This is a genomic window from Pseudomonas sp. S2_A05, assembly GCF_054668485.1.
In genome coordinates this window covers 1,663,032-1,893,717 of the sequence record NZ_CP162775.1, presented here as the reverse complement: position 1 = coordinate 1,893,717, position 230,686 = coordinate 1,663,032, and the positions used below count along the sequence as shown (strand labels likewise).

At 60.0% G+C, this 230,686-nt stretch carries 187 protein-coding genes, 1 tRNA gene and 16 pseudogenes (2 of these 204 only partly in view); 105 read left to right on the top strand and 99 right to left on the bottom strand.

Features of this window, described 5'->3' with window-relative positions; translation table 11 throughout:
- On the bottom strand, positions 1 to 402 hold the 5' portion of the coding sequence (locus tag AB4O12_RS08795; RefSeq protein ID WP_056786160.1) for an SDR family NAD(P)-dependent oxidoreductase. 387 nt of this gene lie to the left of the window's left edge; only the first 402 of its 789 coding nucleotides appear in the window; the start codon lies at positions 400 to 402; its stop codon lies beyond the left edge, outside the window.
- A gap of 138 nt (positions 403 to 540) precedes the next feature.
- Here AB4O12_RS08795 and AB4O12_RS08790 point away from each other — a divergent pair, with 138 nt between their 5' ends.
- The gene (locus AB4O12_RS08790) at positions 541 to 1,143 is read left to right on the top strand and encodes a TetR/AcrR family transcriptional regulator (RefSeq protein ID WP_460061439.1); all 603 of its coding nucleotides are present in this window, start codon (positions 541 to 543) and stop codon (positions 1,141 to 1,143) included.
- Positions 1,144 to 1,148: 5 nt separating this feature from the next.
- Here AB4O12_RS08790 and AB4O12_RS08785 read toward each other — a convergent pair whose 3' ends face one another.
- Positions 1,149 to 1,550, bottom strand: coding sequence for a response regulator transcription factor (locus AB4O12_RS08785; RefSeq protein WP_236168776.1), 402 nt, complete (start codon positions 1,548 to 1,550; stop codon positions 1,149 to 1,151).
- Positions 1,547 to 2,536 carry a response regulator gene (locus AB4O12_RS08780; RefSeq protein ID WP_236168777.1) on the bottom strand — a complete coding sequence of 330 codons (990 nt, stop codon included), beginning with the start codon at positions 2,534 to 2,536 and terminating at the stop codon, positions 1,547 to 1,549. The genes AB4O12_RS08785 and AB4O12_RS08780 overlap by 4 nt, the downstream gene beginning before the upstream one ends.
- A 313-nt stretch (positions 2,537 to 2,849) precedes the next feature.
- Between AB4O12_RS08780 and AB4O12_RS08775 the strand changes: the two are divergent.
- Positions 2,850 to 8,047, top strand: a pseudogene (locus tag AB4O12_RS08775) (trifunctional serine/threonine-protein kinase/ATP-binding protein/sensor histidine kinase).
- A gap of 245 nt (positions 8,048 to 8,292) precedes the next feature.
- Here the strand turns inward: AB4O12_RS08775 and AB4O12_RS08770 are convergent.
- The 5 genes and pseudogenes from AB4O12_RS08770 to AB4O12_RS08750 form a co-directional block, all read right to left on the bottom strand.
- Positions 8,293 to 8,769 (bottom strand): helix-turn-helix domain-containing protein, encoded by a 477-nt coding sequence (locus AB4O12_RS08770; protein ID WP_016774798.1) that lies wholly within the window; start codon positions 8,767 to 8,769, stop codon positions 8,293 to 8,295.
- A gap of 88 nt (positions 8,770 to 8,857) precedes the next feature.
- Complete coding sequence (locus AB4O12_RS08765; protein ID WP_056786154.1) at positions 8,858 to 9,970, bottom strand: alkene reductase; 1,113 nt, start codon at positions 9,968 to 9,970, stop codon at positions 8,858 to 8,860.
- Between the two features lie 171 nt (positions 9,971 to 10,141).
- Positions 10,142 to 12,375: pseudogene (locus AB4O12_RS08760) on the bottom strand (xanthine dehydrogenase family protein molybdopterin-binding subunit).
- Entirely contained in the window at positions 12,372 to 12,845 is a 474-nt protein-coding gene (locus AB4O12_RS08755) for a (2Fe-2S)-binding protein (RefSeq protein WP_460061435.1), read from the bottom strand. Before AB4O12_RS08755 ends, AB4O12_RS08760 begins: the two are co-directional and overlap by 4 nt.
- On the bottom strand, positions 12,842 to 14,110 hold the full coding sequence (locus tag AB4O12_RS08750; protein WP_460061433.1) for a c-type cytochrome: 1,269 nt from the start codon (positions 14,108 to 14,110) through the stop codon (positions 12,842 to 12,844). Before AB4O12_RS08750 ends, AB4O12_RS08755 begins: the two co-directional genes overlap by 4 nt.
- Positions 14,111 to 14,406: 296 nt before the next feature.
- On the opposite strand from AB4O12_RS08750, the gene AB4O12_RS08745 reads away from it, so the two are divergent.
- The 3 genes and pseudogenes from AB4O12_RS08745 to AB4O12_RS08735 all read left to right on the top strand — a co-directional run bounded on the left by AB4O12_RS08745 (position 14,407) and on the right by AB4O12_RS08735 (position 18,249).
- A complete protein-coding gene (locus AB4O12_RS08745) occupies positions 14,407 to 15,606 on the top strand; it encodes an MFS transporter (protein ID WP_076562840.1) in 1,200 nt (399 codons plus the stop codon).
- A gap of 94 nt (positions 15,607 to 15,700) precedes the next feature.
- A pseudogene (locus tag AB4O12_RS08740) lies at positions 15,701 to 16,616 on the top strand (LysR family transcriptional regulator).
- A gap of 130 nt (positions 16,617 to 16,746) precedes the next feature.
- Positions 16,747 to 18,249 (top strand): sensor domain-containing diguanylate cyclase, encoded by a 1,503-nt coding sequence (locus AB4O12_RS08735; RefSeq protein WP_460061431.1) that lies wholly within the window; start codon positions 16,747 to 16,749, stop codon positions 18,247 to 18,249.
- Positions 18,250 to 18,255: 6 nt separating this feature from the next.
- Here the strand turns inward: AB4O12_RS08735 and AB4O12_RS08730 are convergent, their stop codons facing one another.
- The 3 genes from AB4O12_RS08730 to AB4O12_RS08720 all read right to left on the bottom strand — a co-directional run bounded on the left by AB4O12_RS08730 (position 18,256) and on the right by AB4O12_RS08720 (position 21,891).
- The gene (locus tag AB4O12_RS08730) at positions 18,256 to 19,794 is read right to left on the bottom strand and encodes a cryptochrome/photolyase family protein (RefSeq protein ID WP_460061428.1); all 1,539 of its coding nucleotides are present in this window, start codon (positions 19,792 to 19,794) and stop codon (positions 18,256 to 18,258) included.
- A gap of 195 nt (positions 19,795 to 19,989) precedes the next feature.
- Complete coding sequence (locus AB4O12_RS08725; protein WP_460061426.1) at positions 19,990 to 21,111, bottom strand: alkene reductase; 1,122 nt, start codon at positions 21,109 to 21,111, stop codon at positions 19,990 to 19,992.
- Positions 21,112 to 21,213: 102 nt separating this feature from the next.
- Positions 21,214 to 21,891 carry a type 1 glutamine amidotransferase domain-containing protein gene (locus AB4O12_RS08720; RefSeq protein ID WP_252878225.1) on the bottom strand — a complete coding sequence of 226 codons (678 nt, stop codon included), beginning with the start codon at positions 21,889 to 21,891 and terminating at the stop codon, positions 21,214 to 21,216.
- Positions 21,892 to 22,103: 212 nt separating this feature from the next.
- On the opposite strand from AB4O12_RS08720, the gene AB4O12_RS08715 reads away from it, so the two are divergent.
- The gene (locus AB4O12_RS08715; protein ID WP_073476244.1) at positions 22,104 to 22,688 is read left to right on the top strand and encodes a TetR/AcrR family transcriptional regulator; all 585 of its coding nucleotides are present in this window, start codon (positions 22,104 to 22,106) and stop codon (positions 22,686 to 22,688) included.
- 282 nt (positions 22,689 to 22,970) lie between these two features.
- Here AB4O12_RS08715 and AB4O12_RS08710 read toward each other — a convergent pair whose 3' ends face one another.
- Together AB4O12_RS08710 and paoC are read right to left on the bottom strand one after the other, a co-directional pair.
- Positions 22,971 to 23,303 (bottom strand): hypothetical protein, encoded by a 333-nt coding sequence (locus AB4O12_RS08710; protein ID WP_460061423.1) that lies wholly within the window; start codon positions 23,301 to 23,303, stop codon positions 22,971 to 22,973.
- A 25-nt stretch (positions 23,304 to 23,328) separates the two neighbouring features.
- Positions 23,329 to 25,539, bottom strand: coding sequence for an aldehyde oxidoreductase molybdenum-binding subunit PaoC (gene paoC, locus AB4O12_RS08705; RefSeq protein WP_460061421.1), 2,211 nt, complete (start codon positions 25,537 to 25,539; stop codon positions 23,329 to 23,331).
- Positions 25,540 to 25,804: 265 nt separating this feature from the next.
- Here paoC and AB4O12_RS08700 point away from each other — a divergent pair, with 265 nt between their 5' ends.
- Positions 25,805 to 27,931, top strand: a complete 2,127-nt coding sequence (locus AB4O12_RS08700) for a TonB-dependent siderophore receptor (protein ID WP_423661533.1) — start codon at positions 25,805 to 25,807, stop codon at positions 27,929 to 27,931.
- Between the two features lie 235 nt (positions 27,932 to 28,166).
- Positions 28,167 to 29,572: pseudogene (gene gabP, locus AB4O12_RS08695) on the top strand (GABA permease).
- Here gabP and AB4O12_RS08690 read toward each other — a convergent pair.
- Both AB4O12_RS08690 and AB4O12_RS08685 read right to left on the bottom strand, forming a co-directional pair.
- Positions 29,569 to 29,781 (bottom strand): hypothetical protein, encoded by a 213-nt coding sequence (locus tag AB4O12_RS08690; RefSeq protein WP_041480326.1) that lies wholly within the window; start codon positions 29,779 to 29,781, stop codon positions 29,569 to 29,571. The pseudogene gabP and the gene AB4O12_RS08690 sit on opposite strands and share 4 nt — an antisense overlap.
- A gap of 18 nt (positions 29,782 to 29,799) precedes the next feature.
- Entirely contained in the window at positions 29,800 to 31,851 is a 2,052-nt protein-coding gene (locus AB4O12_RS08685; protein WP_460061417.1) for a 2Fe-2S iron-sulfur cluster-binding protein, read from the bottom strand.
- A 284-nt stretch (positions 31,852 to 32,135) separates the two neighbouring features.
- Between AB4O12_RS08685 and AB4O12_RS08680 the strand changes: the two genes are divergently transcribed.
- Positions 32,136 to 32,765, top strand: a complete 630-nt coding sequence (locus tag AB4O12_RS08680; protein WP_460061415.1) for a glutathione S-transferase family protein — start codon at positions 32,136 to 32,138, stop codon at positions 32,763 to 32,765.
- A gap of 368 nt (positions 32,766 to 33,133) precedes the next feature.
- Positions 33,134 to 34,054, top strand: a complete 921-nt coding sequence (locus tag AB4O12_RS08675; protein WP_016774781.1) for a LysR family transcriptional regulator — start codon at positions 33,134 to 33,136, stop codon at positions 34,052 to 34,054.
- A 27-nt stretch (positions 34,055 to 34,081) separates the two neighbouring features.
- Here AB4O12_RS08675 and AB4O12_RS08670 read toward each other — a convergent pair whose 3' ends face one another.
- Both AB4O12_RS08670 and AB4O12_RS08665 read right to left on the bottom strand, forming a co-directional pair.
- Positions 34,082 to 34,858, bottom strand: coding sequence for an alpha/beta fold hydrolase (locus tag AB4O12_RS08670; RefSeq protein WP_400555010.1), 777 nt, complete (start codon positions 34,856 to 34,858; stop codon positions 34,082 to 34,084).
- Positions 34,859 to 35,013: 155 nt separating this feature from the next.
- Positions 35,014 to 35,919, bottom strand: coding sequence for an AraC family transcriptional regulator (locus AB4O12_RS08665; RefSeq protein WP_460061412.1), 906 nt, complete (start codon positions 35,917 to 35,919; stop codon positions 35,014 to 35,016).
- Between the two features lie 125 nt (positions 35,920 to 36,044).
- Between AB4O12_RS08665 and rclC the strand changes: the two genes are divergently transcribed.
- Positions 36,045 to 36,620: a reactive chlorine resistance membrane protein RclC gene (rclC, locus tag AB4O12_RS08660; protein ID WP_252886228.1), complete on the top strand. Its 576-nt coding sequence runs from the start codon at positions 36,045 to 36,047 to the stop codon at positions 36,618 to 36,620.
- 30 nt (positions 36,621 to 36,650) lie between these two features.
- Entirely contained in the window at positions 36,651 to 36,878 is a 228-nt protein-coding gene (locus AB4O12_RS08655) for a DUF2790 domain-containing protein (protein ID WP_460061408.1), read from the top strand.
- Between the two features lies 1 nt (position 36,879).
- Here the strand turns inward: AB4O12_RS08655 and AB4O12_RS08650 are convergent, their stop codons facing one another.
- Entirely contained in the window at positions 36,880 to 38,121 is a 1,242-nt protein-coding gene (locus tag AB4O12_RS08650) for an MFS transporter (protein ID WP_460061406.1), read from the bottom strand.
- Between the two features lie 118 nt (positions 38,122 to 38,239).
- Positions 38,240 to 39,373, bottom strand: a complete 1,134-nt coding sequence (locus AB4O12_RS08645; protein ID WP_460061404.1) for a lactonase family protein — start codon at positions 39,371 to 39,373, stop codon at positions 38,240 to 38,242.
- A gap of 274 nt (positions 39,374 to 39,647) precedes the next feature.
- Between AB4O12_RS08645 and AB4O12_RS08640 the strand changes: the two genes are divergently transcribed.
- Complete coding sequence (locus AB4O12_RS08640) at positions 39,648 to 40,940, top strand: Nramp family divalent metal transporter (RefSeq protein ID WP_460062428.1); 1,293 nt, start codon at positions 39,648 to 39,650, stop codon at positions 40,938 to 40,940.
- 42 nt (positions 40,941 to 40,982) lie between these two features.
- Here AB4O12_RS08640 and AB4O12_RS08635 read toward each other — a convergent pair whose 3' ends face one another.
- The 5 genes from AB4O12_RS08635 to folE form a co-directional block, all read right to left on the bottom strand.
- A complete protein-coding gene (locus tag AB4O12_RS08635) occupies positions 40,983 to 41,786 on the bottom strand; it encodes a DUF1206 domain-containing protein (protein ID WP_110600551.1) in 804 nt (267 codons plus the stop codon).
- A gap of 126 nt (positions 41,787 to 41,912) precedes the next feature.
- Entirely contained in the window at positions 41,913 to 42,218 is a 306-nt protein-coding gene (locus tag AB4O12_RS08630) for a DUF6482 family protein (RefSeq protein ID WP_016774774.1), read from the bottom strand.
- Positions 42,219 to 42,232: 14 nt separating this feature from the next.
- Positions 42,233 to 42,943, bottom strand: coding sequence for an SDR family oxidoreductase (locus AB4O12_RS08625; protein WP_460061400.1), 711 nt, complete (start codon positions 42,941 to 42,943; stop codon positions 42,233 to 42,235).
- Positions 42,940 to 43,482: a DUF3833 domain-containing protein gene (locus AB4O12_RS08620; protein WP_122746185.1), complete on the bottom strand. Its 543-nt coding sequence runs from the start codon at positions 43,480 to 43,482 to the stop codon at positions 42,940 to 42,942. Before AB4O12_RS08620 ends, AB4O12_RS08625 begins: the two co-directional genes overlap by 4 nt.
- A 45-nt stretch (positions 43,483 to 43,527) precedes the next feature.
- On the bottom strand, positions 43,528 to 44,085 hold the full coding sequence (gene folE / locus AB4O12_RS08615) for a GTP cyclohydrolase I FolE (protein ID WP_460061396.1): 558 nt from the start codon (positions 44,083 to 44,085) through the stop codon (positions 43,528 to 43,530).
- Between the two features lie 353 nt (positions 44,086 to 44,438).
- On the opposite strand from folE, the gene AB4O12_RS08610 reads away from it, so the two are divergent.
- Positions 44,439 to 44,750, top strand: coding sequence for a hypothetical protein (locus AB4O12_RS08610; protein ID WP_130927275.1), 312 nt, complete (start codon positions 44,439 to 44,441; stop codon positions 44,748 to 44,750).
- A 169-nt stretch (positions 44,751 to 44,919) separates the two neighbouring features.
- Here the strand turns inward: AB4O12_RS08610 and AB4O12_RS08605 are convergent, their stop codons facing one another.
- Complete coding sequence (locus tag AB4O12_RS08605; RefSeq protein ID WP_050977893.1) at positions 44,920 to 45,879, bottom strand: LysR family transcriptional regulator; 960 nt, start codon at positions 45,877 to 45,879, stop codon at positions 44,920 to 44,922.
- A gap of 89 nt (positions 45,880 to 45,968) precedes the next feature.
- On the opposite strand from AB4O12_RS08605, the gene AB4O12_RS08600 reads away from it, so the two are divergent.
- The 3 genes from AB4O12_RS08600 (at position 45,969) to AB4O12_RS08590 (ending at position 48,813) form a co-directional block, all read left to right on the top strand.
- A complete protein-coding gene (locus AB4O12_RS08600; RefSeq protein WP_252867631.1) occupies positions 45,969 to 46,787 on the top strand; it encodes an NAD(P)H-dependent oxidoreductase in 819 nt (272 codons plus the stop codon).
- Entirely contained in the window at positions 46,784 to 47,074 is a 291-nt protein-coding gene (locus tag AB4O12_RS08595; protein WP_460061392.1) for a hypothetical protein, read from the top strand. Before AB4O12_RS08600 ends, AB4O12_RS08595 begins: the two co-directional genes overlap by 4 nt.
- A gap of 284 nt (positions 47,075 to 47,358) precedes the next feature.
- The gene (locus AB4O12_RS08590; protein WP_252867630.1) at positions 47,359 to 48,813 is read left to right on the top strand and encodes a TrkH family potassium uptake protein; all 1,455 of its coding nucleotides are present in this window, start codon (positions 47,359 to 47,361) and stop codon (positions 48,811 to 48,813) included.
- Positions 48,814 to 48,871: 58 nt separating this feature from the next.
- Here the strand turns inward: AB4O12_RS08590 and AB4O12_RS08585 are convergent, their stop codons facing one another.
- On the bottom strand, positions 48,872 to 49,357 hold the full coding sequence (locus tag AB4O12_RS08585) for a DUF6130 family protein (protein WP_252867629.1): 486 nt from the start codon (positions 49,355 to 49,357) through the stop codon (positions 48,872 to 48,874).
- Between the two features lie 410 nt (positions 49,358 to 49,767).
- Between AB4O12_RS08585 and AB4O12_RS08580 the strand changes: the two genes are divergently transcribed.
- A complete protein-coding gene (locus AB4O12_RS08580; protein ID WP_122507382.1) occupies positions 49,768 to 50,148 on the top strand; it encodes a hypothetical protein in 381 nt (126 codons plus the stop codon).
- Positions 50,149 to 50,219: 71 nt separating this feature from the next.
- On the opposite strand, the gene AB4O12_RS08575 is transcribed toward AB4O12_RS08580, so the two are convergent.
- The 4 genes from AB4O12_RS08575 to AB4O12_RS08560 form a co-directional block, all read right to left on the bottom strand.
- Positions 50,220 to 52,610 carry a TonB-dependent siderophore receptor gene (locus AB4O12_RS08575; RefSeq protein WP_460061389.1) on the bottom strand — a complete coding sequence of 797 codons (2,391 nt, stop codon included), beginning with the start codon at positions 52,608 to 52,610 and terminating at the stop codon, positions 50,220 to 50,222.
- A gap of 121 nt (positions 52,611 to 52,731) precedes the next feature.
- Entirely contained in the window at positions 52,732 to 53,712 is a 981-nt protein-coding gene (locus tag AB4O12_RS08570; protein ID WP_460061386.1) for a FecR domain-containing protein, read from the bottom strand.
- A complete protein-coding gene (locus AB4O12_RS08565; RefSeq protein WP_252886218.1) occupies positions 53,699 to 54,217 on the bottom strand; it encodes a sigma-70 family RNA polymerase sigma factor in 519 nt (172 codons plus the stop codon). Before AB4O12_RS08565 ends, AB4O12_RS08570 begins: the two co-directional genes overlap by 14 nt.
- Positions 54,218 to 54,487: 270 nt before the next feature.
- A complete protein-coding gene (locus tag AB4O12_RS08560) occupies positions 54,488 to 55,576 on the bottom strand; it encodes an NAD(P)/FAD-dependent oxidoreductase (protein ID WP_460062425.1) in 1,089 nt (362 codons plus the stop codon).
- A 364-nt stretch (positions 55,577 to 55,940) separates the two neighbouring features.
- On the opposite strand from AB4O12_RS08560, the gene AB4O12_RS08555 reads away from it, so the two are divergent.
- Positions 55,941 to 56,777 (top strand): MliC family protein, encoded by an 837-nt coding sequence (locus tag AB4O12_RS08555; RefSeq protein ID WP_460061383.1) that lies wholly within the window; start codon positions 55,941 to 55,943, stop codon positions 56,775 to 56,777.
- Positions 56,778 to 57,050: 273 nt separating this feature from the next.
- Here AB4O12_RS08555 and AB4O12_RS08550 read toward each other — a convergent pair whose 3' ends face one another.
- Complete coding sequence (locus AB4O12_RS08550) at positions 57,051 to 58,052, bottom strand: zinc-dependent alcohol dehydrogenase family protein (RefSeq protein WP_460061380.1); 1,002 nt, start codon at positions 58,050 to 58,052, stop codon at positions 57,051 to 57,053.
- A 108-nt stretch (positions 58,053 to 58,160) separates the two neighbouring features.
- Between AB4O12_RS08550 and AB4O12_RS08545 the strand changes: the two genes are divergently transcribed.
- Complete coding sequence (locus AB4O12_RS08545) at positions 58,161 to 59,042, top strand: LysR family transcriptional regulator (RefSeq protein WP_460061378.1); 882 nt, start codon at positions 58,161 to 58,163, stop codon at positions 59,040 to 59,042.
- A gap of 186 nt (positions 59,043 to 59,228) precedes the next feature.
- Here AB4O12_RS08545 and AB4O12_RS08540 read toward each other — a convergent pair.
- The 11 genes and pseudogenes from AB4O12_RS08540 to AB4O12_RS08490 all read right to left on the bottom strand — a co-directional run bounded on the left by AB4O12_RS08540 (position 59,229) and on the right by AB4O12_RS08490 (position 67,081).
- Positions 59,229 to 59,860: pseudogene (locus AB4O12_RS08540) on the bottom strand (cysteine hydrolase family protein).
- Between the two features lie 84 nt (positions 59,861 to 59,944).
- Positions 59,945 to 60,133: a hypothetical protein gene (locus AB4O12_RS08535; protein ID WP_460061376.1), complete on the bottom strand. Its 189-nt coding sequence runs from the start codon at positions 60,131 to 60,133 to the stop codon at positions 59,945 to 59,947.
- The gene (locus AB4O12_RS08530) at positions 60,088 to 60,972 is read right to left on the bottom strand and encodes a pyridoxal-phosphate dependent enzyme (RefSeq protein WP_460061374.1); all 885 of its coding nucleotides are present in this window, start codon (positions 60,970 to 60,972) and stop codon (positions 60,088 to 60,090) included. Before AB4O12_RS08530 ends, AB4O12_RS08535 begins: the two co-directional genes overlap by 46 nt.
- A 97-nt stretch (positions 60,973 to 61,069) precedes the next feature.
- A pseudogene (locus AB4O12_RS08525) lies at positions 61,070 to 61,727 on the bottom strand (DsbA family oxidoreductase).
- Positions 61,724 to 61,939 (bottom strand): tautomerase family protein, encoded by a 216-nt coding sequence (locus AB4O12_RS08520; RefSeq protein WP_024012974.1) that lies wholly within the window; start codon positions 61,937 to 61,939, stop codon positions 61,724 to 61,726. Before AB4O12_RS08520 ends, AB4O12_RS08525 begins: the two are co-directional and overlap by 4 nt.
- 210 nt (positions 61,940 to 62,149) lie before the next feature.
- Positions 62,150 to 62,617 carry an HvfA family oxazolone/thioamide-modified RiPP metallophore gene (locus AB4O12_RS08515; RefSeq protein WP_353187953.1) on the bottom strand — a complete coding sequence of 156 codons (468 nt, stop codon included), beginning with the start codon at positions 62,615 to 62,617 and terminating at the stop codon, positions 62,150 to 62,152.
- Positions 62,618 to 62,869: 252 nt separating this feature from the next.
- Entirely contained in the window at positions 62,870 to 63,661 is a 792-nt protein-coding gene (locus AB4O12_RS08510) for an HvfC family RiPP maturation protein (protein WP_460061369.1), read from the bottom strand.
- The gene (locus AB4O12_RS08505) at positions 63,654 to 64,502 is read right to left on the bottom strand and encodes an HvfB family MNIO-type RiPP peptide maturase (protein WP_460062422.1); all 849 of its coding nucleotides are present in this window, start codon (positions 64,500 to 64,502) and stop codon (positions 63,654 to 63,656) included. Before AB4O12_RS08505 ends, AB4O12_RS08510 begins: the two co-directional genes overlap by 8 nt.
- 147 nt (positions 64,503 to 64,649) lie before the next feature.
- Entirely contained in the window at positions 64,650 to 65,069 is a 420-nt protein-coding gene (locus tag AB4O12_RS08500; RefSeq protein ID WP_460061367.1) for an organic hydroperoxide resistance protein, read from the bottom strand.
- 61 nt (positions 65,070 to 65,130) lie between these two features.
- Entirely contained in the window at positions 65,131 to 65,646 is a 516-nt protein-coding gene (locus AB4O12_RS08495; protein ID WP_252876308.1) for an HvfX family Cu-binding RiPP maturation protein, read from the bottom strand.
- A 373-nt stretch (positions 65,647 to 66,019) separates the two neighbouring features.
- Positions 66,020 to 67,081: an SDR family oxidoreductase gene (locus tag AB4O12_RS08490; protein ID WP_460061363.1), complete on the bottom strand. Its 1,062-nt coding sequence runs from the start codon at positions 67,079 to 67,081 to the stop codon at positions 66,020 to 66,022.
- Positions 67,082 to 67,183: 102 nt separating this feature from the next.
- On the opposite strand from AB4O12_RS08490, the pseudogene AB4O12_RS08485 reads away from it, so the two are divergent.
- Positions 67,184 to 67,801: pseudogene (locus AB4O12_RS08485) on the top strand (dTMP kinase).
- A 145-nt stretch (positions 67,802 to 67,946) separates the two neighbouring features.
- Entirely contained in the window at positions 67,947 to 68,312 is a 366-nt protein-coding gene (locus tag AB4O12_RS08480; protein WP_150742172.1) for a low affinity iron permease family protein, read from the top strand.
- A 74-nt stretch (positions 68,313 to 68,386) separates the two neighbouring features.
- Here the strand turns inward: AB4O12_RS08480 and AB4O12_RS08475 are convergent, their stop codons facing one another.
- The gene (locus tag AB4O12_RS08475; protein WP_460061361.1) at positions 68,387 to 69,505 is read right to left on the bottom strand and encodes a hypothetical protein; all 1,119 of its coding nucleotides are present in this window, start codon (positions 69,503 to 69,505) and stop codon (positions 68,387 to 68,389) included.
- A gap of 126 nt (positions 69,506 to 69,631) precedes the next feature.
- Positions 69,632 to 69,973 (bottom strand): helix-turn-helix domain-containing protein, encoded by a 342-nt coding sequence (locus tag AB4O12_RS08470; protein ID WP_305380790.1) that lies wholly within the window; start codon positions 69,971 to 69,973, stop codon positions 69,632 to 69,634.
- 221 nt (positions 69,974 to 70,194) lie between these two features.
- Between AB4O12_RS08470 and AB4O12_RS08465 the strand changes: the two genes are divergently transcribed.
- The 4 genes from AB4O12_RS08465 to AB4O12_RS08450 all read left to right on the top strand — a co-directional run bounded on the left by AB4O12_RS08465 (position 70,195) and on the right by AB4O12_RS08450 (position 73,705).
- Positions 70,195 to 70,452: a DUF2357 domain-containing protein gene (locus tag AB4O12_RS08465; protein WP_191636956.1), complete on the top strand. Its 258-nt coding sequence runs from the start codon at positions 70,195 to 70,197 to the stop codon at positions 70,450 to 70,452.
- Positions 70,453 to 70,570: 118 nt separating this feature from the next.
- Positions 70,571 to 71,059, top strand: a complete 489-nt coding sequence (locus AB4O12_RS08460) for a nuclease domain-containing protein (protein ID WP_460061358.1) — start codon at positions 70,571 to 70,573, stop codon at positions 71,057 to 71,059.
- Positions 71,060 to 71,283: 224 nt separating this feature from the next.
- Positions 71,284 to 71,358: transfer RNA gene (locus AB4O12_RS08455), tRNA-Lys, on the top strand.
- A gap of 25 nt (positions 71,359 to 71,383) precedes the next feature.
- Positions 71,384 to 73,705 (top strand): hypothetical protein, encoded by a 2,322-nt coding sequence (locus AB4O12_RS08450; protein WP_460061356.1) that lies wholly within the window; start codon positions 71,384 to 71,386, stop codon positions 73,703 to 73,705.
- Between the two features lie 190 nt (positions 73,706 to 73,895).
- On the opposite strand, the gene AB4O12_RS08445 is transcribed toward AB4O12_RS08450, so the two are convergent.
- From AB4O12_RS08445 to AB4O12_RS08425, 5 genes and pseudogenes are all read right to left on the bottom strand, one after another.
- On the bottom strand, positions 73,896 to 74,411 hold the full coding sequence (locus tag AB4O12_RS08445) for a cupin domain-containing protein (protein ID WP_056786019.1): 516 nt from the start codon (positions 74,409 to 74,411) through the stop codon (positions 73,896 to 73,898).
- A gap of 103 nt (positions 74,412 to 74,514) precedes the next feature.
- Positions 74,515 to 76,916, bottom strand: a pseudogene (locus tag AB4O12_RS08440) (TonB-dependent siderophore receptor).
- Between the two features lie 66 nt (positions 76,917 to 76,982).
- On the bottom strand, positions 76,983 to 77,933 hold the full coding sequence (locus AB4O12_RS08435; protein ID WP_056786014.1) for a FecR domain-containing protein: 951 nt from the start codon (positions 77,931 to 77,933) through the stop codon (positions 76,983 to 76,985).
- Positions 77,933 to 78,442 carry a sigma-70 family RNA polymerase sigma factor gene (locus AB4O12_RS08430; protein ID WP_056786013.1) on the bottom strand — a complete coding sequence of 170 codons (510 nt, stop codon included), beginning with the start codon at positions 78,440 to 78,442 and terminating at the stop codon, positions 77,933 to 77,935. Before AB4O12_RS08430 ends, AB4O12_RS08435 begins: the two co-directional genes overlap by 1 nt.
- 81 nt (positions 78,443 to 78,523) lie before the next feature.
- Entirely contained in the window at positions 78,524 to 79,420 is an 897-nt protein-coding gene (locus AB4O12_RS08425) for a helix-turn-helix domain-containing protein (protein WP_056786010.1), read from the bottom strand.
- A gap of 162 nt (positions 79,421 to 79,582) precedes the next feature.
- Between AB4O12_RS08425 and AB4O12_RS08420 the strand changes: the two genes are divergently transcribed.
- The 5 genes from AB4O12_RS08420 (at position 79,583) to AB4O12_RS08400 (ending at position 86,036) form a co-directional block, all read left to right on the top strand.
- Positions 79,583 to 80,941 carry a glutamine synthetase family protein gene (locus AB4O12_RS08420; RefSeq protein WP_460061353.1) on the top strand — a complete coding sequence of 453 codons (1,359 nt, stop codon included), beginning with the start codon at positions 79,583 to 79,585 and terminating at the stop codon, positions 80,939 to 80,941.
- A gap of 264 nt (positions 80,942 to 81,205) precedes the next feature.
- The gene (locus tag AB4O12_RS08415; RefSeq protein ID WP_252884215.1) at positions 81,206 to 82,294 is read left to right on the top strand and encodes a polyamine ABC transporter substrate-binding protein; all 1,089 of its coding nucleotides are present in this window, start codon (positions 81,206 to 81,208) and stop codon (positions 82,292 to 82,294) included.
- On the top strand, positions 82,291 to 83,592 hold the full coding sequence (locus tag AB4O12_RS08410) for an NAD(P)/FAD-dependent oxidoreductase (protein WP_460061351.1): 1,302 nt from the start codon (positions 82,291 to 82,293) through the stop codon (positions 83,590 to 83,592). Before AB4O12_RS08415 ends, AB4O12_RS08410 begins: the two co-directional genes overlap by 4 nt.
- Before the next feature lie 222 nt (positions 83,593 to 83,814).
- Positions 83,815 to 85,470, top strand: a complete 1,656-nt coding sequence (locus tag AB4O12_RS08405; protein ID WP_460061348.1) for a PqiB family protein — start codon at positions 83,815 to 83,817, stop codon at positions 85,468 to 85,470.
- A gap of 17 nt (positions 85,471 to 85,487) precedes the next feature.
- On the top strand, positions 85,488 to 86,036 hold the full coding sequence (locus AB4O12_RS08400) for a PqiC family protein (RefSeq protein WP_460061346.1): 549 nt from the start codon (positions 85,488 to 85,490) through the stop codon (positions 86,034 to 86,036).
- Positions 86,037 to 86,042: 6 nt separating this feature from the next.
- On the opposite strand, the gene AB4O12_RS08395 is transcribed toward AB4O12_RS08400, so the two are convergent.
- On the bottom strand, positions 86,043 to 86,981 hold the full coding sequence (locus AB4O12_RS08395) for a site-specific integrase (protein ID WP_305965242.1): 939 nt from the start codon (positions 86,979 to 86,981) through the stop codon (positions 86,043 to 86,045).
- 241 nt (positions 86,982 to 87,222) lie between these two features.
- On the opposite strand from AB4O12_RS08395, the gene AB4O12_RS08390 reads away from it, so the two are divergent.
- The 5 genes from AB4O12_RS08390 (at position 87,223) to AB4O12_RS08370 (ending at position 93,374) form a co-directional block, all read left to right on the top strand.
- Positions 87,223 to 88,602 carry a UDP-glucose dehydrogenase family protein gene (locus AB4O12_RS08390; RefSeq protein ID WP_460061343.1) on the top strand — a complete coding sequence of 460 codons (1,380 nt, stop codon included), beginning with the start codon at positions 87,223 to 87,225 and terminating at the stop codon, positions 88,600 to 88,602.
- 244 nt (positions 88,603 to 88,846) lie between these two features.
- Positions 88,847 to 90,025, top strand: coding sequence for an MFS transporter (locus AB4O12_RS08385; protein WP_460061341.1), 1,179 nt, complete (start codon positions 88,847 to 88,849; stop codon positions 90,023 to 90,025).
- A gap of 155 nt (positions 90,026 to 90,180) precedes the next feature.
- Positions 90,181 to 90,867, top strand: a complete 687-nt coding sequence (locus AB4O12_RS08380) for an HPP family protein (RefSeq protein ID WP_460061338.1) — start codon at positions 90,181 to 90,183, stop codon at positions 90,865 to 90,867.
- Positions 90,868 to 91,111: 244 nt separating this feature from the next.
- A complete protein-coding gene (locus tag AB4O12_RS08375; protein ID WP_460061336.1) occupies positions 91,112 to 92,245 on the top strand; it encodes an enoyl-CoA hydratase/isomerase family protein in 1,134 nt (377 codons plus the stop codon).
- Positions 92,223 to 93,374, top strand: coding sequence for an acyl-CoA dehydrogenase family protein (locus tag AB4O12_RS08370; protein WP_460061334.1), 1,152 nt, complete (start codon positions 92,223 to 92,225; stop codon positions 93,372 to 93,374). The genes AB4O12_RS08375 and AB4O12_RS08370 overlap by 23 nt, the downstream gene beginning before the upstream one ends.
- A 175-nt stretch (positions 93,375 to 93,549) precedes the next feature.
- Here the strand turns inward: AB4O12_RS08370 and AB4O12_RS08365 are convergent, their stop codons facing one another.
- The 6 genes and pseudogenes from AB4O12_RS08365 to AB4O12_RS08340 form a co-directional block, all read right to left on the bottom strand.
- On the bottom strand, positions 93,550 to 94,323 hold the full coding sequence (locus tag AB4O12_RS08365) for an enoyl-CoA hydratase (RefSeq protein ID WP_460061332.1): 774 nt from the start codon (positions 94,321 to 94,323) through the stop codon (positions 93,550 to 93,552).
- Between the two features lie 15 nt (positions 94,324 to 94,338).
- Positions 94,339 to 95,466, bottom strand: a complete 1,128-nt coding sequence (locus tag AB4O12_RS08360; protein WP_460061330.1) for an acyl-CoA dehydrogenase — start codon at positions 95,464 to 95,466, stop codon at positions 94,339 to 94,341.
- A gap of 142 nt (positions 95,467 to 95,608) precedes the next feature.
- Positions 95,609 to 96,801 (bottom strand): annotated as a pseudogene (locus AB4O12_RS08355) (acetyl-CoA C-acyltransferase).
- A 12-nt stretch (positions 96,802 to 96,813) separates the two neighbouring features.
- On the bottom strand, positions 96,814 to 97,575 hold the full coding sequence (locus tag AB4O12_RS08350; RefSeq protein WP_041480381.1) for an SDR family NAD(P)-dependent oxidoreductase: 762 nt from the start codon (positions 97,573 to 97,575) through the stop codon (positions 96,814 to 96,816).
- 18 nt (positions 97,576 to 97,593) lie between these two features.
- Positions 97,594 to 99,258, bottom strand: a complete 1,665-nt coding sequence (locus AB4O12_RS08345; protein ID WP_460061327.1) for an AMP-binding protein — start codon at positions 99,256 to 99,258, stop codon at positions 97,594 to 97,596.
- A gap of 291 nt (positions 99,259 to 99,549) precedes the next feature.
- Positions 99,550 to 100,566 carry an AraC family transcriptional regulator gene (locus AB4O12_RS08340; RefSeq protein ID WP_460061324.1) on the bottom strand — a complete coding sequence of 339 codons (1,017 nt, stop codon included), beginning with the start codon at positions 100,564 to 100,566 and terminating at the stop codon, positions 99,550 to 99,552.
- Positions 100,567 to 100,837: 271 nt separating this feature from the next.
- Here AB4O12_RS08340 and efeU point away from each other — a divergent pair, with 271 nt between their 5' ends.
- Genes efeU through efeO (AB4O12_RS08320) form a run of 4 tightly spaced genes read left to right on the top strand, consistent with a single transcriptional unit; the run spans position 100,838 to position 105,037 of the window.
- The gene (gene efeU, locus AB4O12_RS08335; protein ID WP_460061322.1) at positions 100,838 to 101,677 is read left to right on the top strand and encodes an iron uptake transporter permease EfeU; all 840 of its coding nucleotides are present in this window, start codon (positions 100,838 to 100,840) and stop codon (positions 101,675 to 101,677) included.
- Between the two features lie 8 nt (positions 101,678 to 101,685).
- Complete coding sequence (gene efeO / locus AB4O12_RS08330) at positions 101,686 to 102,870, top strand: iron uptake system protein EfeO (RefSeq protein ID WP_460061319.1); 1,185 nt, start codon at positions 101,686 to 101,688, stop codon at positions 102,868 to 102,870.
- Positions 102,871 to 102,887: 17 nt separating this feature from the next.
- Positions 102,888 to 104,186, top strand: coding sequence for an iron uptake transporter deferrochelatase/peroxidase subunit (gene efeB, locus AB4O12_RS08325; protein WP_460061317.1), 1,299 nt, complete (start codon positions 102,888 to 102,890; stop codon positions 104,184 to 104,186).
- Positions 104,187 to 104,212: 26 nt separating this feature from the next.
- Positions 104,213 to 105,037, top strand: a complete 825-nt coding sequence (gene efeO / locus AB4O12_RS08320) for an iron uptake system protein EfeO (protein ID WP_252867591.1) — start codon at positions 104,213 to 104,215, stop codon at positions 105,035 to 105,037.
- A 105-nt stretch (positions 105,038 to 105,142) separates the two neighbouring features.
- Here efeO (AB4O12_RS08320) and pssA read toward each other — a convergent pair whose 3' ends face one another.
- Entirely contained in the window at positions 105,143 to 106,486 is a 1,344-nt protein-coding gene (pssA, locus tag AB4O12_RS08315) for a CDP-diacylglycerol--serine O-phosphatidyltransferase (RefSeq protein WP_460061315.1), read from the bottom strand.
- Positions 106,487 to 106,701: 215 nt separating this feature from the next.
- Between pssA and AB4O12_RS08310 the strand changes: the two genes are divergently transcribed.
- The 3 genes from AB4O12_RS08310 (at position 106,702) to AB4O12_RS08300 (ending at position 108,830) form a co-directional block, all read left to right on the top strand.
- Positions 106,702 to 107,265: a TetR/AcrR family transcriptional regulator gene (locus AB4O12_RS08310; protein ID WP_460062419.1), complete on the top strand. Its 564-nt coding sequence runs from the start codon at positions 106,702 to 106,704 to the stop codon at positions 107,263 to 107,265.
- A gap of 54 nt (positions 107,266 to 107,319) precedes the next feature.
- Positions 107,320 to 107,799 (top strand): nuclear transport factor 2 family protein, encoded by a 480-nt coding sequence (locus AB4O12_RS08305; RefSeq protein ID WP_016774707.1) that lies wholly within the window; start codon positions 107,320 to 107,322, stop codon positions 107,797 to 107,799.
- Between the two features lie 251 nt (positions 107,800 to 108,050).
- On the top strand, positions 108,051 to 108,830 hold the full coding sequence (locus tag AB4O12_RS08300; RefSeq protein WP_016774706.1) for a TSUP family transporter: 780 nt from the start codon (positions 108,051 to 108,053) through the stop codon (positions 108,828 to 108,830).
- On the opposite strand, the gene nudC is transcribed toward AB4O12_RS08300, so the two are convergent.
- The 4 genes from nudC to AB4O12_RS08280 all read right to left on the bottom strand — a co-directional run bounded on the left by nudC (position 108,798) and on the right by AB4O12_RS08280 (position 112,172).
- A complete protein-coding gene (gene nudC / locus AB4O12_RS08295) occupies positions 108,798 to 109,628 on the bottom strand; it encodes an NAD(+) diphosphatase (RefSeq protein ID WP_460061312.1) in 831 nt (276 codons plus the stop codon). The genes AB4O12_RS08300 and nudC overlap by 33 nt on opposite strands.
- A gap of 7 nt (positions 109,629 to 109,635) precedes the next feature.
- Positions 109,636 to 110,448 (bottom strand): crotonase/enoyl-CoA hydratase family protein, encoded by an 813-nt coding sequence (locus tag AB4O12_RS08290; RefSeq protein WP_460061309.1) that lies wholly within the window; start codon positions 110,446 to 110,448, stop codon positions 109,636 to 109,638.
- Between the two features lie 205 nt (positions 110,449 to 110,653).
- The gene (locus AB4O12_RS08285) at positions 110,654 to 111,799 is read right to left on the bottom strand and encodes a PQQ-dependent sugar dehydrogenase (RefSeq protein WP_041480394.1); all 1,146 of its coding nucleotides are present in this window, start codon (positions 111,797 to 111,799) and stop codon (positions 110,654 to 110,656) included.
- Positions 111,800 to 111,851: 52 nt separating this feature from the next.
- A complete protein-coding gene (locus tag AB4O12_RS08280) occupies positions 111,852 to 112,172 on the bottom strand; it encodes a hypothetical protein (protein ID WP_150635343.1) in 321 nt (106 codons plus the stop codon).
- A gap of 188 nt (positions 112,173 to 112,360) precedes the next feature.
- Between AB4O12_RS08280 and ku the strand changes: the two genes are divergently transcribed.
- Entirely contained in the window at positions 112,361 to 113,227 is an 867-nt protein-coding gene (gene ku, locus AB4O12_RS08275; RefSeq protein WP_056785952.1) for a non-homologous end joining protein Ku, read from the top strand.
- A 131-nt stretch (positions 113,228 to 113,358) separates the two neighbouring features.
- Here the strand turns inward: ku and lpxO are convergent, their stop codons facing one another.
- Positions 113,359 to 114,258, bottom strand: coding sequence for a lipid A hydroxylase LpxO (gene lpxO / locus AB4O12_RS08270; RefSeq protein ID WP_041480397.1), 900 nt, complete (start codon positions 114,256 to 114,258; stop codon positions 113,359 to 113,361).
- 309 nt (positions 114,259 to 114,567) lie between these two features.
- On the opposite strand from lpxO, the gene AB4O12_RS08265 reads away from it, so the two are divergent.
- Positions 114,568 to 115,002, top strand: a complete 435-nt coding sequence (locus tag AB4O12_RS08265) for a short chain dehydrogenase (protein ID WP_353189035.1) — start codon at positions 114,568 to 114,570, stop codon at positions 115,000 to 115,002.
- A gap of 33 nt (positions 115,003 to 115,035) precedes the next feature.
- Here the strand turns inward: AB4O12_RS08265 and AB4O12_RS08260 are convergent, their stop codons facing one another.
- The 4 genes from AB4O12_RS08260 to AB4O12_RS08245 all read right to left on the bottom strand — a co-directional run bounded on the left by AB4O12_RS08260 (position 115,036) and on the right by AB4O12_RS08245 (position 119,642).
- Positions 115,036 to 115,980, bottom strand: coding sequence for a methyltransferase (locus AB4O12_RS08260; protein WP_460061304.1), 945 nt, complete (start codon positions 115,978 to 115,980; stop codon positions 115,036 to 115,038).
- Positions 115,981 to 115,994: 14 nt separating this feature from the next.
- Positions 115,995 to 117,362, bottom strand: coding sequence for an iron-containing redox enzyme family protein (locus tag AB4O12_RS08255; protein ID WP_056785944.1), 1,368 nt, complete (start codon positions 117,360 to 117,362; stop codon positions 115,995 to 115,997).
- Between the two features lie 108 nt (positions 117,363 to 117,470).
- Positions 117,471 to 118,400 (bottom strand): ZIP family metal transporter, encoded by a 930-nt coding sequence (locus tag AB4O12_RS08250; protein ID WP_460061301.1) that lies wholly within the window; start codon positions 118,398 to 118,400, stop codon positions 117,471 to 117,473.
- A gap of 15 nt (positions 118,401 to 118,415) precedes the next feature.
- The gene (locus AB4O12_RS08245) at positions 118,416 to 119,642 is read right to left on the bottom strand and encodes a zinc-dependent alcohol dehydrogenase (protein WP_122611305.1); all 1,227 of its coding nucleotides are present in this window, start codon (positions 119,640 to 119,642) and stop codon (positions 118,416 to 118,418) included.
- A gap of 374 nt (positions 119,643 to 120,016) precedes the next feature.
- On the opposite strand from AB4O12_RS08245, the gene AB4O12_RS08240 reads away from it, so the two are divergent.
- Positions 120,017 to 121,603, top strand: coding sequence for an ABC-F family ATPase (locus AB4O12_RS08240; RefSeq protein ID WP_460061298.1), 1,587 nt, complete (start codon positions 120,017 to 120,019; stop codon positions 121,601 to 121,603).
- Between the two features lie 283 nt (positions 121,604 to 121,886).
- Positions 121,887 to 123,074 carry an MFS transporter gene (locus AB4O12_RS08235; RefSeq protein ID WP_095179994.1) on the top strand — a complete coding sequence of 396 codons (1,188 nt, stop codon included), beginning with the start codon at positions 121,887 to 121,889 and terminating at the stop codon, positions 123,072 to 123,074.
- Positions 123,075 to 123,131: 57 nt separating this feature from the next.
- On the opposite strand, the gene AB4O12_RS08230 is transcribed toward AB4O12_RS08235, so the two are convergent.
- Positions 123,132 to 124,169, bottom strand: a complete 1,038-nt coding sequence (locus AB4O12_RS08230) for an alpha/beta hydrolase family protein (RefSeq protein ID WP_150635350.1) — start codon at positions 124,167 to 124,169, stop codon at positions 123,132 to 123,134.
- A gap of 167 nt (positions 124,170 to 124,336) precedes the next feature.
- A complete protein-coding gene (locus tag AB4O12_RS08225) occupies positions 124,337 to 124,948 on the bottom strand; it encodes an FMN-dependent NADH-azoreductase (protein ID WP_016774691.1) in 612 nt (203 codons plus the stop codon).
- 126 nt (positions 124,949 to 125,074) lie between these two features.
- Between AB4O12_RS08225 and AB4O12_RS08220 the strand changes: the two genes are divergently transcribed.
- Together AB4O12_RS08220 and AB4O12_RS08215 are read left to right on the top strand one after the other, a co-directional pair.
- The gene (locus tag AB4O12_RS08220; RefSeq protein ID WP_056785936.1) at positions 125,075 to 125,983 is read left to right on the top strand and encodes a LysR substrate-binding domain-containing protein; all 909 of its coding nucleotides are present in this window, start codon (positions 125,075 to 125,077) and stop codon (positions 125,981 to 125,983) included.
- Positions 125,980 to 126,339 carry an MmcQ/YjbR family DNA-binding protein gene (locus AB4O12_RS08215; protein ID WP_460061295.1) on the top strand — a complete coding sequence of 120 codons (360 nt, stop codon included), beginning with the start codon at positions 125,980 to 125,982 and terminating at the stop codon, positions 126,337 to 126,339. The genes AB4O12_RS08220 and AB4O12_RS08215 overlap by 4 nt, the downstream gene beginning before the upstream one ends.
- A gap of 166 nt (positions 126,340 to 126,505) precedes the next feature.
- Here the strand turns inward: AB4O12_RS08215 and AB4O12_RS08210 are convergent, their stop codons facing one another.
- Complete coding sequence (locus AB4O12_RS08210; protein ID WP_252887929.1) at positions 126,506 to 126,934, bottom strand: DUF1294 domain-containing protein; 429 nt, start codon at positions 126,932 to 126,934, stop codon at positions 126,506 to 126,508.
- Entirely contained in the window at positions 126,931 to 127,761 is an 831-nt protein-coding gene (locus tag AB4O12_RS08205; protein WP_016774688.1) for an undecaprenyl-diphosphate phosphatase, read from the bottom strand. The genes AB4O12_RS08210 and AB4O12_RS08205 overlap by 4 nt, the downstream gene beginning before the upstream one ends.
- Before the next feature lie 304 nt (positions 127,762 to 128,065).
- Between AB4O12_RS08205 and AB4O12_RS08200 the strand changes: the two genes are divergently transcribed.
- From AB4O12_RS08200 to AB4O12_RS08150, 11 genes and pseudogenes are all read left to right on the top strand, one after another.
- Positions 128,066 to 129,700 carry a methyl-accepting chemotaxis protein gene (locus AB4O12_RS08200; RefSeq protein WP_460061292.1) on the top strand — a complete coding sequence of 545 codons (1,635 nt, stop codon included), beginning with the start codon at positions 128,066 to 128,068 and terminating at the stop codon, positions 129,698 to 129,700.
- 1,107 nt (positions 129,701 to 130,807) lie between these two features.
- Positions 130,808 to 131,371 (top strand): nicotinamide riboside transporter PnuC, encoded by a 564-nt coding sequence (pnuC, locus tag AB4O12_RS08195; RefSeq protein WP_460061290.1) that lies wholly within the window; start codon positions 130,808 to 130,810, stop codon positions 131,369 to 131,371.
- Positions 131,368 to 131,892 carry an AAA family ATPase gene (locus AB4O12_RS08190; protein WP_460061287.1) on the top strand — a complete coding sequence of 175 codons (525 nt, stop codon included), beginning with the start codon at positions 131,368 to 131,370 and terminating at the stop codon, positions 131,890 to 131,892. The genes pnuC and AB4O12_RS08190 overlap by 4 nt, the downstream gene beginning before the upstream one ends.
- Before the next feature lie 331 nt (positions 131,893 to 132,223).
- The gene (locus AB4O12_RS08185) at positions 132,224 to 132,673 is read left to right on the top strand and encodes a hypothetical protein (protein WP_056785923.1); all 450 of its coding nucleotides are present in this window, start codon (positions 132,224 to 132,226) and stop codon (positions 132,671 to 132,673) included.
- 1 nt (position 132,674) lies between these two features.
- The gene (locus tag AB4O12_RS08180; protein WP_460061284.1) at positions 132,675 to 133,247 is read left to right on the top strand and encodes an adhesin; all 573 of its coding nucleotides are present in this window, start codon (positions 132,675 to 132,677) and stop codon (positions 133,245 to 133,247) included.
- A gap of 73 nt (positions 133,248 to 133,320) precedes the next feature.
- Positions 133,321 to 134,313 carry a heme utilization protein gene (locus AB4O12_RS08175; protein ID WP_252869514.1) on the top strand — a complete coding sequence of 331 codons (993 nt, stop codon included), beginning with the start codon at positions 133,321 to 133,323 and terminating at the stop codon, positions 134,311 to 134,313.
- Between the two features lie 64 nt (positions 134,314 to 134,377).
- Positions 134,378 to 135,058 carry a C39 family peptidase gene (locus AB4O12_RS08170; RefSeq protein WP_024012915.1) on the top strand — a complete coding sequence of 227 codons (681 nt, stop codon included), beginning with the start codon at positions 134,378 to 134,380 and terminating at the stop codon, positions 135,056 to 135,058.
- Between the two features lie 43 nt (positions 135,059 to 135,101).
- Positions 135,102 to 135,848 (top strand): hypothetical protein, encoded by a 747-nt coding sequence (locus AB4O12_RS08165; RefSeq protein ID WP_041479693.1) that lies wholly within the window; start codon positions 135,102 to 135,104, stop codon positions 135,846 to 135,848.
- A 45-nt stretch (positions 135,849 to 135,893) separates the two neighbouring features.
- A pseudogene (locus tag AB4O12_RS08160) lies at positions 135,894 to 137,209 on the top strand (hypothetical protein).
- A 222-nt stretch (positions 137,210 to 137,431) separates the two neighbouring features.
- The gene (locus tag AB4O12_RS08155) at positions 137,432 to 138,514 is read left to right on the top strand and encodes a hypothetical protein (RefSeq protein ID WP_460061281.1); all 1,083 of its coding nucleotides are present in this window, start codon (positions 137,432 to 137,434) and stop codon (positions 138,512 to 138,514) included.
- Between the two features lie 4 nt (positions 138,515 to 138,518).
- A complete protein-coding gene (locus AB4O12_RS08150) occupies positions 138,519 to 139,643 on the top strand; it encodes a hypothetical protein (RefSeq protein ID WP_460061279.1) in 1,125 nt (374 codons plus the stop codon).
- Positions 139,644 to 139,742: 99 nt separating this feature from the next.
- On the opposite strand, the gene AB4O12_RS08145 is transcribed toward AB4O12_RS08150, so the two are convergent.
- The gene (locus AB4O12_RS08145) at positions 139,743 to 141,068 is read right to left on the bottom strand and encodes a sigma-54 dependent transcriptional regulator (protein ID WP_041479695.1); all 1,326 of its coding nucleotides are present in this window, start codon (positions 141,066 to 141,068) and stop codon (positions 139,743 to 139,745) included.
- 520 nt (positions 141,069 to 141,588) lie between these two features.
- Between AB4O12_RS08145 and AB4O12_RS08140 the strand changes: the two genes are divergently transcribed.
- The 3 genes from AB4O12_RS08140 to nhaB all read left to right on the top strand — a co-directional run bounded on the left by AB4O12_RS08140 (position 141,589) and on the right by nhaB (position 145,010).
- Complete coding sequence (locus AB4O12_RS08140; protein WP_095179983.1) at positions 141,589 to 141,855, top strand: hypothetical protein; 267 nt, start codon at positions 141,589 to 141,591, stop codon at positions 141,853 to 141,855.
- A gap of 264 nt (positions 141,856 to 142,119) precedes the next feature.
- The gene (locus AB4O12_RS08135) at positions 142,120 to 143,409 is read left to right on the top strand and encodes an NHL repeat-containing protein (protein ID WP_236168851.1); all 1,290 of its coding nucleotides are present in this window, start codon (positions 142,120 to 142,122) and stop codon (positions 143,407 to 143,409) included.
- A gap of 98 nt (positions 143,410 to 143,507) precedes the next feature.
- The gene (gene nhaB, locus AB4O12_RS08130) at positions 143,508 to 145,010 is read left to right on the top strand and encodes a sodium/proton antiporter NhaB (protein WP_056785902.1); all 1,503 of its coding nucleotides are present in this window, start codon (positions 143,508 to 143,510) and stop codon (positions 145,008 to 145,010) included.
- 159 nt (positions 145,011 to 145,169) lie between these two features.
- Here the strand turns inward: nhaB and AB4O12_RS08125 are convergent, their stop codons facing one another.
- From AB4O12_RS08125 to gnd, 3 genes are read right to left on the bottom strand one after another with little or no spacing between them, the layout of a single operon-like run.
- Positions 145,170 to 145,991 (bottom strand): HAD family hydrolase, encoded by an 822-nt coding sequence (locus AB4O12_RS08125; RefSeq protein ID WP_460061276.1) that lies wholly within the window; start codon positions 145,989 to 145,991, stop codon positions 145,170 to 145,172.
- Entirely contained in the window at positions 145,988 to 147,511 is a 1,524-nt protein-coding gene (zwf, locus tag AB4O12_RS08120) for a glucose-6-phosphate dehydrogenase (RefSeq protein ID WP_150742100.1), read from the bottom strand. The genes AB4O12_RS08125 and zwf overlap by 4 nt, the downstream gene beginning before the upstream one ends.
- A complete protein-coding gene (gene gnd, locus AB4O12_RS08115; RefSeq protein WP_095179978.1) occupies positions 147,508 to 148,488 on the bottom strand; it encodes a phosphogluconate dehydrogenase (NAD(+)-dependent, decarboxylating) in 981 nt (326 codons plus the stop codon). The genes zwf and gnd overlap by 4 nt, the downstream gene beginning before the upstream one ends.
- Before the next feature lie 275 nt (positions 148,489 to 148,763).
- On the opposite strand from gnd, the pseudogene AB4O12_RS08110 reads away from it, so the two are divergent.
- The 3 genes and pseudogenes from AB4O12_RS08110 (at position 148,764) to AB4O12_RS08100 (ending at position 151,290) form a co-directional block, all read left to right on the top strand.
- A pseudogene (locus AB4O12_RS08110) lies at positions 148,764 to 148,951 on the top strand (DUF6026 family protein).
- 210 nt (positions 148,952 to 149,161) lie between these two features.
- On the top strand, positions 149,162 to 150,904 hold the full coding sequence (locus tag AB4O12_RS08105) for a phosphoethanolamine transferase CptA (RefSeq protein ID WP_460061272.1): 1,743 nt from the start codon (positions 149,162 to 149,164) through the stop codon (positions 150,902 to 150,904).
- Positions 150,905 to 151,080: 176 nt separating this feature from the next.
- Complete coding sequence (locus tag AB4O12_RS08100) at positions 151,081 to 151,290, top strand: hypothetical protein (RefSeq protein ID WP_310215891.1); 210 nt, start codon at positions 151,081 to 151,083, stop codon at positions 151,288 to 151,290.
- 116 nt (positions 151,291 to 151,406) lie between these two features.
- Here AB4O12_RS08100 and AB4O12_RS08095 read toward each other — a convergent pair.
- From AB4O12_RS08095 to zapE, 3 genes and pseudogenes are all read right to left on the bottom strand, one after another.
- Positions 151,407 to 151,903 (bottom strand): annotated as a pseudogene (locus AB4O12_RS08095) (GNAT family N-acetyltransferase).
- Between the two features lie 199 nt (positions 151,904 to 152,102).
- Positions 152,103 to 152,684 carry a DinB family protein gene (locus AB4O12_RS08090; protein ID WP_460061270.1) on the bottom strand — a complete coding sequence of 194 codons (582 nt, stop codon included), beginning with the start codon at positions 152,682 to 152,684 and terminating at the stop codon, positions 152,103 to 152,105.
- A 17-nt stretch (positions 152,685 to 152,701) separates the two neighbouring features.
- Positions 152,702 to 153,820, bottom strand: a complete 1,119-nt coding sequence (zapE, locus tag AB4O12_RS08085; RefSeq protein ID WP_460061268.1) for a cell division protein ZapE — start codon at positions 153,818 to 153,820, stop codon at positions 152,702 to 152,704.
- Between the two features lie 289 nt (positions 153,821 to 154,109).
- Here zapE and AB4O12_RS08080 point away from each other — a divergent pair, with 289 nt between their 5' ends.
- Positions 154,110 to 155,576: a nucleobase:cation symporter-2 family protein gene (locus AB4O12_RS08080; protein ID WP_016774665.1), complete on the top strand. Its 1,467-nt coding sequence runs from the start codon at positions 154,110 to 154,112 to the stop codon at positions 155,574 to 155,576.
- A gap of 66 nt (positions 155,577 to 155,642) precedes the next feature.
- Positions 155,643 to 156,116, top strand: a complete 474-nt coding sequence (locus tag AB4O12_RS08075; RefSeq protein WP_056785875.1) for an LEA/WHy family protein — start codon at positions 155,643 to 155,645, stop codon at positions 156,114 to 156,116.
- A 147-nt stretch (positions 156,117 to 156,263) separates the two neighbouring features.
- On the opposite strand, the gene AB4O12_RS08070 is transcribed toward AB4O12_RS08075, so the two are convergent.
- Positions 156,264 to 157,187 carry a carbon-nitrogen hydrolase family protein gene (locus tag AB4O12_RS08070; protein WP_460061264.1) on the bottom strand — a complete coding sequence of 308 codons (924 nt, stop codon included), beginning with the start codon at positions 157,185 to 157,187 and terminating at the stop codon, positions 156,264 to 156,266.
- An 84-nt stretch (positions 157,188 to 157,271) separates the two neighbouring features.
- Here AB4O12_RS08070 and AB4O12_RS08065 point away from each other — a divergent pair, with 84 nt between their 5' ends.
- A complete protein-coding gene (locus AB4O12_RS08065; protein WP_258708175.1) occupies positions 157,272 to 158,186 on the top strand; it encodes a LysR family transcriptional regulator in 915 nt (304 codons plus the stop codon).
- Positions 158,187 to 158,192: 6 nt separating this feature from the next.
- On the opposite strand, the gene AB4O12_RS08060 is transcribed toward AB4O12_RS08065, so the two are convergent.
- Entirely contained in the window at positions 158,193 to 158,447 is a 255-nt protein-coding gene (locus tag AB4O12_RS08060) for a hypothetical protein (protein ID WP_003224595.1), read from the bottom strand.
- Between the two features lie 154 nt (positions 158,448 to 158,601).
- Between AB4O12_RS08060 and AB4O12_RS08055 the strand changes: the two genes are divergently transcribed.
- The gene (locus tag AB4O12_RS08055; protein WP_016774661.1) at positions 158,602 to 158,919 is read left to right on the top strand and encodes an ElaB/YgaM/YqjD family protein; all 318 of its coding nucleotides are present in this window, start codon (positions 158,602 to 158,604) and stop codon (positions 158,917 to 158,919) included.
- Positions 158,920 to 159,124: 205 nt separating this feature from the next.
- On the opposite strand, the gene AB4O12_RS08050 is transcribed toward AB4O12_RS08055, so the two are convergent.
- Positions 159,125 to 160,153, bottom strand: coding sequence for an Ldh family oxidoreductase (locus AB4O12_RS08050; RefSeq protein WP_095179972.1), 1,029 nt, complete (start codon positions 160,151 to 160,153; stop codon positions 159,125 to 159,127).
- A 233-nt stretch (positions 160,154 to 160,386) separates the two neighbouring features.
- Here AB4O12_RS08050 and AB4O12_RS08045 point away from each other — a divergent pair, with 233 nt between their 5' ends.
- The 3 genes from AB4O12_RS08045 to AB4O12_RS08035 all read left to right on the top strand — a co-directional run bounded on the left by AB4O12_RS08045 (position 160,387) and on the right by AB4O12_RS08035 (position 163,296).
- Entirely contained in the window at positions 160,387 to 162,018 is a 1,632-nt protein-coding gene (locus tag AB4O12_RS08045; RefSeq protein WP_460061260.1) for a hypothetical protein, read from the top strand.
- Entirely contained in the window at positions 161,996 to 162,520 is a 525-nt protein-coding gene (locus tag AB4O12_RS08040) for a hypothetical protein (RefSeq protein ID WP_460061258.1), read from the top strand. Before AB4O12_RS08045 ends, AB4O12_RS08040 begins: the two co-directional genes overlap by 23 nt.
- 122 nt (positions 162,521 to 162,642) lie before the next feature.
- The gene (locus AB4O12_RS08035) at positions 162,643 to 163,296 is read left to right on the top strand and encodes a dermonecrotic toxin domain-containing protein (RefSeq protein WP_460061256.1); all 654 of its coding nucleotides are present in this window, start codon (positions 162,643 to 162,645) and stop codon (positions 163,294 to 163,296) included.
- On the opposite strand, the gene AB4O12_RS08030 is transcribed toward AB4O12_RS08035, so the two are convergent.
- Positions 163,287 to 163,700 carry a hypothetical protein gene (locus tag AB4O12_RS08030; protein ID WP_460061254.1) on the bottom strand — a complete coding sequence of 138 codons (414 nt, stop codon included), beginning with the start codon at positions 163,698 to 163,700 and terminating at the stop codon, positions 163,287 to 163,289. The genes AB4O12_RS08035 and AB4O12_RS08030 overlap by 10 nt on opposite strands.
- Positions 163,701 to 163,876: 176 nt before the next feature.
- Here AB4O12_RS08030 and AB4O12_RS08025 point away from each other — a divergent pair, with 176 nt between their 5' ends.
- Together AB4O12_RS08025 and AB4O12_RS08020 are read left to right on the top strand one after the other, a co-directional pair.
- Complete coding sequence (locus AB4O12_RS08025; protein ID WP_460061252.1) at positions 163,877 to 164,668, top strand: hypothetical protein; 792 nt, start codon at positions 163,877 to 163,879, stop codon at positions 164,666 to 164,668.
- Between the two features lie 32 nt (positions 164,669 to 164,700).
- The gene (locus AB4O12_RS08020) at positions 164,701 to 165,234 is read left to right on the top strand and encodes a hypothetical protein (protein ID WP_460061250.1); all 534 of its coding nucleotides are present in this window, start codon (positions 164,701 to 164,703) and stop codon (positions 165,232 to 165,234) included.
- A gap of 70 nt (positions 165,235 to 165,304) precedes the next feature.
- Here the strand turns inward: AB4O12_RS08020 and AB4O12_RS08015 are convergent, their stop codons facing one another.
- Positions 165,305 to 165,574, bottom strand: coding sequence for a PepSY domain-containing protein (locus AB4O12_RS08015; RefSeq protein ID WP_460061248.1), 270 nt, complete (start codon positions 165,572 to 165,574; stop codon positions 165,305 to 165,307).
- A gap of 153 nt (positions 165,575 to 165,727) precedes the next feature.
- Between AB4O12_RS08015 and AB4O12_RS08010 the strand changes: the two are divergent.
- Positions 165,728 to 166,726, top strand: a pseudogene (locus tag AB4O12_RS08010) (FecR family protein); the annotation flags it as partial.
- Between the two features lie 55 nt (positions 166,727 to 166,781).
- On the opposite strand, the gene pvdQ reads toward AB4O12_RS08010, so the two are convergent.
- Positions 166,782 to 169,121, bottom strand: coding sequence for a bifunctional acylase PvdQ (gene pvdQ, locus AB4O12_RS08005; RefSeq protein ID WP_460061246.1), 2,340 nt, complete (start codon positions 169,119 to 169,121; stop codon positions 166,782 to 166,784).
- Positions 169,122 to 169,365: 244 nt separating this feature from the next.
- Between pvdQ and AB4O12_RS08000 the strand changes: the two genes are divergently transcribed.
- Positions 169,366 to 169,743, top strand: a complete 378-nt coding sequence (locus AB4O12_RS08000) for a fe2+ zn2+ uptake regulation protein (RefSeq protein ID WP_024012892.1) — start codon at positions 169,366 to 169,368, stop codon at positions 169,741 to 169,743.
- 9 nt (positions 169,744 to 169,752) lie between these two features.
- Here the strand turns inward: AB4O12_RS08000 and AB4O12_RS07995 are convergent, their stop codons facing one another.
- Positions 169,753 to 169,941, bottom strand: a complete 189-nt coding sequence (locus AB4O12_RS07995) for a hypothetical protein (RefSeq protein ID WP_460061243.1) — start codon at positions 169,939 to 169,941, stop codon at positions 169,753 to 169,755.
- A gap of 358 nt (positions 169,942 to 170,299) precedes the next feature.
- On the opposite strand from AB4O12_RS07995, the gene AB4O12_RS07990 reads away from it, so the two are divergent.
- The 5 genes and pseudogenes from AB4O12_RS07990 to AB4O12_RS07970 all read left to right on the top strand — a co-directional run bounded on the left by AB4O12_RS07990 (position 170,300) and on the right by AB4O12_RS07970 (position 177,350).
- A complete protein-coding gene (locus AB4O12_RS07990) occupies positions 170,300 to 171,547 on the top strand; it encodes an MFS transporter (protein ID WP_315435037.1) in 1,248 nt (415 codons plus the stop codon).
- A 9-nt stretch (positions 171,548 to 171,556) separates the two neighbouring features.
- Entirely contained in the window at positions 171,557 to 172,687 is a 1,131-nt protein-coding gene (locus AB4O12_RS07985) for a LuxE/PaaK family acyltransferase (RefSeq protein ID WP_353187711.1), read from the top strand.
- Between the two features lies 1 nt (position 172,688).
- A pseudogene (locus AB4O12_RS07980) lies at positions 172,689 to 175,092 on the top strand (aldehyde dehydrogenase family protein).
- A 43-nt stretch (positions 175,093 to 175,135) separates the two neighbouring features.
- On the top strand, positions 175,136 to 176,446 hold the full coding sequence (locus tag AB4O12_RS07975) for a phenylacetate--CoA ligase family protein (RefSeq protein WP_457263223.1): 1,311 nt from the start codon (positions 175,136 to 175,138) through the stop codon (positions 176,444 to 176,446).
- Positions 176,415 to 177,350 carry a GNAT family N-acetyltransferase gene (locus AB4O12_RS07970; protein WP_460061239.1) on the top strand — a complete coding sequence of 312 codons (936 nt, stop codon included), beginning with the start codon at positions 176,415 to 176,417 and terminating at the stop codon, positions 177,348 to 177,350. The genes AB4O12_RS07975 and AB4O12_RS07970 overlap by 32 nt, the downstream gene beginning before the upstream one ends.
- Positions 177,351 to 177,395: 45 nt before the next feature.
- Here the strand turns inward: AB4O12_RS07970 and AB4O12_RS07965 are convergent, their stop codons facing one another.
- Positions 177,396 to 177,923, bottom strand: coding sequence for a hypothetical protein (locus tag AB4O12_RS07965; RefSeq protein WP_460061236.1), 528 nt, complete (start codon positions 177,921 to 177,923; stop codon positions 177,396 to 177,398).
- A gap of 353 nt (positions 177,924 to 178,276) precedes the next feature.
- Here AB4O12_RS07965 and AB4O12_RS07960 point away from each other — a divergent pair, with 353 nt between their 5' ends.
- From AB4O12_RS07960 to AB4O12_RS07875, 18 genes and pseudogenes are all read left to right on the top strand, one after another.
- Positions 178,277 to 180,268, top strand: coding sequence for a methyl-accepting chemotaxis protein (locus tag AB4O12_RS07960; RefSeq protein WP_460061234.1), 1,992 nt, complete (start codon positions 178,277 to 178,279; stop codon positions 180,266 to 180,268).
- A gap of 240 nt (positions 180,269 to 180,508) precedes the next feature.
- Positions 180,509 to 180,955: a DUF411 domain-containing protein gene (locus AB4O12_RS07955; protein WP_041480975.1), complete on the top strand. Its 447-nt coding sequence runs from the start codon at positions 180,509 to 180,511 to the stop codon at positions 180,953 to 180,955.
- Positions 180,955 to 181,389, top strand: coding sequence for a YqaA family protein (locus AB4O12_RS07950; RefSeq protein ID WP_460061230.1), 435 nt, complete (start codon positions 180,955 to 180,957; stop codon positions 181,387 to 181,389). Before AB4O12_RS07955 ends, AB4O12_RS07950 begins: the two co-directional genes overlap by 1 nt.
- Before the next feature lie 86 nt (positions 181,390 to 181,475).
- Complete coding sequence (locus AB4O12_RS07945; protein ID WP_095179961.1) at positions 181,476 to 182,522, top strand: alpha/beta fold hydrolase; 1,047 nt, start codon at positions 181,476 to 181,478, stop codon at positions 182,520 to 182,522.
- 12 nt (positions 182,523 to 182,534) lie between these two features.
- Positions 182,535 to 183,488 carry a D-2-hydroxyacid dehydrogenase family protein gene (locus AB4O12_RS07940; protein WP_460061228.1) on the top strand — a complete coding sequence of 318 codons (954 nt, stop codon included), beginning with the start codon at positions 182,535 to 182,537 and terminating at the stop codon, positions 183,486 to 183,488.
- A gap of 590 nt (positions 183,489 to 184,078) precedes the next feature.
- A complete protein-coding gene (gene glgA, locus AB4O12_RS07935; protein ID WP_016774645.1) occupies positions 184,079 to 185,665 on the top strand; it encodes a glycogen synthase GlgA in 1,587 nt (528 codons plus the stop codon).
- Between the two features lie 17 nt (positions 185,666 to 185,682).
- On the top strand, positions 185,683 to 187,485 hold the full coding sequence (gene treZ, locus AB4O12_RS07930) for a malto-oligosyltrehalose trehalohydrolase (protein ID WP_460061225.1): 1,803 nt from the start codon (positions 185,683 to 185,685) through the stop codon (positions 187,483 to 187,485).
- On the top strand, positions 187,482 to 189,560 hold the full coding sequence (malQ, locus tag AB4O12_RS07925) for a 4-alpha-glucanotransferase (protein ID WP_460061222.1): 2,079 nt from the start codon (positions 187,482 to 187,484) through the stop codon (positions 189,558 to 189,560). Before treZ ends, malQ begins: the two co-directional genes overlap by 4 nt.
- Positions 189,557 to 192,331 (top strand): malto-oligosyltrehalose synthase, encoded by a 2,775-nt coding sequence (locus AB4O12_RS07920; protein ID WP_460061220.1) that lies wholly within the window; start codon positions 189,557 to 189,559, stop codon positions 192,329 to 192,331. The genes malQ and AB4O12_RS07920 overlap by 4 nt, the downstream gene beginning before the upstream one ends.
- Positions 192,332 to 192,352: 21 nt before the next feature.
- Positions 192,353 to 192,690: pseudogene (locus AB4O12_RS07915) on the top strand (DUF2934 domain-containing protein).
- 239 nt (positions 192,691 to 192,929) lie between these two features.
- A complete protein-coding gene (glgX, locus tag AB4O12_RS07910) occupies positions 192,930 to 195,089 on the top strand; it encodes a glycogen debranching protein GlgX (protein WP_041480983.1) in 2,160 nt (719 codons plus the stop codon).
- Between the two features lies 1 nt (position 195,090).
- Positions 195,091 to 196,089 (top strand): acyl-CoA dehydrogenase family protein, encoded by a 999-nt coding sequence (locus AB4O12_RS07905; RefSeq protein WP_041480984.1) that lies wholly within the window; start codon positions 195,091 to 195,093, stop codon positions 196,087 to 196,089.
- Positions 196,086 to 196,842, top strand: a pseudogene (locus AB4O12_RS07900) (PIG-L deacetylase family protein). Before AB4O12_RS07905 ends, AB4O12_RS07900 begins: the two are co-directional and overlap by 4 nt.
- Entirely contained in the window at positions 196,839 to 197,438 is a 600-nt protein-coding gene (locus AB4O12_RS07895; protein ID WP_252885987.1) for an SAM-dependent methyltransferase, read from the top strand. The pseudogene AB4O12_RS07900 and the gene AB4O12_RS07895 overlap by 4 nt, the downstream one beginning before the upstream one ends.
- Positions 197,435 to 198,094, top strand: coding sequence for a glycosyltransferase family 2 protein (locus AB4O12_RS07890; protein WP_095179947.1), 660 nt, complete (start codon positions 197,435 to 197,437; stop codon positions 198,092 to 198,094). The genes AB4O12_RS07895 and AB4O12_RS07890 overlap by 4 nt, the downstream gene beginning before the upstream one ends.
- A gap of 178 nt (positions 198,095 to 198,272) precedes the next feature.
- On the top strand, positions 198,273 to 199,031 hold the full coding sequence (locus AB4O12_RS07885; protein WP_095179945.1) for a PIG-L deacetylase family protein: 759 nt from the start codon (positions 198,273 to 198,275) through the stop codon (positions 199,029 to 199,031).
- A 198-nt stretch (positions 199,032 to 199,229) separates the two neighbouring features.
- Positions 199,230 to 200,012: an endonuclease/exonuclease/phosphatase family protein gene (locus tag AB4O12_RS07880; RefSeq protein WP_056786852.1), complete on the top strand. Its 783-nt coding sequence runs from the start codon at positions 199,230 to 199,232 to the stop codon at positions 200,010 to 200,012.
- A 379-nt stretch (positions 200,013 to 200,391) separates the two neighbouring features.
- Positions 200,392 to 201,444, top strand: coding sequence for an autotransporter outer membrane beta-barrel domain-containing protein (locus AB4O12_RS07875; RefSeq protein WP_460061214.1), 1,053 nt, complete (start codon positions 200,392 to 200,394; stop codon positions 201,442 to 201,444).
- 129 nt (positions 201,445 to 201,573) lie between these two features.
- Here the strand turns inward: AB4O12_RS07875 and glgB are convergent, their stop codons facing one another.
- From glgB to AB4O12_RS07860, 3 genes are all read right to left on the bottom strand, one after another.
- Entirely contained in the window at positions 201,574 to 203,805 is a 2,232-nt protein-coding gene (glgB, locus tag AB4O12_RS07870; protein ID WP_041480990.1) for a 1,4-alpha-glucan branching protein GlgB, read from the bottom strand.
- Between the two features lie 2 nt (positions 203,806 to 203,807).
- A complete protein-coding gene (gene treS, locus AB4O12_RS07865; protein WP_460061212.1) occupies positions 203,808 to 207,149 on the bottom strand; it encodes a maltose alpha-D-glucosyltransferase in 3,342 nt (1,113 codons plus the stop codon).
- A gap of 186 nt (positions 207,150 to 207,335) precedes the next feature.
- On the bottom strand, positions 207,336 to 209,333 hold the full coding sequence (locus AB4O12_RS07860) for an alpha-1,4-glucan--maltose-1-phosphate maltosyltransferase (protein ID WP_460061209.1): 1,998 nt from the start codon (positions 209,331 to 209,333) through the stop codon (positions 207,336 to 207,338).
- A gap of 217 nt (positions 209,334 to 209,550) precedes the next feature.
- On the opposite strand from AB4O12_RS07860, the gene AB4O12_RS07855 reads away from it, so the two are divergent.
- The gene (locus AB4O12_RS07855; RefSeq protein ID WP_162999838.1) at positions 209,551 to 209,709 is read left to right on the top strand and encodes a hypothetical protein; all 159 of its coding nucleotides are present in this window, start codon (positions 209,551 to 209,553) and stop codon (positions 209,707 to 209,709) included.
- A gap of 70 nt (positions 209,710 to 209,779) precedes the next feature.
- Here AB4O12_RS07855 and AB4O12_RS07850 read toward each other — a convergent pair whose 3' ends face one another.
- The gene (locus AB4O12_RS07850) at positions 209,780 to 210,292 is read right to left on the bottom strand and encodes an MgtC/SapB family protein (RefSeq protein WP_056785798.1); all 513 of its coding nucleotides are present in this window, start codon (positions 210,290 to 210,292) and stop codon (positions 209,780 to 209,782) included.
- Positions 210,293 to 210,413: 121 nt separating this feature from the next.
- On the opposite strand from AB4O12_RS07850, the gene AB4O12_RS07845 reads away from it, so the two are divergent.
- From AB4O12_RS07845 to mapR, 3 genes are all read left to right on the top strand, one after another.
- A complete protein-coding gene (locus tag AB4O12_RS07845; RefSeq protein ID WP_056785796.1) occupies positions 210,414 to 210,662 on the top strand; it encodes a DUF3203 family protein in 249 nt (82 codons plus the stop codon).
- Positions 210,663 to 210,857: 195 nt separating this feature from the next.
- Positions 210,858 to 212,288: a cytochrome c oxidase accessory protein CcoG gene (gene ccoG, locus AB4O12_RS07840; protein ID WP_252878124.1), complete on the top strand. Its 1,431-nt coding sequence runs from the start codon at positions 210,858 to 210,860 to the stop codon at positions 212,286 to 212,288.
- A gap of 370 nt (positions 212,289 to 212,658) precedes the next feature.
- Positions 212,659 to 214,068: a GntR family transcriptional regulator MpaR gene (gene mapR / locus AB4O12_RS07835; protein WP_041480995.1), complete on the top strand. Its 1,410-nt coding sequence runs from the start codon at positions 212,659 to 212,661 to the stop codon at positions 214,066 to 214,068.
- A 131-nt stretch (positions 214,069 to 214,199) separates the two neighbouring features.
- Here mapR and AB4O12_RS07830 read toward each other — a convergent pair whose 3' ends face one another.
- From AB4O12_RS07830 to AB4O12_RS07785, 10 genes are all read right to left on the bottom strand, one after another.
- On the bottom strand, positions 214,200 to 214,946 hold the full coding sequence (locus tag AB4O12_RS07830) for an SDR family oxidoreductase (RefSeq protein WP_024012870.1): 747 nt from the start codon (positions 214,944 to 214,946) through the stop codon (positions 214,200 to 214,202).
- Positions 214,947 to 215,124: 178 nt separating this feature from the next.
- Positions 215,125 to 217,206: a putative bifunctional diguanylate cyclase/phosphodiesterase gene (locus tag AB4O12_RS07825; RefSeq protein ID WP_353187725.1), complete on the bottom strand. Its 2,082-nt coding sequence runs from the start codon at positions 217,204 to 217,206 to the stop codon at positions 215,125 to 215,127.
- A gap of 436 nt (positions 217,207 to 217,642) precedes the next feature.
- Positions 217,643 to 219,112, bottom strand: coding sequence for an efflux transporter outer membrane subunit (locus AB4O12_RS07820; protein WP_041480998.1), 1,470 nt, complete (start codon positions 219,110 to 219,112; stop codon positions 217,643 to 217,645).
- Positions 219,109 to 222,216, bottom strand: coding sequence for an efflux RND transporter permease subunit (locus tag AB4O12_RS07815; RefSeq protein ID WP_460061204.1), 3,108 nt, complete (start codon positions 222,214 to 222,216; stop codon positions 219,109 to 219,111). The genes AB4O12_RS07820 and AB4O12_RS07815 overlap by 4 nt, the downstream gene beginning before the upstream one ends.
- A 136-nt stretch (positions 222,217 to 222,352) precedes the next feature.
- The gene (locus tag AB4O12_RS07810; protein WP_460061201.1) at positions 222,353 to 225,454 is read right to left on the bottom strand and encodes an MdtB/MuxB family multidrug efflux RND transporter permease subunit; all 3,102 of its coding nucleotides are present in this window, start codon (positions 225,452 to 225,454) and stop codon (positions 222,353 to 222,355) included.
- Positions 225,451 to 226,755, bottom strand: a complete 1,305-nt coding sequence (locus AB4O12_RS07805) for an MdtA/MuxA family multidrug efflux RND transporter periplasmic adaptor subunit (protein WP_125916191.1) — start codon at positions 226,753 to 226,755, stop codon at positions 225,451 to 225,453. The genes AB4O12_RS07810 and AB4O12_RS07805 overlap by 4 nt, the downstream gene beginning before the upstream one ends.
- A gap of 174 nt (positions 226,756 to 226,929) precedes the next feature.
- Entirely contained in the window at positions 226,930 to 227,430 is a 501-nt protein-coding gene (gene tpx / locus AB4O12_RS07800; RefSeq protein WP_076563099.1) for a thiol peroxidase, read from the bottom strand.
- Positions 227,431 to 227,718: 288 nt separating this feature from the next.
- Positions 227,719 to 228,396 carry a DUF3313 domain-containing protein gene (locus AB4O12_RS07795; RefSeq protein WP_071172345.1) on the bottom strand — a complete coding sequence of 226 codons (678 nt, stop codon included), beginning with the start codon at positions 228,394 to 228,396 and terminating at the stop codon, positions 227,719 to 227,721.
- A gap of 129 nt (positions 228,397 to 228,525) precedes the next feature.
- Entirely contained in the window at positions 228,526 to 229,500 is a 975-nt protein-coding gene (locus AB4O12_RS07790) for a hypothetical protein (protein ID WP_460061198.1), read from the bottom strand.
- A gap of 430 nt (positions 229,501 to 229,930) precedes the next feature.
- The gene (locus tag AB4O12_RS07785; RefSeq protein WP_460061196.1) at positions 229,931 to 230,422 is read right to left on the bottom strand and encodes a hypothetical protein; all 492 of its coding nucleotides are present in this window, start codon (positions 230,420 to 230,422) and stop codon (positions 229,931 to 229,933) included.
- 197 nt (positions 230,423 to 230,619) lie between these two features.
- On the opposite strand from AB4O12_RS07785, the gene AB4O12_RS07780 reads away from it, so the two are divergent.
- On the top strand, positions 230,620 to 230,686 hold the 5' end (the start) of the coding sequence (locus AB4O12_RS07780) for an aspartate/glutamate racemase family protein (RefSeq protein ID WP_460061194.1). Its footprint extends 626 nt past the window's final position; the window shows 67 of its 693 coding nt (coding positions 1-67); it begins with the start codon at positions 230,620 to 230,622; its stop codon lies off the right edge, out of view.

Here is a 230,686-nt window from a genome sequence, read left to right as displayed (position 1 = left end):
CGCGCCGTCGCCGGCCTTGGCCAGACGCGGGGCGATCGCACTGGCCAAACGCACCAACGCGGTGGTGTTGAGCGCGACCAGTTGCGCCACGCTGTCGGTGCTCTGCTCGATGAAGGTACCGGACTGCGCGGCGCCGGCATTGTTGACGAGGATACCGATGCGCGAGTCGTCACGCAGACGCGCCTCGACGGTTTGCAGGTCGCTCAGTTGCGTCAGGTCGGCCTGTAGCACTTCGACATTGACGTTGTGCTCAGCGCGCAAACCGGCGGCGAGGGTGTCCAGGCGCGCCTGGTCACGGGCGACCAGCAGCAGATCGTGCCCGCGCTGGGCGAAACGTGCGGCGTAGACGGCGCCTATGCCGGTGGAGGCGCCAGTGATCAGAACAGCAGGGCGAGTAGTCATGGTGTTGGCTCTTTTTCAGGTGAAGACTGATTTCGGGCTTTTAGGATGATGACCGAAATCTAAGATGTCAACGGTTTTGATTATGGCCAACATCTATGTATCATCGAGCCATGATTTTTCAGCGCTGGAGGATTCAACATGCGCGTATCCAAAGCTCAGGCTCAGGCCAATCGCGAGCACATTGTCGAAACGGCATCAGTGATGTTCCGCGAACGCGGTTATGACGGGGTCGGCGTGGCTGACCTGATGGCGGCCGCCGGTTTTACTCACGGCGGTTTCTACAAACACTTCGGCTCTAAGGCCGACCTGATGGCCGAAGCCTCGGCCAATAGCCTGGCGCAGTCCACGGCCGCCGCCGAAAGCATGAGCGTGCAGGATTTCATCGACGTGTACGTGTCGCGCGACCATCGCGAGGGCCGTTCCACCGGTTGCACCATGGCGGCGCTGTGCGGCGATGCGGCGCGACAGTCCGGGGACGTGAAAGCGGCGTTCGCTGAAGGCATCGAGCGCACGTTACAGACGCTCGGCGAGAAATACCCGAAGGCAGCGGATGCACCGCAAGGTGAGGGCCGAACCCGGATGATCGACCTGCTGGCCCGCGCGGTCGGGGCGATCATGCTGTCGCGGGCCTGCCCGGATGACTCGGCGCTGGCCGATGAGATTCTGACGGTGTGTCACGCTTCGATGACTGAGTCGCTGCCCGCGATCGAAACTGCGCAAGAAGCCACGCAGGACAGCTGAAGCGATCAGTGCTGGCGGTGCAGGGCCTTGTCGAGTGCCGCCAGCAAAACCTCTTCTTCGAAGGGTTTGCACAGGCATTCAAACGCCTGGTAATGCCCGGACTCAGCCAGCGCCGCCTCGTCCCAATGGGCGGACATGCAGATCACCGGAAACTGTCGCGGCAGTTGGCGCATCACGTCGATGCCGGACAGGCCGGGCATGCGCAGATCCAGCAGCAGGCAGGCGATTTCGGCGAAGTCTGCTTCGGCGAGAAACGCTTCGCCACTGGCATAAACCTGCGCGCGATAACCGACCGAGCGCAGCAGATTCGACAGGCTTTTGCGCACCGACGCGTCGTCATCGACGATGCAGACAATCGTCGGTCGGGTGTTCTCGATCGCCGTCGGGCGACCCGCCGGGGCGCTCACGACAGGCTCGATGGGCCAGGCGAAGGCGCAGCGCTGATCAGTCCGTAGAGTTCGACGAGGTTGACCAGCGAGCGGGTCTGCATCTTCGCCATGATGTGTTTGCGATGAACCTTGGCGGTCACTTCACTGGTGCCCAATTGGTTGGCGATCTGCTTGTTCGACAGACCGCCAACGATCAGTGGCAGCACCTCGCGCTCACGCGGTGTCAGTTGCGCCGCCAGCTGCCGCACGTGCTGAACCCGTTGCCATTGATTGAACGCCGTCGCGGCGTGTTGACGGGTGCTGCGCAGAATGCCGAGCAGTTCATCGTCATTGAATGGCTTGGTCAGGAACTCCACCGCGCCGGCCTTCATCGCCTGCACCGACATCGGAATCGTGCCGTGGCCGGTCATGAAGATCACCGGCCACGGCAAGCCGCGCTCGTTCAGCGCCGCCTGCAATTGCAGGCCTGTGGTTTCGGGCAGGCTGACGTCGAGCAACAGGCACGCCGGGCCATTGGCGATGTCGCCCTCTAGCAGTTCTTCGGCGGACTGGAAAATCCGGTGCTCGATGCCTTCGGCGCGCAACAAGCGGCTGAGCGCGGTACGCACGCAGGCCTCATCGTCAACGATGAACACCGGCACCGATTGCGTATCGACCAACGGCGGCTGCGCCACCATCGGCGCCGAGGCCAGCGCGTTGAACACGGGCAGTTTGGGTTCGCGGTCTTTCAATAATCGGTAACCTCGACGGGCAACCGTCTGGATGATTTCTTTTTCCCCGAGCAGTTTGCGCAGCGAGGAAATCTGCACTTGCAGATTGTTCTCTTCGACGACGATGTCCGGCCACACCTGATTGATCAGCTCGTCCTTGCTGACGATGCGCCCATCGGCCTGCATCAGTACGGAAAGTATTTCGAACGCCCGCCCGCCCATGCGCAAGGGCCGGCCATCGAGAAAGGCTTCGCGCCGTTCCAAAGAAATCGTGGCTTGGCCGAGTCGGATCATGCGGGCCTCTGCGTTGCGGTGAGAAGGAGAGGGCGCGGGCGCCGGGTTATCAGGTTCGTACGCTAGGGGACGGCCTGGCATAAAGCAATTATCCCGAGGGATAAGACGTGCGCTTGTATAGCGCAAGAAACAGCCGCGCAAGGCTCTGGACGGCCATCTTGAGGCTGCGGACGGACATCAGCGCAGCGGCTGGCCCTCTGGCAAAAAAACGCTGGGTATACTTCGCCACCAGCCTGAATCCCATTTCCAGCGGTGAATGCGTATGCCCGGCCAGCCATCCTCCTCTGCAATTTCCCGCGTGGCCGATGCGCCGATGCTCGATGAAGCATGGCTGGAGAGCTGTCGGTTCAGTCTGCTGCGCCGTGACCATGAACTGACCTGGTTCAGCCTCGAAGACAGCCACTCGGGCCAGAGCTGGTTCGCTGTGCGTGCGCCGATCCAGCGTCCGGCGCTGTGCCAGCGGCTGGAGCGCGATTTCCATTTGCAGTTGCCTTCGCAGTGGGCGCTCAACCCGCTCGCGCTGATTCGCTCGGCGGACGGGCCGGTGTTGGTCTACCCGCAATGGGGCGCGCCGCTGGCTGGACTGATCGACGCCGCCGGCTTACCACTCGGACGGGTGCTGAATATCGCCGTCGCCGCCGCGAATGCGCTGGTCCACTCTCGCCATCCGGAAACACCGCAAAACCCTGTGGGAGCGAGCCTGCTCGCGAAAGCGTCATTCCAGCCGACATCACCCTTGACTGACCCACCGCTTTCGCGAGCAGGCTCGCTCCCACAGGGTTCTTTATTGCCTTGGCATCTGCTGGTCGATGCTGACGACAGCGTCAGGCTGATGGGCTTTCACACCCACGCGCAGGAAACGCCGGCGACCGAACTGCCGAGCTTGGAACACTGGCCTTATCTGGCGCCGGAACAGCTGCAGCGCGACGGCGTCGATTCCGATGAGCGCAGCGACGTCTATGCGCTGTCGGCAATCATTTATGAGGCGCTGACCGGGCGCCCGCCGCTGATCGCTCGCGACGCCTCGCAATGGCTGCATGTGCACGCCGCCGTCGAGCCTTTGTCGCCAGCGCAATACCAACCCGACCTGCCGCAAGGCATTTGTCACGTGCTGCTCAAGGGCCTGGCCAAGGAGCCGGACGCGCGCTATCAAAGCATCGAATCGCTGGCCGCCGATCTGACCTGGTGCCTGCGGCAATGGCAGAAAAAGGCCAGATCGAAGCGTTCCGCCTCGGTGCATTCGATGCTCGCGCAACGGCCACGCGCGGCGATGTGCTGTTTGGTCGTGATGACGAACGTCAGCAACTGCTTGAACAGATCCAGCGCGTGCGCAGCGACGGCATCGCTCGCGTGCTGCTGGTTGCCGGCGCACCGGGAGCGGGGAAGTCGACGCTGATCCAGCAAGTCCTGCGTAGCCAGGCACCCGGTTATTGGGCCAGCGGCAAGATCGAACTGCTGAACAATGACCGGCCCTTCGCGCCGGTGGCGCAGATTTTTCAGTCTCTGATCAGCCAAGTGTTGACCAAGCCCACGCTGGCCTTGCAGGCCTTGGCCGAGCAACTGCGCGAAACCCTAAAGGGCCGTGGCCGCTTGCTGCTGGACCTGGCGCCGGAAGCCGAACTGCTGATTGGCGCCACCGCCGAACTGCCGAACATGCCGGCGCGCCACGCCCTGAATCGGGTCAATCGGGCGCTGCTCGATGTGCTCGAAGTCTTTGCGCAACCGGGGCATCCGCTGCTGCTGTTTATCGACGACTTGCAGTGGGCTGACGACTCGACGCAGGCGTTTCTCAAAGCCTTTATCGGCCGACCGACGCGGCATCTGCTGCTGGTTCTGGCGTATCGCGAGGGCGAGTTGACGGAGCATCCGGGCGGCTGGCTCGATGAGATGCGCAGAGCACCCGCGCTGCCAGTCAGTGACCTTCGACTAGGGCCGCTGTCGGTGCAGGCCGTTGCGCAACTGATGGCGGTCGAACTCGATGCTGACGTCGACAACCTCGAGGCGCTGGCCCGCGTCGTGCACTTCAAAACCGCCGGCAATCCGTTGTTCGTCAGCCAGGTGGCGCGCGCGCTGGTGGACGAGCGTCTGCTGCGTTTCGACGCGACGACGCGGCGCTGGGTGTGGAATCAGGCCGAAGTGAACGGCTATCGCTACGCCGACAACGTGGCCGAATTGATGGTGCAACGCTTGCAGCGTCTGCCGGTCAGTGCCCGTGAAGTGTTGCGCACCGCGGGTTACGTTGGTGGCCGCTGTGACGAAACGCTGTTGGGCGATTTGCTGGGGGACGATCCGGCGCAATTGCTGCGTGACGTGGATTATCTGGTCAGCGCCGGATTTCTCCTGCGCGAGCCTGGCCAACTGGTGTTTCCCCACGATCGGGTGTTGGAAGCCGCCGCTGCGCTGACCGCACCGGCCGGGCGCTCGGCTGAGCATGCGCGCATCGCTGCCGCCATGCTCGATCAATGCGGCGAGCAGCGGCAGGCGCGGGTCTTCGACATCGCCAGTCAGATTCAGCGCAGCGCCGGCAATGCGCTGCAAGCGCCTCGACGCGCTGAATTCATCCAGTTATTGCTCGAAGCTGCCGAGCGCGCCCGCGATAGCGCCGCTGTCGAGCAGGCCGTGGATTATCTGCGCAGCGCCGAGGTGTTACTCGGCGACAACGGCTGGACGCAGCTCTACCCGCAAGCCTTCGCGGCGCGCTGGCTGGCAGCCGACTGCGCGATGTTGCTGGCGGATCTGCCCGGCGCGCAACAGCGTCTCGACGACTGTCTGGAACACGCTGCCACCGTGCTGGACCGGGCGAAAACCTACCGCCTGCGCGCCAGCCTGCGCACCTTGCATTCCGATTACCACGGCGCGATCGGCGAAGCGCTGGCCGGTCTTGCGTTGCTCGACATCGACCTGCAGCGACACCCATCGAAGGCGCAACTGGGCGAAGCGTTCGAACGGGTTCGGCAATTGGTCGGTGCGCGACGGATCGCTGAGTTGACGGCGTTGCCCAAAGCCATCGAGCCGCGAATCGAAGTGGCCATGGAACTGCTGAGCACGCTGATCGCCTCGTTCTTCGTGCAGGACGACATTGCTTTTCTGCACCTGGCGAAGATGGTCGAACTGACTTTGCTCCATGGCACCACGCCGAGCAGCGGCTACGGTTTCGCCTGGTACGGCGTGATGATCGCCGACCGTTATGGCGAATATCTGGACGGTGTTGCTTTCGCCGAACTGGCGCTCGATCTGACTGATCTGCACGGCTATGAGGCGGGGCGCACCGGCACGCTGGTGGCGCTGGATCAGGTCAGCGCGTGGACCCGGCCGATGGCTTACGCGCGGCAGAAGGCTTTCGCCGCGTTTGAGTGCGGTCAGGCCGGCGGCGATCTGGGCATGTCGTGTTACGCCTGCAACCACATCGGCTCCGATCTGCTGTTCATGGGCGAGCCGCTGCCAAACGTGTTGAACGAGCTGGACGTCGGCCTGAGTTGGGTGCGGCAGTTTCACTACATCGACATCGAGCGCATTCTGCTGGCGCAACAGGCGTTCGCCAGCGATTTGCGCAATGGGCCTGAGCCTCGTTCGATCGCAATGCTGGATGCTTTGGAACATGACCGTTTTGGCCCGCTGCATCGCGACCGCGTTTCACAGCCGACGCTGTTGTGGATGTGGTTGTATTCGGGCATGTCGGCGTTCTATTTCGGTGAAGTGCGTTACGCGTTGCGCCGTTTCGAAGACGCCGAGGCGTTGACCTGGTCGCTGCCGGCGCACATTGATCTGGCGCATTACTACCTGTTCTACAGCCTGGCACTGGCCAGTCCCGAGGCGCCGGGCTCTGTTGCCGAAAAACTGCAGAAGCTGGAGCAGCAACGGCAGCGTTTTCTGCCATGGGTCGAGCTCAATCCTTCAACCTTCAGCAACAAACTGCTGCTGATCGAAGGCGCGATGGCCCGCGTGCGCGGCGAAGGGCTGGCCGCCATTCGCTGCTTCGACCAAGCGCAAATCGCGGCGGCCGCTGCCGGATTTATCCATGAGCAAGCACTGGCACATGAACAACTGGCCGAGGTCTGCCTGGCCAACGGCCTGGTCTCCGGCACGCATCATCACCTGCGTGTTGCGCGCGACTGCTATGTGCTGTGGGGCGCTGAAGCCAAGGCGCGCCAGCTCGAAGCGCAGCATCCGTTTCTCGCCCACGAGCATACCCTTCAAGCGGGAACGCCGGTGACGCGGGTGCGCCTTGATCTGGAAGTCGGCATTGAAGCGGCACGCGCGGTCTCGCAAGAGGTGTTGCTCGATCGGCTGGTGGAGACCTTGATGAATCACTTGATGATTCAGGCCGGTGCCGACCGCGGCGCGCTGCTGTTGGTCGCCGAGGGTGAGTTGCAATTGGCCGCTGCCGCGCATGTCGAGGCGGGCAACGTGCGGGTCAGTCAGGACAACGATCGCTCGCTGGAGCAGATCGCGCCGGTTTCAGTACTCAATTCGACCATGCGCACGCGCACGCCGCTGGTGCTCGACGATGCCCGCGCCGACTGCCCGCAAGCTTACAGCGCCGACTTGCGCGAGCGGCAGACGCGCTCGCTGATGTGCCTGCCGTTGCTCAAGCAGGGCGCGCTGATCGGTCTGGTGTATCTGGAAAACAGCCTGGTACCGAAGCTGTTCAGCGCCGAACGCCTGACCATGCTGGAAATCCTCGCCTCGCAGGCAGCGGTGTCGCTGCAGACCGCACGGCTCTACGCGCAACTGGTCGAAGACAACCGCTTGCGCGCGCAGATGGAAGCCGACTTGCGCAGCTCGCGGGCGGAACTGGCGCGCAACTCGCACCTGAAAATGATGGGCGAACTGTCGGCCTCGATCGCCCACGAAATCAGCCAGCCGCTGCTGGGCATTTCATCGAACGCCTCGGCCAGTCTGCGCTGGCTCAAGCGCGACACGCCTGATCTCGACGAGGCTATTCAGGGACTGGAAGACATCCGCTCCGACAGCGCCCGTGCCACCGAGATCGTCCAGGCCTTGCGCGCATTGGCCGGGCAGGCGCCGTTGCAACGATTGCCGGTGTCGATTGACGCGTTGATCGGTGAGGTCGTGCAACTGACGGCCAGCGATGTGCACAATCGCGGGGTGAGCTTGCACACGCAACTCAACGCTGCTGACCCGGTGCTGGGGGATCGGGTGCAGATCCAGCAGGTGATCTACAACCTGATCGTCAACGCGCTGGAAGCGATGGCTGGGCAGGGCGTGACTGACGGGCGCCTGGTGATTGAGTCGACGCTGTCCGATGGGCAGGTCTGCGTGGCTTTTCAAGACAATGGGCCGGGGATCGCCGAGCATCAGCGTGAAGAAATTTTCGATGCGTTCTTCACCACCAAGGGCAGCGGCATGGGCATGGGCCTGGCGATTTGCCGAACGGTGATAGGCGCCCATGGCGGGACGTTGCGCGTGGAAGACAGCGAAGAGGGCGCGCGGATCTGTTTCAGGCTGCCGCTTGCGCCGGACGCCAGGATCAAAAGCCCCTCACCCTAACCCTCTCCCGGAGGGGAGAGGGGACTGACCGGGGTGTTTGGGGGAGATACGCCGACGTGAAAGTCCGAGTTGAACTCAGGACTGGAAAAACACCAAATCAGCTCCCTCTCCTCGGGGAGAGGGCTGGGGTGAGGGGGGAGTTCACCGCCGTACCAACGCCGACCACCAGCGCTCTACCGCAAAAAAAAAGCCGCGAAAAATCGCGGCCAAAAGGGAGGAGTGAACAAAACCCTTTGAAATCCGACTCAGGGCCGCAGTTCCGTCAAGCGCTGGCCCATCGTCGAATTCAGCAACCCATCGCTGAGCCGCCAGACATCCGCATCCACCAGCGCCACCCGCGCTCCGCACATCAGTTGGCGCCAGACCTTCGGCGGCATCCCCACCATGCGCCCGAACGTGCGGGTGAAGTGCGAGTGATCGGAAAATCCGCATTCATAAACAATCTCGGTAATCGCCATCGAGGTCAGCAACAGCCCTTTGGCTTTGTCGATCTTCATCTTCAGCATCCATTCCTGAGGTGAGCAGCCGGTGACGATCTTGAACGCCCGGGAAAAGTGGCTGCGTGAAAGATTGCAATGTTCGGCAATCTCGCTGACGCGCAGGCTGCGGCTCAGATCGTGCAGCATGTAGGCCTTGGCGCGGCGTTCCTGCCAGCCGGACAGTGCGCCCAGTGGGCGCGCCAGGTGGCAGGAAGGGTCTGACTTCACCGATTGCGGGTTCATGGCGGCTCTCCTGATCGATGGGCAAAGTCTGGCCGCAGGCTTTATTTAAAGTCCTTAAACAAACCTTAAAAGTTATGAAGCCCAAGCCTCAGGCGTGAAACGGATAATCGACATAACCACGCTGATCGCCGCCGAAGAAACTGCTCGGATCCGGTGTGTTCAGCTCAAGGCCATCGTGCAACCGACGCGGTAGATCCGGGTTGGCCAAAAATGGCCGGCCAAAGGCAATGATGTCGGCGCGATCGGCGTTCAGCGCCTGTTCAGCGGACTCGGCGTCGTAACCGCCAGCGAGGATCAGCACGCCGTTCCAGGTCTGGCGCAACTGGGCGATGATCGCGTCCCAGCGCGGGTCGAAGTTTTCGTCCTTGACCGTGCCGACCATGGCCGGCTCGACCAGGTGCAGGTAGGCCAGATTCCACTGGTTGAGCGCCTCGACCAGATAACCGAAGGTCGCTTCAGGCGTGTCATCGCCCATGCCCATGAAGCGGCCCATTGGCGTCAGACGCACGCCGACGCGCTCGGCACCGACTTCATCAGCGACGGCGGCGACCACTTCGAGCAGAAACCGCGCACGGTTTTCCACGCTACCGCCGTAGGCGTCGTCGCGCTGGTTGCTGTTGCTGTTGAGGAACTGGTCGAGCAGATAACCGTTGCCGGCATGGATCTCCACGCCGTCCATGCCGGCGTTCAACGCGTTACGCGCAGCGCGGCGGTAGTCTTCGACGATGTCGGCGATTTCCGCAGTTTCGAGGGCGCGCGGTACCGGCACATCACCCCACACGCCGTTGCCTTGTTCATCGACGATAAAGGTCTTGCCCGGCACTGGCAGGGCACTTGGCGCCACCGGCAAGCCGGCGTCCGGCTGAAAGCTGGGGTGCGAGACCCGGCCGACGTGCCACAGCTGCATGAAGATCAGACCGTTCGCTGCGTGCACCGCCGTGCTGACTTCGCGCCACGCCTGGACTTGCGCATCGGTGTAGATCCCCGGCGTCCACGCATAGCCCTGGCCCTGTTGGGAGATCTGCGTGGCCTCGGTGATGATCAGCGCAGCACTGGCGCGTTGGCGGTAGTACTCGGCGTTCATTGCAGTCGGCACGTCGCCCGGTTGGCCGGCGCGCGAGCGCGTCAGGGGCGCCATCGCTACGCGGTGGGCAAGGGTGTAAGGGCCAAGGGCGATCGGTTGGAACAGGCGACGGGTCATGGGTAGCTCCGGATGTCGATGACTAGGGTTCAAGCGCGGCAGCCAAGTGCCGCGCGCTGTGCAGGTAACTTAACCGGGGGCGGCGGGGCTGATAAGCCGTGGCCGGCGCTACGCAGTTTTGCGCGCAACGCAACGGCACCCGCGCTCATCGCTGATGAACGCGGGCGTGGTTCAGGCGGGTTGGGTCGAGCGAGTCAGCGGCAGGTTCAGCCAGCGCCGACCGGTGGCATTGCTGACCGCATTGCCGAGGGCAGCAGCCATTGGCCCTTGGACGATTTCGGCAGCACCGAGGAAGGGTTCGCCCGGTTGATCGAGCAAATGCACATCGACTTTTTCGGCAATTGCGTAAAACGCAGAATCGGATAACCGCTCCAGTCGTAGCTGCGAATACCGCCCGCGTCGTAGGCGACTTGTTCGTAGAGCGTCCAGCTGGCCGACTGGACGATACCGCCCTCGACCTGATTGCGCAGGCCATCGGGGCTGACGATCTGGCCGACGTCGACCGCCGTGACCACATGATCGACGCGAATTTCGCCGGTCTGCGGATGCACCCGCAGTTTCACCGCGAGGGCGCAGTAACCCATGATGTTCTTGTAGCGGGCGAAGGCGAAACCGATCCCCGCGCCGGGCTCGTTGCTCTTGTGGGGCCAGCCGATTTCGTCACGCACGCGCTCAATCACAGCCCGGGCACGCGGGTCGCGCAGATGCGCCAGACGCAATGCCACGGGATCGAGTCCGGCCTTGATCGCCAACTCATCAATACCCGCCTCGATGGCGAAGATGTTGATGTGCGCACCCAGCGAGCGCATGGCCGAAGTGCGGAACGGCATGGTGGTGACGAAATTCATGTTGATCCGCGTCGCGCCCAGTTCATACAGCGGCACCGCGTTGCGATCACCGTCACCTTCGGGCTGAGCGATTGGCACCGACGGCGCCGAGGCGAAGGGTTTCGCCAATAGACGTGCCGGCAGCAAACGCCCGGCATTGACGATGCGTTCGTTGTGCGGCGTGGTCCACAGCTCGTAGTTCCAGTCCTGCAAACGGCCCTGACTGAGGCCGGCATCGACTTCGGTGACCATCGCCGAACTGTACGGCTCCCAGAGGTTTTCCTGCTCGCGCATCCATTGCACGCGCACCGGCGTGCCCGGCAGGCGCATCGCGATCAGCGCGGCATCGGCGGCGGCATCATCGGCGCCGTTGTGGCCATAACAGCCCGAGCCTTCGGTATGAATGCAGCGCACACGCTCCGGCGGCAGACGCAGCATTTCGGCGATACCGGCGCGCAGTGGATAGACGCCCTGGGTGTGGGTCCACACCGTGAGCACGCCATCGTTAAACCAGGCCACCGCACAGGACGGGCCGATCGAGCCGTGCATCAAATACTGCTTGGTGACCCGCGCTTTGAAGCGCGTTTCGGTCACGCCGCCGGGATTGCCGTTATTGCTGATCGGATAGCGCTTGGAGGGCAGCTGCTTGAGCAAATCGTGAATCCCGGCGGATTCGGGAATCGCCTCGCCACCACTCCACTTAGCACTTTCCATGCCGGCGCGCATGGCCTTGATCGCTTGCCACTCATCACGGGCGACCACCGCCAGATAGTTGCCGTCGCGGATCACTTTGACCACGCCGCTGAGCGCTTCAATCGATGCCGTATCGAATGCCTGCAGCGTGCAGCCGGGACGCGGCGGGCGAATCACCCGCGCGTGCAGCATGCCCGGCAGGCGCATGTCCTGGACGAATGCCGCGCCGCCGCTGACCTTGGCCGGAATGTCCAGGCGCGGCAGGTTGTGGCCGATCAGTTTGAAGTCTGCCGCTGCCATCACCGGAGATTGCGCCTTGGCGTATTGGTGCACATCGACATGCTTGACTGCTTCGGCATAAGCCATGCGTTGCCCGCTGGGGCCTTGGATGATGCCGTCGCGAGTGCTCAGTTGCGCAGCATCGACTTGCCAACTGCGCGCGGCGGCGTCGACGAGCATTTCCCGCACTTGCGCGGCGGCGTTGTACAGCGCGGTGCCGCTGTCGAAAATGCTGTGGCTGCCGGCGGTGTAGCCTTCGTTGGGCGTCAGCGCGGTGTCGGCGGTGAGCAAGTTGACGGCGCTGGCCGGCACCTGCAAACGCTCGGCAGCGATTTGCAGCAAAGCGGTTTTCACTCCAGTGCCCAGTTCGACTTTGCCGGTGTACACGGTGATGCCGTCGGCGCCGATGCGGATCCACGCGTCCAGGTAAGGGTTGGTGCGCAGGCTGCCGGGCAGTTCGGGGGCCAGCACTACGGTGCCGAGGGTGTCGACTTCGGTGTCGGCCAAGGCCCGCCGCGCCATTGGCATCAGGGTAAAAGCCATGAGCAACGCGCCGCCGCGCAGGAAGGCCCGGCGGCTGGGGTTCAAGCCGTTTGTTTCGCTCATGTCCGGCTCCCGTTGTGCCCGGCCACCTGCTTGATCGCCTCGATGATGCGCAAGTGCGTGCCGCAACGGCACAGATTGCCGGCCATGTGCTCGCGGATGGTTTGTTCGTCCGGGTGCGGATCACGTTCGAGCAACGCCTGCGCGCGCATCAGCATGCCGGCGATGCAGTAACCGCATTGCGCGGCCTGCTTGTCGATGAACGCCGCCTGCAACGGACCGGGTTTCTCGGCGCTGCCGAGGCTTTCCACGGTGCGGATCTTTTTTCCTTCAAGGCCTGCGCACGGCGTCAGGCAGGCGAACACCGGCTGGTCGTCGACGATCACCGTGCACGCGCCGCACTGGCCCAGGCCGCAGCCGTACTTGGCGCCGTTGAGGTTCAAGTGATTGCGCAGCGCGTACAGCAGCGGCATGTCCGGCTCCAGCTCCAACGGTTGGGCGGCTCCATTGACGGTGAGAGTGATCTGGCTCATTTCGTCTCCTGACGTAACGCTTCAATAGTGGAAGAAAGGTCGGCCCATGGCTGCTCGGGTCTGGCTTGCTCGCGCAGATACGCGGCGAGGGCGCCGAGCTGGGCGTTGTCGAGGCTCGCGGCGAACGGCGGCATCACCGGGCCGGGGGCGCCGGGAATGGCGGGCACGCCTTCGAGTACGGTCTTGAGAAAGTTGCGCGAGCTGGCCGCTTGCAGCGCCGAAGTGCTTTGCAGGCCTGGGCGGCCGTCGATTTCACGCATCGGCGCGGCGGGTGCGTGACATCCGGCGCAGGCGCTGCTGAAGAGCAGGGCGCCGCTGCTGTGATCCGCTGGACTGCTCGGCGACCTTTGCGCGGTGGTTTCGCTCACCGCGTGCGGGTTTTGCAGGCTCAGCAGGTAGTCGGCAATCGCCTCGGCTTCACTGGCCGGCAAGCGCGCCAGACTCAGGCTGACCGGACGCATCGGGCCGGCGGGTGTGCCGTGACCATCGACCACGTCAGCGCGCAGGTAGCCGACCAATTGCTCGCGATTCCATGGATTGGCGCGTTGCTGGAGGCCGACCAGTGCCGGCGCTTCCCAGCCATCAACGCTGCCGCCCTGCAGATACTCCGAGGATTTCTCCGCGCCGATCAGGTTCAGCGGCGAATGGCAGCCGGCGCAGTGGCCCGGGCCGTCGACCAGATAGCGTCCGCGATTCCATGCCGCGCTGTGTTCGGCCAGCGGCGTCAGTGGCTCGCCATGCAGAAACAGCAGGTTCCAGAACGACACCAGCGGGCGGATGTTCATCGGGAAATTCATCTGGTTCTGCATGGCGGGCGCATGTACGGCGGGGCCGCTCATCAAGTAGGCATAGGCGTCGGCGATGTCTTCGGAGCTCATGCGCCGGTAGTGCACGTAAGGAAACGCCGGGTAGAGAAAGTGGCCGTCGCGGGCAATGCCTTCGCGCATCGCCCGCTCGAAGGCCGGCAATGACCATTCGCCGATGCCGGTCTGCGCATCCGGGGTGATGTTGGTGCTGTACAGCGTGCCGAACGGCGTCACCAGCGGCAGCCCGCCAGCCAGGTATTCGCCGCCGGGGCGGGTGTGGCAGACCGCGCAGTCGCCGGCCTCGACCACCCGTGCGCCGCGTTGCAACTGCGCAGTATCGAATGACGTCGGCCGTTTGCTCGGTGCGATCGCCGGGCGCCACATCAGCACGACGGCGACGATCAGACCGATCACCGCGAGCACGCCGACGCTGATCCACAGGGTTCTGGATTTGAGCAAATGGCTGTTCATGGTCGGCAGAAAAACGCGGCGGACAGTGGCAGGACGAGTGCAGTGCGGGTCATGGAAACGCTCCTTGTAGCAGCCGGAAAGGGCGCCGATGCGGACGTCTGCGCCAGGGCCAAAGCGTAGAGAAGACCCTTGCAGCGGAGAATCACCGGCCCGCGCAACAGCGCGTTGCGCCACAAGCAACGTTGCGCGCCACGCATCAGTGCGTTGTCAGTGGCACGGATTCTCGCCCCCGCCGGCTGACCGTAGCCTTGGCACAACTTTCCCGAACTCAACGAGGTGTCACCATGCTTACGGGCAACCCTGCCGTTGCGGCCCCGGCCGAACAGCCTGCTTCACTCTCCGGCCTGATGGTCGCGTTTCTGGCATTTTGCTGCGGCGCGGTCGTCGCCAACCTGTATTACGCGCAGCCCATCGTCGAACTGATCGCGCCGCAGATCGGCCTGTCCAGCGCCAATGCCAGCCTGATCGTGTCGCTGACGCAGTTCGGTTACGCGCTGGGCTTGTTGCTGCTGGTGCCGCTGGCCGACCTGATGGAAAACCGCCGTCTGGTGGTCGGCTTCACCCTCGCCGCCAGCGTGACGCTGTTGTGCGCTGGCCTGACTCATTCGCCGTCGCTGTTTCTGCTGCTCTCTTTGCTGATCGGCCTGACTTCGGTGGCAGTGCAGATTCTCGTGCCGCTGGCCGCGCACCTGGCGCCGGAAGCCAGCCGGGGCCGCGTGGTCGGCAACATCATGAGCGGCCTGTTGTTGGGGATTCTGCTGTCGCGGCCGCTGTCGAGCCTGTTGGTTGAAGTGTTCGGCTGGCGCGGGGTGTTTTACAGCGCGGCGGCACTGATGGCGGTAATCGCGCTGATTACCGCTGTGGCACTGCCGCGCCGGGTGCCGACGCACAAAGCCACCTATGTCGCGTTGATCGGTTCGGTGTTTGCCTTGGCCCGACGCTTTCCTGTGTTGCGCCAGCGTTCGCTGTATCAGGGTTTGCTGTTCGCCAGTTTCAGCCTGTTCTGGACTCTCGCGCCGATTGAGCTGATGCGTCACCACGGTTTCAGCCAGGCGCAGGTGGCGATCTTCGCTCTGGTCGGCGCGGTGGGTGCGATTGCTGCGCCGATTGCCGGGCGTCTGGCCGATGCCGGGCACGGTCGTCGCGGTACCTTGGTGGCGTTGCTGCTGGCGCCGCTGTCACTGTTGATCGCCGCGTTGCCGGGCAGTGGTTACGTGTGGCTGGTGGTGTGTGCGGTGCTGCTGGATTTTGCCGTGCAGTTGAACATGGTCCTCGGCCAGCGCGAGGTCTACGCCCTCGACCCGCACAGCCGCGCACGCCTGAATGCGGTGTACATGACCAGCATCTTCGTCGGCGGCGCCCTCGGTTCACTGGTCGCCAGCCCGCTGTACGAACACTTCGGCTGGAACCTCTCTGCCGTCGCCGTAGCGGTGTTGCCGGCGCTGGCGCTGGCGTTGTTCCTGAGCCGCAAGGCTGATGGCTGAGGTCGCGATGAGGCCCGGCAAGCACGACGATACAAGACGTGTGGCGAGCACTGATGCACAATCAGCGGCGTTCCCTCACCACCGGATCCCGCTTATGGACAAGTTGCTGGCCTTGAAGATGTTTGTTGAAACCGTGCGCTGCGGGGGCTATTCCTCGGCGGCGCGCAAGCTTGGGATTTCGACGTCTTCGGTGACACGGCAAGTGGCGGGGCTGGAGAACGAGTTGGGCGCCAGCCTGCTCAATCGCACCACGCGCAACACCAGCGTGACCGTCGCCGGTCAAACCTATTTCGAGAAGGCCGTGGCGATTCTCGATGCCATCGACGAAGCCGATGCGGTGGTCGCCGATCGTGGCAGTGATGCCCAGTGGCCGCTTGCGCATCAGCGTGCCGGTGGAGTTTGGCCGCCGGCTGATCGCGCCGCACCTGAGCCGCTTGCTCGAACGTCATCCGGGGCTGGAGATCAGCCTGTCGCTGAGCGATCAGGTCAGCGATTTGCTCAGCGAGCAGATCGACGTTTCAGTGCGGCTCGGCTCGACGGTGGTCAGTGAAGACATCGTCAGCAAACGCGTCGGGCAGTTTCAGCGTTGGATTGTCGCCAGCCCGGATTATCTCGCGCGCAGCGGCGTGCTCGAACATCCGCGGGATCTGCTTGAGCACCAATGCCTGCGTTTCGATTACGGCGGCAGCCATCATCACTGGACCTTTCAGGGCGACGAAGAGCCGATTCAGCTCAACGTTGCGGGCCGCCTGCAAAGCAATAACGCCGACATCCTGCGCGAAGCGGCGATTGGCGGTGGCGGGGTGGCGCTGCTGGCCGACTGGCTGGTGCGCGACGACGTCGCCGCCGGGCGCCTGACGCGCTTGCTTGAGCACTACGAGGTCAATCCCGGCAGTGCCAGCAGTTGCATCAACGCGCTGTACCTGCCCAACCACCGTGGATCGAGCCGGATCAACGTGTTCATCGATTTTCTCGTGGAAATCCTCAAACCCGCCGCACCTGCCGCTTAGCGCTGCACACTCTGTTGCTGCAGCCGCTGCACACTGCTTGTATGCTTGCGCCCCGGAACACGTGGCCGCCGTGAGTGCCGACGTTCGAATGATGGCTGGAATGGATCCCGGACTTCCTTAAGGTACTGACGTGAAGCGTGATACTCGCCTTGTAATGCTCCTGCTGCTGGTGATTGGCTGTTCCCTGACTTCACTGACGATCTGGAAGGTCTGGTCTTCGCGCGAGCGTGCGCTGGCGGAAGTCGACGTGCATGGCCTCAACCTGACCCAGGCGCTCAATACCTACACCGAAGGCATCGTCCGGCAAAGCTCGCTGCTCTTGCTCGGACTGGTCGAACGTCTGGAAACCGAGGGCAACGGCCCGGCGCAGATTCAGCGCATCCAGAGCCTGATCGACCGCCAGCAGCCGCTGATGCCACAGCTCAGCGGCATCATCATCTATGACCGGAACGGGCATTGGCTGATGTCCTCCAACCGACCGATTCCGGAGGGCGCCAACAGCAGCGACCGCGCCTATTTCATTCACCACCGTGAAAACCGGAGCCGCGAGCCGTTCATTGGCCCGCCGATCCAGAGCCGTGCCAATCATGAATGGGTGGTGACCATCAGTCGGCGCTTCAATGACGCCGGTGGCCAGTTCGCTGGCGTGGTAGCGGTGACGCTGGGGGTGGAAAACTTCCTGCGGGTGTTCGGCAAACTCGACGTTGGCCAGGACGGCGCGATAGGCCTGTCGTACACCGATGGCACGCTGCTGGTCCGCTATCCGTTCCGCGAGCAGGACATGGGCCGCAACTTCTCCAAATCGCCGATCTACGCCAAATACCTCGTTGACCGCTCGGTCGGCACTGCCTCCTACACCTCCAGCCTCGACGGTGTCGAGCGGCTGTACGCGTTCCGCAAAAGCGAAACGCTGCCGCTGATCACCACCGTGGCCCTGGGCAAGGACGAAGCGCTGGCGGCGTGGCGCATCGAAGCGGCGCTTTCGGCGGTGGTGGTGATCGGGCTGCTAGGGCTGACCGGGTTGATCGGCTGGTTCCTGATCCTTGATATGCGCCGCCGCACCGAGGCCGAAGAAGCCTTGCGCGATGCCCAGCAGCAATTGCTCGCGTCCAATCGGCAGCTGGAATTACTGGCGCTGAAGGACGCGCTGACCGGCCTTGCCAACCGCCGCTGTTTCGATGAAACCCTGACGGTGGAAGCGCGGCGCGCGCAGCGTGACGGGACTTCGCTGGCCTTGCTGATGATCGATATCGACCACTTCAAATTGTTCAACGATGCCTTGGGCCACGTCGCCGGCGATGCCTGCCTGCAAGCGGTCAGCAAGATTCTTGAAGGCTGCGTGCGACGCCCCTCGGATCTGGTCGCGCGCTACGGTGGCGAGGAAATGGCGGTGATCATGCCGGCCACCGACAGCGCCGGTGCTACGGTGGTGGCGCAACTGATGCTCGAGCGTTTGCAGCAGGCGAACATTGCCCACCCGGGCAGTCCGTTTGCTCGGATCACGGTGAGTATCGGCATGGCGGTAGGGACGGGCGCTCAGCTGGATTCGCTGCCGGCGTTGATCCAGACCGCCGATCAGGCGCTGTACCGCGCGAAAGCGGCGGGGCGCAACGGGATGGCCGGGCAGGCCTGAGGCGCACTAGAAAGCTTCGCCGCTATCCAGTTTCGCCAACAGCATCTGCCCGCGTTGCCACAGCGCGTCCTGCTTGGCCAGCGGCATGCGATCAAGGTTCTTGTACATCATGGCCATGCGCTGATTGCCGCGCAGGATGTCGCCGTGGCGCATGAGGAAATGCCAGTACAGCGCATTGAACGGGCAGGCATCGTCCGCGCTGCTTTCCTTGACCTTGTAGGCGCAGTCTCCGCAGTAATCCGACATTCGATTGATGTACTGGCCGCTGGCGCAGTAAGGCTTGGAGCCGAGATAACCGCCGTCGGCATGCATGACCATGCCCAGGGTGTTGGGCAGTTCGACCCAGTCGAAGGCGTCCATGTAGATCGCCAGATACCATTCACAGATTTCCTTCGGCGCAATCCCGGCGAGCAAGGCGAAGTTACCGGTGACCATCAGCCGCTGGATGTGGTGCGCATAGGCATGTTGCAGGCTATGGCCGATGGCCTGGCGCATGCAGTTCATCTGCGTTTCACCCGTCCAGTAGAACTCCGGCAGCGCACGCGTGTTAGCAAACACGTTGCCCTCGGCGTAATCCGGCATCTTCAGCCAGTACACACCGCGCACGTATTCGCGCCAGCCGATCAGCTGCCGAATGAAGCCTTCGGCCGCGTTGAGGCCGATGCTCCCCGACCAGTAGGCCGCCTCGACATCGCTGCACAGCTGGCGCAAATCGAGTAGGCCGATGTTCAGCGCGGCACTGATCCGCGCGTGAAACAGGAACGGTTCGTCGCTGGCCATGGCGTCCTGGTAATCACCGAAGCCGGCCAGCGCATAGTCGAGAAAGTATTGCCACAGGGCCAGGGCATCGGCGTGGGTCACCGGGTAGTTGAAGTCATCCAGCGTGCCGTAATGCGTCGCAAAGCGCTCGCCGACCAACGCCAGCACCTCTTGGGTGATTGCGTCATTGGCGAAACGTGCCGGGTAGGGCGGTTTAGCGTGTTTGGGCAGCGCCTTGCGATTCTCCGCATCGAAATTCCACGCACCGCCGACCGGCGTACCGTCCCCGTTCAGCAGCAGCCGACTCTTGCGCCGCATCTCGCGGTAGAAAAACTCCATGCGCAGCTGCTTCTTGCCGCTGGCCCAATGGGAGAACTCTTCGCGGGAGCAGAGGAAACGGCGGTCTGAATGCCAGTGCACGGGCAAGCCCGAATCTTTGATTGACTGCTCAAGGCGCCAGTCGCCGCATTCGGTGATGTGGATTTCGTCGGCACCAGTGAGGGTTTGCCAGCGCTGCAATTCGCCGGGGATTGAGCCGCTGTTATCCGGGTCGTCGAGGCGGACGTATTGGACGCGGTAGCCTTTATCGCGCAACGCCTCGGCAAAGTGGCGCATGGCGCTGAAGATCAGAGCGATCTTTTGCGGATGATGAGCGACGTGGGTCGCTTCCTCCATGACCTCGACCATCAGCAGCAGGTCGTGCTGGGGATCGAGTGGCTGCAGGGAGGCCAGGTCGAAAGACAGCTGGTCACCGAGGATCAGGAGCAAACGGTGGGCAGGGGGCATGGAGCTAAGTCCGGTGAACGATTCGAACTCCAATAGTTATACAGATTGTTTGTTATGTATAGGTTCTAGCGGCCACTGACATCCTATTGTGGGAGCGAGCCTGCTCGCGAAAGCGTCCTGTCAGTCAATACAAATGCTGACTGACCCACCGCCTTCGCGAGCAGGCTCGCTCCCACAGGGACTTGGGTGGGGTTCTTAAGCGGGGTAGGTCGGATAGTCGATGTAGCCCTCGGCACCGCCGCCATACACCGTCGCCGGATTCAATTGGTTCAACGGCCAGTCATTGGCAATCCGCGCCGGCAGGTCCGGGTTAGCCATGAACGGTCGGCCAAACGCAACGAGATCGGCCAGCCCCGACTCAAGCAATTGCGCGCCGGTTTTGGCGGTGTAGCGACCGGCATAAATGATCGCGCCGCTGAACGTGTCGCGCACGGCCTGGCGAAAGGTCTGCGGCATCGCTGGCGCGTTGTCCCAGTCGGCTTCGGCGATCGACAGGTATGCGATGCCGACGTCTTCAAGAATCTTGATCGCCGCAATGTAAGTTGTGTGCGGATCTTCCTCGACCAGGCCCAGATACGTCCGCGCTTCATCGGTGGTAGTGAACAGCGGCGCAAACCGCACACCGACCTTGTCCTTGCCGATGCATTCGGCGACGCCGGCCACCACTTCGCGCAAAAAGCGCAAGCGATTGTCCAGTGAGCCGCCGTACAGGTCGGTGCGCAGGTTGCTGTGGGCGGAGATGAACTGGTTGACCAGATAACCGTTGGCGCAATGCAGTTCGATGCCGTCGAAACCCGCATCCATCGCGTTGCGCGCGGCCTGGATGTACAGCTGAATCAGTTCCTGCACTTCATCGGTGCTCAACGCGCGCGGAGCGGACGGCGGCACCAGTTCACCGGCACCGGGCGCGGTTTCGATGAACACGCTGACGCGGTCCGTAGCGACCGCAGAGGCCGACACCGGCGCATCACCATTAGGCTGCAACGCCGTGTGCGAGACCCGACCGACGTGCCAGAGCTGGGCGAAGATCACCCCATCCACGGCGTGCACCGCCTCGGTGACTTTGCGCCAACCGGCGATCTGCTCCGGCGTGTGAATGCCCGGCGTCCACGCATAACCTTGCCCGCGCGGTTCGATCTGCGTGCCTTCGGTGACGAGCAAACCGGCACCGGCGCGCTGCTGGTAATACTCGGCCATCAATTCGTTGGCGACATTGCCCGGTTGCGTACTGCGCTGGCGGGTGAGGGGCGGCAGGACGATGCGGTTTTTCAGGGTGTGTGCGCCCAATTTGGCAGGCGTGAAGAAAGCGTTATTCATGGAGTAAGCCTTGAATCTGATTAGACCAGTCGACTAGTGACTGGGCAAAAAAACAACGCCGGGCGGTACGCACGCGGCGTTGATCGGGGTAGAGCGAGGGATTCAGCCGAGCATCTTCAACAGCTTTTCGGCAACGGCGGCGGAGCTGGCCGGGTTCTGGCCGGTGACCAGGTGCCCGTCAGCCACCACATGCACCTGCCAATCGGCGACTTTCGAATAGCGCCCGCCCAGACGCTGGAATTCGTCTTCGATGAGGAACGGCACCACGTCAGTCAGACCAACAGCAGCTTCTTCGGCGTTGGTGAAACCGGTGACGTCGCGATCTTTGACGATCGGCTGGCCGTCAGCACGCACCACATGACGCAACACGCCGGGTGCGTGGCAGACAAAACCGTGAGGTTTGTTGGCGCGGTCGAAGGCTTCGATCAGCGCGATCGAGGCCTTGTCTTCGGCCAGATCCCACAGCGGGCCATGGCCGCCTGGGTAGAACACTGCGTCGAAATCCTCAGCTTTAACATCAGCCAAACGGCCAGTGGTGGCGAGTGCCTGTTGTGCAGCCGGATCAGCGCGGAAGCGATCGGTTTCGGCAGTCTGCGCGCTTGGCTCATCGCTTTTCGGATCGAGCGGCGGCTGGCCGCCGGCAGGCGATACCAGGGTGACATCGGCGCCGGCGTCCTTGAAGGCGTAGTAGGGCGCGGCGAACTCTTCCAGCCAGAAGCCGGTTTTCTTGCCGGTGTTGCCGAGTTGATCGTGGGAAGTCAGAACCATCAAGATTTTCATAGAGCACCCTTGGTTTGGTCAGGCATCGGCACAGGGCGAGGAATTCGCTCAGCGTCGGCACCGCATGAATTTGTGTCTCGGGGCGCAGCATAGGTTCCAATTAGACCAGTCGTCTAGTAATTTTTTCAGAAAATGTTTTTGCTCGTCGGTTATGGCAAACTCCCGGCCTTGAGAAGTATACGACTGGTCTATTGTCTGGAATTTTGCGCACCATGAAGCCGACCTTTGACGACACCCGCCAACACTTACTCGACACCGGCCACCGGATGATGGCCGAGAAGGGCTTCACCAGCGTCGGCCTCAACGAGATCCTGCAGACCGCTGGCGTGCCCAAGGGCTCGTTCTATCACTACTTCAAATCCAAGGAGTTGTATGGCCAGGCGCTGCTCGAGGATTACTTCGTCGACTACCTCGCCGACATGGAGCGCCGCCTGACATTGCCTGGGCTGACTGCGTTCGAACGTTTGATGGATTACTGGCAAGGCTGGCAGAACCGCTGCACCCTCGAAGGCCACGGCGATGAATGCCTGGTGGTGAAACTCAGCGCCGAAGTCGCCGACCTGTCCGAATCAATGCGCCTGACCTTGCGCGACGGCGCCGAACGCATCGTCGCGCGCATCACCGAATGCATCGAACAAGGCCAGACCGACAAAAGCCTGCCGGAGGGCGATGCGCGCAAGTTGGCGGAGACGCTGTATCAGCTCTGGCTCGGTGCCAGCCTGCTGAACAAATTGCAGCGCACCGGACAGTCGCTGGAAACCTCGATGGCGATGACCCGGCAGTTGTTGCGAGTCTGAGCCTCGCCGCAGATCCCTTTGGGAGCGAGCCTGCTCGCGATGGCGGCGGCACATCCAACATCTTCTTTAACTGACCCAATGCATTCGCGAGCAGGCTCGCTCCCACACTGTTATGGGCCGAACCATCGATCTTCATTCAATCCCCAATCCTGTGGGAGCGAGCCTGCTCGCGAAGACGGCGGCACATTCAACATCTTCATTGCCTGACCCAATGCATTCGCGAGCAGGCTCGCTCCCACAGGAGATCTGTGTTGATTGGTGAGATTGGAGATCATTCAAAACTCAGGCAGAACTGCTGTCCTCTTCAGGCAGTTGGGCAAACCACTGCGCATACGGTGTATTGCTCACCTTGAAACGGTTGAAGTCCGGGCTGCCGTCATCCCACCACACCGGCCCGCGCTCACCCAGCCCAATCTTCGCCTCGTTGACGCGAGCTCTCGCTGACTTCAACGCCTGTGCATCGTCGCCACGCTTTGCCTCTTTGACCGCACGCCGCGCTGACATGAGCTCGGCTACAAACGCCTCACGCTCGGCGGCTGGCAACGATGGGTTGCTGCAACGCCACAGCTGTTGCTTGACCACAAAATAGCGGCCATCGGGGGTTGTGGGGTACATGGGCGATATCCTGCGCGATCGAGTCTCAGACCGGGTAGGACAACTCGCCGATGAGTTTATCCAGCGTAATCGGATAATCGCGCACCCGTACGCCACACGCGTTATAGATCGCGTTGGCGATGGCCGCCGCCGCGCCGCTGATACCCAGCTCGCCAACGCCTTTGGCTTTCAACGGGGTTGCATACGGATCGACTTCATCGAGAAAGATTACTTCCTGATGGGGAATGTCGGCGTGCACCGGCACCTCGTATCCGGCCAGATCGTGATTGACGAAAAAGCCGATTCGATGGTCCACCGCCATCTCTTCCATCAATGCCGCACCAGCGCCCATGGTCATGCCGCCGATGATCTGGCTGCGCGCGGTTTTCGGATTGAGGATGCGCCCGGCGGCGCACACGGCCAGTTGCCGACGCAGGCGAATTTCGCCGGTCGCCGCATTGACCGCGACTTCGGCGAAATGCGCGCCGAAGGTCTGCTGGGCAAAACGCTCGGCCAGATCGCCGTATTCCATGCGGTCCTCGCCCGTCAGCTCGCCACTGGCTGCGGCCTGAGCCAAGGCAACCTGCTGCGAGCCTGCGCGAATCTGTGCATCAAAAAACTCGGCTTGCTGCGGGTCAAACCCGACGGCGCGAGCAGCGGCTTCACGCAGTTTCATGCACGCGGCATACACGCCGGCAGTGGAGGAGGCGGCTCCCCACTGGCCGCCGGAGCCCGACGATTCCGGAAACCGCGAATCGCCCAAGTGCACCACGACACGGTCCAGCGGCACGCCCATCATTTCGGCGGCGGTCTGGGCGATGATGGTGTAACTGCCGGTGCCGATGTCGGTCATGTCGGTTTCCACGGTGATGACGCCTTGACGATCGAGACGCACCCGCGCCGCCGAAGCGGTGGTCGGTGCGCCGCGAATCGCCGAGGCTAGGCCGATGCCGATCAGCCAACCGCCCTCACGGCGCTGAGCGGGTTGAGGGTTGCGCTGACGCCAGCCAAAGCGTTCGGCCCCAGTGTTCAGGCATTCCACCAACTGCCGTTTGGAGAACGGCCGCGCCGGTTGCTCCGGATCGACCTGCGAGTCGTTGAGGATGCGCAGTTGCAGCGGATCCATCTGCAGCTTTTCCGCCAGTTCATCCATGGCGATTTCCAGCGCCATCATCCCCGGTGCCTCGCCCGGCGCGCGCATCGCCGAACCCTCGGCGAGATCGAGCACGGCGAGATTCAGACGGGTCATGCGATTGGCCCCGGCGTAAAGCAATCGGGTTGACGCGGTGGCCGCTTCGGCGCGTCCGCCGCGCAGATTGCCCGACCAGCTCTCGTGGCCGATCGCCGTGATCACGCCGTCACGGTTGGCACCGATGCGCAGGCGCTGAAGCGTCGCCGGACGATGGGTCAGGTTGTTGAACATCAGCGGCCGCGGCAGCGCGACTTTCACCGGTCGCCCGGCATGTCGAGCGGCCAGGGATGCCAACACTGCGTCGCAAAGAATCGTGCCCTTACCGCCGAAACCACCGCCGATATACGGCGAGATCAGGCGCACATCTTCCTTGGCGATGCCGAGGGTTTTCGCCAGATCGCGCACGCCCCAGTTGATCTGTTGGATCGATGTCCACAAGGTCAACTGCGTGCCACTCCAGCGGGCAATGGTTGCGTGCGGTTCCATCATCGCGTGGGCCTGGTCAGGCGTGCTGTAGTGCTGATCGATTTGCACTGGCGCAGCGTTGAAGGCGCCTTCGAAGTCACCGACGCTGGTTTGCGGCGGCGGGCCAAAACCGGCCGGTGGCGGTGGGATTGCGGAGTCTTTCGCAACTGCCAGATCGAATGAACCCGCTTCGGCCACGTAGCGGATGTCGAGCAAGCCGGCGGCCGCGCGGGCCTGTTCAAAAGTGTCTGCGACGACAATCGCCACGGCCTGGTGATAGTGATCGACCTGCGGCCCGGCCAAGGCCCCGGCTACGTAAAACTCGCCTTTGGCCAATGCCCCGGCGTTTTCGTAAGTGACGACGGCGATCACCCCTGACGCCTCCCGCGCTTGCGTCGAATCGATCGAGGCAATGCGCCCCTTGCCGATCCCTGCGCCGACGATATAGCCGTAGGCGGCGTCCGGCACCGCTGCGTTTTGCTCGTAGGCGTAGGTGGCGGTGCCGGTGGTTTTCAACTTGCCGTCGATGCGGTCGGCAGGTTGGCCGATGACGTTCAGCTGGTCGATCGGATTGGAGCCGGCCGGGGTGTCGAATTTCATCTGCAAATTCCTTTCAGACAGGCTGGCGGCGCCCAGTAGCGCGGCGCAGCCATCGATTGACGTCGGATCTCTACGAGCCTAGGCCATCGACGCGCTGCTGATAATGCGCGGTTTCAGGATGGAGTGATGAATCCCGCTCACCAATCCTGACCAACATGACAAATAAGAATACGTTTCAATTACTAATGCGACCGTATACCATGCGCCGCGTTTTCATTGGCGGTTTTGCCCTTCGTTCTGGCCTATTCGTAAAGGTTTTCACCTCATGCGTCGAACTCTGCTTTCCATTTGTGTGCTGCAGGCGTTGTCTTCTTCCTCGTGGGCTGAGTCAGCCGAACCGACTTCTTCAACGCTTGAGCTGGAAGCCACCGATGTGGTCGGCACAGCGGATTACGAAAGGGCAGACGGCCCGGTGCAAGGCTATCGCGCGACGCGTTCGGCCAGCGCCACGCGCACCGACACTTCGATTCATGAAACCCCGCAGTCAATCAGCGTGGTGACCAAGGATGCCGTCGAAGACCTCGGCGCCACGCGTTTGCAGGATGCGCTGGATTACGCCGGCGGCGTCGGGCGCGCGAACAATTTCGGTGGGCAGGGCCTGACTACGTTCACCGTGCGCGGCTTCACCACGGGCGAGTTCTACCGCAACGGTTTCCCGATCAACCGTGGCTACCCGAACATGCCCGACGCCAACACCATCGAGCGTCTGGAAGTGCTGCGCGGTCCGGCGACCATGCTCTATGGCCGTGGCGACCCGGGCGGTACCTTCAACGTGGTGTCGAAACAGCCGTTGCCCGAGCGCACCGTTACGTTAGGCAGCCAGTTGAACGACCAAGGCATGAAGCGCGGCACCCTCGACGCTTCCGGGCCGCTCGATGAAGAAGGGCGTCTGGCCTATCGCTTGAATGTGGTGGGCGAGGGCGGTGACACCTTCCGCGATCATGTCGAGACCGAGCGCTACGGCATCACGCCGGTGCTGACCTGGCAGGCCACCGATGCGACCAAGCTGATTTTCGAAGGCGACTTCATGCGCAACAACGCGCCGCTCGATCGTGGCGTGACGCGCTACCCGGCGCAGATCGGCACCGCCTCGCGCGATACCTTCTTTGGCGAGAAGGACGTCGGCAAACTGCACAACGACAACAACATGGCGCAACTGCGTTTCGAGCACATGCTCAACGATGACTGGACCCTGGGCGGCGGTTTCCAGTGGCTCGACGGCTCGCTCAAGGGCAACGCGATCGAGGCCAACGGCATTGCCGCTGACGGCCGCACGCTGGGGCGCAACTTCAACTACCGCAAGCTGGAATGGACCGACAAGGACACCCAGCTCAACCTCACCGGGCATTTTGATACTGGCGGTCTGCAGCACACCTTGCTCACCGGCATCGAGTACGAAGATTACGATTACAAGTCGATCATCCAGCGCTCCAGCGGCGCGGTCAGTGCCTACCCGATCGACATCTTCAATCCGGTTTACGGCCAGCCACGCCCGGCGCTGACCCGCACGCCGACTCATGACAAAGAAAATCTCAAGACCTACGCAGCGTTCGTGCAGGATCAGGTCGCCCTGACCGACAAGCTGAAGGTGCTGGCCGGTGCGCGTTTCGAGCGCTTCGAGCATGACTACGAAACCTACGTACCCGGCGGCAAGAGCTGGCAGGCCAGCGACAACGCCGTCACCCCGCGTATCGGCGTCACCTACGACCTGACCGAAACCCTGGCTGTCTACGCCAACACCGCGCGCTCGTTCAAGCCCAACACCGGCGCCAGTCGCGAAGGCGGCGGCTTCGCTCCAGAGAAAGGCAAGTCCTACGAGATGGGCGTGAAGTGGGAGGCACTGGATCAGCAGTTGAGCGTCGACGCGGCGATCTACCAGATCGAAAAACGCAACGTGCTGACCACCGACCCGGTAGATTCGACCTTCAGCGTCGCTGCCGGTGAAGTGCGCAGCCGTGGTTTCGATGTCAACGTCACCGGCAATCTCACTCCGGAGTGGCGAGTAGTCGGCGGTTACGCTTACGTCGACGCCGAGGTGACCAAGGACAACACGCTGCGCTCCGGCACCCGTCTGCTGAACATTCCGAAGAACAGCTTCAGCCTGCTCAATATGTACGAGTTCCAGGACGGCACGCTCAAAGGCCTTGGCCTTGGCACCGGCCTGAAATACGTCGACGAGCGCGCGGGGCAGACCGCCAACACCGCGTTTTCCATGGGCAGTTACACCGTGGTCGACCTGCTGAGCTTCTACAAGGTCAACGATAAAGTACGGCTCAACCTCGATGTGAAAAACATCTTCGACCGCGACTACGAAGAAGGCGCCTTCGGCAACGTTTACGCCTACCCGGGCGCGCCGCGAACCGTGCAGGTGGGGATTTCCTACACGCTGTAAATCGCCGCAGCGGTTGCCGCCGACTCATGGTGGCCTGAGAGTGGCATGTCGAAATCAGACATCGGCATGCCGCACTCAGGCTAGTTGGGCGGCGGTCGGGCCACGTAAGGTGAAGCATCATTTCGTCGGCAAAGCGTCTGCGTCGCAGCTTTCGCCTGATGTCGGCACCGGAAATGATGATCGCCTGACGCACAGTCAGTGACCCAAACGTCGATCATGAGAACAATAAGAACCCATGACTAGCCTGAACCCCAAGGACTCCAACGGTCAGTTGGCGCAAGGTTTCAAACCGCGTCACGTCACCATGCTTTCCATTGCCGGCATCATCGGCGCAGGACTTTTCGTTGGCTCAGGCCACGCCATCGCCGCCGCAGGACCTGCGGTGCTGCTCGCTTATCTGTTCTCCGGTCTGCTGGTCGTGCTGGTCATGCGCATGCTCGGCGAAATGGCCGTGGCGCATCCCGACACCGGCTCGTTTTCCACCTACGCCGATCAAGCCATTGGCCGCTGGGCCGGGTTCACCATAGGCTGGCTGTATTGGTGGTTCTGGGTGCTGGTGATTCCCATCGAAGCACTGGCCGCAGGTCACGTGCTCAATCAGTGGTTTCCCCAGGTCGATGCCTGGTTGTTCGCCTTGCTGTCGATCGTCCTGCTGGTGATCACCAACCTGTTCAGCGTGTCGAAATACGGCGAGTTCGAATTCTGGTTCGCCATGGCCAAGGTCATCGCAATCATCGGTTTCATCGGCCTGGGTTTTGCGGTGCTGATGGGCTGGATTCCCGAGCGTGAAGCCAGTGGCTTGAGCGCGCTGATGGCCGAGCACGGCGGCTTTGCGCCGAACGGCATGTCGGCGGTGGTCGGCGCGTTCATCACCATCATGTTCAGTTTCATCGGCACCGAAGCGGTGACCATTGCCGCTGCGGAATCGAACAATCCGGCGCAGAACATCGCCAAGGCCACCCGTTCGGTGATCTGGCGTATCGGCATTTTCTATCTGCTGTCGATCTTCGTGGTGATTTCCGTGGTGCCGTGGAATGACCCGCAACTTGCCTCGGTCGGTTCCTACCAGCGCGCACTGGAACTGATGAACATCCCCAACGCCAAATTCCTCGTCGACGTGGTCGTGTTGATCGCGGTGGCCAGTTGCATGAACTCCTCGATCTACATTTCCTCGCGCATGCTCTATTCCTTGGGCCGACGCGGCGATGCGCCGCCGGCATTGAAGGTGACTTCGGGGGCGGGCGTGCCACGCGCGGCGGTCATTGCCAGCACGGTGATCGGCGCAGGCGTGACCTTGCTCAGCTATTTCATGCCGGCCGGGCTGTTCCAGTTCCTGCTCGCCAGCTCCGGGGCTATTGCCTTGCTGGTGTATCTGGTGATCGCCATTTCGCAGTTGCGCATGCGCCGCCGACTGGAACGGGAAAAGGTCGAAATGACCCTGCGCATGTGGCTGTTTCCTGGCTCACCTGGCTGGTCATCGCCTTCATCTGTGCGGCTTTGGCAGTGATGATGATCACCCCTGAACATCGCCTGGAAGTGACTTCGACCATTGGCCTGGCGCTGCTGATTTCCTTCGTCGGATTGATCACCAGCCGCCAGCATGGGCCGGCGGCCAGAGTGGCGGCGGTGGGCAAAGCCTAAGCAAACAACGCTTTGAGCCCACGGGAAAACCAGCCGTTCGGGCTCGAAGGCAGATGCTCACGTTGATTGAATGAGCCCGTCAACGCGCAGGTTTCACCGGCGAGCGAGCCCATCAGTTGCGGCAGCAAAAAACTGCGTTCGCATTCGCTGGCGGACAGTCCGGTTTTCTCTTGCGGCCAAACGACGCTGGTTTCGGCAAACGGCTTCATGGCACACCTCCTCAACATTCAAACATCCAGCACCAGGGTGTCGCTGCCCTGCGCCGGGGCGGCGCAGCAGATCAGCACTTCGTCGTCCGCCAGGCGCATGGCGGGCGGAGTGAGGTAATGCACCTGGCCGCTGGTAAGGCGGGTTTTGCAGGTGCCGCACGAGCCGCCGCGACAGCTGAACTCAGGATTCAAGCCACGCGCCTCGGCCAGTTCCAGCAAGGTGCCGCTGCCCGGTTCCCAGCGTGCTTCCTTGCCGGACGTGGCAAACAGCACCTTGACCGGCTCTTCCGCGACCGGCACTTGCGGCGGCGCCGGGGTACTGATTTCGACATCGCGGATCAGCGTCGACGGGCCGAAGGTTTCGGCGTGGATGCGATCGTCGGGAATACGCATTTTGCGCAAGCCGTCGTACAGCGCCTGAGTGAAGCTGCCCGGGCCGCACAGGTAGAAATCGTAGTCATCCAGCGGCAGCAGGCTCTTCAGCAAGGCGATGTCGATGCGCCCGGCATGATCGTAACCCTGCGCTGTTGCTTCCAGCGGCGGCTGGCTGACCACGCGCAGCACCTTGACCTTGTCACCGGCGCGTGCAGCCAAGGCGTCGATTTCTTCGCGAAAGGCCAGATCCTCGACGGTGCGACTGCTTTGCACCACCCAGGTCGGGCGCATGCGGCTGATGCGTTTGCCCTGATAGACCACCTCGCGCAGCATCGACAGCAACGGCGTCACCCCAACCCCTGCGGCCAACAGCACCAGTGGCCGGCGTTCGGTGGCGTCGACGGTGAAATCGCCTTGCGGCGCGCGGGCTTCGATCAAGTCCAATGCCTGAACGCGATCATGCAGATGCGAGGATACCGAGCCATCGCGTTTGACGCTGATGCGCAGGAACTCGTCCGACGGCGCGCTGGACACGCTGTAGGTGCGGATCGACGCGGCATCCTGACCGTCGAGCAAGACCTTGATCGGTAAGTGCTGGCCCGGTTCGAAGCGCGGCAGGCCGAAGCCGTCGTTGGCTTGCAGGTAAAACGAACGGATCTGCGGACTCTCATCGACTACACGCGTTACGTGCAGCGCACGCCATTGGTTGCGCAGCGCCTCGGCCTGCAGACGTTCGCGGGTCTGCTCCCAGCTGCCGGTCATTTGCGAATTGGGCGAATCGCCTTCCGGCTGCTCGGCCCAGCGCAGTGGCAGCGCGGCCTGACGGTAAACGATGCGCTGTGGCCTGAAGCGCCACAGGCGCTCGGCGCCCTGGAACGCGGCGATTTGCGGATCGTCGAGCAGCACTTCTGCGCTGCCGGTCATCTGCAACAGATCGCCGCTTTCAAAATCGATGAAGGTCAGCCCGGCGCGCGGGTTGAGCAGGATGTTGCCCAGAGTGTTGAAGAACAGATTGCCGGAGAAATCCGGGATGGTCAGGGTGCCGTCCTCGTCCATATGGACGAAACCGGATTTGCCGCCGCGATGGGACACATCGACCTGGCGCTCACCGTCGCGCACCACATAAGTGGCCACGTAGAACGAATCGGCGGCGGTGATCATGTCGCGCACCAAGGGTTCGCTGACAGGCAGGTCGAGCGCGGTGTCGGTGGTTTCGTCGACGAACGCGTAGTGGCGCAGGTTGATGTAGCGCGGGCAGTTGCCGTAAGCCTGGGTCACGCTGATCTCGAGGCTGTCGTCCTCGCGGCGGCTGATATTGCCGTTCATGCGATTGCGCCGACGGGTGTGCAGCTCGATGCCGAGCATGCCGATCGCATCGCCGGGTTGCAGGCCTTGATTGGCCGGGTCATTGGGCTGGGCGTCAAGTTTGATCTTCAATACCTGCGGCGACGGCGAATCCATGAAGCCCGGTTGACCGGTGCGCAGCGTCGCCCACGGGTCGCCCTGGCCATCAACGGCGCCGAGCACGACGAAGGGCAGTTGCGCGTAGAACTCGCGGTGCTGGTCCGGCATCCAGTCGCGGGCCAGTTGCCGCTGGCCGACACCGACCATCATCTCCACCGCGCCGACGGCACGTTGCAGGGTCAGCTCACCTTCATGCCAGGGCGAGGGCTGCGGTTTCGACGCTGTGTCCATTTCGATTCTCCTCGGGTGCAAACGGGCCGGTGAGCCGCCAGGGGCTGAAGCTCAAGTGGGCTCATGTTCGCCCTCGGCCGGTTGCGAGGGAATGGCCAGAAACTGCAATCCACTGTTTCACGCGGTGAAATGATCCCTACGCGCGCCTAAGGACGAGGATGATTATTTCACTGGCTGAAATGCTCGATTGTATTTGCTGAGGATTCCGCGACTTGCGGCAGGGGAGCAGGATGAGCCCATCGACACGATCAGCGGGTCGACCTCAAATAATCCAGGAGCACGTCATGTCCCAGTCAGCCGTCAAACTGTATCGCCATCCGTTGTCCGGCCACTCGCATCGCGTCGAGTTGATGCTGTCCCTGCTGGATGTTCCGACCGAACTGGTGTTCGTCGACCTGATGAAGGGCGCACACAAAACCCCTGAATTCCTCGCCCTCAACCGTTTCGGCCAAGTGCCGGTGATTGACGACAACGGTACGGTGCTCGCTGATTCCAACGGCATTCTTGTGTATCTGGCCGGCAAATACGGTAATGGTCAGTGGCTGCCGAGTGATCCGGTCGAGCAAGCCAAGGTGCAGCGCTGGTTATCGGTGGCCGCCGGGCAGATCAGCTCGGGTCCTGCCACGGCGCGCTTGATCACTGTGTTCGGCGCCGGTTACGACGCGGCTGATGCGATCAAGCGTTCCCATGCGTTGTTGCAGGTGATGGAAGACGAGTTGGCCAACAGCGCATTCCTTGCCGGCGACAAGGCAACCGTTGCCGATGTGGCCGCCTACACTTACGTCGCCCACGCACCGGAAGGCAATGTCTCGCTTGAGGATTACCCGAATGTGCGGGCGTGGCTCGGGCGGGTCGAGGCGCTGCCGAAATTCGTTGGCATGCAGCGCACAGCGGTGGGCCTGCAAAGCGCTTGATTCACAACGATGCACATCCCCTGTGGGAGCGAGCCTGCTCGCGAAAGCGGTGTGTCATTCACCGGTGATGTTGACTGACAGAATGCCTTCGCGAGCAGGCTCGCTCCCACGGGTTTGGCGTCAGCTGTCCCATCCATGCATTGGAAGACACTGTCTCGCTGGAGGAATATCCGAATGTGCGGGCGTACTGGCGGGAGTTGAAGCATTGCCCAAATTTAACTGTGTACACCAAACCCTGTGGGAGCGAGCCTGCTCGCGAAAGCGGTGTGTCATTCACCGGTGATGTTGACTGACAGAATGCCTTCGCGAGCAGGCTCGCTCCCACATGATTTCACTGTGTTTTCGAGGTTTTTTACAGGTCCCCAGCTATGGATCGTTTTCAGGAAATGCGCATGTTCCTGGCCGTGGCCGAGGAGGGTGGCTTTGCGGCGGCGGCCCGGCGTTTGAACACCTCGCCACCCAGCGTCACCCGCGCCATTGCTGCGCTGGAACAACGCATCGGCACGCGTCTGTTGTCGCGCACCACGCGCAGCCTGCACCTGACCGAAGCCGGGCATCGTTATCTGGACGATTGCCGAAGAATTCTGTGCGACGTCGACGAAGCCGAAGAGGCCGCTGCCGGCAGTTATCGGGTGCCGTGCGGGCACTTGAGCGTGACCGCGTCGGTGTTGTTTGGCGAGCTGTTCATCGCGCCGTTGCTGGCGCAATACGTCGATGCGTTTCCTTCGGTGCATCTGAAGGCCTTGCTGGTCGATCGTGTGGTGAACATGGCGGAAGAAGGTATCGATGTCGCCGTGCGCATCGGCCATCTGCACGAGAACAATCAGCATGCAATCAAGGTCGGTGAGGTCCGGCAGGTCATCTGCGGCACCCCCGATTACTTCGCCCGCTATGGCCGACCGCAACATCCGAACGAGTTGAGCCGCGCCAATATCGTCATGTCGTCCGCCAGTCATTTGCTCAGCGATTGGCAATTCGCCCATGCCGACGGGCCGTTGAGCTTTCGCTTCGAGCCGCGCCTGGTGGTCACCGCGAATCAGGCGGCAATCAACATCGCCAGTTCCGGTTGGGGCATTACCCGGGTGCTGTCTTATCAAGTCGCCAGCCAGGTTGCGGCCGGTGAACTGGAATTGGTGTTGCAGGCCTTTGAGCCGCCGGCGTTACCGGTGCAACTGGTCTATCTGAAACATCCGCGCGTACCGGCGAAGGTGCGCACGTTTGTCGATTTCCTCAGCGAACGTCTACAACATCATCCAGCGCTGAAAGCCGTGAACAGGGTTCACGGCTAAGGCTTCAAGTTTCAATTCAGCGACGGATCACTTCGCGGCTGCAGCGGTTTCGATCAGGCTGGCAACGGCTTTCGGATTGGACACCATCACCACGTGCGAAGCGCCTTTGACCACGACGGTCTGCTTGGAGTGCGCGCGCTCGGCCATGAACGCCAGGGCTTGCGCCGGGATGTTCTTGTCCTGGTCGCCGTAGACGAAGTACGACGGCACGGTTTTCCATGCAGGCTCGGTGGCGGCTTCGTTGAGCGCGGCGACGGTCACCGGGCGCTGAGTCGCGGCCATCAACTTCGCATCTGCCGGGGAAACATCGGCTGCGAACTGCTCATGGAATTTGTCCTGCTGGATGTACAAATCCTTACCACCATCGGCCAGCTCAACCGGGGCCGACAGGGTCGGGCCGAGGGTGCTGCCAGGGAAGCGGCCGGACAATTCGGCTGCGGTTTCACCCTTTTCCGGGGCGAACGCGGCGACGTACACCAGCGCTTTGACATTGGCATTGCCGTAAGCGGCTTCACTGATCACCGGGCCACCGTAGGAGTGGCCGACCAGTACCACCGGGGTTTTTACGCTGGCCAGCACATCCGCCACCGATTGCGCATCACCCTTGACCGAGCGCAGCGGGTTGGCAGCGGCGATCACCGGGTAGCCATCCTTCTCGAGAATCTTGACCACGCCGTTCCAGCTGCTCGAATCGGCAAAGGCACCGTGCACCAGCACTACGGTAGGTTTAACCGGTGCGGCGAACGCGGCGCTGGCACCAAACATGGCGGCGGTAAGGGCGAGGGTAGCGAAGACTTTGTTCATGGTAATGTCCTGTCGATTGGTTAAGGTAGGAATTGAAGCGACAGTGGTATTTAGCGCGCTAAATGTGTCAGTTGTGTGTGCGCACGGCCGAACTTCGCATGCGTATGTATCTGTGTCGGCAATTGCTACACGCTGATACAAAGCGACCCATCCGCTCAGATCGCGCGGCGGATCTTGCCCGGGGCCTCGCCGTAGGTTTCCTTGAATTTCTTGCTGAATGCAGCTTGGGACTGATAGCCGACCTGCACGGCAATGTCATTCAGGCCCAGATGCGAATGGCTCAGCAGACTGAACGCCAGCTCCATGCGCAATTGAGTCAGCAGCACCCACGGCGACACGCCAGCGACCCGGGCGAAGGTGCGCATGAACGTCGCGCGCGACATGTTCGCGGTGTCGGCCATGGCTTCGATGGTCCATTCGTGCGCTGGGTCAGCCAATATCGCCTGACAGGTGCGGCCCAGGCGCTGGTCGCCGAGCAGCGCCAGGGTGCTTTTGTCGTGATCGGCACGCGCCAGGTGCGCACGCAGGATCAAGGTGAACAACGCTTGGGACAGTGAGTCGAGGAGGAACCGTGCACCCGGCTGTTCGCTGTCGGCTTCGCTGCGCAACAGCGCAATCAGGGCGGTCAGCGGCGCATCAATCGGTAAGCCATCGTTGGCAATCAACAGGTAATCGGGGAGGGCGGCGAACAGCATCGATGCGCGGTTGTAATGAAAGCCACCGCAAAGCATGTCCAGATCGGCGCTCGCGCCACCCAGCCGATAGATCGGCAACACCCCGCCGGGAATCAGCGTTGGCAGCATTGGCGCTACATCTTTACCGCCGCTGTGCAGCACATGCGGCGTGCCCCGTGGCAACAACAGAATATCGCCGGCGCGCATCGCCAGGCGTTGTCCGCTGGCCAGTTCTACCCGGCACTCACCTTTGAGCACGACGTGATAGGGCGCCTTGCCCAAGGCTTCCTGTTGATGATCGCGCGCCCAGTCGCCCTGGAACTGGCAGCGCAGATCAAGACTGCCGCGCACGTTGGCCAGGCTGATGAGCTTATCGAGCGAGTTCATTGGCACCCATCACGAAGGAATCCCCAAAGTTGAGACGATTGAGCAAGACGTTGAGCATGACCGACAAAAGCGCGATTCGATAGCACCGCAGACTGACTCCACTTTCATTGATCTGGAGACGTCGCATGTTCACCTCAATCAACGCCGGACTACAACAGCTCGGCAAACTCGATCGCCTCGGCATCCCGCTGATGCGCGTGGCCATCGCCATCGTGTTCCTGTGGATCGGCGCGTTGAAATTCGTCCCGTACGAAGCCGACAGCATTACGCCTTTCGTCGCCAACAGCCCGGTGATGTCGTTCTTCTACGAACACCCGCAGGACTACAAGGCGCACCTGACCCATGAGGGCGAGCTGAACGCCGACAAGCGCGCCTGGCAGACCGCGAACAACACCTACGGCTTTTCCACCGGGCTTGGCGTGGTGGAAATTCTCATCGGTCTGCTGGTCCTGTCCAATCCGCTTTCTCGCCGTACCGGCCTGCTCGGTGGCGCGCTGGCGTTCGCTACGCCGCTGGTGACCCTGAGCTTTCTGGTTACCACGCCTGAAGCCTGGGTCGCTGCGCTGGGTGATGGTCAGCACGGTTTTCCCTATCTGTCCGGTGCCGGACGCCTGGTGCTCAAGGACGTCCTGATGCTCGCCGGAGCGCTGCCAATGATGGCCGATTCCGCGCGCCAATTGCTGACTGAACGTCAGGCCTGAATTCCCCATCCTTTATAGAGAGATCACACCATGAAACCGTTTTTTGCTTTGGCCCTGGCCATCCTCGCCGGCAACGTGTTCGCCGCCACCGAACCTGCACAGACCGGCGTGCCACTGGACATCGCCAAAACCATCAGCATCACCGACACCAGCGCCGCCTGCGGAATTGTTCCGGTGGAGGTCGTCTATGAAGACAGCCACGGTCAGCGGAATGTCGCCACTTACAGCGTTTTAGGCAATGGCTGCGGTGGCGATTAGCTCAGGTTTGGCCCATAACCGCAGCGGACTCGATTTTCTCAGTCCGCTGCAGCGTTTCCAGGACACCGATCAACAGCAGCAGGAACGCTGCCGCTGCAACCCCGGCAAGGGTCAGGAATGCCGCGCTGTAACCGGCGGCCTCAACGACAAAACCCGCCAGCCCGTTGCTCAGCGCCGCGCCCAGGCCAAACGCTGTGGTCAGCGCGCCAAGGCTGACATTGAAATGCCCGGAGCCGAGGGTGAGATCCTTGACCATTACCGGGAACAGCGCGCCGAACAAACCAGCGCCGACACCGTCGAGCAACTGCACGGCGACCAGCCAGTACGGATCATCCGAGAAGGTGTAGAGCAAGCCACGCAGCGGCAGGATCAGAAAACCCGCCAGCAATAACGGTTTGCGCCCCCAGACATCGGCTTTCGCGCCGGCCAGCAGCGCCATTGGCACCATGACCAGTTGCGCGGCTACGATGCACGCCGACGTCAGCGGTGTGGCCATGTGCAAATTCGCTTGGGCGAGTTTCTGGCTCACCAGCGGCAGCATCGCCGCGTTGGCCAAGTGGAACAGCGCGCAGCACAGGGCAAACATCAGCAACGGGCGATTGCTCAGCAGTACCTTGAAGCCGGACGGCTGATGGCTTTGATCGCCAGGCTGCAAACCGCGCGCGACGTCGTGATCTATCGCTTCGGCCGAGACGAACAGCACGGCAATCACGCTGGCCAGCGCCATGACCGCCATCAGATAAAACACCGCCACCGGACCAAACAGATAGGCAAACAAACCGGCCAATAACGCTGCGCACGCGTTGCCGGCGTGGTTGAACGTCTCGTTGCGACCGGTGCGTCGGGTGAATGCTCGCGGGCCGGTGATGCCCAGGGTGATCGCGGAAATGGCCGGGGCAAAAATAGATGCTGCCGCAGCGCTCAAAGCCTGAGTCAACGCCACCAGACTGAATGACGAAATGAACGGCAGCACCAGACAACTCACCGTGACCAACAGCGCGGCGATGATGACCAGCGCCCGTTTCGCCCGGCTGCTGTCAACCAGCGCACCAGCGGGCGTCTGCGTGATCAGTGCGGCGATACCGGCAAGGGTCATGACCACGCCGATACTGGCCGGGTCCCAGTGGTGCACGGCGAGCAAGTAGATGGCGAGGTACGGCCCGAGGCCGTCGCGGACATCGGCGAGAAAGAAATTCAGACTGTCCAGCGAGCGGTTGTTGCGGCGATCGAGATGGCTGATCACGGGGGGCAGTCTCTTGAAAGTGAGGTCTGCGTAAATGTATCAACCTCGGCAAACCTAATGACCGAAGCGGCGGGGGATTAGTTGCAGGACGGCGGAGCAGTTGCTGCTCCGCAGATATTCATGCGTCAGGCGTTTGCAGTATCTCGATCCACAATGCGCCTTTGCCGGATGCCGCTTCACCGACACGCTTCAGCGCGCCATCCTTGCTCACCGCGTACGTACCGACCTTGGCGCTTTTCTCGCCCGTCACCAGCAGCCAGTGGCCATCGGGGGAGAAGGCGATATTTCGCGGTTGCTGTTCTTGCACCGGGTAGTTATCGAGGAACTTGAGTGCTCCTGATGCCGGATCCACGGCAAATGCCGAAACGCTGCTGCTGGTGCGCTCACTCATCAGCAGCAGGTTTCCATCCGGCGACATGCGCAGGTCGGCAGCCCAGATGCGCGGGGTCGGGTCGTCTTTGAGGTCGTTGTTGCGCGCATCACGGACTTCGCCTTGGGCCAGTTGCAAGCGTTCGGGAATGCCGTTGGCCACAGCGATTTGCGTTAACGCGCCGCTGGCGTCGTCGATTGAAAACGCCGTCACGGTGCCGCTCATTTCACCGACCACGTAAAGGAATTTGCCGTTGGGCGAGAACGCCAGGTGCCGGGGGCCGGTGTTGTCCGGGACGCTGACCGAGCCGTTGCCGATCGGGCTGAGCTCGCCAGTCTTGGCATCCAGGCGATATTGCAGCACCTTGTCGGTGCCCAGGTTGCCAGCGTAGGCAAAGCGATTGCTCGGCTCGGTGCGAATTGAATGGGCATGCAGGCCGGTCTTGTAGCGAACGATATCGGCGGAAGGTTGCTGATCCTTGCCGATCTTCTGAACGCTAAGGGTGTCGGCGCCGTAGGACGCGGCGAGCAGGTAGCGACCTTGTCGATCGGTCGACAGGTAGGCCATGCTTTCTGCCAGAGGCGCTTGGGTGAACTTTGTCAGGTGCCCGCTTTGGCGATCGATCCGGTAACCCAGCACCTGAAAGGGTTTGACGCGCAACGCTGCAAACAGCACCTTGCCATCCGGGGAGAGAGCCATGGGATTGACCTGATCACCGGCCTGGATCTGTTCGACCAGGGTGAGCGCGCCGTTGCTCTGATCAAGGCGATACTGCGAGATCAGACCGTCACCGGGGCTTGAGATGTAAGCGTAAGTAGCGGCGTTAGCCGTCACGCTCAACGTGGAGGCGAGCGCAGCGATCAAGAAGTTTCTTTTCATCATTCCCAGCCTTATTGTTGTCGTGATCAGTCATCCTATGAGTGATTCGCTGGGGCATCAATGGCTATTTCGTCGGCCTGTAACGTCGCTACGCTTATTTAACATGCTTGTTCTAGATGATTTTGATCAGCGGAAATGATCGGAGAGGGTGGTCGTGATTGAGGTTTGACACATTTCTACATACTCTCCCGTTAGCGTTGTTGTACGACATCCTACCTAATGTGCGCAGTGCAACAACTCTCACAAAAACAATAACGGAGATACCCCTATGACGAGCATGGCTCCACTCGATCATCAGGCCGCTGCAAAATCGCAAAACCTGTTCCTGCGTACGCTGAAACTGCTCGGCCCCGGCATTATCGCCGTGCTGTCGTGGCTCGGTGCGGGCGATCTCATCACGTCTTCAGTGGCCGGTGCGAACTACGGCTACGCGATGATGTGGGTGCTGGCGGTCTCTTTGCTGTTGAGATACTTGATCGTCAACATCATTGCCCGGTTCCAGCTGTGCAATAACCAGGGCATGACCATTCTGCAGGGCTACGCCCAGCTCAACCCGGTGTTTGCCTGGTTCATGCTGGTTTATGCCTTGTTGATGGGGCACTTGATGAACGCCTACATGATCAAGGGGGCAGGGGAGTCGCTGGCGATGCTGTTCAAGATCGATCAGCCATTGCTGTGCTCGGTGGCGGTGGTGCTGGCGGTCTGGATGCTGGTCGGACGCAACATCTACACGATGATCGAAGGCGTGATGAAGCTGCTGCTGGCGATCATGACCCTGGCGTTCATCGCCTTGGCGGTGATGTCCGGTCCGGATGTCAGCGGCATCATCAAAGGCACCATCGGCTTCAGCATTCCGCCGGACGAAGGCGTGCATGGCGCGTTGCTGGTGGCGGTCTCGGTAATCGGCGCGGTCGCCGGGTCGATTGCCAACTTCGTGCACCCCTATGTCATGCGCCAGAAAGGCTGGACCGGGCCGCAGCACAAGCGCATTCAGCGTAACGACCTGCTGTTTGCGGTGTTCGTCGGGATCATCATCAACCTGGCGATCTGGATCGTCGGTGCGGAAATCTTGCGGCCCAACGGCATCGAGGTGAAAACCTTGGGCGATCTGGGCAAGGCTCTGGAAATCTTCTTCGGCCCGATCGGCTGGTATGTGTTCTTCATCGGCGTGTTCGCGACCTTGTTTGCCAGTATTTCAGGCAAGACCACGGCGTTTCCGATGCTGATCACCGATGCCTTCCAGCATGTTCGTCCTGAGCGTCGCGAGAAGTACGGCAAAGAGTTCCATCATGACCCGATGCACAAGTGGTTCATGCTGTTCATCCTGGTCACGCCGCTGATCTGGTCGATGCCGGGCATGCCGGATTTCGTGACTCTGACCATTGGTGTCAGCGCATTGAACATCATTGGTTTGCCGGTGATTTCACTGGGCTTGCTGATCATGTCCAACCAGAAATCGCTGCTGGACAAGCAATACCGCAACAACCTGTTTGAAAACATCGCGCTGCTTTTCGCTACCGGGCTGGCGCTCTGGGTAGCGTTCCAGTTGGGCGTTGATCTGTTTACTTGACGGGAAGCAGTCGAGGGGGCACACGCCCCCTCGATTCGCCGCTTACAACGGCACATCCATTTCGATCCGGCGCCAGGCCGCTTCGGAAAAGCTGTACACCGAAAACGCGATCAGCCCCAACGCCATCAGCATCAACAGCACGCCGCCTGCCGGAAGATTCTGCAAAGCATCCAGCGCTTCTTTCATGCCGGGTGGATTGGTCGCTTGGTAAACCGAGCCGCTGACCGCCATCAGCACTGCAATCTCGATAAACACCACGCCTCGGGCGATCAAGCCGAAGCGCGACACCGGGCGCACGTAGCGCATCACTTCGTCATCCGCTTCGAAGTACTTCTCGAACGTGGCCTTCCAGCCTTTGATGATGTGGGCGATACCGACGCCCAGTGGGATCAGCGCAATCAGGTAGATCAACAGGTTCGAATGCTCGAATGACAGCAGCTGCGCGAGCAGATCCTTGGTCTTGCCATCGCCGGAACCGCCGGAACTCCTGAGGCCACTCACCAACAGCCCCAGAGCAAAGAAGGCCAGCGCCGCGTTGACCAGCCCGCCGGCGAGCAGACCTGCGCGAATGACCAGGCCTTTGAACTCGGTGCCGTGGTGGTCGACATCGCGGATCGCTTGCAGCGCACGCCAGGCGGCGAAGGCCAGCAGGCCGGCGACCACAACACCGATCAGCACGTAGCCGAAGGGCTGGCTGAGCAATGCTTCAAGGCTCTTGTGGCTGTCTTTCGGTTTGGTGGAGTCGTGCGCTGCCAACAGCGCGAAGATGCCGATGATCAGATACAGAACGCCGCGCGCGGCGTATCCGCCTCGGGCAAGCAGGACAAGCGTGTGTTGAGTGGACATGGGGTTTACTTCCAGGGAATCGATGTGAAGCAGACCCGTGGACGGAGCAGGGGTTCGATAAATGCGTCGCCCTTGGGCGACGCGCGCCTTATCAGCCTGCCATTCAGTGCTCGCCGCGCTTGAGCCTCATAAAGGCGTGGTCAGCGAAAACGGAATGCGCAGCTCTTCAACCGGCCCTGAATCCCGGCCACACATTTCGTCGTGCACGCATTGCTGCACCAGCACGCAGGGAAACGCCGGCACGGTTTGCAGCAAGTCGCGCAGGTGGGTGATCGAACGCAGGTGCATTGGCTTGGCCGCGTCATCGAGCAAGGTGAACTGGCCTTGATCCACGCGAATCCTCGCCAGATAAAAACCACCTTCGAGTGACAGCAGCTCCAGTTCGCGAACTTCACTGTTGGCCGCACGTTCGGTGAGGGTTTGCAGATTCATGCTTCACTCCTTGCCTACCAGGGCAGGCGTTCTCCATCGTAGGCGAAGAAATGGCCGCTGTCGGCCGGCGTTAGCGTGTCAATCAGACTCAGTAATTGCCCGGCGGCAATGTCTGCCGGTCGGGCGCTCGAGGCTCCGCGAAAGGGCCGCGACAATGGCGAAACCACTGTGCCCGGGTGCAGACTGAGCAAACGACTCTGCGGGCGCGTGCGCGAAAGCTCGATGGCGGCGGTCTTGATCAGCATGTTCAACGCAGCCTTGGAGGCGCGATAGGCGTACCAGCCGCCCAAACGGTTGTCGCCGATGCTGCCGACTTTTGCCGACAGCATCGCCATCGCGCCTTGAGGCGCAAGCAACGGCAGAAAATCGCGCAGCAGCAATGCAGGCCCCAGCGTGTTGACCTGGAATACGGCCTGCAGCGACTCGGCTTCGATCGCGCTGTAGCTTTTTTCCGGCTTGATCCGGTCACGATGGAGGAGGCCGGCCGCGTGGATGATCAGGTGAAAGGGCGCTTCGCCTGCCAGTTCAGCGGCGGCGCTGGCGATCGTTTCGGGTTGCTCGAGGTCGAGCTTCGGCACAGTCTGGCGTCCCAGCGCACGGACGCTGGCGCAGCGTGGATCCTGGTTCAAATGTTGGCAGAACGCCGTGCCGAGGGCGCCACTGGCACCGATCACCAAGGCGCGATAACCGTCGCCGAACGAGGCCGGGGTCAACCCGCTGCTCATGGGTTCGCCCCAGCGTTCTGGCGCCGGAAGAACACCGTCACCTGACCGACTTCGAAACCCCACTTGGACATACGCGTGCGGTTGATCAGCGTGTCTTCGTCGACCAGGTACATCCAGTCGTCCATGCTCATTTCGTAGGTCGAGTCGTCGACTGGCAGGTTCAGGCGATAACGCCAGTGGAAGGTATTTCCAGCGATCTGGCCCTGAGCAACCCCGACCACATCGTGCGCGCGACCGCTCCACTGACCATTGCCCCCGGGAGTGAGGGTCCAGACTCGGCGTTCACGGGTGCCGTCGCTGTAACGGAAGCGCTCGTCGAGGATCAGGTTTTCACCTTCACGACGGCTGGCGATATCAACCTCGAAACGCTTGACCACTTCGCCGTTGCGTTTCTGAAACATCCCCCAGGCTTTGACGGGCTGGCTGAAGAACTGCTCCAGACTCAATGCCGGTTGCTGATCCGCATAACGAGCAACATCGACACTGCCGCAGCTTGCAATGCTGAGCGCCAGTCCTAACAGCAGCAGAAATCGGGTCATCTTCCTACTCCTTGTGCTTGTACAGTTAACAGGCTGTGTATAGGCCTAGCGCCGGCCGATGAGCTGGAGAAATTCCTGCCGCGTCGTCGAGCTGTCGCGAAAGGCACCGAGCATGACCGAGGAGGTCATGATCGAATTCTGCTTCTCGACACCGCGCATCATCATGCACATGTGCCTGGCTTCAATAACCACCGCGACACCGGCAGCATCGGTGATCTGCTGGATCGCCTGAGCAATCTGCCGAGTAAGGTTTTCCCGGATCTGCAGGCGCCGCGCGAACATGTCGACCACCCGCGCCACCTTCGAAAGCCCCAACACCCGGCCAGTGGGGATATACGCCACATGCGCCTTGCCGATAAACGGCAGCATATGGTGCTCACACAGCGAATAGAGCTCGATGTCGCTGACGATCACCATCTCATCGCCCTGCGACTCGAACAGCGCACCGTTGGTGACGTCTTCCAGGCTCATCGCGTAACCGTTGCACAGGTATTGCATCGCCTTGGCGGCGCGCTGGGGCGTGTCCAGCAAACCCTCGCGTTCCGGGTTCTCACCGACGCCAACGAGGATTTCACGGTAATGGCTGGCTAGTAGTGGGCTCATTCGGGTTACTCGTGGCGGTGCGGGTTAAGGACACAGTCGGGTGAAAAGGTTGTACGCATACAGGTTGGCTGTATAGGTTTTATTCAAGATAGGCCGAAAAAAATCAACTGACAATGAATCGGTGATTTTTTTGTGCGGGTTTGGGATTTCAGGCAGGACAAACCTGGGGTCAGGTTTGGTGAGCGGCTTGCGTGGCGCCGATGTGCGGGCGTCTCAGCTCATAGCTGCCGGTGGCGGATGGCAGCTATCGGCCAGAGCGTACGCCCAGCGAACTTTTTTCAACCCAAAGCGCTCGTCATCATGTTCAAGTATTATTGCGTCGATGCTCGGACTATTCATAGGTAGGTTGATGCATGGCCAGAAGCATTAGGCTTCAACAGAAACTTCATTCAAAGTATCTCATTGAGGTAGCGGGAGAGGTGGTGCTTGATGACTGCCTTGTTGAAAAGCTATGGGCGCTCAACAGAGGTGACAGGTTTGAGTTGAACTCACGCTCCATCGGTTTTGGACCTGTTCAAAAATACCGCTTGGAATACGCGATAACGAGAGGCCCCATTCCTGGGCATTGGCTCTACAAAGAATTTGACCCAAAGGAACTGACATTATTTTTTACGGCAAAAGACTTTGCCGGCATTTGCCATGGCTGGACCTTGTTTGACGAGTGACCATTCACGGTTCGCTGCCTGGGAGGCAGCTTCCGGCCAAAAACAGTCATTCAGGTATGCCGATAAAACCATAATCGGCCATACGTAGATGGATGGAAATTTATTGCCTCAGCGAGCTTGCAAGAGCGAGCCAACCAGCGAGCCTTTGACCTATCGAGTACTCGACACGCTAGCTTGTCTGGACGGGTTTTAAGGTTGTCAGAGTTCTTGGGTTGCCATAATCGGATGCACGAGAATCGGCCACGCGAGTGATGAACTCACGTACCCATTTGAAGCCGGCGTGCCCATCCGACCGCTCATGCCAGAACAAGCCAATCGCAAAACCTTCCACCGGCAAGGGAGGGGCTACGCACAGCAGTTGCTCGCTGCGACCGTCTACAAGACGACTTGGAACCAGGGCCACACAATCCGACTGCGCGACCAACTCCGGTACTGGAAGAAATGACGACGCTGAATGAACGACGTTACGCCGCAGCCCGTGCGCTACCAAGGCGTGATCCACCGAGGTAGAGAAGCCTCCGCCGCGCAGTGACACCACGACATGTTCCAGCTGCGCGAACTCATCCACGGTCAGGCCCGCGCGCAGGCTTGGATGCCCACGACGCCCGATCAGCACGTAACTCTCATCATAGAGGTGTTGCGAGTGCAGTGCGGGCGGAACCCCGTTCATGTTTATCACGGCCAGATCCACCTCGCCGCGGGTCATCTGCAGCTCCAGCTGTGGTACGTCCAGGACGCGCAGTGCGATGCGGACACCCGGCGCTTCGCGTCGCATGGCGACAACGAGATGTTTGATCAAAACCGCCTGCACGTAATCCGTGCAGGCGATTGATACCGTCAGGCTCGCCGTCGCGGGCTCGAAATTCAGATGAGTAGTGACGGTCGCCCTTACCTGGTCAAGTGCCTGGCGAAGCGGCACGAGCAGCTCCAAGGCTTTGACGGTGGGCGTCATTCCACGCTGCGCGGGGATCAGAAGAGGGTCGTTGAAGACGTCGCGCAGACGGCTCAACTGAGCGCTGACTGCTGGCTGGCTCAAATGCAGACGAGCGGCAGCCCGGGTCACGTTCTGCTCAATGAGAAGGGCCTCCAACGTCACAAGCAGATTTAGATCAAGGCGTCTGGTATCCATCGATCTTATGTTAGCAGCAAAATTTTGCGATTTCACAGATGGCCCGAGCCCCGCGACACTCCTTCGAAATCACAGCGGAGCCGTCCTTCATGTCGAAAAAAGTACTGATCATCTATGCCCATCCCGAGCCTTCGTCGCTAACGCGGCAACTGGTGGATGTGTCTGTTGAATGCTTGACTGCGCAAGGACACGAGGTCCTGCAATCCGATCTATACGCCATGGGCTGGAAAGCGATATTCGACGAGCACGACTTTCCTCAGCGGGCCAACCCTCAGCGGCTCTCGTTCGGAGCAGAGTCCGCCCACGCCTATCGTCATCGCAGCCAAAGCCCTGACGTGGCGGCGGAGCAAGACAAGGTTCTAGCGGCAGACGTAGTCATCTTCCAGTTTCCGCTCTGGTGGTACGGCATGCCTGCCATCATGAAGGGATGGATAGATCGCGTCTGGGCAGCCGGACTCGCCCACGGCTACAAGGACGCTGGCAACGCCTACCGCTATGGTGACGGCGCTTTCAAAGGCAAGCGGGCCATGTTGTCAGTCGCTGTCGGCGGCCCCGCAGAAGACTACTCGCCGCGCGGCATCAACGGACCACTCGAGCAATTGCTGTTTCCGATCACGCACGGCTCGCTCTACTTTCCTGGGTTCGATGTGCTGCCGACGTTCGCCATATACGGCACTGGCAACTTGACCGCCGCAGATGCCGTCGCAGCTAAAGAGGCTTGGCGCACCCGACTCGAGGATTTGTTCACAGATGCGCCAATACCCTTCCGGCCCCAAAACGGTGGGGACTACACTCCCCGCAATGAGCTTAAACCGAATGTGGCCGTGGGCCAGAGCGGCATAATGGCGCACGTTGCTTATGGTGAAACAATCCAGCGCAAGCAGCTGAAAACGGAGGAGGTGACATGAAAACCTTCGTGATTCTGACTCGCCGTGCTGATGGAGCGGCAGAACACTTCAAGCGGCTGGCGAAACCGGAGGTAGTGCACGTTTGGCAAGGCTTCGCTGGCGGTATCGTGCGCGCAGTTCATGGGCTGGCCGATGGTCCCGGTGCCGCGTTTGAACTGGAGTCCGTCACCTTCGAAGAGGCGCGTGATTACATCGAGGCGCTGCCTTACGTCAAAGGGAATCTGCTACACGTGCAGTACTGCGCGCTCAAGCCCTTCTCTGATTACGAGAAACTCGTTTCCTCCTGATGAGCGATCAGCGCAGATCAACTCCCGTTTGCACGGCGCTGCATGCTGCAGCCAGATTTTACGCGCAACATGCAGCGTCAGGCCGGGACTCGTTTGATGCGAAGAGGGCTGGCACTGGCGGCTTCTGCCGTTTCCGGCCTGTTGCGAAGGCCTGTAATTGACTCATAGCCACGCTTTGACTCCCGCAGCCTGACTGATTGCAGGTCAAAATTTTACGGAGAATTTACGCAGTCTTTATTGAGGGCATCCGATACTGCGCGGCGCTAATTTGGAACGGTATCGTGATGTCCCTCGCAGCAATTCGGCTTATCGGCTTCATTTTGGGTATTTTTTTGATCACCCTGGCGGTAAGCATGGCTATACCCATGATGACGCTGGTGATCTATGAGCATAGCGACGAACTGTCGGCCTTTCTCTGGTCGAGTCTGATTACCTTCATCTGTGGTCTGCTGTTGATCGTGCGAGGGCGTCCGGAGACTGGCAATCTTCGGCCCAGGGACATGTACCTGTTGACTACCGCTAGCTGGGTTGTTGTGTGCGCCTTCGCAGCGTTACCCATGGTTTTCATCAGTGATATCAGCTACACCGATGCGTTCTTTGAAACGATGTCGGGCATCACCACCACTGGCTCGACGGTACTCACCGGTCTGGATATCGCCTCTCCCGGCTTGTTGATCTGGCGTTCCATGCTGCACTGGTTAGGCGGCATCGGTTTTATCGGAATGGCTGTCGCGATTCTTCCGCTCTTGCGAGTCGGCGGCATGCGTCTTTTTCAGACAGAGTCCTCGGACTGGTCGGAGAAAGTGACACCACGTTCTCATGTCGCAGCCAAGTACATTCTTTTGCTCTATCTGGGCCTGACGGGTATCGGCACTTTGGCGCTCTGGCTCGCAGGAATGACCCCATTCGAAGCGATCAACCACGCAATGTCGTTGATCTCTACCGGCGGGTTCTCGACGTCGGACTCCTCCCTCGGGCACTGGGAGCAGCCAGCAATCCACTGGGTGGCGGTAGTCATCATGATCCTGGGCAGCCTGCCATTCACCTTGTACGTCGCAACCTGTCGGGGCAATCGGCGTGCGCTGATCAGGGACCACCAGGTACGCGGGTTTATTGGATTCCTGCTCGTCACATCGTTGGCAGTAGGTACCTGGCTGTATTTTCACAGCGACTACGGATGGTGGGACGCGTTTCGTATCGTGGCGGTCAATGTGACCTCGGTCGTCACGACCACCGGAATTGCGGTTGGCGACTACACCTTGTGGGGCAGCTTCGCTGTGTTGCTGTTTTTCTATCTGACCTTCGTCGGTGGCTGCTCCGGCTCAACGGCAGGCGGGCTGAAAATCTTCCGTTTTCAGGTGGCTGCCGCGCTTCTGGTCAGCAGCTTGAAGCAGTTGATTCACCCTCGGGCCGTGATTCAGAAAAAATACAACGGCCATCCCATCGACGAGGAGATCGTCCGTTCGCTGCTGACCTTCTCGTTTTTTTTCACCATCACGATTGCCGCCATCGCTTTGGGCCTGGCACTGATCGGGCTTGATTGGATTACCGCTCTGAGCGGTGCCGCTACGGCGGTGTGTAACGTCGGCCCCGGCCTGGGCACAATCATCGGGCCGGCAGGTAATTTCTCGTCACTGCCGGATGCGGCCAAATGGCTACTCACCGTTGGCATGCTGCTAGGCAGGTTGGAAATCCTGACGGTGTTGGTGCTCGTGACCCCGGTCTTCTGGAGATATTGAGCCAGTCAATCGCTGGCAGAGACGCCGATTGTTGCCTGTTACGGTGATAGCACGGCGGTCATGGTTTTACCGCGTGATGATCGTCAGTACGGGGAGCGTCCGTCGGTTTATTCTCCGGTACTGTAAAACTCACTGTCGTACTGGTGATGATCTGGTGCGTCGGGTCGGCCACTTCCAAGAGAACCTTGTGAGGACCGGGCGTTAGCCCGACCAGGATAATCGGGTCTTCACTGGTGTGCGCCCACGTACCTTTCCAGTCATCGACGGTCACGTGAAGGTGACCTAAGCGTGGTGATACCTGCGCAGCCACCTTGCCAAACACCGGCATGATCCTGGCGTGCTCTGTTCGAAACTGGATGATGACCACTCCGCGGGCGAGTGGCTCGGCAAGCGGCGGGTAGGCAATGAGTCTCGGCGCACTCTCGGATGCCAAGGGCAGTATCGCCAGCGGAGAATCGCTGTCTGCTGCCCCTTGTCCGAGCACGGATGGGCAAAAGCAGACACCCAAAGCCAGGGCCAATAGACTTCCGGGAGCGAGGGACATGATCGGTTTCTCCGCGTGATTTCATTCAAGCGTAGATCAACCTGGGTATTGCCCGCGGCTCATTTGAAAATGGAATCATCCAACGTATCTCATCGATACTGACTGGCCGCTTCTGGCCGATCTCCGTGTCACGGATCGCCAAATACCCAAAAGCGGCCACCCTTGTGTTTGTGTACTATCTCAATTCGCTAGCGCCAGTGAGCGCGGGTCTCGATACCCGCTTTGTCACGTTTATCTGATGACAGTCCAAGTCGACCTCTGCCGAATAAGCCCCGGGGGAAAACGGGACCACCCAATCAGAAGCTGCTTTCGAACCATAGCTGTCGCTTAACAGCAAATCTGCCAACATGTTTTCTAACAGGCTTGTCCTGAATCCATCGCAAAACCGAACTCACGAGTACTTTGATCATATGGCCACAGGTCTTAGTGATGCCGAGCTTGATTACGTACTGGGGATGATTGAGAAAGCCCCAAACACCGAATTAAATGTTATGTGTGAGCACCTGCAGATCGACAGCCGCGATCTTCTCAATCAGTTGGCGATCTCAGTGGCAAGACTGTTTATCACCGGCGGCCGCGATTTTCACTACTGTGATGAGGTGATGAATATTGTCATCAGCGATATCGTCGATCTGTCCTTGTACGCAGAGATGCCCGAGCCGGCATTTTCGATCTATCAGGCATTTGATGCGGGCGAGTATTGGCACAGCGGCGATGACCGGGAGGTATTCCCTTGGGAGAGGTGGACCCGTCCTGAGCTTGAGAGAATTTTGCGTGAGGTCGGCGGCTAACAACCAAGTCGAAGGTGCCCGCGGTAACGCGGGCACCGTTTTCTGTGTGGGGAAAACGCTGACCCGTCTGCTTACCAGTTGTAGCTCAGCTTGGCGGTAATCTCGCGGCCCGGGTTGTAGAAGTTCGCGGTGCCGGAGCCGACCACGTGCTGCTCATCCAGCAGGTTGCTGACGTTCACCGCCAGGTCGGTGCCCTTGGCGATCTTGTAGTTGAAGGCGGCGTCGAACAGGGTAGTGCCATCGCTTTTGCCGGAGTTGGCTGCATCGAAGTAATAAGCGCCGACGTAGCGCGCACCCAGGCCCACGCTGACATCGGTGGCGGGTACGTCGTAGTAACTCCAGAGCGAAGCGGAATGCTTGGGTGCCGTGGCGAACTCGTTGCCCTTCAGGGAACTGCCGTCATACAACGAACCGCGCAGTACCTCGGACTCCATGTAGGAATAGCCACCGATCAGGCTGAGGTTCTGCGTCACCTGCGCTTTGGCCTCCAGGTCGAGGCCACGCGCCCTCGATTCGCCCACCGTCTGCTGCTCGATGATGCCGCTCGGCAGCACCACGGCGATGGTGACATTTTCCTGGGTCAGGTCGTACACGGCGGCGGAGAACAGAGCGTCCATCCCCATCGGCGCATACTTCACGCCGACTTCGTACTGCCTGCCTGTCTGCGGTGTCACGCCGACCTGCGGCGGCGAGACGGATTCGACCATGCTCACATAGGTGGAGACTTCATCGTTGACAATATAGGTCAACGCACCTCGGTAGGAGGTTTCGGAGAAGTTGTCTTTCTCGGCGGATTGCAAGCCTTTGCTGGTCAGGTCCATCGAGTCGTTGCGCACACCTCCGGTGACGATGAAACGCTCGTAGAACGACAGGTTTTGCTGAAGGAAGACGGCCTTGGTGGTCGCGTCTCGTTTGTTGACGGCATACGGCGCGATTGAGCGTGGAACGCCGGTAAACACAGGGTTTGCAATGTCGATCGGGGTCGTCAGGGCGTAGACCGAGCTTTCCTTGGTGGTCGAATCGAGGTACTCCACGCCCACCAGACTGCTGCTGTCGATGTTCTCGAAGCGGGCATCGTATTGCAGCATCAAATTGCCGTTGAACTGGTCGGCTTCAGTGTCGGTTCCGAACAGGTAGCGATCGACGGTGGTACCGACACGTGCGGCGCTGTCGCTGAGGTACACGTAGCCGAAATCATCGGTCAACTTGCTGTAACGCAGATTGCTGCGCAGCACGAAGCCGTTGTCGAAATCATGGGTGACGTTACCGCTGAGGCTGGTGCGCTCGACATCGTGGAAGTTGTAGCTGGGCTCGCCATAAAACTTGCTGCGGTCGTATTCCCGATCCAGTGGATAGCCGCCGCTGTTGGGCGAACTTTCGGTTTTCAGGTAGTCCAGAATCATCGTGGCCGACGTGTAATCCGTCGGTGCCCAGGTGAGGCCACCCATAAACAACTGGTTGTCGTCCTGCGAATGATCGTACTCGCGATCGCTGTTCTGGCCTTTGGCAGTAAAGCGGCCGGCCAGGGTTTTTTCGTCGTTCAGCGCATCGCCGACATCGATGCCGGTCTCGACATGGTCAAACGAACCGTAGGTCACATAGCCCTGGCCAAACTTCTCGAAGCGCGGCTGTTTGGTCACGAAATTTACCGAACCGCCCGGGTCCGCAGGGCCAAACAGGGTGGAGTTGGCGCCACGCAGAATCTCGATGCGCTCATAAGCGAACGGATCTTCGCGTACGCCGCGCATCGAGCTGAGGGTCAAGCCGTCACGGTAGGTGGTGGCCTGGAAGCCGCGGATCTGGAAATAGTCGTTACGATCATCCGTACCATAAAAGTCACTGACCACGCCCGGCGTATATTGCAGCGCCTCTTCCGTAGTGCTGACGCTGCGTTGCTGCATTTCCTTGTTGGTCACCACCGACACCGATGCCGGTGTATTGAGAATGCTGGTGGCGACCTTGCCGCCAACCCAGAGCTCCTTGGCCACCACCGAGTTGGCGTCGTCGTCGGCACTGACCCGAACCTTGGCATTGATGATGAGCGGGGCGAGGCGGTAGTCCTCGACGGCCGTTGCGTCGAGCTCCAGCGGGCCGGCGGTTTTTGCTTGAGGGGTCAGCAGGTAAGCATTCGCGCCTTGCTGTTCGATCTGCAACTCGCTGCCCTGGAGCAAGGATGACAGCGCTGCCGATGTATCGAGCGTGCCATTCACGCCAGCCGTGGTGCGGTTCGCCACACTCGAGGCGTCGAAGGAAAGGCTGATGCCAGCTTCGCGCGCAAAACGGTCAAGCGCCGGCGCCAGTGGGCCGGGGGCGATATTCCACTGTTTGACTTGATCGCTGTGGTCAGCGCCCGAGGTTTGCGCCAGCGATGGCAATGCGTAGCTGCTCACGATCAAACCCAAGATCGCACCGTGCATGGCACGACTTAATGGATGGCGCTGTGAAACCGGGGACGAACTCATTTTCTCGCTCCAAGAAAGGACATCGGCAGACTGGCCTGTATTCCGGCCTTCCTTAGAGGTCGAACGAGAATGAGAAACCACCTCATTATTTTTCAGATAGCAGAAAAATATTCAGGTGGACTCAGGTGGCAGCGGTTACGGTGACCCAGTAACGGGTTCGGTAATCAATGTGCAGGCGCAGTGACTGCGCGATCAATGCCAGGACCCGATCGTTGTCGGCGAGCTGGAAGGTGCCGGAAACGCGTCGATCAGCGACCTCTTCGGCGCAGCGCAAGATTCCGGGGCGATAACGCGACAACTCCGCGATAAAGTCCCCAAGGCGCATATGGTTCGCACTGATCACTCCGTCACCCCAACCCCATGGATCAAGGCCGTTGTCCCTGAACGTTCGGGTGCCGCTTGGGGTGAACAGCAGTTGGTTTCCTGCCAGGACGTTGCGGCTCGCAGGCGTTGGGCTGGAGCCGGGGAAAACCGTGACTGATCCTTCCTGAGCTGCGACCAGAGTGCCGTCGTCACGCTCGCGGACCAGAAAGCGCGAGCTGTGGGCTCGCATGATCCCGTCGCGTGATTGCACCCACAATGGTCGCGCTTGCGGCGAGTGTTGATCCGCACCGACATTCACGATGATTTCACCTCGGCGCAGGATGATCAGGCGCCGCTGGGCGTCGAAATCGCTGTCGACGGCGCTATCGCTATTGAGCTGGATAAGGCTGCCATCATCGAGTTCGAAACGTCGTTGCTCGCCGGTGCTGCTGCGTTGTTGTGCCAGCATGGAGGGCAGGGGGGTGTAGTCGCGGCCGAGCCAGGCTGCCGTGCCAACGGTCGCCAATACGCCCAGTAGCTTCAGGCTTTCCCGCCGGCGCATTCCATGCTGGGCGCCCTTAAGGGTTTGTCGAGCCAGCTGAGCTGGCACGCCTTCGAATTCATCGCCAAGCGTTTCCACACGCTGCCACGCCAATCCATGCTCCGGGCGCTGCTGCAGCCAGTGCTCAAACGTGCGCTGTGTCTGTTCATCGGCCTGATTGAAGCGAAGGCGCACCAGCCATTGGATCGCCTGCTCGACAATGGCCGGATCCAGCGCCTCGGGCTCAGGCCTCGACATAACGCAAGCGATAGCAATGTTGCAGGGCCGTGGCCAGATCGCGCTCCACCGTCGCGCGGGAAACACCGAGCTTTTCGGCGATTTGCGCGCAGGTCAGACCGTCGAGTCGGGCAAATAAAAACGCCTGGCGTACTCTTGGTTTAAGCGAGTCGAGCAGACGGTCTATGCGCTCGAGCGCATCAAGAATCATCAGCCGGTTTTCTTCCGAGGGAACCTCGTGTTGCGGCAGCAACGTGATGCTTTCCAGGTAGGCGCGTTCGAGTTCGCGACGACGATACTGATCAATCATCAACCCTCGGGCAATGCTGCTCAAATAAGCACGTGGTTCGCGCAGGGCGCCGGACTGATGACGGTGTTTGAGCACACGGACGAAAGTGTCCTGCGCCAGATCTGCGGCGTTGTCGCGACAGCCGATGCGCCGAATCAGCCAGCCCTGTAACCACGAGAAGTGGGTGCGATAGAGCAGCCCTGGATCTGCAGTACCTAGTGTTTCGTCGCTACGCATCGGCATCCCGGGACATACATGATTGATAATGAATCGCATTCTACTCAGGCGTTGGGCCATCAGGCAAATGCGTCGCGCGTAGTGTCTGTTTCGGGCGAAATGACGCCCCTGGTTTCCTGGACAGTTGGCCACAGTTCAGGCTGACGCGCCGATCCCGGTAATAGGCCCAGGCTGGGTTGCTGCGTTACTGGTCAGAGGTGCTGTCATTCTAGTTTTTCCCTTCATCGCATTATCTTAGGTTCGAACGTCTGCTCTTGGCCGATTTCTGCCTCACAAGAGGCTTCCCTCCGCTTGCAAAAATCGATCAGGCCGGCATGGGCAAAGGGCACTGGATACCTTGTCATCGATGATCTCCTCGCTGGCCAGACGTCCCACTATCGCCGCCAAAGTAATTCCAGGGTGCATCGCACAAACGTAGACGCCACCTACATTGGGGAGATAACCGATGATGGGGATGCCATCGGCAGGCATGGGCCTGAGGCCGACACAAGCCCGTTCCGGTTCTATGGAAACGACACCATGGAGTTCGTTCTGGATTGTCTTGGCCGTGCGAAGCGCTATCGCTGCCGGCTGATTTTCCACGGCATCGTTCAGATAATCTTCCGCCGCGAACAACGCACCATCCGAACTTTGCCGCACTTCCATTTCAGGGCTGGATATGAGGGTGTGTACGAGGTTGGGTTGTGACTTGTAACGGATGAAAATGGCAGGCGAGGCCTCTATTGGCAGGGACACTCCAAGCATGTCTGTCAGTTTCGTGATGCCTGCCCCGGCTGCCAATACGACAATATCGGCATCGATGACGCCTTTGGTTGTTTCGATTCCTGTCACCGTTGCGGTCTGGGTTACAAAACCGAGCACTCGCGTCTGAGTGAGAATCTTCGCCCCATATGCCTGCGCACCTGCGATCAACGCATGCGTAGCTGCCACTGCGTCCAGCGCTCCTTCTTCAGCCGCATACAGAGCAGACTGGGGAGGGTTCTTGAGATTTGGTTCCAAGTCGAGGATCTGCGATCGAGACACCAGGTTTGCCGAAGCCTGGTGACCTGAGACTGGCAGCGCCTCAATCGCCATCGCACTGTAAGACAAGGCGCCTGTCCATCTTACCTCCAGACCAGGCAGCTGCGTTTCGAGTCGGCGGTACTCCTTGATGGCAGAACCGCGCAGTTGCGCGATTGGGTCGGGTTCGGGGTGTGAGGTATTGAGCCAAGCGAATGAGCTGCCAGTCACTCCCGAAGATATATCTTCAGCTTCTACCAAAGTGACATTCGCGCCTTTACCTGCCAAGTGATACGCCAATGACGCGCCAACGATGCCTGCACCAATGACAACGACCCTTTTGCCCTGACCATTTCCCATATCAACCTCCGTTTTGTCGATGTGCCGATGGTACGGCAGCCGGATGATTTCATGACATGAGAACCTGATCGTTGAGCTTTTAAGTGTCTGCTTCTGGCCGAATCCGACAACGGTGCCGCGCGACTGATCCACCCCGGTCCTTCACCCACGTGGAGGGCACCACCATGTACATACACAATCGCCAAATATCGACATCTGGAAATTGCTGAGCAAACCCGAACTGTGCTGGAGGCCTGGACGCATCAGGCGTGCCTGCGCAGCGAGGACTTCTTATGCTGCAATCACTATTGACTCACCGATCGCTAGCGGATGAGACCGGCTAAGATGAGTGGTTGGCGACTGCGTAAATCCAGGCAAACCGCACATGCGCAAATATTTGGTCTTGCTATTGATTGGCGTCACAGGCGTTGCCAAGGCGCAATCTCAATGCTCAAACACGTGGTATCAATCGGTCGATAAGGTTCTGCATACGGCTGATATGCAAGGGCACGGACCGGATCTAGGTTCTGATGAATGGAAGTCAGTGATCGAGATAAAGCTGGGGGTTCAAGATGGGTCAGATGTCCCTGAGCGAAGCTCCGAGCAGTGGTGCAATTACATTGATCAGCAAATCAGTGCGATACAGTCGACCGGGGCGCGCACGGGAACATCGTCGGCTATCAATTCGCCACCTGGTCCATCTTACGATTGCTCAAAGGCGGAGCCTGGCGGTATCGAAGCATTGATATGTAAAGACAAGGAATTATCTGCCCTCGATCGCAAACTCTCGGCAGTGTATGCCAGTGCGAGTATTAAGGCCGGCAACGAGCATCCTCCAATGCTCAAAGCAGAGCAGCGGGGGTGGATCAAGGGGCGGGACGATTGCTGGAAGAGTGATGACGTCGGTGCATGCCTGCGCATGGAATACCAGAACCGCATCGCTGAGTTGCAAGCACGGTACCGACTGATCTCTGGCACTGGGCCTGTCTTTTACGAATGCGACGGCAACCCTGCAAACGAGGTAACTGTCAGGTTCTTCGAAACTGATCCGCCAACATTAATAGCCGAGCGTGGCGACAGCGTATCGCTGATGTACCAGCAACTGCGTGGCATTGGCATCAAGTACGTCGGGCGTAATGAATCGCTTTGGGAACATAAGGCCGAAGCCATCATCACTTGGGGATATGGTGCGCCCGAAGAGCAATGCAAAAGAAAACCTTGAGCAGCGGTTTGTTCAGGCCAGGTAAATACAAATGGGTGAGAGGCCAGCTCTCATAGAAAGAGCCGCCTACAGGAGTCGAGTTGCCATCCATATGGTGTGCGGCCCATGCCAGTAGGTGTGCCATACGTTCGGCAGCAACTGGCGACAGCGTTTTGGGCTGGAGAAGACCATGGGGGCGGCAGCTCTTGGCCGAAAGCGGTTGCCCTTGTGTGGCAACTAACGGCCAAAGGCGGACGCTTTTGGCCGTTAGCGCTATGAAGAGATTACAAGAAGCTATGCACCCACAAACTCGATCACCGTCTTGCCCTTGCCGCGGCCTTCGGCGACTTGGCGAAACGCCTCGTTGACGTCTTGCATTGCAAAGTGCTGTTGATCCACGCGGATCGTCAGTTGACCCGCATTGGCCAGCGCAGCGGCCTCGCGCAGGATAGCGCCGTGATGTTCGCGTCCTTTGCCGGTGAGCAGCGGAGCCAGAGTGAAAACCCCCGAGTAGGTGGCACTTTTGAACGACAACGGTGCCAGGCTGTGCTGGCCCCAGCCCGGGCAGCTCAGCACGTGCCCGGTATAGGCTTTCACGGCTTGGAATGATGCATCCAGCGTGCTGCCGCCGACGGTGTCGTAGACAATGTCGAACCCTTCGGCGGCGGTGTAGTGCTCGACATAATCCTCAACGCTCTGTGCCTGATAGTCGATCGCCGTCGCCCCCAGCGAGCGTATGAAGTCCAGACTGCCCGCCGAACCGGTGGCGTAGACATCGGCACCGCGAGCCTTGGCCAGTTGCACAGCCACTTGGCCGACCCCACCCGCGCCCCCATGAATCAGGACACGCTGGCCGGAGCGGACATTGGCGTGATCGACCAGACCTTCCCACGCGGTGATGAATACCAAAGGCAATGCAGCCGCCTCACGCATGCTGAGGGTGTGTGGCTTGACCGCGATCAGGCGGGCATCCACGGCAATGTACTCGGCCATGGTGCCTTGGGCACCGCCGATCCCGCCGGGCATGCCGAAGACTTCCTGGCCCTGGGTGAATCCTTGGACTGCTTCACCCACTTCAACCACCGTACCGGCGAGGTCAAGGCCGAGCACGGCCGGCAGCGTTTGACGGGCGTGAGCCCCTGCGCCGGCGGCAATTTTGGTATCGAGCGGATTGACCCCTGCGGCGTGAACCTTGACCAGGACTTGCCCCTTACCGGGAACAGGGCGATCGATGTGACGGATGGCCAGAGGGGATTGAGCGGACTCGGCGATGGCGGCAAGCATGGAATGTTTCATGGCGCGAACCTGTGTTGGGATGGACGCTTACAGATTGCCGCGCTTTAATCATTCCGATAAGAAACCCAATGTGCATATGACTTATTCCCCAAAGAGAACCAATCGTCGATGGATCTGTTCGACAGCATGCATGTCTTTGTTCGCGTCGTGGAGCGCGGGTCTTTCTCGGCGGTCGCCCGTGAACTGAACGTGGGGCAGCCGGCAGTGAGTAAGCAAGTGCGCGCGCTGGAGCAGTATCTGGGTGGGCCACTGTTCGCACGCAGCACTCGGCACCTGGCCCTGACCGACCAAGGTCAACGCTTCTACGACCACTGCCAGGAAATTCTCGGCCACGTTGAAACTGCTACACGGAGCTTTACCAGTGGCCAAGAGCAGATTGCCGGCCCTTTACGAGTCGCCGCCCCGGTCAGTTATGGAAGGTTATGCATCGCACCGCTCATAGGGACTTTCCTGCAACGCCATCCTGACGTGCGGATTGACCTGCGGCTGAGTGATCACAATGAAGACCTGCTCAAGGAAAACATCGATCTGGCGATCCGCATTGGCGTAGTGAAGGGCGATGGATTGGTGGCACTGCCACTGGGCAATAGCCCACGGCGTGTCTATGCGGGGCCCGGTTATCTGGATCTACACGGTGTGCCACGTGAGCCCAGCGAACTGTCAGGTCACAACTGCATCGCCTTCACGTTGCTGGAGCATTACGACCGTTGGACCTTTACGCACCTCGGCCAGGCGTTCGATGTAGGTATCCAGGGTAACGTCACCAGCAACAGCAGCGAGGCCATCCGCGAAATGGTGCTCTCCGGCCTGGGTATTTCCCTCTCACCGCAATGGCTGTTCACAGCTGACGTCGAGCAGGGCAGGGTGAGTACCGTACTCGACAACTATCATACCAGCGCGCTGCCTGTCAGCGCCGTACTCAGCCGCGAGCGGCGACGTTCAGCGCGGACGATGGCGTTCATCGATTTTCTACGCGAGCAATTGTTGTAGCAGCGTTTCGCCGGGAAGACGGATCTACATCGACCATCAGCGAATTTTCCTGCCATTGAAGCCGACAAGAACAGGTGGCTCAAGCTGATTTCTGCACAGCTCTTATTGGCGGTCGATCAAGCGCTGAGTTGTCCTTGGAGTGAGCGCGCTACGGCAAACTGGCGAAATCGGTGAGGTTCCTCGCCATTACACCTGCGCTGCAAGCGCCTCAATCAATTCCTGGGTGGTCACGATTGAATGAGCGAAAGTCGGCCCGTTCAACTCGTGGGCGGCGTGCATCATTTCCGCACGGAAAGCGGCGGTCGCATCCCGCACCAGCGTGACGTGGTAGCCCAGTTCCGAGGCGTAGCGGGCGGTCGCTTCGATGCAGGTGTTGGCGAGCAGGCCGACGATGATGACGTGGGTGATGCCTTTCTGCTTCAAACGAAAATCAAGGTCGGTATTGGCAAAGCCGCTGGAGCCCCAATGTTCCTGCACGACAATGTCGCCGTCCTTCGGCGCGAAATCGGGATGCCATTCGCCGCCCCATTCACCGCGTGCGAAGTGGTGCATGTGCATGATTTTTTGCATTGGGTCGGTGTTGGATGGTCCCAGCCTTCATAGTCGCCATGTTCCCAGCGGTGGTGCGGCACGATGACCACCGGAATGTTCTGCGCCCGTACGGCGCGATCGAGCGCCCGCAGGTTGTCGAGCAGCCCGACCTGTTCGGCAATCGGCTTGATCAAGGGAAAGACCTTGCCGTTTTCCGAGAGAAAATCGTTGTATGGATCGACCAGCAGATAAGCGGTGCGGTTCAGCGGGTAAGAGGCGTTCGACATGACGATGTACTCCACGCAAGTTGAGTGACCGATGCCGTGGGCTCGCCCGGGCATCAGTTTTTTATGACGACGAAAAAGCTCAAGTCAGTTGAAGGCGCTGCGGTAGGCAAAGAGGCCAGGCAAGCCGCCGGTCATCACAAACAGTAGATTGCTTCCTGGCGGGTAGTCACCCCGGCGCACGGCAGCGAGCAACCCGGCGAAGGCCTTGCCACCGTAGACCGGATCCGTCAGCAAGCCCTCAACGGAGGCCAGCAGCCGGACCGCTTCGAGCATCGATTCGGTGGGGGCGCCATAGGCGTCGCCACGTTGACTGCCATCCACAGTGATTGCGCTTTCCACAAGGGTTGCGGACGGGTCCAGGAGCTGCAAGGTTTCCCGAGTTTTTCCAGGGTCGCGGCCGTGGCCTGCTCCTCAGTTGCCAACACCGAGTAGCCGATCACTTCGGTTGATGATCGAGCCAGTGCCAGACCGGCCTGCAGTCCTGAATGGGTCCCTGCGCTGCCGTTGGGGATGATGATCCGCTCGAAGTGAACGCCGAGCGCGTCCGCCTGACGGAGAATCTCTCCCGCACAAGCGGCGTAGCCCAGACTGCCCCTGGGGCTGGAGCCGCCCAATGGTATGAGGACGGGTTTTTTGCCTTGGCTTTTGAGCGCGCTGAGCAGTTCGCCAGCGTAGCTATCGGGCGTCAAACCGCGCGGCAGTCGATGAACCTTTGCGCCAAACAGGCCATCGAGCAATACGTTGCCGTTATGACAAAAATCATCATCGCTGCGCACCGCAGACGGAGTCAGAATAAGCTCGCAGGCCAAGCCGTGGCGGGCCGCGACGGCGGCGGTCAGCCTGGCGTGATTGGATTGAAAACCGCCCCAGGTAACCAGTGTGTCCGCGCCTTCGGCCAATGCTTCGCCAAGCAAAAATTCGAGTTTGCGCAGTTTGTTACCACCGCCGCCAAGGCCCATCAGATCATCGCGTTTGACGTAGAGATTGCAGCCATGCAGCTCGGCGGCCCGGCTCAGACGGGACAGCTTCTGAATCAGTGTCGGGCCTTCCAGCAGCGCCACTCGGGGGTAAGCAGCCAGCGCAGTTTCCAGTTGGTTCAAGTCGTGAGGCATGACGGTTCACTTGACGTTGATGGAAGGAAGTGGGGCGGTTACTTCAACAAGCCCCGGCGAAATGCTTAATAACTGAGATTGCAGTTAAGTCGCTTTGTCAGGCAGTGGCGGACTCTCGTGCGACTTGCCTGAGGATTTGTTCGTATTCCTTGACGGATAGCGATCCGGACACCAACTGACGACCGTTCAGTACCATGGCCGGGACCGAATTAATTCCGCGCTCAAGGTAAAAACTCTCAAGTTCACGGACCTCGAGAGCGAACGCCTCGCTAGTCAAAATCTCGCGGGCGCGGGTGGTTGAAAGTCCCGCTTCACCGGCCAGGCGAACCAATGTTTCGTGGTCGCTGGGGTTCTCGCCATTGGTGAAATAAGCCTCGATCAGGATTTTCTTCAGCGCGACCTGGCGGCCTTCCTGCACAGCCCAGAGCAGAAGGCGATGGGCATCGAAGGTGTTGTAGAAATGGCTGCGCTTTTCCAGGTCGAACTGAAAACCGATGGCATTGCCACGCGCGACGATCATTTCATTGCGCGAGGCGACTTCTTCGGCGCTGCGCCCGTATTTGCGCATCATGTGCTTGATGGCGTGCTCGCCCTCGGCCGGCATGTCCGGGTTCAGTTCGAACGGCTTGAAGGTCAGTTCTACGGCAACCTCGCCGGCAACGTTCGCGATGGCTTGTTCCAGCGCTGTGGCGCCGAGTGCGCACCAGGGGGCACACGACATCCGACACAAAGTCGATACGGACGGCAAAAGTCATTTCTTCGACTCCGCCAGCTGTTGGCGGTACTCGGTGGTGGTAATTCCGGCATAGCCCCAGTTATCGGTGTCGACCTCTTCAATGACGATATGGGTGAGGTGCGGGTCCTTGTTGAGGACGGTTTGCATGGTTTTGGTGATCTCGGCGATGACTTGGGATTTCTGTTCTTTGGTAACGCCGTCGCGAGTGATACGAACGCTGATGAAAGGCATGGGATAAGTCTCCTGTAGGCACCCCATCGATATGAAGGGGAGCAGTGGGATCGACTTTAGAGTGTTGCGTTCAGGGGATAAATCAGGGGCGGAGAACATCACTTATAACGCTGTGTAATCAATCCGCATTTAACATTGAGCGCTTTGCAGAAAGTAGATCGCCCTCCCTGGCTGCAGGCGCGGGGAGGGCGAATACTACGGCGGGAGGAATCAGTTCTGCGCTTTGCTCATGCGGGTAAATAGCTCGGTTGGGACTTTTTTGCCATTGGAGATGTACTGGTTGGTTCTGAACTTGTAGACCTCACCTTCCGAAAGAAAACCATCGTGGTTGGTGTCCATCGCTTTGAATTCTTCACCGCCCTGAGGTGCCACAGCCAGCAGCTCTTTAAGAGAGACGAGGCCATCATGGTCGGTATCTGTGCGAGCGAAAGAGTCGTCACCACATTTGCCTTCACCGCACTTGCCCTCGGCAGTAGCGGACTTGCCGCTGGCTTCGCTGGCGCCGCATTTGCCTTCGCCACATTTACCTTCGCCGGCTTTATCCGCCGAGGCCAATTGATAACCTTGAGGCAATGGCTCAACAGCAAAAGCGGCAGACGATGCCAGGCTCATGCCACCGGCTAAAGCAATTGCGGCCAGGCCAAGACTGGTTTTGTTCGACATTGGTTTACGGTACATAGTGCTTCTCCAGATGCTTTGCGCGGCGACGCCGCGATTCATGCCACAGGGCGGATAGACCCTCAAGGAAGCTCGAGGCGAAGGGCGCAAGCGTCGTCCACTTCGACAGAGCGACCCTATTCGGGCAGGCCTATTTAGCGGGAGTCATGTATCGGTGATGTATCGGCGAGCGGAGCATTTGTAAGCCAATCCCAAGACTTCGCGTTTGGGTACATAGAGATACAAAAACTGACCTCAGCCTTTGCGCGTCAGTCAGGACAACAGCTTTAAAACGGGTGTCGCTGCTACCCCGACGACAGCTTGCTCATGCAGCTTGCGCAGCAGCACCAGTGCGTCAGCAACGAAGCTGGTCACGTCTGATGCACCAGCCTCCGCAGCCAAAGCGTGCAACTGCGCTCGTCCATCCATGTCAGGGAAGTGCTCGATCCGCTGCAACAAACGGAACGCGAGAGGGCTGACCTGGGAGAATTGCACCTGGCCACTCGGCACACGGCTGATCAGCAGCAACGTCGGTTGTTCTGGCGGTTCAGAAGGCAAGTGGCCTGGGCCGAGACGATGTACGGCCCATGTGTAAGCCAGCGGCCAGACGAGCGGGGAAAGCCTGAGGGGATGATCGAGTAAATGCGCCGCATCACTGGGCTTTAAAGGCGCAGCGTCCAACTGTTGCAGCGCCATCTCCACCCACTCGTAATGAGCCAATTCAGGCAAGAACGGGTACCAAGGGTGTTCGTGACCGGGCGAGTCTTCCAGGCTCGCTACGAAGTCTACAAACTCACGAGCAATTTCTCCGAAGCGTGGTGTTTGCGCGCGGTAGTCACGCAAAAAACGTCGTACCAGCGCACGCCAACCGGCATCACCCAGCACGGCAATCAGCACCGGAAACGTTCCACCCAGCAACCCCAACAGATTGTTCAACACCAGGTTGAGGTAGACCTGCGCTCTTGCAGGATTCATCTGCGCTGGCGGCGCATAACTGTCCGGGTCACGCAGGTACCCGGTCAGCGCGAGCTGCTGACTGTGCAAACTTGAAGGGGAGTCAGCCATCGACGGTCACCCGCACCAAAGCATTGGCGTCGCGTTGCAAGCGCCTGATGGTATTCAGTTCAGCCACCAGTTCGTCGTAGGACGGAAAGTTGAAATCGCGCTCCAGCAGGGTTGGCTTCACGCCGAAAAGGCCATAAGCCTGCCCCAGCAATGACCAGACTACCGGTTTGACCGACGCACCATGGGTGTCGATGATCAGGTCCTCGGCTTCGTCGTAATGCCCAGCCACGTGCATGGCGACTACGCGTTCGGGTTCCAGGCCGGCGAGGAAAACCGCTGGATCAAAGCGGTGGTTGACTGAGTTGACGTACACATTGTTAACGTCGAGCAACAGGTCGCAATCGGCCTCGCGAAGCACTGCATTGGTAAAAGCAAGTTCGTCCATGTCCTGATGAGCAGCGGCGTAGTAGGAGACGTTTTCTACAGCAAGACGACGACCGAGAATGTCCTGTGCACGGCGGATGCGCGCAGCAACGTGATGAACTGCCTCCTCAGTGAATGGCAACGGCAGCAGGTCGTAGAGATGTCCATCGTCACTGCAGTAACTCAGGTGTTCGCTATAAAACGGCACGTTGAAGCGATCGAGAAACCCGCGGACTTGCTCAAGAAAAGACTCGTCCAGCGGCGCACTGCCACCCAGCGAAAGTGACAGACCATGGCATGACAGCGGATAACGTTCAGCTAGCATCTGCAGGGCCGCTCCATGCGCGCCGCCGATGCCGATCCAGTTCTCTGGAGCAACCTCTAGAAAATCGAAATCCCCGACTGGAGCGTCACGAAGCGTATTGAGCAGCGCACGGCGCAACCCGAGCCCGACTGTCGCCTCCGGGGAGCTGTGGATCTAAATGCGTTGGTGATGAAGTGTTCGTTTGCATGAGCTCAATACTCCGATTCGACGTCTGAAACGCCCGATCCACGCCACCTCCACGGTCACCTATGGCAGCCGGGCGGGCATGGATCGGGCGGTTGAAACCCGCCACGGTTCTGCTCAAACGAGGTTGATCACCACGTTGATGTTGTTCCGCGTCGCTTTGGAGTACGGGCATGTCTGGTGTGCGGTATCGATAAGGTCTTGAGCGACTTCTCGATCCAGCCCGGGAAGGTAGACATTGAGGCGAGCCTGGAGGAAATACGCACCATCGGTTGTGCCTAGATCCACTTCGGCGTCGACGGCAAGGTCACCCGGGAGGGTGACTTTCAGCTTGCTCGCCGCAAGCCCCATCGCGCCGATAAAACAGGCCGACCAACCAGCGGCGAACAACTGCTCTGGGTTGGTACCGGCGCCAGAGGTGCCAGGCGATGACAGCTTTATATCCAGTCGGCCATCGTCACTGAGGGCGGTGCCATTGCGTCCACCCGAAGAGGTATGGACTTTGCCGGTGTACAGCACTTTATCAATATGGGTCATGGTGAAACTCCTGATTAACTAGCGGGGGTTGAGAGCGATAACCTCGGTGACGCGATAACACTCAGCGTGCATTCAAACGCTTGAGATACCGACCGATGAATGCATCCAGGCTCAGCTTGCCGGCGCCTGTGAACACCAGTGGCAGAAGGGCTACGAGGTAGATCAAAGGGAGTTTGAAATTGCCGTAGCCTTTGTTGCTGATGGAGTAGCCCATAGCCAGTTCGCTCAACGTCGACCACTCTGCTGGCCAGTGAACTGCGGCAGTTGCCACGACGGTGACCACTATGAGGATCAGTGCAGAGAGGCGTGTTCCCAGACCTAAAAGCAAAGCAATGGAACAGAGCAGCTCTGCCCACATGGATAACTGCCAATTGAACGTAGCCGGCAGCTGATTGAAAGGAAAAGGAAAGGCCCCTTGAATGCTCGGGAACCAGTTCTCACCGTTCCACTTTTCCCATCCCGCTTCAAAAAACTCCCAGGCCAGAAACACGCGCAGGCTTAACGGCGCGATCCAGTCTCCAGCACGATCGAGATTAAGTTGCAGCCGATTCAAGACCGATAACGCGTTTGTATGCATGGGTTTAATCCTCCGACTTGTCGTCAAGAAAGTGGAAGCCGTTCAGGTGCTCCCAATGACAGCTGTCAGTCACAGGAGCACTGCGCTGGCCGTGAGCGCAGTTCATCGTGCTGGTGTATCTCGCTTGTGTCTGAGGGGGCGGGAAGATCAATGTTGTGTAACGTGTTTGCCTGCGTACACACTTGGATACAGAGCGATAACTGTTGAAGGCGCTATTTTGGAGTTGGGCTATACGATTGGCTGCGTTCTGCCGGTGGCTGGCGGGAGGATTTCACAGGGCGAATGAAAGTCGCAGATGAGGGGGGAGAGGGCGTGGAAATTACTGTTGAATGAGGGGGCACGCCAGGTGCCCACCTTATCTGTCTGGAGCCGCCTAAGGTATCAAGCGCATCTCCCGCAGCCTGTCGAACACGTCGAAAAATGCCTGATCGCTCGCCTGGTAGGCAGTGAAGCCCATCAGGCGGCTTTTCGACATATCCGTGACCACTTCGATGGGGCGGCCAAGGTCGGCATCGGTATGCCATGGGGAAATCAGACGTCCAATGTCGGACTCTTTCAAACCGTGCTCCGCGACTATTTGCGTCCATACGGCTTGATCGTCCGCCATCTGCTTCTCTAGAGGCGAGGGTGACGCGGGATAGTCAGCAGCAGGCAGGTCGAAGTATTCGGCAATTCGGCTCCACATCCATTTCCAGCGGAATACATCGCCATTGGTGACGTTGAACGCCTGGTTGGCCGCAGCCGGTGTTGTGGCCGCCCACAGTTGCTGTTTCGCCAATTGCCGCGCATCGGTCATGTCGGTCAGACTGTCCCACTGCACCCTGGAACCGGGAAACACAAAAGGGCGATTGGTGTGTTTGCAAATCGAGGCATAGACGGCGAGGGTGGTCGCCATGTTCATCGCATTGCCCACGGCCACCCCGGTGACGGTATGCGGGCGATGAACGCTCCAGGTGAAACCGTCCTTTTCAGCTGCGGCGAAGAGTTCGTCCTCCTGAGCGTAATAGAAATTCTCGACATCCAGACGACCCTGTTCTTCGCGAAACGGCGTCTGCGGCAGACTGCCTTTCCCATAGGCTTCGAAAGGGCCGAGATAGTGTTTCAGGCCGGTAACCAGTGCTACGTGTTTGACGCTTTTCGCTGGGCGAATGGCGGCGAGGACGTTGCGCACCATGGCGGCATTGACGCGAATGTTTTCGGCCTCCGTGGCTTGCCGCGACCATGTGGTAATGAACACATGCGTGGGTTTCACATCCCTCAGCGCCTGTTCCAGCGAAGCAGGATCCTGAAGGTCTGCCGCGACAGGGATCACGCCGTGCGCTTGCGATGGATGTCTCGACAGCGCAGCGACTTGCCACTGGTTGTCGATGAGTAACTGAGTGATGGCGCTACCGACGATGCCGCTGGCGCCCACGACTAGAGCTGTCTGGGTCATAGGTTTCTCCTGAGTTCAGGTTTGGGAGTCCGCCTGAGCAGAAGAGGTTCAACCTGAAAATCCGTTAGAGTGTTCACCACTTCCCGTTAAAGCCTGTGAACAATGACTCGTCCGCTGTTTATTTCTCTTGATGGCCCCAAAGGCGTCGGCAAAACCTCGCTGTTGGAGGCGATCACTGAAGTCTTGAGGGCAGACAACCAGAAAGTCATCCGGTTGTGCGAGAAAAAAGCGACCCGTTCAGGGGCGAGACAATGCATCTGGTGAACCGACTCGTCCGACATCCTGACCGGGATCTGGAACTGGAAGTTTGCCAACGCCTGGCTGATAGCCGCAGCTGGATTTCCCAGCACGTGCTGACCAAACAGCCTGCCGACAGCATCATCCTGATCGATCGCTGGTACCCGTCCGATGCGGCGTTTCGCCGGATAGTCCCGTTTGCTGAAATCCTGCAATTAAACCGTGATCGCAACGTTCAGGTGCCCGACCTGCATGTTGGCGTGGTCACGGCGGCGGAGATTTCGTGGGCGAGGGCGGGGGGCGCGACGGCGTGGCTTGAGCAGTACTGTGCTTCGCGGTCTGGAGGAGCATGTCGACTGTACCCAGGCTTTTGAGCAAGCCGCTGCCGAACAGGGTTGGTTTATATGCCGCAATGAGGGAGCAATCGAGGAGGCGACGGGGCGGGTGGTAGGGGAGATTAATCGGGTGGTGAGCCGCCGGTGAGCCGCCGGTGAGCCGCTGGTGCAGCCGCTCGATCTGACGCCTGAGCAATCGTGCGAATCTGCGCCACCGACGAGCGGCGCAAATATGACAAAGTATTTCGCCACCAAACGAGGTCAAGTGATTAGGTTTATTCAGAGGTTTCAAGATGAGATTTGCACGCTTTTGCCAGACACTGTCCAACTGGGCGGGTAGCCCGAAGACCTTTTTGACAGCGATCGTTCTGATCGTCGCCTGGGCTGGCACAGGGCCGTACTTTCATTACAACGACACTTGGCAACTGATCATCAACACCTCGACAACGATCATTACGTTCCTGATGGTATTCCTCATTCAAAACACCCAGAACCGCGACAATGACATTCTGCATCTGAAGATCGATGAGCTGATACGAGCTACCCACGAGGCACAGAATGCTACGTTGGGGCTGGAGCAAATGGGCTCGAGTGAGCTGCGAAAACTTCGTGAACAATACCGCATGCTGGGTGAGTCAGGGCAGATCAAGTTTGATTGAAACTGGCGAAGCACCCGCAAAGCTACGGGGCTCCAGCATTGCGAGCATTGCTGGAGCCCCGCATCGATCGGCTATCAGTCGAAACTCAGTTCCTGAGTCTTGATGTGATTGGCCACTGCGCCGGAGATGGCGTCGAAGATTGCTTTTTCATTGTTGCTGTAGACCTCCATGTCGAGATCCAGGGTAATGGCAGCGCTGCGGATCATTACACCTTCATGGTGGTAGCTGACAAACAGTGAGTGCCAGTCTGTGAATTCCACATCCAACACGAGGTAAACCACTGTCACCGAAGCCATGCCCTGGTCGTTCTTGATGGGGCCAAAGGCGACAGTCGTGCGGCCGTCCTTAGTGCTGGCCTTGTTCCACCAGAAGGTCATGAAGTCGTGGGTGCCCGAATCGTTGGGATCCTTGGCCAAGAGCGTCGCGAGCTGCTTGAAACTCTCGAGTTCCGTCGCTCCCAGATACGTGCCAACGATGGTGGTCAGCAAACTACCGATGTCCACGTCACCTGAAGAGACATCCTGCCTGACCTGGCCGCCACTCGCTGCCTTTACGGTAAAGCCCAGATCGGTCAGTTGGTAAACCACAGCATCGAACCATTGCTTCGTCTGCAGATAGTCCGTATTGGTGATGTCCACGCCCTTGTTTTTCAGGACGGCGCGCGCAGCCCCCTGTGCGTAGAGGTTCAGGTGAGAGTATGCGCTGACCTGCTCCGGGGTAGCATCGGTCATGGCATAAACCAACTGCGAGTCGATGGCTGTGGCATCAATTGTCGTCGTTGCGCGTGTGTTACCAGCAACTACGCTACCAAGCTTAGGTGGCGCAAGGGCCGGCCATGCGCAGGTAATGATCCTGCTGGTAAATCCCACACCTTCACGAAGATAGGCTTGACGAGAGCGCCAGTCTGGATGGGACGTACGGTCGATGGTGAAAGGGACGTCACGCAACCCTTCGGGTGGGTTACCTATGGACTTGTCGATTGCCACGTTGAGCCTCTTCAGCAGCCCGTCGCACTCGCATTTCGCGAAAACATTCAGATGGTAGTTCAGGCCTTCTGTGTTGGTGACTTGCACGTGAGCACCAGCCCCCAGGGCCGCTTGGCAAGTTGAGATGTTCCGACCGAAAAGGCTGAACGTTTTCTGGGACTCGAACTTCACTTCTACATCAGCTTTTGCAGATTCCTTAGTGCACATGATGATCTCCAGCTCATACCCAGGCGTCATTGCTTGGGCATCTAGAAGTTATCAATATCGGACCCTTCGTGAAGCTCAGTCGGTTGAGCAGGGCTCACGAATTGCCCTGAAAATATTGCGTGGCGCTCAAGTTGCTGGAGTGGTTACTTCATCAAGAAACTTGGCGAGGTTACGAACGTCGTTGTCGGCCATTCTTTCAATCACGTCCGCGAGCGCTTTGCGATGCGGCGCGTCATGCATGGCGCCGAGCGAGTGCTGTCCACGGCCGAGCAGAAGCCAATCGGCATTGACGTTCAGCTCGACGCACAGCTTGGCGAAGTTCTCCATACTGATTGGCTCTGAACGAAACCACCGACTGAGGGCGCTGTCCGTCACACCGATTCGGTGTGACAGCGCGTAGAGTTTTGGAAACCCACGAAGGGTATATGCGAACTGAAGTCTCTCGCCGTAGCTTTTGATGCCATGCATTTCCATATCTTTCTTCGTCCTTTACTCGGAGAGGCATCGAAAGCTTCAGAAGTCCGCAGCCTCTCCGGGTTTAAGGCGGGTGAAGCCCCCAAGAGCGAATCGAGTGTGGTGAGAGGCACATGGCAGCGCGCCAACGATTGCTCTCGGCCATGCTAAAGACGAACTCATGTGCAGTGATATGAACTTTGCCGACTGAGAGCTCAGGCAGGTGTCCGGCCAAGGTGATTGTCTGGTTCGAGCGATTATGGCCTGAGCGCCAGCCAACGACTTGGTTTGCGAGGCTGAGGCGCTATGGGGATCGGTTTCACCGCGCGCTCAAACAGATATCTCAGCGGCCGTTAACAACCTTGAAGAGTGATCGCACGTCGGTGAGTGCGCACACGGTCAAGCGGTTGGACTCCGCATCCGTCTGCATACGCGCGAGCTTATCGGTTTGGTTGGTACGCGTTGCGTTCAGGTTGGTTGGGAAAGGATCCTGATGAGACGCTGTGGGTCAGCCCAACATGGGAGGTTTATGAGCGGTGGTGCTTTGTAACTGTAGTCTCACAGCCGCAACGTCAGTTTCCTGAACTCGTCTGGAGTCGTGAATATCGATCGATGGGTTTAAAAGAAATCGTGTGGCGGGGAATAGCGGCTGATGTGACCGTTGAAGCATGTTACCAAGTCCGATGCCCAGCGATTGATCAACCTGCGCATCGCGGTTTTCAAAGCATATCGCGAGAGCGATATCCGGACATCGTCGTGACGTTGGACTCGCCTTCGACGAAGCGCTTCTTGGTTTTCGATGCGAAGTATCGCAGCGCCCGCGCCAGCCTCCTGGATGCAATGGAGTCAGCGCACATTTATCACGACAGTCTCCAGTGGAAGGGCATCAAGCCTGACGTTTCATTGCTGCTGATACCTAGGGCAGACAAAGTAACGGCGCTTATCAGCCCGACTTATCATGCGGACTATGGGGTCGGAGCCTGGCAAATCAGTGCAGAATCAGAAGGGGAGGCACTGGGGATCGAACTCAAACGAATTCTGAGTGCAATACCAATCGCGGCCGCTCCAGCCCGTACAATTGCTATTGGAACGGCGAAGTAATCGATTACGCACAGTAGCGCTAAACTCGCTGACAATCCCGCAACCCGAAATAAAGTCGTCGGGCTCCAGGCGTATTGGTTCGCGACGCCGGTGCAAAGGACTCGATCAAACTGCGCTGGTCTTGACGACTCTTCCCGAGATCACCTGATTACGTTCAGGTTCACAAGCGGCAATGTTTTCGATCTTCACAATCGTTCAGCGCTGGTGGACAATCCGCGCTCTGTTCCGGGGTAGTTCAGCGGTAGAACACTCGGCTCTTAACCGGGTGGGCGCTGGTTCGAATCCAGCCCCCGGACCCACAACATCGCAGGCTCGGAAGGACTCATGCTCAGGGACGATAGGGAATCGAATGCGAATGCCGGCATAGGTGCCGGCTATGCAGCCTTTCAACTGTCTCGGGCACTCGCTGCATCGGGCCTCGACGATAACGGACAGACGAGCAAGCGCATCGAGCGCTGGCGCAATGTAATCGAGCACATATTGCAGGGATCTGCGTCGTATGGCTCACGAACTCCATTCGCGGATGTGCCTGAGTGGGTCACGCTGGAAGTCGTCACGGGAGGTTTCGCCACTGGGCAGTACATGGCCGGTGGCGCACTGACCGAGTACGAGCGACATTTGGCTGCTTCGATTCCTGGTATCCGTCCTGGCTTCGAGCGACTCGATCTCAACACTTGGCACCTTACGGAGGAGGGGATTGAGGTACTGCAAACGAAGCTGGCGAGCGGGGATTATCGAATCGAGGTGCCAGAAGAAGCTGCACTGCTGACGGTGGCCTGGTTGCTGGGCCAACAACGTACAGAGAACGCATGGGACCTGGTTGAAGCGATAGCGCCTTTCTTTGAAGAGCTGCGATTCTTTCCGATGGCTTCTGACGGTTCGCCGCTTTCAGCAGGGCAAGTGCAGGTTTTTACTGTCGGTGATGTCAGAACCGTGCTTTCAAACCGCCCAGCACAGACGCGTCTGGCAGCGCAAAAACATGTCGTCGAGACTCGCTTGCCGCTCTACGATGCGGCGGTGTCGCTTTTCCTTTTGACGTATCAGGATGATTGGCCTTGCCGCCGGTATCCCCAGGGCTGGTTTGAGCAGGCGAATACTCTGAAGCGGCAGTTCGATGCTTCTTGCCCCAGCGCTCCGTGTGAAGCTGAAAGCCGGCGGGATCGGGTAGGGGAGTTGTTTGCACTGCTGGGGGTTTGCGCCAGCGATGCGGCGTTGCTTACCGGACGACAAGTCGGACGAATTCGCAGGATCGTCGACGATTTCGTACGCAAGCATGGTCATCCCGAATCCGAGTCTCATCAAAAGCACAGAGACTCTCAACGCGGTCACGTGTCCGCACCCGGTCACCATCTATTTGCTAAAGCGGTTGCCGCACGTCTGAGCAGGTATCCCGGTTCGGACGGAGTTTCCGACTTTTCATCTCTGCTGCACCCCGTTACCTGCGAAGAAGCGACCGCATATTCGCTGTTAACAGGTATCGGCATTCCTCCTGATATTCGTCGACGCGTCGAGCGGTGTCGAAAGGGCACAATTGCCGAGCTGATCGATAAGGGATTGATTACATCCGGGGATACCGTGGCGCGGCTGCTGCCAGCGATAACGGCTGAGATCTGCAGTGCAGGATTTCGCGATATGTCGCTGCGGATGCTCTCTGTAGCAACCTATCGCGCCTTTCGACAACGCCGATCATTGTTGCTGTTGGATCTGGAAAGTCAGGTCAGGATGAATGAATTGCCGTGGGTGGCGGCTGTTGAGGACCAGCGAGAAGCGGACGCGGTGGTCGCTGACGCAGCCCGACAGGTCCTGATCGAATGCGCAGCGATGACTCTTTGCGCTTTTCCTCAAGCGATCCTGCCCAACAAACTCATTCAGGAATTTGCTGCGCTTGGTGCGATGGCCAAGCTGGATCTGCCTTTTGTTGAAGAAGTCGCCTCGGACATTTTCATGGGCGCTTTCTCGAACAAGTACATAAGAGCTGCCAGGCAGGCGGCATCTTTGACAGGTAGCACGCTATACGCCAATTACTACGACATTGATGCAAGCCAATTGGCGATGCTTCCTGATCAACCGAAATCCAGGCGGAAAAGGTTCTCCAGACCTGACGCTAGTTCCAGGGACGCATTGGCCAGATTGTGCTCCCAGCGGGCTGATGCGGGCCTGGGGACATGGCGACCGGCGACTAACGGGAAAATCATCGAGCAACAACAGATCCTGACGACGCAAAACCTTGCGCTGTTGTTTGGTGAGCTCGGGTTGAAGGCGCTGTTGCAGCATCGCCTGGCTTCGATGGCCGAGGAATGCTTCAGATGGATATGCGTACGCCAGCAGATGAAGTTGCGGTTTTATCACTCCAGCCTGGTGGTGATCAAAAATACGGCTTATGCCTGGCGGCAAATGGTCTTTTATCTAGCGATGCTTGATGAGGCAGAAATGCGTTTCGCGATTGAACGTATCGAAGCTCATTTCGCGGTTCAGCCTAGTGCATTTCGTGAAAGGTTCCTGCCGGCGATTAGAGGATTGCGAGTAGCGGCTTCTGGTGCACCGTTGACCGAGGCTCGCCAAGCAAGCGAAGGTGCTCAGGTTTTTATCGGATGGACTACCGAGAGACATTGGTTGTTGAAGCTGCAAACGAATGGCGTTGCTTAGACTGAGAGGTTGGGAGTGGTGGATCTGATATCTAAAGCCTGAGGCCATTCGCATACATGATTTAACATAATATACATTACACGTAACAAGATGTTACAGGGTTAGCGTGGTTGCCCGAGAGATTTGAATCTGCGCGGTCGCTTCAAAACCAGCTTTCCCTGCAAACTGCATTTGTCCCAATCTACAACTCTCAATCTTCACCGCGCGTAAGCATTTCAATCAGCGCTCCATGCTGCGGATACTGTGCCGTGAGTTTTGCGCGATTACCGACTTCCATGTCCGCGAAATCAAACCCAGGCGAAACCGCTTCGCTGATCAAGCCAAAGCCATTCGAGCCTTCCAGCAATCGAGAGGCTTTCCAGATTCCACCCGGTACGTGCAATTGCAGTTGCTGACCAGCCAAAACATCGCTGCCCATCACCAGCGTTTGCAGTGAGCCGTCGGCGTGGATCAGGTTGTATTCGATGGCGTCGCCCAACTGAAAATAATGCAGGATGTCGGATTGGTTGAAATGAAACTGGCCCGCCGGCGATTGCTCAGTGAGCAGATAGTAGATCGAGGTCAGCAGATATCGCGTGCCTTGCTGCGTTTCGAGGCAGGCACGGTGATCGGCTTGATAGGTTCTGCGGTAATAACCGCCCTCGACATGGGGCTGTAGATTCAGCGCAGCAATCACATCTGTAGCATTCGGCTTGCGCTGAATCATGGCCTTCTCCGTTGCAGGTACGGTTTTTTGTTAGCTCAACTAAACGGTCATTTAGTGTAGTTAACGTATTTTCGACGACGATCGACGCACTTACCCTGCTCCGTTAGAAGTCTACCGCCGCCGACAGCAGATACGTCCTCGGCGTAGAAAGCGTCAACCCCGGCTCACTATCATCCGATGCACCCGCCGAGCTCCAATAGCGTTTATCCAGCACGTTTTCGACATTGGCGCGCAAGGTGATCGTTTTCTCGTCCAGCTTGAAAGCATAGCGCGTGCCTACATCGAATCGTTCCCAAGAGTCGATTTCCTTGTCGTTCGCCTGATCCAGATACTGCGAACTCGAATAGATCGCACGACTGGTCAATGTCAAACCCTGCACAGTCGGCACATCCCACTCCGCGCCGAGGTTGACGTTGTATTTCGGTGTCGCCGGTGCGCGGTTGCCGTCGAATGTGCCGTTGGTGGTGTGGGTCAGTTCGCTATCGATGTACATCACACCGCCCAGCAATCGGAAGCCGTTCAGCGGTTCGCCGAACACGCTCAGTTCTACGCCGTTGTTTTCGCGTTTGCCGTTCGGGCCGAAGACTCGTGTGGTCGCATTGGTTTCGTAGGCAGGTTGTTTGATGCGGAACACCGCTGCCGTCAGCGCGTATGCACCCGCGTCGTACTTGGCGCCGACTTCGACCTGGCGGCTGATGAATGGCGGGAAGATTTCGTCTTCGTTGATCGACGTCGATGGCGCGATCTTGCCTTGGCTCAGACCTTCCATGTAGTTGGCGTACAGCGAAAGTTTGTCCGTCGCCTTGAACAGAATCCCGCCCGACGGCGAGACCTTTTCTTCATCGTAGGCCGTATCGCCCTTGATGCCGTCGCTCCAGTCATCGACTTTGACCCGCTGCCAGCGCGCGCCCAAAGTCAGCAGCAGTCGATCCTCGAAGAAACCGAGCGTGTCGGACAAGGCCACGCCGCTGAAGCGATTTTCGGTGTAGACCTTGGCGTCATTGCGGGTCGGCGTGCCGGGTCTGGCTATTTCCACCGGGTTGTAGAGATTGCTGCGCCCGGCCGCGTAACGGGCGCCGCCGTTTTCGAAGTCCATATAAAAGTAGTTGGCCGCCAGGTTCACTTCATGGCTGACCGGTCCGGTCTGGAACCAGTTGCGCACCCCAGCGGTAGCTGTACGAACGTTTTCGTCGCGAGTGAAGTCGCGCGGCTGGACGCTGAAGTCGCCGGCGTCATTGGTCACCGACACCGCGTGGCGCAAGAAGTCGTGATTGCTTTTGCGTGCGCCGACGCCGCCATACAGCATGACTGAATCGCTGACATCGAACTCGCCGTTGAGCGTGCCGAAAGTGTCTTTGGTTCGCGCCCGGCTCCAGGGTTGCGCATAGTTGTCGCGCACATCATGGGCGTTCGGCACCTTGGCATTGGCGGCGACTTGCACGCGTTCCTGCGGTGCGTCGGTGTCGCGCTCGGTGTGGCCGATATCGGTGGAAAGTCGCAAGCGTTCACCACGGAAATCCAGACCGAGTACCGCCATGTCGCGATCGACGCTCTGATGATCCCATTCGGTATCGCCGGACTGTTTGACCCCGTTGAAGCGCACCCCGAATTGATTGTCTTCGCCAAAACGCCGTCCGACATCCACCGCGCCGCCGACTTGATTGTTCGAGGCGTAATTGGCTGTCAGCGAGGTGATCGGCTTGTCGGTCGCGCGTTTCGGCACGACGTTGATCCCCCTCCTACACTGCCCCGTGGCGAAATCCCGTTGATCAATTGGCTCGGGCCTTTGAGGATGTCGACGCGATCGGCCATTTCCATGTCGATGGTGTAAGTCGGCAACACACCGTAGAGGCCGTTGTAGGCAACATCACTGTTGAACAAGCTGAAACCACGAATGGTGAATTGCTCATAGCGGCCACCGGCCGGGTTGGTGGCGCGTACCGAAGGGTCGGTACTGATCAGATCGCCGAGCGTGCGCGCCTGTTGGTTTTTCACCGTTTCGCTGGTGTAGGTGGTCATGCTGAACGGGGTTTCCATGAAATCCACGGAACCCAACAACCCTTGCGAGCCACGCCGCGCGACCTGACCGCCAGCAAACACGTCGGCATCCGCTGAACCGCTCGCGCCGAGAATGGATGTCGGCGCAAGTTGCAAGGTGCTGCCTTGCGCTGCGGGCACCAGCGTATAAGCCTGATCGCCGACCGGTTGCAGCTGCAAACCCGAACCCAGCAACAACCGGCTGAACCCCTCCTCCACGCCATATTCACCGGACAAACCATTGCTGTTGCGGCCGCTGACCAGTGCCGGATCCACCGACAGATTGACGCCGGCGAGACCGGCGAAGCGCGTCAGCGCTGTACTCAGACTACCGGCCGGCACCTGATAACTGCGGCGACTGCCATCGTCGGCCCAGCTCGATTGGATCAACACGGGGCTGGCACTCAGGCTCAGCAAAAGGCTCAACTGCAACAACGGACGCAAACGACCTGGAAATACTGCGGGCATTGGAAGAAGCTCTCGATTTTGTTCACTTGCCTGGAATGACCAGCGAGGCGAAAAAAGGGACAGGCTTCAGCCAGTTTTTTCCGCACGCGGTACCAGTGACACCCAAAATCGCGTTCGCGTATGCACATCGACGGGCAAACTGGCAGCCAGCAGTGCCAGCACTTGATCGGTATCGTCGAGGCGAAAGCTGCCAGTGACGCGCAGCGATTCCAGCGCCGGATCCCAGCGCAGAACACCCGAGCGGTAGCGACTCAGCTCGCGGAGGAAATCACCCAGCGGCTGGTTTTGCGCCATCACCACACCGTCGCGCCACCCGGGCATCAACGCATCGAACGCCGTCACCGCCCCGGCGCCCGAAGCTTGCAGGCTGACTTGCTGGCCTTGCTGCAATACCAGCGCCGGGCCGTGCAGTGGCTGCAATTGCACCGAACCACGCAGCACGCAGACCTGGCAATCGCGCGCATTGAGGCGCACCGAGATGTCGCTGTGTTTGACGATCATCCGTCCATAAGGCGCGTTGACGATAAAGGCTGAATCGCCTGCCGCGTTGAGCGCCATCTCGCCACGAATCAGCGTCAACTGACGTGCCGCCAGATCGACATTAACCGCGCTGTCGGTGTTGAGTTGCAATGAATAATCCTGGGCCAACTGCACTTTGCGCCGCTCGCCAGTGCTGGTGTGCAGGTCGGCGCGCCAGACCTCCAGCGGCAGCTCCCGACTGATCAACCACACCGCCGGCACTAGCGCTGCCACGCCCAAAGCACGCTTGAGAGCAGCGCGCCGCGCCGGATCCGGCCGGTCCAGCGTGGCCAGGGCAAGCGCCGGGGGCAAGCCTGCAAAGCGTTGACGCAGTTGTTGAATTTTCTGCCACGCGTTCTCGTGGCGACTGTCACTGGTACGCCAATGCTGCAATCGGGCGTGATCTTCATCACTGGCACCACCGGACTCGAGCAGTGCCAGCCATTGCGCCGCTGCCCGCGCCACTTCCCGCGTTTCCTCGCTGGGGGCAACGCGCATCACAGATCCACCAGCAAGCAATGCTCGTACGCCTGGGCCATGTAGCGTTTCACCGTGCGCTCGGAAACCTGCAAGCGCTCGGCAATCTCGCGGTAGCCAAGGCCCTCGAGTTGACTCCAAAGAAATGCCCGGCGCACGGGGCGCGGCAAGCCATCGAGCAATTCATCCAGCGCCTGCAAGGTTTCCAGCAGCAACCAGCGCTGCTCCGGCGACGGTGCGCACGCTTCCGGCAATTGCGCCAAGGCATCGAGGTAGGCTTTTTCCAGGTGGCGCCGCGTGTAGAAATTGCTCAGCAACCGTTTGCCGACGGTGAGCAGATAAGCGCGCGGCTCGCGCAATTCAGCCAGTGGCGGCGCGTTGCACAGGACGCGGACAAAGGTGTCTTGACTGAGGTCCGCCGCATCCCACGCATTGCCCATGCGCCGGCGCAGCCAGGTTTCCAGCCAGCCGCGATGCTCGCGGTACAACTGCTGCAGGCTTTGCTCCGACGGTGACGTGGCTTCAATCATCTCAAGAGACCCTGCGCGAAGGTAGATTCAAATGAGACTGATTCTATTTAACTTCTGCGAGGACACAAAGCCTTTTTCTGCTCAGCGCTTGAGCGTTTCGCTCGGCAGCTCCTTGAACAGCGCGCGGTAACTGCTGGAAAACCGCCCCAGATGCCAGAACGACCAGCGCATCGCCACTTCGGCAACGGTGGTTTCGCAAGGTCGGCGCTTGAGCAATTCACGGTGCGCACTGTTCAACCGCCTCAGGCGTAACCAATGGCTCGGGGTCATCCCGGTGTAGGCCTTGAAAGCTTGTTGCAACTGGCGCAGGGGTACGCCGGCAACGTGGGAAAGTTCGAGCAGATTGACCGTGTCTTCCGGCGAATCAGCCGCCCACTCCCCTACTCGCTTCATGATTTGGCGTTCGTTGTTGCGCTGCTGCAATCCTCCACGATCAAGACGGGTTTGAGCGTTGTCGAGGATGAACAGGCAGTCCTCGAGCAGTTGCCGAGTCAGGCGATCTTTATCAAGTGGATCAGCAGCTTGCGACAACTTCGTGAGAATCGAGCTTAGCCAGCCGCTGAACAAAGCGTTCTGTCCGCAGTTCAGCGGCGCCATGAACAAACCTTCGAGCTTTGCCACTTGCAAACCGTGCTCGCGGACAAAATCCGGACCGAACACCACAGCGATTTCCCGGTAGTTCTCCGGGGTGATCCAGATGTTGCGGCTCTCTTCGTTGAGCAGATACAGCGCGTTGTCGCTGCGATCGAAACAGAACGCCAGAGCCCCGGATGGCGCACTGAAGTTTTGCTCGACCCGGGTGTTCATCTGTTCTTCATAAACCTCGACGCCCTGCAGATCCAGATAGCGAATCTGCCCGGCGAAATGCCCCGGCGACATCTGCTGGTAATGCTGGACCCAGCCCGGTGTAGCGCGGATTTGCTCGGCCACGTCGGCGGTATTGAACGCTTGAACCTGAAGCGGATTGCACGTTGTCATGGGGTGACCCTGCGCACTCTTTTGGTGCGCTTTGGTGCTGCTGAAAGTGGATAGATGGAATCGCAAGCCGCGCCCAAGATAGTCGCCAACGCGCCACAGGGGAAGGGGCGGAAGATGAAACCCGCCCTCCCCGGCGTCTACAAAACCAATAACGAGGTCTTTATGAACGCCCCTTTCGATCAGCTGTTCACCTGGCTGAAAGATCACAAGATTACCGAAGTCGAATGCGTGGTCAGCGACCTGACCGGCATCGCCCGCGGCAAGATTGCACCGACCAACAAGTTCCTGCATGAGCGCGGTATGCGCCTGCCGGAGAGCGTGCTGCTGCAAACGGTAACCGGGGATTTTGTCGACGACGACATCTACTACGACCTGCTCGACCCGGCTGACATCGACATGGTCTGCAAGCCGGTTTCCGACGCCGTCTACGTCATTCCTTGGGCAATCGAGCCGACTGCCATCGTCATCCACGACACCTTCGACAAGTTCGGCAACCCGATCGAACTGTCGCCGCGCAATGTGCTGAAGAAAGTCCTGCAGCTCTACACCGACAAGGGCTGGAAGCCGATTGTCGCGCCGGAAATGGAGTTCTACCTGACCCAACGGTGTGAAGACCCGGACCTGCCGCTCAAGGCACCACTGGGTCGTTCGGGTCGTGCGGAAAGCGGTCGGCAGTCATTCTCGATCGATGCCGCCAACGAATTCGATCCGCTGTTCGAAGACGTCTACGACTGGTGCGAACTGCAAGGTCTGGACCTCGACACGCTGATCCACGAAGACGGCCCGGCGCAGATGGAAATCAACTTCCGCCACGGCGATGCGCTGGATCTGGCTGACCAGATCACCGTGTTCAAGCGCACCCTGCGCGAGGCGGCGCTCAAGCACAACGTCACCGCGACGTTCATGGCCAAGCCGATCGGCGACGAGCCCGGCAGCGCCATGCACTTGCACCAGAGTGTGGTCGAGATCGCGACGGGTCAGCCGATGTTTGCCGATGCCGAGGGCAACATGAGCGAGCTGTTCCGTCATCACATCGGTGGCCTGCAGAAGTACATCCCGAAAGTGCTGCCGATGTTCGCGCCGAACGTCAATTCGTTCCGCCGCTTCCTGCCGGACACCTCGGCGCCGGTCAACGTCGAATGGGGTGAAGAGAACCGCACGGTGGGCCTGCGTGTGCCGACTTCCGGGCCTGAATCGATGCGCGTGGAAAACCGCTTGCCCGGCGCCGACGCCAATCCGTATCTGGCGATTGCCGCGAGCCTGCTGTGCGGCTACATCGGCATGGTCGAGAAGATCGAGCCGAGCGCGGCGGTCGAAGGCCGGGCCTATGAACGGCGCAACCTGCGCCTGCCCATCACCATCGAAGAAGCCCTGACGCAGATGGAAGACTGCCCGAAAGTCGCCGAATACCTGGGCAGCAAATTCGTCCGCGGTTACGTCGCGGTCAAACGCGCCGAGCACGAAAACTTCAAGCGCGTGATCAGCTCCTGGGAGCGAGAGTTCCTGCTGCTCAGCGTCTGACGGCGCGCCCGTCCCTGTGGGAGCGAGCCTGCTCGCGAAGACGTCGGCACACTCACCATAGATGTCGACTGAAACACCGCTTTCGCGAGCAGGCTCGCTCCCACATGGGATTGTGCAGCGCCTGAGAATTTGATCGTTCCCACGCTACCGCGTGGGAATGCATCCCGGGACGCTCTGCGTCCCATCCAAAGCCGAACGCGGAGCGTCCGTTGCGGCATTCCCACGCAGAGCGTGGGAACGATCATTACAAGAAGAGGTGTCGATATGCGTCTATTGAAATCCGTACTCCCGGTCGCGCTGAGCGTGCTGTTCAGTGCAGCAGCCCACGCCGAGCCCCAGGTCAGCGTCTACAACTGGACCGACTACATCGGCGAAACCACCCTCGCCGACTTCCAGAGCAAGACCGGGATCAAGGTGATCTACGACGTCTTCGACTCCAACGAAACCCTTGAAGGCAAACTCCTCGCCGGCCGCACCGGTTACGACGTGGTCGTGCCGTCCAACCATTTCCTCGCTCGCCAGGTAAAGGCCGGCGCGTTCATGAAGCTCGATCGTTCACAGTTATCAAACTGGAAGAACTTGGACCCGAAACTGCTTGAATTGCTAGAGAAAAATGATCCAGGCAATGCGCACTCGGTTCCCTATTTGTGGGGCACCAACGGCATCGGTTACAACGTCGACAAGGTCAAGCAAGTGCTCGGCATCGACCACATCGATTCCTGGGCCGTGTTGTTTGAACCGGAGAATCTGAAGAAGCTCAGCCAGTGCGGTGTGTCGATGATGGACTCCGCCGACGAAGTCTTCCCGGCCATCCTCAACTACATGGGCATGGATCCGCGCAGTGAAAACCCTGAAGACTACAAAAAGGCCGAAGCCAAGCTGCTGAGCATCCGTCCGTACATCACCTATTTCCATTCTTCCAAGTACGTGTCGGACCTGGCCAATGGTGACATCTGCGTCGCGTTCGGTTACTCCGGCGATGTGTTCCAGGCGGCCAACCGCGCCAAGGAAGCGAAGAACGGCGTCAATATCGCTTACGCCATTCCCAAGGAAGGCGCCAACCTGTGGTTTGATCTGCTGGCGATCCCAGCCGACGCGAGCAACGCCAAAGAGGCCCATGCCTTCATCAATTACCTGCTTGATCCGCAGGTGATCGCCAAGGTCAGCGCCACCGTCGGCTACGCCAACCCGAACCCGGCGGCCAAGCCGTTCATGGATCAGGAACTGGTCAACAATCCTGAGGTTTATCCGCCGCAGTCGGTGCTCGACAAACTCTACATTTCCTCGACCCCGCCCCAGGCGATCATGCGTCTGATGACCCGGTCGTGGAGCAAAGTGAAGTCGAACAAATGAATCAGCACAATTCACAGCACGCCCGCTCCTGGTACGCCGCTTCTGCGCGGGCGAGCACGCCCTACCCTGCGCTGGACGGAGATGTGCTTGCCGATGTCTGCGTAATCGGCGGCGGCTTCACTGGCGTCAATACCGCGATTGAGCTGGCGCAGCGCGGTTTGTCGGTGGTGTTGCTCGAGGCGCGACGTATCGGCTGGGGCGCCAGCGGCCGCAATGGCGGGCAGCTGATTCGCGGCATCGGCCATGAAGTCGAGGGTTTCGCGCGCTACGTTGGCCAGGACGGCGTGCATTATCTGCAGCGCGCCGGCATCGATTCGGTGGCGCTGGTGCGCCAGCGCATCACTGAAAACGCCATCGACTGTGATCTGCGCTGGGGCTTTTGCGAACTGGCCAACACCGCCGCGCAATTCGCCGCGTTCAAGCAGGAACAGGACAGCCTCGCCGAACTCGACTATGCCCACGCAACGAGGCTGGTCGGGCCGGAGCAGATCCGTGCGCAAGTGGTCGACGCCGGTGTGTACGCCGGCGGATTGATCGACATGGGTTCGGGCCATTTGCATCCGCTTGATCTGGTTCAGGGCGAAGCGCGTCTCGCCGCGTCGCTGGGCATACGGATCTTCGAGCAGAGTCCGGTCCTGGAAATCCTCCATGGCCCGACCGTCGAGGTGCGCTGCGCCACCGGTTCAGTACGCGCCGGCAGCCTGGTGCTTGGCTGCAACGCGCATCTGGATGACCTTGAGCCGAAACTCAGCGGCAAGGTTCTGCCCGCTGGCAGTTACATCATTGCCACCGAGCCGCTGGACGGAAGCCGTGCCGCGCAGTTGATTCCACAGAACCTGGCGCTGTGCGATCAGAAAGTCGGGCTCGATTATTACCGTCTCTCGGCGGATCGACGTCTGCTGTTCGGCGGTGCTTGTCATTACTCCGGGCGCGATCCGGCGGATATCGCCGCCTACATGCGACCGAAAATGCTCAAGGTGTTCCCGCAACTGGCCGACGTGCGCATCGACTACCAATGGGGCGGGAAGATCGGTATTACCGCCAATCGTTTCCCCCAGGTTGGCCGGCTCAAACAGCACCCGAACGTGTTTTACGCGCAGGGCTATTCCGGCCATGGCCTCAACGTCACCCATTGGTGCGCGAAATTGCTGGGCGAAGCCATTCACGCCGGGCATAGCCAGGGCATGGACGTGTTCAGCAGCGTGCCGCACATGACCTTCCCCGGCGGCCCGGCGTTGCGTTCGCCGTTGTTGGCGCTGGGCATGTTCTGGTATCGCCTGCGCGAAATGCTCGGTTAACAGGCGCTTACACTGATCGTTCCCACGCTCTGCGTGGGAATGCAGCCCGGGACGCTCCGCGTCCCAAACTCGATCAAAAGATCTCAGCCTTCGGCAGCTCCTGGACTGCAATCGCGTCCCACGCCAGCTATACACATTTGCTCTATCGCCAAGCACTTCTATATTGATGAAGTGCTTTTGCGTTCCTGACGCTCAGTGCCCGATTAATTGAGGAGGACATGGATGAAGTCGTCAGCCAGCGACGAGCCGCGAGCACCCGGTCAGGCGCCGGTCAAAACCCGCCGATTCGGTATCTCGCTGGTATGGATCGTGCCGATCGTGGCGGTGCTGGTGGGCATTTCGCTGGTGATTCACAACATCCTTCAAGAAGGCCCGGTCATCACCGTCACTTTCAAGACCGGTGATGGCCTGACCGCCAACAAGACCGAAGTCAGGTACCGCAACGTGGTCATCGGCCATGTCTCGGAGGTCGAACTGGCCAGCGACCATAGACACGTCAACGCCACGATCAAACTGGCCAAGCAAGCCGAAGCCTTCACCCGCGAGGACTCGCAATTCTGGGTGGTGCGACCGCGCATCGGTGCCGGCGGTGTCTCGGGCATCGATACGCTGCTGTCAGGCGACTATATCGGTGCCGACATCGGCCAGGCCAACACCCGGGCAAAAACCTTCAAAGGCCTGGAGAACCCGCCGCCGATCACCTACGGCGAGCCGGGCAAGCGCTTCACTCTGCACACCGCCGACCTCGGCTCGCTGGACATCGGTTCCCCCGTCTACTACCGCAAGATTCCCGTTGGCCAAGTCGTGTCCTACGCGCTGGACCCGGACGGCAAAGGCGTCAACATCGAAGTCTTCGTGCATTCGCCCAATGATGCCTACGTCACCGAAAACACCCGCTTCTGGAACGCCAGTGGCATCGACATCAATGTCGGCGCCAACGGCTTTGCGGTGAAAACCGAATCGCTGTCGACCCTGCTGGTGGGCGGCATCGCTTTTCGCGCCCCGGACTACAGCCCCAACGACACGCCGGCCAGCGACGACAAGAGTTTCGAGCTGTTCGCCAACCAGACCGCTGCCCTCGCCCCGCCTGACGGCAAGGCGCAGTATCTGGCGCTGCGGTTTGATCAGGCCTTGCGCGGGCTCAAGGTTGATGCGCCTGTGGAGTTTCTCGGTATCGAAATCGGCCGGGTGGTGGCGGTCAATCTCGACTTCGACGAGGTCAAGCGCACCTTTCCGGTGAATGTCGGCATCGTCATTTATCCGCAGCGACTCGGCCGTGCCCACGCGAAGATTCTCAAGACCTATCATGGCGACGAAAACGACGAGGCCACCGGCGCGCGCCTGATCGGCACGTTCATCGAAAACGGCCTGCGCGCCCAGGCCCGCAATGGCAACCTGCTCACCGGTCAGTTGTATATCTCGCTGGATTTCTACCCTAAAGCGCCGAAAGTCGCGTTCGACCCTACGGCGCGGCCGGTCACCATTCCGACCGTCCCCGGCAGCCTCGAACAGTTGCAGGAAAAACTCGAGGCGATGGTCAACAAGATCAACGCGCTGCCGGTGGAACGCATCGCCAGCAACCTCGACGGCAATCTGGTCGAGCTACGCAAAGGCCTGAAGCAGTTCAATGCCGTGACCCTGCCGAGCGTACAGAGCACCCTCGCCGACGTCAGCAAGACGTTGCAGTCCGCCAATTCGACTTTGGCCGAGGACTCACCGCAACGCGAGCAACTGACCGAGACTCTCGACGAGCTCGGACGCATGTCGCGCTCGTTGCGTGAATTGTCGGATTACCTCGGTCGCCACCCTGAGTCGCTGATTCGCGGGCGGCCGGACAACGCCGCGCCGCTGGACCTCAAAGGACCGCCACGCAATTGAGCACAGGAGCTGAATCCATGGCTTTACCGTTGAAGATCACCGTGCTCGCTGCGTTCGTGCTGCTGACCGCCTGCCGGAGCGACCCGATCAGCTTCCATACGCTGACCCCGGCGCAACCGGGTGTCAGTCGTAACGGCGCCGATATCGCCATCGAAAGCATCAGCGTGCCGCCGCAGGTCGATCGCGCGCAAATTGTCATCCGCCAAGGCAACAGCGGCGTGGCTATTCTGGAAACCGATTGGTGGAGCGCCACCCTTGCCGATGAGTTACGCGGTGCACTGGCTGATCAGCTGAGCAGCGGCGTCGGTCAGCAGCGAGCCTCCGTGCGCGTCGATGTACAGCGCTTCGATTCGATCCCCGGGCAGTACGCCTTGATCGACGTGAAATGGCGAGTGCGCCCGCTGGGTGCGACGGACGCCGCGCTGCTGAACTGTCGCTCGGTGTTGCAGACACCTTCGGGGCCGAGCATCGACGAACTGGTGACCGCGCAACAGAACAACATCAAACGCCTCGCTGCGCACATCGCGCAGGGTGCCAGCGGGTCGCGCTGCCCGCCGCAGACCTGACACCGTTTACAAATCGAAGCGATCCACCGCCCGCCGCCGCTCGTTGTCATCGCGCACGTCGTAGTTGGCGGTCGTCTGGATATTGCTGTGATGCGCAAGTTTCTGTGCGATCGACAGGTCGTGCTCTTCGATCACCCGAGTGATGAACGAACGCCGAAAATCATGGGGCATGATCTTCACCCCAACCTGCGTACCGCGCTGGCGGGCGATGTAGTAAATCGCGTGTTTGGTAATGCGCTCGCGAGTGATATGGCTGCCCCGGCGAATGCGGTTGAACAGAAACGCATCGTCGCTCTCACCTTCCTTGAGCTGTGAACGACGCAGTTCCAGCCAGGCATCGAGTTTGGCAAAGGCCCAGGCCGGCGCGTATTTGATCAACTGCTTGTTGCCCTTGCCAGTCACGGTCAGGCTGCGTTCGTGAAAGTCGACCTGGCTCAGATCCAGATCCACCGATTCCGACTTGCGCATGCCGGTGCCGTACAGCAGCGCAATCACCGCCGCATCACGCAAGCCCTGCGGGCGCGGGTCGGCAGCGCAGACTTCCATCAGTTCATGAATCAGCGTGCGCTTGAGGTTGCGCCCCTGGGACAGCCGCGTGCCGGCTATGCCCTTGACCGAACGCATCTTCAGCAGGTGATCCTGGCTGATCAGGCTCATGCGCCATGCTTCGTTCATCACCCCGCGTACGGCGTTCACGTACAGCGACGAGGTGTTCGGTGCATAACCATCGGCGCGCAAAGCGGCGACCAGCGCCACCACGTCTTCCGGTTGCAGGCCGTGCCAGGGGATTTCTTCGATATCGACGTCCTCGAAACCGAGGCGGTCAGCGGCGTCTTGCAGCACATAACGCATGGTCAACTGGCTGGAAGGTGCCAGTCGCGCCAGGTAAACGGTCAGCGGATTGTTGTTGGACGGTGCAGGTTGGGTACTCGACAAATCACTCAAACGAAACGGCCTTGAAATAAAAAACGATTCAACAAAAACAATAAATGCATGAAATGAAACGCAAAAAACGGCATGACTCGATGACAAGGGTTACCGCGAAAGGCCGACAACCTGCCGTTCGAGGCGGTAAAAGTCAATCGGGCATTCCCCGAACGGTCTGTTTGCTGATTCTTCAGCAGTAGGCGAACTGAAACATCGCGCTCTTATGTTCAGTGCAGGGAACTGCGAGCAGGAGTGCGGCATGAAGATCACGGTGTTTGGCAGTGGTTATGTCGGTCTGGTGCAGGCGGCGGTGCTGGCCGAGGTCGGTCACGAGGTCGTGTGCATGGATGTCGACGCGCAGAAGATCGAGCAATTGGGCCAGGGGCACGTCAGTATTTACGAGCCGGGGCTGGCCAGTCTGGTGCGTGAAGGCCTGGATTCGAAACGCCTGCAATTCACCACCGATGAGCGGTTTGCGGTGTTGCATGGGCGTGTGGCGTTCATCGCGGTGGGCACGCCGTCACGCGAGGACGGTTCGGCGGATCTGCGCTACGTCCTGTCGGTCGGCGACGCGATTGCCCGGCATCGCCAGCAGCCATTGATCGTGGTGGAAAAGTCCACGGTGCCGGTGGGCACGGGCGACGCTTTGCGCAGCCACATCGAAAAGGCCCTGATCAGGATTGGCCGCCTGCTGCAATTCGATATTGTCTCCAACCCGGAATTTCTCAAGGAAGGTTCAGCGGTTGCTGATTGCCGGCGACCGGATCGCATCGTCATTGGTTGCGAAGGCGCTGAAGTGCGCGATGTGATGCGCGATCTGTACGCGCCGTTCAACCGCAACCATGACCGCATCCTGTTCATGGACTTGCGCAGTGCCGAGCTGACCAAATACGCCGCCAACTGCATGCTGGCGACCAAGATCAGCTTCATCAACCAGATCGCCGAACTCGCCGAGCATCTAGCCGCAGATATCGAATCAGTGCGCCAGGGCATCGGTGCCGATACGCGGATTGGCTATCACTTTATCTACCCGGGTTGCGGCTACGGCGGTTCGTGTTTTCCCAAAGACATGCGCGCGTTGATTCACAGTGCCGAACAAGCGCACTGTTCCAGCGACTTGCTGCAAGCGGTCGAGGCGATCAACCAGCGCCAGAAGCACAAGCTGTTTGAGCGCATCAACGCGTTCTACCGGGGCGATTTGCGCGGCAAGACCTTTGCCCTGTGGGGCCTGGCGTTCAAGCCCAACACCGACGACATGCGCGACGCGCCGAGCCGGGTTCTGCTAGAAGATTTATGGGCTGCCGGGGCCAGCGTGCGCGCGTTTGATCCGGAGGCCATGGTCGAAACGCAAAAGCTCTATCCAGATGAGTCGAAGCTGATGTTGATGGGCACGCCGGAATCGGTACTGGCCGGCGCCGATGCGCTGATCATCTGCACCGAATGGCAACAGTTCAAGGCCCCGGATTTCGAGCTGATCAAACAGCGCCTCAATAGCCCGGTGATCTTCGACGGCCGTAACCTGTACGACGCCGAGCGCCTGACGCGCAATGGCTTTCAGTATTTCCCGATGGGGCGCGGTGAATCGTGCAAGTTGCCGATCACCTTGCGGCAGTGGCCCGCGGCTTCGGATGTGGCTTGAACTGGCCCTGTGGGAGTCATTGCAAATTGTGAGCTACACAGACCCTGTGGGAGCGAGCCTGCTCGCGAATACGGTATGTCAGCGACATAGCAGGTGACTGATCCGCCGCCTTCGCGAGCAGGCTCGCTCCCACAGGGAAATCATGTGCTCCGAGAGACGCTGGTGTATCAGCTTGACCGGTGGCGGCTGCCCAGAGAGGATGGCGTTCGCCCTAGGCAATCCGAATAAGGACATTCCCCCTCCCTTGGCCATCTATTCGCCGTTCATTCGCCGGCTGATGCTCAGCTCGCTGACCGTGGTCATCAGCCGCGCCCTGATCAGCCCGCTGCTGACGCTGTTCCTCAGCAACAAGCTTGGCCTCAATCCGCAGGATGTCGGCTTGCTGCTCGGCATCGCCGTGTTCAGCGCAACATTGCTGTCGCTGTACGGCGGTTACATCATCGACAAGCTGGACAAGCGCCAGTTGCTGGTCCTGGCCATGCTCTCCAGCGGTATCGGCCTGATTCTGCTGACCTTCGCGCAGAATCTGTATGTGGTCACCTTGGTGCTAATCATCAGCGAAACCGCGTCGGCGCTGTTCCTCATCGGCTCCAAGGCGACCCTCAGTGAACAGCTGCCGGTGGGCCAGCGGGTCAAGGCGTTTTCCCTCAATTACACGCTGACCAATATCGGCTACGCCGTCGGCCCGATGATTGGCGTGGTGATTGCCGGGGTGCAGCCGTCCGCGCCGTTCATCGTTGCCGGTGCGATCGCCATTGGCAGTATTTTTCTGCTGCTCGGCGCGACCAGGGATGCCAGTCCGATAACTTCCGGCAGTGCGCCGCAAAGTTTCCTCGACACGCTGATGATCCTGAAAAACGACCGCACCATGGTGCTGTTCACCCTCGGTTGCCTGCTCAGCACATTGGTGCACGGGCGCTTTACGCTGTACCTGTCGCAATACCTGCTGGTCACCCACACCCAGCAACAAACGCTCGACACCATGGCCGCCCTGCTCGCCTGCAACGCAATCACGGTGATCCTGCTGCAGTACCAGGTGGGTCGCTGGCTCAGTCGCGAACACCTGCGTCACTGGATTGCCGGCGGCACCGCGCTGTTCATCGTCGGGTTGATCGGTTTCAGTCTGGCGGACAGCCTGCTCGGCTGGTGCGTGGCGATGTTCATCTTCACCCTGGGCGAGATGATCATTTACCCCGCTGACTTCCTGTTCGTTGACACCCTCGCCCCGGAGGCACTGCGCGGCAGTTACTACGGCGCGCAGAACCTGTCAGCGCTTGGCGGGGCTGCCAGCCCGGTAATGTGCGGTTTTCTATTGATGCACACGCCTGCGCCAAGCATGTTCTACGCCTTGAGCGGCTTGGCGGCGCTGGGCGGTTATCTGTGCTTCGTCAGCGCTCGGCGCACCGCTTCAATGCAAAAATAGTGCACTAAAACTGCATTTATATGAATTTGTCAGCATCGATTTTGATCGGCAAACTACGCGCGTTCCTCCCCCAATGTTGGAACGCTTCTAGGGCTTTCCGGATTTGCCGGACAAGTCCTTTTTTTGCCCCGGATTTTGCACAGGATCAGTTCTACATGCTTGCTCGCTGGTTGCCCGCCGCCATCAACACTCGCCCCACCGAATGGAGCCGTGCCGCGATCGGCATGAGCCTGGGTACGCTGTTCAGCGTGTGGATGTGTGCGCAGGTATTCGGGCATGACGTTGCCTTTCACCTGATCGGCCCGCTGGGTGCTTCGGCGGTGCTGTTGTTCGCCGTGTCGTCCGGCGCTCTCGCCCAGCCATGGTCGATTCTGGGCGGGTACTTATGCGCCGGCGTGGTCGCTTTGCTTGTCGCCCATGTGCTCGGGCGAACGCTGGGCAGCGCCTGCCTCGCCGCCGGGATGGCGGCGATTCTGATGTGCTGGCTGCGTTGCCTGCATCCACCGGCCGGTGCCTTGGCATTGACGCTGGTACTGGCCGACCCTGCGACCATCGCCATGGACTGGAAAGCCATGGAGCCGGTGATGCTCGGCGCCCTGTGCATGCTCGCCAGCGCGCTGGCCTACAATAATCTGACCCGCATCCGCTACCCGAAACGCCCCGCCGATCCTGCGCCGCCCGTGGTCCCGGTCGACAGCCAGGCGATTACTGTCGAAGACCTGAAACTGGCGCTCGCCGACATGGAAGCCTTCATCGACGTCACCCCCGAAGACCTCGAACGCCTGATCCATGCCAGCGAGCTGCACGCCAAACGCCGCAGCATTACCGAAACCTTCCGATGATCGCCTTGTAGGAGCTGACGAGTGCAACGAGGCTGCGATCTTTTGATCTTGTTTCTTGAAATCCAGAGATCGCAGCCTCGTTGCACTCGTCAGCTCCTACGCGCACAGAAAGCGGCCCTGAGAGAAAAACGCAGATTCCCCCTGCACATATCCCCGTTGTACACGACAAATTTGCACTGTTACGATCCGCTAACGCCCCCACCCGGGCTTCTCGAATAAAGACAATAAAAGCAGGGAGTTACTGATGACAGCTCAGGCTTCATCCCGGCGGACCCCGTCCATGGATGCCATGCAAAACGACTTGCTGGCCGAGGTGCGCAACCATATCGGCCACCTGACCCTCAACCGCCCTGCGGGCCTCAATGCAATCACCCTCGACATGGTGCGTCTGCTGCAACAGCAGCTCGATGCCTGGGCGTCTGACGCCGATGTGCACGCCGTAGTGTTGCGCGGTGCCGGTGAAAAGGCTTTCTGCGCCGGCGGTGATATCCGTTCGCTGTACGACAGCTACAAAAGCGGCGACACGCTGCACGAAGATTTCTTCGTCGAGGAATACGCCCTCGACCTGACCATTCATCACTACCGCAAACCGGTGCTGGCCTTGATGGATGGTTTCGTCCTCGGCGGTGGCATGGGCCTGGTGCAAGGCGCCGATCTGCGCGTGGTCACCGAAAAGAGCCGTCTGGCGATGCCGGAAGTGGCCATCGGCTATTTTCCCGATGTCGGCGGCAGCTACTTCCTGCCGCGCATTCCCGGTGAGCTGGGGATTTATCTGGGCGTCAGCGGCGTGCAGATTCGCGCGGCCGATGCGCTGTACTGCGGCCTCGCCGACTGGTACCTGGACAGCAGCAAACTGGCCCTGCTCGATGAGAAACTCGATCAGATGGAATGGCAGGACACGCCGCTCAAGTCGCTGCAGAATCTGCTGGCCAAGCATGCCGTGCAAACCCTGTCGGATGCGCCACTCGAGGCGCTGCGTCCGGCCATCGACCACTTCTTCGCCCTGCCCGATGTGCCGAGCATGATCGAGCAATTGCGCGCCGTCACCGTTGCCGACAGCCACGAATGGGCGCTCACCACGGCAGATCTGCTGGAAACCCGCTCGCCGCTGGCCATGGCCGTGACCCTGGAAATGCTCCGTCGTGGCAGGCACCTGAGTCTGGAGAATTGCTTTGCTCTGGAGCTGCATCTGGATCGCCAGTGGTTTGCCCGTGGCGACCTGATCGAGGGCGTTCGCGCCCTGTTGATCGACAAGGACAAGTCACCGCGCTGGAACCCGCCGACCGTCGCTGAGCTGGACGCTGCGCAGGTCGCAAGTTTCTTCCATGGTTTTGATGAGAGCGGGAGCTGGAGCCATGCACGATCTCGAACTGACTGAAGAACAAGTGATGATCCGCGACATGGCCCGGGACTTTGCCCGTGGCGAAATCGCCCCGCACGCCCAGGCCTGGGAAAAGGCCGGCTGGATCGACGATGCTCTGGTGGCGAAGATGGGTGAGCTGGGCTTGCTCGGCATGGTCGTACCTGAGGAATGGGGCGGCACTTACGTCGATTACGTCGCCTATGCGCTGGCCGTTGAGGAAATCTCCGCCGGCGATGGCGCCACCGGTGCGTTCATGAGCATCCACAACTCGGTCGGCTGCGGCCCGGTGCTCAACTACGGCAGCAATGAGCAGAAACAAACCTGGCTCGCCGATCTGGCCAGTGGGCAAACCATCGGTTGCTTCTGTCTGACCGAACCGCAGGCCGGTTCCGAAGCGCACAACCTGCGCACCCGCGCCGAACTGCGCGACGGCCAATGGGTGATCAACGGTGCCAAGCAATTCGTCAGCAACGGCAAACGGGCAAAACTGGCGATCGTCTTCGCGGTAACCGATCCGGATCTCGGCAAAAAAGGCCTGTCAGCGTTTCTGGTGCCGACCGACACACCGGGTTTCATCGTCGATCGCACCGAACACAAGATGGGCATCCGCGCCTCCGACACCTGCGCGGTGACGCTGAACAACTGCAGCATCCCCGAGGCCAATCTGCTCGGCGAGCGTGGCAAGGGCCTGGCGATTGCCCTGTCCAACCTTGAAGGCGGACGCATCGGCATCGCCGCGCAGGCATTGGGCATTGCCCGGGCGGCTTTTGAAGCGGCGCTGGCATATTCGAAGGAACGCGTGCAATTCGACAAGCCGATCATCGAGCACCAGAGCATCGCCAATCTGCTGGCTGACATGCACATGCAGATCAACGCCGCACGGTTGCTGATCCTCCATGCAGCGCGGCTGCGCACGGCGGGTAAACCATGCTTGTCCGAGGCTTCGCAGGCCAAGCTGTTCGCATCGGAAATGGCCGAGAAGGTGTGCTCGTCGGCGATCCAGATTCATGGCGGCTATGGCTATCTGGAGGACTACCCGGTCGAGAAGTACTACCGCGATGCGCGGATTACCCAGATCTATGAAGGGTCGAGCGAGATACAGCGGATGGTGATTGCGCGGGATTTGAAGAACTATCAGTTGTAATGGCGTTGGCCCTTCCCCTCACCCCAGCCCTCTCCCCAGGGAGAGGGGAGCCGACCGAGTCGGTTACGGATTCAGCGGCAACCTTTCAGGTCGGCGTAATTCGCCCATATCACGCGGTCAGTCCCCTCTCCCTGGGGAGAGGGCTAGGGGTGAGGGGGCATTTGAAGGTCACACACTATTTGCCTTGGAATTCAGCCTGACGCTTGGCAATAAACGCCGCCATCCCTTCCTTCTGATCCTGCGTCGCAAACGCTGCATGAAACACCCGCCGCTCGAAACGCACGCCCTCGGTCAGGTTGACCTCGAACGCGCGGTTGACGCTCTCCTTGATCATCATCGCAATCGGCAATGACTTGCCGGCGATCACCGCCGCGACTTTCAGCGCCTCATCAAGCAACTCATCGCTCGGCACGATGCGCGCGACGATGCCGCAACGCTCGGCTTCCACCGCGTCGATCATGCGCCCGCTCAGGCACATTTCCATGGCTTTGGCTTTGCCCACGGCGCGGGTCAGGCGCTGGGTGCCGCCCATGCCCGGCAGCACGCCGAGGTTGATTTCCGGCTGGCCGAATTTGGCGTTGTCACCAGCCAGGATGAAGTCGCACATCAGCGCCAGTTCACAACCGCCGCCGAGGGCAAAACCATTGACCGCGGCGATAATCGGCTTGCGCCGGTTGGCCACGCGATCGCTGTCGCTGAACAGATCGTCCATGTAGATCTGCGGATAGGTCAGCTCGGCCATTTCCTTGATGTCGGCGCCGGCGGCAAAAGCTTTTTTCGAACCGGTGAGGACGATGCAGCCAATATGCGCATCGGCTTCCAGCGTATCGAGCGCGTGGTTCACTTCGCTGACCAGTTGCGCGTTCAGCGCGTTCAGTGCCTGCGGCCGGTTGAGGGTGATCAGGCCGACGCGGTCGCGGGTTTCCAGCAGAATCGTTTCGTAAGTCATGAATAAAATTCCTTGTCAGAGATTGCGCGAAATGACCATGCGCTGAATGTCGCTGGTGCCTTCGTAGATCTGGCAGACGCGCACGTCGCGGTAGATGCGTTCCAGCGGAAAGTCGTTGAGGTAACCGTAACCGCCGAGGGTTTGCAAGGCCATGGAACAGACCTTCTCGGCCATTTCCGAAGCGAACAGCTTGGCCATCGACGCTTCGACCAGCGCCGGTTGGCCGCTGTCACGCAAGGCCGCGGCGTAATGCACCATTTGCCGGGCGACGGCAATTTGCGTGGCCATGTCCGCCAGGCGGAACGCCACGGCTTGATGCTCGATGATCGGCTTGCCGAAGGTGTCACGCTCACGGGCATAGTCGCGGGCAGCTTCGAACGCAGCGCGGGCCATGCCGACAGCTTGCGAGGCGATACCGACGCGGCCGCCTTCGAGGTTGGCCAGGGCGATCTTGTAGCCTTCGCCCTCCTCGCCGAGGCGGTTGGCGACCGGCACTTTCACATCTTCAAAAAGAATCTGGCAGGTGTCGGACGCGTGCTGGCCGAGTTTGTCTTCGACCCGCGCGACTTTGTAGCCCGGCGAGTCGGTCGGCACGATAAACGCGCTGATCCCGCGTTTGCCGGCGCTCGGGTCGGTCACGGCAAACACGATCACGATGCCGGCGTTCTGCCCGGAGGTGATGAACTGTTTGCAGCCGTTGAGCACGTAGTGATCGCCGTCCAGCCGCGCGCGGGTTTTCAGGCTGCTGGCATCGGAACCAGCCTGGGGTTCGGTGAGGGCGAAGGCGCCGAGCATGGCGCCGCTGGCCAGCGGTTTGAGGAAGCGCTCGCGCTGATCGTCATTGCCGAACTTGAGAATCGGCACGCAGCCGACCGAGTTGTGCACGCTCATGATCGTCGAGCAGGCACCGTCGCCTGCGGCGATTTCTTCCAAAGCCATGGCGTACGCGAGGTAGCCTGTGTCACAGCCGCCCCACTGCTCCGGCACGAGCATGCCGAAGAAGCCCAGCTCAGCCATCTCGGCGATGGCTTCCTTGGGGAAACGGTGCTCGCGATCCCACTCGGCGGCGAACGGCTTGAGCCGCTCCACGGCAAACTGCCGGGCCATGTCGCGGATCTGGGTCTGGTCTTCGTTGGGGATCATGGTGAGTCCTTGAAATCTGAGTACGACATTGAACCCTGTGGGAGCGAGCCTGCTCGCGAAAGCGGTGTATCAGTCACGCATGTGCCGGCTGAAACGACGTCTTCGCGAGCAGGCTCGCTCCCACAGTTGATCGGCGATGCCTTCAGTAAACGCATTCCACGGCCATGGCCGTGGCTTCGCCGCCGCCAATGCAGATCGCTGCAATGCCGCGCTTGAGCTGTTTCTGCCGCAGTGCCGCGAGCAACGTCACCAGAATCCTCGCTCCCGAGGCGCCGATCGGATGGCCCAGCGCGCAGGCGCCGCCATGCACATTGAGCTTGTCGTGGGGAATCTCCAGGTGCGTCATCGCCGCCATGCCGACAACGGCAAACGCCTCGTTCACTTCAAACAGATCCACTTGATCCAGCGCCCAACCGGTCTTGTTCACCAGTTTCTTGATCGCGCCAATCGGTGCGGTGGGAAACAGGCCGGGGTATCAGCGAACGCAGCATGCCCATGAATCACCGCCAGCGGCTTGAGGCCCAGTTGCTGCGCGTGGGACTGGCGCATCAGCACCAGCGCCGCCGCGCCGTCGGAAATCGAGCTGGAGTTGGCTGCGGTGACCGTGCCGCCCTCGCGGAACGCCGGTTTCAGCGAGGCAACCTTGTCGAGTTTGGCTTTTGGCGGTTGCTCATCGTTGCTGATCACCACCTGCTCTTTACCGACAGTCACAGTCAGCGGGACGATTTCGTCCTTGAAGCTGCCGTCCTGGATCGCCTGTTGTGCGCGGGTGGTCGAGGTAATGGCGAAGGCATCCTGCGCTTCGCGGCTGAAGCTGTTGGCCTCGGCGCAATCCTCGGCGAAGGTGCCCATCAGGCGCCCCTTGTCGTAGGCGTCTTCGAGGCCGTCGAGGAACATCGAATCAAGCACGCGGCCGTGGCCCATGCGATAGCCGGCGCGGGCACGATCAAGCAGGTACGGCGAGTTGGACATGCTTTCCATGCCGCCGGCGATCACCACGTCGGCACTGCCGGCAAGCAGCATGTCGTGAGCCATGATGGCGGTCTGCATGCCCGAGCCGCACATCTTGTTCACCGTGGTGCAGCGCGTCGATTTATCCAGCCCGGCGCCCAGCGCAGCCTGACGTGCCGGCGCCTGACCGAGGCCGGCGGGCAGTACGCACCCAAACAGCACTTCATCAACCGCGTCGCTGGCGACACCGGCGCGTTCGACCGCAGCCTTGATCGCCGCCGCGCCGAGTTGCGGTGCGGTAAGGCTTTTCAACTCGCCCTGAAAACCGCCCATCGGTGTGCGGACAGCGCTGACGATAACAATCGGATCATTGGACATAGTCATGACTAATCCTCCTTACTTGGCGGCCATGCGCAAGGCGCCGTCGAGACGGATCACCTCGCCGTTGAGCATGCTGTTTTCGATGATGTGGCGCACCAGCGCGGCGTATTCGGCAGGCTTGCCCAGACGCGGCGGGAATGGCACACCTGCGGCCAGCGAATCGCGCACTTCCGGGGTCATGCCGGCCATCATCGGCGTTTCGAAAATGCCCGGTGCGATGGTCATCACGCGGATGCCGAAGCGCGCCAGCTCGCGGGCGGCTGGCAGGGTCAGGCTGGCGATCGCGCCTTTCGACGCCGAGTACGCAGCCTGGCCAATCTGGCCGTCGAACGCTGCGACCGAGGCGGTGTTGATGATCACTCCACGCTCGCCGTCAGCATTGGCTTCGCTCTCGGCGATCGCCGCCGCAGCCAGGCGCAGCATGTTGAAACTGCCGATCAGGTTGACGTTGATCACTTGCGCAAAACTGCTCAGGGCGTGCGGGCCGTTCTTGCCGAGAATTTTCTCGCCGCGAACGATGCCGGCGCAGTTGATCAGGCCGTTGAGGCTGCCAAATGCGGCAACGGTCGCCTGCACAGCGGCTTCGGCGGCGGCTTCATTGCTGATGTCGGCAACCACGCTTTGCGCACCCAGGCGCTGCGCCTGAGCGGCGACGGCTTCGGCGTTCATGTCGACCAGCATGACTTTGGCGCCGGCACTGACCAGCAATTCCGCGCTCGCGGCACCGAGGCCTGACGCGCCGCCGGTGACGATAAAAACCTTGTTCTCGATCTGCATGACGGTGTTCCCTTGGATTCAAGCTGAAACTCTGTGCGCCGCGGCCTCTTGAGCCTTGGCGATTTCCTGGTTGCGCAAGATAAAGCGCTGCAATTTGCCACTCGGGGTTTTGGGCAATTCGCTGACAAATTCGATTTCACGCGGGTACGAATGCGCGGCCAGACGCTTGCGCACGTGTTGGCGCAGCTCCTCGGCCAACTCCGGCGCGGCACGGTACTGCGCGCTCAGCACGACAAAGGCTTTGACCAGTTCGGTGCGTTCCGGGTCGGGTTTGCCGACGACCGCCGCCTCGACCACGGCCGGGTGTTCGATCAGGGCACTTTCCACGTCGAACGGGCCGACGCGGTAGCCCGAAGTGGTGATCACATCATCACTGCGGCCGACGAAGCTGATGCTGCCGTCCGGGTTCCACTCCACGGTGTCGCCGCTTAGATAGTAGTTGCCGACAAAGGCCTTGGTCGGCGCGCCTTCGTAGCCACCGAACCAGCACATCGGCGACTGCGGGCGGTCGATGGCAAGAATGCCCGGCTGACCGACGCCGAGTTCGTTGCACTGCTCATCGAGCACGACGATGCGATGGCCCGGCGAAGCGAAACCAGCGGCGCCGACATGCACCGGGTGCTCAAGGCCGTGATGATTGCACAGCACCATGCCCAGTTCGGTCTGGCCGTAGTGGTCGTGGATGACCACGTCGAGGTTATCGGCGAACCAGCGGATCACTTCCGGGTTCAGCGGCTCACCGGCGCTGCTGACGATGCGCAGTTTGCCCTTGATCGATCTGGCGAACTCCTCGCCACCGGCAATCAGCAAACGATAGGCAGTGGGCGAGCCGGTGAGATTGGTAATGCCGTATTTGTTGATCACCCGGCAGGTGCTTTCGAGGGTGAACGGGCCATCATAGAAGGTAATCGGGTGCCCCAGCGCCAATGGCCCGGTGACGCCGAAATAGATGCCATAGGCCCAGCCCGGATCGGCGACGTTCCAGAACGCGTCTTCGGGACGCAGGTCCACCGCATCGCGGGTGTAGCTCTGGAAAGCGACGATGGCTTTGAGCGGCACCGCCAAGGCTTTCGCAGGGCCAGTGGTGCCCGAGGTGAACATCAGCAGGAACGGGTCTTCGCCGGTCAGCAATACCGGTTCGCAAACATTGGAGTGGTTGGCCAGCTCAGCCCAGAAACTGAAATCACCACGAACAATGCCCTGACCTTTGGCGCCGGCCACGGTGACGATGGTCGGGCATGCGCTGACTTCATTGAGCTTGGGCCGGTTGACCGCGTCGGTGACCACGATTTTAGCCCCCGAGCTGTTCAGGCGGTGCTCTAGCGCTTTCGGCCCGAATGCGGTGAATAGCGGCTGATACACCGCGCCGATGCGCCAGGTGGCGAGCACGGTGATGAGCAATTCGACGTTGCGTGGCAGCAGGCCAGCGACTTTATCGCCCTTCTGCACGCCCTGGGCGAGGAGGAAATTGGCGAAACGCGCGGCTTTGTCTTGCAGATCAGTGAAGGTGTAAGTCGCACTTGAGCCGTCGCGACCTTCCCAGAACAACGCAATGCGCCCGGGCAAGGCATGGCGGTCGCAACATTCAACGCAGGCGTTGAGTGCCGCCAGCGTGCCGCTGAGCGACGCATCGACGGTGTGCTGATAGTTGAACTGTTCGGTGGCAGACAAGTAATCGCGCATTGCCAGAATCCCTCGGTGTTTTTATTAGGCTGGGAACCGTAAACAACACAAGGATAGTCGCGCCGCGCGGGCCTTGGGGCAATGGTCAAAGCTATCAACGTGGTTGACTGGTTTGGCCAAGAGGTTGCGGCCGCATGCCCTGTAGGAGCTGACGAGTGCAACGAGGCTGCGATCTTTTGATCTTGATTTTTACCATCAAGTACAAGATCAAAAGATCGCAGCCTTCGGCAGCTCCTACAGGGGAACGCATTTCCAAAATGAGGGAGCGAGCCTGCTCGCGAAGGCGTCGGGTCAGACCACCTCATTGAGGATCAGTGTGCGGTAATGCCCCGGGTTCGACCCCGACCACTTGCGAAACGCTTTGTAGAACGAACTGGCATCAGCAAAACCCAGCCGTGCAGCAATCTCGACAAAACTGATCGAAGGCTCCGCCAGCCAGGTAATCGCCAGCTCTTTGCGCACGCTGTCTTTCAGCCCCTGATAAGTCTGCCCTTCCTCGGCCAGACGCCGGCGTAATGTCGACGCGGACATACAAAGTTGCTGGGCCAGCGCCTCGGTTTCCGGCCATTGCTCGGCGGGGAGCTGCCGCAGATCCTGCTTGATCCGGCTGGCGAGGCTGTCGGGGTCGCGGTACTTGACCAGAATGTTGGCCGGCGCCTGGGCGAGAAAGCGCTTGAGTTCTTCGGCACTGCGTTTGATCGGCAGATCGAGGCAATCGGCGGAAAAAATCATCCGCGTACGTGGGCGCTCAAACCGCAGGTTTTCCGAAAACATCACCCGATAATCGTCGATGAAGTCCGGTTCCGCGCAGCGCAGTTCAATCGCCAGAATCGGAATCCGCCGCCCGGCCAGCCAGCACGCGACGCCGTGCACGATCATCCAGTAAGTGAAATAGGTGAAGGCGCGGCGCGGTTCGGCGTCGTCTTCGAGCAGGACGATTTCCGCCAGGCTCTGCTGATGCACCAGTTGCGCCGGCAGTTTTTCCAGCATCAACGACAGGAACGTCAGACCGGTATCCAGCGCCGCCGCCAGCGTCGGTTGCGCCATGGCGCTGCGACACAAAAACGCCAGGCTGCCGGATTTGAGCGGGCGCGGGTCCATGCCGAAGAACTCGTCATCACAGCGTCGCGCCAGCAGGCGCCAGAGTCTGGCGTATTGCGAGGCCGGCACCCTGCCCTCATCGGCCGCTAACAAAGCCGGATCGATGCCGACCTTGCTCAACGCCTCATCCGTTGCCGCACCCGGGGCACAACTTTGCAGCAGCGCTTCGCGCACCAGTTGAATGGCAATGGTGTCTTTTTCCGCCATGGAGCGAGATGAGCCTTATTGTTTTTTGGGTGGTGGGCATCTTAACCCAGCTGCTGATTTCACCGCAGGGCCAATGTGGGAGCGAGCCTGCTCGCGAACGCGGTGTCAGCTAAACAAATGTCACAGGCATACCGCATTCGCGAGCAGGCTCGCTCCCACAGGAATCACAGTTGTTCAGCTAAGGTTCAGCTAAATGTCAATGAATGCCATTTGGGAATGAGTGTCATTATGTTACAACTTAGCCTCCTATCTAAATCGCTGTGGCTCGCCAATGCTCGTTCCCTTTTTGATCATGTTGCGCGAAGGCATCGAGGCCGCGCTCATCGTCGGCATCATTGCCAGTTACCTGCAACAGACCGGCCGCGGCCAATGGATGCCAGCGGTATGGATCGGCGTCTTTTTCGCCGCCGCCCTTGCCCTGCTGGTCGGCGGTGGCCTGGAGCTGGTCAGCGCTGAATTCCCGCAAAAGCAGCAGGAGTTGTTCGAAGGCGTGGTCGGTCTGGTCGCCGTGGGCATTCTCAGTTCGATGGTGTTCTGGATGCGCAAGGTCGCGCGGTCGATCAAGCACTCGCTGCAAGCCTCGCTGGATCAAGCGCTGACGCAATCCGGGCATCAGGTGATTGCCTTGATCGCCATGGTTTTCTTCGCCGTCGCTCGCGAGGGCCTGGAAACGGTGTTCTTCCTGCTCGCCGTGTTCCAGCAAAGCGAAGGCCCGGGCGCGCCGATTGGCGCCCTGCTCGGCCTGATCCTGGCGGTGATCGTCGGTTTCCTGATCTACAGCGGCAGCATGCGCCTCAATCTCTCGGCGTTCTTCAAGTGGACCGGATTGTTCATCCTCGTGGTCGCTGCCGGGATCCTCGCCAACTCGGTGCAGGCGCTGCATGAAGCCGGGCTGTGGAATCACCTGCAAACGGTGCTGTTCGACTTCAGCGCGACGCTGCCGATGGACGGCCCGCTGGGCTCGGTGCTGGCCGGCATGTTCGGCTATCAGGATGCGCCGACCGTCAGCACTCTTGGCGCGTACCTGGTTTATCTGCTGCTGGCGCTGGTGATGTTCTTCATGCCCGCGCCGCGCCAGGCGACGCCAACCACTTCCGTTTCCAGCCAATAAGGCCCTTCATGTCTACTACCCAAACCCCTCCGGCCCTGCGTTGGGCGCTGGCCGGCTCGGTGCTGCTGATGGTCGCCGCAGGCGGGCTGTTCTGGTACGCCTCGAACATGGCCGCAGCCAAGCGTCAGCACAACCATGACGAAATCGTCGTCAACATCCATCCGCACAGTTGCGAGCCGAACACACTGACGGTGCCCGCCGGCCGCGCCAGTTTTCGCATCGTCAACCGCTCCGAGCGTGCGGTCGAGTGGGAAATTCTCGACGGCGTGCTGGTGGTCGAAGAGCGGGAAAACATCGCGCCGGGCCTGAGCCAGGTGATCAACGCCAACCTGCAACCGGGCGACTATGCGATCACTTGCGGCTTGCTCAGCAACGCGCGCGGCACTTTGCACGTCACACCGACGGCCGCTTCCGATGCCGCCGCCAAGGCCAAACCATCGATGGTGGCTTTCGTCGGGCCGCTGTCGGAATTTCGCGTATATCTGGCCGTTCAGGGCAGCGCGTTGATCAAAGCGACGACGGCGCTGAATCAGGCGATCACCAGTGGTGATCTGGCGCAGGCGCAAGAGTTGTACCTGCCGGCGCGTGCTGCCTATCAGCGTCTGGCGCCGGCGGCGCAGCGCCTGGCCGAGCTGGACAATCAGATCAATGCCCGCGCCGATTATTTCGAAAAGCGCGAACAGGATCCCGCCTTTGTCGGTTTCCATCGCCTCGAATACGCGCTGTTCCAGCAGCGCAATCTCGATGATGTCACGCCGATTGCCCAGCGCTTGCTCGCAGATGTCACCACCCTCAAGCAACAGTTGCTCGCGCAGTCACTGCCGCCGGAGCAACTGGTGGGCATCGTCGTGCGCAACCTCAACAGCCTCGCCGAGGTGCGCGCCGGCAGCGGCGAGGAAGAACGCTACAGCCACAGCGATCTCAACGGTTTCGCCGCCAACGCGCAGACCGCGCGCAAGGTCGTCGACCTGTTGCGCCCGATGCTGAGCAAATCCGCTGCTGAGCTGTTGCCGAAGATCGACCAGGCGCTGGACGATTTCGACAGCCAGCTCAACGCCTTCAAATCCGCCGATGGCTACGTCAGTTACGACGCCGTGACCGCCGCGCAACGCCAGCAGATCGCCGCCAAAGCCGAGGCTCTGGCCACGGCACTGGATGGCATCGACCCCGCCCTCGGCTTTTCCGGCCTGTAAGCAGAAGACCACGACAGATGAACGATTCAGAACCTCTCAACCTGCAACGGCGCCGCGTGCTGATGGGCATGGGCGCCGCCGGTGTCGCCCTCGCCGGATCGGCGCTGAGCTGCCCGGCCATGGCCGCGCAGCCTGCGCAAGTCACCGAAGCGCCGAGCAGCGACAAGACCGAAGACCGCCACGACTTCCACGGTGTGCACCAGGCCGGCATCGTCACCCCGCGCCCGGCCTCCGGGATGCTGGTGGCGTTCGATGTGCTGGCCAGCGATCGCGAAGACCTCGAGCGGCTGTTTCGCACCCTCAACGAACGCATCGCGTTTTTGATGAAGGGCGGCCCGGTCGCGCAGATCGACCCGAAACTGCCGCCGCTGGACTCCGGCATCCTCGGCCCGGTGGTCACCCCGGACAACCTGACCATCACCGTTTCCGTCGGCGACTCGCTGTTCGACGAGCGCTTCGGTCTCGCGGCGGCAAAGCCCAAGCGTCTGCAACGCATGGTCGGTTTTCCCAACGATGCACTGGACGCCGATTGCTGCCATGGCGACCTCAGTCTGCAGTTCTGCGCCAACACCGCCGACACCAACATTCACGCCCTGCGCGACATCGTCAAAAACCTGCCTGACCTGCTGCTGGTGCGCTGGAAACAGGAAGGCAGCGTCCCGCCGCAAGCGCCGGCCAAACCCGGCGTACCGGCGCAGTCGGCGCGCAACTTTCTCGGTTTTCGCGATGGCTCGGCCAACCCTGATTCCAACGACGCCAAGGCCATGGACCGCATCGTCTGGGTGCAACCGGGCAGCGACGAGCCGGCCTGGGCTGCCCATGGCAGTTATCAAGCGGTACGCATCATCCGCAACTTCGTCGAGCGCTGGGATCGCACGCCGTTGCAGGAGCAGGAAAGCATTCTCGGCCGGGTCAAGAGCAGCGGCGCGCCCATCGGTGGCCACACTGAAAGCGAAGTGCCGGATTACAGCAAGGATCCGGCCGGCAAGCTGACCAGGCTCGATGCGCACATTCGTCTGGCCAACCCGCGCACCGCCGCGACCCAGGCCAATCTGATCCTGCGCCGGCCGTTCAACTACTCCAACGGCGTCAACAAGAACGGCCAGCTCGACATGGGCCTGCTGTTCATCTGTTACCAGGCTGACCTGGAACAAGGCTTCATCACCGTGCAGACCCGCCTCAACGGTGAACCGCTCGAGGAATACCTCAAACCGGTTGGCGGCGGTTACTTCTTCACCCTGCCCGGCGCTACCGGCGATGACGACTTCATCGGTCGCTCGTTACTCGCTGCCACCTCCCAAAACAAAACCGCATGACACCCAACCGACACTGGAGCCGCCCCATGAAAAAGACGCCACTCGCGTTATTGCTGACCCTTGGTTTGCTCAACACCCCGCTGGCGGCGTTCGCCGCGACCGCGCCGCTGGATCTGGTGGGGCCGGTGTCGGACTACAAGATTTACGTCACCGAGAAACTCGATGAGCTGGCCAGCCACACCCAGCAGTTCACCGACGCGGTGAAGAAAGGCGATCTCGCCACCGCGCAGAAGCTCTACGCGCCGACGCGGGTCTATTACGAGTCGATCGAGCCGATCGCCGAGCTGTTCAGCGATCTCGATGCGTCCATCGATTCTCGCGTTGACGATCACGAAAAAGGCGTTAAGGCCGAGGACTTCACTGGCTTTCACCGGATCGAATATTCGTTGTTCGCGGAGAAGTCCACTAAGGGCCTGGATGCATTGGCCGACGGTTTGAACAAAGACGTGCAGGACCTGCAAACCCGTGTGGCCGGTCTGACCTTCCCGCCAGAGAAGGTCGTCGGCGGCGCTGCTGCGCTGTTGGAAGAAGTCGCGGCGACGAAGATTTCCGGCGAGGAAGACCGCTACAGCCACACCGACCTGTACGACTTCCAGGGCAACATCGACGGGGCGAAGAAGATCGTTGATCTGTTCCGTCCGCAGATCGAACAGCAGGACAAGGCGTTTGTTGCCAAGGTCGACAAGAACTTCGCCACGGTCGACAAGATACTCGCCAAGTACAAAACGGCGGATGGCGGGTTTGAGACCTATGACAAGGTCAAGGACAACGACCGCAAAGCGCTGGTCGGGCCGGTGAATACGCTGGCGGAGGATCTTTCGATGATGCGCGGGAAGTTGGGTCTGAACTGATTTTTTAGCCTCTGGTCTGGCCCCTTCGCGAGCAGGCTCGCTCCCACAGTTGGAATGCATTTCCCTGTGGGAGCGAGCCTGCTCGCGAAAGCAATTCCGGACGCGCTAGAGAATCCTGTAGAGCAACCGCTCAATCCTCACCCGACTCACCCGCTTGAGAAACTTCGCCACCCCTGCCGGGTAATCCGGCAGCGTTTCAAGCGACTGGAAGTTATCGATCCGCGTGGTATGGCGGAAGATGTTTTCCAGCTCTTTCGCCCGTGGCTCCAGCCACTCGCCTTTCGGGTCTTCAATCAGCAGCGCGTTTTCCAGGTCGAGGCGAAACGCGCGCGGATTGAGGTTGTTGCCAGTCAGCAAGGTGTAACGCTGATCGATCCACATGCCCTTGAGGTGATAGGTGTTGTCGCCGTCGCGCCACAGGTGCAGGTTCAACTGGCCGCTGTCGATGCTGTGCTGATGGCGTTTGGCGAAGCGGCGCAGGCTGATCTCGTATAGATACGGCAGCGCGGCGATCACCTTGAACGGCTCGCTCGGCGGAATGTAGAAATCGTTGGCGGTCTTGTCGCCAACCACGATATCGATCTTCACGCCACGGGCCAGCGCTCGATTGATCTCACGGATCACGCCCAGGGGCAGGTTGAAATACGGAGTGCAGATGGTCAGCTGCTTTTGCGCGCTGGCAATCAGTTCCAGAATCGCCCGGTTCAGCGGGTTGTTCTTGCCGACGCCGAGCAGTGGCGTGACCGACAGCCCTTCTTTACTTGTGCTGCCGGCCCCGGTGTCGTAAGTCGCGTACTTGAGACGGCTGCGCAGGTCGCCGATGTCGTTGCGCAGGCTGCGGGTAGTCGGCAGGTTGGGCAGGTCGAGGCGGTGCACGGCTTTCGATTCGATCAGGCCGTGCTTGACCAGATGATGCATCGAATCCGCCAGCTCGCGACTGTGCAGCACGTGGTAGCGGTCGAAGCGGTACTTGTCGAGTTTGTGCAGGTAGACGTTGTTCAGACTCGCGCCGCTGTAGACCACCTTGTCGTCGATCACGAAACCTTTGAGGTGCAGCACGCCGAACAGCTCGCGGGTCTGCACCGGCACGCCGTAGATCGGCACTTCGCTCTGGTGCGTGCGGGTCATGTCCTGATACCAGGCGGCGTTGCCCGGCTGCTTGCCCGCGCCGATCAGACCGCGCTGGGCACGCAACCAGTCGACCACCACGGCGATTTCCAGCTCGGGACGCTTGAGCTTGGCTGCGTGCAGGGCATCGAGGATTTCCTGACCGGCTTCGTCCTGCTGCAGATACAGCGCGACGATGCAGATGCGCTGCGTCGCTGCGGCGATTTGCTCGAGCAGGCAGCGTCGGAATTCGGCAGCACTGGACAGAATGCTCACCGCCTCGGCGGTCAGCGCGAAGCTGCGCAGTTTGGGCAGCAGAGAACGTTTGAAAAGCAACGGCATAAGGCTCGCAAGGTTCGATTCCGAAGAGTTTGAGAGCTTACACCATCGTCTGCGCCGGGTCTTGTCAGTGTCAGTAATGGCCCCTTCGCGAGCAGGCTCGCTCCCACCGTTAAAATGCATTCCCCTGTGGGAGCGAGCCTGCTCGCGAAAGCGTTTTCACACACGCCGAAGAAATTCGCTTGACCAAGGAGAACAGTCGTTCTACTGTTCGCCACATGAACGAATCAATCAGCAATGACACACGCGACATCATTCTGGATGTCACCGAAAAGTTGATCTACAAAAGTGGCATCGCTGCCACCAGCATGGATCTGCTGGTGAAGACCGCCGGCGTCTCCAGAAAAAGCATTTACCGTTACTTTGCCGATAAGGACGCCTTGGTGGTCGCAGCCCTGCAACGGCGGGATATTCGCTGGATGCACTGGTTCACAAGTGCCGTCGATCAGGTCGAAACCCCGGCCGATCGTCTGCTCAACCTGTTTACTGTGCTCAAGGGCTGGTTCGACTCGGAAGGCTTTCGCGGCTGCGCCTTTATCAACACTAGCGGCGAAACCGGCGATCCACAGGATCCAGTGCGGCTGGTGGCCAAAGAACACAAACAGAAGCTGCTCGACTACGTGTGCGAGCTATGTACCGAATATGGTGCCGAGGATCCGCAACTATTGGCCAGACAGTTGCTGATCCTGATTGAAGGCGCCATTACCATAGCGCTTGTGATGGGTGATCACAGTGCCGCCGATAATGCGCAATGCATGGCGCGAAAGTTATTGGGCCTGTAACTCTTAATAAGCCGGACTTGTTGTTCATACATTAAATGAAACAGGAGATTGAACATGTCGACTGCAGCCCAGGTACGTCCGCCATTGCCCCCGTTCAACCATGCGTCAGCCATCGAGAAGGTGCGTCTGGCCGAGGATGGCTGGAACAGCCGCGATCCGGAAAAGGTTTCGCTCGCTTACACCCTCGACACCAAATGGCGCAATCGCGCCGAGTTTGCCAACAACCGCGAAGAGGCCAAGGCGTTTCTGACGCGCAAATGGGCGAAGGAACTGGATTATCGCTTGATCAAAGAACTCTGGGCCTACTCCGATACGCGTATCGCGGTACGTTATGCCTATGAATGGCACGACGATTCCGGCAACTGGTTCCGCTCGTACGGCAACGAGAACTGGGAGTTCGATGACAACGGCCTGATGTTCCAGCGCTATGCCTGCATCAACGACATGCCGATCAAGGAAAGCGAGCGCAAATTCCATTGGCCGCTGGGCCGCCGGCCGGATGATCATCCGGGGCTGAGTGAACTCGGTCTCTAAAGCCAACCCACCCATGTGTAGGAGCTGCCGAAGGCTGCGATCTTTGATCTTGATTTGATCGTTCCCACGCGCAGCAGCCGGGGCGCTCCGCGCCCGAGAAGATCGCAGCCTTCGGCAGCTCCTACACAGGAATGTATTCCAGACTGTAATTGACGACGGCATGCTCTGGCTCGCCGCAACAGTTCGATACAGGTAACATAACCGCCCTCCCCGCAGCCCACGTTCTGCGCCTTGCCGAATAAGCCGACTCCATGCCTTTCGAACTCAGCGTTGACCTCACCACCCTGGCCATTCTGGCTGCTGTTGCTTTCCTTGCCGGTTTCATCGATGCCATCGCTGGCGGTGGCGGTCTGTTGACCACGCCGGCGCTGCTGACGGCGGGCCTGCCGCCGCATCTGGTGCTGGGCACCAACAAGCTGAGCTCGACCTTCGGTTCGGCGACCGCCAGCTTCACCTTCTACAAACGCAAACTGTTTCATCCACGCCAGTGGACCCACGCGATTGTCGGCACCCTGGTCGGCGCGCTCACTGGCGCGGTGGTTGCGCATTACCTGCCGGCCGAGTGGCTGAACAAGATGCTGCCGGTGATCGTTTTCGCCTGTGGCCTGTATTTGCTGTTTGGCGGCACGCCGAAAGCGCCGCTGGACAGCGACGCGCCGATCAAAAAGAAATGGCAATCGACCCAGGGCTTCAGCCTCGGCTTCTACGATGGGGTGGCCGGCCCCGGCACGGGCGCATTCTGGACCGTGAGCAGTCTGCTGCTGTACCCGATCGACCTGGTCAAGGCCAGCGGCGTGGCGCGCAGCATGAACTTTGTCAGCAACATTGCGGCGCTGTCGGTGTTCATCTTCTCCGGACAGGTCGACTGGATCATTGGCTTATGCATGGGTCTGTCGGTGATGGTCGGGGCTTTCTTTGGCGCGCGCACCGCAATCAGCGGCGGCGCCAAATTCATTCGTCCGGTGTTCATCACTGTCGTGCTCGGGCTGACTGTGCGCTTAGCCTGGCAGCACTGGTTCAGCGTGGCCTAAGCGCCGCGCGACGTAGACGTCGATCAGGTAACGGGCAATCGAACGCGACGCCGGCAACGGCGGCAAGTCATGCACGTTGAACCACTGGGCGTCCTCGATCTCGTCTTCCTGACAGACAATTTCGCCACCGGCATATTCGGCATGGAAGCCGAGCATCATCGAATGCGGGAACGGCCAGCACTGGCTGCCGATGTACTGGATGTTCTTCACTTCGATCTGCACTTCTTCACGCACTTCGCGAATCAGGCAATCCTCGGCCGATTCCCCCGGCTCGGCGAAACCGGCCAGCGTGCTGTAAACCCCGGTGACGAAACGCGGCGAGCGCGCCAGAAGGATTTCGTCGCCACGGGTGATCAGCACGATCATGCTTGGTGAAATGCGCGGATAACTGCGCAGATCGCACGGCTGGCAATACATCGCTCGTTCGCGCGGGACTTGCGTCATCGGCTGGCCGCAGTTGCCGCAGAAGCGATGCTCTCGTGCCCAAGTGCCAATCTGAGCGGCATAACCGAGCACTTTGTACAGCGTGTGATCGCCTTCGAGCATGAACGCTCGCAGCCCCTTCCAGCCGCAACCGGGCACATCGCTGGCGCTGTGCAACTCAAGCAGATAGACCGGTTCGCCGTCGAGATGACCAATCCCGTGCTCAGCGAGGACTGAAAGGTCCTGGCGCTTGAGCCACTCGCGCGGGAACAGTGCGCCGTTGCCATCGAACAGGAAGCCTTCGGGGCTGCGCGCTACGGCCCAGCCGCCGGGTTGATCGGTGTCGAGTACTGCAGTGGTCCAGCGAGAGATCATGGTTAACTCAATCCAGAAATTCGGGTTTCTGTTTGCTCATGTGGGCGGCCATGGCCACGCGCAGATCGGTGGATTGCAACATGGCGGCGTTCCAGGTGGCAACGTATTCAAGACCATCGTCGATGCGATGGTCGCGCATGTAGCTGATCATTTCCTTGGTACCGGTCACGGCGATCGGCGACTTCGCAGCGATGTCACGGGCAATGTCGAACACGCCTTCGAGCAGCGTGTCCTTATCGCCGTAGACGCGATTGACCAGGCCCATGCTGCGTGCTTCCTCGGCGCCAAAGGTGCGACCGGTGTAAGCCAGTTCACGCAGCATGCCGTCTCCGATGATTCGCGGCAACCGTTGCAGCGTACCGACGTCAGCGGCCATGCCGATGTCAATTTCCTTGATGGAAAATTGCGCGTCCTCGGCGGCATAACGCATGTCACAAGCCGAGATCAGATCGATTGCCCCGCCCAGGCAATAGCCCTGAATGGCAGCAAGCACCGGTTTGCGGCAATTGTCGACGGCGTTGAACGAGGCTTGCAGATTGAGGATCTTGCGCCGCAGCAGGCGCGCATTGCGGCCCACGTCCTTGCCCAGTTCATTGGCGACACCGGCGAGCATCATCAGGTCGATGCCCGATGAAAAATGCTTGCCGTTACCGCTTAGCACCACCACGCGGACTTCGTCGGTATCGTCAACCCATTGAAAGATTTCGACGATTTCGCTCCAGAACGCCGCGTTCATTGCGTTGATCTTTTCCGGGCGATTTATCTTCACATGGGCGATGTTGTCGGCCAGTTCGACGCTGAAGGCGGAGTATTGAGTCATGGCAGTGATCCTTTACCGGGCTGGGAAATAAGCTCCGAACTATAACAAGGCAAGGGGGCGGCGGTTCGGCCAAATGCGGGACTGCCCGAAGTCTGCGCAAGATGCGCGGGCCTCTTCGCGAGCAGGCTCGCTCCCACAGGGAGACTGCATTTCAATGTGGGAGCGAGCCTGCTCGCGAAGGCGTCGGATCATTCACCGCACGCAATTATTTCAGCCCCAGCCTGTAAAGCGAGCCATTCTCTTCATCCGTCAGCACATACAGATAGCCATCCGGCCCTTGGCGCACGTCACGGATACGCTGATTCAACTCACCCAGCAAACGCTCCTCATGGACTACCTTGTCACCATCGAATTGCAGGCGAATGAGTTCCTGGGACACCAGTGCGCCGATAAACGCGTTGTGCTGCCACGGCGTGAAGCGATCGGCGTCATAGAAGGCCATGCCGGTAACCCCGGGGGATTTTTCCCAGACATGGTGCGGCGCCACGGTGCCTTCAGCGGTTTTGCCCTTCGCCTCAGGAATCGGTTGCATCGAATAGTTGATGCCATGGGTCGCCAACGGCCAGCCATAATTCTTGCCACGTTCGATGATGTTCACTTCATCGCCGCCACGTGGCCCGTGCTCGTTCTCCCACAGCGTGCCGGTCCACGGATTGAGCGCCGCGCCTTGCGGGTTGCGCAGGCCATAGGACCAGATTTCAGGCCGGACACCGGATTGGCCAACAAAAGGGTTATCGTCCGGCACCTTGCCATCCGGGAAGATGCGTACGACTTTGCCTTGCAACTTGTCGAGGTCCTGCGCAGTCGGCCGATCGTTGTTTTCGCCCAGGGTGATGAACAGATACCCGTCGCGATCGAACACCAGCCGTGAACCGAAGTGGTTGCTCACCGACAGCTTCGGTTCCTGACGGAAGATCACATTGAAGTCCTTCAGCGTCTTCAGGTCATCGGAAAGCCGTCCGCGCCCTACCGCCGTACCAGCCTTGCCGCCCTCACCACCGCCTTCGGCATACGACAGATAGACCATGCGGTCCTGCTTGAAGTCTGGCGACAGCGCCACATCAAGCAAACCGCCCTGCCCTTTAGCCCAGACTTGCGGCACGCCACTGATCGGCTCCGACAGTTTGCCGTCCTTGCTCACAACGCGCAGATGACCCGGGCGTTCGGTCACCAGCATGCCCTTCTGATCAGGCAGAAACGCCAGTGCCCAGGGATGTTCCAAGCCTTGGGCAATGGTGGTGACTTCAAGAATGCCCTGCTCGCTTTTCAGCTCTTTGGGCGCGGCGGCGAACGCCGGGGCACTGATCAGCGCGGCGGCGCAGCAGGTGGCTAGTAGGGTTTTACGCAACATGCACGATTCCTTTTGTTCGTGTGAAAGGCTGACAGAACATCAGTCCTGCCGTTCAACGGTTGCTGCCGGTGCCCCGTGGGGGCGGGTTGGGAATGAAGGTTGGCGGATTGCTCGGCACCGAGCGAATCGGTTGACCATTGCCGATGCCGCGATTTTCAACGGTCGGCTGACGTGGCACGGGAACGGTGTTCGGCCCGCGAAGCGGCGGAGCGCTGGGCTGGGTGCCCTGCATGCTGTTGGGATTGGCCCGGCGGATCGGGCTGTTGTAGGGATTGTTGCTGTTCCCGGTGGGGCTTTGTGCGAGCACGACATCGGCATGAACCAGGCCACCACTTAAGACGAGGACGGCGATGCCAATCAGAAACCGGTTCATGGGAATACCTCTCGATGTGCTTGGACTAGAGCCTTGGAGCCCACGCTACGCCGTGGGTTCGCATTTGTTAACCCTCGTGCCTTAAACAACATGTAACACGGCTTGACCGTACCGCTGGAAGCCGCGCAATCACTGGAAACTTTCTCGCCGCGCCACGGGTCACCTGATCATCACTCGGAGGACAAGTCATGGCTCGGGCAATCTGGAAAGGCGCAATCAGTTTTGGACTGGTACACATCCCCGTGGCGCTGGTTTCAGCGACGTCGTCCCAAGGCGTGGACTTCGATTGGCTCGACAGCCGCAGCATGGACCCGGTGGGCTACAAACGCATCAACAAGGTCACCGGCAAGGAAGTCACCAAAGAAAACATCGTCAAAGGCGTGGCCTACGAAAAGGGCCGCTACGTGGTGCTCAGCGAGGAAGAAATCCGCTCGGCGCACCCCGTCTCGACACAGACCATCGATATTTTCTCTTTCGTCGACGCCGAGCAGATTCCGCTGCAGAACATCGATACGCCCTACTATTTGGCGCCAGACAAGCGCGGCGGCAAGGTCTACGCGTTGCTGCGCGAAACCCTGAGCAAAACCAACAAGGTCGCCCTCGCCCGCGTTGTCCTGCATACCCGTCAATACCTGGCCGCGTTGATGCCGCTGGAGTCGGCGCTGGTTCTGGTGAAACTGCGCTGGCCGCAGGAAGTGCGCAGTCTTGATGAATTGGCGCTGGGCAGTGAAGTGACCAAGCCGCAATTGGCCAAGGGTGAGCTGGACATGGCTAAACGTCTGGTTGAAGACATGACCTCGGAGTGGTCGCCTGAGGACTACAAGGACGAGTTCGAAGACAAGATCATGGCGCTGGTCGAGAAAAAAGCCCACGAAGGCAAGATTGAGGACGTCGAGACCACCACTGGCGAGGAAGAACGCAAGACTGCCGATGTTATCGACTTGACCGAGCTGCTCAAACGCAGCCTCGGTGGCAAGGCACCGGCCAAGCCCAAGGCCAAATCAAGCAGTAAGGCGGCGCCGGCGAAGAAGACCAGGAAGGCGTCCGGGGAGTAAGCGTTGGGCCAGCTAGAGGTATGTTTGAAGTGAAGCCGCCTTCGCGAGCAGGCTCGCTCCCACAGGGGAACGCATTTCAAAATGTGGGAGCGAGCCTGCTCGCGAAGAGGCCGGTACTGACACCGCAAGTCTCAGATCAGAATAAAGATCGCCAACAACGCCGCAAAAATCGCCCACTTCTCCAGGTAATACCGCGTACGGTTGCGCTTCTTCAGCTCTTTGCCGCGCAAACGGATCTTGTAGATCTTGGTAAACAAGCGGTTGATACCACCGGTCTTGTCCCCCGCATCATTCGGCGCGCCTGCCGCTGACATCACGGTGCGGCTGAACCAGCGGTTGAACGCCGCCGCCCAGCGGTACTTCAACGGCCGCTCAATGTCACAGAACAGAATGATCCGGTTCTGATCCGTGGTGTTTTCGGCGTAATGAATAAACGTCTCGTCGAACATCACCGCTTCGCCATCGCGCCAGTGATAGTTCTCACCGTCGACGTTGATGTAGCAGCCGGGATCATTCGGCGTATCCAGGCCCAGGTGATAACGGTAGGAACCCGCGTACGGATCGCGATGGCGCACCAGCTTGGAGCCCGGTGGCAGCTCGGCAAACATCGCCGCTTTGATCGAGCCGATGCTTTGCACCAGTTCGGTGGTGCGTGGGCACAGCTTCATCGCCGATGGATGGCTGTCGCCGTACCACTTGAGGTAGAAGCGCTTCCAGCCAGTCTTGAAGAAAGAGTTGAAGCCGACATCGTCATACTGATTCGAGCGCTTGATCTCGCCGGCACGCAACAGATTCTGGCCCTCCTCGCGAATCTCTTGCCAGTGCGCCTGCAACGGGCTCAGATCCGGGAAATCCGCCGGATTCAGGTACGGCTTGTTGGGAATCTTCGAAAACAGATAAAGGAAGCAGTTGATCGGCGCGAGGAACGTCGAGTGGTCACTCAGTTGCCGCCCCAGCTTGTGGCGCACGCGTCCACGCAAGTGAACGTAAGCAATGGAGATGACATAAACAGCGGCAATGATGAGTTTCACGGAAAAGGGTCACACGTCAAAAGTGAACAAACTGCGCGCGTGGCGACCTGAGGCCCAGCGTCTTATGCAGCGGTCTTGATGCACAGGGCGCGTCCATGGCCCGCGCCGTTTCCGGGCGCTCGGTGAAAGGGTGGCATTTTAGCCACAGTTCGTAACCGATAGTGAACCCTCAACTGTGAAAAACTGTCTTGCGCGTTTGCGTGTAAAGCTCCAGCACACTTGAATCCATACAAACGCCCGTTGCTCATTTGGATGGAACCACGCTTGGCACGCGCTCCTCTATCGCTTACCAATAACGGAGGAACCCCCATGATCGCCCCACAAACCGGTATGAAACCAGGTCAGCGCTATCGCATTGAAAGCGTCGAGCGCGCGCCGCAATTCTCTGGCTTTTTTCTCGATGGAAGGTATTACCTGGGGCCTGAATTGCAGACCGCCGTCGGCTGGCTTGAAGGGCAAATGTTTTTCTACGACCAGCTCGACCCTACCGGTGAGCCGGTTTATCCGGGCAGGATTGCCGGCACGATCGAAGGGCTGACGCTGGTGATGCCGGACGGCTTACGCCTGGAGATCGAAGAAGCGCCTTATCTGGCGGAACCTCTTGCGCCGGTGCGCGCCTCCCTCACCGGGCGCATCGAGCGTATCTCGCGGCAGCCGATTCGCCCTTCGCCGCTGTTGGTAGCCGGGGCCGCGATGCTGGTAGGTGTTTGCCTGCTGACGATCTCGCGCATCAGAAATCGCTGAAGGCCACCGCGCGAGCGGTGGCCCAACTATCGGTCACTGCTCGCGGGTTACCGTCAGTGCGACCACGGCGATGCGCTCGGCGCGCTCATATTCAGGCTTGAGCAGTTCCTCGCTGAACACGTCCGGATCGAGTTCACGATAAGTCCAGCCAAAACGCTCGCCCTTGAGCAAAGGCGCCACGGCCTCGCGGAACGGGTCCTGCCCGGCGACGATCGCCACGCCGGTGTACACCAGCAACGTGCCGCCGACTTCCAGACGTGGTAACGCCTCACGCACGATACGCACCGACAAGCCCTCGCCCAGCGCTCCACCTCCGTGGCGATAGGCGCGCTGTTGTTCGTCGTTCATGTACGGCGGATTGGCGATGATCAAATCGAACTGCCCTTCGACACTGGCGAGTAGATCGCTGTGGTACACCGACACGTTGCTGGCCCCGGCCAGCTCAGCGTTGACGGCACTCATGCGCAACGCCTGCGGATTGATATCCACCGCCAGCACTTGGGCATCCGGCCGTGCCTTGGCGATGAGCACCGCCCCGGCGCCGCTGCCGCAGCCGATGTCCACTGCGCGCCTGATCGGCGAAAAGCGCTGCTGCAACTGCGCTTCGATGGCCTGAGCGAAACGGTAGGTATCCGGACCGAAGAACACCGCATCGCTCGCGGTGGTCGGAAACGCCGAGTGGGCGAATAACCGGTCATTCAGCGTCGACCAGCGCACACGACTGCGCCACACCGCCCCATCGCGTTCGACTACGCCGGCCTGCTCCAGCATGGCCAGTTCTTCTGCGCGAAACAGCTCTGAAGGAAACGGCATCGACCAACCAAACACATCGCGCAGATCTTTCGCCAACGGCGTGGCAAAGCGCTGCAGAAATCGTTCGTGGGTCAACGGCGTTGGAGTAATGAACTGATAACCGCTGTCGAGCAGGCGCTTGCCCAGCTCGAACAGCGCTCTGTCCGATGTTTCTTGTGCCGACATGAAGCCTCCTTGTTTCAACGCAAGCGGGCGCGCAGTTGCATGAAGCGACGCGTCGCGAAAAGTCCGGCCGGACGCCAGTGCCGCTGGGGTTGCAGCCATGGCATCAACAATGACATCTGTTCGGCGGCAGGCTTGTCGGCCAGTGCCGCTTCCAGGTTGAGCAGATCGGCGTCATCGTCAAAGGTTTCTTCGACGGCAGCTTCGCGGCGTACGTAAGGCCGAGGCCGGGAGGCCGGGCAATCCTGAGTGATCCAGTCGCGCAACAGCTGTTTCTCATAGCCATTGAACACCCCGAACATCGCCGCATCGCTGCCGTCGATCAAACGCCAGAAACGACTTTCTTCCACCGCCTCACCACGTTTGATCCAGCTTTTGCGCTCCAGCGCCGACAGAAACTCGCCCATCTGTCCCGGCGTGGCCAGCCATTGATTGATGGTGCGGTTTTCGATACGGCAGTAGTCGGAATGCATGTGCCGGCCAAAGACCGCCTTGCGCTCAAGCATGGCGATGACTTCGTGGTCCAGATCGAACTCTGTGATCACCGCGGTTGTGCCTTTGCCGACATCGTTGAGGCGATAACCGACAGCCATGCGCCGGTAGAACTCATCGCGTTCATCGCCAAGTGGCAACAGCTCGAGCATTGATTGCACTGCCTTGCGCGCATGGCCGGTGCTGGCGTTGTCGATGGTCACGTGCAGGCGGAAATAGTGCGGATCGATGCCCAGCTCCGCTAGCTCATAAGCACTGATCAACAAGTGCAGCGGCAGTTGCTCGTAGCCGAGGTTGAAGCCGATGACTTCTGGCAGAAACTGCCCGCCGAAACGTCCCAGTGCCAGCTGCACCGCGCCTTGCAGAAAATACTCGTCGGCAAGACCGCTCAGATCAGAGCATTCATGCTCGGCGAGCAGCTTGCGATAGATCACCACATGATTCTGCCGTGGCACGCCCTCGCCCAGCTCTTCAAGATAGGTATCGAGCAAATCGTCGAAACGCGGGTCCTGCCACTGCGGCAGCAGCCCGGCCAGCCAGGCGCCATCGACCTCTTTGGTCGGTGCCACATGCAGAATGAAATACAACGCGTGGGATTTGTTGCGGAAATAGCGGCGCGGTGCGCCCTGCTGACGTTGTTCGAGGTAATCGGCGTACTCGGCCGCCACGCTGGCGCAGCGGGTTTCCGACCATTGCAGCAGCTCTTCGGCGCTGGCCGGCAAATCGTCAGACAGCGCAGCCGCCTTACTCAGCTGCCGGCGCAGGAAGTCCAGTGCCGCACGATCAACCGTGGAGTCTTCCGCCAGCAATCGGTCATAGAGCCGGCGCTCGGTATCCGCCGGCGTGGATGTTTTACCCGAAGACTTCCTGGTCGGGATTTCGATCAGCGACATGACTCATTCCCCTGCGTTATTGGCATTGCCTATAAACGAAAGAGTGATTGGCGCTGAAAAAATTCCCTTTTGTGCGAGACGATACGCTCAGTGGTGCACGTCGGTTTTTTAACCCAAAGCGGTATCGAGAAACATCATCACGCCGAACCCAAGCATCAGCCCGAGCGTGGCAGGCGTCTCGTGGCCGTTGCGGTGAGTTTCCGGAATCACTTCATGCGACACCACAAAGATCATCGCGCCCGCCGCCAGGCCCATCGCCACCGGAAAACCCAACGCAAAACTATTGGTGATGCCCAAACCGATGATCGCGCCCAACGGTTCCATCAATCCTGAAGCGGCGGCAATCAACGCTGCACGCCCTGCGGAAATGCCGGTCACGCGCAATGCCAACGCGACCGCTAGTCCTTCTGGAATGTCCTGAATGGCAATGGCCGTCGTCAGCGGCAGGCCGATTTTCATGTCACCAGTGGCGAAGCTGACGCCGATCGCCATGCCTTCCGGAAGGTTGTGCAGGGTGATCGCCAGCACGAACAGCCAGACCCGATTGAAGCGCTTGGCTTCGGGGCCGCGCCGGCCGCTCTTTTCGTGTTCGTGGGGGACGAAGCGGTCGAGGCCGACCATCAACGCTACGCCCAAAGCCATGCCGGCAACTACGACGGCAGCGGCGAGCATGGGGCTGCTCACCGCTTCCTTCGCCGCCGCAATCCCCGGCAGGATCAGTGAAAAGGAACTGGCAGCCAACATCATCCCTGCCGCAAACCCGAGCATGGTGTCTTGAGTTCGCGAAGTAATCGCCCGCAACGCCAGGGCCAGCAACGCACCGATTGCCGTGGCGGCAAAACCCGACAGACCGCCTAGAGTGGCGAGGCGTAGCGTGTCGCGGCCGGTACTGACCAAACCGGTGTAGCCGCTGATCAGCAACAACATGGTTACACCGACCAGGGTCAGCCAGAAAATGCGCCCTCCCCAGCCCGTGCGCGACAGGTTCACAAACCATGCTCGCACGGGAGCTGCGAACGAAGATGACGGTAGCGCCATGAAAAGTCCTCGGTTTCAGGTGGCCGGTACGAACGGCGTGGTTTCATCCAGTTGCGCCAGCGGAACATCGCTGCCACCCGGTGTCAGAATCACCTTGCGGCATTCTTCCTGCTTTTTATTGAAGATCTTGTAACCCTCGGCGGCCTGCTCCAGCGACAGCCTGTGGGTGATGATCGCTTCAGGCTGCAACTTGCCGGTTTCGATGTAGCCAAGCAGCTCCGGCAGAAAACGCTGTACGTGAGTCTGGCCCATTTTGAAGGTCAGGCCCTTGTCAAAAGCGTCGCCGAACATGAAGCCATGGATAAATCCTGCATACACCCCCGGAACGCTGACCACACCGCCACGGCGGACGGCGGCGATGCACTGGCGCAAAGCCTTGCCGCTGCTGCCTTCAAGCTTGAGTGTAGCCATGACCGTTTCGGTGGTGCTGCCCTTGGCTTCAAGGCCGACGGCATCGACCACCGCATCGACGCCGCGATGGCCGGGAGTCTGGCTGGTAATGGTATCCGCCGGGTCATCGTCCTTATCGAAGTTGATCGGAATCACGCCGTAGGTGCGCTGGGCATAATCGAGGCGGTACTGGTGATGGTCGACCATGAAAATCAGCTCAGCACCGAGCATTCTCGCGCAGGCTGCGGTGAGCAAACCGACCGGCCCGGCGCCGTAGATCGCCAGACTCGAACCCTGTTTAACGCCGGCGTTGATCACCGCTTGCCAGGCAGTCGGCAGGATGTCAGAGAGAAACAGCACTTTCTCGTCCGACAGCGTGCCCGGCACCTTGAACGGGCCGGTATTGGCTTTCGGCACGCGCACCAGTTCCGCCTGGCCACCGGGAATTCCGCCATACATACGGCTGTAGCCGAACAGCGCTGCTGGCGGCGGAATCATTTTCTTGTTCAGCGCCGCGCCGGGGCCTTCGTTGGTGGTCTCGCAAGCGGCGTAAAGCTCTTGCTGGCAGAAGAAGCAATCGCCACAGGCGATCACGAACGGAATTACCACGCGGTCGCCGCGCTGCACGGCCGTGACGGCTGGGCCGGTTTCTTCGACGATCCCCATGAACTCATGACCGAATATATCGCCGTGCTCGACGGTGGGTATTTTGCCTCGGTACAGGTGCAGGTCCGACCCGCAGATGGCGGTAGCGGTGACGCGCAGGATGATGTCGTCGGCGGCTTCAAGTTTCGGGTCCGGTACGGTTTCGACGCGCACGTCATGAGCGCCGTGATAGGTCATTGCTCGCATGGCTTGTTCCTCACTCGATTGAACGAAATGGCTGCTGCTCCACTTTCCGAAGTGAAAATGGCCGAGTGAGTTCATTCGGTTTTTTGAGATTTTGATCAGCGGATATCAATTACTTCTCGGACGAGCCGATGCGAACGCCGGTTTGCCTGCCATATAACTGCCGTCTGAGTTATGCGACAATGCGCGCCAATGTCCAACAAGAACCCCGTACTCGTCGCTCAGCAGCTTGCCTTCAAAGGCCCCAGTTGCGGACGGCTTATGCGCGTTGGCTCAACTCAAGCACAGACTGGGGGGAGCTGGAAAAGCTCCAGATTGGTACTCAAGTTTGTACCAGGCACCACAGACCAGCTCTAACCCATTGATAGGTAAGGTAATTGATCTCCACAGCTAACATCACGATGCAGTTTGGCGCCAAGCCGCTGTTCGAAAACGTTTCGGTCAAATTCGGCGCAGGCAATCGCTACGGCCTGATCGGTGCCAACGGTTGCGGCAAGTCGACTTTCATGAAAATCCTCGGCGGCGATCTCGATCCGTCCGGCGGTCAGGTCATGCTCGAGCCGAACGTGCGTCTGGGTAAGCTGCGCCAGGATCAGTTCGCCTACGAAGAATTCACCGTGATTGACACCGTGATCATGGGTCACGAAGAGCTGTGGAAGGTCAAGGCCGAGCGTGATCGCATCTACTCGCTGGCTGAAATGTCCGAAGAAGACGGCATGGCCGTTGCCGAGCTGGAAACCGAGTTCGCCGAGATGGACGGCTACACCGCCGAATCCCGTGCCGGCGAATTGTTGCTGGGTCTGGGCATTCCGCTGGAACAGCATTTCGGCCCGATGAGCGAAGTCTCGCCAGGCTGGAAACTGCGCGTGTTGCTGGCGCAGGCGCTGTTCTCCGATCCGGAAGTGCTGTTGCTCGACGAACCGACCAACCACCTGGACATCAATACCATTCGCTGGCTGGAAAACATCCTGACCCAGCGTAACAGCCTGATGATCATCATCTCCCACGACCGTCACTTCCTGAACAGCGTGTGCACGCACATGGCTGACCTGGATTACGGCGAGCTGCGCCTGTTCCCGGGCAACTACGACGAATACATGACCGTGGCGACCCAGTCCCGCGAGCAACTGCTGTCGGACAACGCCAAGAAGAAAGCGCAGATTTCCGAACTGCAATCGTTCGTCAGCCGCTTCTCGGCCAACGCCTCGAAAGCCAAGCAGGCCACCTCCCGCGCCAAGGCGATCGACAAGATCCAGCTGGCCGAGGTCAAGCCTTCCAGCCGCGTCAGCCCGTTCATTCGTTTCGAGCAGAACAAGAAGCTGCACCGTCAGGCGGTCATGGTCGAGAAAATGGCCAAGGGTTTCGATGGCAAGCCATTGTTCAAGGACTTCAGCTTCCAGGTTGAAGCCGGCGAGCGCGTTGCGATCATCGGCCCGAACGGTATCGGCAAGACCACCCTGCTGCGCACCCTGGTCAACGAACTGACCCCGGATGCCGGTAGCGTGAAATGGACTGACGCCGCTGAACTGGGCTACTACGCTCAGGACCACGCTCACGACTTCGAAGACGACGTCACCCTGTTCGACTGGATGGGTCAGTGGACCCAGGGCGAGCAGATGATTCGCGGTACTTTGGGCCGGATGCTGTTCTCCAACGACGAGATCCTCAAGTCGGTCAAGGTCATCTCCGGTGGTGAGCAAGGTCGCATGCTGTTCGGCAAGCTGATCCTGCAAAAGCCCAACGTGCTGATCATGGACGAACCGACCAACCACTTGGACATGGAATCGATCGAAGCACTGAACCTGGCGCTGGAAAACTACCCGGGCACGCTGATTTTCGTCAGCCACGACCGTGAGTTTGTATCGTCCCTGGCCACGCGCATCATCGAGCTGAGCCTGAACGGCGTGACCGACTTCAGCGGCACTTATGACGACTACCTGCGTAGCCAAGGCGTCGTTTTCTAAGAGCAGCTTTTAGTTTCAAGCTGCAAGCTGCAAGTTAAAAGCCCTGTCCTCTGTGACGGGGCTTTTTGCATTCGGCGTTTGGACATTGCTGGTGCGCAGATATTCGCGAGCAGGCTCGCTCCCACAGGGGAATGCATTTCAAATGTGGGAGCGAGCCTGCTCGCGAAGGGGCCGTCAGCAGCCCCATCAATCCCAAGGGAAAGTAGTTAGCCTGCTTTCTTTTATCCCAGCCCCGCGCCATGATGTCGGCAACTCTCCCACCGCCGCCCGCGAACGAGTGCTCATGTCTGCGCAGCCACTGCCACCGCAAAGCTCCCTGGCGATCACCCTGCAGATCGTCTCCATCGTTTTCTACACCTTCATTGCCTTCCTCTGCATTGGTTTGCCGATTGCGGTACTGCCCGGTTACGTCCATGAGCAACTGGGTTTCAGCGCGATCATTGCCGGGCTGGTGATCGGTTCGCAGTACCTCGCCACCCTGCTCAGCCGGCCAATGGCCGGGCGCATGTCAGATACCCTGGGCACCAAGCGGGCGATCATTTATGGCTTGTGGGGGATTGTCCTCAGCGGCGCGCTGACGTTGCTGTCGACCTTGCTGCAAAGTTTTCCGCTGACCAGCCTGTTGATTCTGATTGCCGGGCGCCTGCTGCTTGGCATTGCCCAAGGCCTGATCGGTGTCGGCACCATCAGTTGGTGCATGGGCCAGGTCGGTGTCGAGCACACGGCAAAATCCATCGGCTGGAACGGCATCGCTTCTTACGGCGCGATTGCCATTGGTGCGCCGTTGGGCGTGGTGATGGTCGCTGAATATGGCTTTGTCAGCCTTGGCATCGCGCTGTCGGCGTTGGCGGCAGGTGCGCTGTGGTTGATCCGCAACAAACCCTCGGTGCCGGTGATTCGTGGCGAGCGCCTTTCGTTCTGGGCCGTGTTCGGCAAGATTGCGCCGTACGGCACCAGCCTGACGCTGGCCTCGATCGGCTACGGCACCCTGACCACCTTCATCACTCTTTATTACCTCAATCGAGGCTGGACCGGCGCGGCGTACTGCCTGACCGTGTTTGGCGTGTGTTTCATTCTCTCGCGGTTGCTGTTTATCTCGGCCATCGCCCGCTTTGGCGGGTTTGCCTCAGCCATCGTTTGCATGTCGGTTGAAACTGTCGGGCTGGTGCTGTTGTGGCTGGCGCCCTCCACTGCGTATGCGTTGATTGGCGCAGGGCTGGCGGGGTTTGGGCTGTCTCTGGTGTACCCGGCGCTGGGCGTTGAAGCGATCAAACAGGTGCCGAGTTCCAGCCGTGGTTCAGGGTTGGGGGCTTATGCAGTGTTCTTCGATCTGGCACTGGCGATCGCGGGACCGTTGATGGGCGCGGTGGCGTTGAATCTGGGCTATTCGTGGATTTTCTTCAGCGCGGCGTTGTTGTCGGTGACCGGGCTGGGCCTGACCTTGTTGCTCAAGCGTCGCGCTACCTCCTGAAACCACCGATCCCCTTGCACTCGTCAGCTCCTACAGGAATTGGTGGCGGCGATGAAGTTATTGATCCGCCGTCTGCATCCCCGCCCTGCTCGATTTACCCAGTGCCTGGGCAAAAAACCGTCCGGCCTCGGAGATCAGGTTGCGGTGTATATCCTCGCGATCCACCCCGTCGGCATCGGTACACAACGCCGGCATGGCGCGGATCTGCTCTTCGGTGCACGGCGCCATGAACACGAAGTGCCCTGCTCCGGCGAGCAGTTTGAAGTCCGGCGCGGTGGGCAGTTTGCGCGCCAGGGCGGCGGCGTTTTTATCGAAGGCCACCAGTTTGTCGCCGTCGCCGCTGTAGAGCAGCACCGGTACGTGCACATCGGCAAGGGTGTGGCGGCCGAACTTCAGGCTCAGCGGTGCCATCAGCAATAACGCGTGAACCCGTGGATCGGCCACTGGCTGCAAGTCATCGCGATCAACAATCAGTTCACCCTGGGTGTTACAGGCATCGTGATCGTCCGGGCGTTCCTGGCAATAGCGGCGCAGACGATCCAGATCCGGTTGCGCCCCGGAAAGAATCAACGCGGTCTCGCCTCCAGCCGAATAACCGATCACACCAACCTGATCAGCATTGACGAACGGCGCCAGCATGTTGTCTGCGAGCGTCGCGGTGATCGCTTGGGAAATCTGGATTGGCCGCCCGTAGAGATTGCTCAAAGTGCCAAGTCGGCTATGGTCGCGCCAGTTGTCGCCGGGATGAATCACCGCCACCACGACAAACCCCTTGCGCGCCAGCGAAGTGGCCAGATCATGCAAGGCCAGCGGCGTGCCGGTATTACCATGGGAGAGCATCAACATGGGAAAGCGGCCGATGGCAACTTTGGTGTCTTCTCCAGCCTCGACCGAATAGCCCTCAAGCAAACTCATATGCTCACGGTCACTGGACGGGTAAAAAGCGATGGCGCGCATCGGTTGCAGATCGAGCGGGTCGAGAAAGGTCATCTCGTGATAACCGACGCTCCAGACAGGGTGCCGCCCCGGCGCGGCCTGCACTGAATTCAGGCTGCCCAGCAGGCAAATCAGCAACATTGCACAAAGATGCCTCATGAATGCCCCACCCTGTCGGACCACATCGTCGGATGTGCTGAAACTGCATAACCCGGGCCAGATTATGTAACAGCCAGAAACAAAAAACTCCGTAATCAGCCCTTGCGGAATCAGAATACAGAGTTTTTTGGGGATTGCCTGAACAGACGCTGTTCTTTACGCAAGCCTTACGCGGCGGCGAACAGTTGCTCGCTGATCTTCGCTTGCGCAGCGCTCATGGCGTTGTTGCGCACTTCTTCGCCATAGGCCAGACCTTCAGCGCGGACGATTTCGATATCGGTGATGCCGAGGAAGCCCAGTACCAGCTTCAGATACTCTTCGTGAGCGATGCCGCTGGCCTGACCGGCATGGATGCCACCAGAGGTCGACACAATCACCACTTTCTTGCCGCCGCACAGGCCTTCAGGGCCGGCTTCGGTGTAGCGGAACGTCTGGCCGGCGACGGCGACGCGGTCGATCCACGCTTTGAGCTGGGTTGGAACGGTGAAGTTGTACATCGGCGCGGCAATCACCACGGCGTCGGCAGCGATGAATTCGGCCAGGGTCGAAGCGCTCAGCTCGGCTTCGTGCTGTTGCGCAGCGTCGCGCAGTTCGGCGGTGGTGCCGGCGGCAACCAGCGTGGTCGACGAGAAGTGGCTGATCGCATCGGCGGCCAGGTCGCGGTAGGTGACCACGGCGCTCGGCTCGGCGGCTTGCCAGGCGTCGACGACTTGACGGCTCAACTGACGGGAAGCCGAGTTGTCGCCGAGAATGCTCGAATCGATGTGCAACAGTTTCATGTGGGTTCTCCTGAAAGAATCGCCGGCGGCGACGGAATGGAGACAATCCTACGCAACAAACCAATAGCTGATTAGTCGCCGACAATGCGATAGTTCGTCCCATTGATAGAACGACTGGAAACGCGCATGCAGGACCTCAACGATCTCTACTATTTCGCCAAAGTGGTCGAAGCCGGCGGTTTTGCCGCCGCCGGGCGCTTGCTCGGTATTCCCAAGTCACGGCTTTCGAGAAGGATCGCCGAGCTGGAAGAGCGCCTCGGTGCACGTCTGCTGCAACGCACCACTCGCCAACTGAGCCTCACTGCCGTGGGCGAACGCTATTTGCGCCACTGTCAGGCGATGCTGCTGGAAGCGGAAATGGCTGACGAGGCCGTGGCGAGCATGTCTAGCGAGCCTCGCGGGCGCTTGCGGGTATCGTGCCCGACCGGTCTTGCCCATGAAATGCTGCCGACGGTGATCAGCGATTTCCTCGGCAAGTTTCCTCAGGTGCAGTTGGAGGTCGTCCTGCTCAACCGCCGGGTCGATCTGGTCACCGAAGGCATCGATGTAGCGTTGCGTGTGCGCGATCACGGTGATGAAGATCCTTTGCTGGTCACCCGCCGCTTGCGTCAGGCCCAGGCGGTGGTGATCGCCAGCCCGGCGTTCATGCAAGGCAAGACGATCACTCATCCGCAGGACCTGAAAAACCTGCCGGTACTCGGCGCGCTGGAAGCCGACCGCATGGTTCATGTGCGTCTGCTCGATCAGCAAGGCAAGAGCGTCGATCTAAGCATGGAAGCGCGGCTGGGCATTGATGACTTCGTGGTGCGCAAGGCCTGCGTGCTCGCCGGTCAGGGCTTTACCGTGCTGCCGATGATGTTCTGCGAAACCGAATTGCGTAACGGCACACTGGTGCAAGTGCTGCCGCAATGGTCATTGCCTGGCGGCTGGCTGCAAGCGGTCTATCCGCACCGGCGCGGGGTAATGCCAGCGGTGCGTGCATGGATTGATCACCTGGTCGAATCGTTCAATGCCTGCGGGGACAGATTTCTATGAAACAGGGAAGAATGAGCGAAGCCGAAGTTGCCGAGTTTTGTCTGGCCCTGCCCGGCGCGCGGGAAGATTACAAATGGGGCGGCGTGCGGGTGTTCTCGATTGCCGGCAACAAGATGTTTGCCTTGCAGGGATTACGTGGGGATTCGCTGGCGTTCAAGGTCGACAAGGATCTGTTTCTCGGCCACTGCGACCGCCCGGGGATTCATCCGGCGCCGTATCTGGCGCGGGCGCAGTGGATCATCATGCACCCGCCCTACCCGCTGGGTGCCGACGAATTACAGGGTTTGTTGCAGCGATCGCATCAACTGGTGGTGGGCAAGTTGCCTAAGAAAACCCAAATCGGCCTGCTTTTGTAAGCACGCAAATCCTGTGGGAGCGAGCCTGCTCGCGAAGGCGGTTTGTCAGGCGACTCATCAGCGAGGATTGATCGTTCCCACGCTCTGCGTGGGAATGCAGCCGGGGACGCTCTGCGTCCCAAAAGATCGCAGCCTTCGGCAGCTCCTACAGAGGTAAGTGTGTTCTTTAGATCAAAGACAACAGGTTGGAACCGAGGAAAATCTGGTCAATCCAGAACACCTGATGCAGCAACACGATCGCCCAGAACAGAATCTGAAACGATACCTTGCGCGTCTTGTGTCGGAATACCTGCTGCGCGATCAAAGCACCCGGCCAGCCACCCGCCAGTTCTACCGCATGCAGTATGTTTTCCGGCGTGCGCCAGGCATCGGCGCGGGCTTTGCGTTTGTCGGCCCAATACAGAAAGAACGCCAGCACACTGACAATCCCGTACGCCGCCAACGGCACCCGCGAGATGCCGCTGAACCACATCGACAGCGAGCCGAACAGCGGCAGCGCGCAGACGATCAGCAGCACCCCAAGCTTCAACTTCAGATGCTGAAGGCACCCGCCTGAAGGTCGTCCCTCAGGGCGGCGCGAGCGGGAATCGTTCATGCCTTGGCCGCCGACCAGTCCACCCAGCCGAACTGCCAGGTCGCCAGAATGAAAAGGCCGAAGGCAATCCGGTACCAGGCGAACGCTGCATAACTGTGGCTGCCGATGAACTTGAGCAGGCCGCGCACAGCGATCATGGCGAAGATGAACGCCGTGACAAAACCAATGGCGAACACCGGGAAATCCGCCGGCACGAACAGGTCGCGATATTTGTAACCCGAATACACCGCCGCACCGACCATGGTTGGCATGGCGAGGAAGAACGAGAACTCGGTGGCCGTCTTGCGCGACAGGCCGAACAGCAAGCCGCCAATAATTGTCGAGCCGGAACGCGAGGTGCCGGGAATCATCGCCAGGCACTGCGCGAAGCCGATTTTCAGCGCGTCGGTCCAGCGGATTTCATCGACGGTTTCGGCATGCACTTCATGCTGGCGTTGTTCGGCCCACAACATGATGATCCCGCCGATGACCAGCGCTGCCGCCACGGTGATCGGGTTGAACAGATATTCGTGGATCAGATCGGCAAAAATCACGCCGAGCACTACGGCCGGCAGGAAGGCGATCAGCAGGTTGGCGGTGAAACGTCGTGCGCTCGGCTGGGTCGGCAGGCCGATCACCACGTCGAGGATCTTGCGCCGAAACTCCCAGACCACCGCGAGGATCGCGCCGAGCTGGATGATGATGTTGAACGCCATGGCCCGTTCGCCGCCGAAGTTCAGCAAATCGGCGACGATGATCTGGTGTCCGGTACTCGAAATGGGCAAAAACTCCGTCAGCCCTTCTACAACTCCTAGAATCAGTGCCTGCAAAGCGGTCCAAAGATCCATCAATCCCCCAAAGAGCGATGCACGCGGGCATGCCCCGATAGTATTTTTTCGTTCACTGCGTCCAGCGTAGCCGGTAAAAGCTGTAGCGATTGCGCGCGCACAGGATCCACACGAAACGGTAAAAATTCCGTGAAATATCAAAACCGGATTCAGGTTTTCGCGCGCGGGGCCGAAATCCTAACAGACAAGCCTTAATAGCGCTCCCCGCGTTAGGCGGCTCAAGTCGCGCGATCGCGAGCCCACAGCTGTGGCTGGATGCTGGCGATCGTTTATTACAAGAACAAGAATCCGGAGTGACAGCGTTATGAACAGCTTGCGCAGTGTGTCGATCAGCCGACGCTTGTGGCTCATCTTGATCGTGGCGGTGGTCATGTTGCTGACCTTGGGCGTGCTGATGCTCAAGCAGATCCATGACGACCTCTACCACGCCAAGGCGCAGAAAACCCAGCACGTGGTGCAGACCGCCAGTGGCCTGCTCACCTATTACCAAGGTCTTGAGACCGCTGGCACCCTGACCGGGGATGCCGCGCAAAAGCAGGCACTGACCGCGATCCGTGGCCTTCGCTACGACCAGAGCGACTACTTCTGGATCAACGACCTCACGCCCGTGATGGTCATGCACCCGACCAATCCCAAACTCGAAGGCCAGAACCTCTCGGCGATCCGCGACCCGGACGGCTTTGCGGTGTTCAACGAGATGGTTGCCATCGCCAAAGCCAAAGGCGCGGGCATGGTCAATTATCGCTGGCCGAAGCCGGGAGCGACTGATCCCGTTGCCAAGACCTCTTATGTGAAGCTGTTTGAGCCGTGGGGCTGGGTGATCGGCTCCGGCGTGTACGTCGACGATGTGCAAGCCGAATTCCAGGGGCAGATGATCAAGGCGTCGGCCATCGGTCTGGCGATTGCGCTGATCATGGCGCTGCTGGTGATTCTGATCGCACGCAGCATCGTCCGTCCGTTGCAGGAAACCGTGAATGCGATGGCCAACATCGCCAGCGGCGAAAGCGACCTGACCCGCAGCCTCGATACCCATGGCAAGGATGAAGTCACCGAACTGGCCCATCATTTCAATGCGTTCACGGCCAAGCTGCGCCGAGTGATTGGTGATCTGCAGGTCTCGGCCAGCGCTTTGGGCCAGTCTTCCAGCGAGCTGGGTAACGATGCCTCGCAGGCGCAGCAGCGCAGCCAGCAGCAGTCGCAGCAGATGGAACTGGTGGCCACAGCGATCAACGAAGTCACCTACGGCGTGCAGGACGTGGCGAAAAACGCCGAACACGCCGCCGCAGAAATGCGCGATGCCGAAGCGCAGGCGCAACAGGGGCAGATCAATATTGACGGCAGCCTGCAACAGATCGACAAGCTCTCGGGCACGATTGATCAAGCGGTGGAAGTGATCCGCACCCTGGCGGCGGAGAGTACGCAGATTGGCAGCGTGCTGGAGGTGATTCGCTCGATTGCCGAACAGACCAACCTGCTGGCCTTGAACGCGGCGATTGAAGCGGCGCGCGCGGGAGAACAGGGGCGCGGGTTTGCCGTGGTGGCCGATGAGGTGCGCTTGCTGGCCCAGCGTACGCAGAAATCGACGGCCGAGATTCAGTCGATGATCGAGCGTTTGCAGAATCATTCGGAGGCTGCGGTGAAGGTGATCGGCGACAGCAGCAAGGCCTCGCAACTGACCATTGAACAGGCGGGACTGGCCGGGGCGAGCCTTAATGCGATTGGCCAGGCGTTGCGTAATCTCAACGGCCTCAATGCGTCGATTGCCAGCGCTACGCTGCAACAGGCGCAGGTGGTTGAGGACATCAACCAGAACGTCACCCAGGCGGCCGGGCTTTCCCATAGCACCGCGTTGGCGGCTGAGCAGTCCAGTGCAGCCAGCCTGCGGCTTGGGCAACTGAGCGAACAGCTCAACGGGTTGCTGCGCCAGTTCCGGGTCTGACCGGTCACCGAGGTGAGCCCACCCCTCACCCCAGCCCTCTCCCCGAGGAGAGGGAGCAGATCACTGGGCTTTTCATGATCTGCGTTCGACGCGTTATTCCAGGTCGGCGTACCTCGACCAAACAACGCGATCAGTTCCCTCTCCCTCCGGGAGAGGTCTCTACAGTGAGGGGCTTTTGATCGCAGATCACTGGGCTTTTCATGATCTGCGTTCGACGCGATATTCCAGGTCGGCGTACCTCGACCAAACAACGCGATCAGTTCCCCTCTCCCCTCCGGGAGAGGTCTCTACAGTGAGGGGCTTTTGATCGCAGATCACTGGGCTTTTCATGATCTGCGTTCGACGCGATATTCCAGGTCGGCGTACCTCGACCAAACAACGCGCTCAGTTCCCCTCTCCCCTCCGGGAGAGGGTCAGAGTGAGGGGCTTTTGATCGCAGATCACTGGGCGTTTCATGATCTGCGTTCGACGCGATATTCCAGGTCGGCGTACCTCGACCAAACAACGCGGTCAGTTTCCTCTCCCCTCCGGGAGAGGGTTAGGGTCGGGCTTTTGATCGCAGATCACTGCGCTTTTCATGATCTGCGTTCGACGCGATATTCCAGGTCGGCGTACCTCGACCAAACAACGCGATCAGTTCCCTCTCCCCTCCGGGAGAGGGTTAGGGTCGGGCTTTTGATCGCAGATCACTGCGCTTTTCATGATCTGCGTTCGACGCGATATTCCAGGTCGGCGTACCTCGACCAAACAACGCGATCAGTTCCCTCTCCCCTCCGGGAGAGGGTTAGGGTGAGGGGCTTTTGATCGCAGATCACTGCGCTTTTCATGATCTGCGTTCGACGCGTTATTTCAGGTCGGCGTACCTCGACCAAACAACGCGGTCAGTTCCCTCTCCCCTCCGGGAGAGGGTCAGAGTGAGGGGCTTTTGATCGCAGATCACTGCGCTTTTCATGATCTGCGTTCGACGCGTTATTCCAGGTCGGCGTACCTCGACCAAACAACGCGATCAGTTCCCTCTCCCCTCCGGGAGAGGGTTAGGGTGAGGGGCTTTTGACCTGACTAATGCAGTACAATCCGCCCCCTTCTCAACTCCCCCAAGGATCACTCATGTCCGGGCTTGAACTGTTTGCCGCTGCCCTCGGTGTCATCGCCGTGTGGCTGACGGTCAAGCAGAATCCGTGGTGCTGGCCGATCGGGCTGGTCATGGTGTTGCTCTACAGCTGGATCTTCTTTGAGGTGAAGCTGTATTCGGACATGTTGCTGCAAGTGATCTACGCCGCGCTGCAGATCTACGGCTGGTGGCAATGGACCCGCGCCGGGACGATGCATGACGGTCGCCAGGTTACCCGCCTCGATCCACGCTCAATGGTGCTCGGCCTCGGCGTTGGGGCGATCGGCAGTGTGTTGCTGGGCGCGGCGATGGCGCACTGGACCGACGCCGCACAGCCGTGGCTCGATGCCGCGCTCACCGGTTTCAGTCTGGTCGCGCAACTGTGGATGGCGCAAAAACGTCTGCAATGCTGGCCGCTGTGGTTCGTCCTCGATGTGATCTTTGTCGGCTTGTTCATCTACAAAGGCCTGTACCTGACCGCCGCCCTGTACGCGCTGTTTACCCTGCTCGCCGTGCAAGGCTGGCGGGAATGGCGTGCCGATCCGGCGTTGCGCGCATGAAAGTCGTCGTTCTGACCGGCCCGGAATCCACCGGCAAGAGTTGGCTGGCGGCAGGGTTGGAGCAGCGTTTCGGCGGCGTGCGCGTTGATGAATATGTTCGTCGGTTCATCGAAGACAACCCACGCGACACTTGCCTTTCGGATATCCCTGATATCGCCCGGGGCCAGTTGCAATGGGAAGATCAGGCGCGCGCGAAACAGCCCCCACTGCTGATTCTCGACACCCACCTGCTCAGCAACATCCTCTGGAGCCAGACTTTGTTTGGCGCCTGCCCGGACTGGCTGGAAACCGAGTTACTGGCGCGCCATTACGACCTGCACCTGCTGTTGTCCCCACAACAGATCGACTGGACCGAAGACGGCCAGCGCTGCCAACCGGATCTTGCGGATCGCTTGGCGTTCTACGAAGCCACCCGCGTTTGGCTGATCCAGCACCAACAGCCGTTGCAAGTGATCGAAGGAAATTGGGCCGAGCGCCAGACACAAGCCTTTGCGGCGGTCGAGCGTTTGCTGTCCAGATAAGCCGCCCGGCGGCTTTTAACGCAAAACTGTCCGTTTTTGAAACACTCCCGACCGCGCAAAGGCCCCGCCCAAGCGTCATTCATCATTGCGTCACGTGATCTGTTACGCCGATGAAACACCTCGGCGCAAACCCTTGTTCCAGAGCTTTCCGGCGCCCATTGCCCCGCAAGCGATCCGCCCTGTGTCTCAGCGCTGAAACAGTGCCCGCAACAGGGAACTTCCCAAAGCATGTAAGCCGTTGAAATAAAACGATAATTCAAAACCGGCACAGCTTTCGCTCTCTTCTTCACAACGCTGAATAACCCAGCCCACTGAAGAAGGAATTGCAGCCGTGGGGAATTTCAATAAAGGCCTGACCTGCCTCCTGCTGATCGGATCAGCCGCCAGCGCTTTGATCAGTGTCAGCGCCCAGGCTGAAGGCAACGGCGTGATCGTCCTCAACCGCGACGTTCAACCCGTCGCGATCGGGCGCAATGGCGGCAAAGACCCCTATCCGACCACGGTCAACGCCAACCCTTCGGCGCGGATCAACCAGACCCTCAGCAGTACCGAACTCACTGACGGTGATTTCGCCAGCGTCGCCAGCGGCTCATCGATTCGCGGCAACATGACCACGCCAAGCTCCAACCTGCCCGGCATGAACACCCTGACCAATCAGAACGGCCTGCCCGGTATGCGCACTGGCAGCGGCGGTGGTTCTGGCGCCTCGATCTCCAATACCGTCAACCGGGCGATGAGCACCGGGTTGGCGCCTCTGACTCGTATGGCCGGAGGCCAATGACATGAATCGCACCCTGCTGCTTCTCGCCCTGCTCGGCTGCACCAGCGCCATGGCCGATTCGGCTTCAGTCAACAAGGCAAACATTCAGGATTCCGGCGCTCAGTATCGCGGCAACTTCAATGTCAACCAGGCTGCCGGTGACCAGATGCAACAAGCCAACACCAAGGCGATTGCCATCGGCACCGAAGCCCATGCCACCACCAGCGTCGGGCAGACCATCGACACGCCCGCCAGCCGCGCCATCGACGCGAGCGCCAACATCGGCGGCAACTCTTTCAGCAATGGCAACGGCATCCTCGGTGTGAACCAGGGCGCCGGTGCCAACAACCAAATGGCCAACGTCACGCGCGTCAGCATCAGTGCCGGCCCGCAGAGCGTTGACGACAGCGCCCTTTCACAACAGAACGTGGCGTTTTTACCGAGCTCAGGAGCAACTGGTACCTCAATCGGCAGTCGCCAGGTCACGACAAGTGATCAGGCCTTCACCGGCAGCCGCGGGGTAATCCAGGTGAACCAGAGTGCCGGGGTGGGGAACCGCATGGCTAACACCCTGAGCATCCGGGTCGCAGACTGACCCAAACAAAAAGCAGTGCAATTAGAAAAGTCCCAACACTTAACCAACTAATAAGCACGACGGAGAAACAACCATGAAACCTACAATGGCTCTCAAACCACTGGTTTTCGCACTCGCAGCAGTGATGGCAATGGCAGCACAGGCTGGCGGCCGTGGTGACAACGACGGTCATGGTAACGGGCACGGCAATGGTCACGGCCAGCCACAAGGTCCGAATCTTGAACAACTGCTGCAGATCACCGCAGGCGCCGGCGCCGCTGTACTTGACGCACAAAACAGCGACGGCAACGTGGTGAAAAACCAGGGCACCCTGAACAACGCCAATGCCAGCGACTCGCTCAACGGCTCCAACGGCAACATGGGTGCCAACGTGGCGGGCGGCGACGGCAACCAGCAGGACAACGCTGCTGCGCTGGCTACCGCTGACGAAAGCTTCATCTTCGGCAATGCTGTTGCCGCCTCGAGCGCGACTCAGGTGAACAACAACAACTACGTGAAAAACTCTTCCACCTTCAACAACGCCAACCTCACCAATACTGGCAACAACGGTTCCGGCAACATCGGCATCAACGTGACCGCCGGCAACTTCAACCAACAGAAAAACAACCTCGCCATCGCCGTTTCCGGTGGTCGTGTAGCGCAGGCTGCCGCCTCTGCCAACCAGTCCTCGACTGGCCTGGTCGTGGAAAACAAAGGCGTGCAGGCTTACAAAACCGACACCCTTACCGGTACTTATGCAGCCGCTGGCGTGTTCAAAGCCAAAGGCACTGCGACCATCGAAGACGACAACGACCATGGTGGTTGGGGTAACCGTGGCGGCGGCCATGGCGGCAACGATGATCAGAAAGCCAAGTTCGAAGCCGTGGGTACTTTTGGCCTCGCTGGCGTCACCACCCAACAAGTGTTGACCAAAGATGGCTGGAAAACTCCTGTCGTCAACAACGCCAACATGACCAACTCGATGAACAACTTCTCCGGCAACGGCGGAGCCAACGTCTCGGCGGGTGTGGGCAACCAACAAAGCAACTCGCTGTCCATCGCCGCAGGTTGCAAAGCCTGCATGTAATCGCGATCGAAACGAAAGCCCCGGCAACGGGGCTTTTCCTCGGTTCCACAAGGCGTATTCGATCATGCGGACTCCTGCCCTCCTCGCTCTGCTTTGTCTGTGCGGCCTGACTCAGGCGGCCCAGATGCCCGTCGCTGCCCTGCCGGGTGGCGTGCTGGTCTACAAGGATGTGCAAAGCATTCGTGAGCGCAAGTTTGCCGACATCGTCGAACAGAAAACCGACTTCAGCTGCGGCGCTGCTGCACTGGCGACGGTCCTGCGCCAGGCCTATTGGCTCGACGTCGATGAGGAGCACATCATCAAAGGCATGCTGGTCAACGCTGACCAGGACCTGGTGCGAACCCAGGGTTTCTCCATGCTCGACATGAAGCGCTACGTAGAAAGCATCGGCATGCGCGCCCGTGGCTACCGGATCCCGCCCGAGAAACTCGAAGCGGTGACCATTCCGGTGGTGGTTCTGATGGACATTCGTGGTTACAAGCATTTCGTCGTCCTGCAGCGTTCGGACAAGGATTGGGTCTACATCGGTGACCCGGTTCTCGGCCACAAGCGCTACAAGCACGACGACTTTGTCAAAGGTTGGAACGGCATTGTCTTTGCCATCGTCGGCCCCGGTTACGACAAGGCCAACGCCTTGCGCAGCCCTCCGGTGCCGCTGACGGCGAAGAACTCGCTGGACAGTTTCAACCCGGTCAAAGATGCGGAATTGATGGATTTCGGGTTCATTCAGAGCGACTTCTTTTAATCGCCGAGTTAGAGAATGGGACTGGATGTCCCGGGAGCAGCAGATGAAAAGCTCATACTGGCTGGCCGCCGCCTGCCTGGCAGCGAGTGCGTCAGGTTTAGCCCATGCCGGATTCAAACCCATCGAAATCAAGGACCAGGAGCTCGCCGAGCTGCGCGGTCGTTACGTCATGCCGGGGCGGATCATCAGCTTCGGCATTGTCATGAGCAGCACCTGGCGCAACGCCAGCGGCGACTTGATCGGGGCCGCGACCTCGATGCAGATCCAGGCCGCAACCGTCAAACCGGAATTCTACGTCTCGACCATCAAGGAGTCGGGCAACGGCAGCGCCCTCACCGCAGGCACCGGCAGCGTAATCGGTGGCGCCGGCCTCAACAGCAGCCAGGGTGTGACGCAAAGCGTACGCGCCGCCGGCGATGGCAACACCGCCAACAACAACGTCGCGATCAACGTCAGCGAAGCCAGTCAGGCGCCGGCACTGGTGCCATCGCAAGGCCAGGCCCTTATCGCCGGACAAACCATTACTGGCAGCAACGGCGCCGGCAGTGTCGCGGTTTCAGCCAATGGCGGTGGCGTGCAAATGGCCATTCAGGCCAGCGGCAATCAAGGCACGGCACTGCAACAAGTCGCCCAGGGCGGGCTGCTGCAGAACACCCGATTGCTGGGCAGCGCCAACGTGGTCAACAACCTTACGCAACTCAACGTCGTACTGAACAATAACGGCAGAAGCGCCGGTGCACTGGATTGCAACCTGACCCAACTCGGGGCCCTACGCAATATCGGATATTGAACTACGCTGAGTCTCGATCATTGGGCTTAAAGGGACGGCTTATTCATGTATCGATCAGTATCACTGCGTGCCGCAGTGTGTTGAGTACCCTTCTCCCGGCGGCAATGCTGCAAGCAGCACCCGACGCCGATGTAGAAGCCCTGAAACGGGAACTTCTGGAACTGAGACAACGATACGAACAACAACAACAAGCGCTGGCGGTACTTGAACAACGGGTCCGCCAGGTAGAAGAAACACCCGCGGCCCCACCGCCAAAACGACTGGCGAAATCGCCGTCCGACATGAAAGGCAATCGCGTCGCCGCCGGAGCCGCCACAGGCACCGGTGCGGCCGCTGCATCGGGAGGCGCCGCCGGGGGCAGTGGCGCTTCCTATGGCCAATCGCTGGCCGATGATTCACAACCGGCGCAGAGCGTTTCCAACCTGTATGACGAAGCCAGCGGTTTCTTCGGCGGCGGCAAGTTCAGCGTGGAAACCGGCCTGACCTATTCGCGCTACGACACCCGCCAGTTGATCCTCAACGGTTTCCTTGCGCTGGATTCGATTTTCCTCGGCAACATCAACCTCGACCGGATCAAGGCCGACACCTGGACCCTGGACCTCACCGGCCGCTACAACTTCGATAACCGCTGGCAGTTCGACCTGAACGTGCCGGTGATCTATCGCGAGTCGACGTATCAATCCGGCGGCGGCAACGAGGGCGCGGCTGGCGTAACAACAGAAGAAACCGTCACCAAGGATCCAACCATTGGCGACGTCAACTTCGGTATCGCCTACAAGTTCCTCGACGAATCGCTCAACACCCCGGACGCCGTGGTCACCTTGCGCGTCAAGGCGCCGACCGGCAAAGACCCGTTCGGCATCAAACTGCGCCAGACCGACGCCAACTCCAACCTGTTCGTCCCCGACACCCTGCCCACCGGCAACGGCGTCTGGTCGATCACGCCGGGTATCTCGCTGGTCAAGACGTTTGACCCGGCGGTGCTGTTCGGCAGCCTTTCCTACACCCACAACCTCGAGGAGTCGTTCGACGACATCAGCTCTACGGTCAATCAGAAAAACCCGGGCAAGGTTAAGATTGGCGACAGCTTCCAGATCGGCGCCGGTATCGCCTTCGCGCTCAACGAGAAGATGAGTATGTCGTTCTCGGTCTCCGACCTGGTGCAACGCAAAAGCAAGCTGAAACAGGACGGCGGCGATTGGGAATCGGTAGTGTCCAGTGATGCCAACGCCGGTTACTTCAACGTCGGCATGACCATTGCGGCCACCGACAACCTGACGATCGTGCCGAACTTGTCGATCGGCATGACCGATGATGCGCCGGACTTCTCGTTCAGCCTGAAATTCCCGTATTACTTCTAAAAGCAAAAGATCGCAGCCTTCGGCAGCGCCTACAGTTCGTGTAGGCGCTGCCGAAGGCTGCGATCCTTTGATCTGTCGGCTTTTCGCTGCTGGTGTAACTCGCGACCACTTATCGGAAATACGTCCGCACCTGTCAGATCTGACAGGTGCGCCCTACCGCTGAATCCGCTTACATGACTCCAGCGCCTCGCACCTTGCAACAGGCCGTAACGGAGCATCGACATGAACCAGACGCCGGATGAAAACCGCATTCTCGCTCTGAATCCACCCTTTGTTTTGAAACAGGCCGTTTTGAAGGATGGGGGCTACGACGGTGGCATTTCGCTCGAGACCGTCGAAAATGATTTGCTGATCATCGTAGATCCGTGGGTAGGGATGGCGATGTATGACAACTGTAAAATGTATTTTGATGGCGTCGAAGTTGGGACAATTCCGGTCGATGAAAGCAACTTGAATAAGCGGCTCGAATTCAAAGTCCCCAAGGGTCAAGTCACCAATGGCGAAGCACTGATCGTTTACACCGTACAGCGCTTGGGTCAGGACCCGGTTAGCTCCGAGCCGGTACGGCGTGTGTGGGTCCAACTCACACAACCAGGTGGCACCGATAGCGACAGCGAAGAAGGCAACTCCGGCCTGATCTATACGCTTAGTCCGGATCCGTCCAATGGCGTGAATGAGGATTTGGCCCGGCGGGGAATCCGCATGAACATCGTACCCTATGAGAACATCGCCATCTTCGACACCATTCGGTGCCGTTGGGGTGATCAGGTGGTGACGTACTACCCGGTCACCAGAGAGCAGATCGACGATCCGGTCAACCATCCGATCTTCGCTACCTTCACCGAGGACGTCATCAGGGCGCAAGGCAACGGCAACAATATCGAAGTGAGCTATCAGGTCGTCGACCGGGTGGGTAATCTGCCGGATCCGAAGGCGCGGTGGGCGAAAATCACTTACGTCTCGGTGGATCTGAACAATCGCTTGCCGGCGCCGACGATCTGGGTCAACGGCCAGAACGTCACCACCATCGACCTGAAGGTACTGGGCACGAGCGACGCCGCCGCCCGGGTTTACTTCACAGGCGCCGACTACCAGGCTGGTGACAAGGTCGTCCTGACCTGGGCCGGTACGACGTCTGGAGGACAGCCCGTGATCGTCGGCCCGCTGGAAAAAACTGTCGACAGCGTGCCCGGCCATCACGACTTCCCGATCCCGAACGACAAGATCACAGCGATCGTCAACGGTTCGGCCAAGGTCGGCTTTCAGCTGCTGCGCGCCGGCGCACCTGCGCGCCCCCTCCAATGACATTGTGATCGCGGTCACCGGCGAAGCCAGTCAGTTGAAACCGCCAACGGTTGTGCAGGCGCCCGATTACAGGCTGAACCCGAATCTGTATCAAAGCGGATTTACCGTGGTGTTTGACACTTCGACGTTTGGCGCCAATCACGAAGTGCAACTGGAAATCGCCGGCAGACCCGGCGCCGGCTCAGTGCCTCCCCAGCACAAGCCGGTGGCGGGACAGTCGAAAGTGCAATTCGATATCGATTCTTCTATCACCGGGGCAAATCTGCAACGCAGTGTGGAATTGAAATACAACTTGATCGTCAATGGCCAGCCGACGCCTGTGCAGAGCGTGACGTTGGTGATTGGCGAGTTGCTGCAATCGAGCATGCCGATGCCGAAACTTGAGGGTTTTGATGGTGAGGTGCTGGATGTTGGAATGCTCAAGGATGATACGAAGGTTTTGTGTAGTGCCTGGCCGTTTCAGCGGGCGGGATTACCGATCTGGTTAAGGTATGTGGAGACGTTCACGAATGGTGGAGAGCGCGTCAAGGAGCAGTTTGTCGGGGCGGCGCATGATCAGGGAGGGGGGCTTGATTATTTGGCTGAGGTGGAGTGGTTGCGCGGGTGTAAGGCTGATTCGAAGTTGGCTGTTGTATTTAAGGTGGGATTGCATGCGGGGGCGGTTGAGGGTGAGGCCGTGGCGTGTCGGGTGAGGAGCTATGGGGTTAAGGCTGGGTTGGATGATTTGACTACGTTTGATAACTATCATTGGAACCATTGGGCAGTCCAATATGGAGAGGGCTCCCATCCAAGAATTTCCTTTATTGAAAATGAGTATTTTCTTGAATCAGTACACGGCCCACAGGTGCGCAGTGCCATTCAGATCGTCAAGAGTTTCCAAGAAGTTGAAGAGGGCGACCAATATGAGTTGAGTTTTGATTATAAAAACACAGAACTGTGCGTTGTAATATTCAAGCAGAATAATGAAAAAACGCAGCTCAACGTACCCAGCTCTATGCTTTGGCAGTCTCAAAACTTTCGTTTTAATGCCGCAAAATACGAGACGCCAAAAACATTAATGTTATACCTTTATGTGGGCGGAGTTGTGGCGCAAACACGTATCAAAAATATAAGGTTGCGGAAATTTTAAAATCCAATCCTATTATGAAGCAAGATCAAACGCACTATATTGGATGTTTTGTGTGACACCCTAACAAAAACAATTGCATTTATATTCTGATTCTTGCACTCACCTAATCTGATGCTTATGCAACAACCGATAAAAAGTAGGCCGCGAAACCCCTAAAACTTTCGCGGCCACACTTAAATTATCACTGTGCCGGTTCAACACATCACACAACGCCTGCCGTTCCGCCCGGGTCTTGTAGTCTTCCAGCGTGCCCATCGGCGTGGCGATGGAATGCTGACTGATCAATCCCAAATCCCGCGCCTCGATTTGCCTCCCCTCCGCCAACACCAACCCACGCCTGACCCGGTTAGCCAGCTCGCGCACATTGCCCGGCCAGTCGTGCTTGCCCATGGCAATCAGCGCGTCTTCGCTGAAGCTTCTTGGTCGACGCCCGGTTTCATGGCTGTAGAAGTGCGAAAAGTGGTTGGCCAGCATCGATAGATCGCCGTGGCGCTCGCGCAATGGCGCGGTCACCACTTGCAGGACGTTCAGCCGGTAATAAAGGTCTTCACGAAAGCGCTTCTTCTCAATCGCCGCTTCCAGGTCAACGTGGGTTGCGGCCAACACGCGTACATCCACCGGTATCGGCTGACTGCCCCCTACCCGTTCAATATGCTTTTCCTGCAGAAAGCGCAGGAGATTGGCCTGCAATTCCAGCGGCAGGTCGCCGATTTCGTCGAGGAACAACGTGCCGCCATTGGCCGCTTCGATGCGTCCGACCTTGCGCTGGTGCGCGCCGGTGAACGCGCCTTTTTCGTGGCCAAACAATTCGGACTGAATCAAATGCTCTGGTATCGCCCCGCAGTTGATAGCTACAAACGGTTTGTTGTGGCGCTGGGATTGGCGGTGCAAGGTGCGCGCGACGAGTTCCTTGCCGGTGCCGCTTTCGCCGCGAATCAGCACGGGCGATTCGGTCGGGGCCAGTTTGCTCAGCAGTTTGCGCAGTTCGCGGATCGGCTTGCTGTCGCCGAGCAGTTCGTGCTCCGGCTGATCGACATGAATCGTACCCTGCCCGCGCAGGCGTGCCATGCCGAAGGCGCGGCCGAGGGTGACCTGTACGCGGGAAACGTCGAAGGGCAAGGTGTGGAAATCGAAAAACCATTCACAGACGAAGTCACCGACGTTCTGCAAGCGCAGGACTTCCTGATTGAGCACGGCGATCCACTCGGTGCCGCTGCGGCTGATCAGCTCTTTGACGGCTTCGGGTCGTTCCAGGTGGTAGGGCTGCAAACGCAGCAGGCCGACATCGCAGGCCCGGGATGCGGCGTTTTCCAGATTACAACTGTCGACATCCCAGCCTACGGCGCGCAATCCGGGCAACAGGCGATAACAGTCGTCGCAGGGATCGACCACCAGTAAACGTCTCGATGCAGGCGCTTCGCTCATGACTGTTCCTTGGCGCCAAATTTGATAAATGATCGTAAAAACAGTCATTTGGCAGACCCGGTTGTAACACTAGCAAGATTTTGACGGGGGCTTGTACCGATTGCTTATAGGCTGGGTATTAAAAGAGTTATAAGAAAGTTGGTTGTTAGTTAGCTATCGACTATTTGCGGTGAATCAAAAGAGCTGCCCCTCACCCTAGCCCTCTCCCGAGGGAGAGGGCTAGGGTGAGGTATACGCGAGGTCAGCCGATCTGAAAGACCGAGCCGAACTCCAGTTTGAAAAGCCCACAACTCGGCTCCCTCTCCTCGGGGAGAGGGCTGGGGTGAGGGTGAATTCAGCGCGGTGTTCGGACATGTGCAGGTTTAACGAAACGAACTTACGTTATGTAAAGAATCTGAAATTTCTTTGTTTCACGTGTGACCCGCCCCCCGGTTGCGTGCATCAGTACAAGTAACCAGCCGCACGGTAAGCCCAACCGACGGCACATCATTTGATTGGGCGCCAATAGAGAGAAGACCCCATGACTGCCCCGCTGCGTATCAACGAAGCTCTTTTGATTGCCAACCACGCGTTCAAGCCTTTTCAATGCGTTGCCTGGGCGCCACAAGACGGCAATGGCGAACTGAGCCTGACCGTCGTCGACCGCACCAACTCCCACATCGGTCGCAAACAGATCCCGAGCAGCGCCTACTCTGACCCGGCGCAACTCGAACAACTGCTGCAGCAGGCCCGCGCTGAGCTCAGCGAAGACGGCCACACACTGCAATCGTGGTCGATGCCACACTGATTACCGAACAAGGGCGGATGACGTTAAAGTCATCCGCCCTTGTTGTATGCGTAGTCGAACAATCAACGTAGTTGCAGTGCCGTTTCATCGAAAGTACTTGGCTCGCTTGCGAGTGGTTCAACAAGACACTGTTCTGGCACAGTGCGACCGTCCTTCTGTTAGTTCCCCCAGTTGTACTTCTCGCGGTTCAGGGATTGAATGTTTCGCTCGTGCAGTCAGCCTCCCAACCACTGGGTATCGGCTCAGGCACAAGGAGACGCGTGCATGTCCACCCTGAGCCCTTACGCGCTGCCTACTGCATGGACCGCCCCCGGTTCGCTCGACCCGACATTCGCCATTGGCGGTGTTGCGCAGGTGTACTTTGCCGGCAGTTTGTCCAGCCAGACCCAACATGTCGAGCTTGATGCACAGGGCCGGATTCTGGTCGCCGCCAAGGTCGGTACGGCCAAGGGAAGTCGGTTCGGCCTGGCGCGGCTGCTGGCCGATGGGTCGGCGGATTTGTCGTTCGGCTTTCAGGGCAGCGTGATCGGCAGTTTCGTCGAGGGTTTCGAAGCCAAGGCCGGCAAGGTTCAGGTGTTAGCCGACGGCAAGATTCTGCTGGCCGGCCTGCATTATGAAGACACCCAACGCACCCTGCCCGCCCTCGCCCTGTTCGATGCCAACGGCCAGCCAGACCGATTCTTCGGCGATGACGGTTTCCAGGTGGTGCGGCTGCCCGGCGAGCTGTCCATGGGCACCCGCGACAACTGGTTGCCGCCGGGCGTGCCGGGCGTCGAAGCCTGTGACTTTGTGGTGCAGGAAGACGGCCGTATTCTGCTGATCGCCAACCATCATTTCAGCCTTGCCGACCACGCCGGCATATTGATCCGCCTGCAACCCGATGGATTTCTCGACGAATCATTCAACGGACGCGGATTTGTAGTGGTCCGCCACCTGCTGCTCAATACCTGGCTGAGCACGCTGTTGTTGAAGGAGGATGGGCGCATCGTCGTCGCAGGTTCCATCGACTTTCCTCAGCAAGGCCTGCTGGCGGTGTATCGGCCCGATGGCAGCCTGGACGAGCGCTTCGCCGTCGATGGCTTCATGGCCTTCAAGGCTCACGGCAACAGCGCTCAGGTCAGCCAGATTATTGAGTCCGACGACAGGCTTTATTGCTTCGGCAGCAGCCGCGATCCAATCCGCTGTTTGACGTTTGTCCTGCACGCCAACGGTCGACCGGACCTGCACTGTCATCATGGCCAGCCACAGGTGTTGGACATCGGCCCCAGCGGATGCCAATGGAACGCCGCCCAGCAAATGAGCGACGGCCGCATCGTCGCCGTGGGCGCGACCATCGGCGGAGTCGAAGCTGACTTCATGGTGGCGCGCTATCAACTCGATGGCAGCCTTGATCCAGCGTTCGGTGAGGGCCATGGCTGGTTGCGCACGCGACTGGGGCGAAGTCTCGATACCGCCAATTCACTGACCGTACATACTGACGGGGCGATTGTGGTAGGTGGCTATTCGCTGGATGGCAACTACCGGGCAATGGTTGCGCGTTATCTGAATCCATAGAGCATTCAACAGCCGACATGAGGATCGAGGTTATCGGCGACTTGATCTTCCCTGAAACATCCGGCAACTTTCGCGCTTCTAAATAAAAGGAGCAGCCGATGTCCGGTTCAATCGCCCAGGCGTTCGCGCACAACTTCCTCGGGCAATCGCCACGCTGGTACAAGGCGACCATCGTCGGTTTTCTCATTCTCAATGCCGTGGTGCTGTTCACCGTCGGGCCGGTCGCCGCAGGCTGGTTGCTGGTGATCGAATTCATCTTCACCCTGGCCATGGCGCTCAAGTGTTATCCGTTGATGCCCGGCGGCCTGCTGTTGATTGAAGCGTTGCTGTTGAAGATGACCACGCCGCAAGCGCTTTACGATGAGTTGCTGCACAACTTTCCGGTGATCCTGCTGCTGATGTTCATGGTTGCCGGCATCTACTTCATGAAAGATCTGCTGCTGTTTCTCTTCTCGCGGCTCCTGTTGGGCGTGCGCTCGAAAGCGATTCTGGCGCTGATGTTCTGCTTCTTGTCAGCGTTCCTCTCTGCGTTTCTGGATGCGCTGACCGTGACGGCGGTGATCATCAGTGCGGCTGTCGGCTTTTACTCGGTGTATCACCGCGTCGCGTCGGGCAATGATCCACGCAAGGACAGCGAATTCGCTGACGATCAGCATTTACCGTCGCGACACCATGAGGACTTGAATCAATTCCGCGCTTTCCTGCGCAGCCTGTTGATGCACGGAGCGGTCGGCACAGCGCTCGGTGGCGTCTGCACCTTGGTCGGTGAGCCGCAGAACCTGTTGATCGGCCATGAGATGGGCTGGCATTTCGGCGAGTTCTTCCAGAAAGTTGCCCCGGTGTCGCTGCCGGTACTGGCGGCGGGTCTGGTCACTTGCGTGCTGCTGGAGAAGCTGCGCTGGTTCGGATACGGCACGCTGCTGCCAGACAACGTCCGCGCCGTGTTGGCCAACTACGCCGCCGAGGACAACGCCAAACGCACGCCTCGTCAGACGGCGGCGCTGCTGGTGCAAGGGGCGGCGGCGCTTATCCTGATTGGATGCCTGGCGTTTCACTTGGCTGAAGTTGGCCTGATCGGGTTGATGGTAATCGTGTTGATCACCGCGTTTACCGGGATCACCGACGAGCATCGTCTGGGCAGCGCGTTCAAGGACGCCATGCCGTTTACTGCACTGCTGGTGGTGTTTTTTGCCGTGGTGGCGGTCATTCACGATCAGCATCTGTTCGTCCCACTGATCGAGTGGGTCTTGGCGCTGCCGATGGATCAACAGCCGGGCATGTTGTTCATCGCCAACGGCTTGCTCTCGGCGATCAGCGACAACGTGTTTGTCGCGACCATTTACATCACTGAGGTGAAACAGGCTTTTCTGGCCGGGCACATGACTCGCGAGCACTTCGAGACATTGGCGATTGCGATCAATACCGGCACCAACCTGCCGAGCGTGGCGACACCGAATGGTCAGGCAGCGTTTCTGTTCCTGCTGACCTCGGCGATTGCACCGCTGGTGCGTTTGTCGTACGGGCGCATGGTGTGGATGGCGGTGCCGTATACCGTGGTGATGGGACTGCTGGGCTGGTATGCGGTGAGCTATTGGCTCTAAGCAACACTGAATAAACCTGTGGGTTACCGGGGTTTGCACGCGCCGCGAAAACCTGTGGGAGCGAGCTGCTCGCGAAGAGGTCGTGTCAGGCAACGAATCTGTTGAATGACACACCGCCTTCGCGAGCAGGCTCGCTCCCACATTGGTTTTGGTGTTGGGTCAGTGCGGGAGGATGTATTTCTCGATCGCCAGGACGACGCCGTCTTCAGTGTTTGGCGCTGTAACGACATCAGCCTGGTGCTTCACCGCCTCTTCCGCCTGGCCCATGGCAATCGAAAAGCCAGCGCATTTGAACATCGCCGGGTCGTTGCCGCCGTCGCCGATGACAGCGGTTTGCTCCAGCGGCACGCCGAGGTATTCGGCGATGGTCGTCAATGCCGTGCCTTTGTTGGCCTCAAGCGCCGTAACGTCGAGATACACCGGCTGCGAGCGCGACACTTGCGCCATGCCGTTGACCTTGGGCAACAACTGCGCCTCCAGCTCAATCAGCAACTCAGTGTTGTTGCTGGTAGCGACGATCTTGTCGATGCGCTCCAGATACGGTTCAAAACTCTCGACCACCACCGGCGGATAGCCGAGGCCACTCTGTTCACGTGGGACCATCGGCCCGTGCGGGTCCTTGAGCAGCCAGTCGCCGCCGCTGAACACCCAGATTTCCACCTCCGGTTGATCGGCAAACAGTGCCAGTGCGATCAGCGCTGTGGTCGCCGGCAAATAATGCGCGGCCAACAGCGTGCCGTCCGGTTTGACGATGGTGCCGCCATTGAACGCCGCTGTCGGCAGATCAACGCCTAGCGCCTCGATCTGCTGCAACATGGCTTTCGGCGGGCGGCCGCTGGCGAGGCTGAACAGCACGCCGGCATCGCGCAGCGAGCGCACGGCTTCGATGGTGCGTTGGTTCAGCGTGTGATCCGGCAGCAACAGTGTGCCGTCCATGTCGCTGAGCAGAAAACGTATGGGTTGTTTTGGCAAATCACTCATCCCAGGCCGTGCCAGACGCGACCATCGCGAGTCAGCAGATCTTCGGCGGCTTGCGGGCCATCTTCGCCAGCCGCATACGTCTCGACGCTCGCATCCTGCTGCCAGGCATCAAGGAAAGGCTGCACGGCTCGCCAACCGTTCTCGATGTTGTCGGCACGCTGGAACAGCGTCTGATCACCGGTCAGGCAGTCGTAGATCAAGGTTTCGTAGCCGGTGGAAGGCTGCATCTCGAAGAAGTCCTTGTAGGCAAAGCCCAACTCGATGTTCGCCATATTCAGCGCCGGCCCCGGGCGCTTGGCCAGCAGGTCGAACCACATGCCTTCGTTTGGCTGGATCTGGATGCGCAGATAAGTCGGCTGCAACTCGTCGACTTCGGTGTCGCGGAACTGTGCGTACGGCGCTGGTTTGAAGCAGATGACGATCTCGGTGTCGCGCACGCTCATGCGCTTGCCGGTGCGCAGATAGAACGGCACGCCGACCCAGCGCCAGTTATCGATCATCACCTTCAGCGCCACATAGGTTTCCGTGGTGCTGTCGGGCGACACGTTGGCTTCTTCGCGATAACCCTTTAATGGCTGGCCATCGCGCTCGCCGGCACTGTACTGGCCGCGCACCGAGTTGGCCCGGGCTTCTTCCGTCGACCAGGGACGAATCGCCCCGACCACTTTGGCCTTCTCGCCGCGCACCGCGTCAGCGCCGAAAGCAGCCGGCGGTTCCATCGCGACCATGGCCAACAATTGGAACAGGTGATTGGGCACCATGTCGCGCAGTGCGCCGGTGTGTTCGTAAAAGCTGCCACGGGTTTCCACACCGACGGTTTCCGCCGCGGTGATCTGCACGTGGTCGATGTAATGATTGTTCCAGAACGCTTCGAACAGGCTGTTGGAGAACCGGCTGACCAGAATGTTCTGCACGGTTTCCTTGCCCAGGTAATGGTCGATGCGGTAGATCTGCTTCTCGCTCATGACCTTGAGCAGGCACGCGTTCAAGGCTTCGGCGGTCTGCAGGTCGGAGCCGAACGGCTTCTCGATCACCACTCTTCTGAACGCTTCGGGGGTTTCTTCAAGCAAACCGGCGCTGCCGAGGCGGCGCACCACTTCACTGAAGAAACGTGGCGCGGTGGCCAGGTAGAAGACCGCGTTGCCGGTGCCGCTGTCGGCGATTTTCGCCGCCAGGGCTGAATAGGTGCTGTCGTCGAGGAAATCGCCCTGGACGTAGCTGATGCCTTTGGCGAGCTTGGCCCACAAGACCGGATCAAGCATCTGATCGCCCTTGCCGACCTTCGCCGCCACTTCGGTACGGATGAAGTCTTCGAGCTTCTGCGCAAAGGCTTCATCGGTAATGGCGTTGTGATCAACGCCGACGATCCGCAGGTTTTCGTCGAGCAGACCGTCGCGACTGAGGTTGTACAGCGCCGGCATGAGCAGGCGCTTGACCAGGTCGCCGTGGGCACCGAACAGGAATAGCGTGGTCGGTGGTGCGGGTTCTGCCTTGGATTTTCTGCGGATCGTATGGGTCATTTTTTCGCGGTCTCCACGTGGCCGCCGAAGCCGAAGCGTTGTGCCGACAGGATCTTGTCACCGAAGGTGCCCTGCCCGCGCGAGCGGTAACGGGAGAACAGCGAGTTGGAAAGCACCGGTACTGGCACTGCTTGCTCCATGGCCGCTTCGATGGTCCATTGGCCTTCGCCGCTGTCAGCCACGGAACCGGAGAAACCGTCGAGCTTCGGATCACTGGCCAGTGCGTCGGCAGTCAGGTCAAGCAACCACGACGACACCACGCTGCCACGACGCCAGACTTCAGCGATATCGGCCACGTTCAGATCAAAACGCTGATCTTCCGGCAAGCGTTCGCTGGATTTGGTCTTGAGGATGTCGAAGCCCTCGGCGAACGCGGCCATCATGCCGTACTCGATGCCGTTGTGAATCATCTTCACGAAGTGCCCGGCGCCGGCGGGACCGGCGTGGATGTAGCCATGCTCGGCGCGGTGGTCATCGGACTTGCGGTCCTTGGTGCGCGGAATGTCGCCCATGCCCGGCGCCAGTGCGGCGAACAGCGGATCGAGACGCTGCACGGTTTCGGCATCGCCACCGATCATCATGCAATAACCGCGTTCCAGGCCCCAGACGCCGCCGGAGGTGCCGACGTCGATGTAGTGCAGGCCCTTGTCGTTCAGCGTTTTGGCCCGGCGAATGTCGTCCTTATAGTTGGTGTTGCCGCCGTCGATGATGGTATCGCCGGGTTCGAGCAGTTCGCTCAGGGTGTTGATGGTGTCTTCGGTCGGTGCGCCCGCCGGCAGCATGACCCAGACAGCACGCGGCTTGTCGAGGCCGGCAACCAGCGCTGGCAAATCGGCGACGCCGGTGGAGCCCTCGGCGACCAGGTTATCGATGAAAGCGGTATTGCGGTCGTAAACAACGGTGGTGTGCCCGTTGAGCATCAGACGTCGCGCAATATTGCCGCCCATGCGGCCCAGTCCAATAATCCCGAGTTGCATGTGCTGATGCTCCTTACTACAAATAAATGTGTGTCATTGGTTATAGCCCAACGCGACTGATGGAGGTTAGTCCAGAGCGTTGCGATGAAGTTTCCGGGCATTGTGCCCGATCCAGAGTGATAACGCCCCGAATCCTGCCGAAGACACACCGACCATGAAAAATAAAAAAGTTCCCTTCCAGGGCAAAAGAAATCAAAATTGGCGCCGATAGTAAGTCAAGCGCCTCAAAACGAGGAGTGACTTACAGTTGATGCACGCCATTTGCGAGGTGAGCAATGGGCACAGTACATACAGCAATGCCGCCACAAACCCTCTACGTTACGATCCGTCGCGATGAATTGCGCCAGTTGAAAGACGAGCGCGACCAGTTGAAGCACGAATTGGCGCAATTGCGCGCACTGACCCAGGGCTCGCAGCCGCAACCATTCCGCGTCCGGTTGTGCAGCGCTCACCCCACGCCTGATCCCCGCCTGCTTCGGGAACGGCCCTCGTCGTTCCCGACACGTTGCACCTCTGACCGCTTGATACACACCAACAGCGGCGCTTAACAAATCTTTCACAAGCCCTTGGGGATACTTCGCCCCATTCTGGCCGTGCCTGCGTGTACGGCCTCTGTTCGTCGGTGTCATGGAAGCGTTCCGGCGTGGGTCTGATGATTGAGCTGGAGCGCTGAATGGCATTGTTCAAACGCAGCAAAACGACTGCGACCGGTTTCGACTGGGCCGGATTCATCTGGTTGTTCGTCTTCTTCTGGTACTTCTCGGGCATCACTCAACTGCTGATCCAGCTGACCGGCACGTCTGGTTTCACGGGATTCCGTCAGGCATTCGTGATGAGCGCGCTGTGGCTGGCGCCGATGCTGCTGTTCCCCAAACAGACGCGTCTGCTTGCGGCAATCATCGGTGTGGTGCTGTGGGCTTGCTCAATGGCCAGCCTGGGTTACTTCTTCATTTATCAACAGGAATTCTCGCAGAGCGTCATCTTCATCATGTTCGAGTCGAACGTGTCGGAAGCGGGCGAGTACATGACGCAGTATTTCGCCTGGTGGATGATCCCGGCGTTCCTCGCCCATACCGCGTTCGCCTACTTTCTGTGGACGCGCCTGCGCCCGGTGTACATGCCCCGTGGTCGCGCACTGGTTGCAGCCACCGCAATCGTGATCGCCGTCGCCGGCTACCCGCTGATCAAACAAACCATGCGCATGGGCAATTTCGCCGAAGGCTTCGAGAAATTCGAAACCCGCATCGAGCCCGCCGTGCCGTGGCAGATGGCCGTGGCCTATCACCGCTATCTGGAAACGCTGGGGGACATGCAAGGCATGCTCGACAGTGCCAGCAAGATCCCGCCGCTGAAAAACCTCAAGGACGCCTCGGCCGGGCAACCGGCGACTTTGGTGCTGGTGATCGGCGAATCGACCAACCGTCAGCGCATGAGCCTCTACGGTTATCCGCGCAGCACCACGCCGGAACTGGACAAACTCAAGGATCAACTGGCGATCTTCGACAACGTCATCACCCCGCGCCCTTACACCATCGAAGCGCTGCAGCAAGTGTTGACCTTCGCTGACGAGCAGAACCCCGACCTGTACCTGTCGACGCCATCGCTGGTCAGCGTGATGAAACAGGCCGGTTACAAGACTTTCTGGATCACCAACCAGCAGACCATGACCAAGCGCAACACCATGCTCACGACCTTCTCCGAACAGGCCGACGAGCAGGTGTACCTGAACAACAACCGCAACCAGAACTCGGCGCAGTACGATGGCGACGTCATCGAGCCGTTCAACAAGGCGCTGGCCGATGCGGCGCCGCGCAAGCTGATCGTCGTGCACCTGCTCGGCACGCACATGAGCTACCAGTACCGATATCCGCCGACGTTCGACAAGTTCAAGGATCGCCAGGGCGTTCCGGCTGGCGTGCGTGACGATCAGGTGCCGACCTACAACAGCTACGACAACGCCGTGCTGTACAACGACTTCGTGGTCTCAAGCCTGATCAAGGACTACGCCAAGACCGACCCGAATGGCTTCCTGCTGTACCTCTCCGACCACGGTGAAGATGTCTTCGACTCCGCCGGTCACGGCACGCTGGGGCGCAACGAAAACAAACCGACCGCGCCGATGTACACCATCCCGTTCATGGCCTGGGCCTCGCCGAAGTGGAAGGAAAACCACGACTGGAACTTCGCCGGCGACCTCAGCCGCCCGTACAGCAGCTCGCAACTCATTCACACCTGGGCGGATCTGGCCGGGTTGAGTTCCGATGAACTGGATCGCAGCAAGAGCCTGGTCAGCGACAGCTTTGTACCGCGCAAGCTGTTGATTGGCGACCCGTACCAGGCGCCGAGGCGAGCGTTGATTGACTTCAGTTTGATGAAGCCCAAACACCCTGATCCGGCGGAAGTCGCGCAGAAGTAAAACGACAAAGGGCCGAGAAGGCCCTTTTTTGTGCCTATCGACCGCGTTGTTTCTGTAATACGCCGCAATATTTGCGCTGAACCAGCGTTAACCCATTGTTAATGGCCGCGACGCACACTTCTTTCGCGGTCTGCTTCACGGACGAACCGACTCCCACTTGTTCAGTAGGAGGCACCATGAAAACCATTACCTTCATTCTCACCACCCTGCTCGCCCTCGGCTCCACCAGCGCCTTCGCTGAAGGCGGTGCCGAACGCATGCGTTATTACTACGACAATTTCCCGGTCCAGCACGCGCAAAGCGAGCAAAAGGCCGACGCCAGTGCGAGAGAAATTCGCGTCCCTGCTGACCAGACGGCGCAGGTGACCGAGTCCTATCGCGACTGAGCTTTACCGAGCAACCGATGGACCTTCCGTGGCTCCGCTCTGGCCCGGAAGATGACAGTTCAGGCGCCCTGATCGGGGCGCCTTTTTTTATGTTGGTGATTGGCGGTGAGGAGCCTTCAGGCCTGTAAATCCTTTATCCAGAACAGCATCCGCCCGTGATCTGGATTGAACATTCCCGGTGCAAAGCCGAATTTGCGATATGAACCCTGCGCCACCGCATTGCCTTCCAGCACTTCCAGGGTGATTTTGCAGCAGCCGCGCTGACGGGCGATCTCTTCTACCTTCTGCAGCATTTTTGACTGAGCCCCAGGCCGCGAAATTTGCCGACCACGGCGACGTCGTGAACGTTGACCAGCGGTTTGCAGGCGAAAGTGGAGAAGCCTTCAAAGCAGTTGACCAGCCCGGCCGGTTCACCGCCGACGAAGGCCAGCACGCTGAAGGCATGCGGGCGGCGGGCGAGTTCTTCGGGCAGGCGTTGCAGCAGTTCGGGCGCGATCGGATGACCGCCGCCCATGGGATCTTCGGCGTAGTGGTTGAGCACGATGCCGATGGCTTCGGCGTGCACCGGGTTGCTGTAGCTGGCCTGAAGTACGAGTATTTCTGCGGAATCCATTTCCATCCCCGATAAGCAAAAAGCCCCGGCGCGCAAGGTGCTAGCTGAAAGGCCTGGGGGGGACCTTAGCTTGGGTGCGCCGGAGAGGGCAACTTGAAAAGCTGAAGATCAAAAGATCGCAGCCTCGTTGCACTCGTCAGCTCCTACACATATCGGACCGTAGGAGCTGACGAGTGCAACGAGGCTGCGATCTTTTGCGTCAGTGGCCCCAGATCAGCTCTTCGGTCCAGCCCAGTTCGGCGAAATCTTCGGCGCGCAATGCGCTTTCGCCGACACAGAAAAATTCATCCAGTTGCGGTGGCTTGACCGCCGTGCCGCTGAGCATGGCGTGCACCTGGCCACGATGATGGAGCTGGTGCTCGAACAGGTGCGAGAGCATGCGCAGGCGGCTGTCATGTTGCGGCATGTCACGGGCGATGGTGACGATTCTCGACAGGTCGGCATCGCGCAGTTGCTCGCAATAGGCGATCAGCCGGCGATCAACGCGGGCCTGTTCTGCACGCAGCGCCGCAGCCTCGGTAAACGGCTCGTCTGCATTGAAGAAAACATAGCAATCAGGGTGTGGCTCGTCACCGCGCAATTCCCGCTCCAGCGCGTCGACGTAGAACCAGTCGCAGGTGAGGATGTGATTGAGCGTGAGGCGGATGCTGGGGAAGAAGTTCACCCGTGGCGCCGCCAGTTCAGTGGTGTCGAGCTGGCTCCAGGCCTTTGCCAGGCGGTGATTGGCCCAGGCATTCTGATAGGCCATGGTCAGCAAATGATGGGACAGCGGTTGACTCATGTCGGCGCCCTCTTCTTTCAAGCTTCGGCGAAACGCTGCAATTGCATCTCCTGCAAACGGCTGAGGGTGCGGCGGAACGGGAATTCCAGATAGCCCTCGGTGTACAGCGCTTCCATCGGTACGCTTGCCTCGACGTACAGCGGCACCTTGCGGTCGTAGCATTCGTCGACCAGCGCGATAAAGCGGCGAACGCCATCGTCATGCACCGATAACTGCGGCAATTCCCGGTCACCGGCGACCACGCGCTCAGCGCCATCTTCGGTGCCCCGCGCAATGCGCCCTTCGCGTTTTTGTGCGCTGAGGTTCGGCACTTCGCTCAACAGAATAGCCCGGTAGCGATCACACAGGGCAATGAAGTCCATGGCGGCGAAAGGTTGTTCGCACAGACCGCTGTAGCGGCACCACAGCACCGATTCGCTGGCTTGCACGACGTTGAGCGTGCGATGGCCCACGGCGACTGGCTCATCGCTGACAGTCTCATCTGCAGCCAGCGACTTGAACACGGCACCCAGTGCGCTCGGTGAATCGGCTTCATTGACAAAATAGCGCTGCTCAATCGCTCCGGGATGCAAGCGATGATCCTCGGCGCCATTCACCGCCACCACTGTCATGTGTGCCTTGATCGCCGCAATCGCCGGCGTGAAACGGTCGCGATTGAAGCCGTCCGCGTACAGATCATCAGGCGGCAGGTTGGACGTGCAGACCACCACTACGCCTTCCTCGAACATCACCTGAAACAGCCGGCCGAGAATGATCGCGTCGCCGATGTCATTGACGAACAGTTCATCGAAGCACAGCACGCGCACTTCAGCGGCCAGCTCTTTGGCCAAAGCGCGCAACGGATCGGCGATGCCACTGAGTTGAAACGAACGCTGATGCACCCAGCCCATGAAGTGATGAAAGTGTTGACGCCGCGCCGGCACGCGCAGGCTCTGGTAGAACTGATCCATCAACCAGGTCTTGCCGCGCCCGACCGGCCCCCACAGGTACACGCCGCTGATCGAAGGGGCACCGGCGTGCAAGGCTTCATGGCATTTTTGCAAGGCCCAGACTGCGTGTTCCTGGGATTCATCCTGAATGAAACCCTTGTGGTCGACCGCGTATTGCCAGGCACTGAGGGGAGAGTCGAAAGTCATGCGCGGGAGTATGCCACGGGCGATTGGCCATTGCTGATCGACGCACGCATGATCGTTCCCGCGCTCTGCGTGGGAATGCCTCAAGGGACGCTCCGCGTTCCAGCTCTGGAAGGGACGCGGAGCGTCCTGGGCTGCATTCCCACGCGGAGCATGGGAACGATCAGAACAAGGGAGAGGCAACAAAACCTGACCTTTCAGGCAGTTATTGCTCGTTGCCCTCGCCGCCCTCTTCCGGCATTCTGCGCACCCATTTTCTGACCCGGCCCCGCCTTGCGGCGCGCACATCACCATGACCGCCTCTGACAAAACCCCGCGCAACAACGACCTGATCTACGGCCTCAACGACCGTCCGCACCTGACCGCCACGGTGTTCGCCGCGTTGCAGCACGTGCTGGCGAGTTTCGTCGGCATCATTACCCCGACCCTGATCATGGGCGGCGCCCTCGGTCTGCACAGTGAAATCCCCTACCTGATCAGCATGGCACTGTTCGTCTCCGGCCTTGGCACCTTTGTCCAGGCCAAGCGCTTCGGCCCGGTGGGTTCCGGTCTGCTGTGTCTGCAAGGCACCAGTTTTTCCTTTATCAGTGTGATTCTCAGCGCCGGGTTCATGGTCAAGGCGCGTGGCGGTGGCACTGACGAAATCCTCTCGACGATCTTCGGCGTGTGCTTCTTCGCTGCCTTCATCGAAGTGGTGCTCAGCCAGTTCATCGGCAAGCTGCGCATGCTGATCACCCCGGTAGTCACCGGCACGATCATCACGCTGATGGGCCTGTCGCTGATCAAAGTGGCGATGACCGACATCGCCGGCGGCTTCGGTGCGCCAGATCTTGGCGCGGCCAGCCATGTGTTTCTGGCGGCGCTGGTGATCGGCACCATCGTTGTGCTGAACCGAGTCGACGTGCCGTTTCTGCGCCTGGGCGCGATCGTCATCGGCCTGACGCTCGGCTACGTGGTGGCATGGCTGATGGGCACGGTGGATTTCGCTTCGATGCCCGAAGTGCCGCTGGTCAGCGTGCCGGTGCCGTTCAAGTACGGTTTCAACTTCGATTGGGTGGCGTTCGTGCCGGTGGCGGTGATTTTCCTCGTGTCGCCGCTGGAAGCGGCTGGTGACCTGACCGCCAACTCGATGATCTCGCGGCAACCGGTCAAAGGCCCGTTGTACATCCGCCGGATCAAATCCGGCCTGCTCGCCGATGGTCTCAACTCGGCCATGGCGGCAGTGTTCAACAGCATGCCGATGGTGACCTTTGCGCAGAACAACGGCGTGATCCAGTTGACCGGCGTGGCCAGCCGCTACGTGGCGTTTTTCATCGCCGGGCTGCTGGTGTTGCTCGGTTTGTTCCCGATGATCGGCGCGGTGCTGCAACTGATGCCGAAACCGGTGCTGGGCGGCGCTGAGCTGGTGATGTTCGGCACCGTCGCCGTGGCCGGGATCAAGATCCTCGCCGAGGCCGGCCTGCATCGACGCAACATGCTGATCGTGGCGATCTCGCTGGGCATGGGCCTGGGCATCGCGGCGGTGCCGGAAGTCCTGCGCGAACTGCCGCAAGCGCTGCGCAACATCTTCGAATCGCCAATCACTGTCGGTGCGTTGTGCGCTATCGTGCTGAACATCTTCCTGCCGGAAGAATTCATCGAGCTGGAAGAAGATGATTTCGACCCGGAAGCGTCGATTCTGCAGGTCATGGAAAACCCCGACGTCGCCGCCAAAGGTGAACCCGGCCAAGCGGCGGCTGTCGCACAGTTGAACCGCTGACGTCACGCCTCGAAAAAAAAGGGCTGCACCGGCGACGGTTCAGCCCTTTTTTGTCGAGAGATTTTTATGCGCCGCGTCCACGCCGTCATCCTGTCGCTTGTGCTGTTGTCGCTCAGCGCCTGCGCGCTGTTTCCCAACCGCGATCCGGTGAACATCAACGTGGTCGGCCTCGAACCGTTACCCAGCCAGGAACTGGAAGTACGCTTCGCGATCAAGCTGCGCGTACAGAACCCCAATGAAACGGCGATCGATTACAACGGCATCGCGCTGGATCTGGAGGTCAATGGTCATTCGCTGGCTTCGGGTGTGAGCGATCAGAGCGGCTCGATCCCGCGTTTCTCTGAAGCCATTGTCACGGTGCCGGTCAGCGTCTCGGCGTTCTCGGTGCTGCGCCAGACATTGGGGCTGAGCCAGACGCAAAGCCTCGATAATCTGCCCTACGTGCTGCGCGGCAAACTGGCGGGCGGGTTGTTTGGCACGATGCGCTTTACCGACAGCGGCAAGTTGAGCCTGCCCAAGGCGAGTGCGGCGACCTGGTAGTCAGCGGTCTCAATCGGCAGAACAACACACAACCCCTGTGGGAGCGAGCCTGCTCGCGAAGGCAGTGTTTCAGGCGACTACGACGCTCATGCTGCCTACGTCTTCGCGAGCAGGCTCGCTCCCACAGGTTCTCTGCAAGTTTCAAGGTCAGGAGTTGAACCGCACCCCCGGCTTCGCACGCTCATCAACGGTCAACTCGAAGACATCCGGCCGCGCGTAGTGGCCGACCACATCGTAGTCATACCGCGCGCGGATCAGTTCATCAGTGTCGATTTCCGCCGTGAGCAAACCCGCTTCCCCGCGCAACGGCCCCGCCAGCACATCGCCCATCGGACCGACGATCACGCTGCCACCGGCAATCAACGGTCGATCACCCGGCCAATTGGCAATCTCCACCCCCAAATCATCCGGCGAGGCCTGCACCTGACAGGCGCTGACCACGAAACAGCGGCCTTCGTGGGCGATGTGGCGCATGCTGACCTGCCACATCTCGCGCTCGTCCACGGTCGGCGCGCACCAGACCTCAACGCCCTTGGCATACATCGCCGTGCGCAGCAGCGGCATCATGTTTTCCCAGCAGACCACGGCGCCAAGCTTGCCGACCTGGGTGTCGAACACCGGCAGCGTCGAGCCGTCACCCTTGCCCCAGATCAGTCGCTCGGTGCCGGTGGGCATGAGCTTGCGGTGTTTGCCGAGCAGCCCGGCCTGCGGATCGAAATACAGCACCGTGCAATACAACGTGCTGCCAGCGCGCTCGATCACGCCGATCACCAGATTGGCTCCGGTGCGCGCTGACAATCCGGCCAGCGCTTCGGTTTCGGCGCCCGGTACATCGATGGCGTTGGCAAAATAACGTGCGAACGCCTCACGCCCCTCGGGCAGTCGGTAGCCCAATTGGGTGCCGAAGCCCTCGCCCTTCGGGTAGCCGCCGAGCAAGGCTTCCGGCATCACCACCAACGCGGCGCCGGATTCGCGGATTGCGTCTTCCCAAGCAAGGATCTGTTCAAGGGTTTCGCCTTTGCCGCCGGGCAATGCACCGATCTGCAACGCCGCCACTATGGATTTGGCCATCGTGTTTACTCCTTCAGGTTCAGGTGTTGCCGATTCTCCAGCGTCACGCGATCATGAATAAAGCCCTGCCGACTGCTGAATGATATGAGCCAAATGAATATCGCCGACATTGACCTCAACCTGCTGAAAGTCTTCGAAGCACTGCACGATGAATCCAGTGCCAGTCGCGCCGCCCTGCGCCTGGGCGTAACGCAATCGGCAGTCAGCGCGGCATTGCGCCGCTTGCGTGAGGTGTATGGCGATCAGTTGTTCGTGCGCACCGGCCGCGGACTGGCGCCGACCCTGCAAGCCAATCAGCTGAAACCGGTGATCAGCGATGCGCTCAACAAATGCCGGCAAAGTCTGGCCATGCTCGATCCGGCGGCCAATCAATACGAAGGACGTTCGGTGGCGATCGGTCTGTCAGATGATTTTGAAATTGCCTACGGGCGCCACTTGATCGAGGAAATCGCCCGCCGTGCGCCGAAGCTGCGGTTGATATTTCGCCAGACCCACAGCCAGATCGTTGCCCGCGCGCTGATGGAACGCAGCATCGACCTGGCGATCACTGCCGGCGGCTTTTCCGAGCGCCTGCTCAGTCGTCAGGTGTTGGGGGAAGGCGGCTATGCGTGTCTGGTCGACCCGGCCAGTCTCGCGCCAGGCCAACAGCAGATCGCGTTGCAAGAGTTCGTTGAACGCGAGCACATTCTGGTGTCGTCGGGCGGCTTTATCGGCATTACCGATGAGGGATTGGCGGCAGTGGGTTTGAGCCGGCGAGTCTGCGCGTCGACCACGCATTTCGCCGCGCTGCCCTTTCTGCTCAAGGGCAGTCAGGCGGTGGCGACCATCCCGGCCCATGCCGCCGCAAGCATCGCGACGCTGAGCGGGCTGGCGTTGCTGCCCTGCCCTCTGGCTTTACCGCGCTATCCGGTGGAACTGGGCTGGCGCACCAGCACGCAGATCGATCCGGTGCTGGTCAAGGTTCGCGAAGCGATTGCCGCCACGTTCAGCCAGGCGTGAAGCGGATTATTTGTTCGCCGCCATCAGGCGATTGACTTCACTGCGCACCATGTTGGCGAACTCCGGCGGCGACATGCCGTCCAGTTCGGCGCGGACCCACTCGGCCCATTTGCCCTTGCGCTTGGAGCGCTCCCCAAACAAGCGCGCGGCTTCGCCTTTGGCTTTGCCCAGATTGTTCTGCCAGAGTTCGAACAGACGGGATTTCTCATCTTCCAGCGCTGCGCGCTCTGCGAGGGATTTGTCGGCCAGATTGAAACTCATGGGGATTTATCCTGCTGCGTAAAATGGCGACATCTTACACGCTCGATGGAAATCTCCGGTGCAGGTTTTTCCCTTCTCCACGAATGACATGCAACTTTTCGCCTGCCGCTACACTCCATTGGTCACTGTCCATTCACCTGCAAGGAGTCACCCAATGGCCCGTAAAACCGCCTCGCAAGCTGCCGAAGAGCAAATCAAGGATCAAGCTTTCAGCGAGCTTCAGGCTCTGATCGAAGAATCGGACAAACTGCTCAAGAGCAGCGCTTCACTGGTCGGCGAAGAAGCAGAAACGCTGCGTGCACAAATCGCCCAGAAACTGCAGCTGGCACTGGATTCGGTGTCCAGCGTGCGCGATCGCACCAAACCCGCCGTCGAAGCCACCGAAAACTACATCGGTGGTCACCCTTGGCAAACCGTGGCGATCTCCGCCGGTTTCGGCCTGGTGGTGGGCCTGCTGCTCGGCCGTCGCTGAGTTCCAGCGCTATAAAAAAAGCGAGCCTTCCGGTTCGCTTTTTTTATGCCCACCGCTTTGCTTTTCGATTACTGAATTCACCTCGGTATCCCAAGTCGGCGTACCTCGCCAACCACGCGGTCAGTCCCCTCTCCCCCGGGAGAGGGGGGGCTAGGGTGAGGGGCTTTTTGACCTTGTCACTGCAATCGTCAGAACAACAAAAGACTCACTCCCCCGCCAACTCCCGCAGCTGCCCCAGCGTCTGCTCATCCAGTACGATCCCTTGCGCCATTGATCGACTGCGCTGCAAATGCCGGCGATCCCCCGGCAGGCGCTTGAGCCCGACCCCGTGCATCTGCCGTACCAATTCCTCGCTGCGCTGGGCAAAGCTCTGCCCCGCCGCTTTGCTCGGGTCGATGACGATCAACAGCTGGCCGGTCCATGGCGTTTTCGCGCCGGGATGGTTGGACCAGTCAAACTCGAATGAGAAATTGCCGCCGGTCAATGCCGCCGCCAGCAACTCGACCATCATCGACAGCGCCGAGCCTTTGTGCCCGCCAAACGGCAACAGCGCTCCACCTTCCAGAATCGCTTTGGGGTCCTGGGTCGGCTGGCCGAGGCTGTCGACACCCATGCCGGCCGGGAGTTTTTCACCTTTGCGCGCTGCAATTTGCACATCGCCATGGGCGATGGCGCTGGTGGCAAGATCGAACACAATCGGCGCGGCGTTGGCCCTTGGCGCGGCGAAGGCAATCGGATTGGTACCGAACAATGGCCGATCAGCGCCATGGGGCACCACGCAGGTCATGCTGTTGACCACGCTCAGCGCCACCAGACCTTCGTCGGCGAAGGGCTCGACATCCGGCCACAAAGCGGCGAAATGATGCGAGTTGCGAATCGCCAGCACCGCGATCCCGGCATGACGCGCCTTCTCGATCAGCAGTGGTCGGGCCGCTGCCAACGCTGGCTGGGCAAAACCGTTGCCAGCGTCAACCCGGACAAACCCCGGCGCGACATCTTCAACCTGTGGCACGGCATGGCCATTGACCCAGCCGCTTTTCAGCGTCGAGACATAACCGGGGATGCGAAACACGCCATGACTATGAGCGCCGTCGCGTTCGGCGTTGGCGCAGTTGACGGCGAGTACCCGTGCGACTTCGCTGGAGGTGCCGTGGCGCAGAAAAATCGTTTCAAGCAATTGCGTCAGTGCTTCGAGGGACACTGTGGACGAGCCATGATCGTGTGGCGCAGACATCTGAAGCTCCAGAATGATTATTGGAGGGAACAACAGCGTACGGTCGATTTTGCCCACCGATTAACCCTGTCCAAGCTGCCGGCTGTCAACCCTTCGATTCATTGCCATGGGTTGGCGCGCCCTGATGCACATTTTGTTCTCGGCAGGTGCGGTAACTGTCTACCGCAAGTGCTCCACTCTGCGCATTTACTGTTGAGTTCCAGCCCAATGGCGCCCTGTTCAGAGTTGCAATGATGTCCACCCCGACTGCCCCGCTGTTGTTTCCAGTGATATTCGATTCACCCGGCCTGCACGCTGACCTCGGTCCGGCACACGGTCTCAACAGCAAAGACTTCGACTGGCTTGCACATGCGCAACTCGCTACGCAATCACTGCGCAACAAGCAAACCCCGCCAATGCTGGCCGAACGCATCCTGCTCAACGCCGACAAGCAACTGGCCGTGCCGCTGGCAGGCAGCTTCATACTCAGCGCAGGGCCGGATGACAACGGCGTGTTCCTCTATACGCCCTACGATGGCCTGAAAAAATTCGCAGACCGGCAAGCCCTGACTGATGCCCTGCAGAAACGCCTCGACAGCGCCAGGGAAAACGATGATCTGCTGGCTTTCCTCTCGGTTTCATTGCGCAAGGAACTGGTGGAAAAACGCAGTATCACCCTGACCTGCGAAACCATCGAAGGTGATGTGTTCGAGGACCAGCAATTGGCAATCGGCGACTCTCTGGAGAGGTGCGCCCGTGACTTGCTGGACGAACTCAAACGCCTGCCATCCCTTGCAACGCTGCTGGAAAAGATTCTCGACGAACTGCTCGAGGCGCATTTTGGCGCCTTGCAACAGTCGCTTACCCGGGTCGGTTTCTATTCGGTGACTTCTTCGGATGGGAAACAGTGGGTCGACTCGCTGTCGCTGACTGAAGCGCTGTTGGTGCACTTTCACCGTCAGGGCTGGCCCCACGGTCAGGTCGTAGAATTCACCCATCCCGCCCGTTCGGTACGCGAAGACGATCAGTCTGCCTGGACCAATGCGATCAAGTCGGCGTCGGGAAAACTGACCATGCTGTTGTTTCGACAGCTTGAGGTGTTTTGGAACGGCGCCTCATTCGAAGGCTCGCCCAGACGTACTTTCTTCAGCCAGACGTTGCAGGATCAGGCGCGCGCGGATCTGATGATCAAGCGCGAAACGCAGATCCTCACCGCCAGCGAGTTCGACGCCCTGCACAGCCTGGTACGTGAGCCAACCGTTGCGGTACGGCGGCCAACGTTTGAAACCGTGTGTTTGAGTGAAGAGACAGCCTGTGTCGAGCTGGCCGGTTCACTGATGATCAATCACGACAAGGCTTATCTCTATACGCCCAGCCAGGGCCTGCAGGTACTCGCCGACTACGCGGATCTCAAACAGACACTGACCGCGAAAATGCGGGCTGCCGGACACGAAGACGAACTCTACGGGCTGATGAATCTGCAAGAACGCAATCGTTACCTTGGCTTCGCTAACGCGCAGGTATCCGGGGAAAACATTGGCGGTGAGATCATGACCACGCTGTTTGAGGCCATCATCACCAAGCAACGTCAGAACGTTGAATTCGTTCTGCAGCGTTTTCGTCAGAGCGAGCGCACCACTGACATCCATGCGCTCTTCGACAAGGCGCTGGATATCCGCTCAATGATTCATGAACGGCTGCTCAAGCTCGACGTCAATCAGCGCTGGAGTACCCGGCCGTTGTTTACCAGTACACCGCCATCGTCACTCGTGCAGGCAGACAAGGCTGCGCAGCAGGCGGCACTTCTGGGACGGACGCTGGATAATCTGACCAGCCACTTCAAAGACCAGCCGACCGCGCACGGTGCCGAACAGCGCGTCTTTTGAAGGCATTCTGTGGAAACTGGCCCAGGCATTCGAAGACGGCCTGCGTGGTGAGGCGTACCTGCGCAGCCTCAGCGGGTCATGGCTGGAGGCGGAACGAAAGATCGTCGACACCGTGTTCGATTCCAGGCACCCGACACGCAGGGACCGCCAGTCACTCAATGGTTTTCGCCCCGATGCCTGGTCACTGACCCTCATCGGGGCCGAGCCCAACGCTGCGCTGCCGCTCGCTCACTGTGTGCTGCTGACCGAGCGCGGCGGCATGGACGTGAAACATTCCGGGCGCGCCATCCTCTGGACACCGGCCCTGGGCCTGGAGTTGTTTGACGACATCGCCAATGCGCAAAAGCAATTGCAGCAACGGCTGGACGACAATAACCAGAGTCACACGCTGCTGGAAAATCTGCCAAAGGCGCAACACAGACTGGACCAGCAATACACACTGGGCGAGTTTCAATTGATTAATGGCAGTGTCTCCCGAGACCGCACTGCAATCTGCCATTGAACAGTTCCTGGCAGAATGTGAACTGCTGCGAGTTTGCATCAAGGAGCCAAAGACATTGGCGAGCTTCCTTGATGAAATGAAGAATGCTGTCATCGATACCAACCTGCGACGCGCGATCGATCTTGCACGCACCCTTTCGCGTCATCTGGATTACCCGGACTGGTTGCGCATGGCCTCGGCGACGGAGCAACGCACGCAACTCCGCGCTGCTGGATGAACTGCGGCATGCGTTCATCGATGGCAAGGATTTCCTCGATGAGGTCCCGGCGCTGGCCACTCATATCGAGCAGACTCTCAAAACTCTGCTCGATGCCCGCTTTCCAGTGCAACGGGCTCAAGCCACAGGACATCCGGATCACCCCAATCTGATATTGGCCGGCCCTGCCTGCAACTTGCTGGAATTTGCCTTGCATCACTACAACGTCGTGCAGGGCAGCGGTTTCAAAGTCGCCTCGACAACGGCCACAGCCTTACCAAAAGAGTTTGCCCAGGCCGCGGTACGGCAATTACCGCAATCTCTTGATGTTGCTACCACCTACACCGCGAAAGTCACCGAAGCGCTGTCAGCCGACAGCCTGTCTGCTCGCACCAGCAAAGAACGCTTCTTGCGCCAGTTGCCCTGGCAATTGATGCAACACGCCCACTCGATGAAATTGCAGCAACAGCTCTCGGATACCGGCTATGACTACATTTGCCAGGTCCTCGACATGCCCGACGCGATAGCGCGCGCTGCGGGTCGAGGGCGCTCATGCCATCGCCTCGTCCGCTATCGTTGATCAAGACCCCAGGCGCTGATTGCGTCGACACACTCGGTTTGTATGTCTTCGGTCCGGGCGCAGGGCAAACAGGCCCCCGGATCCTCTATGCGCCTTACTCCAGGTATGTGTTTCGCGAATTCGAAAACGAAGCGCAGCTGATCGAAGCACTGAATACCCCCGGGCACTTCCAGGATTTGATTATCCGGCGTCTGCCTGAGGCTCAGCAGGCGGTATTCAAAAGTCTGTTGAAAACAACGATCGGCAAAGACAGTGAAATCACTCTTCATGGCGCGCCCATCAATGGCAACGTGCTCGAGCGGTTTCACCAGGACACTTTGAGCCTTCTGCCGCAACTGTTGCGCAGCCAGCCACAGGTCAATGGCCAAGCGGATTGGGAAGCGGTGAAGTTTCTCTTCAGTCACGGCGTGCGCCTGGTGCCACACTTGCTACCGGGCAAACTCGCGTCCGGTTTTTTTCTGTGGCGAAGCTACCAGGACTTCAAGGCGTCCGCCGAAGGCCTTCAGGATCACCACTGGGCAAATGCCCTGAAAAGCTTCATCGCAGGGGCGATTACCCTCTTCAGCCTGGGACGTCTGTCATGGGAAAGCGAGGCAGAAACGGCCGGCTCCGAATTGCCGCAGAGGCGCAAGCACCTGCGGGTACAGCCACAGCGGTGCAAGTCGCCTCTGGCTGGGCAAAGGTGTCGCCCGTCACGCCCGCTCGGATTGATTTGCAGCCCTTTGAAAGCAGTACGGCGCTGGAATCCCTCAAGCTTGATGCCAATAAGCTGGTCTATGGGGATTCGTCAACGACGCAGAAATACGCCGCCATTGCCGGCAAGGTGTATCCGGCAGTCCAGCTCGAAAAAAACTGGTATTTGCGCAAAAAAGACGGCAGTCAGGGGCCGGCACTCGAAGAGAAAAATGCCCGTCTGGTCGTTGCAAGCGCCAGCCAGCCGGTTCATCGCTGCCGATCAAAACGTCGTGACCCTGCTCAACATGAAGTCGAGGAAAACCGCTCAATAGAAATGTATATCCAGGCCAGAGGCATGGCCCAGATCCACCGTCGCTATCCGGCCAGGGCGTTCGTGATACAGCAAGCCGTAAACCGTGCAAGAGAATACGCAGTCAACTGCCTGCATAACTACGTTACACAGCGCAGCCATCCTGCGGGCACACGGCTGGAGACGGTTTTGAAGGAGTTCTTCGAGGTGCATGAGGTAACGCCCTTGCTGCTCACAAAACTCGAGAAAGTGATAATTCCTGTCTGCCAGGAATTGACGAACCCAAAAGATGATTTGCTCTACACCGAGCGCCTCTTTACTGGTCTGAATGGCCTGGCAGCGCCAATACCGTTGCTTTCGTTTTCAAACAGGACAAACAAAAAATAATTCATCTCACCGAGGTTTTTTTCAATCCCAGAATGGACAAATACACCGCCCATCTGCCTCCTCGATTCAATGTTGATTCACACGCACGCGCGGTAACGATTATCCATGAACTCTCGCATCTGGTTTGCGACAGCGAAGATCTGGTGACGGTCCAGGCCATGGGGCCTTATCTCGACCTTATCGACACGACGACGGCAGAGGGGCAAGCGGCCAAGGACTCGCTTGAACGTTATCGCAGGTTATTGTCGCGCTACGGCAATCTCTCGCACCTGTTTGCGGTGAAATCCGATAACCACGTCTGGACCGATCTGGACAAAATGCCGACGCATGCCGCGGATTACCTGAAAATCCTCAGCCTTACCAAAACCACAAACCTTGCAGACGCGCGCCGAGCGTTTCGCAGTCCTGTTTCAGCAGATGCGCGGGTCGACGTGATGCTCGCCAACGCCGACTCGATCGCCCTGCTCATCAGCGAACTGGGTCGTCAGCTCGACCCGCTTCCCGCGCCCATACCGCTATCGGCGCCGGTTGCAGATCAGGCGGGATCCTCGCAAGCGCTGGCGTGACGACAAAAAAATGCGCCGGCGTAACGCCAGCGCATTGCTCATGACCAGAGTCAAAAGTGATTACGGTCGGTTAGTCCTTCTGTTCGCGCAGCACATTGCCCGAGGCGCCGTCGATGCGGAACTCGTAGGCGGTGCCATCGGCCTTGCGCCCTTTGCCTTCCCAGTAGCCGTCATTATCGGCGTCGATCTCATAGACTTCGACATAGCCGGCTTTGGTCTTGGCGACCTCGATGGCTTTTTCGATGGTGATCCAGCCTGCGCCGGGCTTGTCCGCCAGAGCGGCACCGGCACCGAGCAAACCAGCAGTGGCGATCAGGGCTGCGAATGTCTTTTTGATCATTTTTTCACTCCATTTATGGATAGTAGGCAGTTGCTTCCTGTTTTTTTGGGCGCCACAGGGAAAAATAAGTTCCACGTTGATGGGTAAATGCCATGACGGATGTTCTCGGCAGCCTGCCGGCGAGGTTAGAATGAGCGAAATCAGGACGAGTCAATGACCCAAGACACTCTCTCGGAAGCCGAATACGATGCGATCACCGATGCCGCCGCGCACTGGTGCATGCGTCTGCACGCCGCTGACTGCACGGACGAGGAGCGTCGCGCATTTGAGACCTGGCACGCTGCACATCCTTTGCACGCCTTCGAATACGAAGCCATGCAAGAGATCTGGGAAGTCGCCGGAGATCTGCCTCGAACCGAGCCCGAGGCACTCGCCGCGCAGCGCAAGCCTTCGCGTTCGTGGCGCAAGTTCGCGGTCATTGCTGGCGCCTGCGCCCTCGCCTTGCCACTCGCGGCCTACAGCGGCTGGAGTCTGGGCTGGGTGCCCAACAGTTATCAGCATTACGCCGCCACCGACAGTGTGCGTCAGATCACCCTGAGTGACGGCAGCCAGCTCGAACTCAACCTGCACACCGACCTGAGCTTCAGCAATTACAAACATGAACGTCGCGTCACCCTGAACAAGGGCGAGGCGTTTTTTAATGTCAGCCATGACGCGTCTCATCCGTTCGTGGTTCGCGCCGGCGACGGCAAGATCCGCGTGACCGGTACGCGGTTCAATGTGTGGATGTACGAAGATCAGGTGCGAGTCAATCTGATCGAAGGTTCGGTGCTGGTCAGCAGCAATCGCGACTTGCCTGGCGACGGTCTGCGCCTCAGTCCCTCGATGCAGGCGCGCTACCGGCATGGCGATTACGCGCCGCAAATCAGTCAGACCTACCCTGGCGATACTTCGCTGGCCTGGCGCAGCGGCCGTTTGGTGCTCGACAACCTCGCGCTGCACGACGCCCTGCCGCTGATCAACCGTTACCTCGACAAGCCGTTGATGCTGGCCGACACCAGTACCGGCGCGATCCGCGTGGGCGGCGTCTACAACATCAAAGAGATGAACCACCTCGCCAACAGCCTGCCGAAAGTGCTGCCGGTCTATTTGACGCGCAACAAGGAAGGCAACCCGGTAATCAATTCGATGCCGCAACGCCCGCCGAAAGCTGAAGGCCGCGTCCCTTGCGGGAGGCGGCCTTCGTTTGTTTCGAGCTGTGACTGTTTTACTGCGCTGCCACCTTCCCTGCCTGATCCTGCTTGATCGTCTGCACCTGATATTGCGGATCCGCCTGGATCTGCTGTTCGGTGAACGGCAGAACACTCCACTGCTTCTTCGAAAATGCAGCAGTCTGATCCCGCGAGTATTTCGACATCGGATCACTGGATAACGAGAACGCCAGCAGCCCTTGGGCGTGCGGGCCTTTTTCATCGAAGCTCACAACTTGCAGATAGCTGGTGCCGCTGACCACTTCAAGTTTGCCGTCTTCGCGGGGCACGCTTTGCATCGCGTTGTAGATGCCCAGCGTCCCCGGCCCGCCATGAATCGGCGTTTGCTGCCCGCCGCTGCTGACCACCTGGACATCACCCCAGCGCGTGTCGGGTTTCAGGCCCATTTTTGCGACCCGCTCAACCGACGCGAGCATCGCTTCACGCAGTGCTTTGGCGACGGCAGGTTGTTCGACTGCCAGGCCGCGAGGAGTGTGTTGCGCATCTGCCGGATTGAATGCAACACGCCAGATATCCGCTGATTCAAGCAGCGCCTGCATGATGTTCTGAAAATGCACCAGACCGAGCCCGGAATCCAGATTTGCGCGGCCGTCCCAGGCTTTGAGGCTGGCGCACGCAGACTTGAGTGTCGCGGCATCGCTGCCCAGATCGGCGCCGCAGAACTTCCGCAGATCGGGCATGACCTGCGCGGCCAGATAGACCTGATCGTCCATGACCATGTGCTGCAGATCCTTGACTGCCAGCGGGCCTTTCTTGCTCAGTTCACCCAAACGATCAAGCGCGAATCGTGAGCGCAGGCCCAGCGGTTGTCCTTCCTGACTGATCAGCGGTGAATAGCCGGTGAGCGGTTGAGCCGGGTTGGCCAGCCATGCCGAATCATTGGAGTGCTGAACGAAATCCCTGCGCAGCAATTGCGGCAACTGGCTGGAAGCGAAGATGCCCTTCTGCGCCGCGTGCGGATCGACATCCCAGGCACAGCCGCTGTTGGAACCGTCCAGCACGATCATGCGCAGACCGAGGCGTGGGTCGCTGCACTTGGCCAGTTTTTCCGCGCTTACGTTCGGTACCACCGACAGGTTCATGTACAGCGTCTGGCCCTTGTCATCCACTGCCAGGGTGTTGACCCACGGAATGCCCTGGATCTTGTGCACCGCGTCTTGCAGATCCTTGAGATTGCTGGCCTGGTTCATCGCATACCACTGTTCGAGCACGCGGTCGTTGTCGAGGTTGGCATCGCGCAAGCTGTAGGCATATTGCCTGTCCCAGTCGAGCTTGCCCGGCCATTGCACGATCGGGCCGAACTGCGAGCTGTAGATGTCGCGCGCAACCGCTACGACCTGCCCGTCAGCCTGCTTGACCTGCACGGCAACCGTCTGTTTGTTCAGCGGCAGCGACTTGCCATCGAGCAAATACCGAGTCGGATCCTTTGGATCAAGTTGCAGGCGATACAAGGTGAAGTGTTTCGACGAATCGACGGTGTGGGTCCAGGCCAGATGCTGGTTGAAACCGATATTGATCATCGGCAATCCCGGCAAAGCGGCGCCCATCACATCAAGCTTGCCGGGGATGGTCAGGTGCATCTGATAAAAGCGCATCCCCCCGACCCATGGGAAATGCGGGTTGGCCAGCAACATGCCACGGCCATTGAACGAGCGCTCGCTGCCGACCGCCACGGCGTTGCTGCCGCGATCCAGGGCGAAACGTTGCTGGCGCGCGTCGGCCAACTGGAACGCCTCGGTGTCGCGCTTCACCTGCGCGGTCGCTTGCGGCGGCGTCGCGCCAGCAAGGGCTTCGGCGAACTGCCCCACCCCACCTTCAACCAACAGGCGCCGCGTCAGTTTGACCAGATCCTCGGCGCTGATGTCACGTACCCACTCGCCCTGGCATTGCTGCGGCAACCCTTGCTGACGGCGTTCAGCCAGATAGCGGTTGTAACCGGCGGCATATCCCTCGACCAGGTCGCGGACCTGCGTCGGTTGCGCCTGCCAGAAGGTTTCGACCGCTTCAGGGGTATTGAGCCAGGTGAAGAACACATCACTGACGCGGTTTTGCCGTTGTTCAACAGTGAACTGCTCCGGGCCGAAATATTGGGAGCGCTGACCATTGACCGTGACGATCTCGTTGGCCAGCAGGCACAGATTGTCCTGGGCGTAGGCGTAACCGATGCCGAGACCCAGACCGCGCTCGTTTTCAGCGCGAATGTGCGGCACGCCGAAACTGGTGCGGCGAATATCGGCGCTGGTTTGTGCAGCCGGGCTCAGTGCATGGGCCGACAGGCTCAGTCCGAACAAGGTGCTGGCGAGGGCCAGCCCGGTGAGTTGCCTGGAAATAATCACGCTTGCTCCTGATCGAAAGGTCGATTGCCCCTGCGTCCACGCGCAATGAGCCTGTCGAAGAAACGAAGCTGAAGGAAAAAATTTAGCGGGTAGCCCATTGAGGCAATGCCGTCATCACAAGGCTGAGACGAATTAGCGACGAAATTTCTACATCTTTTCTTTCATGATTTGTCGTGCTGAAACGTCTTGTTTAGAGAGCGCAACAAAACCTTTCCGCGATCTGGCTCTGAAAAGGAGTAATCGCATGTACAACTCGCAACTACCAACGGACGGTAGCCAGACGCCACAGGGCGTTTCCATGGGTTCGCACACCGGCAATTTCACCCAGCGCGGCGAGCGTCCGGGCAATGAGCGTATTCGCGTGCTACTGAAGAGTTTCGGCCTGCGCACCAGCCTGATTCGCCTGAAAGTCATCGACGCGCTGCTCGTGGCGGCACAGAGCAATCGTCGCCTGGGCGTACGTGGCGTACATAGCCAGTTGCTCGATCTGGACGTGCCGCTGTCGTTTCTCAGCGTGCGAGAAGTGCTTAAACGCTTGTGCGCCGAAGGGGTGATCACCTTCAACGCCGACAAGAGTTACAGCCTGCACCCGCAGGCTGCAGCGGTCCTCAACCACGAATGAGGCTCGCCTTCAGGGCTTGACCTTGCGGCGCATCACGCCGTTGATGACGACCACCACGACCGCCACGCCGATTGCCACGTACTGGAAAGTCTTCTCGGTGATCATGCCGGCATTCTGCAGCCAGGACAGGCCCAGCATGATCGCCAGTACCGACAGAGCGATCAGAATCGGATAAATCAAGCGTTGCTTCTGGGTCATTGCGGTTTCCTGAAACATTGAAATGTAGCCGGTTGCGCGCCGAGCGTTTCCCGGATGAGGGGGATGCGCCGGAGCAAACGGGTGCTCATGTTACCGCCCCTGAGGTTTTTGGCTGCATGGGCACCCAACCCTGAGACATGCCCCGCCCTCCCTGATCCAGCGCAAACAATGCCCGCACTGACGCGGGCATCGTTGTTTTCGCCGCAATGGCAACCAGGTAAACAGCTTTCGCGCCGCGCCAATCCTTTAAACATGTCGTAAGTTTTTGAAATCTGCTGACGCAGCAAACGGCTAGGTCGGCTGTGCGTCTGCGCCTAGGCTCATGCGAACTTCCTATAACTCATAAACAGGGATGTTCATGCAGAGAACACTTATCAATATCGGCCCCAGACAGGTTGCGGGTTTCTGTCTGGCGCTGACCGCTTTCGAACTGCTCACTTACATGGCCAGCGATGTGATCATGCCAGCGATGCTGGATGTCACCACCGACCTCGACGCGGACGTGCGGCATGTTCCCCATGCGTTCAATCTCTATCTGTTGGGTGGCGTGTGCCTGCAATGGTTGCTCGGCCCGTTGTCCGATCAATACGGCCGACGACCACTGTTGTTATCGGGCAGCGCGCTGTTCGGATTGTCGTGCGCGGCAGCTTTTTTCACCGACAGTATTGGAGCGTTCAACCTGTTGCGGCTGTTGCAAGGCATGGGTCTGGGGTTTGTCGTCGCAGTCAGCTATCCGGCGCTACAGGAGGTGTTCTGTGAAGCGGACGCCGTCAGGCTGATGGCGTTGCTCGGCAATGTTGCGTTGTTATCGCCGCTGCTCGGCCCGCTACTGGGGATCCTGTTGCTGGAATGGCTGAGCTGGCGGGAAATCTTTCTGCTGCTGGGATTCACGGCAGCGCTGGTCTGGCTCGGTCTGTTGCTGTGGATGCCGGAAACCGTAGGCGTCGAGCGCCGCGATGGTCATCGAACACCCCGTGTGCCCTTCTCCTGGCGTTGCACTTCACGGCGCTATGGCGCGTTGTTAGGCAACCCGCGTTTTCTCTGCGCCAGTCTGGCGCTGGGCCTGATGAGTCTGCCCCTGATCACATGGATAGGCCTGGCACCGTTGCTGCTGGTGCGGGTGCTGGAACTGCCGCCGCTGGAATATGGCCTGTGGCAGATTCCGGTTTTCTCAGCGGTGATTGCCGGCAATCTGATTCTCGACCGCTTGCTGCAGACTCATTCGCTGACGCAATTGATTCAACTGGCGCTCTGGCCGTTCTGTCTGGGCCTTCTGTTTCTGGCCGCGTGCGCATTGTTCGGCGCGGGGCTTGGTCCGGTGGTGGCGAGTTTATCGCTGTACGCCGTCGGGCTGGGCATGAGCAACGCCGCGGTGTATCGCCTGGCGCTGTTTGCCAGCGACGACAGCAAAGGTCTGGTGTCGGCGCTGACCGGCATGATTTCGATCGCCGTCATGGGCCTTGGCGGTTCGCTGATTGCGGCCATCGGTGGCGGCGGCCGTCTTGAATACTTCGCTCTCTGGGCCGCATTCGGCGGGCTGATGTGCCTGCCCATGGTTTACCGGCTCCTGCAAACCACCACAGCTGATGTGGCCTCGCCTCAGTAAGGAACACTGATGACTCACCTACCCTATGCCGACGCGCTGTGCGCGTTGAAGCACCCCTATTGCGCGGATTCAGCCGCGCCCGGTCTGTTTGATCGGGCGATGAAGGAAATCAGCCGCTTTCACTGCGATCACACCCCGGGTTACGCCCATTGGCTCAACGCCCATGGGCTGGCACCGCAAGACCTCGACAGTCTTGATGACTGGTCACGTCTGCCGCCGATCTTTGCCAGTTTCTTCAAGCAACACTTGCTGCTCAGCAGCACGGGGGCGGACGCCCTGGAACTGACCTCGTCGGGCACCAGCGGACAGAAAAGCCGGATGCGTTACGACGAACGCAGCCTGGCGCGGGCGCAGTTCATGGTTGCGCAGATCTTTCGCCATTACGGTTGGGATACTCCGGATACGCCGTGCAATTACCTGCTGCTGAGCTACGAACCCGAGGGTCACATTACGCTAGGCACTTCGTTTACCGACCAGTTTCTCTGTCGGTTTGCCCCGGTCAATCGCGTGGTTTACGCCTTGCGCAACACCGGTAGCGGCCATCAGTTCGACGTATTCGGTGTCATCGCCGCATTGCAGTCATTCGCTGAAGAAGGTTTGCCGGTGAGGATTTTCGGCTTCCCGGCGTTTCTCTGGCAGACCCTGCAACGCATGCAGGCTACCGCTGTACAGGATGTGCAATTGCCCGCCGGTTCGCTGGCCTTTTTTGGCGGCGGCTGGAAAACCCAGGCTGCGCAGGAAATTCCTAAACAACAGTTTTATGCCCATATCCATCGGCAATTGGGCATCGAACCCGCCCGCTGCCGCGACGGTTACGGCGCTGTCGAGCATGCGGTGCCTTACATCGAATGCGCCCGTCACCGCTTTCATGTGCCGGTGTATTCGCGAGTGCTGATTCGCGATCCGGCGGATTTTTCCCTGCTGCCCTATGGCCAACAAGGCCTGCTCGGCTTCGTCTCGCCTTACATCTCATCCAGCCCGGCGCATGCCGTGGTGATGAGCGACCTTGCCACGCTGCACCCGGGCGCAAGTTGCGGCTGTGGATTGACCAGCGACTGGTTCGAACTGCACGGCCGCGCCGGCACCACGGCCGGCAGAAGCTGCGCGATGGCCGCCGCCGAATTACTGGGAAGTCACTGAAATGTATTTGATAAATGGACAACTGCACGACATTTACAGCCTCGACCAAGCGCTGCAAGACCTGCAACACAAGTTGCCCCAGCGCTTGGCGACGTCACTAGACAGCAGCACGGTCATCAAGGCGATCACCGTTTTTGCCCACCTGCTGCGTGACTCGCGCATGGATCTGCCCCTCGACAGCGAACAACGGCAGGCCTTGATCGATTTCTGCCAACCTGAAGCCTTGACGATCAAACGCCAGCGCGAACTCGGCGTCGCTGCCGACTCCCTGCGCCGTATCGATTATCGCCTGCCGCGCTTCGAAGCCTGGCGCCCGCTCGGGCTGGTCGTGCACATCACCCCGGCCAACGCGCCGCTGCTGGCCTTTTGCGCGGTGGTGGAAAGTCTGCTCGCCGGCAACGTCAACTGGTTGCGCCCCAGCCGCAGCGGATCAAGGCCTGACGGCGCGACTGTTGAGGGCGTTGGTGAACTGCGATGCGAGCGGACAACTGGCCGGCCACGTGGCGGTGGTTCCAGCGAACACCGAGCAGATCGGCCGATTATGCAAATCTGCCAATGGTGTCGCGGCGTGGGGTGGCGAAGCGGCCTTGCAAGCCATTCGGCAACAGCTCGCGCCGGGTTGTCGCTGGATCGATTGGGGGCACCGCATCAGCTTCGTCTATCTCACTCCTGCATCGGCTACGCCAGAGACGCTTGATGCCGTCGCCGACGAAGTTTGCCGACTGGATCAGCAGGCCTGCTCCAGCCCGCAATGGCTGTTGGTGGACAGCGACGACACGCAAGTCTTGCGCGATATCGGTGAACGCCTGGCGCAGGCCCTGCAACGACGCGCCACACAGTGGCCGGCACTGGTGCCGACACGCCAGGAAGCTGCGCAAATTACCACGCACACGCAGATGGCCCGCCTCGGTCAGAGTTTTGCCGGTCACACCGGGCAAGTCTGGCACGGCCCAGGCTGGCGGGTGATCTGGAGCCATGATCGGCAACTCGCACCTTCGCCGCTGTTTCGCAGCGTATTGCTGCACCCGGTGCCGCAGGCGCTGCTGCCCGCCACCTTATTGCCGTGGCGCAACGTCCTGCAAAGCTGTGCGCTGATATGCGCACAACCGCAGATTGTCGAGCTTACCCATGCGTTGATCGCTGCCGGAGTCACGCGGATCGCACCGATCGGCAACATTCACGAGGGGTACGAGGGTGAACCCCATGATGGCGTCTATGCGCTGCAACGTTTGAGTCGACGGGTATCGGTGAGTCTGGCGGCCATGCAACTGCCGAATCAGGCCAGTCTCGATCCAGCACCATCAGCGGCGACGCCGTGCGCTGCGATCATGGACAAAGAAGCCTTCGTCGCCCAGCCCATCAACGATCAGGCGCAGTTGTATTTCCGCTCTGGAGGCAGCAGCGGCACCCCTGCTCTGGCCGGCTACAGCTATCGCGACTTTGATCGGCAGATGCGCGCGACCGCTGATGGCCTGTTCGCTGCCGGTCTGGATCCAGCACAAGACCGAGTCATGAACCTGTTCTTCTGTGGCGGGCTGTACGGCGGCTTTCTCAGCTTCAGCAAAACGCTGGAACTGCTCGAGGTGACGCACCTGCCCATGGCCGCCCCTGCTGATGACGATTATCGGGAGATTGCCCAATTGATCATCGACCAACGGGTCAACGTGCTGGTCGGTATGCCCGGCACCCTGCATCGTCTGTTCCTCAGTCAACAGGAGCGTCTGCGTGCTTATGCCGGAGTCGAAAAGGTCTTTCTCGGTGGCGAGCACCTGAGCGAGCAGAACCGTGAATTGCTGCGCAGTTGTGGCGTCTCGACCATTCGCTCGGCGATTTACGGCAGCGTCGACGCCGGTCCGCTTGGGCATGCCTGCGAGGATTCGGCGGATGGGGTTTTCCATCTGATGAGCGAGATCCAGCAGTTGGAGATTGTCGCGTTCGATGAGGATGTGCCGGTGGCGGATGATCAGGTGGGCCGGCTGCTGGTGACCTCGCTCGCCCGCGAGGGTGGTCAGCGCGTGCAGCGTTATGAGATTGGCGACAGCGGACGCTGGCTCCCGGGCGTCTGCGCCTGCGGGCTGAAGTCGCCCCGCTTTGAACTGTTGCAACGCCACGGCAAGTTGTTGCGTATCGGCACTGACTTTATCTCCCTGAGCGAATTGGCGTCACGGCTGCAAGTGCCGTTTCAGTTGCATCTGGACCACAGCGCCGAGGGCGTCGAGCGCATGCAACTGCATTGCGAACTTACAGCCGCCACCGTTGAAACACGTCTCGCCGATTACCTGACCCTGACGACCATCATCGACAGCGGATTGCTGGTGCTGCAGATCGAGCAATGCTCGCCCGAACACTTCGTTCGAAACAAACACAGTGGCAAGACGCCGCTGGTCATTGACTCCCGCCGCTGACGCTTGCCGTGAGCTGGCTCATTCGAATCAAGAAGAACACACCGTGAAAACAACCGACTCGATTAGCGAATTAACGGGTTTCGCCCGTGAGCATTCGCCCTACTACAAGAACAGTCTCGCCAACATCCCCGAGGCGATAAGTTCACTGTGCGAACTGCCACTGCTTGATCCGGCAGACTTCTGGAAAGACAGCGCGGATCTCGCGCAATGGCCGGTCCTGACGGCCCCCATTGGGCACGCCTTGGTGTTCAAGACCGGTGGATCAACCGGCGGTGGCAGGCTGTCCGTGTATGCCCGCACGGAATGGCAGCGCACGGTGGAAGATTTCGGCCGCAGTCTGAGCGAGCAGTTCAGCCCCGGGGACCGTGTCGCCAACCTGTTTTTCGCTGGCGACCTCTACGCCAGTTTTGTGTTTATTCATGACTCACTCGCCCATGTTCAAACAGCTGTCAGCGAGTTTCCGTTTACCGGCGAGGTTGATCCACCGAAGTTGGCCGACGCCATCAACCAGCATCGAATCAATGTACTGGCTGGCGTGCCCGCGCAATTACTGACTTTCGCCAGTTGGCTCAAACAACGCGGCCTTACGTTGCCCCTGGTTGATAGTGTGCTTTACGGCGGGGAGAGCCTGTTTGCCTCACAACGCCAGCTCCTTGAGCAAGTGCTGCCCAACGCGCGCATTGCCTCGATCGGCTACGCCAGCGTCGATGGCGGATTCATTGGCGCCAGTCATCCTGACTGCATCGAAGGAGAACATCGCACACCCGACGGTCACGTCCTGTTGGAGATTGTCGATCAGCACAGCGGCGCAACGATCGAGGCCTGCAATCAAACCGGTCTGCTCGTATTGACCAATCTGCATCGCCGCTTGATGCCGCTGATCCGCTATCCCGTCGGAGATCTAGCGTGCTGGCGCGAACCGCCGGGCACTGCACGACGCAAATTCGCCCTGAGAGGACGCAGCGGCAATAGCCAGCGGGTGCGGGTCGGCATTCTGTCGCTGATGACCGATGAAATCAGCGAAAGCGTACGGAGCATTACTGGCAGCGACGATTGGCAATTGCTGATCGAACAAGCCAACAGCGCTGATGTCTTGACGTTGAAATACGCAGTCATCGAACGATCGGCGCTCATCGACGAGAAACTTGAGGCCCGCTTGATCGAACTGTACCCGCCGATCGCGCAACTGCGGGCTGAGCGGTTATTGGAGCTGCGCATCAAGAGTTGCCGGTTTGAGGACTTGGCGCGCCATCCTCGCGCAGGGAAAAGCCTGCGGATCGTCGACTTGCGCTGCTATGACCAGGAAGAGCGGGAGGTGCGTGATGGAGTCGTTGATTCTGCGCAATTACCGTGACACCGACGCCAAGGCCGTCAGCCAGCTGTTTCGCGAGGTCTACGGTGATCATTACGTGCAAACCGACGTTTACATGCCCTGCCTGATCAATCAGAACCACGCCGACAAACGCTGGCATTCACTGGTTGCAGTGGAGGGTGAGCGGATTCTTGGTCATGCCACTTTGTATCGGCAAAGCGAAAGCTCGCACGATGCCGAACTGGCCTTGAGCGTCGTACATCCCGATACCCGTGGAAAGAACATTGCCACGCGGCTGGGCGGACAACTGCTGACTCATGCGCAGGCGTTGGGTTGTCGCAGCGTCTCGATCAAACAGGTCACCCATCACCCTTACACCCAACGCATGGCTATCAACCTCGGTTTTCACAACACTGGATTGTTGCCGGACTATGTCCGCTCACCCTTTGGCTGCAAAAAAACCGAGTCGATCGTGTTGGGTGTACGTGCTATCGATGGCTATCAACGGCCATTGCCAGAACAGGCATGGCCAGCCAGTTGCCGCCCCTTGATGGAGCGTCTGAGCGCTGTGTTCGGCGTCGGGGCTGATGCAGGACGCTGGCGCGGAGCTTCGGTTCAGGTCCAGCAGCACGGCAGCCGCCATGAAATGTGGCTGGAAAAACTCAATCCGGAACTGCTCGACCAGTTGCGATCACTGCCCGGGCATTGGCTGGTTTCGATTCGTCTACAGCTTTCGCGACAGTTTGCCGTGGATCTGCACAGCCTCAACGCCATCGGTTTTGCTTTCACCGGCCTGGCGCCTGCACAGGATAATCGAGGGGGATGGCTGGCGCTGTTTCATCGTGGCTACCGCACGCGCAGGCTGACATTGCATTGTCCGCACATGCAGCAGTTGCATGACCAGGCACAACGTCACATCACTCGGAAAGCCGTGCCGGCGGCGTAAACAGCATGAGCCCGCACACGGATGAGCGGGCATCATCAGCAGACGTTACGCCTTTGCCTTCAGGCCTTTGTCGGACGGAACTGCCGCATTGCCTTCGCCATAGGTCTTGAGATTCTGCAGGACGTAAATGGCTTTCTTGAATTCGGGGATCAGGCTCTTGCCGTAGTAATTGCCATTGAGACTGTTGGTCTGGATGGCATCGAGCTGAGTGGCGAAATATTCCAGCGCGTTGAACTTCGCCTCCGGGTCTTTCTGCACGCCGAAGCGGTCGAATTTGTCGCCGGCATTGAGCAAAGTGATCGAGGTGATCTCGGAAATCAGGCCGCGCCCGCGCAGGAATTCGCTGAGGTTGCCCAACTGCTTGACGGAAACGTTGGCCGGGTCGAAGCCCTTGATCTGCTTGCGCAAACCCTGCTTATCCATCTCCGCCACATTCAGCGCATTCGGATCGTTGCCGACCCGCGTCAGCATCTGCTGCACTTTGACGCTCTGCGAAACCTGCTTTTTCGCGCCGGTATCACGGACCATTACGCCTGCCTTGCTTTCCCAGGCGCCGGTATAGCCGATCGTCATGCGAGGATTCCTTGTGCGGTGAGCATGAAATGTCCTTGTTCCAACCAATTGAATGGGCGCGAGTATCGGCCGATGCGCCTGATCGCACCAAGTCTTTTGTGCGCTTTTTTACAAATCTCGTACATTCGTGACACAAGCCTGCATCCCGTAAACATTGGTTCAGAGCCGTCATCTTGATGTAACAAACGTGGCGATCCGGGGGTTTGTACCCATCCCGATACCAACCGGTCATCGCCCAGCGTTGTTTCGGCGCGCAAGCACCTAAAGCTTCGGCCCGCAACGACGATACGCTGTGATACCCGCCCTGTTTTATTCCTGCCCTCCAACAAAAAAGCCGCTCAAGGATCAGTTCCATGCCCGCACTGCGCACTATTCAGGCTCGCTACACGCTGTTTCTGATTCTGTTCATCCTGCTGTTGTCCGTACTGACCGTGGTCGGCATCAGCCAACTGGTGGCACCGACCCTGCGCGATACCGAAGAGAAGGTCGTGCTCAACCGCATCGCCGAAGTCGCCGTGCAGATCCAGGGCGAACTGAACAAGGTCCAGGCGCAGCAACGCAGCATCACCCAGACTATCCCGCTGCTCGACAGCGCCGCCATCGACGTGGTGCTGCCAGGGCTGGTGGATCAGTATGGCGAACTGAAAGTCTTTGGCGGCGGTATCTGGCCGTTGCCGGGCCAGCGCGAAGCCGGGCGTAACAAATTCAGCACTTTCTGGCACCGTGACGCCTCTGGCCAACTCAAGGTCAACACGTTCTGGAACAGCGATGCGGCGCCAAACTATTACGACCAGAGCTGGCACAAGGGCGGCATGGCCACTCCGCGCGGCCAGTGCGCGTGGGCCGCTGCCTATAAAGACGACGCCAGTGCCGAGCCGCGCACCAACTGCGCCATGGCGATCTACAAGAACGGCAGCGCCTGGGGCGTTTCGACCATCGACGTGACCCTGGGCTTCTTCAACGACCTGGTGGCGCGCAAGGAAAAAGACCTCAACGCCGAAATGCTCATCGTCGAGGCGGACGGCAAGATCATCAGCAACAGCTCGCGCATCAGCGGCCCGATCGTGCTGAAAAACATCAGCGAACTGGCGGCCAGCTCGACCTTCGTCAATCAGATCAAGACCGGCCTGCAGAATCGCGATACAGCGCAACGCGTCGAGTTCGATAACAACGGTGAAGATGCCACCTTCTTCATGCGCCCTATCGAGGGCACACCGTGGTTCCTCGCCACCGCCCTGCCGACCAAGATGCTCACTGCCCAGCGCGATGACGTGCTCCATAGCCTCAGCCTGATCCAGATTCCGCTGGTGATCCTGCTGGTGCTGTTGCAGGTTTACGCGATTCGTAAGCTGGTGCTGCGCATGAAAGCGCTGAAGGCCAACATTGACTCGCTGTCCAGCGGAGACGCCGATCTGACCCGCCGAATCACCATTCGCGCCGAAGACGAACTGGGCGCCATCGGTCACTCGGTCAACACCTTCATCGCCTATCTGCAGAACATGATCGGCGAAGTCACCCAGGCCACCGGCGCCATGGCTTCCAGCCTCGACAACCTGCAGCGCACCTCGGCACATACCGGCCAGATTCTGCTGCGTCACGCTTCGGAAACCGATCAGACCGTCACCGCCATCAACGAAATGAGCTCGACTGCTGAAAGCGTCGCGCAAAACGCCGCTGAAACCGCTGCATTCACCCAGCGTGCCAATGAGAACGCAGACCGCTCGCGCGTCGTGGTGGGTGAAGCGACCAACAGCGTGGTCGCGCTGATCGACGAAGTGGCCAGCGCTACACACAAAGTTGAAAACATGCAGCAGGACGCCCAGCGCATCACCGAAATCCTCGGCGTCATCGGCGCGATTGCCGGCCAGACCAATCTGCTCGCCCTCAACGCCGCGATTGAAGCGGCCCGGGCCGGTGAACAGGGTCGCGGCTTTGCGGTGGTGGCGGATGAAGTCCGCGCCCTCGCCGCCCGCACTCAGGCCAGCACCTCGGAAATCAACGAAATGTTGACCCGTCTGACCCAAGGCGTGAGTTCGTCGGTCAGCGCCATGGAAAACACCCAGGCCAGTTGCCAGTCCGCTGCTGACGCCACCGCCCGAGTCAACTCGGGGCTGGACGAAATGGCCGGTTCGGTCAGCCATATCAACAGCCTCAGCACGCAGATCGCCACCGCCGCCGAACAGCAAAGCGCAGTGACCGAAGAGATCAACCGCAGCATGGTGCAGATTCGCCACATGGTCGATGAACTGGTGCAGAGCGGCCAGGCCAGCGAGCTGAATACCCGCCAGTTGCTCGAAGCCAATAGCCGCGTGAGCGCGATCATGGGGCGGTTCAAGGTTATTTGAGCCAACCGCGACCACGGGGATTTTGGCCTTTACACCAATCCCCTGTGGGAGCGAGCCTGCTCGCGAAAGCGATTTTTCAGTCACTGTATCTGCGGCTGGTCAACCGCATTCGCGAGCAGGCTCGCTCCCACATTGGTTCGGCTGTCTTGTAGCAACTGGAAACACTCAGTTGATGCCGGGATGGAAAAACCGGTCAAAATGCGCTCTTGCTGACCTTCACCGAGTCGAGAGCCCATTCCCATGCGAAGCCAACTGCGTCTGCTCGCCCTGAGCGCCCTGTTCATCTCCTCCCTGGCGCAAGCCGCCGAACTGATCCCGATCGAAGTGCACCGCGATGCCAATTGCGGCTGCTGCAAAAAGTGGATCAGCCATCTCGAAGCCAATGGCTTCAAAGTCGAAGATCACGTCGAAAGCGACATGAGCAGCTTCAAACAGCAGCACGGCGTACCACCGCGTCTGGCGTCCTGCCACACGGCGATCATCAATGGCAAATTCGTCGAAGGCCATGTGCCGGCCGATCAGGTGCTTGCGTTGAGCAAGCGCGACGATCTGCTGGGTGTGGCAGCGCCAGGCATGCCGATGGGCTCGCCGGGCATGGAAATGGACGGCATGAGCGATGCGTACCAAGTGATCGGTCTGAAGAAGGACGGCGCCGACGTGGTGGTGGCGGACTACCCGGCCCGTTGATGGGTGCGGCTTACTTCGGCCTGTTCTTTGCTGCGTTTGGTGCGGCGACGTTGTTGCCATTGCAATCCGAGGCGCTGCTGGTCGGTTTGATCGTCAGCGAGCGTTACTGGCTGTGGGGTTTGCTTGCGGTGGCGACGCTGGGCAACGTACTCGGCTCGCTGATCAACTGGTGGCTGGGCCGTGGCATCGAGCGGTTTCAGGATCGACGCTGGTTTCCGGTCAGCCCTGGGCATATGGCCAAGGCGCGCAAGCACTACGAGCGTTATGGACATTGGTCGCTGCTGCTCAGTTGGCTGCCGGTGATTGGCGATCCGCTGACCTTGATTGCCGGCGTCATGCGCGAACCGCTCGGGCGCTTTCTGTTGATCGTCACCCTGGCCAAAGGCGCGCGCTATGGCGTGCTGGCCCTGCTGACACTTGGCTGGCTCGGTTGAACCAACCCTTCCTGTGATTGCCTTTGTTTAACGTCGGCGTAATCCCGACCTTCCAGAGTCGGCCAATTTTCAAGGAGTTTGTGCTTATGTCCGTCACGCTTTCCCGCTGGCTGCCCGGCCTCGTCCTCAGCGCTGCCTTGCCATTAATGGCGCACGCAGCCACTGAAACCGCCCCCGCCGAAGGGCCTGCCTACGGCCCGGAGCTGCAAGGCTTCCAATACCCCTACACGCTTAAACACTTCGCCTTCGAATCCCAGGGCCAGAAACTGCAAATGGGTTACATGGACGTCGCCGCCAATGGCAAGGCCAACGGCCGCACCGTGGTGCTGATGCACGGCAAGAATTTCTGCGCAGCGACCTGGGACAGTTCGATCAAGGCATTGAGCGACGCCGGCTACCGTGTGATCGCGCCGGACCAGATCGGTTTCTGCACCTCCAGCAAACCTGAGCACTATCAGTACAGCTTCCAGCAACTGGCGACCAACACCCAGCAATTGCTCAAGGCGTTGGGCATTCAGAAAGCCACTGTGCTCGGCCACTCCACCGGCGGCATGCTCGCCACCCGTTATGCGCTGCTGTTCCCTGAGCAGGTCGATCAACTGGCAATGGTCAACCCGATCGGTCTGGAAGACTGGAAAGCCCTCGGCGTTCCGTATCGCACCGTCGATCAATGGTATCAGCGCGAATTGAAGGTCACGGCCAAGGGCATTCGCGACTATGAGCGCACCACCTATTACGACGGCCGCTGGAAGCCGGAATTCGATCGTTGGGTCGACATGCTCGCCGGCCTGAGCAACGGTCCGGGCAAGACCCAGGTCGCGTGGAACTCGGCGCTGATCTACGACATGATCTTCACCCAGCCGGTGTACTACGAGTTCAAAGACCTGAAGATGCCGACCCTGTTGCTGATCGGCACCTCCGACACCACCGCCATCGGCAAGGACCTCGCGCCGCCGGAAGTGAAAGCCAAAATCGGTCATTACGAGGTGCTTGGCAAGCAGGTCGCCAAGCTGATTCCGCAGTCAACGCTGATTGAATTCCCGGGCATGGGTCATGCGCCGCAAATGGAAGAACCGGAGAAATTCCATCAGGCGCTGCTCGGCTGGCTGGGCAAGACTCCTTCCGCTCCTTGATGAGGCAAGCCGATGACGGTGCAGATTGCAGTGATCGATGACTGGCAAGACGTGGCCCGCGACGTGGTCGACTGGTCCGTGCTGGAGAGCATCGGTGAAGTGACCTTTGTGCATGATTACCCGGCCGACAACGCCACACTGGCCGAGCGCCTTGGCAAGTACGAGGTGATCTGCGTCATGCGCGAACGCACGCGCTTCGACGCCGATTTGCTCGGGCGCTTGCCCAATCTGAAGTTGCTGGCCACCGGCGGCATGCGCAATGCCGCGCTGGACATGTCGGCCGCAGCAGCGCTGGGCATCAAGGTCTGCGGCACCGATAGCTACAAACACGCCGCGCCGGAACTCACCTGGGCGCTGATCATGGCGGCCACCCGTGATCTGGTGAAGGAAGCCAATGCCCTGCGGGCCGGCCAGTGGCAGCAGGGCCTCGGCGGCGATCTGCACGGCAAGACGCTGGGTATTCTCGGTTTGGGCAGCATCGGCCAGCGGGTCGCGCAGTTCGGTCAGGTGTTCGGCATGCGGGTGATCGCCTGGAGCGAAAACCTCACCGCCGAACGCGCTGAACAGGCCGGCGTGACGTACGTCAGCAAGCAGCAACTGTTCGAGCAGGCCGACGTGCTGTCCGTGCATCTGGTGCTCAGCGAACGCAGTCGCGGTCTGGTCGATGCCCAGGCGCTGGACTGGATGAAACCGACCGCATTGCTGGTCAACACCGCACGCGGGCCGATCGTCGATGAAACCGCGTTGATCAAGGCGCTACAGAAACGGCGCATTGCCGGAGCAGCGCTGGACGTATTCGAGCAAGAGCCGTTGCCGGCCCTGCACCCGTTTCGCACGCTGGACAATGTCCTCGCCACGCCGCATGTGGGGTATGTCAGTCGGCAGAATTACGAGCAGTTCTTCCGGCAGATGATCGAGGATATTCGGGGTTGGGCAGCTGGGGAGCCGGTGCGTCTGTTGAACTGAGTCCATCACTTTAAACTTCATTTGCTTCAACCGCCCTCTTCGCGAGCAGCCTCGCTCCCACAGGTTGTACGCGGTCCAATGTGGGAGCGAGCCTGCTCGCGAAGAGGTCATCTCAGATTCCACTCTGCAATACGCTCGCACCACAACGGTGCAACTCGCCCATCCCTTAGCACAAAACCGTGACTGCCCAGTCACTGTTTTGGTCCACTCCGACCGAAAAACATGCCCTTCGTCGGAGCGTTTCCCCTCCTGAACCCTCGCTTACATCCCGACACAACCGATTGTCGAACAATTTACCCATTTGCCCCGACCCGCTCTAGGATCTGGCCTAGACTGATTTTTCAGTGGCCAAACCACTCGGTCATACCGACGAAAAAAAGTCGAAACTTTTGCTTCACGCCACAGGTCATCAGAACAACTGGGCGAAAGCGACTGGTGTAATCCTTGCAACGGCCTCACCACCCATTCTGCTTGCGCGTGTTGGGTCAGCATTTGCTCACCGATGCGTGGCGCCTTTGCGCCCGGCCACAGGACTTGGCCACGAAACAGCTTGTTCGAGACAAGAATCAGATCACACACGGGAGATACATATGATCAGTGCGGCATTGGATATTCAGGGAGAGCGTGCTCACCAGTCGCTTGGAGAATCGAGCACCATCAGTGTTCCCGGCAGCCGACAGATCAACGTACCCGGCACAAAGACGCTTGCTCCGGTAGCAAGCCAGAATCCCAACAAGAAAAAAGTGTTGTTCGTGACCTCTGAGATCGCCGATCTGGTCAAGACCGGTGGCCTCGGTGATGTCTCCGCCGCCCTGCCCCGGGCGATGGCCCACCTGCATGACGTGCGGGTGTTGATTCCCGGGTATCCGCAAGTGGTGCACAGCGAAAACCCGATTCACATCATCGGCGAGCTGGGTGGCCACGCCGCGCTGCCACCCTGCAAGATCGGTCGTATGGACATGCCCGATGGTCTGGTGATCTACGTGTTGATCTGCCCTGAACTCTACGAGCGTGAGGGTGGCCCTTACGGCGCCAACAACGGTCGCGACTGGCCGGACAACCATATCCGCTTCGCCCGTCTCGGCCTGGCTGCTGCCGACATCGCCGCCAACCTTGCGCAAATCCACTGGCGCCCGGATCTGGTGCACGCCCATGACTGGCCGGCTGGCCTCGCGCCCGCTTACATGCACTGGCGCGGGCAGCGCACGCCAACGCTGTTCACCATTCACAACCTTGCCTACCAGGGCGTGACGAGCCTCGGTTCCTGCCCGGAGCTGGGGATTCCCACCCATGCCCTGCAACAGGAAGGCATGGAGTTCTACGGCAAGATGTCGTTCCTCAAGGCCGGCATGGCCTATTCGAGCCACATCACCACCGTCAGCGCGACGTATGCGCAAGAAATCACCACCCCGGACTTCGGCTGCGGCCTCGACGGTTTCCTTGCCGCCAAGACCCAGCAAGGCCTGCTCAGCGGTATCCCGAACGGCATCGACGAGAGCTGGGATTCGGCGACCGACCCGCACCTGTTTGCCCCGTTCGCCATCGGCGACTGGGAAGGCAAAGCGGTCAACGCCGCCCATGTCCGTGAGCTGTTCGGCCTGAATGACTCCACCGGCCCGCTGTTCGCCGTGGTATCGCGCCTGGTCTATCAGAAAGGTCTGGACCTCACCGAAGCGGTGTCCGAGTTCATCGTGCAGAACGGTGGTCAGATCGCGATCATCGGTCGCGGCGAGCCGGAAGAAGAGCAAGCCATGCGTGAACTGGCCCTGCGTTTCCCAGGCCAGATCGGCGTGCGGATCGGCTTCAACGAAACCGATGCCCGACGCATGTTCGCCGGCAGCGATTTCCTCTTGATGCCGTCGCGCTACGAGCCTTGCGGCCTGAGCCAGATGTACGCCCAGCGTTTCGGCTCGCTGCCGGTCGCGCGCAACACCGGCGGCCTGGCCGACACCATTGAAAACGGCGTCACCGGTTTCCTCTTCGATGAGTCCACCGTTGATAGCTACAAGGAAGCCCTGAGCCGCGCGTTCAAGGTTTTCGCCTTTCCGGAACTGCTCAACGCCATGCGCTGCCGTGCCATGGCTGCACCGTTCAACTGGAGCAAAGCGGTTGAACCGTACGCCGAACTTTACGAACAACTGGTCGCCAAGGCGTTGGGTAAAGCCAGCCACAAATAACCAGGGAGTTGCAGAAAATGCCGTCAAGGACCCAAGAAACCTGGCCCCACGGCGCGATCATGCTGGATGCCGAGCACACGCAATTTGCGTTGTGGGCGCCTGACGCGTTCTACGTCAGTGTGGAACTGGAAGATGGAAAATCGTTGCCCATGCTGCCCCAGGGCGACGGTTGGTTTGTAATCAAGGCCAATTGCCCGGCGGGCAGTCGCTACCGTTACTGCATCGATGGCGAACTGGAGGTGCCGGACCCGGCCTCCAGAGCGCAGGATGGTGACCTTGACCGCCACAGCGTGGTGGTCGACCCCCATGCCTATCAATGGCGGCACACGACCTGGAATGGTCGGCCGTGGAGTGAAGCGGTAATTTATGAGTTGCACGTCGGTGCGCTCGGTGGATTTGCCGAAGTCGAACAGCATCTGGCGCGCTTGGTGGCGCTGGGCATTACCGCGATCGAACTGATGCCGCTGGCGCAATTTCCCGGTGATCGCAACTGGGGCTACGACGGGGTGCTGCCCTACGCGCCTCAAGCCTCCTACGGCACACCGGAACAACTCAAACACCTGATCGACAGCGCCCACGGCCATGGCCTGGCGGTGATTCTCGACGTCGTCTACAACCACTTCGGCCCCGACGGCAACTATCTGCATCGTTACGCCAAAGGCTTTTTCCGCGAGGACAAGCACACGCCTTGGGGCGCGGCGATCGATTTCCGCCGCCCGGAAGTGCGCGAGTTCTTCATTGAGAATGCACTGATGTGGCTGCTCGAATACCGTTTCGACGGCCTGCGTCTGGATGCGGTGCACGCAATTGAAGACCCGGATTTCCTCAGCGATCTGGCCCGGCGCATTCGCCAGCAGATCGACCCGACCCGGCACGTCTGGCTGACCGTCGAAAACGAGCTGAACCAGTCGAGCCTGCTGGAAAACGATTACGACGCGCAATGGAACGATGACGGTCATAACGCGTTGCACGTGCTGCTGACAGGCGAAACCGACGCCTATTACGCTGACTATGCAGCGCAGCCCACAGAGCAATTGGTGCGTTGCCTGAGTCAGGGCTTCGTGTTCCAGGGCCACATCACTCGCCATGGCGAACCTCGGGGCGAGCCGAGCGAACATCTGCCCTCCACCGCTTTCGTGTTGTTCCTGCAGAACCATGACCAGATCGGCAACCGCGCGTTTGGCGAACGTCTGCATCAGCTTGCCGACCCGCGTGCGGTGCAGGCGGCGACGGTGTTGTTGCTGCTGTCGCCGATGATTCCGCTGATGTTCATGGGCGACGAGTTTGCCGCCGAGCAACCGTTCCTGTTTTTCACCAGCCACCACGGTGAACTGGCGGAACTGGTGCGTGAAGGTCGGCGCAACGAGTTCGCCGCATTCAGTGCCTTCACCGATCCGCACAAGCGCGAGCAGATCCCCGATCCGAATGCCCAGGACACCTTCCACGCTTCGCAGCCCCGACTGTCCGGCAGCGGCACGCCATTGCAACAGCAGATCCAAGAGCTCTACCGGCAACTGCTGAAGTTGCGCCATCAGTACATCATTCCCCATCTCTCCGGGACCCAGGCTCTGGGCGCGCAAATGCTCGGCTATGGAGCGGTCAGCGCGCGCTGGCGGCTGGGCAACGGCAGTGAGCTGCGAATTGACCTGAACCTCAGTGACACGCCAGTGGTCAACCCTGCACAGACCGATACCGAGTGGCTGTTTCAACAGCCAGCCGCGGTCGAACTGTCGGACCCGAACCAACTGCCGGCGTACACCGCGCTCGTCAGCCTCACGGCCGCACCCCTTTTGCACCCCCTGGATGGAGAGCGCCTATGAGCGATGCGCAACTGGAAATACTCGCCAGTCGAGCCGGCCTTGCCGTCGACTGGATCGACGCCAACGGGCGTCAGCAAAAAGTCGCTCCCGCTGTGTTGCGCAATGTCCTGATCGGACTCGGCCACCCCGCCAGCACCGCGCAAGAAATCGATGCCAGCCTGTTGCAACTGCAAGAAGTCCAGCAAGACCGCCATCTGCCGCCCCTGCTGACCTGCGACGTTGGTGTTGCCCTCGACCTGAGTCGCTACTTCACACCGGAGACGCCCTGCGAGATTCATCTTGAAGACGGCTCGCAGATGAACCTCAAGCTGGACAACGAAGCCATGTTGCCCGGCTTGATTCCGGTCGGTTACCAGCAAGTGCACATCGGCGATCAGTATTTCACTCTCGCTGTGGCGCCTGAGCGTTGTTTCAGCGTTGGCGATGCGGTCGATAGCCCGATCCCGCGCGCCTGGGGTCTGAGCGCCCAATTGTATTCGCTGCGCCGTCCGGGTGACGGTGGTTTTGGCGACACCCAGGCGCTGGAGGAATTGGTTCGTGTAGCGGGTGAACGTGGCGCCGATGCACTGGCGATCAGCCCGATGCACGCGATGTTCAGTTCCGATAATGGCCGCTATAGCCCCTATTCGCCGTCCAGCCGCTTGTTTCTCAATTCACTGTACGCAGCGCCGGGCAGCATTCTCGGCGAGCGCGCATTGCGTGACGCAATCGATGCCAGTGGCCTGGCCGCGCAGTTCGACCAGTTGGAAAATCTCAAGCTGATCGACTGGCCTGCCGCCGCCCAAGCCAAGCAGAAACTGCTGCAAGCCTTATATGATGGTTTCGTCGCTGGCGAGCATCCGCTGCACGCCGACTTCGCCAGTTTCCGTCATGCCGGTGGCGAAGCGCTGGAAAACCATTGTCGCTTCGAAGCCATTCAGGAAATGCGCGCGGCCCGTGGCGAAAGCCTCGACTGGCGCGAATGGCCGGAGCACTGGCACGACCCGCGCGGCGCGGCGCTGGGCGCTTTTGCCGAAGAATATGCCGAGCGCATCGGTTATTTCGCCTTCTGCCAATGGCTGATCCATCGCTGCCTCGAGCGCGTGCAATCTGCCGCGCGCAGTGCCGGCATGGGCATTGGCCTGATCGCCGACCTCGCCGTCGGTGCTGACGGTGCCGGCAGTCAGGCATGGAGTTTCCAGGATGAATTGCTCGCCTCGCTGACCGTCGGCGCGCCGCCGGACATCCTGAACCGCAGCGGCCAGGGTTGGGGCATTTCCGCGTTCTCGCCGGAAGGGCTGATCCGCAACGGTTTCCGTGCCTTCATCGAGATGCTGCGCGCCAACTTCGCCCACGCCGGAGGCCTGCGCATCGACCATGTCATGGGCCTGCAACGCCTGTGGGTGATTCCCAACGGCGCCGCCCCGGCCGATGGCGCCTATCTGTATTATCCGTTCGACGACATGCTGCGTCTGCTGGCCCTCGAGTCGCATCGGCATCAAGCCATCGTGCTCGGCGAAGACCTCGGCACCGTGCCGGAAGGCCTGCGGGAAAAACTCGCCGCGCGCTCGATTCTCGGCATGCGCGTGCTGTTGTTCGAACAGGACAATACCCGCTTCAAACCGATTCTCGACTGGCCGGATGACGCGCTCGCCACCACCAGCACCCATGACCTGCCGACACTCAATGGCTGGTGGCATGGCCGCGATATCGACTGGAACGCGCGCCTCGGTCTGGTCGATGCCAACGGCGAAATCGACTGGCGCCGGCATCGCGAGCGTGAACGCGAAGGCCTGCGCGATGCGCTGCGTCAGGATCCACAGAACTTCCGCGAAGAGTCCCACGAAGCCGATCAAGTGGTCGATGCTGGTGTGCGTTTCCTCGGCCACACCCGCGCGCCGCTGGTGCTGCTGCCGCTGGAAGATGCCCTGGGTATCGATGAACAGCCGAATCTGCCTGGCACCACCGATTCACATCCGAACTGGTCGCGACGTTTGCCCGGTCCCAGCGAAGCGTTGCTGGACGGCCCCGATGCCGCCCGCCGCCTGGAACTGCTGGCCTGCGCGCGCCTTCAAGCCTCTGAGCGTGACCAATGAATCAACAGCAAATCCAGCCACTGCGCGCCACGTTGCGCCTGCAATTTCATAAAGGTTTTACCCTCGAACAAGCGGTGCCACTGGTGCCGTACTTTGCCCGACTCGGCATCAGCCATATCTACGCCTCGCCACTGCTGGCGGCGCGCGCCGGTTCCATGCATGGCTACGACGTGGTCGACCCGACCCAGGTCAATCCGGAGCTGGGCGGCGAGCCGGCATTGCGCCAACTGGTCAGCACCCTGCGTGAACACAACATGGGGCTGATTCTCGACATCGTTTCCAACCACATGGCCGTGGGCGGCAATGACAACCCGTGGTGGCTCGACCTGCTGGAATGGGGACGCCTGAGTCCGTATGGCGAATTCTTCGACATTCAGTGGCACTCGCCGGACCCGTTGATGGAAGGCCAATTGCTGCTGCCGTTTCTTGGCAGTGACTACGGCGTGGCGTTGCAGGAAGGCACACTCAAGCTCAAATTCAACGCGCAGACCGGGACTTTTTACGTCGAGCATTACGACCACCACTTCCCGATCTGCCCGAACAACTATGGCGAGCTGCTCAAGTCCGACGACACGCTGAAGTCTCTGGCAGATCGCTTCAGCACACTCAGCTATCAGCCCGACGCACATTCGCTGGCGATGCCGCTCAAGCAAGAGTTGCGCGAGCTGGCGAGCGATCCGCGTGTTCTGGCGACTATCGAAGGCAACCTCGCACAGTACGATTCCACCACCGAGGAAGGCTTTCACAAGCTTCACGAACTGCTGGAACGGCAAAGCTATCGCCTGGCCAGTTGGCGCACGGCGGCGGACGACATCAACTGGCGGCGCTTCTTCGACATCAACGAGCTTGGCGGTCTGCGCGTGGAGCGCCCGGCAGTGTTCGAAGCAACCCACGGCAAGATCTTCCAATTGGTTGAAGAAGGTCTGGTCGACGGCCTGCGCATCGACCACATCGACGGCCTTGCCGACCCGCGTGGCTACTGCCGCAAGTTGCGTCGGCGTCTGGATCACTTGGCACCGGGACGTCATCTGCCGATCTATGTCGAGAAGATCCTCGGCGAGGGCGAAACCCTGCGCCGCGACTGGAGCGTCGACGGCACCACCGGTTACGAGTTCATGAATCAGCTGTCGCTGCTGCAACACGACCCGGACGGCGAACATGTCCTCGGCGAACTCTGGCAGCGCCGCACCGAGCGCCCGGCAGCGTTCATGGAAGAAGCGCAACTGGCCCGTCAGCAGATTCTCAACGGTTCGCTGGCCAGCGACTTCGAAAGTGTCGCGCAGGCGCTGCATCAAGTCGCGCGGGATGACTTGATGACCCGCGACCTGACCCTGGGCGCGATTCGCCGCGTGCTGCATGCGTTGATCGTGCACTTCCCGGTTTATCGCACCTACATCAGCGCGATGGGCCGTTCCGAGCAGGACGAAGCGATTTTCCTGCACGCCATGAACGGTGCGCGGCAGACCCTCAGCGAAGCTGACTGGCCAGTGCTCGACTCGGTCGCCAGCTGGCTTGGCGGCACGCCATGGCGCCGCAAGCCACGGGGGCGCTCGCGCAAGATCCTCAAGCATGCCTGCGTGCGGTTCCAGCAACTGACTTCGCCGGCAGCTGCCAAAGCCGTGGAAGATACCGCGCTGTATCGCTCGGCGGTGCTGCTGTCGCGCAATGATGTCGGTTACAACACCGAGCAGTTCAGCGCGCCGGTCAGCGAGTTCCACGAAGTCAATCAACAGCGCATGACGGAGTTTCCCGACAACCTTCTGGCGACTGCCACCCACGATCACAAGCGCGGTGAAGACACTCGCGCCCGGCTGGCCGTACTCAGTGAGCGCAGCCATTGGTACGCCGATCAGGTCGAACTGTGGCGCGCCCTCGCCCGCCCGGTGCGCATCGAAGATGACGCGCCTTCCGCTGGCGACGAACTGATCCTCTATCAGGCATTGCTCGGCAGTTGGCCGCTGGACCTGCAGGACGACGACAAGGCCGGTTTCGCCGATTACGCCAAGCGCATCTGGCAGTGGCAACAGAAAGCCCTGCGCGAAGCCAAGCTGCAAAGCAGCTGGAGCGCGCCGAATGAAGCCTATGAAAACGCGGCCCAGGCTTTCACGGAGAAGCTGCTGACCGGTGAAGAAGGCGAGTTGCTGCGTGCGGCGCTGAGCAAGACCGTCAACAGCATCGCCGCTGCCGGCGCGCTCAACGGGCTGGCGCAAACCTTGCTGCGCATGACCGTGCCGGGTGTGCCGGATCTGTACCAGGGCAACGAGTACTGGGACTTCAGTCTGGTAGACCCGGACAACCGCCGCCCGGTGGATTACGCCGCACGCGAGCAAGCGTTGCAGGCATCCGTGCCGGGTACCGAGCTGCTTAAGGACTGGCGTGACGGGCGCATCAAACAGGCGCTGATCAGTGAGGTGTTGAACCTGCGCAAGGAACACGGCGAGCTGTTCCGCCGTGGCGATTACCAGCCATTGGAAGTATTGGGCAGTCAGGCGCACAACGTCTTGGCATTCGCGCGTGAACACGAAGGCGCGCGGGCCATTGTCGTAGTGCCGGTGCGTTGCGCAACGTTGCTGGAAAACAGTGCCATCCCGCAGGTCGATGCGCTGCGCTGGGGCGATACGCGGGTGGTTTTACCGTCTGCCGCTTCGGATGCAAACCTGAAGGGACTTTTTGCTAGCAGCGTAGTCACACAAAACAGGGAGCTGAATGTCAGCGAAGCGCTGGGGGATGTCCCGGTCAATCTCTTTATCCAACACTTAACACAAGCATGAGTTCAGTTCAGGAGCATTGCGATGAGCACCGACGATAAACGCATTCGCGAATTCGCCTATCAGATCTGGGAGTCGGAAGGGAAACCTGAAGGCCACGAAGAACGTCATTGGGAAATGGCGCGCAAGTTGGCCGAGGCCGAAGCGCTGGCACCAAGAAGCCACCCAAGGCGGCTGGCAGCAAAGTGTCTGGCAAGACTACAGCGGCAACAGCGAAAAGCACCGACGGCAAGACACCGGCAGCCGCCAAAGCCAAATCAGCGGCGAAAGCCAAGCCTGCGGCCACGGCCAAAGTAGTCCCGCCGGGCGAAAAGGCTGCCGAGAAAAAGCCGCGAGCCGCGAAGAAGCCTCCGGCGAACTGATCCGATCCATTTTTGAACTGAATGACTGTGTGGCGAGCGTGCTCGCCACAAGGAGTTCTTGCGCCCCGAAGAAAGCCCTTCTTGGGGCAAAACACACCACCCTGTGGGAGCGAGCCTGCTCGCGAAAGCGCTAGGTCAGTTGGTGAAAACGTCGAATGTACCGACGCTTTCGCGAGCAGGCTCGCTCCCACAAGGAAATCTCATTGCCTGAACTGTCCCGTTTTTTTGCAGGAGCAATCATGACCCGTCCAAAGAAAGCCGAACCCGCTGCGCACGCCGAGCCGTCGAGAATCCGTGAAGGCCTGCCCTTCCCGCTGGGTGCGACCTGGGATGGTCTGGGGGTGAACTTTGCTCTGTTTTCCGCCAACGCCACCAAGGTTGAGCTGTGCATTTTCGACGATGCCGGCGAAGTCGAACTCGAACGCATCGAGCTGCCGGAATACACCGATGAGATCTACCACGGCTACCTGCCGGATGCGCATCCTGGCTTGATCTACGGCTACCGCGTTTATGGTCCTTATGACCCGGCCAATGGTCACCGTTTCAACCACAACAAACTGCTGATCGACCCTTACGCCAAACAATTGGTCGGCGAGCTGAAATGGTCGGAGGCGCTGTTCGGCTACACCATCGGCCACCCCGACGCCGACCTCAGTTTCGACGAGCGTGACAGCGCGCCATTCGTGCCCAAGTGCAAGGTCATCGACCCGGCCCACACCTGGGGCAATGACCATCGCGTCAGCGTGCCGTGGGACAAGACCATCATTTACGAAACCCACGTGCGCGGCATCAGCATGCGTCATCCTTCGGTGCCGGAAAACCTGCGTGGCACTTTCGGCGGCTTGATGGTGGACGACGTGCTTGAGCACATTCGCAAACTCGGTGTTTCGTCTGTCGAACTGCTGCCGATCCATGCCTTCGTCAACGATCAGCATCTGCTGCAAAAGGGCATGACCAACTATTGGGGCTATAACAGCATCGCGTTCTTCGCCCCGGACCCGCGTTATCTGGCCAGCGGCAAGATTGCCGAATTCAAGGAAATGGTCGCGCACCTGCACGATGCCAATCTCGAAGTGATTCTCGACGTGGTCTACAACCACACCGCCGAAGGTAACGAGCAAGGTCCGACTCTGTCGATGCGCGGTATCGACAACGCCTCCTACTACCGCTTGATGCCCGACGACAAGCGCTACTACATCAACGACTCCGGCACCGGTAACACGCTGGACCTGAGTCACCCATGCGTGCTGCAAATGGTCACTGACTCCCTGCGCTACTGGGCCAGTGAGATGCACGTCGACGGTTTCCGTTTCGACCTGGCAACCATTCTTGGCCGTTACCACGATGGTTTCGACGAGCGCCACAGCTTCCTCGTCGCCTGCCGTCAGGACCCGGTGCTGCGTCAGGTGAAAATGATCGCCGAACCCTGGGACTGCGGCCCCGGCGGTTATCAGGTCGGCAACTTTCCGCCGGGCTGGGTTGAGTGGAACGACAAGTTCCGCGACACCGTGCGTGCGTTCTGGAAAGGTGACGACGCCCAGCTCGCCGATTTCGCCAGCCGCATGACCGCTTCCGGGGAGATGTTCAACCAGCGTGGGCGCCGGCCGTATTCGTCGGTGAACTTCATCACCGCCCACGACGGTTTCACTCTCAACGATCTGGTCTCGTACAACGACAAGCACAACGAAGCCAACGACGAGAACAACCAGGACGGCAGCAACAACAACCTGTCGTGGAACCACGGCGTCGAAGGCCCGACCGACGATCCGGAAATCAACGCTCTGCGCCACCGGCAGATGCGCAATTTCTTCGCCACTCTGCTGCTGGCCCAAGGTACGCCGATGATCGTCGCCGGTGACGAGTTCGCCCGCACCCAGGACGGTAACAACAATGCCTATTGCCAGGACAGCGAGATTGGCTGGGTCAACTGGGACCTGAGCGAGGACGGCAAGGCCCTGCTCAAGTTCGTGAAACGCCTGATCAAGCTGCGCCTGACTTATCCGATCCTGCGTCGCGGACGTTTTCTGGTCGGCGAGTACAACGAAGATATCGGCGTCAAGGACGTGACCTGGCTGGCACCGGACGCCACCGAAATGACCACCGAGCACTGGCACGATGCGCACAATCGCTGCCTGGGCATGCTGCTCGACGGTCGCGCGCAGGAAACCGGCATCCGTCGCAAAGGTGCCGACGCGACTCTGCTGCTGGTGGTCAACGCACACCATGACATCGTCAACTTCACCCTGCCGGAAGTACCGGATGGTGGCTTCTGGACGTGCATGATCGATACCAATCAGCCGTCGATTCGCGGCCAGGAACGCTTCGAATTCGGCCACGAGTATTCGGTGACCGGGCGTTCGTTGCTGTTGTTCGAACTGCAACGCGACGAAGAAGATTGATATGGACTTTCAACATTATCTGGCCCGCCGTCCGCCAGATTACGCCGACACCAATGCCCTCGGCCGTTGCCTGCGGGCAATGGTCGAGGCCGGCCTCGACCGCTTGCCGTTGCCCGGCAGCGGTCACACGCTGGAGCGCTTCCAGCGTCTATCGGAGGTGGGCGGACACGATCTTGGGCTGTGCAAACTCTATGAAGGCCACACGGATGCGCTGGCGATCATCGAGCAATTGGGCGGTACGCCAACCCCGGGCAGCACGTGGGGCATGTGGGCTGCCGAGCCGCCGCAGGCGCGGGTAAAAGTTACGCCGGCCGGGCATATGGTGACGCTGAACGGGCGCAAGGCCTGGTGTTCTGGCGCGGCGGTGCTCAGCCACGCCTTGCTCACTGCGTGGGACGCTGATGATCAGCAGCAATTGGTTGCAGTCGCACTCGATCAACCTGGCGTGACCATCACCGATCAAGGCTGGCAAGCGGTGGGCATGGCGGCCACCGGCAGCGTCGAAGTGCTGTTTGAAAACGCCGAAGCGCAGGCCATTGGCAACCCCGGTGATTACCTGCAACGGCCGGGGTTCTGGCAGGGCGGGATCGGTATCGCGGCTTGCTGGTACGGCGCTTCACGGCGGATTGCCGAAGGGCTGCGTCAGCATTGCGCGCAACGCGATGAACCGCACGCCCTCGCCCATCTCGGTGCGACTGACACAGCACTGCAAGCAGCGGCCGACGTGTTGCGCTTCAGCGCGTTGCAAATCGATGCGCAGCCTGAGGCTGACGCTGAACTGCTGGCCCGTCGCGCCCGCGCGGTGGTCGAACAGTCTGCCGAACAGGTCATGCGTGAAGTCGGGCGGGCGCTGGGTGCCGGGCCGTTTTGTCAGGATCGGCATTTTGCGCGACTGAGTGCCGACTTGCCGGTGTTTCTGCGCCAGAGTCACGCCGAGCGCGACCTTGCTGCGCTGGGCCAGCGGATTGCCGGTCAATCCTGCGAGGTCTGGGCGTTATGAAGGACAACCCGATCGTCGGCCAGGGCACTTCACTGCAGCAATGGCAGGGTTCGCGGCGTCTGGCCGAACTGCCCGCCATCGACGTTCTTGACCTGGTACCGCTGGGTTCGCGGGCGGTGATCATCGCGCCGCATCCGGATGACGAAGTGCTCGGTTGCGGCGGCATCATGCAGTTGCTGGCGGCAGCCGGACGGCCGTTGCAATTGATCTCGGTTACCGATGGCAGCGCCAGTCACCCCGGCTCGCAACGCTGGACGGTCGAACGCTTGAGCGTGGTGCGACCGCAGGAATCCGCCGAAGCTCTGCGCCGCCTCGGCTTGCCGATGCACAGCCTGAAATGGCTGCGCGGCGGGTTTACCGACACCCAAGTGGCGGCTCAGGAAACCGGGTTGAGCGAATTCATCGCCGGGTATCTGCATGCCAGTGACGTGGTTTTCACTACCCGGCGCCAGGATGGCCACAGCGATCATGAGGCCGTCGGCCGCGCCAGTGTCGAGGCGGCGCGACGCGTCGGTGCGACCTGCCATGAACTTCCGGTCTGGACCGCACTGGGCAACCCCGGAAGACGCCTCGGTGCCATGGGAACGCGCGCGCAAGATTCTTCTGTCACCCACGCACATCGCGCGCAAACGCCACGCGGCCCACGCGTTCGCCAGCCAGTTGGAAGGCGACCGCGACGTCGGGCTCGGGCCGGTGCTTGCGCCCTATGTGCTTGATCGTTTGCTGCAACCTTTTGAAGTGGTGTTCCTGTGAGCGTCGATGACCGCTATTTCGACGGCCTGTTCGCTGGCAACGACGATCCATGGGCGTTCCGCCAGCGCTGGTACGAGCAGCGCAAACGCGCGATCACCCTCGCCGCCCTGCCGCGTCCGCGCTACAGGTCGGTGTTCGAACCGGGTTGCGCCAACGGCGAACTGAGTGCAGAACTGGCTCCGCGCTGCGACCGCCTGTTGTGCTGCGACACGGCGAGCGCGGCAGTGAAGCTGGCGCGTATGCGCTTGAGCGTGTTCGAGCATGCCGAAGTCCGTCAGGGCCGCCTTCCGGATGACTGGCCGGAGGAAAAATTCGACCTGATCGTATTCAGCGAAATCGGCTACTACCTCGACGGAAAAGATCTGACAGAAATGATCCGCCGGATCAGTGAGTCATTGACGGCCGACGGACAATTGCTGGCCTGCCACTGGCGCCCGCCGATCGAGGGCTGCCCGTTGAATGCACGTCAGGTCCACGATCAGATCCACGATCAATTGGCTTTGCCGCGTCTGGTGCTGCATCAGGAAGCGGATTTCATTCTCGAACTGTGGAGCCGCGAGCCACGCTCGGTGGCGGCACTGGAGGGCTTGCGTTGATCGGTATCGTGATTCCTGCACACAACGAAGAAGCGCTGCTCGATGAATGCCTGCGCGCCGCCCTGCGGGCCAGCCAGCATGGGCAACTGGCCGGCGAGCCGGTGGAAATCCTGGTGGTGCTCGACAGTTGCAGCGACGCCTCGGCGCAGATTGTCAGCGCTTATCCGGTGCTGAGCCTGCAGATCGACGCACGCAACGTCGGCGAAGCCCGAGCCGCCGGTGCGCGACTGCTGCTCGAGCGCGGTGCCCGCTGGATCGCCTGCACCGACGCCGACAGCCGCGTCGCCGATGACTGGCTGGCGGCGCAACTGGGACTGGAGGCGGACGCAGTGTGCGGCACGGTGACCGTCGAGCACTGGCACGAATCGATCGATGAAGCGGCGCAGATTCGCTATCACCGCCATTATCAGGCCCGCGATGGCCATCGACACATTCACGGCGCCAACCTCGGTGTCAGCGCCGAGGCTTATCGCCTGGCCGGCGGTTTCAAACCGCTGACCTGTGACGAGGACGTGCAACTGGTGCGTGCGCTGGAGCGCAGCGGTGCGAATATCGCCTGGAGCCACCGTCCGCAAGTGCACACCAGCGCCCGTCTGGACAGTCGGGCCAAGGGCGGATTCGGTGACTTTCTGCGCAATCTGGCACAGCTGGAATAAAAAAATACGGATCAGATTGATCTGTGACGCGACGAATCGGCTGTCTTGAGCAATACTCTGCCTCGCAGTAATCCAAGGGTTGGAGCACTGCACCGTTGCTATTCATTTGCCTTCACGGGCCGCGATCAGCGTTGGCTGTTCACGACTGAGGGCGAGATACCACAAGGACGTCGCACTCATGAAATCGTCATTGCTCAACGAACACGGCCTGCCAGCACAGATTTGGAACAGCGCGCCGCAACTCGACAATATTCCCGTCATCAACACCCACAGCCTGGTTCCCGCCGGCGCCCGCGCCGTGGTCATCGCCCCGCATCCGGGCGACGAAGTGGTCACTTGCGGCGGTCTGCTGCAATTACTTTCCAGCCTTGGCCATCCACTGCAATTGCTCTCGATTACCGACGGCAGCGCCAGCCACCCCGGCTCGCGGCAATGGTCGGAACAACGCCTGAGCGTGTTCCGCCCGCAGGAAAGCGTCGAAGCCCTGCGCCGCCTCGGCCTGCCCATGCACAGCCTGAAGTGGGTGCGCGGCGGCTTTACCGACAACGCACTGAGTGATCAGCAAAGCCAGCTCGCCGAGTTCATCGGCCGTTACCTGCGACCGGGCGACGTGGTGTTCAGTACCTGGCGCAAGGATGGCCCGCCGGATCATGAAGTGGTTGGCCGGGCCAGTTTCGACGCGGCGCAAAAGGCCGGGGCGACCTACCACGATGTGCCGGTGTGGGCCTGGCACTGGCCGGAGCGCGAGCAGCAAATGATTCCCTGGGAACGCGCGCGCAAGCTGCGTCTCGACACCTGGACGGTAGCGCGCAAGAGCCACGCCACCCACGCTTACGCCAGCCAGCTCAAGGGCGAACCGGCCATCGGCATCGCCCCGCTGCTGCCCCCGGTGCTGCTGGAGCGGATGCGCTTGCCGTATGAAATCGTCTTCTTCTGAACGGCGGAAGCTCACAATACCTGTGGGAGCGAGCCTGCTCGCGAAAGCGGTGTGTCATGTGTCAGATGTATTGAACGTGATGAAGTCTTCGCGAGCAGGCTCGCTCCCACATTGGCCCAGCAGTGAATCATCGGAAGGAACTGCCACCCCCTCAAACCAGTCGCATGAACAGGCATGGCCCAAATCAGAGGAGTGAACGTGTCCAGCGATCCCAAGCGTCAAGTGGTCGACGCGCCAGTCATTCATCGCCTGCGGGTACTCACGGTCAACACCCACAAGGGCTTCACCGCGCTGAATCGGCGGTTCGTTCTCCCGGAGCTGCGCGAAGCGATGCGCAGTACCTCGGCCGATCTGGTGTTTCTGCAGGAAGTGGTGGGTGAACACGAACGCCATTCGAGTCGCTACAACGACTGGCCGCAGACCTCGCAATACGAATTCCTCGCCGACAGTATGTGGAGCGATTTTGCCTACGGCCGCAACGCCGTTTACCCCGACGGCCACCACGGCAACGCGCTGCTGTCGAAATACCCGATCCGCGAATACCGCAACCTTGACGTGTCGATCACCGGGCCTGAACGGCGCGGCCTGTTGCACTGCATTCTTGATGTGCCCGGGCATGCCGAGGTGCACGCGATCTGTGTGCATTTGAGTCTGCTGGAGAGCCATCGGCAATTGCAGTTGCAGCTGCTTTGCCAGTTGCTTGAATCACTGCCCGACGATGCGCCGGTGATCATTGCCGGTGATTTCAATGACTGGCAGTTGCAGGGCAACGCCGCCCTCGCCCGTCGCGACTATTTGCACGAAGCTTTTGAACGTCATCATGGGCGCCCGGCGAAAACCTATCCGGCGCGTTTTCCGCTGTTGCGCCTGGACCGGATTTACCTGCGCAATGCCAGCAGCCACGATCCAAGGATTCTCGGCAACAAGCCGTGGACGCATTTGTCGGATCATCTTCCCTTGGCGGTTGAGGTGCACCTCTAGCTGCATTTTTGACAGCCATCTAATGACAGGTCGTTCCGGCAATTACCGCTCGGAAGGACCTTTCGTCGGCGGCAAAAAACCGTCAAATGCACCCTTCGCAAGCGTTTTTCCATGCAAACAAGCACTTAGTTATGTGCAGAAAAACAAATGCTTGCGGTTGCTGATTTAAGCGCGCCATTCATCGTGCATTTTCTTGACGCGCAGGCGTCGCTCTTCTTATCTCTACCTTACTACCCCCGGAATCACTACTGGGGCTGACCTTCCGGCACTCGCGAAATCGAGCAGCCGCGGTTCGCCCCGCTCTATTCGGTCGCCCCTCGTTCGGGGTAGGAGAGACGCCAAACTCGAAATGACGCATGCGCTTGCAAGGTAGACCTCCATGAAAACTTCACTGACCCCACATGAATTGAAAATCACTTTTTGCACAGTGTCAGGTTCGCTGTTGCTGTGCTCGTCCATGGAGGCGCATGCGGAATTTTCGGCGGATGAACCCGCGTGGTATCGCGCCGATGTCCCTGTGATGACCTTGCCAGTGACCGTGATAACGCCCGGACCGCTGCCATTGAGTCAGCAGAGTTCGCGCCTGATCACCGAAGATCTTGCCCCGTCTGCCTGGGACGAGCTCTACGGCAAAAGCGCCCGGCAAGCACAGACCGACGCACTGTCTTCCGGTTATGCGATGGCCGGTGGCGAGTTCAAAGGTCCGGCCGTGGTCACGTTGAAAAGCGCTAACGGGACTACCCAGACCCTTGGCCTCATAGGTGGCGACAATCAGGTCCAGCTGAATGCCGATGGTGCGCTGACCCGACGCGCCCTCGCCGACCGCAACACTGACAGCCTCAACCTGCAAGGCCAGAGCCTTGGCGCCTATTACAGCCTGGTCGGCGCGCAGGGCTGGCACGTCGACCTGTCGGCCAGCGGCGGTCGGGTCAGCGGTTTCAGTCGGACCCCGCAAGGCAATCGGCAAGCCACCGAAGGCAACGCGATGACCTTTTCCGTTGAAGGCGGTTATCCGATCGGCTTGAGTGACAACTGGGTGGTCGAACCACAGGCGCAACTGATCAACCAGCGCATCAGCCTCGACGCGCCTTATGCAGGCTCGGGCGACGCCTCGTCGACCGACCTGACCGCGTGGAGTGGCCGTGTCGGTGCGCGATTGAAAGGCAGTTATGACTTGAACGGGTTGCCTGTTGAACCCTACGTGCGCACCAACCCTTGGCACACGGTGTACACCGGCAGCACGGTGACCCTCGATCAGGTCGACAAGATCAGCAGCAGCCGCAAGTCTTCAACAGTGGAATTGGGCTTGGGACTGGTGGCGCGGGTCACACCGGCGGTAAGCCTGTACATGAGCGCCGATTACAGCAGCGATGTGGATGACAATGACCTGAACGGGATCATCGGCAGCCTTGGAGTGCGGATGCGTTGGTGATCTGCTGATCAGTGAAAAACCCTGTGGGAGCTGGCTTGCCAGCGATGGCGGAGTGTCAGTCAACAAAGATGCTGACTGTGACGGCCTCATCGCGGGCAAGCCCGCTCCCACAGTTTTACTGTACCTGGATCAGCCCTGCGGCTTGAGAATCAACACCGCCAATGGTGGCAGGTTCAGTTCCAGCGACAACGACTGACCATGGCTTGGCACTTCTTCGGTCAACGCTCCGCCGCCATTGCCATAGTTGGAGCCGGCATAAATGTCGGCGTCACTGTTGAACAGCTCGGTCCAGCGCCCGGCAAACGGCACGCCGACCCGATACGCCTGGCGCGGTACCGGGGTGAAGTTGGCAACCACCAGCACTGGCGAGCCATCCTTGCTCCAGCGCAACCACGCGTAAACGCTGTTGATCGCATCGTCGCCAATCAACCACTGGAAGCCCTGCGGCGCATCGTCCTGGTCGTGCAGCGCCGGCTCTTCGCGATACAGCCGGTTGAGATCGCCAACCAGTTTCTGCACGCCCTTGTGCTCGGAATACTGCAGAAGGTACCAGTCCAGCTGCTGATCGTGGTTCCACTCGCGCCATTGGCCAAACTCGCAGCCCATAAACAACAGCTTTTTGCCCGGATGAGTCCACATGAAGCTCAGATAGGCGCGCAGGTTGGCAAACTTCTGCCAGCGATCGCCAGGCATCTTGTCGATCAACGAGTGCTTGCCGTGCACCACTTCGTCGTGGGAAATCGGCAGGATGAATCGTTCCGACCAAGCGTAGACCAGACCAAAGCTCAACTCGTTGTGGTGATGGGCGCGGTACACCGGATCCTGCTGGATGTAGTGCAGCGAATCGTGCATCCAGCCCATGTTCCATTTGTAGGCAAACCCGAGACCGCCCTGCTGGGTGCTCTGACTGACGCCCGGCCAAGCGGTGGATTCTTCGGCAATCACCAGCGCACCCGGCGCTTCCAGCTCAACCACGTCGTTCAAATGCCGCAGGAAGTCGATGGCCTCCAGGTTCTCCCGACCGCCGTGGCGATTCGGCACCCATTCGCCAGCCTTGCGCGAATAGTCGCGGTACAGCATCGAAGCCACCGCATCGACACGCAGGCCGTCGATATGGAAGTGTTTCAGCCAGTGCAACGCCGAGGCGAGCATGTAGCCGTGCACTTCAGTGCGGCCAAGGTTGTAGATCAGCGTGTCCCAATCCTGATGGAAGCCTTCCAGCGGGTTGCCGTACTCGTACAGCGCGGTGCCGTCGAACTGGGCCAGGCCGTGGGTATCGGTGGGGAAATGCGCCGGCACCCAATCAAGAATCACCCCGATGTCGGCCTGGTGACAGGCGTTGACGAACTCGGCGAACTGATCCGGCGTGCCATAACGCGCACTCGGCGCGAATTGCGAAAGCAACTGATAGCCCCAGGAACCGCCGAAGGGGTGCTCCATGATCGGCATCAGTTCGATGTGGGTGAATCCCAGCTCTTTGACATAAGGAATCAGGCGCTCGGCCAGTTCCGGCCAGGTGTACTGGCGCGCGACCTCGCCGAGATCATCCAGCTCGCACTGCCAGGAACCGGCGTGCAACTCGTAGATCGACAGAGGTTTGGAGCGCTGCTGGCGATCCTGACGGGAATTCATCCAGTCGTGATCCTGCCAGTCGATCTGCAGGGGCGAGGCAACTTTCGAAGCGGTGTCCGGCGGCAGGCTGGTGGCCAGTGCCATCGGGTCGGCCTTGAGCGGCAGAATGCCGTGGGCGCCGAGGATTTCGTACTTATACAACTCCCCCGCTTGCAGACGCGGGATGAACAGTTCCCAGACACCGGACGGATGACGCAGCCGCATTGGGTGGCGACGGCCGTCCCAGACGTTGAAATCGCCGACCACCGAGACACGGCGGGCATTCGGTGCCCACACGGCAAAGCGCACACCGTCCACGCCATCAACGGTCTTCAGCTGCGCACCGAGGCAGGCGCTGAGGTCGCGGTGGTTACCCTCGGCGAACAGATACAAATCCATCTCGCCGAGCAACTGGCCGAAGCTGTACGGGTCTTCGGCAACCTGCTCGCCACCGGCCCAACGTGTGCGCAACAGATACGGTCGCGCCTGGTCGAAATGGCCGACAAACAGCCCCGGCGTTTCGGTCATCTCCAGCGGGCCAAGCTCTTCGCCGCTGTCCTTGTCCAGCACTGCCACACTCAGCGCACCTGGCAAATAGGCGCGGATGAACTGCCCGCCGGCGCCATCGCCGTGCGGGCCGAGAATGGAAAACGGGTCCTGATGTTCAGCGCGCACCAAAGCATCGATGTCGCGCGCCGAGGGTAACAATGCTTCCTTTACCACACCCTGTTCCTTGTTCGAGAAACTCATGACTACTCTCCACCAAGATCGGAAAAGGGTTTAAGCCCTGTCAATAATCCATACAAGCCGTGCAATGGCACGGGCAGCCACGTTGGGCGGTTTTCTGCCTCGTAAGCCACTTCATAAGCGGCTTTTTCCAGGCCGAACAACGCCAGCGCGGCGTCGGCACCCTCGGGATCCTGCCAGGCATGCTCAAGACTAGCTGCTGCCTCGCGGTATGCCTGGACAAATGCCTCGCGTGCTTCGCGCAGATAACGCTCGGCGACCCGCTTGCGCGCCGCTTCGGCTTCGACGCTGTTATCAACGTTATGCACATTGATGGTCATCGCCGCTGCGTAATCGAACGAACGCAGTACGCCGCTGACATCCTTGTACGGGCTGTGCTTGCCGCGACGCTCGCTCAATGGCCGCGCCGGCTCGCCCTCGAAGTCGATCAGATAAGCATCGCCCTTGATTACCAGTACCTGCCCCAGGTGCAAATCGCCATGCACCCGAATGCGCAAGCCGCCGGTGGCTTTCTTCGCCAGATCCTGCACATGAGCAAGAATGGTTTTCTTCTCGTCGAGCAGACGCTTGACCAGTTTCTGATCCGACGCATTCAACTCGCCTTGATGCTGTTTGAGCAGTTTCAGGGCGTGTTCGACCTGGGCGGTGACATCCTTGCCTGTCGTGGCCATGTCCTTGCTCGACGACACTTGCGGCGCGAAGTCGGCATTGTCGGTTGGCGCAGCGAGCACCTGATGCATCTCGCCCAGACGCTGACCAAGCATGCCGGCGAAGTCTCTCAGCTCGCCGAGGGCGTTGTAATGCTGCTCCTGCTCGGACATGGCGTCGGCTAGTTCATCGCGCAGCGCCCGTTCGAGGTTGTTCTGCGTCCATTCCCATGCGTCGCCCTGATTGCTCAGATAGCCTTGGGCGATCATCAGCAAGTTGTCTTCGCCTTGCGCGTCGCGGCGAATCACCGAACCAAGCAGTGGAGAGATATTGGCAAACCCGGCCTCGGTCAGGTAAGCGCTCATCTCCAGTTCCGGGTGTACGCCAGAAGCGACTTTGCGTATCAGCTTAAGCACCAGACTGTTGCCGATTACCACTGAACTGTTCGATTGCTCGGCCGACAGGTAGCGCACATCCGACTCGGCGCCGAGGCCGAGTTTTTCCAGATGATCTGTCTGTTCGAAGCGGATTTCGCCTTCGATCGACTCCAGTACGGTGTTGTTCTGCATGCCTTGCAGAACGGCGCGGACGAAGGTTTCCAAGGTGAACGCATCGGTGATCAGGCCGACCTGACGCACACGGCGTACACGCGAAAGCGCCAATTGCTGCGGCAATGGCGGGCCGACATGGTCTTCGCCAATGAAGCCGAACGGCAGTTGATAACGATTGGTCTGGCCACCGCTGGTGACTTCGATTTCGCTGAGCAGCACCGGATGCTGGGCATCACCGAAACGCACGCCGTAAGCCAGATTGACCTTCTCGATCGCCGCATCCTTGCCGGCAAACCAGCGACGGTTCTGCAGCCAGCTCGGCAGGATGCTTTGCTCCAGCGTCGTCCGCGATGGCACTTCGAGCAGTTCTTCCATGCGTTTTTTCAGCACCAGCGTGGTGAAATCCGGCAGGCTCTGCGCCGGTTCGACGTGCCAGCTCGGCATCTGGTTTTCTGCCGCCAGTGCAAACCAATAGAAACCGTACGGCGCCAGGGTCAGGAGGAAATTCAACTGACCGATCGGCGGGAACGCGTTACCACCGAGCATTTCCACCGGCACCATGCCGACATACGCCGACAGGTCCAGCTCGACCGCTTGCGCACTGCGCGAGACGTTGGCCACGCACAGAATGATTTCGTGCTTGCCGTCGGCATCAGTGTATTCGCGGGTGTAAGCCAGCACGCGACGGTTGCTCGGCGAGAGCATTTTCAAGGTGCCACGGCCGAACGCCTTCGATTGCTTGCGCACTGCGAGCAGGCGCCGCGTCCAGTTCAACAGTGAGTGCGGATCGCCGGACTGGGTTTCGACGTTGACCGACTGATAGCCATACTGCGGGTCCATGATCGGCGGCAGTACCAGACTGGCCGGATCGGCGCGGGAGAAACCGCCGTTGCGGTCGATCGACCACTGCATCGGTGTACGCACGCCATCGCGATCGCCGAGGTAGATGTTGTCGCCCATACCGATTTCGTCGCCGTAGTACAGCGTCGGCGTGCCGGGCATCGACAGCAGCAGGCTGTTGAGCAGTTCGATGCGGCGACGGTCGCGTTCCATCAACGGTGCGAGACGACGGCGAATACCGAGGTTGATCCGCGCGCGACGGTCAGCCGCGTAGTAGTTCCACAGGTAATCGCGCTCGCGGTCGGTGACCATTTCCAGGGTCAGCTCATCGTGGTTGCGCAGGAAAATCGCCCACTGGCAATTCGCCGGAATTTCCGGGGTCTGCCGGAGAATGTCGGTGATCGGGAAGCGATCTTCCTGCGCCAGCGCCATGTATATGCGCGGCATCAGCGGGAAGTGGAAGGCCATGTGGCATTCGTCACCATTGACGCCAGCAGCGTCGGTGTCACCGAAATACAGCTGGGTGTCTTCCGGCCACTGATTGGCCTCGGCCAGCAGCATGCGATCGGGGTAGTTGGCGTCGATCTCGGCACGGATCTGCTTGAGGACGTCGTGGGTCTCGGGCAGGTTTTCGTTGTTGGTGCCGTCGCGCTCGATCAGGTACGGAATCGCGTCGAGGCGCAGGCCGTCGATGCCCATGTCGAGCCAGTAACGCATCACCGACAACACGGCTTTCATCACTTGCGGGTTGTCGAAGTTCAGATCCGGCTGGTGCGAGTAGAAGCGGTGCCAGAAGTATTGGCCAGCGACCGGATCCCAGGTCCAGTTGGACTTTTCGGTGTCGAGAAAGATGATTCGCGTGCCGTCGTATTTCTGATCGTCATCGGACCACACGTAGAAATCCCGCGCCGCTGAACCCGGCTTGGCTTTACGCGCACGCTGGAACCACGGGTGCTGGTCGGAGGTGTGGTTGATGACCAGCTCGGTGATCACCCGCAGCCCGCGCTTGTGCGCTTCGGCAATGAAGCGCTTGGCGTCGGCCATGGTCCCGTAGTCGCTGTGCACGCCACGGTATTCGGCGATGTCGTAACCGTCGTCGCGGCGTGGCGAGGGATAGAACGGCAATAGCCAGATGGTGTTGACGCCGAGGTCGGCAATGTAATCGAGTTTGGCGATAAGCCCGGGAAAGTCGCCGATCCCGTCATTGTTGGAGTCGAAAAACGATTTGACGTGAACCTGATAAATCACCGCATCCTTGTACCAGAGCGGGTCTTTGATGAAGGCGGCTGCCTTGGGTTTCTTCGCCATGTGGAACTCCTGAAAAATTCTCTGATACACCGAGGAGCTAGCATTGGTGAGCCCCTGTGGCGAGGGGATTTATCCCCGTTCGGCTGCGCAGCAGTCGCAAATTGTTAACGCGGTGCAGCTTGAAAACAGGGGCCGCTGCGCGCCCCAACGGGGATAAATCCCCTCGCCACGGAGGCGGTGCAAATGTTACGAAGCGGTAATCCGCCAAATCCCGAACGGCTGATACGCCGGATCGATGCGCATGAACTGATACTTGCCGTGCCAGTCCCAGCGATGGCCGTTCATCAAATCTTCGCCATGGGTGGTGGCATCGTCCGGCAGGCCCATTTCCCACAGCGGCAGTTCGAAATTCGCTTCCTGCACGTTATGCGGATCGAGGCTGACCGCGACCAGAATGAAATTGCTGCCATCGGCGCTGCGCTTGCCGAAGTACAGAATGTTGTCGTTCCAGGCGTTGTAGATCTTCAGGCCCAAATGGGTGTGCAGCGCCGGGTTCTGCCGGCGGATGCGGTTGAGCTGAGCGATCTCGGCAATGATGTTGCCCGGCGCGGTGAAGTCGCGGACGCGGATTTCGTATTTCTCCGAATCCAGGTATTCCTCTTTGCCCGGCACCGGTGCCGATTCGCATAACTCGAAGCCGGAATACATACCCCACAGGCCCGAGCCCATCGTTGCCAAGGCAGCGCGGATGAGGAAACCGGGACGCCCCGACTCATGCAAAAACGCCGGGTTGATGTCCGGGGTATTGACGAAGAAATTCGGCCGGTAGCATTCGCGCCACGGCGACTGATTGAGTTCGGTGAAATATTCCGCCAGCTCGGCCTTGGTATTGCGCCAGGTGAAATAGGTGTAGCTCTGCGAATAACCGACCTTGCCCAGACGCGCCATCATCGCCGGCGTGGTGAAGGCCTCGGCGAGGAAAATCACTTCCGGATACAGCGTGCGCACATCGGCGATCAACCATTGCCAGAACGGCAGCGGTTTGGTGTGCGGGTTGTCGACGCGGAAGATCTTCACACCTTCCTTGACCCAGCCGACAACGATGTCGCGCAACTCGACCCATAGACTCGGAATTGCATCCGGCGCATAGAAGTCGACGTTGACGATGTCCTGGTATTTCTTCGGCGGGTTTTCGGCGTATTTGATCGTGCCGTCCGGGCGCCAGTTGAACCAGCCCGGATGCTCTTTGAGCCACGGGTGGTCCTGGGAGCACTGGATGGCGAAGTCGAGAGCGATTTCCAGACCGTGATCGGCGGCGGCAGCCACCAGCCGGCGGAAATCTTCACGGGTGCCGAGCTGCGAGTGAATCGCCTCGTGGCCGCCCTCTTCGCTACCAATCGCATACGGGCTGCCGGGATCATCCGGGCCAGCAGTCAGGGAATTGTTGCGGCCCTTGCGGTGGGCGCGGCCGATCGGGTGAATCGGCGTGAAGTACAACACGTCGAAGCCCATGTCCTGAATCATCGGCAGACGCGAGTGCACGTCGTTGAAAGTGCCGTGACGCTGAGGATCGTCGGTGATCGAGCGCGGAAACAGCTCATACCAACTGGCGAACTCGGCGAGTTCGCGCTCGACGTCCATGGGGAATTCGGCGCTGATGCTGAGGTAGGCGCGGTGATCGGCCTGAGCCATCAGCTCTGCACTGCGCGAGTGCAGAAACAGCGCAACCTGCTCGGTTTCGAGCAGGCCGGACAATTCATGGTGCAGCGCGGCAAGCTGCTCGCTGAGCTGACCTTCGCTGCGTTCTGCGGCCTGTTGCACCATGGTCCGGCCTTCCTGCAGCTCCAGGGAAACCGGCACAGCAGCGTTGTGCTTCTTTTCCAGTTCGTACTGGAAGCTGGCGAAATGGTCGATCCACGCTTCGATGCAATACAGATAGCGGCCCTGCTCTTGCGGGCGGAACTGGCCTTGCCAGGTGTTGTTGCCCTGATCGGACATGACCTCGGTCTGCCAGGTTTCTCGGCCTTCTTCGCGCCAGCGGATGCGTACGGCGAGCTTGTCATGGCCGTCGGCAAACACTTTGCTGGTCACCACCACTTCGCGTCCGGCAACCGACTTGACGGCAAACTGGCCGCCGTCGAGGGTCGGCATGGTGTTTTCGATAACGATTCGAGGCAGCAGCAACGCCTGCGACAATGGCATGTGCGGGTTGTAACTCAGCTCTGAAGGTCTTTCAGCAGTCATTGAGCATCTCTCCTTAACGCCCCAAGGACGCTCTTGTGCCGGAACAGTATTCGCGACAAAGCGCCGGCCCTGTCATGAACTCACTTAGGTTCCGAGCAACCGGCGCGGGGAAAAGTTCAGATGAAATTAACAAGACAAACCGGCGGATCGAATTTGTCGTGGCCGGGTCAACTCACTTAAGCACGTCCCACGCCATGTGCCATACGGAGGTCATCAGATGAACATCCCGATCCCGGCGGAAACGCCTGATCCGAACATCGACAAACCCACCCTGCCGGATACCGAGCCGCCACCGGTGCCCGAGCAAGAGCCACCCGGCACCACGCCACCGCCGAAAGAAGAGCCACCGAGTACGATGCCGCCAGTGATCGTCTGACCCTGCCCCCCTGATCGTTCCCACGCTCCGCGTGGGAACGATCAGGCAATGATCATCAGCCGGCGGGAAGTCAGAGGTGGTCATTCTTGTCGACATCCTTTTCGAACACTCTCACCACGTAAGGCATCACGCTGAAAATCGCCAGTGCCAGAATGGTACTGAGCAATGCCGTCGCTTCCTTGCCCAGCCCCGCCGCCACGCCGATCGCCGCCGTCATCCATAAGCCCGCCGCCGTGGTCAGGCCTTTGACATGGGCCTCGTCGCCCTGCTGATTTTTCAGAATGGTGCCGGCGCCGAGAAAGCCGATCCCGGCAATCACACCCTGCAAGACCCGACTCATGGCATCGGATTCTGCGCCCGAGGTCTGCGGCACCAACACGAATAGCGCAGCGCCCAACGCCACCAGCATGTGCGTGCGCACGCCCGCTGCCTTGCCTTTATGCTCGCGCTCAAATCCGAGTATCCCGCCGAGAATCGCCGCCATCAGCAGGCGTACGGTGATCCGGGTCATTTGCGAGGCGTCGCCGATATCGGCAAATTCGGCTTGCATCGTGGCCCACACTTCATCCCACCAGTCTTCCATCGTGCTTCCCTTGTTATTGGCTTGATAAGCGATGGACAACAGCGACCATTAATCGGTTGCGCAGAACGAACTGCGCGCTGCGTTTCCTAACGTGCAGACCTCACTTGAAAGGACTGCCGCCATGACCGTTCGAATCGATGAATCCAACCCTGAGCAGAAAGTGTGTTTTTTCACCGTCGAGCATGGTGAGGAAATCCGTATCTGCGACACGTTGACAGTCGAGACCGATAGCGAAAAAGCCATGTCGTTCGTGGAAATCGAAGGCAAACGCGCCTACATCACCGAAGCAGAAGCCGATGTCTTGACCGTCGCCGGGGCCAAGGACGGGCGCAAACATCTGAAGGCCGATGACAGTGATTCGGTGGTTTGATTGATCTCGATCAACACCCGGCGCAGGCGCCTGCAATAGGCGTTTGCGCCGCGCCCACCCTGATGCTTCAAGTTGTCGCAGGGATTGCGCCAAACCTCATCTGATCCGCTTTTTATTGCCAGACCTGAGTCTGTTCTGCAAACAGATCGGCGCCCATAGTTCATCGGCCTGATGGAGGCTGATGAGCGAACGAGCATGAGCGAGCAAATCCCCGTCCGAACCGTAGAAGCATCGCCAACGATAAAAAGCGTACCCGCACGCCCTCTGAAAGCGACTGCCGGATCCACCGACAAGCAGATCCACACCCGCAGTTTCACCGGTCTGTTCCGCAACCTGCGTATAAGCGGTGCCGGGTTCCTGTTCTTGCTGTTCTTCGGCACCGTGTGGCTGAACTGGGGCGGTCGGCAGGCGGTGCTGTGGGATCTGGCGGAGAGCAAATTCCATATCTTTGGCGCGACGTTCTGGCCGCAGGATTTCATTCTGCTCTCGGCGCTGCTGATCATCGCTGCGTTCGGACTCTTCGCCATCACCGTGTTTGCCGGTCGCGTCTGGTGTGGTTACACCTGCCCGCAGAGTTCGTGGACGTGGATCTTCATGTGGTGCGAGAAGATCACCGAAGGCGAACGCAACCAACGGATCAAACTGCAAGCGGCGCCGTGGAGCCTGAACAAACTGGCGCGGCGCGCCGCCAAGCACACGTTGTGGCTGGCGATCAGCGTGATGACCGGCCTGACCTTCGTCGGCTACTTCACCCCGATCCGGCCGCTGGCTGAAGATTTGCTGACCCTGCAGATCGGTGGCGTCAGTCTGTTCTGGGTGCTGTTCTTCGCCGCCGCCACCTACATCAACGCCGGTTGGCTGCGTGAGGCAGTGTGCATGCACATGTGCCCGTATGCGCGGTTCCAGAGTGTGATGTTCGACAAGGACACGCTGACCATTGCCTACGACGCCGCCCGTGGCGAAAACCGTGGTCCGCGCAAGCGTGATGTGCGCCCGGTCGAAGCCGGCCTGGGTGATTGCATCGACTGCCAGTTGTGCGTGCAGGTCTGCCCGACCGGCATCGACATCCGCGATGGCTTGCAAATGGAATGCATCGGCTGCGCAGCGTGCATCGACGCCTGCGATTCGATCATGGACAAAATGCATTACCCGCGCGGCCTGATCCGCTACAGTTCCGAGCGCGAATTGCAGGGCGGCAAAACCCATCTGCTGCGTCCGCGTTTGATTGGCTATACGGCGGTGTTGTTGGTGATGATCGGAGCGTTGGCGCTGGCATTGATCGAGCGGCCGATGGTGTCGCTGGACGTGACCAAGGATCGCGGGTTGTTCCGCGAGAACGCTCAGGGGCAGATCGAGAATATTTATTCGCTGAAAGTGATCAACAAGACTCAGCAGCGACAGGAATACCGGTTGAGTCTGGTTGATGGCGACGGGTTTGAGTTGCAGGGCAAAACGGCCCTGAGCCTGGCGCCGGGAGAGATTGTCGATGTGCCGGTGTCGGTGGCGATGACCACCGAGCGCCCGGCGAGCAGTTCGCAGACATTGAGTTTCAGGATTGAAGACAGTGACGAGCCGCAGGTTTACAGCGTGGCGAAGAGCCGGTTTGTGGCGCCGATAAATCGTTGAGAATTTGGCATTGCTGCCCTCACCCCAGCCCTCTCCCGGAGGGAGAGGGAGCCGACCGAGGTGTCTGTCGCTATGCATCGACCTGAAAGACCGAGTCGATTATGGATTCGGCAAAGCACTGTCAGGCCGGCGTATTTCATCAGCATCCCCCAATCAGTCCCCTCTCCCGGAGGGGAGAGGGGAGCCAACCGAGGTGTCTGTCGCTATGCATCGACCTGAAAGACCGAGTCGATTATGGATTCGGCAAAGCACTGTCAGGCCGGCATATTTCATCAGCATCCCCCAATCAGCCCCTCTCCCTCTGGGAGAGGGCTAGGGTGAGGGCTCCTTCCCTGACACCCCACAAAATCAAGTCCACCAAGGCCCACCGATGAAACGCTACGAAAAATTCGCCGACGACATCGCTGAACTGATCCGCTCCGGCGTCCTCGGCCCCGGCCAGCGGGTGCCGTCGGTGCGCTACGCCAGCCAGACCTACGGCGTCAGCCCGTCCACGGTGTTCCAGGCCTATTACCTGCTCGAACGCCGCGGCCTGATCCGCGCCCGGCCGCGCTCCGGTTACTTCGTCAACGCCCATACGCCGAGCACATTCTCCGAGCCGGTAATCAGCAGCCAGGTCAACGAATCCACTGAAGTCGACGTCAGCGAGTTGGTGTTCTCGGTACTCGATTCGATCAAAGACCCCAACACCGTGCCATTCGGCTCGGCCTTCCCCAGCCCGACGCTGTTCCCGCTGCAACGCCTGTCGCGCTCCCTGGCCAGCGCCGCGCGGGAGATGGACCCGCGCATGGTCGTCACCGATATGTCGCCGGGCAATCCGCAACTGCGCCGACAGATTGCCCTGCGCTACATGGTCGGCGGGCTGATGTTGCCGATGGAAGAATTGCTCATCACCAACGGCGCGCTCGAAGCGTTGAACCTGTGCCTGCAAGCGGTGACCGAGCCCGGTGATCTGGTGGCCATCGAGGCCCCGGCGTTCTACGCCAGCCTGCAAGTGCTCGAACGCTTGAAGCTAAAAGCCGTGGAAATACCCGTGCATCCGCGTGACGGCATCGATCTCGGTGTGCTCGCGCAAACCCTCGAACGTCACCCGATCAAGGCCTGCTGGTGCATGACCAGTTTCCAGAATCCGATGGGCGCGACTGTGCCCGAGGCGAAGAAACAGGAACTGGTCGAACTGCTGCGTCAGCATCAGGTGCCGTTGATCGAAGACGACGTCTACGCCGAGCTTTATTACGGGCAACAGGCGCCAAAACCGGCCAAGGCTTTTGATACCGAAGGATTGGTCATGCATTGCGGCTCGTTCGCCAAAAGTCTCGCGCCCGGTTATCGCATCGGCTGGGTGGCGGCCGGGCGTTTTGCGCAGAAAATCGAACGGCTGAAGCTGATGACCTCGCTGTGCGCTTCGATGCCGGCGCAAGCGGCTATCGCCGATTATCTGCAACACGGCGGCTACGATCGGCATCTGCGCAAACTGCGTTATGCCCTGGAAGAACAACAGAGCGCGATGCTCGCGGCGATTGCCCGCTACTTTCCGGCGCAGACCCGGGTCAGCCAACCGGCGGGCGGCTACTTTCTGTGGCTGGAATTGCCGGAGCAGATGGATTCGCTGAAGCTGTTTCAGATGGCACTGGCACAAGGCATCAGCATCGCGCCGGGGCCGATATTCTCGCCGACCCAGCGCTTCAGGAATTGCATTCGGTTGAATTACGGCAGCCCCTGGACCGAGGAATCGGAAAAGGCCATGGAGACGTTGGGGCGGATTGTGCGGTCGTTCTGAGGGATAGATGTTGTCTGGACTGGCCCCTTCGCGAGCAGGCTCGCTCCCACATGGGGTCTGTATTCACAAATCCACTGTGGGAGCGAGCCTGCTCGCGAAGAGGCCGGTTTTAACACTGCAAACCCACCGGTTTACCGCCCACCCCCCAAATCAACAAACGTCCCGGTCGCATACGATGCCTTGTCCGACAGCAGCCAGACAATCGCCTCCGCCACTTCATCCGGCCGCCCGCCCCGGGCCATGGGAATCGCCGATTCGAGCTTGCTGACCCGATCCGGGTCGCCGCTCAGCGCATGGAAGTCGGTATAGATGTAGCCCGGACGCACGGCATTGACGCGAATGCCCTCACCCGCGACTTCTTTCGACAGACCGATAGTGAAGGTGTCGAGCGCACCCTTGGATGCGGCGTAATCAACGTACTCGTTCGGCGAACCGAGGCGTGCCGCGACCGAGGAGACGTTGACGATGCTGCCCCCCTGCCCGCCGTGTTTGGGCGACATGCGCAGGATCGCGTGCTTGGCGCAGAGGATCGGCGCCAGCACGTTGGTTTTCATGATTTTGAGGATGCGGAATTCGGACATCTCATCGACCCGCGATTTCTGTCCGACGGTGCCGGCGTTGTTGACCAGCGCGGTAACCCGACCCAGTTCGGCGTCGACGCGCTGAAACATCGCGATCACTTCGTCTTCGATGCTGACATCGGCGCGAACCGCGATGGCCTGCGCGCCCAAGGCTCGAACCTGTTCGAGTACGCTGTGTGCGGCCTGCTCATCCGACTGATAGTTGATGCAGATCCGGTAGCCCTGTTCGGCTGCCAGCAATGCCGTAGCCGCGCCGATTCCGCGCCCGCCCCCGGTGATGACAATGACTTTATCCATGCTGGCCTTCCCCCACGTGCACACGTAACAGTCGGGGCCAAGAATAACTGCCATTCATGGCTTTTGCATGAGTTCTATGGTGTTTGCACAAGCGCCTTCGCGAGCAGGCTCGCTCCCACAAGGGAATGCGATCACCTGTGGGAGCGAGCCTGCTCGCGAAGAACGATGACTCGGTATCTCAGACCACCGCCAGCCGTTGCCCACGCACGATGTCCTGCATGAAGCGCTCCGCCGGCATCGGATGGCCGAGCAGATAGCCCTGCAGCGAGTCACAGCCCAGTTTGGTCAGGAAATCCTGTTGCGCGCCGGTTTCGACACCTTCGGCGACAATCCGCAAATCCAGGGCCTGCCCCAGCGCAACGATCGCCGAGACGATTGCAGCATCATCGCTGTCATGCTCTAGATCGCGGACGAAACCGCGGTCGATCTTCAGCTCATTGGCCGGCAGGCGCTTGAGGTACATCAGGCTGGAATAACCGGTGCCGAAGTCGTCGATCGACAGGTCGACACCCATGTCCGACAGCTCTTGCAGCACGGTCATGCTCGCATCGGCGTCGCTCATGGCCGTGGTTTCGGTGATTTCCAGAGTCAGGCTGTTGGCCGGCAAGTGGTGGGTTGCCAGCGCCTTGGCCACGCTTTGCACCAGCCCGGCATGGCAGAACTGCAAGGCCGAGAGGTTTACGGCAATGCGCCAGTCGGTGTAACCGAGCACGTACCATTCGCGCATCTGCCGGCAGGCTTCGTTGAGCACCCATTCGCCCATTGGAATGATCAGCCCGGTTTTCTCCGCCAGATCGATGAATTTATCCGGCATCAGCATGCCATGCAGCGGATGCTTCCAACGCAGCAGCGCTTCAGCACCGACCGGACGGCCATTGGCGGCGTCGAATTTGGGCTGGTAATGCAGGCAGAACTGGTTGTGCTCGATGGCCGCGCGCAGGTCCTGTAACAGTTGCAACTGTTTGCGCGCGTTGGTGTTCATCGACGCATCGAAGAAGCTGTAGCCATTCTTGCCGCCGCCCTTGGCGTGGTACATCGCGGCGTCGGCGTTCATCAGCAGTTCCTGGGCGTTTTCACCGTTGCCCGGGTAGAGGGCAATGCCGACGCTGGCGGAAATCTGCAGATCATGTTCAGCGACGCGGAACGTGCGACCGATCAGGCTGACCTGACGCGCGGCCAGGCTCAAGGCGTCATTGGGCTCGCTCAAACGCACCAGCAGAACGAACTCATCGCCGCCGATCCGCGCAAGAGTGTCCTGGCTGCGCAAATCTTCACGCAGACGTGCGCCGACCTCGCGCAGCAATTGGTCGCCCATGTGATGGCCGAATGCGTCGTTGACCGGTTTGAAGCCGTCGAGGTCGATGAACATCAAGGCGAAGCAGCCACCCTGCTCTTGCACCTTTTTGATCGCCTGATTGATGCGGTCGTCGAGCAGCATGCGGTTGGGCAGACTGGTCAGCGGATCGTGCAGGGCCAGTTGGGTGAGTTCGCGGTTGGCCAACGTCAGCGAGTGCGCCAGATCAGCAGTGCGCGCTTCGAGGCGGGCATCGAGAATCGAGGTCAACAAGGCAATCGACAGCACCGCCAACGTGGTGACCACGACCAGGCTATCGAGGCCGTTGCCTTTTAAACCATTGAGCGTCGCGCCGCAGAAACTGCCGTCAGGAAATTGCGCAGCAGCCATGCCGGTGTAGTGCATGCCGACAATCGCCACCCCCATGATCACCGCCGCGCCGGCACGAATCAGCCGCACATAGGGCGAGTGCTGACGCAGGCGAAAGGCAATCCACAATGCCGCTGCCGAGGCGCCGACGGCGATCAGCAGGGAGGCACTGAACAGGGTCGGGTCGTAATCGATGCCCGGTGTCATGCGCAGCGCGGCCATGCCGGTGTAGTGCATGGCGCTGATGCCCGAACCCATGATCAGCGCACCGAAAGCCAGTTGCGCCAGCGGCAGTTTTGGTTGGCTGACCAGCCACAAGGCGAAACCGCAGGACAGCACCGCGATCAGCAGCGACAGCGCAGTGAGGGCGAAGTCGTAGCCCAGGTCGATCGGCAATTTGAAGGCGAGCATGCCGATGAAATGCATCGACCAGACGCCAACGCCCATCGCCAACGCCCCGCCCGCCGTCCAGAAATGCACGGCCCGGCCTTTAGCCGTGGCAATGCGTCCGGTGAGATCGAGCGCCGTGTAGGAAGCCAGAATGGCCACGCACAACGAAATGAAAACCAGGGTGAAGGAGTAGCTGCCGATGAGCATGGACGTTCTCGTGACAAGCCGAAACCGTACTGCTTCCATTCTCGGTCGGGCAAATGCGGCGATTGTACTGATTGCGCGGAAGAACGCACTGACAAAGTAACCAAATTGCCATCAAGCCGATGAAACGCTTGTTCGATCGTCCTACAAGGCTCTGTGGCGGGCTTTAAGCACACCTTGTGAAAGCGATCTCACGCCAGACACAAATCCCTGTGGGAGCGAGCCCGCTCGCGAAGGCGTCGGCACAGCCACCATCGTAGTTGCCTGACCCACCACTTTCGCGAGCAGGCTCGCTCCCACAATTTTTCAGCGTCCAGCCACCCCGCACCATTCGAACGCGAATCCCTGTGGGAGCGAGCCTGCTCGCGAAAGCGTCGGCACAGCCACCATCGTAGCTGCCTGACCCACCACTTTCGCGAGCAGGCTCGCTCCCACAGGTTCAGCGGTTGTCGCTGACGTCGAGTTGGCCGTCCCAGCCGCCGCCCAGTGCGGCGATCAGTTGCACGCTGGCGATCAGTCGGTTCTGCAGAATATTCAGCACACTGCGTTCGTTGCTCAGCGCCGTGGCTTGCACCACGACCACGTCGATATAGGCAATCAGCCCGGCCTTGTACTGGTTTTCCGTCAGGCGCAGGGAATCGCGGGCAGCATCCAGCGCTTCCTGGCGCACTGCCGCTTCGTCTTCATACACCTTGAGCTGGACCAGGTAGTTTTCCACTTCGCGAAAACCGTCGAGCACGGTCTGGCGGTAGCGCGCGACGGTTTCGTCATAGGCCGCCTCGCTGCGGTCAACCTCGGCCGAACGAATGCCGCCGTCGAACAGCGGCAGAGAAAGCTGCGGGCCGACCGACCAGAAACGGTTCGGCAGGCTGATCAGGTTTTTCGAGGTACTGCTGCTGTAGCCGCCGCTCAGGCTCAGGGTCAGGTCCGGGTAATACGCGGCCTTCGCCACGCCGACATTGGCGTTGGCGGCGATCACAGAGCGCTCTGCCGAAGCGATGTCAGGACGGCGTTCGAGCAATTGCGAAGGCAGGCTCAACGGCACTTGCGGCAAATTCGGGATGTTCTGGGTTTCGGCGATGCTGAAGTTGGCCGGGGCTTCGCCAGTGAGCACGGCAATGGCGTTTTCAAACTGTGCGCGCTGCCAGATCAGATCGACCAGATCGGCCTGGGTGCTTTTCAACTGGGTTTGCGCCTGCGCCACCGCATCGCGCCCGGAAACCCCGGCGCGGTACTGGTTCTGCGTCATCTTCAGTGATCGCTCGTAAGCGGCAACCGTGGCTTCAAGCAAACGCTTCTGCTGATCGATGACGCGCAGTTGCAGGTAGTTCTGCACCAGCTCCGACTGCTGACTCAGACGCATCGCCGCCAGATCGGCAAAACTCGCCTGGGCGTTGGCCTCATCCGCCTCCAGCCCACGGCGCAGCTTGCCCCAGACATCGGCTTCCCAACTGACGCCCAGTTGCGCGGTGTAGGTATCACGAATACCGCTTGAGGAACTGCTCAGGCTCGAACTGCTGCTGCCGGTGCCCTGACTGGAGCGGTTCTTGCCCAGACTCAGGTCGACACTGGGGTAAAACGCCCCGCGTGCACTGCGCACCAAAGCCTGCGCCTGACGAAACTGCGCTTCGGACTGGGCGACGGTCTGGTTGGAGCTGTTGAGTTTTTCCACCAAGGCGTTGAGCTGCCGATCGCCGTACAACTCCCACCAGGCGCCCCGGGCCAGCGAGTCGCTGGGATTGGCCTGACGCCAGCCTTCGGCTTCCTTGAACTGAGCGATTTCGGCAGTTTGCGGGCGCTGGTAGTCCGGGCCGACTGCGCAAGCGCTGAGCAGCGCCACGCACAGCGACAGGCTCAATAGGCGCGAGCCGCGGACGGTGGCCAATTGGATAAGCGAACGGTCAGTCATAGCGGAGTTTCCAGAGCGGCATCAGTACGCACGCCACGCCATTTGTTGAAGCGATGGCGCAGCTTGTCGAGATAAAGGTAAACCACCGGGGTGGTGTAGAGGGTCAGGACCTGGCTGAACACCAGGCCGCCAATGATGGTCAGGCCCAGCGGCTGGCGCATTTCCGCACCCTCGGCGCGGCCGAGCAGCAACGGCAAGGCGCCGAGGATCGCCGCCAGCGTGGTCATCAGGATCGGCCGCAAGCGTTGCAGACAGGCGCTGCGGATCGACTCCGAGGGCGACAGGCCCTCATGCCGCTCCAATTGCAGCGCCAGATCGATCATCAGAATGGCGTTCTTTTTCACCACGCCGATCAGCAGGAATATCCCCAGCAGGGAAATCAGGCTGAACTCGCCGCCCAGCGCATAGATCGACAGCAACGCGCCAACCCCGGCCGAGGGCAAGGTCGAGAGAATGGTCAGCGGGTGGATGTAGCTTTCATACAGCACACCGAGCACCAGATACACCGCCAGCAATGCACCGAGGATCATGAACGGCTGGCTCTTCTGCGTGGCGGCGAAGGCGTCAGCGGTGCCGGCCATTTTCGCGATTACATCCTCCGGCAAACCGACCTTGGCGATCGCTCGTTCGATGGCGGCGCTACCCTGCTCCACGGTCACGCCTTCGGCCATGTCAAAGGAAATGCTTTCGGACGCGAACTGGCCTTCATGACTGACCCGGTCGTTTTCCAGGCTGTTTTCGTAATGGGCGAACGTCGACAGCGGCACGCGCGCACCGTCAGCGGTAATCACCTCGACCTGCTTGAGCGTCACCGGATCCTGGGCGTATTTCGGATTGACCTCCATCACCACCTGATACTGGTTGAGGCTGTCGTAGATCGTCGAAATCTGCCGCTGGCTGTAAGCGTTGTTGAGCACGGCGGTGACCATGTTCATGTCGACCCCCAGGCGCTTGGCCTGATCCCGGTCGACAATCAGTGTCACCTGCTGCGCCCCGGCACCTTCGCGGGCATCGATGGCGGTCAGCTCGGGCAAGGCGCGCAACGCGGTGACCACTTTCGGGAACCACTTGCGCAATTCAGCGAGGTCGCCGCTTTGCAGGATGTAGGTGTATTGCGAACTGGTCTGCTCGCGGCCGCCGCCAAATTGCAGGTCCTGGTCGGCCATCAGCATCAACTGCGCCCCGGGCACCTTGGGCATTTCCTTGCGCAGACGCTCGATGACTTTCTGTGCCGACAGCTGGCGCTCCTTGATCGGTTTCAGGCGCACGATCATGAAGGCGTTGTTGGTGCCGTTGTTACCACCAATGAAGCCGGCCACGCTTTCCACCGCTTCGTCCTTGAGCACGGCGCGGCGGAAGGTTTCCATTTTCGGCTGCATGACGTTGAACGACAGACCGTCGTCGCCACGCACGAAACCGATCAACTGGCCGGTGTCCTGCTGCGGCAGGAAGGTTTTCGGCACCACCACATACAGCGCAATGTTGACGCCAACAGTGAGCAGCAGACTGAACAAGGTCAGACGGCGATGACGCAATACCCAGTCGAGGCTGGTGGCGTATTTGCCGACCATCCAGTCGTTGGTCTTGTGGCTCCAGCGTTGCAGGCGGTTTTCCTGGCCCGGCGTGTGCGGCTTGAGCCAGCGCGCGCAGAGCATTGGCGTCAGCGTCAGGGAAACCACGAGCGACACCACGATTGCCGCCGCCAGGGTGATGGAAAATTCGCGAAACAAGCTCTCGACCAGCCCGCCCATGAACAGGATCGACAGGAACACCGCCACCAGCGAAACGTTCATCGACAGCAGGGTAAAACCGACTTCCTTGGCGCCGAGGTACGCGGCCTGCATCGGCTTGACGCCTTCGTCGATATGCCGGGAAATGTTCTCCAACACCACGATGGCGTCGTCCACCACAAGACCTGTGGCGAGAATCAGAGCCATCAGCGACAGGTTGTTCAGCGAGAACCCGTACAGGTACATCACCGCAAAGGTACCGACCAGCGACACCGGCACCGCCAGCGTCGGGATCAGCGAGGCGCGGAAGTTACCCAGAAACAGATACACAACCAGCACCACCAGAGCGACGGCGATCAGCAAGGTCATTTCGGCTTCGTGCAGCGTGGCCTTGATCACTGGCGAGCGATCCATGGCCAGATTGAGTTTGACGCTGGCCGGCAGCACCGCTTGCAGCGCCGGCAACTGCGCCTTGATCTCGTTGACCGTCTCGATGATGTTGGCGCCGGCCTGACGGTTGATCACCAGTAGCACCGCCGCATCGTCGTTGAAGAAACCGCTGTTGTAGCGGTCTTCGACGCCATCGCTGACTTTCGCCACGTCCTTGAGACGCAACGCGGCGCCATCGGCGTAGTGAATGATCAGCGACTCGTAATCCTTGGCTTTCTCCAACTGGTCGTTGGCCTGGATCTGCCACAGGCGCTCGCCGTCCTCGACCGAGCCCTTGGGCCGGCGCACGTTAGCGTCGGCGATGGTCTTGCGCACATCGTCGAGGGCCACGCCGTACTGGTTCAGCGCCTGCGGTTCGAGTTCGATGCGCACCGCCGGCAGCGAACTGCCACCGATCTGTACTTCACCGACGCCCTGCACTTGCGACAGGCTTTGCGAGAGGATGGTCGAGGCCAGGTCGTAGAGCTGGCCTTTTTCCAGCACATCCGAAGTCAGCGACAGCACCATGATCGGCGCCTGCGACGGATTGACCTTTTTATACGTCGGCATGCTGCGCATCCCGCTCGGCAGCAGATTGCGCGAGGCGTTGATCGCCGCCTGCACTTCCCGCGCCGCGCCGTTGATGTCGCGGTCGAGGTCAAACTGCAGAATCACCCGCGTCGAACCCTGACTGGAGCGGCTGCTCATGGTGTTGACACCGGCAATCGCACCGAACGACCGCTCCAGCGGCGTCGCCACCGTCGAAGCCATCACCTCGGGACTGGCGCCCGGCAGACTGGCCTGGACGACAATCACCGGGAAATCCATCTGCGGCAACGGCGATACCGGCAACAGCCCGAAGCTGACCCCACCGAGCAACATGATTGCCAGGGAGAGCAGCATGGTTGCCACGGGGCGTTTGATGAAAGGGCCGGATAGGTTCATCGACTCTTGTTCTCCCCGCATACCTCTGTGGGAGCGAGCCTGCTCGCGAATGCGCCCTTACCTTCAACTTTGGCAGTGACTGACCTCCCGCTTTCGCGAGCAGGCTCGCTCCCACAGGGGAGATATATTCCGACAGTCATACCGCGACCTCTTCACCTTCGGCTTTGGATTTGCCAAAGCGCCTTCCGAGGCGGTCGAAGTACAGGTAAATCACCGGCGTGGTGAACAGCGTCAACACCTGGCTCACCAACAAGCCGCCGACCATCACCAGACCCAACGGCTGACGCAGTTCCGCGCCAGACCCCGTGGCCAGCATCAGCGGCACTGCGCCGAACAACGCCGCCAGCGTGGTCATCAGAATCGGCCGGAAGCGCAGCAACGCCGCTTGATAGATCGCCTCCGCCGGGGCCATGCCCTGGGTGCGTTCAGCGTCGAGGGCGAAGTCGATCATCATGATCGCGTTCTTCTTGACGATACCGATCAGCAGGATGATGCCGATGATCGCGATCATGCCCAAATCGTTGCCACTGAGCAGCAACGCCAGCAAGGCGCCGACCGCTGCCGATGGCAAGGTCGAGAGAATGGTGATCGGATGGATGTAGCTCTCGTAGAGCACACCGAGGACGATGTACATGGTCACCACCGCCGCCAGGATCAGCAGCAAGGTACTCGACAGCGAAGCCTGGAACGCCTGCGCCGCGCCCCGGAACTGAGTCTGCACGCCGACCGGCATGCCGATGTCCTGCTGCACCTGCTCGATGATGTCCACGGCATGCCCCAACGCCACGCCCGGCGCGAGGTTGAACGACATCATCACCGCCGGGAACTGGCCGATGTGAGTGATCGCCAATTGCGCCTGACGCTCTTCAACATGCGCCAGACTCGACAGGCGTACCTGCGCGCCGTCGGTGGTCTTGACGTGAATCTGATCCAGCGCCTGCGGGCCGATCTTCTCCCCGGCCTGGGCTTGCAGCACCACGCGGTACTGGCTGGCCTGAGTATAAATAGTCGAAATCTGCCGCTGGCCGAAGGCGTCGTACAGCGCATCGGTGATATTCGCCACCGACACGCCAAGGCGCGATGCGGCGTCGCGGTCGATCACCAGATAGACCTGCAAGCCTTTGTCCTGCAGATCACTGGCAACGTCGGTCAACTCCGGACGCTGGGCCAGGGCTTCGACCAGACGGCCACTCCACTGGCTGAGCAATTCGGAGTCCGGCGAGGACATGCTGAACTGGTACTGGGTGCGGCTGACCCGGTCCTCGATGGTCAGATCCTGCACCGGCTGCATGAACAGACGAATGCCGACCAGTTTGTCCAGTTGCGGTTGCAGGCGGGAAATCACTTCACTGGCCGTCAGATCGCGCTCGCCATGGGGCTTGAGGTTGATCAGCAAGCGGCCGCTGTTGAGCGTAGCGTTGTCGCCGTCGACGCCAATGTAGGACGACAGGCTCTGCACCGCCGGATCTTCGAGGATGATCTTGGCCAGTTGCTGCTGCCGCTCGCCCATCGCCGCGAAGGAAATCGACTGCGGCGCCTCGGAAATGCCCTGAATCACCCCGGTGTCCTGCACCGGAAAGAAACCCTTCGGCACGATCACGTAAAGGAATACGGTCAACGCCAGCGTGCCGATGGCGACCAGCAAGGTCAGCGGCTGATGCTTGAGCACCCAGCGCAGCATCCGCCCGTATTCCTTGATCATCCAGTCGATGAACGCACCGCTGGCGCGGTAGAAACGGCCTTGCTCGTGTTCTTGCGGTTCACGCTTGAGCAGGCGCGCGCACATCATCGGCGTCAGGGTCAGCGACACCACCAGGGAAATCAGGATCGCCACCGCCAGGGTAATGGCGAACTCGCGGAACAGGCGCCCTACCACGTCGGCCATGAACAGCAGCGGAATCAGTACGGCGATCAGCGACAGGGTCAGGGAAATCAGGGTGAAGCCGATCTGTTTCGCGCCCTTGAGCGCGGCCTGCATCGGGCTGTCACCCTCTTCGATGAAGCGCGAAATGTTCTCGAGCATGACGATGGCGTCGTCGACCACGAAGCCGGTGGCAATGGTCAGCGCCATCAGGGTCAGGTTGTTCACCGAGAACCCGGCGAGGTACATCACGCCGAAGGTGCCGATCAGCGACAGCGGCACGGCCACTGACGGGATGATCGTCGCACTGGCGCGGCGCAGAAACAGGAACGTGACCATGACCACCAGCGCGATAGCGATCAGCAGTTCGTGTTGCACGTCGGTGACCGAGGCACGGATGGTCTGGGTGCGATCCGTCAGCACCGTGACGTCGAGGCCGGCCGGCAGGTTGTCGGTGATGCTTGGCAGCAAGGCCTTGATGCGGTCGACCACTTCGATAACGTTGGCGCCGGGCTGTCGCTGGATGTTCAGCAACACCGCCTGATTCTGGTTGGCCCACGCGGCCAGACGCTCGTTCTCGGCGCCATCGACGATTTCCGCGACGTCCTTGAGCCGCAACGGTGCGCCGTTCTTGTAGGTCAGGATGAGGTTGGCGTAGTCCTCGGACGAGGTCAGTTGGTCGTTGGCATCGAGCATCGACACCCGGGTCGGGCCATCGAAGTTGCCTTTCGGCTGGTTGACGTTGGAGGCGCCGATCAGCGTGCGCACGTCCGACAGATTGAGGCTGTTGGCCGCCAGCGCTTCGGGGTTGACTTTGATCCGCACGGCTTGACGCTGACCGCCGGCAATGCTGACCATGCCGACGCCGCTGATCTGGGCGATTTTCTGCGCCATGCGCGTATCGACCAAGTCATTGAGCTTGGGCAGCAGCATGGTTTTCGAGGTGATGGCCAAGGTCAGAACAGGCGTGTCCGCCGGGTTGACCTTGTTGTACACCGGCGGTGCCGGCAGGTCGGTGGGCAACAGGTTGGTCGCCGCGTTGATCGCGGCCTGCACCTGCTGTTCGGCGACGTCCATGTTGATGTCGAGGCTGAAACGCAGCGTCAGCACCGAAGCGCCGCCGGAGCTGGTCGAGGCCATTTGTGTGAGGCCCGGCATCTGCCCGAACTGGCGTTCAAGCGGCGCGGTGACGGCGCTGGTCATCACGTCCGGACTGGCGCCGGGGTACAGGGTCATGACGCGGATGGTCGGATAATCGACCTGCGGCAAGGCCGAAACCGGCAGCAGGCGATAAGCGATCAGGCCGGCCAGGACAATGGCCAGCATGCTCAGGGTGGTGGCTACCGGACGGAGGATGAACAGCCGCGAAATGTTCATGCGCCCTTCTTGGCCTTATCGGCTGTGGTCGCATCGGGATTGGCGGCAGATTTGCCTTGCAGGTGTTCGGTCGGCGAGGTCGGCACTTCGCTGCTGTCATTGACCACTTCGACTTCGCTGCCCTCCTTCAGGCGATCGGTGCCTTCGAGCACCACGCGATCACCCGCGGCGAGGCCTTCGGTGACCACGGTGTTGTCACCGTCACTGGCACCGATTTTCAGTTGGCGAATGGTAACTTTCTTGTCGCCGTCCAGCGCATAGACAAAGGTGCCATTGGTGCCGAACTGAATCGCTGCCGACGGTGCCAGCACTACACCTTTGAGCGTGTCGGCCAGCAAATGAACATTGACGAACTGATTGGGGAACAGCGACTGGTCGCGGTTATCGTAACGGGCCTTGAACTTGAGGGTGCCGGTAGCGACGTCGATCTGGTTGTCGAGGCTTTGCAGCACACCGGTAGCCTGCAGCTTGGTGTCGCCCCGATCCCACGCTTCGGCAGGCAGTTTAGCTCCGCTGCGGTAACGCGCGAGCACGGTGTCGAGGCTGTTCTCCGGCAAGGTGAAGGCAACGCTGATCGGTTGCGTCTGGGTGATCACTGCGAGGAACGTCGTGTCATTAGCGGCGACGAGGTTGCCGACGTCGACCTGACGCAGACCGACGCGACCGGCAATCGGCGCGCGGATCTTGGTGAATTCGAGATTGAGCTTGGCGTCGTTGACCGCCGCCTGATTGGTCTTGACCGTGCCCAGGTACTGGCCAACCAGCGCTTCGGCGGTGTCGAGGGTCTGTTTGGCGATGCTGTCTTCTTTGTACAGGCCGCGGTAACGCTCGACGTCCACCTGAGCGTTTTTCAGTTGCGCCTGATTCTGCAGCAACGTGCCTTCGGCCTGGAGCAAAGCGTTCTGGTAAGGACGCGGATCGATCTCGGCCAACAGGTCGCCCGCCTTGACCATCTGCCCTTCTTCGAAATGAATCTTTACCAGCTCGCCGCCCACGCGGCTGCGAACATTGATGGTGTTCAGCGCGGTGACCGTGCCCAGCGCCTTGTAATACAGCGGGAAGTCGCCCTTCACCGCCGGCGCCACACGCACCGGAATCGGCCCGGTACCGCCGCCGAAGCCAGGCCGCATCATTCCCGAGCGCCCGGTATGCCCAGCGGCCGCTTTGTCGCCGCCCGCCTTGTCAGCAGAGCCGGTGGGCCAGAATTTCCAGCACAGGACAGCGATGACCAACAGGACCAGCAGGCTGATCAGCCAGCGACGGGATTTGCGGGGGGACGATTGCATGGAGTTATTGACCATTGGGCGCGTGGGCTTCTATTACGGGAGGCTGAACGATAAGCACTGAGTCGATTTAAGCAAAGCAGCTTTACCGGCAATTTACCTTCCACTTACGTTTCAAGGTGTGAGGCAAAACCCTGATACACAAATGAAAACGGCCTGGACAGGGCCAGGCCGTTAACAATTGTAAAAGTCTTACTTGAGAACGGACAGTGCCGCTTCGTAGTTAGGCTCTTCGGCGATTTCCTTGACCAGTTCGCTGTGCAGAACGGTGTCGTTTTCGTCCAGCACCACAACGGCGCGAGCGGTCAGGCCTTTCAGCGGGCCGTCAGCAATGGCCACGCCATAGTTTTCGATGAACTCGCTGCCGCGCAGGGTCGACAGGTTCTGTACGTTTTCCAGACCTTCGGCGCCGCAGAAGCGCGCCTGGGCGAACGGCAGGTCAGCGGAGATGCACAGCACCACGGTGTTGCTGATGTCGTTGGCCTGGGCGTTGAATTTGCGCACGGAGGTGGCGCAGGTCGGGGTGTCGACGCTTGGGAAGATGTTCAGGACTTTGCGCTTGCCGGCGAAGTCTTGCAGGGTGACGTCGGACAGATTGCCGGCTACCAGGGAAAAGGCTGGCGCCTTGGAACCGGCTTGTGGCAACTGGCCGTTGACTTGAACCGGATTGCCTTTGAGGGTGACTTGAGCCATGACTTGAGTCCTTCTGTTTTTTGATTGGAAAGCATGCAAGAGGCGGAAGTTAACCACGAAATCGGCTGACGACCTATGCCCTGTTTGAAATTGTTGGGTGCTGAACGGTGACATTGTATACAACCCACCGCAGCTTCCCTGTGGGGGTGAGCCTGCTAGCGAAAGGGTTGTGTCAGGCCGCATATTCGAAACTGATACACCGAAATGCGAGCAGGCTCACTCCCACACTGAATACGTGTCCAGTGTGGGAGCGAGCCTGCTCGCGAAAAGGCAACCAGCCTTACTGCATCATTTGGCTTCAGATTTGAGTTTCAGATACGACTGATGCAGATCGCTTGCCCAGCCATCGATCACCGCTTTCATGTCGTCGGCTTTCATCACCTGGGAAGAGTTTTCCAGCGGTTTGCCGGTACCTTTGCGCACCACCTGCGCGATGACATGATTGGTCGCGCCGTCCATGAATACCGCTTCGGTGGCCAGCGTGGTTTCCTGGTCGCGGATGCCAGAGGCCGTACTTACCGCTGCGGCGACCAGTGCGATCGGGATCACTTCATAGACTTGCAGGCCTTCGGTCTTGCTGCTGACTGCGGTAATCGCCGGACGCACCACAATTACGCCCGGCCCGGGACCTGCGGCCAACGGCAGCGATTTGCCGAGTTCGCGCTTGAGCGCCTGATCGTAATAACTGGTTATGCCATTGAGAGTCTGCTGGGGGATTTTCTCGGTGGCTTGCGGCTTCGGGTAGAGCTGGCTTGGCTCTACGTAAACGCTGGTGAATTTATTGATGTCGAGTTTCGGGTCCATCCAGCGCATCACCTCGGCACCAGAGGGTGACTTGGCCTCCTTCAGCTGGCTGTAATCCTTGAGAAAGCCGGAATACTGGTCAGGCTCGACGGTTTTGCTGGAACAACCCACCACGCCAAGGGTGGCAATGCACAGCGTGCCCATCACGACGGCTAGCTTCATGCTGTAATTCCTTTGAGAAGGCCAAGACATTTTGCATAGGGGAGATACAGGTATAGCCAAAACCCCGGCAAATGCGATGGCCAATTGCAAAGTTCACATCCGACAGCGCGTGTGCCTCGCCAACCGGTATTACCAGGACGATGTCTCGCCACTGCGCAACGCCATCTCTCGCCGGCTATTGGCGCGCATCGCCTTGATCAGCGATACCGTTCCCACCAGCAGAATCGCCGCACCAAACAAGAAGTCGATGTTGTATAGCTGGAAATCTTCCACCGGCCCGATCAGCAATGTACGCACCACCGCAATTCCCACCAGCGTCGCGAGAAAGTCGATCCCCGGTTCATCGCGGTAGAACACCAGCATCAGTGGCAGGCACAGCACCAGCAGAAGCAACAGCACCACGACCTTGAACGAGCCTTTGCGTTCGACGCTGAACGCGCACTCATGCGCCCCGTACGGCTTGTAGTCCTCATCGCGGATCATCGAGTTTTTCTCGTTGATGTAGTCGGCGCGGTTGTACTTCTGGATCGGCGTAAAGGTGTTGGACATCTCCATCAGCGTGGTGATGTTCTTGAAGCGCAAGTCGATGCGCTCGCTGCCCTTGAGGTAATACAGCACCGGTTTATAGCCGTAGCGATAGGTATCGAAGGGGAACGCGGCAGTCTGAGCGTGCACGCCGATTGCGCGAGGCTCAAGTTCGGCGAAGGCGCTTTTATTGGTCGACGAGAGGTTGCGGCTCAGCGGCTGCACCTTGACCTGCTCGAGGAAGATCGGCGTGACGCCGAAAGACCACTGCAACGGTTCCAGACGCAGGCGCAGTTCGTTGCGGCCCAGGTCGTAGCGGTGGAAGGTTCGTTCGGAAACCACCAGCGAGCCGCCAACCATGAATTCGCCGCGCAGGTTGTTGGTGACGCGCAAGGTCAGTTGATCCTTGCCCAGCAACGCCGCTTCACTGGTCGGCGGCGTGCCGCACCACGCGGTGCTTTCGCCGACACCGCCGAGCTGGCCGTTGCGGTTTTCCTTGAATACATAAAAGTAACTGGCCCACAGCGTCAGCAGCAAAAGCGACGCCGTGAGACCGAGGATTTTTTTACCCGGACTCACTGATCAGACTCCCTTCTTCGGTTCCATCGCCCAGCCGAAAACCCGCTGGCGACGGCGACTCTACCAAAAGGCCATCAGTGACCCAAGGGAAAATACCGGATTGGCACCGAACCTAAGGGTTTCCCCGGTCTACGCCTCACTCCTCCTGCGGATGTGGCGCTGGCCCGGCGTCATGCTCAGATTGCTTGAGGGCTCAGGTGATGGAGATGCTTTTTGATGCGCTGGGCGTGATGTTTTTGTGGCTGGCGGCGGGCTGCCCTCACCCTAGCCCTCTCCCAGAGGGAGAGGGGACTGACCGAAGTGTTTGTAGGACTCACGTCGACCTGAAATATCGCGTCGAGCTCAAGTTTTGAACATCACTCGGTCTGCCCCCTTTCCCCCTCGCCCCCTTGGGGGAGAGGGCTGGGGGTGAGGGGGTAAGCTTTTGATCTTAACCGCGATCGCGAGGTATCAGGCTCTGCAATTGCTGAGCAAGGAAATCGGCGTCGAAGGCAAACGTATCCGGATCCTTCAAGCCATTGGTCTTACGCCACTGCCATGCGCCATCCGCCAGGCCAACCAGCGAAATACTCCCGTACCGCGCCGCCGTCAGCCCCATCACTGCCAAAGAAATCTGCCCGCCGCTGCCCATCACATCCGGCACAAATTCCACCGGTTTGCCGGCAATCACAATGCTCAATTTTTCCGTCTTGAACGTCGAGGTTTCCACCGGCATGCTCGGCCCGAACGCGACATACGCCTCGCGACTGACCTCCAGCAGATTCGGCGCCTTGACCGGTTCAAGCCATTGCTCGATCTCGTCGAACAGCGCGCCAATTCGAGCCGCCCAAGCAGCCGATTGCGTGGTGAACAGTTGCTTCTTGTGCGCTTCGCTTTCGGCATAGTGGCGAAGCATTTCGCCCAGTTGCTGTATGTCGTTCATTGCGGTGTTCCTCGGAAAGGACCTGCGAAGGGTGATAGTGGCAGATCCCCGGCGCGGCGTACGTTTAGTTCTTGCAGATGCACAGTTGCGGGAAAGATCGGCGGTACAGTCAGTCGGTACTGGCGTCGAGTCTCGAACAGAAGGAAACTTCAGGCAGCCCTGAATGCTCGACACTGACATTTGCTTGAGGAAATCCAATGCGCACCATCGGCCTTATCGGCGGCATGAGCTGGGAGTCCAGCGCCGAATACTATCGCCTGATCA

What these genes read in the sequence shown, in the direction of transcription:
- AB4O12_RS07995 (WP_460061243.1), bottom strand. Translation starts at nt 169,941, where the DNA reads ATGACCCAGAAGCAACGCTTGATTTATCCGATTCTGATCGCTCTGTCG.
- AB4O12_RS08625 (WP_460061400.1), bottom strand. Translation starts at nt 42,943, where the DNA reads ATGAGCAGCGGGTTGACCCCGGCCTCGTTCGGCGACGGTTATCGCGCC.
- AB4O12_RS08265 (WP_353189035.1), top strand. Translation starts at nt 114,568, where the DNA reads ATGATCGCCCCACAAACCGGTATGAAACCAGGTCAGCGCTATCGCATT.
- AB4O12_RS08595 (WP_460061392.1), top strand. Translation starts at nt 46,784, where the DNA reads ATGAAAACCTTCGTGATTCTGACTCGCCGTGCTGATGGAGCGGCAGAA.
- AB4O12_RS08050 (WP_095179972.1), bottom strand. Translation starts at nt 160,153, where the DNA reads ATGTCTGCGCCACACGATCATGGCTCGTCCACAGTGTCCCTCGAAGCA.
- AB4O12_RS07855 (WP_162999838.1), top strand. Translation starts at nt 209,551, where the DNA reads ATGAACATCCCGATCCCGGCGGAAACGCCTGATCCGAACATCGACAAA.
- AB4O12_RS08230 (WP_150635350.1), bottom strand. Translation starts at nt 124,169, where the DNA reads ATGAGGCATCTTTGTGCAATGTTGCTGATTTGCCTGCTGGGCAGCCTG.
- AB4O12_RS08090 (WP_460061270.1), bottom strand. Translation starts at nt 152,684, where the DNA reads ATGAGTCAACCGCTGTCCCATCATTTGCTGACCATGGCCTATCAGAAT.
- AB4O12_RS08555 (WP_460061383.1), top strand. Translation starts at nt 55,941, where the DNA reads ATGCGCAAATATTTGGTCTTGCTATTGATTGGCGTCACAGGCGTTGCC.
- AB4O12_RS07950 (WP_460061230.1), top strand. Translation starts at nt 180,955, where the DNA reads ATGGGTGCGGCTTACTTCGGCCTGTTCTTTGCTGCGTTTGGTGCGGCG.
- AB4O12_RS08300 (WP_016774706.1), top strand. Translation starts at nt 108,051, where the DNA reads ATGCCTTTCGAACTCAGCGTTGACCTCACCACCCTGGCCATTCTGGCT.
- zwf (WP_150742100.1), bottom strand. Translation starts at nt 147,511, where the DNA reads ATGACCCATACGATCCGCAGAAAATCCAAGGCAGAACCCGCACCACCG.
- AB4O12_RS08190 (WP_460061287.1), top strand. Translation starts at nt 131,368, where the DNA reads ATGAAAGTCGTCGTTCTGACCGGCCCGGAATCCACCGGCAAGAGTTGG.
- AB4O12_RS08550 (WP_460061380.1), bottom strand. Translation starts at nt 58,052, where the DNA reads ATGAAACATTCCATGCTTGCCGCCATCGCCGAGTCCGCTCAATCCCCT.
- AB4O12_RS08585 (WP_252867629.1), bottom strand. Translation starts at nt 49,357, where the DNA reads ATGTCCCTCGCTCCCGGAAGTCTATTGGCCCTGGCTTTGGGTGTCTGC.
- AB4O12_RS07990 (WP_315435037.1), top strand. Translation starts at nt 170,300, where the DNA reads ATGCAGAGAACACTTATCAATATCGGCCCCAGACAGGTTGCGGGTTTC.
- AB4O12_RS08610 (WP_130927275.1), top strand. Translation starts at nt 44,439, where the DNA reads ATGGCCAGAAGCATTAGGCTTCAACAGAAACTTCATTCAAAGTATCTC.
- pssA (WP_460061315.1), bottom strand. Translation starts at nt 106,486, where the DNA reads ATGCCGTTGCTTTTCAAACGTTCTCTGCTGCCCAAACTGCGCAGCTTC.
- glgB (WP_041480990.1), bottom strand. Translation starts at nt 203,805, where the DNA reads ATGAGTTTCTCGAACAAGGAACAGGGTGTGGTAAAGGAAGCATTGTTA.
- AB4O12_RS08255 (WP_056785944.1), bottom strand. Translation starts at nt 117,362, where the DNA reads ATGTCGCTGATCGAAATCCCGACCAGGAAGTCTTCGGGTAAAACATCC.
- AB4O12_RS07940 (WP_460061228.1), top strand. Translation starts at nt 182,535, where the DNA reads ATGACGGTGCAGATTGCAGTGATCGATGACTGGCAAGACGTGGCCCGC.
- AB4O12_RS08710 (WP_460061423.1), bottom strand. Translation starts at nt 23,303, where the DNA reads ATGTACCCCACAACCCCCGATGGCCGCTATTTTGTGGTCAAGCAACAG.
- AB4O12_RS08400 (WP_460061346.1), top strand. Translation starts at nt 85,488, where the DNA reads ATGGCTTTACCGTTGAAGATCACCGTGCTCGCTGCGTTCGTGCTGCTG.
- AB4O12_RS08045 (WP_460061260.1), top strand. Translation starts at nt 160,387, where the DNA reads ATGTCCACCCCGACTGCCCCGCTGTTGTTTCCAGTGATATTCGATTCA.
- AB4O12_RS08365 (WP_460061332.1), bottom strand. Translation starts at nt 94,323, where the DNA reads ATGACTTACGAAACGATTCTGCTGGAAACCCGCGACCGCGTCGGCCTG.
- tpx (WP_076563099.1), bottom strand. Translation starts at nt 227,430, where the DNA reads ATGGCTCAAGTCACCCTCAAAGGCAATCCGGTTCAAGTCAACGGCCAG.
- AB4O12_RS08530 (WP_460061374.1), bottom strand. Translation starts at nt 60,972, where the DNA reads ATGCCTCACGACTTGAACCAACTGGAAACTGCGCTGGCTGCTTACCCC.
- AB4O12_RS08430 (WP_056786013.1), bottom strand. Translation starts at nt 78,442, where the DNA reads ATGATTGAAGCCACGTCACCGTCGGAGCAAAGCCTGCAGCAGTTGTAC.
- AB4O12_RS08165 (WP_041479693.1), top strand. Translation starts at nt 135,102, where the DNA reads ATGAAAAGCTCATACTGGCTGGCCGCCGCCTGCCTGGCAGCGAGTGCG.
- AB4O12_RS08280 (WP_150635343.1), bottom strand. Translation starts at nt 112,172, where the DNA reads ATGAACCGGTTTCTGATTGGCATCGCCGTCCTCGTCTTAAGTGGTGGC.
- AB4O12_RS08245 (WP_122611305.1), bottom strand. Translation starts at nt 119,642, where the DNA reads ATGCGAGCAATGACCTATCACGGCGCTCATGACGTGCGCGTCGAAACC.
- AB4O12_RS07885 (WP_095179945.1), top strand. Translation starts at nt 198,273, where the DNA reads ATGAAATCGTCATTGCTCAACGAACACGGCCTGCCAGCACAGATTTGG.
- AB4O12_RS08415 (WP_252884215.1), top strand. Translation starts at nt 81,206, where the DNA reads ATGCGTCTATTGAAATCCGTACTCCCGGTCGCGCTGAGCGTGCTGTTC.
- AB4O12_RS08020 (WP_460061250.1), top strand. Translation starts at nt 164,701, where the DNA reads ATGGACAAATACACCGCCCATCTGCCTCCTCGATTCAATGTTGATTCA.
- nudC (WP_460061312.1), bottom strand. Translation starts at nt 109,628, where the DNA reads ATGATCTCTCGCTGGACCACTGCAGTACTCGACACCGATCAACCCGGC.
- AB4O12_RS07825 (WP_353187725.1), bottom strand. Translation starts at nt 217,206, where the DNA reads ATGCTCATCGGCAGCTACTCCTTCACCCTGGTTTTCATTTCGTTGTGC.
- AB4O12_RS07985 (WP_353187711.1), top strand. Translation starts at nt 171,557, where the DNA reads ATGACTCACCTACCCTATGCCGACGCGCTGTGCGCGTTGAAGCACCCC.
- AB4O12_RS08025 (WP_460061252.1), top strand. Translation starts at nt 163,877, where the DNA reads ATGGGAAAGCGAGGCAGAAACGGCCGGCTCCGAATTGCCGCAGAGGCG.
- zapE (WP_460061268.1), bottom strand. Translation starts at nt 153,820, where the DNA reads ATGACTTTCGACTCTCCCCTCAGTGCCTGGCAATACGCGGTCGACCAC.
- AB4O12_RS07805 (WP_125916191.1), bottom strand. Translation starts at nt 226,755, where the DNA reads ATGGTCAATAACTCCATGCAATCGTCCCCCCGCAAATCCCGTCGCTGG.
- AB4O12_RS08310 (WP_460062419.1), top strand. Translation starts at nt 106,702, where the DNA reads ATGAACGAATCAATCAGCAATGACACACGCGACATCATTCTGGATGTC.
- AB4O12_RS08340 (WP_460061324.1), bottom strand. Translation starts at nt 100,566, where the DNA reads ATGGCGGAAAAAGACACCATTGCCATTCAACTGGTGCGCGAAGCGCTG.
- AB4O12_RS08680 (WP_460061415.1), top strand. Translation starts at nt 32,136, where the DNA reads ATGTCCCAGTCAGCCGTCAAACTGTATCGCCATCCGTTGTCCGGCCAC.
- AB4O12_RS08140 (WP_095179983.1), top strand. Translation starts at nt 141,589, where the DNA reads ATGACTGCCCCGCTGCGTATCAACGAAGCTCTTTTGATTGCCAACCAC.
- AB4O12_RS07820 (WP_041480998.1), bottom strand. Translation starts at nt 219,112, where the DNA reads ATGACTGACCGTTCGCTTATCCAATTGGCCACCGTCCGCGGCTCGCGC.
- AB4O12_RS08360 (WP_460061330.1), bottom strand. Translation starts at nt 95,466, where the DNA reads ATGATCCCCAACGAAGACCAGACCCAGATCCGCGACATGGCCCGGCAG.
- rclC (WP_252886228.1), top strand. Translation starts at nt 36,045, where the DNA reads ATGTTCACCTCAATCAACGCCGGACTACAACAGCTCGGCAAACTCGAT.
- AB4O12_RS08720 (WP_252878225.1), bottom strand. Translation starts at nt 21,891, where the DNA reads ATGAAAATCTTGATGGTTCTGACTTCCCACGATCAACTCGGCAACACC.
- AB4O12_RS07795 (WP_071172345.1), bottom strand. Translation starts at nt 228,396, where the DNA reads ATGAAGCTAGCCGTCGTGATGGGCACGCTGTGCATTGCCACCCTTGGC.
- AB4O12_RS08580 (WP_122507382.1), top strand. Translation starts at nt 49,768, where the DNA reads ATGGCCACAGGTCTTAGTGATGCCGAGCTTGATTACGTACTGGGGATG.
- gnd (WP_095179978.1), bottom strand. Translation starts at nt 148,488, where the DNA reads ATGCAACTCGGGATTATTGGACTGGGCCGCATGGGCGGCAATATTGCG.
- ccoG (WP_252878124.1), top strand. Translation starts at nt 210,858, where the DNA reads ATGAGCGAGCAAATCCCCGTCCGAACCGTAGAAGCATCGCCAACGATA.
- AB4O12_RS08435 (WP_056786014.1), bottom strand. Translation starts at nt 77,933, where the DNA reads ATGCGCGTTGCCCCCAGCGAGGAAACGCGGGAAGTGGCGCGGGCAGCG.
- AB4O12_RS08250 (WP_460061301.1), bottom strand. Translation starts at nt 118,400, where the DNA reads ATGGCGCTACCGTCATCTTCGTTCGCAGCTCCCGTGCGAGCATGGTTT.
- AB4O12_RS08640 (WP_460062428.1), top strand. Translation starts at nt 39,648, where the DNA reads ATGGCTCCACTCGATCATCAGGCCGCTGCAAAATCGCAAAACCTGTTC.
- AB4O12_RS07830 (WP_024012870.1), bottom strand. Translation starts at nt 214,946, where the DNA reads ATGGATAAAGTCATTGTCATCACCGGGGGCGGGCGCGGAATCGGCGCG.
- glgA (WP_016774645.1), top strand. Translation starts at nt 184,079, where the DNA reads ATGATCAGTGCGGCATTGGATATTCAGGGAGAGCGTGCTCACCAGTCG.
- AB4O12_RS08600 (WP_252867631.1), top strand. Translation starts at nt 45,969, where the DNA reads ATGTCGAAAAAAGTACTGATCATCTATGCCCATCCCGAGCCTTCGTCG.
- AB4O12_RS07845 (WP_056785796.1), top strand. Translation starts at nt 210,414, where the DNA reads ATGACCGTTCGAATCGATGAATCCAACCCTGAGCAGAAAGTGTGTTTT.
- AB4O12_RS08180 (WP_460061284.1), top strand. Translation starts at nt 132,675, where the DNA reads ATGAATCGCACCCTGCTGCTTCTCGCCCTGCTCGGCTGCACCAGCGCC.
- AB4O12_RS08370 (WP_460061334.1), top strand. Translation starts at nt 92,223, where the DNA reads ATGCACGATCTCGAACTGACTGAAGAACAAGTGATGATCCGCGACATG.
- AB4O12_RS08100 (WP_310215891.1), top strand. Translation starts at nt 151,081, where the DNA reads ATGAAAACCATTACCTTCATTCTCACCACCCTGCTCGCCCTCGGCTCC.
- AB4O12_RS08560 (WP_460062425.1), bottom strand. Translation starts at nt 55,576, where the DNA reads ATGGGAAATGGTCAGGGCAAAAGGGTCGTTGTCATTGGTGCAGGCATC.
- AB4O12_RS08715 (WP_073476244.1), top strand. Translation starts at nt 22,104, where the DNA reads ATGAAGCCGACCTTTGACGACACCCGCCAACACTTACTCGACACCGGC.
- AB4O12_RS08405 (WP_460061348.1), top strand. Translation starts at nt 83,815, where the DNA reads ATGAAGTCGTCAGCCAGCGACGAGCCGCGAGCACCCGGTCAGGCGCCG.
- AB4O12_RS08630 (WP_016774774.1), bottom strand. Translation starts at nt 42,218, where the DNA reads ATGAATCTGCAAACCCTCACCGAACGTGCGGCCAACAGTGAAGTTCGC.
- paoC (WP_460061421.1), bottom strand. Translation starts at nt 25,539, where the DNA reads ATGAAATTCGACACCCCGGCCGGCTCCAATCCGATCGACCAGCTGAAC.
- AB4O12_RS07965 (WP_460061236.1), bottom strand. Translation starts at nt 177,923, where the DNA reads ATGACGATCGGCTATACCGGCGCCTGGGAAAGCAAGGCAGGCGTAATG.
- AB4O12_RS07875 (WP_460061214.1), top strand. Translation starts at nt 200,392, where the DNA reads ATGAAAACTTCACTGACCCCACATGAATTGAAAATCACTTTTTGCACA.
- efeU (WP_460061322.1), top strand. Translation starts at nt 100,838, where the DNA reads ATGCTCGTTCCCTTTTTGATCATGTTGCGCGAAGGCATCGAGGCCGCG.
- AB4O12_RS07970 (WP_460061239.1), top strand. Translation starts at nt 176,415, where the DNA reads ATGGAGTCGTTGATTCTGCGCAATTACCGTGACACCGACGCCAAGGCC.
- AB4O12_RS08305 (WP_016774707.1), top strand. Translation starts at nt 107,320, where the DNA reads ATGTCGACTGCAGCCCAGGTACGTCCGCCATTGCCCCCGTTCAACCAT.
- AB4O12_RS08460 (WP_460061358.1), top strand. Translation starts at nt 70,571, where the DNA reads ATGGGTTTAAAAGAAATCGTGTGGCGGGGAATAGCGGCTGATGTGACC.
- ku (WP_056785952.1), top strand. Translation starts at nt 112,361, where the DNA reads ATGGCTCGGGCAATCTGGAAAGGCGCAATCAGTTTTGGACTGGTACAC.
- AB4O12_RS07920 (WP_460061220.1), top strand. Translation starts at nt 189,557, where the DNA reads ATGAATCAACAGCAAATCCAGCCACTGCGCGCCACGTTGCGCCTGCAA.
- AB4O12_RS08055 (WP_016774661.1), top strand. Translation starts at nt 158,602, where the DNA reads ATGGCCCGTAAAACCGCCTCGCAAGCTGCCGAAGAGCAAATCAAGGAT.
- AB4O12_RS08675 (WP_016774781.1), top strand. Translation starts at nt 33,134, where the DNA reads ATGGATCGTTTTCAGGAAATGCGCATGTTCCTGGCCGTGGCCGAGGAG.
- AB4O12_RS08495 (WP_252876308.1), bottom strand. Translation starts at nt 65,646, where the DNA reads ATGCATACAAACGCGTTATCGGTCTTGAATCGGCTGCAACTTAATCTC.
- AB4O12_RS08645 (WP_460061404.1), bottom strand. Translation starts at nt 39,373, where the DNA reads ATGATGAAAAGAAACTTCTTGATCGCTGCGCTCGCCTCCACGTTGAGC.
- AB4O12_RS07955 (WP_041480975.1), top strand. Translation starts at nt 180,509, where the DNA reads ATGCGAAGCCAACTGCGTCTGCTCGCCCTGAGCGCCCTGTTCATCTCC.
- AB4O12_RS07815 (WP_460061204.1), bottom strand. Translation starts at nt 222,216, where the DNA reads ATGAACCTATCCGGCCCTTTCATCAAACGCCCCGTGGCAACCATGCTG.
- AB4O12_RS08220 (WP_056785936.1), top strand. Translation starts at nt 125,075, where the DNA reads ATGCAGGACCTCAACGATCTCTACTATTTCGCCAAAGTGGTCGAAGCC.
- AB4O12_RS08285 (WP_041480394.1), bottom strand. Translation starts at nt 111,799, where the DNA reads ATGTTGCGTAAAACCCTACTAGCCACCTGCTGCGCCGCCGCGCTGATC.
- AB4O12_RS08790 (WP_460061439.1), top strand. Translation starts at nt 541, where the DNA reads ATGCGCGTATCCAAAGCTCAGGCTCAGGCCAATCGCGAGCACATTGTC.
- AB4O12_RS08780 (WP_236168777.1), bottom strand. Translation starts at nt 2,536, where the DNA reads ATGATCCGACTCGGCCAAGCCACGATTTCTTTGGAACGGCGCGAAGCC.
- AB4O12_RS08690 (WP_041480326.1), bottom strand. Translation starts at nt 29,781, where the DNA reads ATGAAGCCGTTTGCCGAAACCAGCGTCGTTTGGCCGCAAGAGAAAACC.
- AB4O12_RS07810 (WP_460061201.1), bottom strand. Translation starts at nt 225,454, where the DNA reads ATGAACATTTCGCGGCTGTTCATCCTCCGTCCGGTAGCCACCACCCTG.
- AB4O12_RS08565 (WP_252886218.1), bottom strand. Translation starts at nt 54,217, where the DNA reads ATGCGTAGCGACGAAACACTAGGTACTGCAGATCCAGGGCTGCTCTAT.
- AB4O12_RS07860 (WP_460061209.1), bottom strand. Translation starts at nt 209,333, where the DNA reads ATGACTGCTGAAAGACCTTCAGAGCTGAGTTACAACCCGCACATGCCA.
- AB4O12_RS08235 (WP_095179994.1), top strand. Translation starts at nt 121,887, where the DNA reads ATGTCTGCGCAGCCACTGCCACCGCAAAGCTCCCTGGCGATCACCCTG.
- efeO (WP_252867591.1), top strand. Translation starts at nt 104,213, where the DNA reads ATGAAAAAGACGCCACTCGCGTTATTGCTGACCCTTGGTTTGCTCAAC.
- AB4O12_RS08725 (WP_460061426.1), bottom strand. Translation starts at nt 21,111, where the DNA reads ATGAATAACGCTTTCTTCACGCCTGCCAAATTGGGCGCACACACCCTG.
- AB4O12_RS08515 (WP_353187953.1), bottom strand. Translation starts at nt 62,617, where the DNA reads ATGTACCGTAAACCAATGTCGAACAAAACCAGTCTTGGCCTGGCCGCA.
- AB4O12_RS08075 (WP_056785875.1), top strand. Translation starts at nt 155,643, where the DNA reads ATGCGCCGCGTCCACGCCGTCATCCTGTCGCTTGTGCTGTTGTCGCTC.
- AB4O12_RS08590 (WP_252867630.1), top strand. Translation starts at nt 47,359, where the DNA reads ATGTCCCTCGCAGCAATTCGGCTTATCGGCTTCATTTTGGGTATTTTT.
- AB4O12_RS08755 (WP_460061435.1), bottom strand. Translation starts at nt 12,845, where the DNA reads ATGAGCCAGATCACTCTCACCGTCAATGGAGCCGCCCAACCGTTGGAG.
- AB4O12_RS08205 (WP_016774688.1), bottom strand. Translation starts at nt 127,761, where the DNA reads ATGGATCTTTGGACCGCTTTGCAGGCACTGATTCTAGGAGTTGTAGAA.
- AB4O12_RS08605 (WP_050977893.1), bottom strand. Translation starts at nt 45,879, where the DNA reads ATGGATACCAGACGCCTTGATCTAAATCTGCTTGTGACGTTGGAGGCC.
- AB4O12_RS08290 (WP_460061309.1), bottom strand. Translation starts at nt 110,448, where the DNA reads ATGACTCAATACTCCGCCTTCAGCGTCGAACTGGCCGACAACATCGCC.
- efeO (WP_460061319.1), top strand. Translation starts at nt 101,686, where the DNA reads ATGTCTACTACCCAAACCCCTCCGGCCCTGCGTTGGGCGCTGGCCGGC.
- AB4O12_RS08350 (WP_041480381.1), bottom strand. Translation starts at nt 97,575, where the DNA reads ATGCAGATCGAGAACAAGGTTTTTATCGTCACCGGCGGCGCGTCAGGC.
- AB4O12_RS08260 (WP_460061304.1), bottom strand. Translation starts at nt 115,980, where the DNA reads ATGTCGGCACAAGAAACATCGGACAGAGCGCTGTTCGAGCTGGGCAAG.
- AB4O12_RS08520 (WP_024012974.1), bottom strand. Translation starts at nt 61,939, where the DNA reads ATGCCTTTCATCAGCGTTCGTATCACTCGCGACGGCGTTACCAAAGAA.
- AB4O12_RS08670 (WP_400555010.1), bottom strand. Translation starts at nt 34,858, where the DNA reads ATGAACAAAGTCTTCGCTACCCTCGCCCTTACCGCCGCCATGTTTGGT.
- AB4O12_RS08770 (WP_016774798.1), bottom strand. Translation starts at nt 8,769, where the DNA reads ATGAACCCGCAATCGGTGAAGTCAGACCCTTCCTGCCACCTGGCGCGC.
- malQ (WP_460061222.1), top strand. Translation starts at nt 187,482, where the DNA reads ATGAGCGATGCGCAACTGGAAATACTCGCCAGTCGAGCCGGCCTTGCC.
- AB4O12_RS08070 (WP_460061264.1), bottom strand. Translation starts at nt 157,187, where the DNA reads ATGGCCAAATCCATAGTGGCGGCGTTGCAGATCGGTGCATTGCCCGGC.
- AB4O12_RS07785 (WP_460061196.1), bottom strand. Translation starts at nt 230,422, where the DNA reads ATGAACGACATACAGCAACTGGGCGAAATGCTTCGCCACTATGCCGAA.
- AB4O12_RS08080 (WP_016774665.1), top strand. Translation starts at nt 154,110, where the DNA reads ATGACCGCCTCTGACAAAACCCCGCGCAACAACGACCTGATCTACGGC.
- AB4O12_RS08730 (WP_460061428.1), bottom strand. Translation starts at nt 19,794, where the DNA reads ATGCCCCCTGCCCACCGTTTGCTCCTGATCCTCGGTGACCAGCTGTCT.
- AB4O12_RS08475 (WP_460061361.1), bottom strand. Translation starts at nt 69,505, where the DNA reads ATGTGCACTAAGGAATCTGCAAAAGCTGATGTAGAAGTGAAGTTCGAG.
- AB4O12_RS08570 (WP_460061386.1), bottom strand. Translation starts at nt 53,712, where the DNA reads ATGTCGAGGCCTGAGCCCGAGGCGCTGGATCCGGCCATTGTCGAGCAG.
- mapR (WP_041480995.1), top strand. Translation starts at nt 212,659, where the DNA reads ATGAAACGCTACGAAAAATTCGCCGACGACATCGCTGAACTGATCCGC.
- AB4O12_RS08765 (WP_056786154.1), bottom strand. Translation starts at nt 9,970, where the DNA reads ATGACCCGTCGCCTGTTCCAACCGATCGCCCTTGGCCCTTACACCCTT.
- AB4O12_RS08125 (WP_460061276.1), bottom strand. Translation starts at nt 145,991, where the DNA reads ATGAGTGATTTGCCAAAACAACCCATACGTTTTCTGCTCAGCGACATG.
- AB4O12_RS08145 (WP_041479695.1), bottom strand. Translation starts at nt 141,068, where the DNA reads ATGAGCGAAGCGCCTGCATCGAGACGTTTACTGGTGGTCGATCCCTGC.
- AB4O12_RS08420 (WP_460061353.1), top strand. Translation starts at nt 79,583, where the DNA reads ATGAACGCCCCTTTCGATCAGCTGTTCACCTGGCTGAAAGATCACAAG.
- AB4O12_RS08655 (WP_460061408.1), top strand. Translation starts at nt 36,651, where the DNA reads ATGAAACCGTTTTTTGCTTTGGCCCTGGCCATCCTCGCCGGCAACGTG.
- AB4O12_RS08575 (WP_460061389.1), bottom strand. Translation starts at nt 52,610, where the DNA reads ATGAGTTCGTCCCCGGTTTCACAGCGCCATCCATTAAGTCGTGCCATG.
- AB4O12_RS08445 (WP_056786019.1), bottom strand. Translation starts at nt 74,411, where the DNA reads ATGATTCAGCGCAAGCCGAATGCTACAGATGTGATTGCTGCGCTGAAT.
- nhaB (WP_056785902.1), top strand. Translation starts at nt 143,508, where the DNA reads ATGTCCGGTTCAATCGCCCAGGCGTTCGCGCACAACTTCCTCGGGCAA.
- AB4O12_RS08225 (WP_016774691.1), bottom strand. Translation starts at nt 124,948, where the DNA reads ATGAAACTGTTGCACATCGATTCGAGCATTCTCGGCGACAACTCGGCT.
- AB4O12_RS08545 (WP_460061378.1), top strand. Translation starts at nt 58,161, where the DNA reads ATGGATCTGTTCGACAGCATGCATGTCTTTGTTCGCGTCGTGGAGCGC.
- AB4O12_RS08200 (WP_460061292.1), top strand. Translation starts at nt 128,066, where the DNA reads ATGAACAGCTTGCGCAGTGTGTCGATCAGCCGACGCTTGTGGCTCATC.
- AB4O12_RS07960 (WP_460061234.1), top strand. Translation starts at nt 178,277, where the DNA reads ATGCCCGCACTGCGCACTATTCAGGCTCGCTACACGCTGTTTCTGATT.
- AB4O12_RS08210 (WP_252887929.1), bottom strand. Translation starts at nt 126,934, where the DNA reads ATGAACGATTCCCGCTCGCGCCGCCCTGAGGGACGACCTTCAGGCGGG.
- AB4O12_RS07905 (WP_041480984.1), top strand. Translation starts at nt 195,091, where the DNA reads ATGGACTTTCAACATTATCTGGCCCGCCGTCCGCCAGATTACGCCGAC.
- AB4O12_RS08375 (WP_460061336.1), top strand. Translation starts at nt 91,112, where the DNA reads ATGACAGCTCAGGCTTCATCCCGGCGGACCCCGTCCATGGATGCCATG.
- AB4O12_RS08480 (WP_150742172.1), top strand. Translation starts at nt 67,947, where the DNA reads ATGAGATTTGCACGCTTTTGCCAGACACTGTCCAACTGGGCGGGTAGC.
- AB4O12_RS08745 (WP_076562840.1), top strand. Translation starts at nt 14,407, where the DNA reads ATGCTTACGGGCAACCCTGCCGTTGCGGCCCCGGCCGAACAGCCTGCT.
- AB4O12_RS08500 (WP_460061367.1), bottom strand. Translation starts at nt 65,069, where the DNA reads ATGACCCATATTGATAAAGTGCTGTACACCGGCAAAGTCCATACCTCT.
- AB4O12_RS08685 (WP_460061417.1), bottom strand. Translation starts at nt 31,851, where the DNA reads ATGGACACAGCGTCGAAACCGCAGCCCTCGCCCTGGCATGAAGGTGAG.
- AB4O12_RS08700 (WP_423661533.1), top strand. Translation starts at nt 25,805, where the DNA reads ATGCGTCGAACTCTGCTTTCCATTTGTGTGCTGCAGGCGTTGTCTTCT.
- folE (WP_460061396.1), bottom strand. Translation starts at nt 44,085, where the DNA reads ATGAGCCCACTACTAGCCAGCCATTACCGTGAAATCCTCGTTGGCGTC.
- AB4O12_RS08535 (WP_460061376.1), bottom strand. Translation starts at nt 60,133, where the DNA reads ATGCTCGAAGCGGTCCGGCTGCTGGCCTCCGTTGAGGGCTTGCTGACG.
- AB4O12_RS08170 (WP_024012915.1), top strand. Translation starts at nt 134,378, where the DNA reads ATGCGGACTCCTGCCCTCCTCGCTCTGCTTTGTCTGTGCGGCCTGACT.
- AB4O12_RS08015 (WP_460061248.1), bottom strand. Translation starts at nt 165,574, where the DNA reads ATGATCAAAAAGACATTCGCAGCCCTGATCGCCACTGCTGGTTTGCTC.
- AB4O12_RS08060 (WP_003224595.1), bottom strand. Translation starts at nt 158,447, where the DNA reads ATGAGTTTCAATCTGGCCGACAAATCCCTCGCAGAGCGCGCAGCGCTG.
- pnuC (WP_460061290.1), top strand. Translation starts at nt 130,808, where the DNA reads ATGTCCGGGCTTGAACTGTTTGCCGCTGCCCTCGGTGTCATCGCCGTG.
- AB4O12_RS08000 (WP_024012892.1), top strand. Translation starts at nt 169,366, where the DNA reads ATGTACAACTCGCAACTACCAACGGACGGTAGCCAGACGCCACAGGGC.
- AB4O12_RS08215 (WP_460061295.1), top strand. Translation starts at nt 125,980, where the DNA reads ATGAAACAGGGAAGAATGAGCGAAGCCGAAGTTGCCGAGTTTTGTCTG.
- AB4O12_RS08470 (WP_305380790.1), bottom strand. Translation starts at nt 69,973, where the DNA reads ATGCATGGCATCAAAAGCTACGGCGAGAGACTTCAGTTCGCATATACC.
- AB4O12_RS08155 (WP_460061281.1), top strand. Translation starts at nt 137,432, where the DNA reads ATGAACCAGACGCCGGATGAAAACCGCATTCTCGCTCTGAATCCACCC.
- AB4O12_RS08620 (WP_122746185.1), bottom strand. Translation starts at nt 43,482, where the DNA reads ATGACCCGATTTCTGCTGCTGTTAGGACTGGCGCTCAGCATTGCAAGC.
- AB4O12_RS08450 (WP_460061356.1), top strand. Translation starts at nt 71,384, where the DNA reads ATGCTCAGGGACGATAGGGAATCGAATGCGAATGCCGGCATAGGTGCC.
- AB4O12_RS08175 (WP_252869514.1), top strand. Translation starts at nt 133,321, where the DNA reads ATGAAACCTACAATGGCTCTCAAACCACTGGTTTTCGCACTCGCAGCA.
- AB4O12_RS08425 (WP_056786010.1), bottom strand. Translation starts at nt 79,420, where the DNA reads ATGACAACGTGCAATCCGCTTCAGGTTCAAGCGTTCAATACCGCCGAC.
- treZ (WP_460061225.1), top strand. Translation starts at nt 185,683, where the DNA reads ATGCCGTCAAGGACCCAAGAAACCTGGCCCCACGGCGCGATCATGCTG.
- AB4O12_RS08345 (WP_460061327.1), bottom strand. Translation starts at nt 99,258, where the DNA reads ATGCGCGATTACTTGTCTGCCACCGAACAGTTCAACTATCAGCACACC.
- AB4O12_RS08380 (WP_460061338.1), top strand. Translation starts at nt 90,181, where the DNA reads ATGCTTGCTCGCTGGTTGCCCGCCGCCATCAACACTCGCCCCACCGAA.
- AB4O12_RS08635 (WP_110600551.1), bottom strand. Translation starts at nt 41,786, where the DNA reads ATGTCCACTCAACACACGCTTGTCCTGCTTGCCCGAGGCGGATACGCC.
- AB4O12_RS08135 (WP_236168851.1), top strand. Translation starts at nt 142,120, where the DNA reads ATGTCCACCCTGAGCCCTTACGCGCTGCCTACTGCATGGACCGCCCCC.
- AB4O12_RS08390 (WP_460061343.1), top strand. Translation starts at nt 87,223, where the DNA reads ATGAAGATCACGGTGTTTGGCAGTGGTTATGTCGGTCTGGTGCAGGCG.
- AB4O12_RS08665 (WP_460061412.1), bottom strand. Translation starts at nt 35,919, where the DNA reads ATGAACTCGCTCGATAAGCTCATCAGCCTGGCCAACGTGCGCGGCAGT.
- AB4O12_RS07945 (WP_095179961.1), top strand. Translation starts at nt 181,476, where the DNA reads ATGTCCGTCACGCTTTCCCGCTGGCTGCCCGGCCTCGTCCTCAGCGCT.
- efeB (WP_460061317.1), top strand. Translation starts at nt 102,888, where the DNA reads ATGAACGATTCAGAACCTCTCAACCTGCAACGGCGCCGCGTGCTGATG.
- glgX (WP_041480983.1), top strand. Translation starts at nt 192,930, where the DNA reads ATGACCCGTCCAAAGAAAGCCGAACCCGCTGCGCACGCCGAGCCGTCG.
- treS (WP_460061212.1), bottom strand. Translation starts at nt 207,149, where the DNA reads ATGGCGAAGAAACCCAAGGCAGCCGCCTTCATCAAAGACCCGCTCTGG.
- AB4O12_RS08410 (WP_460061351.1), top strand. Translation starts at nt 82,291, where the DNA reads ATGAATCAGCACAATTCACAGCACGCCCGCTCCTGGTACGCCGCTTCT.
- AB4O12_RS07850 (WP_056785798.1), bottom strand. Translation starts at nt 210,292, where the DNA reads ATGGAAGACTGGTGGGATGAAGTGTGGGCCACGATGCAAGCCGAATTT.
- AB4O12_RS08510 (WP_460061369.1), bottom strand. Translation starts at nt 63,661, where the DNA reads ATGGCTGACTCCCCTTCAAGTTTGCACAGTCAGCAGCTCGCGCTGACC.
- AB4O12_RS08490 (WP_460061363.1), bottom strand. Translation starts at nt 67,081, where the DNA reads ATGACCCAGACAGCTCTAGTCGTGGGCGCCAGCGGCATCGTCGGTAGC.
- AB4O12_RS08105 (WP_460061272.1), top strand. Translation starts at nt 149,162, where the DNA reads ATGGCATTGTTCAAACGCAGCAAAACGACTGCGACCGGTTTCGACTGG.
- AB4O12_RS08065 (WP_258708175.1), top strand. Translation starts at nt 157,272, where the DNA reads ATGAGCCAAATGAATATCGCCGACATTGACCTCAACCTGCTGAAAGTC.